This window comes from Lentzea alba, from assembly GCF_047445655.1.
In the GTDB taxonomy this organism is placed as follows: Bacteria; Actinomycetota; Actinomycetes; order Mycobacteriales; family Pseudonocardiaceae; genus Lentzea; species Lentzea alba_A.
In genome coordinates, this window is record NZ_JAJAEG010000013.1 from 1 (window position 1) to 224983 (window position 224983).

Here is a 224983-nt window from a genome sequence, read left to right on the forward strand (position 1 = left end):
GAACATCCCGTCCTGAACATCAACAAGCTTATGGAGCGAGACATGACCGCTGCACTCATCGACCGAGTGCGTCACCGCCTGGCAGGCGCGGACATCGAGATGACCGCAGCCGTGGTCGCCGACGCGGTCCGCTCCGAAGCCGGAGGTGTACTTGCCGACGCTGACGTCCTCGACGCCCTCCAGGTCCTGCGCCAGGAATTCAGCGGCACCGGCCCGCTGGACCCGCTGCTAGCCGATCCAGGCACCACCGACGTCCTGGTCACCGCCCCGGATCAGGTGTGGGTAGACGGCACGGCAGGCCTGCGCCGCACCGGCATCACCTTCCCCGACGAGGACGCGGTCCGCCGCCTCGCCCAACGGCTGGCGGTGGCCGCGGGCCGGCGCCTCGACGACGCGAGTCCCTGTGTCGACGGCTGGTTGCCGGGCAGCGGAGTCCGCATGCACGCGGTGCTGCCACCGATCGCGGACGGCACCTGCCTGTCACTCCGGGTACTCCGCCCCGCGACGCACGATCTGAAAGCACTCCAAGAACTCGGCACGTTCGACGCCGAGATGGCGGACGCGCTGACCACGATCGTCCGGAAACGGCTGGCGTTCCTGGTGATCGGCGGCACCGGATCGGGCAAGACGTCGTTGTTGTCGGCGCTCTTGGGATGCGTGCCGCCCACCGAACGGATCGTGTGCGTCGAGGACGCCGGCGAGCTGCACCCGGACCACCCGCAGTTCGTTCGGCTCGTGGCGCGGCCGGCGAACGTTGAAGGGGCCGGCGAGATCACCGTGCGGTCGCTGGTGCGGGAGGCGCTGCGGATGCGGCCCGACCGGATCGTTGTCGGTGAGGTGCGAGGGGCTGAGGTTCGTGAACTTCTCACCTCGTTGAACACCGGGCACGAAGGTGGTGCCGGGACGTTGCACGCCAACTCGCCGGCCGAGGTCCCCGCGCGGTTGGAAGCGTTGGGGGCGCTCGCCGGGCTCGACGCGCCGGCCCTCAGGAGTCAGGTGGCTGCGGCGGTGCGGCTGGTGCTCCACATGCGACGCGCTGACGACGGTGCGCGACACCTGGCCGGGATCGGAGCGTTCACCAGAACGGCAACAGCGCTGGAAGTTCGTCCTGTTTGGACGCGGGAGCGCGGCTGGGAGGGGGAGCTGTGCTGAGTCTTCTGCTGATAGCTGCAGCACTGCTGGTGTGGCCACAGATCAAACCAATCCGCCGGCTCAGACCCAAAGGCAAGCGGGAAGTGATTGTGCCGCAATGGGTCTGGCTAACAGCAGTAGCAGCAACCACCTACCTGGTGGCAGGTCTGGGCGGACTGATCGCCGGAGCGGTCCTCACGGCGGTGATCTACCACATCGTCAAGCAGGGCAGGCGGAACAAAGCGCTGAGGCAAGCGACCGAAGCGCTCAGCAACGGCCTCGGCGGCGTGGTCGACGAGCTGCGAGCGGGCGCGCACCCGGCCGTGGCTGCCGAAGGAGCTGCGCAGGACACACCGGCACCGGCCGCAGAGGTGTTGAAGGCAGCGGCGGCGACGTCGCGGTTGGGCGGCGACGTGGAGCGGACGCTCAAAGACCTGAGGCAGCCGCTGCTGGAGTCGGCTGTCGATCAGCTGGCCAAGGCGTGGCACGTGTCGGCCAAGCACGGCGTGGCGTTGGCGGATGTCCTGGACGCGACCAGGCGCGATCTTGATCAGCGGGCCGCGTTCCAACGGCAGGTGCACGCGCGGATGGCTGGGCCGCGAGCGAGTGCGGCGGTGTTGGCCGGGTTGCCGGTGTTCGGGGTGTTGCTGGGCGAGCTCAGCGGGGCGAGGCCGCTCGAAGTCCTGTTGAACACGACGGCCGGGCAGGTGCTGATCGTGCTGGGCGCGGTGTTCCTGGCGGCTGGGTTGTGGTGGACGAAGAGGATCACCGAGGTGCAGCCGTGACGTTCCTGTTGCTGGCGTTGGCGGTGCTCGTCGCGCCGATGCCGATGAGAGCGATCGACCGGCTCCGGCCCAGGGCGCATGAGCCGCCCGAAGAACAGAAGCCGAGAACCGAGTTCGACCGGGCTGCGGCGTGGGATCTGCTGGCCGCCTGCCTCACGGCCGGGTTGCCGGTGCCGACGGCGATCCAGGCAGTCGGCATCAGGGAGCTGAGCCAGGTCGCCGAACTCCTCCGGCTCGGCGCTGATCCGGTCACGGCGTGGGCACCTGCGCTGGAACAGCCCGCGACCGCTGTGCTCGCGAGGGCCGCGCGCAGGACTGCGCGGTCTGGGGCGGCGCTTGCCCGGCAGACCGCTGAGCTTGCGGACAGAACCAGGGCTGAGGCCGTGGACCAGGCCGAGGCCAAGGCGCAACGGGCCGCGGTCGCGGTGGCGGCGCCGCTCGCGCTGTGTTTTCTGCCGGCGTTCCTGTGCCTCGGCGTTGCGCCGGTGGTGCTGGGGCTGGCTGACCAATTCCTCAACTAGAGAGGCGAGATGAGATGGAACTGCTGAAGGACGAGAGCGGCATGAGCACGGTCGAGTACTCGCTGGGCGTGTTGGCCGTGGCCGCGCTGGCCGGGGTGTTGTACGCGCTGGTGACCAGTGACTTCGTCGAGAACCTGTTGCAAGGGCTGATACAGCGTGCGCTGTCTTCGGTCTGATGACCGGGGCATGGTCACCGTCGAGGCGGCCGTCGCGGTGTCCGCGCTGCTCGTCGTCATGGTGTTGGCGGCCGGTGGGGTGGCGGCAGTCGTCGAGCAGGTGCGGTGCACGGATGCGGCGCGGGAGGCCGCGCGACTTGCTGCGCGCGGTGAACGGTCGCGCGGTGAGGCGGCGGCTGGGCAGATCGCGCCCGGAGCGACAGTCAACTTCCACGCTGAAGGTGACGCCATCAGGGTCGTCGTGAGGATGCGGGGGCCGTTGGGGCTGTCGCTCAGCGCGCAGGCGTTCGCCGTCGCGGAGCCGCGATGAACGGTGAAGCGCCTGGTTGCGAGCGAGGTTCGGCTGCGGTGAGCGGTGTCGTGGCGATGTTGCTGCTGATCACGCTCGCGGTGGGCGGTGCGCGGATCGGGGCGGCGGTCGTCGTGCGGCATCGGGTGACCGGTGCGGCCGATTTGGCGGCGCTGGCTGCTGCGGCGCACGTCGTGGAAGGTGACGAAAGTGCTTGTGAGCAGGCGAAACGGGTGGCACTGGCCAACAGAACGGACCTGGCGGCCTGCGCGGTGAGCGAGTGGGAGGTGGTTGTGGAGGTGTCGGCGATTACGCCGTTCGGCCCGGTGAGCGCACGGGCGAGAGCAGGTCCGGCCGAAGATCGAAGCGTTTGGAGCGCGACGAGCGGTCGTTCGCCCGCGGTGAGCGGACTCACACCGCCGCCGGGACATGCTGAACGGTGATCGAACTAAACGCGGGCAGTTCAGTGGCTCGTTCTGGCAAAGGGCGTTCGCCGTCTCGTAGCTACCAGTTGTCGCGACGGGGGTTACCAAGCCCAGGGCCGGTGTCGTTAGTTGTAGTAGCGGCACCGACGCGGTGTCCTACGAAGACCGACACCACGTAGATGTCGAGACAGACCTGAGGAAGAAGGCGACGGAAGATGGATTGGTCGGATAGCTGGCGCGGGGCCTTCCGCATCGAACTGCGTGCCGAGGCGGTCAGCCTCGCGTACCGCGGTTGGCCCGTACTGCCCGGCACGTATCCGGCCGGTTCGGAGCAGGGCGTCACCCAGTGGGCGGGCCGCAGCGGGCTCGAGCTCCACGGTCCCATCCCCGTGCACCGCGACTGGGTCGACCGCATCGGTACGCGGCCCGACCAGGTCGCCACCTGGTGGACCGGTCGCTCCTACAGCCTTCTCGTCGCCACCGGCCACGTGGTGGACGCGATCGAGGTCGGCACCGACCTCGGCCGCCGCGCGGCCGTTGCACTGCGGTCGATCGGTGTTCCCGTGCCGATCGCCGCGACCCCGTCCGGCCGGTGGATGTTCCTGGTGAAGTCCGGCTCGAAGCTCAACGCCGAGCTGGCCAACAACGCGGACGTGCACCTCTACGGCCAGGGTGAGTACATCCCGTTGCCGCCCACGCCGATGGCGCACGGCGTCGTGCACTGGAGGGTCAAGCCGTCGATCTGCGGCTGGAACCTGCCGGACGCGCACGTCGTGCAGGACGCCCTCGTCGAGGCGCTGCACACCCCGGCCGTGCTCCAGCTCGAAGCCGTCTGACACAACTAAATCGAAGAGCCCGGCCGCGCTGGGTGTCGTCGTGGACTCTCCCCGACAACCCCGAAGGCGATGCCCTGCGCGGCCGTTCCAACCCCAGCCCGATCCGATGATCGGCCCTCGTACCCCGCACTTCGGGGGCCACGGAGGAACGGGCGAAAAGCCGAACACGCACCCCGAAGGACAGCCTCCCGCAAGTAACGACCGGACCGAGGAACGTTAGTGGCAGGGCAACCCGCTCTGCCGCGGTCGGTGAAGCCGGCTCCTCCCCGGAGTTCGTCGCAAGACAGTCGACACCGTCGCCTCCCGCGTGTCCTGTTGAGACGAACAACCAGATTCCGCCGATGTTCCACGGGATCCGGTCGTGAAGCGGTAGCAGGCGGGAACACAGTGTTCGGCACGTGGAGAGCGCGCGCCGCGGTACCCGTGAGCCGCGGCGCGCGCCCAGCGTCCTCGGGCTGACCCTGCTCGCGCTACGCGCTTGCCGGGTCGGACGCCGTGCCTGTTGCGGGGACGACCCCGCAGACCCCGAGAGTTCGGGCGCTTGGCGCCCTCACGAACTCACAGGCTTTCGCAGTAGGCCGCGAAAGCCTCGGTCTGCTCCATGCTTCCCGGACGAGGTGCAGCGTCGGCGTCCCAGCCGAGGTCCCGGTCCGCCAAGACCTGCTCGATCAGCGGGTGCCACCGCTGATCGAGCATTTTCATTGCCCACTGAAGGGCGCCGCGCTTCGACTCCACCTCTCCCGTGTGGATCGTGTAGAGCGTCCGGCAGTAGGTCGAGACGATGTAGCGCTGCGTCCAGGCGTTGCCCATCGGTGCCCAGGTCTTGATGCCCTCCAACACGTGCGGCAGCTCAGCACGCATCGACGAGCGCAGAACCGAATCAGGCACCTCGTCGACCAGCGAGGTGATCGGCGGGCCGTCCAGCACGATGCCGTGGTGGCGCAGGATCCAGCGGGCGTGCGGGCTGTTGCAGTGGGTGTCCCAGACCAGCGTCCGGGTGCCGTGGTCGTTGAACAGCCACGGAACCCCGAGGCCCGCCACCGAGCGCAGGGACTCCACGTCGGCGTACGAACCCTCGATCTCCGTCGACCAGTGGCCTGGGCGAGTGGGGATCTCGTCGTGCAGGACGCGCAACGCGGCTTCGCGGTCGTCGGACGGCAACTCGGTGCAGGCGACGATGAAGTCGCAGTCGCTGTGGATGTCTCCGGCGCCGAGGGCGAACGAGCCCTGGACGTAGGTGCCCACGTAGGTCGGGCCGAGGATCTCGCGGACCGACGAGACGAGGTCGGCGAGCAGCGCGTTCAGATCAGAAAAGGGCGTGAACAAACCAGACTCCAATGAACCCGTGGCCAGAAGGGGAAACGGGCGCGGCGGAGCACGCGACACCCCTGCGCCGAGGCGCGTCGGGGCGGTCAGGCCGGCCGCGCGTGGGCGCAGCGGGCATCCGGCTCAAGCCGCGCTAGGCGCGACGGGTCCGGTCAGTGGCGTTGCAGCTGCATGCGTTCACACCACCACGGTAGCCGGGCGGTCTGACACCGGTCAGGCGATTTTGCCCAGCACCACGTCGAGCACCAGCACGGCACCGGCCTTGTCCAGCGGTTCGTTGCCGTTGCCGCACTTGGGCGACTGCACGCACGACGGGCACCCCATCGGGCACGTGCAGGAGCTGATCGCCGACCGCGTCGCCGACAGCCACGCCCGCAGCGCCTCGAAGCCCCTGTCCGCGAAGCCCGCGCCGCCGGGATGGCCGTCGTGCACGAACACCGTCGGCATCCCGGTGTCCGGGTGCGCGGCGGTCGAGACGCCGCCGATGTCCCACCTGTCGCACGTCGCGAAGAGCGGCAGCAGGCCGATCGCCGCGTGCTCGGCGGCGTGCAGGGCGCCGGGGATCCGTTTGCCATCAACACCTGCGGCGACCAGCAGCGACTCGTCGACCGTGTACCAGACGGCACGGGTCTGCAGCCGCTGCTCCGGCAGGTCGAGCGGGATCTGGTCGAGCACGACGCCGGACGGCAGCCGCCGGAGGTAGCCGACGACCTGCGTGGTCACCTCGACCTCGCCCAGACACATCGACACGCCGCCGAAGTTGAGGCGTTCGATCTCGCGCACCACCGTGATGTCCACGCAGTCACGCGGCTGCGTCGTCCACTCCGGGTCCTCGCGGTGCACCATCGCCAGGCCGCTCTCCAGGTCGAGCTCGTCGACCACGTACGCGCGCCCCTGATGCAGGTACACGGCACCGGGATGCACCTGCCAGCAGGCGGAGCCGGGGTCGACGGTGCCGAGCATCCGGCCGGAGTCCACCTCGACGACGGCCACCTGCTCGCCGCCAGAACCGCGGATGTCGACCCCGGCGTGCGGACGGTCGTGCGACGCCCAGTACCAGCCCGCGGGCCTGCGCCGCAGCAGCTTCTCCTCCACCAGTTCGGCCAGCACGGTCTCCGCCAGCGGACCGCCGAAGTCGTCCAGGCAGGCCGGGGTCAACGGCATCTCGGCCGCGGCGCACGCCAGCTGTGGACCTAATACATAGGGGTTCAACGGATCCAGCACGGTCGCCTCGACCGGCCTGTCGAGCACCGCGGCCGGGTTGTGCACCAGGTACGTGTCCAACGGGTCGTCGCGCGCGACGAACACCACGAGAGCGCTGGCGCCAGAACGGCCCGCACGCCCCGCCTGCTGCCAGAACGACGCCAACGTGCCGGGGAATCCGGCCACCACCACCGCGTCCAGCCCCGCGATGTCGACGCCCAGCTCCAGCGCGTTCGTCGTCGCCACACCCAGCAGATCGCCCGTGGACAGGGACTTCTCCAGCGCCCGCCGCTCCTCCGGCAGGAACCCGCCCCGGTAGGCGGCCACGCGACCGGGCAGCTCACTGTCCACTTCGGACAGGATTCGCTGGGTGCCCAGCGCGGTCAGCTCCGCGCCACGACGTGAGCGCACGAACGCGAGCGAACGTGCGCCCTCGACGACGAGATCGGCGAGGATCCGCGACGTCTCGGCACCGGCCGAACGCCGCACGGGAGCGCCGTTCTCACCCTCCAGTGAGGTCAGCGGCGGCTCCCACAGCGCGACCGTCCGCGAGGCGCGCGGCGAGAAGTCGTCCACGACAGCGGAAACCGGAACGCCGAGCAATCGCTGAGCGGAAGCAGAAGGATCAGCCACAGTGGCCGATGCCAGAACGAAGATCGGGTCCGCGCCGTATTTGCGCGCGACCCGGCGCAGCCGCCGCATCAACAACGCCACGTGCGACCCGAAAACGCCGCGATAGGAATGGCACTCGTCGATCACCACGTACTTCAGCCGGCGGAAGAACCGCAGCCATTTCGGGTGCTGCGGCAGGATTCCGCGGTGCAGCATGTCCGGGTTGGTGAAGACCCAGTTCGCGTGCGCCTTGACCCAGTCGCGTTCGGCCATCGGGGTGTCACCGTCGTAGGCCGCCGCGCGCACACCTTTGATCCCGAGCTCGTCGAGCGCGCGGAGCTGGTCCGCCCCAAGGGCTTTGGTCGGTGACAGGTACAGAGCAGTGGCCTTCGTGTCCGCCAAAAGAGTGGAAAGCACGGGCAGTTGGTAGGCAAGTGACTTGCCCGACGCGGTGCCCGTCGCGAGCACGACGTGTGATCCAGACCACGCAAGGGAAGCCGCCTCGACCTGGTGCCGCCAGGGTTCGCGCACTCCGGTTTCGGCGAACGCGGCGACCACCGCGGGAGCGGCCCACGACGGCCAGTCCACGTGATCTGCCTGCCGCAACGGCAGATCGCGTGCGTGTGTGAGAGGTAGCTCACCAGCGGGCACTCCCGCCAGCACGCGGTCCAGCAACCGCCGTCCCTGATCCACCACTAGCCGAGCTTCGCACACGGCACCGACACTTCCGGCTGGGGCGTACTCGACTTCCTGCGCAGATAACGGTGTGTGCACGGATCGGGACAGTTCGTTGCCTCGTTGCAACCACCCCCTAGACTCCCCGCTCATCGCATCCAATGAGGGATGCGTCACGTCGCGCTGGGCGGCTGGACTGCCTTGGCGCTGCACATGGCAACTCACCAGGAGGACGGATGTCCCGGCATTTCCTCGCGGAGAGCCTCGAGCTCTCCGGGGGTGATCGCGGCGTCGTAGCCGTGGTCGCCGTGGTCGCCCTGGCTGCTCTCGCCGTCGGGTACGTGCTGCTCAAGGAGGTGCTGGCCGCAGGCCAGGGCACCCCCAAGATGCAGGACATCGCCAAGGCGGTTCAGGAGGGCGCAGCGGCCTACCTCAACAGGCAGTTCCGCACGCTCGGCATCTTTGTCGTGATCGTGTTCGTACTGCTGTTCGCGCTACCGGCGGATGATTTGGCCGAACGAATCGGCCGATCTTTGTTCTTCATCGTCGGTGCCGCGTTCTCGGCGACTATCGGCTACCTGGGCATGTGGTTGTCCACGCGCGCCAACGTGCGTGTCGCCGCCGCCGCGAACGAAGAAGGCGGTCGCGAAAAGGCGACGCGCATCGCGTTCCGCACCGGTGGTGTGGTCGGTATGACCACGGTCGGTCTCGGCCTCTTCGGCGCCGCGCTGGTCGTGTTCGTGTACACGGGTCAGGCCCCGAAGGTCCTGGAGGGCTTCGGTTTCGGTGCCGCGCTGCTCGCGATGTTCATGCGTGTCGGTGGCGGCATCTTCACCAAGGCCGCCGACGTCGGCGCCGACCTGGTCGGCAAGGTCGAGCAGAACATCCCCGAGGACGACCCCCGCAACGCCGCCACCATCGCGGACAACGTGGGCGACAACGTCGGTGACTGCGCCGGCATGGCCGCGGACCTCTTCGAGTCCTACGCCGTCACCCTGGTGGCGTCGCTGATCCTCGGCACCGTCGCGTTCGGTGTGCAGGGCCTGCTGTTCCCGCTGATCGTCCCCGCGATCGGTGTGCTGACCGCGATCATCGGCGTGTACACGACGAAGGCGAAGGTGGGCGAGAGCGGCCTCACGGCCATCAACCGCTCCTTCTACATCTCCGCGGTCATCTCCGCGGTGCTGTGCACGATCGCCGCCTTCTCGTACCTGCCGAGCTCCTTCGCGAACCTCAGGGGCGTCAGCGACGCGATCAAGGCCACGAGCGGCAACCCGCAGCTGATCGCGGCCGTCGCGGTGATCATCGGCATCGTGCTGGCCGGCGTCATCCTGTGGCTGACCGGCTACTACACCGGCACCGACCACAAGCCGGTGCAGGAGGTCGGCAAGACCTCGCTGACCGGTGCTGCCACGGTGATCCTGTCCGGTATCTCGGTCGGTTTCGAGTCGGCCGTCTACACCGCGCTGGTCATCGGTGCCGCCGTGTACGGCGCGTTCCTGCTCTCGGGTTCGGTCGTCGTCGCGCTGTTCGCGATCGCGCTGGCCGGTTGTGGTCTGCTCACGACCGTCGGCGTCATCGTCGCGATGGACACCTTCGGCCCGGTCTCCGACAACGCGCAGGGCATCGCCGAGATGTCCGGTGACGTGCACGGCGAGGGCGCGCAGATCCTCACCGAGCTCGACGCGGTGGGCAACACCACCAAGGCCATCACCAAGGGCATCGCGATCGCGACGGCCGTGCTCGCCGCGACGGCGCTGTTCGGCTCCTACCAGGACGCGATCACGCAGGCACTGGTCAAGGTCGGCAACGTCGCGGGCGACCTGCCCGTGTCGTTCAGCAACGTGGTGTTCAGCCCGAACGTGCTCGTCGGTGTCGCCATCGGTGCGGCCGTCGTCTTCATGTTCTCGGGCCTCGCGGTCAACGCCGTGACGCGCGCCGCCGGTGCCATCGTGTTCGAGGTGCGCCGTCAGTTCCGCGACAACCCCGGCATCATGGACTACTCGGTGAAGCCGGAGTACGGCAAGGTCGTCGACATCTGCACCAGGGACTCGCTGCGTGAGCTGGCGACTCCTGGTCTGATGGCCGTGCTCGCCCCGGTCGCCGTCGGCTTCGGCCTCGGCGTCGGCCCGCTGGCCGGGTACCTCGCCGGTGCGATCGCGACCGGCACGCTGATGGCGGTCTTCCTGGCCAACTCCGGTGGTGCCTGGGACAACGCCAAGAAGCTGGTCGAGGACGGCAACCACGGTGGCAAGGGCTCCGACGCCCACGCCGCCACGGTCATCGGCGACACGGTCGGCGACCCGTTCAAGGACACCGCCGGCCCGGCCATCAACCCGCTGATCAAGGTCATGAACCTGGTCTCGGTGCTGATCGCCCCGGCCATCGTCACCTTCTCCATCGGTGACAACGCGTCCGACCCGATCCGGATCGCGATCGCGGTGGTCGCGGCCCTGATCATCGTCGGTGCGGTCGTCGTGTCGAAGCGTCGCGGTACCGCGATCGCGGACACGCCCGCGGAGACCGTGAGCAACGGCGCCGCGTAGTTCCACCTCTGGTCGGGGTACGTTCGGGTCTCCCCCCGACGTACCCCGACCGAGGAGTTACGACATGAGGCGCAGCCTCGTCGCCACTGCCGCTGTTGCCGCCCTTGCGCTGGCCGGGTGCACCACCGGCGGCAACTCCGGCACTTCATCGACGCCGACCAGCGGCGCGGCCACCCCCGAGGCCGTCGCCTACATGGACAAGGTGTGCGGTTCCGCGTCCGAGTTCGCGAAGATCGACAAGACCTCCCCGAAGCTCGACGCCGGCGACCCCGCCAAGCTCAAGGCCGAGATGGCCGCCTACATGGGCCAGCTCGCCGACGCCTTCGCCAAGTCCGCGGACGGCCTCAAGAACGTCGGCCCGTCGCCCGTCGCGGGTGGCGAGGAGGCCGTCAACAAGATGGCCGAGACGTTCACCTCTCTGGGTGCTGTCTTCGCCGACGCCAAGGTCAAGGTGGAGCAGGCCGACCCGAACAACGCCACCGGAGGCCTCCAGGCCGCCGGAGAGGCCATCGCCAAGCTCTCCGAGCTGGCCGACCCCCTGCGCGACCTCAAGGCCGTTCCCGAGCTGCAGAAGGCCACGCAGACGGCGCCGAAGTGCCAGGAGATGCAGCGCCTCAACGTCGCGCCGACGAGCTGAGCGCGGCCGTTCGGAGTAGCTTCCGCGCCATGCGTCGCACAGTCATCGCGCTCCTGACCGGTCTGCTCGCGCTCACCGCGTGCAGCACCGGAGGCACCCCCACGTCCTCGACGCCGACCACCGGCAGCGAGGCCGACGTCGTCGCCTGGATGGACAAGGTCTGCGGAGCCGTCAACGGCACCGTCGACGCCATGTCCGACGAGCCGAACATCGACATGAGCGATCCGTCGAAGCTCCAGACCGGCCTGTCCGAGTGGCTCGGCACGAAGGTCACCGCGGTCGACAAGTCGATCGCGGACCTCAAGGCGCTGGAGAACGGCCCGCACCCGAAGGCGAAGGAGCTGGCCACCACCGCTCAGGACGGCATGGGACAGATCAAGACCCTGCTGTCGGACACCAAGACGAAGCTGGACTCGGCGACCGACCCGACCCAGGTCGTCACGGCCTTCACCGAGATGGCGGCCAAGGCCGCCGCGCTGGACCAGCACGGTGCCGACGTGCAGAAGAAGTTCGACGAGGCCGGGCTCAAGACGGCCGCGGCGAAGGCGGAGAACTGCAAGAAGCTGGAGCTCACCACGTCTTCCGCTCCGACTTCATAACGCCAGCTCAGAACCGTCGAACCGGATCACCCGAACGAGTACTGTTCGCGCGATCCGGTTCGGCGTTTCTGGGGGGAACGGCATGAACGCACGTCTGTCGGTTGTCGCCGCCGTGCTCGCTCTCGCGTCCTGCACAGGGCCGTCCACACCGGCGGCGACGATCTACGCCGACCCGATCGCGTGGGCGAACGTGTACTGCAACGGCACGCTCAGAGCGAACATGGCGGGGCGGGAGATGGATCCGCAGAACCTGGCTGACCCCGCGGGCTACAAGGAGTCGCTGCTCAAGGTGCAGGCCGCGGCCGCCGAGGCGTACTCAGAGTCCGCGCGGCAGCTGGACGGGCTGGGCCCGCCCGGACCGGATGCCGTGGAAGCGCACAAGAACCTGGTGCAGTTCGTCAGGGACCTGGCGGACCACGCCACCAGGTACGAGGCGCGCTTGCGTGCGATCGAGCCGGACGCCGAGTTTCACGCGAACGTCGAGAAGATGGTGGCGAGCCTGACCGATCTGTCGACGATCGAGCGGACGCAGGACATCGTCAAGGCGTTCGCGGTGAACCCGGCGTACATCGACGCGCTCCAGAACGCGCCCAAGTGCGTCGAGATACGCGACAGGACCTTGGCGAATCCGCCGACGAACTAGTTGATCTGACCTGGGGAAACAAGTGAGAACAAGATCGATCGCCTGGCTGGCCCTCTCCTGCGCCGTGCCGCTCGGCGCGTGCTCCCAGCAGGTGGCAGCGCCCATGCCGACCGTCGTCAGCACGCCCACCACGACCTCGGAGCCGCCCGGCGCCGACCCGACGGCGTGGTTCGAGGCGTACTGCGGTCCGATGGGCGTTGCGGAGCTCGCGCGACACGACATCCAGAGCAAGGTCCCGCAGGGCATGGCAGCAGTGAAGGAGGCCGTCGTGCTCTGGGCGACGACGGCCGCGACGTCGGAACGCAAGATCGCGGACGACCTGGAGAAGCTCGGCCCGATGGGCTCGGACGTGCGGAACCCTCACGAGCGAATGATCAAGTCGCTGCGCGGATCGGCGGAGGGCTTCGAGGACGCGGCACAGCGGTTGCGGGCGCTGACGGCCGACGACAAGTTCCCGGAGCGGTACGAGCAGGTCATGGCCTCCAGCCAGAGCAGTGCGCGCGAGAACACGGCGCTCATGTTCAAGCAGATCGTGGAGACCCCGAAGTACGCCGAGGCGTTCCGCGCGAGCAAGGTCTGCGCGGACTGGCAGGGTCTGGCCAAACAGTCCGGGGGAAAATGACGTTGTGAAAGCACGCCTGATCGCAGCTGTCCTGGCCACGCTGGCGCTGAGCGGCTGCGCCTCCGACGAGGAGAAGCCGCTCACCGACGCGCAGGGCCGCTGGGTCGACGTGTTCTGCGGCGGCGTGCTGCCCGGCATGCGCGCCGGTCAGGAGCTGCGGGCGCAGAACCCCGCCGACCCGGCCGCGGTCAAGGCGTCGTATCTGAAGCTGATCACCGCCAACGCGACGGCGTTCGCGGACGCGGAGGAGAAGCTGAAGGAGCTGGGCCCGCCGTCGGACGAGCTGAAGGCCGTCCACGAACGGCTGGTGAAGTACGCCGGCGAGTCGGCCAGGTCCTACGTCGCCGCGGAGGCGCCGGTGAAGGCGCTGGAGCCGAACGCCCAGTTCTGGGAGAACGCGGAGAAGGCGCTCCAGGACACTTCGCAGGTCACGAGCCCGGAAGACCTGCGGGCGACGTTCGACGCGCTGGAGAAGTCGCCGAAGTACGCGGCCGCGATGGGCAAGTCCGAGCCCTGCCGCGGGCTCAAGGCCGAGAGCTAGTCACACGAGTCCCACTGGCCACAGTCGAACGTCTGTTCTACTCTGTGGGCCGTGGTTGGGCAGCTGTCCTTCTTCTCGGCCGAGGCGCGCACGCCGGCCAAGGCGGACCTCGCCGGCTTCCTCTGCGGGCCGGGGCAGGCCGTCAGCTTCGCACGCGGCACGGCGGCCCGCGTGTACGTCGAGCTGCGCGACGACTGGCGTCACGGGCCGCTCAAGCAGGCCTGCAGCGAGCGCGGCGTCACGTCCGAGCTGTGCGTCAACGAGGAGGGCACGCGGTTCGTCCGCACACCGTTCCGCACCGATCTCACCCCTCTGGCCGCCCGCTGGCTGGACGGATCTGTCAAAAAGGTTCCGAACGACTTCGAGCTGAACGGCGCAGTGCTGAGGGTCTGGGCGCTGGCCGCGGGCAGCTGGATGGAGTCGGCGTACCTGCTCGGTTTGGACCCCAACGCACCACAGACACACCTGCCGTTGCAAAATGCCCTGCTCGCATCCGGACTTCCGTGCACCCTGGTAGGGGCTCCGGCGTTGCGGGTAACCGGCCGACGACGGCTGGCACGGCTCGCTGAGCTGGTCGGAAGCCCTCCGCACGGGGTGGCGTGCAGCACCTGGCCGGCGGCCTGAGCGGGCGGTCCGGCAAGGTTGTGTCACTCTGTCTCGTCGTACAGGCGTCGCGGATGGTGTGCTTTTCGGCCGACGCTGGGCAACACTGGCGGGCCTGGGAACCGGGTTTGGAAGAGAGCGGGACGGCGAGTGGCTGGATCGACACGGACGAGAAAGAGCAGCGGAGGCGGGGGTAACACCCGACGACTGGTGATCGTCGAGTCGCCCACGAAGGCGCGCAAGATCGCCTCATACCTCGGCGCCAACTTCGTCGTGGAGTCCTCCAGGGGACACATCCGGGACCTGCCGCGCGGTGCCGCCGACGTTCCCGCGAAGTTCAAGGGCCAGGCCTGGGCCAGGCTCGGCGTGGACGTCGACCACGACTTCGAACCCCTGTACGTGGTCTCCGCCGACAAGAAGTCGCTGGTCACCGAGCTCAAGGAAGCGTTGAAGGACGTCGACGAGCTCTACCTCGCGACAGACGGTGACCGCGAGGGCGAGGCCATCGCGTGGCACCTGCTGGAGACGCTCAAGCCCAAGGTCCCGGTTCGCCGGATGGTGTTCCACGAGATCACCGAGTCCGCGATCCAGGCGGCCGCCGCCAATCCGCGTGACCTCGACCAGGACCTGGTCGACGCCCAGGAGACCCGCCGCATCCTCGACCGCCTCTACGGCTACGAGGTCAGCCCGGTGCTGTGGAAGAAGGTCATGCCGAAGCTCTCGGCTGGCCGCGTGCAGTCCGTGGCGACGCGTCTGGTCGTGGAGCGCGAACGTGAGCGGATGAAGTTCGTCTCCGCGAGCTACTGGGACATCTCCGCGCAGATGGATGCCGGTGCACAAGCCACGCCGCGTCAGTTCGGCGCGCGTCTCGTGGCCGTCGACGGCACCAGGCTCGCGACGGGCCGCGACTTCGGTTCGGACGGCAAGCTCACCGGCAAGTCCGACGTCACCGTGCTGGACGAGGCGCAGGCCCGCGCACTGGCGGCCGGGCTGCAGAACGCGCCGGTCAAGGTCGCCTCGGTCGAGGAGAAGCCGTACAGCCGCAAGCCGTACGCGCCGTTCATGACCTCGACGCTGCAGCAGGAGGCCGGTCGCAAGCTGCGGTTCTCCGCGGACCGCACGATGCGCACGGCCCAGAAGCTGTACGAGAACGGCTACATCACATACATGCGTACCGACAGCACCACGCTGTCGGAGACCGCGATCAACGCGGCCCGCACGCAGGCGACTGACCTCTACGGCGCCCAGTACGTCGCCAAGGAGCCGCGCCAGTACACGCGCAAGGTCAAGAACGCGCAGGAGGCCCACGAGGCGATCAGGCCGGCGGGAGAGGTCTTCCGCACGCCCGGTCAGGTGGCCGCCGAGCTCGACGCCGACGAGTTCAAGCTCTACGAGATGGTCTGGCAGCGCACGATCGCCTCCCAGATGGCCGACGCGCGGGGCAACACGACCAGCGTGCGGATCGTGGGCAAGGCGACGACGGGCCAGGAGGCCACGTTCGCCGCGTCGGGTCGCACCATCACGTTCGCCGGCTTCCTCAAGGCCTACGTCGAGACGGTCGACGCCGAGGCCGGTGGCGAGTCGGACGACGCCGAGTCGCGCCTGCCCCAGCTGGTCAAGGACCAGGACCTGACGATCGCGGAGCTGTCCGCGGACGGTCACACCACCTCGCCGCCCTCGCGCTTCACCGAGCCGTCGCTGATCAAGACGATGGAGGAGCTCGGCATCGGCCGTCCGTCCACCTACTCGTCGATCATCAGCACCATCCAGGACCGCGGCTACGTGTGGAAGAAGGGCGCCGCGCTGGTCCCGTCGTGGGTGGCGTTCGCCGTGGTCGGCCTGCTGGAGGGCCACTTCGGCCGGCTCGTCGACTACGACTTCACCGCCGCGCTGGAGGACGAGCTCGACGGCATCGCCGCCGGTCGTCAGCAGCGCACCACGTGGCTGTCCGGGTTCTACTTCGGCGGCTCGATCGGCCCCGACGGCTCGATCGGCCGCTCCGGTGGCCTGAAGAAGCTGGTCGGCACCGGTGTCGAGGACATCGACCCGCGTGAGGTCAACTCGATCCCGCTGTTCAGCGACTCCGAGGGCCGCACGGTCGTGGTCCGGGTCGGCCGGTTCGGGCCGTACCTGGAGCGCGAGGTCGACGGTGCCGCTCAGCGCGCGAACCTGCAGGACGACCTGGCGCCGGACGAGCTGACCGCGGAGATCGCCGAGAAGCTGTTCTCGACGCCGCAGGAAGGCCGGTCCCTGGGCACCGACCCGGTCTCGGGCAACGAGATCGTCGCCAAGGAAGGCCGCTTCGGTCCGTACGTGACCGAGGTGCTGCCGGAGGCGGCCGAGAACGGGGCCGCTCCGTCGAAGGCGAAGGCCCCGAAGCCGCGCACCGGCTCGTTGTTCAAGTCGATGTCGCTGGACACGGTGACGCTGGAAGACGCGCTCAAGCTGCTCTCGCTGCCGCGCGTGGTGGGCAAGGACCCGGAGACGGGCGCCGAGATCACCGCGCAGAACGGCCGCTACGGCCCGTACCTGAAGAAGGGCACGGACTCGCGGTCGCTGGTCGACGAGTCGCAGATCTTCACCGTCACGCTCGAAGAGGCGCTGAAGATCTACGCCGAGCCGAAGAAGCGCGGCCGGGCAGCCGCCGCGCCGCCGTTGCGCGAGCTCGGCAACGACCCGGTGTCCGGCAAGCCGATGGTGATCAAGGAGGGCCGCTTCGGCCCGTACGTCACCGACGGCGAGGCGAACGCGTCGCTGCGCAAGTCGGACAGCGTGGAGACCATCACCGACGAGCGCGCGGCCGAGTTGCTGGCCGAGAAGCGCGCCAAGGGACCGGTCAAGAAGAAGGCCCCGGCCAAGAAGCCCGCGGCGGCGAAGAAGCCGGCGGCCAAGAAGGCTCCGGCCAAGTCGAAGAGCTGATTCTCGCTTCCCGGTAGGAGGTGGCGGTGCCGAAGTCCGAGTTCGGTCCGGACGGGACCCAGGCCCCGCCGCCTCCCCGGCTGTTCCCCGACCCGCTGGCCGGGCTGGTGGCAGCCGACACCCCGATCGCTCCTCAGTGGACGTCCGGGTACTCCTCGTCACGTGTGTCGGTGCCTACACCGCCGACGCCGACCGAGGAGATGCGGCAGGCGATCTGGACCGCGATGGAGCAGGAACAACGCCGGCCACGAGGTCGGCGGCAGCGGGCGCCCCAGCAGCAGCAGTTCGTGCCCGGCCAGCAAATGCCTGCGGTGCAACAACAACAGCCCGCCAAACAGTCGAACGGCATCGCCGCGTTCATCGGCTGTCTGGTCGTGATCGGGTTCTTCGTGCTGGTCGTGATCAGCATTCTCGGAGCGATCTTCAGCTAGCCGTGCTGAGAGTCCGGCATCCTGGGTCACCTCCTCCGGTTACGCTGATCGCACGGAGCAGGCCGAATTTGGGGTGACTGAGATTCAGGACGCGGACACAGGAGTGACCGAGGCAGGCCAGTCGGGGCAGGCCCAGTCCAGCGTGTCCACGGTCCACCGGCTGCGCTCGGTGCTGGCCATCCGGCCGTTCCGCCGGCTGTGGCTCGTCACCTATCTGTGCAGCGTCGGTGACTGGCTGTCACTGCTCGCGCTGACCGGTCTGGTCTCCGAGATGATGAACAGCTACCAGTGGCAGTCGTTCGCGCTGTCGCTGGTCGTGCTGACCCAGCTGCTGCCGGGCATCCTGTTCGCGCCCATCGGTGGCGTGCTCGCGGACAAGTTCGACCGCCGCAAGGTGATGGTGGTCTGCGACGTCCTGCGCGGGTCGTTGTTCATCTCGATCGCGCTGATCGGGTCGCCCATCTGGCTCTTCGCGGCGAACTTCCTGGTCGGCTGCTGCGCGATGCTGTGGATCCCGGCCAAGGAGTCGGCGGTCCCGAACCTGCTGCGCCGCCCCGACCAGGTGGAGTCGGCGAACCAGCTCGGCCTGGTGATGACCTACGGCATCTCCACGATCAGCGGCTTCGGCCTGTACTCGCTGATCGCGGGCATCCCCGCCTACCTGAACCTGCAGGGCGGGAACCTCGAGTTCAACATCGCGACCATCGCGGTGATCATCAACGGCCTGCTGTACTTCACCTCCGCGATCCTGATCGCGACCCGCCTGCCGGAGCTGTCCGGCCGCGTCGCGCCGAAGAAGAAGGAAGTCGACGCCGACAAGCCGGGCTTCGTCGCGATGTTCCGCGACGGCATCCGGTTCGCCGCCGCGACGCCGCTGGTCCGCGGCCTGGTGATCGGCATGATCGGCGCGTTCGCCGCGGCCGGTGTCGTGATCGCGACGGCGAAGCTCTACGCGCAGTCGCTGCTCGGCGGCGCCTCGACGTTCGGACTGCTGTTCGTGGCCGTGTTCGTCGGTCTGGCGATCGGTATGGCCACGGCACCCCGGCTGGCCCGGCGGCTCGCCTACAACCGGCTGTTCGGCGTCACGATCGTCGGCGCCGGCATCACGCTGGTGCTGGTCGCGCTGGCCCCGCACCTGTGGATCGCGCTGCTGACGGTGGCGCTGGTCGGCACGTGCGCCGGCGTGGCGTTCCTGACCGGCCTGACCATCGTGGGCTCGCAGGTCGAGGACGAGATGCGCGGCCGCACGGTGGCGCTGATCCAGTCGTTGCTCAAGATCGTCCTGTTCGGCGCGTCAGCCGGTGCGCCTCTGCTCGTAGCCCTGCTGCAGAAGCGGACGGTCAGCGTCTTCGGCCACCCGATGGAGGTCGACGCGACCCGCCCGGTGATGCTCGGCGGCGCCGCGATCGCCATCGTGCTCGGCCTGGTCGCGTACCGGCAGATGGACGACCGCCGCGAGGAGCCGGTGCTGTCGTCGCTGTTCGCGGCCATCCGCGGCCGTCGCCACACCAAGGGCATGCTGATCGCCGTCGAAGGCGACACCCGCGAGGACACGTCGGTGCAGGCCCGCCGCCTGGCCGCGACGTTGCGCGCCGAGGGGCTGGACGTCCTGCTGGCCGCAGACCCCGAGCACGACGAACGCGTACTGCGCACGATGCTGTCCTCCGCCGACCTTGCCGGCGTGCGCGCGCAGGCACTCGTGGCTGCTGCTGTGCGGGCTGATGTCGTGGAACGGCAGGTGCGACCCGCTCTGGACGAGGGTTCCATCGTGGTGATGGAGCGCTACGTCGACTCACCGCTGGCGCACTTCACCGCGACTTCGACGTTGGAGCACCAGGAGCTCGAAGGGCTCGTCGACTGGGCCACCGGGCGGTTGCGGCCTGACCTGACCGTTCTGCTGGACCGGCCGGTTGTCGACGGCAAGTCGATCGCGCTCGAGCACCACTGGCGGGTGCAACGGCTGCTGAGCGAGATGGCAGCGGCCGACCCTGACCGGTACATCGTGGTCGAGGCCGACGGTGATGCCGACGCGGTGGCCGAACGGGTGCGTGGCGCGGTGCTGCCGTTGCTCGTGGGTCGCCGGCGCGCGGTGGTCCCCGAAGCCGCGGTCTGACCGTTCGCTGGAAGACTGCTCGCCATGAGCGTGTGGGACGAGGTGGTCGGGCAGCCGGACGCGGTTTCCACGCTGTCCGCGGCTGCTGAAGCTGGTGCCATGATCGTTGCCGGTGGAACGCCTGCGCCTGGCGTCATGACGCACGCCTGGCTGTTCACCGGGCCGCCCGGGTCTGGCCGGTCTTCCACCGCTCGTGCATTTGCTGCTGCCTTGCAGTGTGTTGTGACTGATGATCGGCCTGGGTGCGGCGAGTGCGGCGGGTGCCGGACGACCTTGCACGGTACCCATGCCGATGTTCGGGTCGTGGCGCCTGAGGGGTTGTCGATCTCGGTTGCCGAGATGCGGTCGTTGGTCCAGATCTCTGCTCGTCGGCCCACTTCCGGGCGGTGGCAGGTGGTGATCATCGAGGATGCGGACAGGTTGACCGAGGGGGCTGCCAACGCTCTGTTGAAGGCTGTTGAGGAGCCTCCGGAGCGGACTGTGTTCCTGCTGTGCGCGCCTTCTGATCATCCTGACGACGTGTCGGTGACCATTCGGTCTCGGTGTCGGTTGGTTTCGTTGGGGTCGCCTCGGCCTTCGGCCATTGCGTCTGCGTTGGAAGCCGTTGACGGGGTTGCTCCTGAGATGGCTCAGTGGGCCGCTTCGGTTTGTGGTGGGCATGTTGGGCGGGCTCGGCGGTTGGCTGTGGATGAGCTGGTTCGGGCTCGGCGGGAGGCCGTGTTGCGGATTCCGCTTGCGTTGCGTCGGCCCGCGGATGTCTTCACGTGTGCTGATGAGCTGATCAAAGCCGCTGAGGATGATGCTTCTACTGCCAATGAGGCTCGTAATGAGGCTGAGCGGGAGGCGCTGGAGACCGCGATGGGGGCGGGTGGCACCGGTAAGGGGACGGCTGCTGCTTCTCGCGGGGCTAAAGGGGCGTTGAAAGATCTGGAGAAGCGGCAGAAGTCGCGTGCTACCCGGACGCAGCGTGACTCGTTGGACATGGCTCTGGTGGACCTGGCCGGGTTCTACCGGGACGCGCTGGTGACCAAGACCGGGTCTGAGGCGGCGTTGATGCATCCGGATCGGGCCGGGGATTCTCGGACTGCGGCTGCTCAGTGGTCTTCTGAGTCGATCTTGCGGCGGTTGGAGGCGGTGTTGGCTTGTCGGGAGGCCATCGAGGTCAACGTGAAGCCGCGCATCGCGATCGAGGCGATGGTGACGACGCTGCACCGGGGCTGACCCTGTGGTGAGGCGTGGAGCCCGGCCGCTCACACCCAGCCGAGCGCCGTTGACACCTCGTCCGCCGCCTGCACCACCCGCGGTCCCAGCGCGATCAACTCCGACAACGAGTGCTCCATCGCCAGTGAGGACGCCGAGAGCCCGCCGATCACCACTCCGGCGTGATCGCGCACGGCCGCACCGACGCAGCGGACGCCCACCTCGTTCTCCTCGTCGTCCAGCGCGAACCGTGATCGGCGCACCCGCGACAGCTGCGCTTTCAGGCGAGATGTCGAGGTGATCGTCTGCGGCGTTCGGCCCGGGAGCCCGGCCCGTCTCACGAACGCGTCCAGTTCTGAGGTGGAGAGCGAGGCCAGTACGGCCTTGCCGATGGCGGTTCCGTGTGCGGGCAGGGACATGCCCAGCCGGGACGCCATTCGGTAGGGCTTGTTGGCCTCGATCTTGTCCACGTAGACCAGTTCGTCGCCGAAGAGCACGGCCAGGTGCACGGTGCACCCCGTGGATTCCTGCAGGGAGCGCAGGAACGGCCGGGCTCGCTCCACCGTGTCCATGGGCCGCAACACCTTGCCGGCCAGCGCGAGCACGCGCGGACCGGTGAGGTAGCCGTCGGTGCTCGGGGTGGCGAAGCCTCGGTCCACCATGGTTTGGAGCAGGCGGTGGACCGTGGACTTGGGCAGGCCGGTGACCCGCGCTATGTCGGTGATGCGCGTGTGGTCGGCCAGGGCCTCCAGCACGGCGAGCGTTTTTTCGACGGCGGTATCTGTCATCTCGCCAGCCAGCCTCCATCGACCACCAGGACGTGTCCGGTCACATAATCGGACGCCGTGGACGAAAGGAACACCGCTGGGCCCACCAGATCTTCCGGGGTTCCCCAGCGGCCTGCTGGGATTCGGGCTCGGATTGCTGGTTCGCGGTCGGGGTCGGCGCGCAGGGGTGCGGTGTTGTTGGTTTCGATGTAGCCGGGGGCTATGGCGTTGACCTGGACGTTTGACGCCGCCCACTCGTTGGCGAGGAGTTTGGTCATGCCGACGAGGGCGTGCTTTGAGGCTGTGTAGGCGGAGACGAGGATTCCGCCCTGAAAGGACAGCAGGGACGCGATGTTCACGACCTTGCCGCTGCCTCGCGCCACCATCTGGCGGCCGCAGAGCTTCGAGATCTCGAACGCCGAGTCCAGGTTCACGGCCATGATGCGCTGCCAGTCCGACAGGGAGACGTCTACGGCGGCGCCTCGGTGGATCGTGCCGGCGTTGTTGACCAGCACGTCCACCTGGTGATCGCGCAGCACCGGTGCCAGTGCGGGCTCGATCGACGCCGGGTCCGAGAGGTCGATCGACACGGTGGCCACCGCCGGAGCCACGTCGGACAGGTCGCCACGGCCGACCAGGATCAACGACGCGCCTGCTTCGTGGAGGCCGCGGGCGAGGGCACGGCCGATGCCTGTGCGTGCGCCGGTTACCAGGGCGGTCTTGCCGTCTAGAGAGAAGGTCACCGGAGCTCCGTTACGGCTACGGGGTCCATGTCGTCGTAGGCCTGGTTCTCGCCGCCCATGGCCCAGACGAAGGTGTAGTTGTGCGTTCCTGCTCCACTGTGGACGGACCAGGACGGGGAGATCACGGCTTCTTCGTTGCGCACCACGATGTTGCGGGTGTTCTGGGGTTCGCCGCAGAGGTGGACCACGCGGTGGTCCTCCGGCAGGTCGAAGTAGAGGTAGCACTCGGTGCGGCGGTCGTGGGTGTGGGGCGGCATGGTGTTCCAGACGCTGCCTGGGGCCAGCGAGGTCACGCCCAGGACCAGCTGGGAAGAGCGGATGCCGTCGGCGTGGACGAACTTGCGGATCTCGCGGACGTTCGCGGTCTCCGGGGAGCCCGTGGCCAGCACGTCGACCTCGTCGAAACGGGCCACAGCGGTGGGGAACGAGGCGTGTGCGGGCGTGGAGAAGAGGTAGAAGCGGGTGTCGTCGTCGGACGCGTGGAACTCGACGTTCTCGGCGCCCTGGCCGATGTAGAGGCAGTCGCGCGTGCCGAGTTCGTGCTCGGTTCCGTCCACGGTGATGGTTCCGGTCCCGCGGATCGCCAGGACGGCCAGCTCGCGTCGTTCGAGGAAGTACGTGGAGCGGAGTGGGGAAGCGCTTTCCAGTTTGAGCGGCTTGCCCGGTGCCGGCGTTGCTCCGCCGAGGACGATGCGGTCCTCGTGCGTGTAGACGGTGCGGAGTTCGCCCGGTGCGAAGAGGTCGTCCACGAGGTAGTGCTGCCGCAGCCCGTCCGTGTCGAAGCCCGGCAACTGCGCCGGATGGGTCGAGTGCCTGATTTGCATCTGAGGATGCCTTCCGATCGGGGCGGCGGAGTGACACGATGTGCGCCGAACCAACATGGAACTACGTTCCGTGGACTGGAACAAGCCTTGCGTCTCCATGCCGCCGGAGACGTGTTCAGGCTTATGAAAGGCGGCCTTTGGTGTACCAGCAGAACCCGAATCCGACGGGGCTCGCTGTTCCTGACGGTCCACAGCGGACATTTCGCCGTTCTCCGGCGGTCGTTCAGCTCGATCTCCGACGACCAGCGCGTGCAGGCGGTCGTCATCGCGTTCTCGTTCGGTGCGTTGCTCGAAGCGCTGGCGGGTGCCGGTGGGCCGGTCGCGATCACGCAGTACCTGGTCTCGAACTTCTCACACCCGTTCTCGGATGGATGGTGCCATGAGTTTCAGTCGCAGGACCCTGCTCGGCGCGGCGGCCGCAGCTCCGGTCGTGGTCGGGACCGCTGGGGAGGCGTCGGCTTCTTCCACGCGCTTGTTCCGCGAGTCGCTGGACTACGCGCTCGGCAAGCTGCGCCAGGTCGCCCCGAACGTCACCTCGTTCCCCGAGGAGACGAAGTTCGAGAAGTGGATCTACGTCAACTCCGGTGGCTGGGTCGGCGGTTTCTGGCCCGGCATGCACTGGCTGGCTTTCTTGGACAGCGGTGACGAGCAGTTCAAGAAGTGGGCGGTGGAGTCGGCGCTGCGGCTGTCCCCGCGCCGCACCGACACGTCGATCCACGACCTGGGCTTCCTGTTCTACCCGTCGTGGGTGACCGCGTACCGGCTCACGGGCGACGTCTCGTGGCGTGACGGTGCCGTGCAGGCTGCGTCGTCGTTGATCCAGCGCTACAACGACAAGGGCCGTTTCATCAGGGCGTGGGGTGCGCTCGGCACGCCGAACAACGCGGGTCGCGCGATCATGGACACGATGATGAACCTGGACCTGCTGACGTTCGCGTCCGAGCAGACCGGGGACTCGAAGTACCTGGACATCGCCGTCGCGCACTCGTTGACCACGCGCACGAAGTTCATCCGGCCGGACGGCTCGACGCCGCACGTCTTCGACTTCAACCCGGACACCGGCGAGGACATCGGCCCCAACACGAACCAGGGCTACAGCCCGACGTCGTGCTGGTCGCGCGGTCAGGCTTGGGGCATCTACGGCTTCACGACGATGTACCGGCGTACTCGCAAGCGTGAGTTCCTCGACGCGGCAAGGAAACTCGCGGACTTCGCGCTGGACGCCCTCACGCCGGACCACATTCCGGTGTGGGACTACCGCTCACCGTTGGCGCCCAACGACGTCAAGGACTCGTCGGCGGGCGCCATCATGGCGTGCGGCCTGCTGGACCTGGCCGCGGTCTCCGGCCGGATCGGCTACCGGATCGCGGCTCTGCGCATCCTGGAAGCGTTGTGCCGCACGTGTTTGACGACCCGTTCCGAACGGCACGAGGCGGTCTTGGCGCGCGGCACCCGCAACCGCCGCATCGAGGTGGGCATCGAGGTCTCCCTGCCCTACGGCGACTACTACTTCATGGAGGCGCTGCTCAGGGTTCTGAAACCTCGGGAGATTTCGCGCGCGATCGGCCTCTGACCGGCAGCGCGGCGAAGATCACCACACCCGCGAGCAGCAGTCCCGTGCCGGTCCAGAACAGCGGGATCGACTGGTACGCGGCGTTGGTGTAGGCGAGCGGCGTCTTCTGCTGGGGAGGCGCCGCCCCACCACCGGGGTTCTGCGGCGTGTTCGTCTGCGGCGGCTGCGCGGTCCCGCAGACCACGCCACCCTGCGGCGCCGCGGCCCGCACGATCTGCTCGCCGAGCGAGATCTGCGCGAGCGCCGTGGGCAGGTTCGGCAGCTTCAGCTTGTCCGTCGGCAACAGCTGCACGTCGAGCATCCGCGCCGTCGCCCCGAGCTGGAACCCGGTGAACCCGGTGCCCGTGAAGCTCGCCTTCTTCTCGTTGAGCCCGGCGATCTGCAACCTGATGACGGCCAGGTCGAGGAGGAGTGGCACGTCCAACGTCGGATGCGCCGCGTCCAGCGTGCCGAGCTCCTTGCCGTTCTGACTGACCTTCAGCACCGGCGCCGTGTACGTGATCTTCGACGTCTTCTCGTCCCCGGTGGCCGTGGCCGTGAGCGTCGGCGGGCTCGCGACATCGATCTTGATCCCGCCGGCGATCTCGACGCTGACCGCCCGCATCGTCGACGTCGACTCGACGGCCTTGTTCTTGCTGCCCGGCAAGTCGACGAGCTTGACGCTCGAGTTCGCTTCGAACGTGTCCGGAATGCTGATCAGGCTCTTCGACGGCAACGGCACCTCGGCCGGCAAGGCGCTGAGCACTTCGAGCCCGGCAACGGACGTGCGCGCGTTGGCCAGCGGACTGACGCACGGCCCGAGCTTCTCGTCCCACCGCGCGTGCACGCTGCCGTTGAGCGCCTTGATCTTCCCCAGCGGCGTCTCGGGGATGGGCAGCCCGCCATTCGTGGGCTGAGGGTTGTCCGGAATCGCGGTCTGCACGAGCGTCCCCGGCGACTGCGGCGACCGCCCGGCCACCGCGAACCCGAACGGGTTGGCCTGCGTGACCACCCGCTCGGTGCTCAGGAACGCCTCGGTGTTGACCTGCGCGCTGGCCAGTCCGAGCCCGAGCTCGGTCACCGACTGCTTCGGCAGCTGATCGCCCAGCCCCGGCAGGATCGTGTTCGTCGGCACTCCCTGCGGCCCGAGCCTGATCACCGTCAGCCCGGTCCCCGCATCACCAACGGCGTGCGCGAGCGACTGCGGCCCGTTCGGCGCCGACGCGGGCGGCTGGTTCGGGTCGCGCGGCCCGGGCACCGGCGTGGTCGGAGGCTGCGCGAACGCGGGCGCCGCGGCGAGCGCCAGCAACAACCCGGCCAACGGCACGGACGACGAACGGCGCATGAACCACTCCTCGGCGGTTAGGAGGTGGTGACATCGGTCACGGTCCGTACAACGAAGCCGACCCCCGTGAGTAACGGGTCGCGGGACCGGCTATAGTTATCGCGTCTCGCCGCCTTAGCTCAGTCGGCCAGAGCGGCTCACTCGTAATGAGCAGGTCATCGGTTCGATTCCGATAGGCGGCTCGGTGAGACGGAAGGGCCAGGTCAGTTCGCTGACCTGGCCCTTCTGCTTTGTCTAGGCTGGCGCCATGGCCGTCATCGGGGTCTTCAACCAAAGCGAGCACTGGCTGGTCATCTGGCTCGAACCGCTCGGCGAGGACTACTGGTTGCGGCCCAAGGAGCAGGTGCGCGTCCGGAACGACTACGAGGGCGACGAGCCGGCCTTCTGCGTGGGCTACTGGACCAGCGAGAGCGATCGGGCCGAGGGCATCGAGAACGTCAACGTCTGGGTCGAGCACGGCAACTGCGACGCCGAGGTGATCGACAGCGACGGCAACCCCGTCGACTGCGGGTACCAGCGGCCGGCAACGATCAGCGAGCAGTGGCGGGTTCAGCGCGAACAGGCGTTGCGTGCCCTTTCCAAGGCCGAACGCTCCGATGTTTGACCCCGTAACGATGTGATCCGTGTCACGACCTCCTTGGTATGTGGCGCATGCGGGGACTTTCCCCTCAGGAACGCAAGCTCGTGCAGGCAGCCAGGAACGGTCAGCGTTTTCGATGCAGCGTTGTGCGGGCAGCCGTGATCCGCGATCTCCTGCTCGGCCGCCACGGCACCTTGGACCCCAGGGGAATCCAGTTGTCAGGGGCACGGGTCGAGGGTGCGCTGGACCTCGAAGGAGTGATCAGCAAGGCGGGCCTGAACCTGACCGACTGCCGTCTTTCGGATCCTGTGGTTGCGCGGGATGCCGAGTTCCCCTGGTTCGAGATGGAGGGTTGTCGCATACCCGCACTCCTGGCGGATCGGCTCAGGGTGACCGGCGGACTCTTTCTCAGGTATGGCTTCAGGGCCGCCGCGCCGAACAGCAGAGCTATTCGGTTGCCTGGCGCCCACATCGGCGGAAACCTCGAGTTCGACGGGGCTGTTCTCAGCAGCGCCAACAATGCCGCATTGCATGCCCAGCACGTCCGGGTTGAGGGAAGTCTCTTTCTGCGACACGGATTTTCAGCAACAGCAGACTCTCCACTTGGCGCTGTCGTGCTGGACGGCGCCTTCATCGGAGGCAGTCTCAATCTCGAACGATCGACGTTGATCAACAAGTCCGGCCCGGCGCTGTGCGCACCCGGAATCAAAGTCGAGGACGAACTGGTGATGGGCGGCGACTCCTCGGTTCTGGCCAGGAGTCAGAGGGTTGTGATCGATCTGGCCGGCTCGACGCTGGGCGGCGTTCGCTGGAGCAGGTTCGAGGTGAAGAACTCGGACACCGATGGCGCGCTGGTCTGCTTCGAACACGTCTCGACCAGGTGGGCGAAGCTCGAAGGCGATGTCGTGTGTGAAGCGCAGCCCGGGCACGACTGCGCTGGCGGCGAGTTGTTGCTCGACGGGTTCGCCTATGGATCGCTGGCCACGACGGGAACTGACTGGCGGAGGTGGTTGCACTGGATCCGCTCACACACCCGTGAATACACCGCCCAGTCCTACTGGCAATTGGCGGGCGTCGAGCGCGCCGCAGGCAATGACGTCGCGGTTCGCCGCATCTTGATCTCACAGCAGGACGACCGCCGCATCCGCGGCGCGTTCGACAGTCGATGGTCGAGGTTGAGGCACCGAATCTGGGGAGTGCTCGCAGGCTATGGCTACCGTGTCGGCCGCACGGTCGTCGCGACACTGCTCGTGCTGGTGCTCGCTGGAGCGCTCGGGTTCTGGGCCGGCCGCACACCGATCCGGGACGGCCGGTACGTGGCGGGTCACACCAGCCGTACCGAGCACCCGTTCACCCCGTGTTCGACCTTTGAGCAGATCGGCCTCGGAATTGACCGAGGCCTTCCGCTCGCGGTGACAGGTGTTCGCGAGAGGTGCGACCTCGACACGATCAGTCGGCGAGGCCAGGCTTTCGCGGTCGCGATCTGGCTGCTCCAGGTGGCGGTCTGGTTGCTGGCGACCCTCGTCGTGGTCGGCTACTCCGGCCTGATCCGCAGAGTCGACTAGGTGGCGGGCGGTGTGTCACAGGTGGTGAGTGCTCTCTCCAGCGCCGAACGTTCCGCCGGAGCCACGCTCAACCCGTAGGCCGCCTTGACCGTCACGTAGATCCGCCCGTACGAGCACGCGTACCCGGCATTGGGCGGCATCCACTCGTCCGGCGTCTTGTCACCTTTCGACTGGTTGACCTTCCCGGACACCGCCATCAGGTTCCGCAGGTCGTTCGCCGCCCCCACCCGCCGTTCCTGAGCCCACGACGCCGCCCCGCTGCGCCACATCTCGGCCAGCGGCACCACGTGGTCGATCTGGATCTTCGACACGCCGGAGATCCGCGACCCCGTGTAGGGATCGTCCAACGTGCCGGACTGCACGCCACAACGGCCGGGTTTGCGTTGCACGCCGGTCAGATCGCGGGCCAGGACCTGTGACCGTTGATCGCAGCCGTCGCCGTCGGTGTCGAACCACGGCTGCCCGAACACGCACGCTTTGCCGTCAGAGCAGTCGCGCACGTACCCGTCCAGCCGGCCCGGCGTGCTCAACGGCAGCGCTGCGAGAGAGGTGCGCGCCGTGACAGCATCGAGGGTTCCTGCGGGCACGCGGTCGATTTGAGGAGGAGGGGTCAGGGGTATCGCGGAACAGCCGGCAACCAGGATGATCAGCCACAACCACCGCATGGGAAAGGCATACCCGTGACGTGCGGTCGTGAAGGCCGCCCAACGGCGTAACTCTTGGGGGAGAAACGCATGTCCGAAGTCAACGTGCTCGCTGATCGGTTGTTCGCAGAGCTTCTCGACCACTACCCGGTCATGGCGACCCTGCTGGGGCTGGACGGGGACCACGAGGCGCTCACCGACCACAGCGTGGAAGCCGAGCAGCAATTCCGGGTGCGGCTCTGGGCCATCGTGGAGGCGGCGAACGAGCTCGAGCCGCAGACCCTGTCGGAACGGATCACGCAGGGGATCGCGCTGCACGAGGCGCGCTCGCAGGCGGACGCGATCGACTCGCGGCACAACGAGTACCTGATCAGCGCCAACTTCCGCGCCCCGGTGCCAGATCTGTTGAACTTCCTGCCGAAGCTCCCGGTCGACACACCGGAACGGCAGGCCGCCTACCTGGAACGGCTTCGCAAGATCGAGGGGTTCCTCAAGCCGTTCGTGGAGCGCTATCGCACAAGCATCGAGAACGGCCGCACGCCCGTTGCTCTCCTCGTCGAGCAGGCCATCGCGCTGGTGGACCGAAATCTCGCGGACCTCGACGCGTTCGACGTGGTCGACGGTGCGCGTGAGGTCATCGACACCGTGGTGAAGCCGGCGCTGGAGAACTACCGGAACGTGCTGCAGCAGGAGGTTCTGCCGCACGGCCGCGACACCGAGCACGCCGGGTTGTGCTGGATGCCGGAGGGCGACGCCATCTACCGGAAGGCGATGCGCGCACACACCACAGTGGACGTGGAGCCGGCGGAGCTGCACGCCATCGGGTTGCGGCAGATCGAGGACCTCAAGCGCGAGTTCGCGCAGTACGGCGAGGACGTGTTCGACCGGCTGCGCAACGATCCCGCGCTGCGTCACACCGACGGGCAGGACCTGCTCGACGCCGCCCGCGTGGCAGTGGCGAAGGCCGAAGCCGAGGCTCCCAAGTGGTTCCGTGTGATGCCGGAACAGAAGTGTGCGATCGAGGCGATGGCGCCGTCGTTGTCCGCGCAGGTGCCGCCGCACTACTTCCCGGCTGCGGAGGACGGCAGCAGGCCCGGCACGTACTTCGTCAACACGAAGGAGCCGGAGAGCCGGACCTGGATCGAGGACGAGGCGACGGCGTACCACGAGGCCGTGCCGGGCCATCACTTCGAACGCGCGAAAGGCGCGCTGCTCAAGGATCTGCCGCTGCTCCGCCGCAAGGTGCAGATCAGCGCGTTCGGTGAGGGCTGGGCGCTGTACTGCGAACGGCTCGCGGACGAGATGGGTCTCTACAGCAGCGATGAGGCCAGGCTCGGCATGCTCATGCTGGACGCCATGCGCGCCGGCCGGCTCGTCGTCGACACCGGGTTGCACGCGTTGGGCTGGAGCCGCCAGCAGGCCATCGACTACCTGGTGGAGAACACCCCGATGGCGCTCCTGCTGATCGAGTCCGAGGTGGACCGCTACCTCGGCGAACCGGGGCAGGCGCTCGCGTACATGGTGGGGCGCCTCAAGTTCGACGAGCTGCGCGCACGGGCGGAAGCCGCGGGCAAGGACGTCCGCGACTTCCACGAGGTCGTGCTCAGCCAGGGACGGCTAACCCTCGCGTTGCTCGACGAGGTCGTCACGGACTGGCTCGCTGAGAGCTGATCGCATCTGGTCGAGATCCAACAGCCCCTCCCAGCGCGACACGACGAACGTCGCCACGCAGTTGCCCAGCAGGTTCGTGAAGACGCGCATCGAGTCCATGATCCGGTCCGCGCCGAGCAGCAACGCGACCGCCGCGGCCGGGATCGAGCCGACTGCGGCGACCGTCGCCGACAGCGCCAGGAACGCGGAACCCGGCACGCCGGCCATGCCCTTGGAGGTCAGCACGAGCACGAGCACGATCGTCAGCTGGTCACCGAGGTCCAACGGCACGTTCAACGCCTGGGCGAGGAACACCGTGGCCAGCGACAGGTAGATCGAGGCGCCGTCGAGGTTGAACGAGTAGCCGGTCGGCAGCACCAGGCCGACCGACGCCGGCGCGCACCCGGCACGTTGGAGCTTCACCATCATCCGCGGCAGCACGGCTTCCGACGACGCGGTGCCGAGCGCCAGCAGGAACTCTTCTCGCGCGTACCTGATGAACCGCAGGATGTTCACCCGCGCGAACGCCCACGCGATCACGCCCAGCAGGCCGCAGAACAGCAAAGCGGCGCCGTACGCGGAAAGGATCAGCCACGCATAGGTGCGCAACGAGCCGAGTCCGTACTGCCCGACCAGGAAAGCCATCGCCCCGAACGCACCGAGCGGCGCCAGCTTCATCACGTAGCCCAGGACCGTGAAGAACGCCAGGTTGACGCGTTCCAGGAGGTCCACGACCGGTGTCACGCGCTCGCCGAGCTGGGCCAGCGCGCAGCCGAACAGCACCGCGAACAGCAGCACCTGAAGCAACGCGTTGCGCGCCAACGCGTCCACCACACTGGAAGGAATGAGATCCAGCAGGAACTGCACGACGCCGGGGAGGTGACCACCCTGCGTCTTCGCCTCCACGGCGGAGGCGTCCAACGTGGACGGATCCACGTTCATGCCCGCACCCGGTCGCACCACGTTGCCGACCAGCAGCCCGAACGCCAGCGCGGCGGTCGACACCACCTCGAAGTAGATCAGCGCCTTCACGCCGATCCGGCCCACCGCGCGCAGGTCGCCGACCTTCGCGATACCCGTTGCCACGACGCAGAAGATCAGCGGCGCGATCACCATCTTGATCAGCTTGATGAAGCCGTCCCCGATGGGCTTCAGATCTGCGCCGAACGCCCTGAAGTAGTGGCCCACCAGCACACCGGCGACGACTGCGATCACGAGCTGCAGGAACAGCGACCGAGTTTTCACATCCCGGAAGCTAAATCTCATTTGTGAGGGATGGAGTGTCCTTCGTGTTACGCCTGCGTCATTCGACGGGTGGCACACTGCCGCGCATGAAGACAGCCGCGGCGGCTGCCGCCCTGCTCCTGCTCGTCGCTTCCTGCAGCGCGAGCGAACCCGAGCTGCCGCCGGTCGAGATGCCTCCCACCGGCGGGAAGTTCGACTACCAGCTCGGTGGCGTCTACCAGCCGGACTCCAAGGTGAAGATCGTCGTGCGGGACCGCAGCAAGATCCCCGTCGGCGACCGCTACAACATCTGCTACCTCAACGCGTTGCAGACGCAGCCGGACCCGATGGACGGCAGCCTGAGCTGGTGGAAGCAGAACCACGGCGACCTGCTGGTCAAGAAGCCGGATGGCGAGCCGGTGGTCGACCCCGAGTGGGAAGAGGGGATTCTCGACATCTCCACCGCGGACAAGCGGCAGAAGATCCTGGAGATCCAGAAGAAGTGGATCGAGGGCTGCAAGATGTCGCGCTACCAGGCCGTCGAGGCGGACAACCTCGACTCGCACACGCGGGCCGGCGGAGCGTTCGACATCAACGCCACCAAGGAGTTCATGAAGGCGTTCGTCCGGCACGCCCACGAGAAGGGGCTGGCCGTCGCGCAGAAGAACGGTGGTGAGCTGGGCGACTCGGGCAAGAAGTACATCGGGTTCGACTTCGCGATCACCGAGGACTGCCAGGCCAACGACGAGTGCAAGCCGTTCGCGGACGCGTTCGGCGACAACGTCTTCCAGATCGAGTACACCGACGAGGCGTTCCAGAAGTCGTGTGCCGATCGCGGCGGAAAGAGGTCGATCATCCGCCGCGACCGGGCCGTGGTGCCGTACGGGCACCCGGACTACGTCTACGAGGCCTGTCCGACCGCCTGATTCAGGAACGCCTGCCACTTCTCCGCCTGGCCGGTCGCGTCACCGAAGACGTGGTGGCCGACGGCGTTGGTGCCGTGGAAGCGGTAAATGCCCTCGGGTCCGCGCACGCCGAGGAAGTTGTGCAGGTCGTGCTCCACGACGTAGTCGACGACACCGGTGATGCCGAACGGTTCGAGGGTGACCTCGTCGCCGACCTTCGCGCCCTCGGGGACGCCGAGCTCCCGCAGCAGCACCGGCCAGTTGTCGGCGCCCTCCGGCTGCTCAGGCCACTGCGCGAACACGTAGGTGCCGGGCTTGCCCGCGAAGTGCTTGACGTACTCGGCCATCGTGAACAGGTACATGTCCCAGCCCTTCGACTGCTGGTCGACGAACTCGTCGCCCCAGCCGTCGGCGAGGATGCCGCTGTGCACGAACCGCAGCACGGTCGTGCCCTGGTCGCGGGCCTCGATCAGGTACTCCATCGCGTGGACGGTGCCGTCCTCGCCCTTGTCGCTGGAGTACGCGAGGTGCTTGCCGGGCTCCCAGGCGGTGATCGTCGAAGACTCCTTGAAGAAGCCCAGGTCCAGCGTCATGCGGCCGCCGAGGCGTCCGTCGACGGTGTGCGGGCCCATGAACCACGAGTCGATGCCGGGCCCGGTCGCGATGGCGTCCCAGACCTGCTCGGGGGTCCCCTCGACCTCGATCTCCTTGCTGATCTCGAACTCGTGGGTCACGACTCTTCCTCCTTGACTGCGGCAGCGATGCTGGGGTGCAGGGCGACGACGACTCGGTGCGGACGTCCCCCTTCGGCCTGTTCGTCGTGGTACTTGGCGACGAGCCGGGTCACGCTGGCCGCGAGCTCCTCGGCGAACGCCGCGCGGTCGGCCGCGGTCGCGAACCGGACCTCGCCGTCCAGCGCGAACGTCGCCAGCCGCTTCTTCGCCTTGGTAGCTCCCGTGATCAACGTGCCGACGTCGCGCACCAGCCTGGCCGAAACGGCCAGCAGCCACCGCGCCGACAACCGGTCGGGTGAACGCGCCGGGTCCGGCTGCACGGCCGAGAGCGCGGTCGGGGAGATCACGTAGGACGCGGCGGTCGCCTGCAGCAGGCGCTCGTTCACGTTGCCCTTGCGTCGTTCCTCGACCAGCTCCACCAGGCCGTGCTGCTCCAGCGTGCGCAGGTGGTAGTTCACCTTCTGCCTGGGCAGACCGACCTTCGCGGCGAGCATCGTCGCCGATCCGGGCTCGACCAGTTCCGCGAGCAGACGTGCCCGCACGGGGTCCAGCGACACCTCGGCCGCGGACGGGTCTTCGATCACCGCCACTTCGAACATGGCTTCACCGTCGCACCGAAAACAAAATTAGTCAAGAACTGAGTTGCTGTCGGTGACTTTGCTCCACCTGGGTGGCTTTGGACCCGGTACCGTAAGCGCTGTCTCGATTGGTCGTTGCTTGTTCGCAACCCCTGAGGAGACAAGATGACGATGATGCTGGTCCTGACCCTGCTGGCCCTGCCGTTCGCGCTGACCGCCGCCAACGTGGGCAGACGCAGGTGGATCCGCAAGAGGGGCGTGGCCAGAGTGCGCGCCGAGCTCGACGCTTTCCACGACGAGCTGGCGCGTCAGGGCCTGAGTCACTTCTCGGGTCGTTGAAGCACGTTCTTCGACGGTGAGATCCGCGTGACGACGTCTCCGCAGCGCTTCAGCAGCGTGGCCGTGACGGTGTCCGCCGGTCCGACGACGGCGAACTCCCGCAGCACCTCGTCCGTGATCAGCTCGCTCATCTCCGCCCACTGCTGCCGCCGGGACATCCGGTGCAGCTCCTCGTGCAACGCACCCCAGCCGTGCAGGTCCAACACGGGCTTGTACGCGGGCGTCGACCCGTAGAACGCGATCTGCCGCTTGACGTCGGCGATCTCCTCGTCCGACGAAGCGGTGAACACCGGACCGCTGATCTCGAAGCCCTCCAACGTCTTTCCCGCCTTCGCCCGGCCGCGTTCCAGCGCTGGCAGCGTCACCTCGCGCAGATACCGCTCGGTCGTGAAGTTGTGGCACAGGAAGCCGTCCGCGACCTCGCCTGCCACCTCGGTCATCAGCTCGCCGACGCCCGCGAGGTAGATCGGCGCGTTCCCGTGCGGGTTGGGACCGGGGTCGAAGAACGGCGTCATCAGCGTGTGCTTGTAGAACTCGCCGCGGAACGCCAGCCGCTCGCCGGTCTCCCACGCGTGCCAGATCGCCCGGATCGCCAGCACGAACTCCCGCATGCGCGCGGCCGGCTTGCTCCACGGCATCGAGAAGCGCTTGGTGATGTGCGCTTCGACCTGCGAGCCGAGGCCGAGGTTGAACCGGCCACCCGACAGCAGCTGCAGGTCGTTCGCCGTGGTCGCGATGGTCATCGGGTTGCGCGCGAACGCCACCGCGATGGCCGTGCCGAGCTCGATCCGCTCGGTCGCCGCCGCGGCACCGGCCAGCGCGAGGAACGGGTCGTGCTTGGTCTCGGCGAGCCAGAACCCGTCGTAGCCGCGGTCCTCGGCGCGCTCGGCGATGTCCCCGACGTTGCCCGGGGTGTAGTCGACGGCACTCCTGTCCAGCTTCATGCCGCTGAGGTTATTGGCGCCTAGCGGTAACCGCCGTAGCCGTACCGGGACTCGCAGGCGACGCCGTTGCGGTTCTCGTCCAGCTCGACGCGGTAGCCCGGCTGGCCCCAGTACAGCGGCGCCGCACCGGCCCGTCGCGCGTCGTCGCAGGTCGCGTAGAAGACCGGCTTCGGCCTGGGCTGCGTGGTCGGCTTCGGCTTGGTGGTGGTGACCGGCGGCGGTGGTGGCGGAGGCGGGGGAGTGGGCGTCTCGGTGGCGTCCTTGCCGCCACAGGGCGAACCCCACAGGCCCATCGGTACGCGTTGTGCGGCCGCCTCGGCTTCCTTCTGCACGGCCGAAGGGGTGCCCGTGACCCGGCCGGCGCCGTTGCCCAGTGCGAGCAACGCGTAGTCCGTGCCGTCCGCGAGGCTGAGCGCGCCGGTGGCGCGGTCGAAGCGCACCTGCTGGCCCAGCAACATGCTCTTGGCGAAGCTCGTCGCCGCCTCAGCCCAGCACGGTCCCGGCTGCGCGAGGCCCGCGATCTCGGCCTTCGAGCCGTCGGACAGCATCACCGCCCGGCCGTCCACGATCGACGCGACGGTGATGCCCAGCTGCGCCGGCGGCACCGTCGCCGAGGTCGAAGCCGGTGCTTCCTCGACCGGCTTCTCCACGGCGACAGGAGTCGACTGCTGTGCTTGTGCGGTACAACCCGCGGTGAGCGCGACCGCGAGGACCCCGCCCAGAGTTCTCCACCCCGACATGAACCTGAATGGTGCTCGCCCGCAGCGGTGTGGCCAAGGTTACGTATTTGGTTCGGATCGGTTCACAAGGAGTCCGAACTGAAACACGGAGATTCCCAGCTCAGCGCGCGGGCTTCAAGGTCCAGACCACCGTCATCTCGCAGGTGATCACTCCCTCGGCGTCGGTGATCGTGATGGCGACCGGGAACTCGGGCCGCGTACCGGTCTCCAGCTCGGCCAGAACCTCGTCGGCGGTGCGGCCGAGAACGGCTTCCGCGCGCACGGCACCCATGGCGATCTTCTTGTAGGCGATCTCCGCGCGGACGGCGAGCGGGGTGGCCTTGCCGAGGTGCGCGGCGAACGCGGCCATCACCACGGCGCCGGACGCGGACTCGCCGAGGCCGAACATCATCGCGGCGTGCGGGCCGCCGATGTGGTTGTGCAGCGACGCGTTGTCCGGCAGCGACGCGACGATGCGGGTGGGCGAGACCTCTTCGAACTCGATGCCGGTGGTCTTCACGTACGGCACCGCTTGCTTCATCGCCTCGGCGAGGAACGACACGTCTTGGCTCATGAGACGGATGCTACCGGCGAGTAACCCACTCTGCTACCCGTCGGTAACCGGACATATCAGTCCTCTGTGGAGTGAGACTCGAAACTCACTTGCGTTCTGACTTGTCGAGATGGATGCTTGTACCGAGCAACTAGTTGGGTGATACAAGCAACGAGGTGTCAGATGGTCGATCCGGGCAGGTGCACCGCCGTCGATCCCGAGCACGAGCTCGCGGACCGCGTCGGCATGGCGATGGTGCGGCTGAACAAGATGCACGCCCAGGTCGCCCACCAGATGGCCAAGCAGGGCATGGACAAGTCCGCCTTCGTGCTGCTCGCCACGCTCAACGGCCTCGGGGAGTGCCGATCGAGCGGACTGGCGGAGGCGGTGCTGTCCGACCCGTCCACGGTCAGCAGGCAGGTCGCCGGGCTGGTGAAGGACGGGCTGGTCGAACGGCGGGCCGACCCCGCCGACGGACGCGCCAGCGTGCTTGCCGTGACCGAGGCGGGACGCCAGTTGCTCGTCGAGCGACGCCGGCAGCGCAACGAAGCGATCGAGCAGGTGTTCGCGGACTGGGCCCACGAGGACTTCAAGGGCTTCGCGGACCTGTTCGAACGCTTTGTCCAGGACTACGAGCGCACGATTCCGGCGCTTTTGACCGAACGCGGGACGGGTCCCCGCGCAGGAGGGGAAAAGTAGAGATGTCAGAAACAACCGAGGCGGCACCCACACCAGGGGTCTCGTTGACGCACCGCCAGATCATGACGGTGCTGTCCGGCCTGCTGCTGGGCATGTTCCTCGCGGCGCTGGACCAGATGATCGTCGCCAGCGCCATGAAGACCATCGCGGACCAGCTGCACGGCCAGACGCTGCAGGCGTGGGCGACGACCGCCTACCTGATCACCGCGACCATCACGACCCCGTTGTACGGCAAGCTGTCCGACATCTACGGGCGCAAGCCGATGTACCTCACGGCGATCTCGCTGTTCCTGCTCGGCTCGCTGCTGTCGGGCATCGCGACGTCGATGTACGAGCTGGCCGCGTTCCGCGCGGTGCAGGGCCTCGGCGCCGGCGGTCTGATGTCGCTGGCGTTCGCGATCATGGCCGACATCATCTCGCCGCGTGAGCGCAGCAAGTACTCGGCGTACTTCATGGCCGTGTTCGGTTCGGCGAGCGTGCTCGGGCCGGTCATCGGCGGTGTGTTCGCGGGCCTCGACTCGTTCGTCGGTGTCACCGGCTGGCGCTGGGTGTTCCTGGTGAACGTCCCGATCGCGCTGCTCGCGCTGTTCGTCGTCGGCCGCGTGCTGAACATCCCGCACCAGCGGGTCGACCACCGCGTCGACTACCTCGGCGCGCTGACGCTGACCGTCGGCCTGGTGCCGTTGCTGATCGTGGCCGAACAGGGCCGGGAGTGGGGCTGGGCGTCCGGAACGTCGATCGCGATGTACGTGGTCGGTGTGCTCGGTCTGGTGGCGTTCGTCTGGGCGGAGTTCCGCGCGGGCGACGAGGCGCTGCTGCCGATGCGGATGTTCCGCAACCACACGTTCGCACTGGGCAACGGGATCAACTTCGTGCTGGGCATCGGCATGTTCGGCGGCATGGTCTCCATCCCGCTGTACCTGCAGATCGTGAAGGGCGTGACGCCGACCGTCGCCGGTCTGATGTTGCTGCCGATGACGTTCGGCATCATGTCGGCCACGGCGATCGCAGGCCGGGTGACGTCCCAGACCGGGCGCTACAAGATCTTCCCGATCCTCGGCGCCGGTCTGATGACGGTCGCGCTGATCCTGCTCAGCACCATCGGCACGGACACGCCGAACTGGCTGGTCATGGTCTACATGTTCGTCATGGGCGCGGGTCTCGGCCAGTGCATGCAGACGCTGCTGCTGGCCATCCAGAACGACGCCGAGCCGCGTGACATGGGTGTGGCGACCGCTTCGGCGACGTTCTTCCGCCAGATCGGTGGCACGGTCGGTACCGCGGTGTTCCTGTCGATCCTGTTCAGCACGGTCGGCGACAAGATCGCCGACGGTCTGAAGTCGGCCATGCAGACCGACGCCTTCCGGGCGGCGCTGGCCCAGAACCCGCAGTTCGCCCAGCAGCTGCAGAGCGGTGGCGGGACCGGTGTGGACATCAACAACACCGAGTTCCTCAACCACCTCGACCCGGTGCTGGCGCGACCGTTCCTGGACGGCTTCTCCAGCGCGATCGACCTGGTGTTCCTCACCGGCGGGATCGTGATGGTGGTGGCGTTCGTGCTCGTGTGGTTCCTGCGCGAGAAGCCGCTGTCGACCCGGTCGGGTCTGGAGCGGGTCGCCGACGCCGAGGCCCTCGCGGTCTAGCTTCAAACGAGGAAGGGCTCTTTCGTCCACATGAGGTGGATGAAAGAGCCCTTCGTCGTTCGCGCTTCAGTGCAGCTCTTCGCCGCGCTCCTGGGCGTCCTTCAGACGCTGGTAGGAGCGGACGATCTCGGCCTCGGCCTCGGTGCGGCCGACCCAGGTCGCGCCCTCGACGCTCTTGCCGGGCTCCAGGTCCTTGTAGACCTCGAAGAAGTGCTGGATCTCCAGGCGGTCGAACTCCGCCAGGTGGTGGATGTCGCGCAGGTGCTCGTGCCGCGGGTCGTAGGCCGGGACGCACAGAACCTTGTCGTCGCCGCCCTTCTCGTCGGTCATGCGGAACATGCCGATGGCGCGAGCCGCGATCAGGCAGCCGGGGAACGTCGGCTCCTGGACGAGGACGAGGGCGTCCAACGGGTCGCCGTCCTCACCCAGGGTGTTCTCGATGAACCCGTAGTCGGCGGGGTACTGCGTCGACGTGAACAACGTGCGGTCGAGGCGGATGCGCCCACTCTTGTGGTCCACCTCGTACTTGTTGCGCACGCCCTTGGGGATCTCGATCAGGACGTCGAACTCCACTGGTCCTCGCTCATGTAGCCCATTCGTGACGCCCACTAGTGTGGACCACGACGCCCTGTCAACCCTCATCGGAGCGGCGGCTGGAGGGTGTGAGATTGCCCGTACCGAGCTGACGGAGGCCCTTTTGTCGGACGAGCCCCAGTGGCCGACCGAGGACGACGACGCCGGTCCGGACGCTGCGCCCGAGGAGCCGACTCTGCAGGTCAGCCGTCCGTCGCTGGACCAGCCGACGATGCGGTTGCCCGTCGCGTCCGTGCTGAAGCCACCGTCCATTCAGGAGCCTATGCGGTCGTCCCCGGTTCGTTCTGCTCCGAACGGTGCGGGGTCGGTTGGCGGTGGTCGCGGGGGTCCCGGAAACGGTTCCGGTGCGGGTTCCGGTGGATCTTCGGGTGGGAAGTCTCACGGGCCGATTGGTCCGGACGGTGGCCAACCTCGGTCGCCCGAGCCGCCGCGGGCCGCGCCGGTGCGGATCTCGCCGGGTGGCTCGGAGCCCGCGCCGGTGGTGGAGCCGCGTGGTGACCAGACGCGGGTGGTGCCCAAGCCGGTCCCCGGCAAGACCGCGCGGGTCGACCAGCTGCCGATGGGCGACCCCTCGTGGTTCAACCAGCCGGTCAGACCCGAGGTTGTCCACAGGCCCGAGGTTGTCCACAGGCAGCCGCCAGCAGCCCCGGAAATGTCGGTGCCACCTGGCAAAGTTGAAACCGGGGGACCCCCTGGAGGGGACCCTCGCGCGAGCGTGCGGCAGGACGCGAGCGTGCGGCAGGAAGAGCCCGTTCGCGAGACCCTCCCGGTCTCCGGCTACGACGAAGAACCGGAAGACCGGCTCACCACCGACGAGCCCAAGAAGGGCCGCAAGCCCCTCGCCGTCGTCCTCAGCCTGTTCGTCGTCGCCGCACTCGCCGGCGCCACCATCTACGCGGTCAACGAGTTCGGTGGCCCCGCAGCGGTCGAGACCAAGCCCCCGGCCCCGCCCGCGAACGTTCAGCCGCTGGTCAAGGCGGCCACCGCGGGTGCACCGGCCGCGACCCCGCAGGGCGTCAAAGGTGTGCTCACCGGCCCGGCCGGCAACGCCAACCTCGGCACGCTGACCGGCAGCGTCGTGGACCCCGCGAGCGGCACGGCGCTGTGGCAGCAGGGCGACACCACGCCCGCGACCCCGGCGTCGAGCCTCAAGGTCCTCACGGCCGCAGCGGCGTTGCTCAGCCTGGAGAAGACCGACCAGCTGTCCACCAAGGTCGTGCAGGGTGCGGAGCCCGGCACCGTGGTGATCGTCGGCGGTGGCGACCCGACGATCTCCGGCACGCCCGGCAGCTCCGTCTACCCCGGCGCGGCGACGCTCGACGACCTGGTCAACCAGGTCAAGGCGAAGGGCGCGGTCACCAAGGTCCAGTTCGACCTGAGCCGGTACGCGGGCGAGGCGCTCGGACCGCAGTGGGAGACGGCCGACATCGCGGGTGGTTCAGTGGCGCCGATCGTGCCGTTCATGCTCGACGGTGGCCGCCTCGACCCGAAGAAGGACGTGTCCGCGCGCACCGGGAGTCCGGCGCAGTCGGCGGCGGACGCGTTCGCACAGCGCATCGGGGCTCCCGGAGCGACCGCGGGCACGGCTCCGGCCGGCGCGCAGGTGCTCGGCGAGATCAAGAGCGCGCCGATCGAGCAGCTCGTCGACAACATGATGCAGATCTCGGACAACGTCCTCACCGAGGCGATCGCCCGCGAGATCGCGATCAAGTCGGGCAACGAGCCGTCGTTCGCGGGCGGGGTCAAGGCCGTGCGGGACGTGCTGACCAAGAACGGGTTCGACCTCACCGGCGCGAACTTCGTGGACGGCAGCGGGCTGTCCGCGACGAACAAGATCCCGGCCAAGCTGCTCACCGACGTGCTGGCCGTCGCGGCCAAGCCCACGCTCGACGACCCGCGCACGGCGAAGCTGCGGCCGTTGCTGACGGCGCTGCCGGTGGCGGGCGGCAGTGGCACGCTGGCCGGTCGCTACGGCGGCAGCGCGGCCGGCGGCAAGGGCTGGGTGCGGGCCAAGACGGGCACGCTCACCGGCGTCAACGCGCTCGCCGGCGTGGTGGTCGACGTGGACGGACGGGTGCTCGTGTTCGCGTTCATGTCGGCCAGCAACCGCAACCCCGAGCTCGAGGTGCGGCCCGCGCTGGACGTGATGGCCGCTGCGTTGCGGGGCTGTGGCTGTTCGTAGCGGGCCGGGCGCAGGTAACTTCGGCAGGGTGAACGGCGCAGCGGAGGCAGAGCTCGGCCCGGTGGACTGGGAGCTGGCGGTCGCGACCGCCGTGCGGCTCGTGCGGCCGGGGCCGGTGATCGGCAAGGACGAGGCGGAGCACGCGGTCGGGAGACTGCGGGAGCTCGCGCCCCAGGCCGAGGTGCACGTCCGCGAGCTGACCGGGCTCGGGCAGGGGTTGCCGCTGCTGCCCGGTGAGGTCGTGGACCGGCCCGCGTGGGTCAAGGCCGCCGCGCAGGGCCTGGCCGCGCTGACCGCGCCCGCGATGCCGCGTCAGTCCGGTGCGATGGCGAGCATCCTCGCCGGGACCGCCGGGGTGCAGGCCGGCGTCGTGATGGCGTTCCTGTCGTCGCGGGTGCTCGGCCAGTACGACCCGTTCAGCCCGAGCGACCAGCTGGCCGGCCGGTTGCTGCTCGTCGCGCCGAACATCGTTGGCGCGCAACAGGCTCTGGACGTGCCCGCGGACGACTTCCGGATGTGGGTGTGCCTGCACGAGTGCACGCACCGCCTGCAGTTCACCGGCGTGCCGTGGCTGCGGAAGTACTTCTCGGACCAGGTCACCACGCTTCTTTCCACAATGGACGAAGACCGTGCGCCGCTGCCGGAGGTGATCCGCGACTTCCGGCACAAGCTGCGCGCGGGCGACGGCCCGATCGGACTGATCGAGCTCATCCAGTCGCCGCAGCAGAAAGCCGTGCTGGACCGGCTGATCGCACTGTCCACTTTGCTCGAAGGCCACGCGGACCACGTGATGGACGCGGTCGGCCCGTCGGTCGTGCCGACGGTCGGGACGATCCGCAGCCGCTTCACGGCGCGGCGCAAGGGCGGCGGCCTGCTGGACCGCGTGCTGCGCACGGTGCTCGGCGTGGACGCGAAGGTGCGCCAGTACGAGGAGGGCGCGGCGTTCACCGAGTACGTCGTGGAACGCGTCGGCATGGACGGCTTCAACGCGATCTGGACCTCCGCCGAGACCCTGCCCACCCGCGCGGAGATCACCGAACCGATGACCTGGCTGCGCCGCGTGGCCCCGTGAACGGGCCGGTCGCCGAGATCAGGACGGCGGTCCGCCGCTTCCTGGACGAGGTGCGCCCGGACGCGGTGACCGTGGCGGTCTCCGGTGGCGCCGACTCGCTCGCGCTGGCGTGCACGGTGGCCGGGCTGATGCCCGGTGCCTCGGCCGTGATCGTCGATCACCAGCTGCAGCCCGGCTCGGCCGAGGTGGCGCTGCGTGCGGCCCGGCAGTGCGCGGACTTCGGTCTCGTGTCACGGGTGGAGGCTGTCGAGGTGTCCGGCCCCGGCGGTCCCGAGGCGGCGGCTCGCAAGGCCCGGTACGCGGCGCTGAGGCCGGCTTCCGGTGTCGTGCTGCTCGGCCACACCCTGGACGACCAGGCGGAGACCGTGCTGCTCGGGCTGGGACGCGGGTCCGGTCCGCGCTCGATCGCCGGGATGCGTTCGTACGACCCGCCGTGGGGACGGCCGCTGCTCGGCGTGACCCGTGCGATGACGCGTGCTTTCTGCGTGGAGCAGGGCATCGAGGTGTGGGAGGACCCGCACAACGCCGACCCGGCGTTCACCCGCGTGCGCTTGCGTTCCGAGGTCCTGCCGTTGCTGGAGGACGTGCTGCAGGGCGGCGTCGCGTCGTCGTTGGCGCGCACGGCCGCACAGCTGCGCGAGGACTGTGACGCACTTGACTCTCTCGCGTCGGCGTTCAGCGGCGACTGCTGTGCGGTCGACGACATCGCCGAGTTGCCGGTGGCACTGCGACGCAGAGTGCTCAGGTCGTGGCTCAAAGACGAAGGTGTGCCGGAACTGTCCGATTCGCACCTGCGTCGTGTTGACGCACTGGTGAGTGAATGGCGCGGTCAGGGCGGTGTCTGGCTACCTGGCGGCTTTGTCGTGCGGCGCGCGCATGGCAGGCTCGCGGTTGAACCTGAGTCTTAAGCAGAGGGGACCTGTCCGTGTACGACGGCGACATCGCATCCGTGCTCATCACCGAGCAGGAGATCAGCGACAAGGTCACCGAACTCGCCAAGCAGGTCGCGGATGATCACCCAGAAGGTGACTCCGACCTCGTGCTCATCACCGTCCTCAAGGGCGCCGTGATGTTCATGGCCGATCTTGCCCGTGCGCTGCCCGTTCCGGTGCAGCTGGAGTTCATGGCCGTTTCTTCCTACGGCTCCTCCACGTCCTCCTCGGGCGTGGTGCGGATCCTGAAGGACCTGGACCGAGACATCGCCGACCGCAACGTGGTGATCGTCGAGGACATCATCGACTCCGGCCTGACGCTGTCGTGGCTGCTCAAGAACCTGCAGTCGCGCCGGCCCCGGTCGCTGGAGGTGTGCACGCTGCTGCGCAAGCCCGACGCGGTGAAGGTCGAGGTGCCGGTGAAGTACGTCGGCTTCGACATTCCCAACGAGTTCGTCGTCGGGTACGGCCTCGACTACGCCGAGCGCTACCGCGACCTGCCCTACATCGGCACGCTGGACCCGAAGGTCTACTCGAGCTGACCTTCCCGCGAACGTGAAACGGGGGCGCTGCCGGTTGTGGCAGCGCCCCCGTTTCACGTTCGAAGGCGATCAGCAGGTCGGACGGCAGCGGCGCTGGGAGACCGCGTCCAGCAGCACGCCGCGGATGTCCTCCGGGTTCTTCGCCTGGTACGCCTTACCGCCACTGGCAGCGGAAATGGCGCGCAGCGCGTCCATGTCGACCTCGTCGCCGAGCCCGACCATGATGATCGGCACCGGCTTGGCGGGATCGGCCTCCCGCTTCAGGGTCTCGATCAACGCGGCCGTGTCGATCGACGAGATGTCGTCGTTGCGGCCGTCGGTCATCAGCACGACCGAGTTGACCTTCGACGGGTCGTAGCCGGACAGCACGTGCCGGTACGCCGCCAGGGTCGTGTCGTTCAACGCCGTGCCACCACCCACGAGCCCGGGCAGCTGTGAAGCACCGGCCTCCAGGCGCTTGCGGCGCGTGACACCGGCCAGAGGTTCGCCGAGCGGCCCGATCGGCACCAGCTCGATCCAGTCCTGCGGCGGCTTCTTGTCGGTCGAGAACGCCCACAGGCCGATCTGCGTGGTGTCCGGCAGCATCGACAGCGCGGCCATGGACGCCTCGGTCGCGGTCTCGACGCGGGTCTTGGTGGTGCCGCCCTTCTCCAGCATCGAGCCGGAGACGTCGATGACGGTCAGCATGCGCATGTCGAGGCTGATGGCACCCCACGTGCGCAGCAGCTCGGACACCTGGTCGGCGTTCGGCGTCTCGATCAGCTTCACGTCGCCGGCCTGCACGCCCTCGACGTCGTTCGACCACTTGGCGGGCGCGGCGCCCTGCACGGTGCGGAAGCCGGCCTCGCCGAAGCGCTTGACGGAGTCGTTGGAGCGCAGGACCCGCTCGAAGTCGGCAGCGGCCTCGCCGATGCCCTCCGGCTCGTTCGGGCGCGACACCCGGACCAGCGGGTAGTCGAACGACAGCGTGCCTTCCTTGGGCGGGGCGCCCAGCACGACGTTGTCCTTGACCGAGCGGTTGTTCGCCACGACCGACTGCTCGGGAGCGGCGAAGATCGGGGCCTTGTCCGCGTCCGTGGTGACCTTGCCGAACGCGTCGCGGACGGATGGCACGGCGGAGCGGCCCACCCGCAGCAGCGCGCCGACCAGCTCGGGCTTCGGCGTGCCGTCGGCGTTGCCGAGGAGCGTGCGGATGACGAACAACGTCGCCAGGCCCTCGGAGGTCATCGTCGGGTCGGCCATCGAGACCGTGACCTTGGGGTCGAGGACCTTCTGCCACGACACCGGCTGGACCGGGTAGCCGATCTTGGACATGGCCTGCTCCGACCCGGCCATCACCAGCGGGCTGGACGCCAGCGAGGGCTTGATGTCCAGCTTCGGGGCCTCGGGCCCGGTCTCGGCGGCCTGACGCTGGGCCTCGGCGGCCCACATCGAGGAGTCCGGGATCCAGAGCGAGTGGGGGTTGATCTGCGCGGTGGGCAGCTCGTTCGCCACGTCGGCCGCGTTGCGCGACTCGACCTGGACCTGAACGCACCTGCCGTTCACGACGGGTTGTGACCGCTGATAGTCCTGGGCCGCCGCGTTCACCACATCTAATGCTGCGGGGGTGACGGCGACCTTCAACGGCATTGCGCCGGAGCAGTCGGCGCCGCTGGTGGCACGCAGTGCCACGACCGTGACGCCCGCCGCCGCGACCACTCCGAGCAAGGCGCCCACGGGAAGGGCAACCCGCCGGAACAGACCGGGGGACGTGTGACGTGCTGACATACAGTTACTGACCTTCGGTCACGTGTTCACTCTTTCGAGTGGCGGGGGAACACTCGGGGGATGCATGAGGATGACATGTGACCTCCAAACGTAGTGAGACGGCGTGACCTGCGTCACTCATCCGGACGGCCGTATTTGTTCCGGATGAACCAAACAGCGTGAACATGCGTGGTGGGAGTCACCCGCGGGAACCACAGGGCGCCCCTGACCGTTGGGTGCTCAGTACCTGACCAGCGAGCGGTAGGCTGGTCGGACGCGGTATGTGGGTCTTCCACTGCCCGACGCGCAAGTCAGGGAGGGTCGAGGCCGCCCGCCGGCCGTAAGTGCATGGACCGCAAGCGCCTGCTTCGCAACCCGCTGCTGTGGATCGCTGCGGTGTTGCTGCTCTACTTCGTCTTCACCGTGCTCTTCGACGACTCACGGGGCTATCACCAGGTCAAGACCTCTCAAGCCCTGCAGCTGGTGCGCGAGGGCAAGGTCAAGGAAGCCACGATCGAGGACAAGGAGCAGCGTCTCCGTCTCACCCTCACCGACGGCACGAACTTCGAGAACAGCAACCGCCTCATCACGCAGTTCCCGGCCAGCTCGACGGACGAGATCTTCAACGTCCTCGACCAGGCCGGCAACAAGCCGACGGTGGAGACCAAGGTCAGCCAGGAGTCCATCCTGATGCAGATCTTGATCTACCTCGTTCCGCTCGGCCTGCTGTTGCTGCTGCTGATGTGGATGATGAACAACGCCCAGGGCGGCGGTAACCGCGTCCTGAACTTCGGCAAGTCCAAGGCCAAGCAGCTCTCCAAGGACATGCCGAAGACGACGTTCGCCGACGTCGCCGGTGCCGAAGAGGCCGTCGAGGAGCTCGAGGAGATCAAGGACTTCCTCCAGAACCCCGGCCGCTACCAGGCGCTCGGCGCCAAGATCCCCAAGGGCGTGCTGCTGTACGGCCCGCCGGGAACCGGTAAGACGCTGCTCGCCCGAGCCGTCGCCGGTGAGGCGGGCGTGCCGTTCTACTCGATCTCCGGTTCGGACTTCGTCGAGATGTTCGTCGGTGTCGGTGCCTCGCGTGTGCGTGACCTGTTCGAGCAGGCCAAGCAGAACGCGCCGTGCATCATCTTCGTCGACGAGATCGACGCGGTGGGCCGCCACCGCGGTGCCGGTCTCGGCGGCGGTCACGACGAGCGCGAGCAGACGCTGAACCAGCTCCTCGTCGAGATGGACGGCTTCGACTCGCGCGGCGGGATCATCCTGATCGCGGCGACGAACCGTCCCGACATCCTCGACCCCGCGCTGCTGCGTCCCGGTCGCTTCGACCGCCAGATCCCGGTGTCCGCACCGGACCTGAAGGGCCGCAAGCAGATCCTGCGGGTGCACTCGAAGGGCAAGCCGCTCGCCGCGGACGCCGACCTCGACGGCCTCGCGAAGCGCACCGTCGGGTTCTCCGGCGCCGACCTCGCGAACGTCATCAACGAGGCCGCGCTGCTCACCGCGCGCAAGAACGGCCACGTCATCGACGGCTCCGCGCTGGAGGAGTCGGTGGACCGCGTGATCGGCGGTCCGGCCCGCAAGAGCCGGATCATCTCCGAGAAGGAGAAGAAGATCACCGCGTACCACGAGGCAGGGCACGCCCTGGCCGCGTGGGCGATGCCGGACATCGACCCGGTCTACAAGGTCACGATCCTCGCCCGCGGCCGCACGGGTGGTCACACCCTCTCGGTGCCGGAAGAGGACAAGGACCTGATGACCAGGTCCGAGATGATCGCGCGACTGGTGTTCGCACTGGGTGGCCGTTCCGCCGAGGAGCTCGTCTTCCACGAGCCCACGACGGGTGCGTCCAACGACATCGAGCAGGCGACGAAGATCGCCCGCGCGATGGTCACCGAGTACGGCATGAGCGCGAAGCTCGGCGCCGTGAAGTACGGGCAGGAGCAGGGCGAGCCGTTCCTCGGTCGCTCGGCCGGCCGCCAGGCGGACTACTCGCTGGAGGTCGCGCACGAGATCGACGAGGAGGTGCGCAAGCTCATCGAGGCGGCGCACACCGAGGCGTACGAGGTGCTCGTCACCTACCGCGACGTCCTCGACGACCTCACGCTCGAGCTCATCGAGAAGGAGACCCTGCACCAGAAGGAACTGGAGCGGATCTTCGCCCGCGTCGAGAAGCGGCCGCGCATCACCCAGTTCAACGACTTCGGTGACCGCACGCCGTCCGACATCCCGCCGGTCAAGACCCCTGGCGAGCTCGCCAAGGAACGTGGCGAGCCGTGGCCGCCCGTCGTGGAGGACACCCTCGACGACGAGCCGTCCGCCGAGCCCGCCGCCCCGGTGGAGCCCACCGAGGAGCTGCCGTCGCCGAACGGTTCCAACGGCGCGCACCAGCCCGCTCCGGCCCAGCCGGGTCAGTCGGGTCAGTCGGGCAGCCAGTCGGGCCCGCCGAACTACGGCGCCCCGCCCGGATGGACCCCGGCGACCGTGCCCGGCGGCAAGCCGCACAACGTCTGGGAGCCGAAGACACCGCAGTCCGACCAGGACGAGCGGCAGTGACAGAGCACAACCAGCTCGACGTGGACGCCGGTCTCACCCGCAACGGGGAGGCCGGCGTCTCCGCGCGGCGGCCCTTCGACCACGCGCGGGCAGAGGCAGCGGTGCGCGAACTGTTGATCGCGTGCGGTGAGGATCCGGAGCGCGAGGGCCTGCGCGAGACACCCGCTCGGGTGGCGCGCGCTTACCGGGAGTTGTTCGCGGGCCTCTACTCGGACGCGGACAGCGTGCTCGCGAAGACGTTCGACGAGAGCCACGAGGAGCTCGTCCTCGTCACGGACATCCCGATGTTCAGCTTCTGCGAGCACCACCTGCTGCCGTTCCACGGCGTCGCGCACGTCGGGTACATCCCGAACGAGGCCGGCCGGGTGACGGGCCTGTCGAAGCTGGCCAGGCTGGTCGACCTCTACGCGAAACGGCCGCAGGTGCAGGAACGGCTGACGTCGCAGGTCGCGGACGCGTTGGTGCGCAAGCTGGAGCCGCGCGGCGTGATCGTGGTCGTCGAGGCCGAGCACCTGTGCATGGGCATGCGCGGTGTGCGCAAGCCCGGTTCGCGCACGACGACCTCCGCGGTGCGCGGTCTGCTGCGCACGTCCGCCTCGTCGCGGGCGGAGGCGATCGAGCTGATCCGGGGCCGGCTGCGGTGAGTGCTCTACCGCGGCCCGGCCGTTGCGTGGTGATGGGCGTGCTGAACGTGACGCCCGATTCGTTCTCGGACGGCGGCCGCTACCTGGACCGGCAGGACGCGGTCGCGCACGGCGTCGCGATGCACAAGCGCGGTGCCGACCTGATCGACGTCGGTGGTGAGTCCACCCGGCCGGGCGCGATTCGCGTCGAGCCCGCGGAGGAGATCTCGCGGGTGGTGCCGGTGATCCGCGGGCTGGTCGCCGAGGGCGTGCCGGTCAGCGTGGACACCATGCGCGGCTCCGTCGCGGCGGCGGCGCTGGAAGCGGGTGCGTCGATCGTGAACGACGTCTCCGGCGGCCTGGCCGATCCGGAGATGGCTTCCGTGGTGGCTGCTGCGGGAGTGCCGTACGTGTTGATGCACTGGCGCGGCCACAGCACCGAGATGGACTCGTTGGCGCGCTACGACGACGTGGTGACGGACGTGCGCACCGAGCTGCTGGAGCGCGTCGAGGCGGCGTTGGCGGCGGGCGTCGCGGAGTCGTCGATCGTGCTGGATCCCGGGCTGGGGTTCGCGAAGCTCGGCGACCACAACTGGGAGCTGCTGCAGCGCCTCGACGAACTGGTGGAGCTGGGCTTCCCGGTGCTGGTGGGGGCGTCGCGCAAACGCTTCCTCGGCACGTTGCTCGGCGAGCGTCCACCGGACGGCAGGGAGGACGCGACCGCGGCGGTGTCCGCTCTGGCCGCGTTCAACGGGGCGTGGGGAGTGCGGGTGCACGACGTCGACCGGACGCTGGACGCGGTCGCCGTCGCCGGTGCGTGGAGGCGGGGACATGGCTGACCGGATCGCGTTGACGGGCCTGCGGGTCCGCGGCAACCACGGCGTGTTCGAGCACGAGAAGCGCGACGGCCAGGAGTTCGTCGTGGACATCACGCTGTGGCTGGACCTCTCGTCCGCGTCGCGCACGGACGACCTGACGCAGACCGTGCACTACGGCGAGCTCGCCGAGATGGCCGCCAAGATCATCGGTGGCGAGCCGTACGACCTGATCGAGACGGTCGCCGGGAAGATCGCGGACACGGCCATGCAGGACACGCGGCTGCACGCGGTCGAGGTGACGGTGCACAAGCCGTCCGCGCCGATCCCGCTGACCTTCGACGACGTGTCGGTGACGATCCGCCGTTCGCGCCGGCTCGCCGCACCGCTGCCCAAGGAAGCCCGGTGACCCGGGCGGTTCTGTCGATCGGCTCGAACCTCGGTGACCGGTTGGCGTTCCTGCAGTCCGTGGTGGACGGGTTGGGGGAGCACGTGGTCGCGGTCTCGCCCGTGTACGAGACGGCGGCGTGGGGCGTGGAGGACCAGCCGGACTTCCTGAACGCCGTCGTGATCGTGGCTTCGGACGATGTCGACGAGTGGGGCTGGCTGCGGCGCGGTCAGGAGCTGGAGAACGCCGCCGGGCGCGTGCGGGAGAAGCGCTGGGGACCGCGCACGTTGGACGTGGACGTGGTTTCGGTGGACGGGGTGACCTCGGACCACCCCGAGCTGCTTCTGCCGCATCCTGGGGCGTTTGAGCGCGCAACGGTCCTCATCCCGTGGCTCGACGTCGAACCGGACGCGGTGCTGCCGGGCCGTGGACCCGTTGCGGCACTGCAGTTCTCCGCGGACGGCGTGCGGCGGCGCGACGATCTCGTGCTTTCGGGTTGGATGGACTCGTGAGGTTCACCCGTCCCCGTGACCTGGCGGCCGTCGCGATCATCGCCGGGATCCTGGCTCATCTGGTGCTGCGGCTCGCGTACGACACGTTGCCCGCGTTGCCCAGGCTGGCCGGCACGACACTCCTCGTCATCGCGGTCGTGGAGGTCGTGTTCGCGTTCAGCCTGCGCTCCCGGATCCAGCGCCGGCCGGGGGCTCGTCCGGTGGAGCCGCTGACTGCCGCCCGCGCGGTCGCGCTGGCGAAGGCCTCCTCGGTTTTGGGCGCGTTGATGTTCGGTGCCTGGACCGGGTTGCTGATCTACGTCCTGCCGGTGCGCGACGCGTTCCCCGAGGCGGGGAACGACCTGGTGACGGCCGTGATCGGGATGATCTCGGCGCTGGCGTTGACGGCGGCCGCGCTGTGGTTGGAACACTGCTGCAAGACGCCGACGGAGACTCCCGGGAAGGATTAGATACCCGGCCGTAGGTCTCAGTCGCATAACTACGCGGTACCGTAGGGCCCATGACCGGGCGAGGCGCGTCGATCGACGACGAGCAGGAAGATCACGGTCGTGGCTCCGGGCGATTGCTGTTAGTAGCGGCATTGGCGCTCGCCCTGGTGGCCGCGGCGGTGCTCGTGCTGAGCGACAGCGCCCGCATGCTGCGCCTGGCCGTGGTGGCCGCGCTGTGGGCGGCACTGGTGGGAGCGTTCCTCGCCGCCAGGTACCGCAAGCAGGTCACAGAGCGCGACGAGGAGGTGGCCGACCTCCAGTCCGTGTACGAGCTCGAACTCGAACGCGAGGTCGCCGCTCGCCGCGAGTACGAGTTGGAGATCGAGTCCGAGACCCGCAAGCGGATCGAGGAGGAGTCGCGCGCGGACATCGAGGCCCTGCGCGCCGACCTCCACGCCCTGCGCGACAACCTCCAGGCTCTGCTGGGCGGCGACGTCCTGGTGGAGCGCGTGGCCCTGCGCGCCGAGTCCACCCGCCTGAGGTCTTTGGCTTCCGACGCCGCCCGCCTGTCCGCGCCGCTCGAGAACCGGGTCATCAACGCCAAACCCGCGATCACGGCGTCGTCCTCGGTGGAGAAGCCGTCCGAGCGCACCGAACTGATCGAGCGCGTGGCCCACGAGGCGAAGGTCCAGCCCCCGCGCCGCGAGCCTGCCCGCCCGGAGCCCACGCGCCCCGAGCCCACCCGCACCTCACCGCGCCCGCAGCCGGCCGTCGTGCGCCGCGAGCCGGTGAAGGCCGCGAAGCAGCCTGAGCCCGCCCGCCAGCAGCCGCGCACCACCGGCGTCGCGGCCCGTCTCGGCAGCACCCCGCCTCCGGTCCAGCCGCCGACCGTGAAGGCCCCGCCCGTCGCGCAGCCGCTGCAGGCCCAGGTGCACCGCACCGAACGCGTGCCGCGCCCCCAGCCCGTGCAGAACCGCACCGAGGCGTTGGCGCGCCCGGCAGAGCCGCCCAAGGCCCCCGCCGCCGTCGCCAAGGCCGTCGAGACCCGCAAGCCCGAGCCGCGCTCCCGCGTGGCCGAGCGGACCGAGATGATCGACCCGAAGCAGCTGGAGTCCCGCGCGGCCGCCGGCGGCCGCCGCCGCGCCGACGACCGCCCCGAGCAGGACAGCGGCTCGTGGGAGACCTTGAAGCCCTCCAGCGGCAGCACCAGCGCGTCCCTGCCCGTCTCCGGCGGCCGCCGCCGTGCCGACGACGCTCCACCCCGCGACGACTCGCCCCGCGCCCGCCGCTCGCCCGAGGACTCCCTGGTCTCGCTGCAGCCCTCGGGCCGCCGCGCCGCCGAGCAGTCGTCCGCGCGCTTGCCGGTGGCGTCGACCGGCCGCCGTTCCGCAGCAGACGAACCGTCGGTCTCGGGCCGCCGGGTGGCCGAGGACTCGTCCACGCGCCTGCCCGCGGTCTCGACCGGCCGCCGGGCCGCGCCGGAGGACCCGTCCGGTGCGCACGCTGACGGCAAGTCGGTGAGCGAGCTGCTGGCTTCGCTCGGCGGCGGGGACGCGCCTCGGCGTCGGCGTCGTCGCGACGACTAGCTGCTTGCCGGTGTGGTCGGCACGCCTCGTTCTGTGGCTGGCCGCGCCAAGGTGCTGACGTTGTCGCGATGACCAGCGGTTTCGCTGGTGTGGCTGGCGATCGCGGCGAACGAGTGGTCGCGGGCGGCGAGTTCGCCCGGTGGTGGAGACGCGCGTCGTCGCGACAACGAGTAGTTCGTTGGTGTGGCCGACGAGCGAGTGGTCGCGGGCGGCAGGCTTCGCTCCGTGGTGGAGCGCGCTAGGCGTCAGCGTTGGCGCCTAGCTGCCGGCAGGTTCGCTCGGTGGTGGAGCACGGCTCGCTGTTGCCGATGATCACGGCGATTGAGCTGTGCGCAGCCGGCGGGTGAGTGAGCGAGCGGCTGGCGCGACGATCGGCTGCTACTTGTCGATGTCCCCGACGATCACTGCGAACGAGCTCAACACCGCCGGCAGGTCGTCCACCCGAGTCCCCGGCAGCAACGCCGACAGCGCCTGCACGTTGTTGAACGAAGGCGTGCGGAGCTTCAACCGCCACGGCGTCTTCTCACCGCGCGACGACAGGTGCACCCCAGAGGTCCCCAGCGGCGCCTCGACGCGCGTGTAGACCGAGCCCTCAGGCGCCTTGATGGCCTTGGGCAGCCGCACGTTCACCGGCCCGGACGGCAGCTGTTCCAAGCAGGACAACGACAACGCGACCGACAGCCGTGCCTCGTCCAGCAGGCACCGCACCCGCGCGGCGGCATCGCCCTCGGTGCGCACGACAGGCGCGAAGGACAGCGACCTGTAGGCGGGCAACGGGTCGTCCCGCCGCAGGTCGAAGTCCACCCCGCTGGCGCGGCCGATCGGACCGGTCACGCCGTACGCCAGAGCGTCCGCGTGCGACAGGACGCCAAGCCCTTCCAGCGCAGCGAACGAGACCGGCAACGCCGAGAAGTCCACAGTGGACAAGAAGTCGAAGACACGAGAAGTCCAGCCGGCCGGGACGTCCTCGCGCAGCCCGCCGATCCGGTTGAACATGAAGTGGATGCGGCCGCCCGAGGCCTCTTCCATCAGCGCCTGCACGCCTTCGCGGTACGCGGCAGCGTTGGGGGACAACGGGGTCAGGAAGACCATGTGCGCCATCAGGCGGTTGAGCTCGCAGAGCAGGGCACGCAGCCACTGGGCGCGCGCGGGGACGTCCATGCCGGTCATGCGTTCGACGGCCAGGGCCACGGCCAGCTCGTTGCAGAACGCGGAGAGCCAGTCGTGGCGGTTGGCGAGCGTCAGGACCTGGCGGTAGTCGCGGACCTCGAAGAGCTTCTCGGCGCCGCGGTGCAGATGGCCGACCAGCGGTTCGGCTGCGGTGATCAGCAGGTCCGGGGTGACCGTGAGGCGCAGGCGGTAGGCGCCGTGGGCGGACGGGTGCAGCGGGCCCAGGTCGACCACGCGGTCCACGCCCAGGTACTGGGCGCCCGCGCCCACGCCGACGGTGATCTGCTCGCTCACCTGAGCAATGGTTTCACGCCCTCGTGATCGCGAAGAAGAAGCACCCGTGCGACAGGCTGCGGACCTGGAGCGACTCGACGGAAGGATCGTCGAACAGGCCGTTGACCACCTGGTCGAACGAACCCGGCTCCACCACGGAACCGTCGTTGATCTGACCGGCGGCGTTGTAGGAACGCAGGATGCGAGGGGCGTTCAACAGCTCGGCGGGGAGACGGTCGAGCGTTGGCGTGGCGGGGCAGTCGACGTGGGTGAAGATCGGGCCGACCTCGGCGTACGGGCCCTTGCCCGACGAGGGCGAGTAGCGGAAGAGCCAGACCGGCTCGTCGGCCAGCGACTTGCGCAGACAGCAGCGCAACGGGACGCTGGGTTCGGAGGCGCGGTACTCGCGGCCGGGGTCGGACAACGCGGCGGACGGCTGGACGTTGTGGATTCGCATACCTGCAACGATCGTCGTCAGGCTTCAGAAGTTCTGGCGGGAATCGGACGCCAGGGCGGCAACGACGGCAGCAGGTCCGAGACGGCCACACCGCGCCCGTGCAACAGCCAGCCGAACGAACCCAACCCGGCAGGATCGCGCAGCTCGGCGATCCGCCCGGCACGAGCGGCCGACTCCAGCCAGTCCCACCCGGACCCGGAAACCGTGCCGGTCAACCCCAACGCCGCCAATGCATCCCGTTGCGACACCAGGACCCAGTCGCCGCCGGCCGCCGCAGCACACGCGTCCAAAGCGACGTGTGCGGTGATGTCGCAGGACCCGTCGAAAACAGCAGGCACCTGACGCCCGGCGCGATAGCCGGTCAGCGTGAACCGCCGCGAAGAGATCAGGTGCCCGTAGTCCACCGCCAGCGCCGCCCCGCGCACCGAAGCGACCACGGCGGCCCAGGCGGCGTCCCGAGGAGAACCCACCTCGGCCAAGGCACCGTCCTCCAGCCCCGGCCACCACCGAGCGATCCAAGGATCGTCAGAGGGCCCGGTCACCACCGGACAGGGGATCGAGTCGAGCCACTCGTGCCCGACCAGCAACCCGACGCACGAAGGCACGACCGAAGTCCACCGAACCCCGGGCAACTCGACCGGTGGACCCAGCTCCACAGCGGTCACCCGCAACCGGTCGGCAAGAGACCCGGAAGCCAGCGAACGAACCGCGAAAGCCAGCTCACCCCCACCGGCACCCACGTCGACGAAGTCCACGACCGGGGGAAATCCGAGCGCGCGGTCCACCCGCGACAAGAGCTCCAACAGCGCGAAAGCCAGCTCAGGGCCCACCAACGGCGAGGTGCGGAAGTGCGCGGACGGCTTCTCGCCGCGGGCGAAGAAGCCGGAAGGCCCGTACAGCGCGGCGTGCCAAGCGGCTTCCCAGTCGTACATCGGACAAGTGTGCATCTAAGGTCATTTCCCGTGAACGACGCCGACCTCCCGCCGACGCCGGCCAAGAAGCGCATCGAGCAGCGCCGCTGGACCGTCCTGTTCCCAGTCGTGGCGCTGATCGCGCTCGCCGCGGCCGGTCTTGTGCTGTTCGCGCTGGGCACGTCGAGCATCGGCGTCGAGCCGTTGCTGGTCGGTGCCGCGGCCGCGCTGATCCCGGTCGTGTTCGTGGTGAGCGCGTTCCTGTGGATCGACCGGTGGGAGCCGGAACCGGCGAAGATGCTGCTCTTCGCGTTCGTCTGGGGGAGTTGCGGCGCCACGATCAGCTCACTCGCGTTCAACCAGACGACCCGCGTGCTCGGCGACCTGCTGAACCAGGACGGCGCGACGTTCACCGCCGTGGTCGGAGCGCCGATCGTCGAGGAGGCGACCAAGGCCGCGTTCCTGATCGCCGTGTTCCTGCGCCGCAGGCACGAGTTCGACGGCGTCGTCGACGGCATGGTCTACGCCGGCATCACGGCCGCGGGTTTCGCCTTCACCGAGAACATCTGGTACTTCGGCCGGGTCTTCGTCGAGAACGGGATCGGCAACATGGGCGGCGGCGTGATCGCGCTGTTCATCCTGCGCGGGGTGCTGTCGCCGTTCGCGCACCCGCTGTTCACGGCCATGACCGGCATCGGGGTCGGCATCGCGGCCAGCACGAGCAACACCACCGTCCGGATCCTCGCGCCGATCGGCGGGTACCTCACCGCGGTCGGCCTGCACTCGCTGTGGAACTTCTCCACGACGGTCGGCACCGGGTCGGACTTCATCAACCTGTACTTCCTGATCATGGTGCCGGTGTTCGCGGGAGCGGTCACGATCGTGGTCTGGCAGCGGCGCAGGGAGCAGCGGATCGTGGCGGGCCAGCTCGCCGCGATGGCGCAGAACCGGTGGATCGCGAACAGCGAGGTGGCGTTGCTGGCCAGCCTCAACGGGCGCAAGAACTGGCTGCGGGCGGTCAAGCGCAAGTCCGGTGACGCGTCGGTCAAGGCCGTGAAGAGCTACCAGATCGCGGTCACCGAGCTGGCCTTCCTGCGGCACCGCATCGAGCAGGGAACGGCGGGTCAGAGCGCCGAACAGCGCCACGGAGTGCTGCTCGACACGCTGCACGCCGCCAGGGCGGCCGCCCGCCGGTGAGTCCCGTCACCGACCGGCCTCAGGCAAGGACCGGCGGGATTACCCTCGGCGGCGTCGTCTGGTACCCGCACTAGGGACTGGAACGTCAGAAGGAGTGAGTCGCATGGACGCGACCCCACGTCCGGCCAGGCTCGCCGTCGGTGTCATCTCGGCAGGCCGGGTCGGTTCGGTGCTGGGCGCCGCGCTGGCCAGGACGGGCCACGTGGTGGTCGGCGCATCCGCCGTCTCCCAGGCCTCCCGCAACCGCGCGGAGGAGCTGCTGCCCGGCGTCCCCGTCGAGGACCCCACCGAAGTCGCCCAACGAGCCGACCTCGTGCTGCTGGCCGTGCCGGACGACGAGCTCGAAGGCCTGGTCAAAGGCCTCGTCGCCACGGACTCGTTGCGCGCGGGGCAGATCATCGTGCACACCAGTGGCGCGCAGGGCGTGAAAGTTCTCGAACCCGCAGCTCAGCTCGGTGCGCTGACGCTCGCGCTGCACCCCGTCATGACGTTCACCGGCCGGTCGGAGGACCTGCTGCGGATGAGCGCGGCGTGCGTCGGCGTCACGGCCGCGGACGGCGACGAGGTGGCCTGGAGCGTCGGCGAGGCGCTGGTCGTCGAGATGGACGCGGAGCCGGTCCGGGTCCCCGAGGCCGTCCGCCCGCTCTACCACGCGGCACTGGCCCACGGCGCGAACCACCTGATCACGCTGGTCCGCGACGCGGCGGACCTGCTCACGAACGCCGGCGTCGCGAACGCCGAACGCCTGCTCGGCCCGTTGCTGTCCGCGGCGCTCGACAACTCGCTGCGCCACGGTGACCGCGCCCTCACCGGTCCGGTCGCCCGCGGCGACACGGGTACCTTGCGCAAGCACCTGAGCGTGCTCGCCGAGCAGGCACCCGACACCCTGCCCAGCTACCGCGCGCTCGCCCGGCGCACCGCCGACCGGGCCGAACGCTCCGGGCTGCTCAAGCCCGACGCGGCCGACGACGTTCGCACCACACTCGAGGACTGACGTGACCAAGCCACTCACCAAGGACGACTACCGCCCGGACGACGTCACGGTGCACCGCGACCCCGAGCGGCTCAACCGCGTGGTCAAAGCGCTGCGCAACGCCGGTCGCAACGTGGCGCTGGTGCCCACGATGGGCGCCCTGCACGCGGGCCACCGGCAGCTGATCCGCGAGGCGCAGGTCATGCAGAACACGGTGGTCGTCGTGTCGATCTTCGTGAACCCGTTGCAGTTCGGGCCGAACGAGGACCTCGCGAAGTACCCGCGCCAGTTCGAGTCCGATGTGGACATCTGCCGCGAGGAGCGCGTGGGCCTGGTGTTCGCGCCGTCCGTCGAGGACATGTACCCGGCGGGCGCGCAGGTCACCGTGCACCCCGGCCCGTTGGGTGACGAGCTGGAGGGCGCGTCGCGGCCCGGCCACTTCGGCGGCGTGCTCACGGTGGTGTCGAAGCTGTTCAACATCGTGCAGCCCACGTACGCGGTGTTCGGGCAGAAGGACTACCAACAGCTGCAGCTGATCCACAAGATGGCGCGGGACCTGAACTTCCCGCTCGACGTCGTCGGCGTGCCGACCGTTCGCGAGCACGACGGCCTGGCGCTGTCGTCCCGCAACGCCTACCTGAGCCCGGAGCAGCGGCAGGCCGCCGTCGCGCTCTCGGCCGCGCTGACCGCGGGCGCCCACGTGAGTTCGCAGGGCGCGGACACGGTGCTCAAGGCCGCGCACGACGTGCTGGCCGCGACTCCCGAGGTCGAGCTGGACTACCTGGAGCTGCGCGGGGTCGACCTCGGCCCCGCGCCGGAGAACGGCGACGCGCGCCTGCTCGTGGCGGCCCGCGTCGGTTCCACCCGCCTGATCGACAACATCGCGGTGTTGCTCGGCGAAGGCGACGAGTAGGGGGAATGACATGTTCCGCACGATGCTGAAGTCCAAGATCCACCGCGCCACCGTGACGCAGGCCGACCTGCACTACGTCGGCTCGGTGACGGTGGACGAGGACCTGATGGAGGCCGCCGACCTGCTGGCGGGCGAGCAGGTCGCCATCGTCGACGTCACCAACGGCGCTCGGCTGGAGACCTACGTCATCCCCGGCGAGCGCGGCACCGGCGTGCTGGGCATCAACGGCGCTGCGGCGCACCTCGTGCACCCCGGCGACATCGTGATCCTCATCGCGTACGGGCAGATGGACGACGCCGAGTCGCGGACCTACCAGCCGCGGGTCGTCTTCGTGGACGCCGACAACAAGGTCGTCGACCTCGGTGCCGACCCCGCGCACGCCCCCGAAGGCTCCGGACTGGTGAACGGCTCCACGAGCGCCCCGAGCTCGTCGCCGTCTTCTGAGACCGTTGAGGCGACCGCGCTGGACGCGTTGATCCAGGCCGACAACTAAGGAATCGCCAAGTGCTGCTCGCCATCGACGTCGGCAACACCAACATCGTGCTCGGTCTGTACGACGGGGTCGGCGACTCGGCCCCGCTCGTGCGCGACTGGCGCATGCGCACCGACGCCAGGATGACCGCCGACGAGCTCGCGCTGACCATGCGCGGCCTGCTCGGCGAGTACGCCGACAAGATCACCGGCATCTCCGCGCTGTCCACCGTGCCCGCGGTGCTGCGCGAGCTGCGGGTGATGCTCGGCCGCTACTACGACGCCGTGCCGAAGATCCTGGTCGAGCCGGGTGTGAAGACGGGCGTCCCGCTGCTCGTGGACAACCCGAAGGAGGTGGGCTCGGACCGCGTGATCAACACGCTGGCCGCGCACCACCTCTACGCGACCTCGTGCATCGTGGTCGACTTCGGCACGTCCACGAACCTCGACGTGATCTCGTCGCGCGGCGAGTTCCTCGGTGGCGCGCTGGCGCCGGGCATCGAGATCTCGGTCGACGCGCTGGCCGCCCGCGCCGCCCAGCTGCGCAAGGTCGAGCTGGTCAGGCCGCGCAACGTCATCGGCAAGAACACCGTGGAGTGCCTGCAGTCCGGCATCGTCTACGGCTTCGTCGGCCAGGTGGACGGGCTGGTGCGCAAGATCACCGACGAGCTCCAGCAGACCGACCCCGGCCCCGTCACGGTGATCGCGACCGGTGGCCTGGCGCCGTTGGTGGTCTCGGAGTCCTCGACGATCGCGCACCACGTGCCCGACCTGACCCTGTTGGGGTTGCGGCTCGTGTTCGAGCGCAACATGCCTAGTCGCTGAGACGAACCACCCGGAAGACCTCTGCTCGCAAGGGGACGTCGAACGGCCCGTTCGACGTCTCCGGGCGGGAGCGGAGGAACGCCAGCATCTTCTCGTTGATCGCGCTGCGCTCCTCGTCGTCGACGACGAGCATCCGCGAGTGCGTGTTGACGGTGGCGACGAGCTCTTCGGGCGACTCCCTGCGTTGCACGTGCGGGAACGTCTTCCACTCGACCGCGCCGAACGCCGGGTGCGTCATGACGCCCGTCGGGTCCTGCTTCTGGGACTCGACGCTGCCCGTCGACACCCGCTCCAGCTCACCCAGCCACTCGACGTCCGGGTCCGGCAGGATCCACATGGCCGTCAGCACGCCGCCGGGCCGCAGCACTCGCGCGATCTCCGGCATGGCCTTCTCCTGGTCGAACCAGTGGAACGCGGTCCCGACGAACACGGCGTCGACCGACTGGTCGCGCACCGGGATGTGCTCCGCGTGTCCGGGCAGCGCGCGCACGTCGTGCACACGCCTCACCAGCTCGGTCAGCATCTGCTCGTTGGGCTCGACGGCCGTCACGTGGTGGCCCTCGGCCACCAGTCCCGCGGTCAGCTTGCCGGTGCCGGCGGCGAGGTCCAGGACCTCTAACCGCTCAGGCTTGCCCAGAGGCTCCAATGCCCACCGGATCGCCGCCACGGGATAGTCAGGCCGGTGTTCGGCGTAGGCGTGGGCCTGCGCGCCGAACGAGTCCGCTCGCCTCGCGTGTAGATCCATCCACCTAACTTAGGGTGTCGCGGATCCGGTGGGGTATCCGGTTCGCTCGGGCACGACGCCCTTCCGTACCCTTCTCGGCGTGAGTGAGCAGCCGAAGCAAAACCTCGTGACCAGCGAAGAAGACCTGCCAGAGCAGATGCGCGTGCGCCGGGAGAAGCGTGCGCGGCTGCTCGCTTCCGGTAAGGAGCCGTATCCCGTCGAAGTCGCGCGCACGCACACGTTGCGCGAGATTCGTGAAGCGCATCCCGAACTCGAACCCGACACGCAGACCGGTGAGATCGTCGGAGTGACCGGCCGGGTCATGTTCCTGCGCAACACCGGAAAGCTGTGCTTCGCGACGTTGCGGGAAGGCGACGGCACCGAACTGCAGGCGATGCTGAGCCTCGCCGGAGTCGGTGAAGAAGCGCTTTCCGAGTGGAAGACCGACGTCGACCTCGGAGACCACGTTTTCGTGCACGGCGAGGTCATCAGCTCGCGCCGCGGCGAACTTTCCGTGATGGCCGACGCGTGGCACCTGACGTCGAAGTCGTTGCGCCCGTTGCCGGTCGCGCACAAGGAACTCGGCGAGGAAACCCGTATTCGTCAGCGATACGTCGACCTGATCCTGCGGCCGTTGGCGCGCGACACCGTTCGGACCCGCGCGAACGTCGTTCGTTCTCTGCGCGACTCGTTCCACCGGCGCGGATTCCTCGAAGTCGAGACGCCGATGTTGCAGTCGCTGCAGGGTGGTGCGACCGCGCGTCCGTTCATCACGCACTCGAACGCGCTCGACATCGACCTCTTCCTGCGCATCGCGCCGGAGCTGTACTTGAAGCGCTGCGTCGTCGGTGGGATCGAGAAGGTCTTCGAGATCAACCGGAACTTCCGCAACGAGGGCGTGGACTCGTCTCATTCGCCCGAGTTTTCGATGCTGGAGTACTACGAGGCGTACGCCACGTACGACTCGGTTCAGAAGCTCACGCGTGAGGTCATCCAGGAAGCCGCTGAAGCGGTGACCGGTTCTCAGATCGTGACGTTGGCGGACGGCACCGAGTACGACCTGTCGGGTGAATGGACGACGATCAGCATCTACGACTCGTTGTCGGGTGCGGTCGGTGAGGAAATCACCCCCGACACGCCTGCTGAGGTGCTTCGCAAGCTTTGCGACCGGCACGAACTGGAAGTCAACCCGAAGTTCGGGCACGGCAAGCTGGTCGAGGAGCTGTGGGAGCACCTGGTGTGCGACTCGCTCTACCTGCCGACGTTCGTGCGCGACTACCCGGTGGAGACGTCGCCGCTGACCAGGCAGCACCGCACCAAGCCGGGTGTCGCCGAAAAGTGGGATCTCTACATCCGCGGATTCGAACTCGGCACCGGTTACTCCGAACTGGTGGACCCGGTCATCGAGCGGGAACGCCTGGAAGCTCAGGCACGTCTTGCCGCCGCAGGCGACAACGAGGCGATGCCGGTCGACGAAGACTTTCTGCGATCACTGGAGTACGGAATGCCACCGACTGGTGGCGTCGGAATGGGTATCGATCGGCTGCTGATGGCCCTCACCGGTCTGGGTATCCGGGAGACCATCTTGTTCCCGCTCGTTCGCCCTGAATGAGTAACTTTCCGGATGTCGATAGGTGCAATGTGCCAGCCGTGCGCTAACCTGCGTCGCAGAAGGCTTTAGTTGGCGACGCGGGTGCACCGCGCATTCGGGGTCCAGGAGGATACGCATGGCGCAGAAGGTCACCGTGACCCTCGTCGACGATCTGGACGGCTCCACCGCCGAGGAGACCGTTGAGTTCGGGTTGGACGGTGTCAGTTACACGATCGACCTTTCCTCGGGCAATGCGGGCAAACTGCGGGACGCTCTTGCCGACTTCGTCGGAAGTGCACGTCGTGCGGGTGGTCGCAAGCGCGTTGGTCCCGGTCGTCCGGCCGGTGTGAAGGCGCGTCCGGCCTCGGCGGATCGTGAGCAGAACCAGGCCATTCGCGAGTGGGCTCGCAAGCAGGGCATGAAGGTGTCGGATCGTGGCCGGATCCCGGCCGAGGTGCTCGACGCCTACCACCAGCAGGGCTGAAATTCGCAAAATCACGAAGGGGTTCCGGGATGATTCCCGGAACCCCTTCGCGTTATTTGAGTGACTGATCAACTACTCGCCGCGCGGTGAAGCCGACCCAAACGAATTTGGTTGACCTAACAACAGGTTGCCAATATTGCGCGCCGATCTTCTTCGTGAGTTTCTCTCCGGTTGTGACCAGAACCGCGCACCTTCGTGGCGGTGACCTGCGGTAGTTCGGTTAGGCTTACCTGTCTTCAGCTGGAGCGAGGAGGGTGGGCCTTGGGTCGTAGGTCGTTCGGCCTGCTCTTCCTGCTGATCGTGCTCGTCGCCGTGTGCCTGGCGAGCATCGCGATCGGCTCGAAGGAGATCCCGCTGGCGGGGGTGTGGCACGGGCTCTTCACGCCGACCGGCGTCGAGGACGACGTGGTCATCCGCGAGCTCCGGATCCCTCGTACGTTGCTCGGCATCGCGGTGGGCATCGCGCTGGGTATCGGCGGTGCGTTGATGCAGGGCCACACGCGCAACCCCCTGGCCGACCCCGGCATCCTCGGCGTCACGCACGGCGCCGCGCTGGCGGTCGTGCTCTCGATCTTCCTGCTCGGCGTCTCGTCGCTGGTCGGCTACATCTGGTTCGCCTTCGCCGGCGCGATGATCGCGAGCGTCGTGGTGTTCCTGCTCGGGTCGGCGGGGCGTGCCGGGCCTTCGCCGGTGACGCTGGCGCTCGCCGGTGCCGCGGTTTCGGCTTTGATGCACGGCCTGGTGTCCGCGATCGTGCTGATCGACCAGCAGTCGCTCGACGCGTTCCGGTTCTGGCAGGTCGGCGCGATCGCCGGGCGGGACATGACCGTGCTGACCCAGGTCCTGCCGTTCCTGGTCGTCGGCCTGGTGGTGGCGGCGTTCAACGCACCTGGGCTCAACGCGTTGTCGCTGGGCGAGGACGTGGCGAAGTCGCTGGGCGTCAACGTCAACAGGACGCGGTCACTGGGCATCCTGGCCGTCACGCTGCTGGTGGGCGGCGCCGTTGCCGCGTGTGGTCCCATCGGGTTCCTGGGGCTGGTGGTGCCGCACGTCGCGCGGGCGTTCACCGGGCCGGACTACCGCTGGATCCTGCCGTACTCGGCGCTGCTCGGGGCGGTGCTCATCCTCGTGGCCGACATCGCCGGCCGGGTGGTCGCCCGCCCGTCCGAAGTGGAGGTCGGCGTGATGATGGCGCTGCTCGGCGCGCCGTTCTTCATCTACCTGGTGCGGCGCAAGAAGCTGGTGAAGATTTGACCGCGACCGCGCTGAGGGTGGGAGCCACCTCGTTCAAACTGCGCCGCCGGCCGTTGCTGGTGGTGGCGGTGTCGCTGGTGGTGCTGGCGGCTCTGCTGGTCGCGGACATCATGATCGGCGACTTCCCGCTGACCGCTGCTCAGGTGATCGACACGTTGCTGGGCGGTGGCACGCGCCGCGACCAGTTCGTGGTGATGGAGCTGCGGATGCCGCGGGCGCTGACCGGGTTGCTGGTCGGTGGCGCGCTGGGACTGTCCGGGGCGATCTTCCAGGCGATCGTGCGGAACCCGTTGGCGTCGCCGGACATCCTGGGTGTGACCTGGGGTGCGGGTGCCGGTGCGGTCTCGGTGATCACGTTCGCGGGGTCGCTCGGGGTGGTGACCGGTACCGCCGCTTCGGTCGGGGTGCCGTTGGCCGGGCTGGCCGGTGGGTTGTTCACCGGGTTGCTGGTTTACGCGCTGGCTTGGCGGCAGGGCATCGAAGGCTTCCGGATGGTGCTGGTCGGCATCGGGATCACCGCTGTGGCCGGCAACTTCACGCACTACCTGTTGACGGTCGGCGATGTGTTGGACGCCGGGCGGGCGATGGTGTGGATCACCGGGTCGTTGAACGGGCGTGGGTGGGAGCACGTTGTGCCCGTGGCTTTGGCGCTGGTCGTGCTGGTTCCGGTGGCGTTGATCGGTGGGCACGTGCTGGGGGCGCTGCAGTTCGACGACCAGACCTCGCGCGGGCTGGGTGTGCGGGTCAACGTGGCGCGGTCGTTCCTGATCGTGGTGGCGATCGTGTTGGCGTCGGTGGCCACGGCTGCTGCTGGGCCGATCGCGTTTGTCGCGCTGGCCACGCCGCAGATCGCGTTGAGGTTGGCTGGGACTGCTCAGCCGCCCTTGTTCGGGTCTGTGGTGGTGGGTGGGGCGCTGGTCGTGCTGTCGGATCTGGTGGCTCGGACGGTCTATCGGACTGAGCTGCCGGTCGGAGTGGTGACGGCTGTGCTCGGGGCGCCCTATCTGATGTACCTGCTGGTTCGGAGTCGCCGGGAGGCTCGGGTATGAGTGTTCGTCTTGAGGCTTCCTCGTTGTGCGTGGGGTATGGGGAGCGGCTCGTTGTCGACACCCTGGATCTGTCTGTTCTCGGTGGGACTGTCACGGCCGTGATCGGGCCCAACGGGTGTGGGAAGTCCACTCTGCTGAAGGCTCTGGGGCGGTTGTTGCCGGCTCGGTCTGGTGCGGTGTTGTTGGACGGCAAGCAGATTGATCGGATGGCCACTCGGGACGTGGCTCGGGTGTTGGGGATGTTGCCGCAGTCTCCGTCTGCGCCTGAGGGGCTGACTGTGGCGGATCTTGTTGCGCGGGGGCGGCATCCGCACCAGGCCTGGTATCGGCAGTGGTCTTCGGATGATGCGGCTGCTGTCGATGCTGCGTTGGAGATGACTGGGATTTCGGATCTTGCCGAGCGGACTGTGGATGAGCTGTCCGGGGGGCAGCGGCAGCGGGCGTGGATCTCGATGGCGCTTGCGCAGGGGACGGATCTGTTGCTGCTGGATGAGCCGACCACCTATCTGGATCTTGCTCATCAGATCGATGTGCTGGATTTGGTGCAGGAGTTGCACTCCAGCATGGGGCGGACTGTGGTGATGGTGTTGCACGATCTGAACCTCGCGGCTCGGTATGCGGACAACATCGTGGCCATGAGGGATGGGCGGATCGTGGCTCAGGGGGCGCCGTCTGAGGTGTTGACCGAGTCGATGTTGCTGGATGTTTTTGGGCTGGATGCTCGGGTTGTTGAGGATCCGGTTTCTGGGACGCCCCTGGTGGTGCCGGTGGGGTCGCGGCATCGGTTGCCGTAGGTGAGTTTGTAGCGACGCCTGGTCCGTAGGTGGTCGCCTTGCGGGCGGCGACCTTGCGTTGCGTGCCTCCCCTGGGGGCTCTGCCCCCAGACCCCCGGCAATCTGATCAGGGGGTTAGCGCCGCGGGCGGGTTGATGGCACGCCTGTTGGGTTGGGTTGGGCGTCCGGCGGTTGCGTTGGTGCTTGCGTTGGTTTGTTGGTGTGTGGGCGGTGGGGGTCCCGTCACCGCCGGGACCGCTCGGGAAAGACGGCTCGCCTTCGGCATCGCATAAGGGCAGTGGGCTCACCCGGTGCGTAAGGGCGGTGCAGGCTCACCCGGCGTGGTGCGGCAGGGCGGTGGGCGGCAGGTCGGCGGCTTGCCTGCGGCGTCGCGAGAGATCAGGAGCAGGTGCGGGGGCAGGCCGTGCAGGGCTCTGCGTCGGGGAGGACGTAGTGGAAGCAGCAGCTGTTGCGCTTGCGCTTCCAACCCTCCTCGGTGAAGTGCAGGGTTGAGGCTGAGACGAACGGGGCGAGCTTCTCCGGGAGGAGCAGGGCGGCGTCGGTTACGCCGCCGTTCTCGTCGCCGCAGAGTCGGCCTGCTGCCCAGGCGCCGTATTCCAGCATGTCGGTTGCTGCGGCCCAGAGTTGGCGGCGGCCGAAGCGGACCACCTGGCCGAAGGAGGCGACGAATTGAGCGGCGTGGGCTGCGTAGCGGGCGCGGAGGAGAGAGGCGAGGGCTGCTTCGTTGGCGACGACGGTGGCGGCGGGGTGGTTCGAGGCCGGGTCGTCCGGGAGGCAGGCGAACTCGTCGGAGAGAACTGAGATGCCGTCCGGGTGTGGACGGCCGTCGGACGAGATGTGGAACGCGAGGTCTGAGGGTTTCAGGGTTGGTACGCGGCGGGCGGTGTGGAAGAGGAGGCCTGCCAGGTAGCCGGGGACGTGCAGGTACCAGCCCATGATGTAGCCCGCGGTGGCGCGGGGGTCGGATTCGCCGTACTGCTCGACCATCCACTCGGCCAGGTCTTTGCGCCAGAGGTCGAAGGCCTCGGGCTCGGCCAGGAGGTCTGAGCAGATCGTCCAGTCGCGCGAAGGGGTGCCGAAGCGGATGTCGGAGTCGGTCTCCAGGCGGGCGATGGACTCGGCAAGAGGCGTGAGCGCACGCGGGTTCTGCTGTGAGACCCTCGCAGGTACGGTCAACGCGCAAGTCCTTATCTCAAATGAATGAGGCTTGCCTTACCTTACCTGTGATCGCCGCTGTCGCGCCTCCTGTGGTGGTCCCGGTCACACGAGTATCGCTCAACGGTTGGTTGTTCGCGCTGAGCGGACATCGCCCGATCTGTGGAATCCGTTGCTCCCGACCTGCGTTGATGCCGATGTCAAGGTTTGCCGGATGCGGTTGGCCGCTGATGGGAACCACAGGCCTCGGGACCGCCCACTACAGTGGAGCCACGGTGCCGCGCTCACCAGGGTAGATCGGTGGAGCCGAGGACCGCCGACGCAGCAGTCAGGGAGTGCGAATGTTCGAAAGGTTCACCGACCGCGCGAGGCGGGTGGTTGTCCTTGCCCAAGAAGAGGCACGGATGCTCAACCACAACTACATCGGCACCGAGCACATCCTCCTGGGTCTGATCCACGAGGGTGAAGGTGTCGCCGCCAAGGCGCTCGAGTCGTTGGGGATCGCGCTGGAGGGCGTCCGCCAGCAGGTCGAGGAGATCATCGGCCAGGGCCAGCAGGCTCCGAGTGGACACATCCCCTTCACCCCGCGCGCCAAGAAGGTGCTGGAGCTGTCTCTGCGCGAGGCGCTGCAGCTCGGCCACAACTACATCGGCACCGAGCACATCCTGCTCGGCCTGATTCGAGAGGGTGAGGGCGTTGCTGCGCAGGTCCTCGTCAAGCTCGGCGCCGATCTGAACAGGGTGCGGCAGCAGGTGCTGCAGCTGCTGTCCGGTTACTCGACGGAGAAGGGCGCGTCGGAGTCGACCGGTCGTGGCGAGGGCACCCCTTCGTCTTCCCTGGTCCTCGACCAGTTCGGGCGCAACCTCACTGCCTCGGCGCGTGAGGGCAAGCTCGACCCGGTGATCGGGCGCACCAAGGAGATCGAGCGGGTCATGCAGGTGCTGTCCCGCCGCACCAAGAACAACCCGGTCCTCATCGGCGAGCCCGGCGTCGGCAAGACCGCCGTCGTCGAGGGGCTGGCGCAGATGGTCGTCAAGGGCGAGGTGCCCGAGACGCTCAAGGACAAGCAGCTCTACACGCTCGACCTCGGCTCGCTGGTCGCGGGCTCGCGCTACCGCGGTGACTTCGAAGAGCGCCTGAAGAAGGTTCTCAAGGAGATCCGCACGCGCGGCGACATCATCCTGTTCATCGACGAGATCCACACGCTCGTCGGTGCGGGTGCCGCCGAGGGCGCGATCGACGCGGCGAGCATCCTCAAGCCGATGCTGGCTCGCGGTGAGCTGCAGACGATCGGTGCGACCACGCTCGACGAGTACCGCAAGCACGTCGAGAAGGACCCCGCGCTGGAGCGCCGCTTCCAGCCGATCCAGGTGGGCGAGCCGTCGCTCGAGCACACGATCGAGATCCTCAAGGGCCTGCGCGACCGGTACGAGGCGCACCACCGCGTCTCGATCACCGACTCCGCGCTGGTCGCCGCCGCCACGCTGGCCGACCGGTACATCAACGACCGGTTCCTGCCGGACAAGGCGATCGACCTCATCGACGAGGCGGGCGCTCGCATGCGCATCCGCCGGATGACCGCGCCGCCAGACCTGCGCGAGTTCGACGAGAAGATCGCGGACGTGCGTCGCGACAAGGAGTCCGCGATCGACGCGCAGGACTTCGAGCGCGCGGCGAAGCTCCGTGACGCGGAGAAGCAGCTCCTGGGCCAGAAGGCCGAGCGGGAGAAGCAGTGGAAGGACGGTGACCTGGACGTCGTCGCAGAGGTCGACGACGAGCAGATCGCCGAGGTCCTCGCCAACTGGACCGGTATCCCGGTGTTCAAGCTCACCGAGGAGGAGACCTCGCGTCTGCTCCGCATGGAGGACGAGCTGCACAAGCGGATCATCGGCCAGGTCGACGCGGTCAAGGCCGTGTCGCAGGCGATCCGCCGCACCCGCGCCGGCCTGAAGGACCCGAAGCGCCCCTCCGGCTCGTTCATCTTCGCCGGCCCGTCCGGTGTCGGTAAGACCGAGCTCTCGAAGGCGCTGGCGAACTTCCTGTTCGGCGAGGACGACGCGCTCATCCAGATCGACATGGGCGAGTTCCACGACCGGTACACCGCGTCGCGGCTCTTCGGTGCCCCTCCCGGTTACGTCGGCTACGAAGAGGGCGGCCAGCTCACCGAGAAGGTGCGCCGCAAGCCGTTCTCCGTGGTTCTCTTCGACGAGATCGAGAAGGCCCACCAGGAGGTCTACAACACGCTGCTCCAGGTGCTGGAGGACGGCCGCCTGACCGACGGTCAGGGCCGGACGGTGGACTTCAAGAACACCGTCATCATCTTCACGTCGAACCTGGGCACATCGGACATCAGCAAGGCCGTCGGCCTCGGCTTCACCTCGGGTCAGGACACCGCGTCCAACTACGAGCGCATGAAGAACAAGGTCAACGACGAGCTGAAGAAGCACTTCCGCCCCGAGTTCCTCAACCGCATCGACGACATCATCGTCTTCCACCAGCTGACTCAGGACGAGATCATCAAGATGGTGGACCTGATGATCGCCCGCGTCGAGGCCCAGTTGAAGAACAAGGACATGGCCATCGAGCTGACCGACAGGGCGAAGTCCCTGCTGGCCAAGCGCGGCTTCGACCCGGTGCTGGGCGCTCGCCCGCTGCGCAGGACGATCCAGCGCGAGATCGAGGACACCCTGTCGGAGAAGATCCTGTTCGGCGAGATCCAGCCGGGCCAGATCATCATCACCGACGTCGAGGGCTGGGACGGCGTGTCCGACGACCACGACAAGGCGAAGTTCGTCTTCCGCGGCGAGGCCAAGCCGAACCGCGTGCCGGACGCTCCGCCGGTCGACCTGGCAGCCCCCGCGGCCACCGAGCCGCAGGACGCTCCGGCGACCGAGACCGAGTGATCTAGCAGCTGAGAAGAGAACGGCCCCCAGGCTCCGGCCTGGGGGCCGTTCTCGTTGTTGATCGGGTCACTCGGCCGCATCGATTAGGCCGTTTCGCCGCGAACTGGAACAGTGCCTGCCACTATGGCTCGCGATCTTGTGAGGAAAGTGGAAGTCCTGGGGGAGGTTCGCTAGTGCCGTCGGCCGCCTTTGAGCAGCTCGTGGCTCAGTTCGAGCAGTTCCAAGCTCGCATGCAACACGTGGACAAGCAGTTCGCCAACATCGGCGAGATGCAGCAACAGTTGACCGAGATGGAAGCCGTCGCAACCTCGGCCGACCGCGCCGTGACAGTCGTGGCAGGCCCGTCCGGCACCATCAAGGCCATCAGGCTGACGGACCAGGCCATGCGCAGATCACCGCAAGCCCTGGCCGCCGAACTGATGTCAACGCTGCAGCAGGCCGTCGCCGAAGCAGCCCGCCGCCAAGCCGGCATCGTCGAGGGCGCCATCGGCACCGACATGAAGCTCTCCGACCAGGTCCTGGAAACCCAGGCCCAACTGTTCGGAATGTCCAAAGAGGACCTCCGCGCCGCCACCGCGGCCGACGGTTCCACACCACCGCCGCTGCCGCCTGCCGCCGCACATCCGCCGCGCCCGCCGATGCCTGCCGCGCCACCGGCACCGCAGCCCGGTCAGGTCCGGCAGCCGCCGCCTGCACGCAGGCCCGCGCCTGAGCCGCCGGAGGACTTCTCCCAGCAGAACGTCATGCGCGGCAACTCCTGGGACGACAGGTCGCCGCAGGCTCCGGCCGCTCCGTCCAAACAGGACGGCCGCTTCCTGAGCCTCTACGACGACGAGGACGGCCGATGAGCGGGTTCAGCGTCAACCCGGACGAGCTGCGCGAGTTCGCGGGTCAGCTCCAGGGTCATCAGAACTTCGCCAGCCAGGTCGCGGCTCTCGTGGACAAGGCGGACGTTGGCGACAAGTCGTGGGGCGTGGTCGGCATCTTCGTGAAGCAGCAGTACACGCAGATGCTCAAGGACCTCCAGGACACGATGAAGGCCATGACGGAGGGGCTGGACTCCGGTGCGGAGAAGTTCCGCGACACCGCGCAGGGCTACGCGGACCAGGAAGAGGCTCTGAAGAAGATCCTCGACGGCATCCAGGTCGAGAGGGGTTAGCGCCGCCATGGCTGAAGATCCCTATTACGCCGACAAGGGCGGCGAGAACGAGATCAAGATCAAGGTCGGGGAGAAGGACCTCGGCGAGAAGGCGATCGAGAACATCCCCATCTACGGCAACTTCGTCAAGGCGAAGGAAGCCGCGGGGGAGGCGGGTGAGACCGGAGGCGTCGCCGGCCTGACCTCCGAGGGCAGCGCGCTGGTCACCTCGGTCGTCGAGTTCGGTCAGGGCATGGTGATGGACCCGATCGGCTGGCTGGTCGGTCAGGGTCTGAACTTCCTGATCAGCGTCGTGCAGCCGCTCGAGGACTGGATCCACTTCGTCAGCGGTGACGGTCCTGCGTTGCAGCAGGCTGGTGAGAACTTCGGTGAGATCGCCAAGGGCATCTCGGACCTCAGCACGAGGTTCACCGAGGACCTGCAGAGCACCGTGACGAGCTGGGGCGGCAGCGCCTCGGAGTCGGCCGCCACGAAGCTGGGCGAGTTCGCTCACGGCATCGACGGCGTCGCGCACCAAGCCGGAGAACTGGCCGAACTGCTGCTGATGTCGTCGATGGTCATGCAGGTCATCGAGGACGTCATCAAGGCGATCATCTCCGAGCTGATCACCTGGCTGATCATGATCTGGATTCCCGCGCTGGCCGCCGCCGTGCCGAGCTGTGGCGCGTCGACGGCGGCCGCGGGTGCTGCGACCGGCGTCCGGGTCGCCTCCACCGCGAGCCGGGTCTCGCGGATCATCGCGAAGCTGAAGCAGCTGCTGACCAAGATCATGGACTTCCTGCGGAACCTGGCGAGCAAGGCCAAGAACCTCGGCAGCGGTTTCAAGAAGGCCATGGCGGACAAGAAGGTTCGCAGCCAGGAGGCGACCGACAAGCTCAAGGACATGTCGAAGTGGGACAGGTTCAAGAGCAATCCGGTCGACAGGATGAACAGCCACGACGGCATCGTCGGCGAACGGATGCAGCAGGGCTTCTGGAAGTCGATGGGTGACGCGGTCGGCAACGAGGCGCTGGCTCAGGTCAACGGGGCCCATGAGAAGGGCGCTCGAAACCAGGCCCTCCGGGAGAAGGCTGCCGAGTCCGGCGCAACCGGAACTGATCACGGGAAACAGCGCATCGAAGGGTTTCTGGACATCTGATCATGGACCTTCTGTTGAAGATCTGGAACGAGTACGTCCTCACTCCGCACTTCCTCATCTGGCTCTCCGTCGTGATCGGTTTCCTGGTCGGGCGGCGCTGGCTCCACTTCCGCAACCACGCGAAGGGGCGGGACGCTCAGATCGCCGCGCTGACCCCGTTGGCGCAGCGACTCGGTGGAAAGGTCCTCGGTCCTGACGAGGCCGCGATGTGGACGGCCGAGCTCCGCAAGCCGTTCGAGAACGAGTTCTCGATCGCGTTGCGTTCGAAGCGGCAGTTCGACCTGTCTCTGGACTTCCAACGCGGTGCATGGCACGTGCGCGTGACCGAGGCATCGGTCCGGTACGACACTCGTGGCTTCGGTGTGCGCTGGATGCAGGAGCACCGCATCGAGGTCGCCACCGCTCGCCTGGCGCCGATCAAGACCAACCGTCCCAGCAAGTACAACTCCGACGGTTCACCGTCGTCGCCCGGCCGGCTGAAGGACAAGTGGAAGGAGTTCGTCAGCTACAAGCCGACGACCGTGAAGCGCGACGACGCCGAGTGGGCTCCGGTGCCGTTGCTGTCGCCGATGGACCAGGAGTTCTCTGCGTACGGCAGCGATCCCGCGGCGGCTGCACGAGAGCTGAACTTCGACGCGCTGCACTGGCTCATCGAGCAGGAGGAGAGCCTGCCCATCTGGGCCAAGAGGATGTCCCTGACCTTTGAGTCGGGCTTCGTGTACCTGGTTGTGCACGACCACATCTACCCCGATGACCTGATGGTCGTGGTCGACATGATCGTCGGACTCCTCGACCGCATGCCCGGCGCGCGGCCGAGGCATCCCGCGGCGGCTCTCTGACTCAACGAGCGCACTGCCCGGCCGCGTCTTTGGGGTGAAGCCGAACAACCGGAGGGCACATGGTGATCCTCGCGGCCGCCGTGGTCGTGTTCATCGTCGGCTACTTCGTGGTGCAGCCTCGCTGGTTCGCCAATGAACGCGATCGGGCGCTCGTCACGCAGACCCCTGCGCTGACGGCACTCGCGGAAAGCCTCGGCGGCACGCTGACCGGCCCGGACGGGGCCGGTGCGTGGTCGCCGAGGCTTCAGCGGGCGAAGTCCCGGCCCGAGCTCACGCTGGACTTCCGGCGCGGGTCGTGGCACGTGCGGGTCACCGAGGTGTCGATCGAGCAGGGGTGGCTGGCCGACAGCGCCGGGAAGTGCCGCACGAGTTCTTCCCGCTGACCTTCGAGGGCGGGTTCGTCCACACGGAGTGCCAGGGGCAGATCGATGCCGACGGGCTCGTGTTCGCGGTCGACATGATCCTGGAGACGCTCGACCGGTTATCTGGCGTGGAGCCACGTGACCTTGCTGCCTAGCCGGGGCATCACGGCGAACCCGGCCAGATCGATGTACTCCGGGACGGGGTCGTCGTACTCGACCTTGCGTTCGTAGTTGAAGCCGAACATCCCCTGGAGCACCGCCTCGGCCTCGCCGAGAGGGGGCTCCACCGGGTAGTCGTCGTCCTCGTCTTCGTATTCCGCGTAGTTCAGCTTCTCCAACGCCAGGGGAGCGCCGATGTCCTCGATCCAGCCGGCGTCGTTGTCCCACGAGAAGCTGAACGAGCGGCGCAGGGTGCCGTCGCGCGACCAGATCGCCCAGGCGTAGGCCCGATCGCCGTACTTCGCGTGCAGGTACAGCGTGCGGCCGGCGGCCTCCTGAACGAACCTCGGTGGCAGGCTGGACGGGGTGTCTTCCGCGGCGTCGCGGGTGCAGACGATCGAGACGCCTGGGAAGACGGCGGCGTAGACCTCGCCATCGGGTGGGGCGGCGGAGTCGCGGAGCGTGCCGTCGGTGATCGGGTGGATGTCGTGCGACGGGTACAGCCGCTCGATCAACGCGCGGGTGGCCTCGCGGTCGATCTCCGGGCAGGTGCGCAGCACCGTGCTGACGTCCGTGGACGCGTACACGAGCATCCAGTCGTTTGCTCCCACGAGAAACAGGATGCCGGAGGGGTCTGACAGTTCCGGCAGGCAACGGGACCTCGGTGCCAACCGTCCCCCAATCGTGGGGACCACACCGGAGACTGACGAGCGCTCGGCGACACTGCACGACGTGGTCACCACCGAGGTGAAGGCACCATGGAGCGGATTCGCCACGTTCCTGCTGGTCATCTGCGCTATCGCGTTCGTAGCGGCCGCGCTCATCAGACTGCTCGGCATCGACGGCACCCGGTACATGATCGCCACGACGTCGCTGACCCCGTACATCACCGTGTTGGGCCTGCTGATCGGGCTCGGAGCGCTGCTGCGCAAGCGGTGGGCCATCGGGCTGGTGATGACGCTGGTGGGGGTCGTGCTGGTCGCGAACGTGGTGCCGCGGACGTTCCCGGACTCACGGCCGAACGGCGTGGGGCAGCCGGTGCGGGTGATGACGTCGAACCTGCTCACCGGCATCGCGGACGCGGAAGCGATCGTGCGGGAGGTCAGGAACCGCAAGGTCGACATCCTGGCGATGCAGGAGCTGACGCCGGAGATGGTGCGCGACCTCGACCGCGCCGGTCTCAACCAGGTGTTGCCCAACCGGGTCTTCCTCGACGAGCCGGGCGGGTCGGGCAGCGGCATCGCCTCGAGGTACCCGCTCACGCAGCGGAACCTCACCCCGCCGGGCACGTTGCAGCAGGCCGGGGCGCTGGTGGACCTGCCGGGCAAGGACATCGAGGTCGTGTCGGTGCACCCGTTGCCGCCTGTCGTGATCGCGGGGCCGGAGGCGTGGCAGCGGGAGCTCGCAGGGCTGCCCGTGCCGGACTCCACCGGCGCGCTGAGGGTGCTCGCGGGCGACTTCAACGCCACGCTCGACCACGTCGGCATCACGCGGTTGCTGAACAAGGGGTACGTGGACGCCGCCGACCAGGTCGGCAAGGGTCTGATCCACACGTGGCCGAGCAACAGCGGGATCTGGCCGCCGCCGGTCACCATCGACCACGTGCTGGTGGACGCGAAGTGCCCGGTCGACACGGTGGACGTGTTCGACGTGCCCGGCAGTGATCACCGGGCCGTCGTCACGCAGTTCGTCGTGCCAAGGCTGTGAGGGCTTCCAACGCGCCGACCGGCAACGACACACCGCGGCCGTGCCGGACCTCCGGCTCGCGGATGTTGATCCGGATCAACCCGCCGTTGGCCGCGCTCGCCAGCTCGGCCTGACGCCGCACGGTCGGGACCGCGGTGCCGGCACCGATCTCGATCACGACCAGGTTCCGCCGCGTCCGCCGCCACGAGGTCAGCTCGTCCAGCTGGGCCTGACTGCGGTGCGGCACCCAGCCCCAGTCGCCGAACATCAGGATGTTGGGCCTGGCCAAGCCGCCGCAGTTGGGACACGACGGCAACGGGCCGATCGCGCGCATCGTCTCGGGGTCGACGGTGACGTCGAACGAGCACTCCCAGATTTCGTCGGTGCACGGTTCCACGCACTGGACGTGGTGGATCGAACCGTGGACCTCGGCGACGTCCGTGAAGCCCGCCTTCTGGAACTGTCCGTCCACATTGGACGTGAACACGCGGGCACCCCACGAACGCAGGATCTCGAAGCCCTCGTGCGGCACGGTCGCGCGGTACAGACCTAAGCGGTGGCCGTAGAAACCCCACGCCAGCTCGGGATCGTCGGCGAAGTGCACCGGATCGGCGATCTCCTCGAACTTCAGCCCGAGGCGCTCGTACGGCGGATAGGCCCGCCAGAAGCCCTCGGTGCCGCGGAAGTCCGGCAGACCCGAGTCGACCCCCATGCCGGCACCGGCGCAGACGAGCAACGCGTCCGCGCCGGCGATCAGCTCGGCGGCCCTGTCGTAAGCCTGGTCGATCACTGCTTGGGCTTGCTCCCCAGCACGACCTCGAACTCCAGCAGGTCGGCACCGGACGCCACGGGCTTCGCGCGCTCACCGGAGTGCGCCGCCTCGCCGGCACTGCCGGTGCGCCACGCCACGAAGTCCTCGTGGGTCTCCCAGTGCGTCACGACGAAGTAGCGGTCCTCGCCGGCGACCGGGCGCAGGAGCTCGAAGCCGAGGAAGCCGGGCTGGCCGTCGACCGCGCCGAGGCGGGCGGCGAAGCGCTTCTCCAGCTCGGGGCCGTTGCCCTCGGGGACCTTGATCGCGTTGATCTTCACGACTGCCATGACACCCACACTAGCGGCGCACACCGACAGGCAGCAGGTACTGATCTTCCGGAATGCCCGACGACCGGAACCAGGCGTTGAAGAACCCGCCGAGATCCTGGCCAGAAGCCTTCTTGAAGTGGTCCTCGAACTCCGGCCACGAGGCGTTCGAGTCCCGATGAGTCGCGGTCCACGACTGCAGCGCCTTGAAGAACACGTCGTCACCGACCTGCTTGCGCAGCGCGTGCATCGCCATGATGCCCTTGTCGTAGACGCCCCGGAACTCGTTGCCCTTGCCCATGTCGTAGAGCTTCGGCGCCCAGAACGACGACCGGCCCCGCAGTTCGTCGACCCGGCCGCGGTAGCGCTGGTCGAGGTCCGCGCCCTCCTTCTCCAGCCACAGCCACTGCGAGTACGAGGCGAGGCACTCGTTCAGGCAGATGTCCGCCCAGTTCTCCAGCGTCACCGAGTCGCCGAACCACTGGTGGGCGTTCTCGTGCACGACCGTCTCCAGGTCCGCCCACGACGCGTAGATCGGCCGGGTCTGCGTCTCCAGCGAGAACCCGATCTGGTCGGCCACCCAGATGCTGCCGGCCGCGCGCTGCGGGTACGGGCCGAACTTCGTCTCCAGGAACGTCAGGACCTCCGGCAGCCGCGCCTGGATCGGCTTCTTGGAACCGGACGTGCCGGGGGCGTACGCGTCGAGCACCGGCGCGCCGCTGGGCAGCTTCGAGCGCACGATCTCGAACTTGTCGACGGCCACCGTGGCCAGGTACGTCGCGAGCGGAGTCTCCTCGGACCAGTTGAACGTCGTCCAGCCGCCATCACGCGTCACGGGACCTTCGAGGCCGTTCGAGACCGCGGTCCAGCCGTCGGGCACGCGGGCTGCGACCTTCAGCGCCGCCTTGTCGCGCGGGGTGTCGTTGGCCGGGAACCAGGTCGTCGCGGAGTGCGGCTGACCTGCGGCGAAAGCGCCGCCGGTCGACGAGATCTGCCAGCCGCTGCGGCCCAGCGAGGCATCGTTGATCGTGGTCGGCTTGCCGCCGTAGGTGACGACCGCGGTGAACGGCTTGCCCTTCGCGAGCGGCGCGGCAGGCGTGATCACCAGCTCGTGGTCGCCCTCCTGCACGAACTTCGCGGGCTGACCGCCGACCTGCACCTCGTGGACCTGCAGGCCTTCCAGGTCGAGGTTGAACCGGCTCAGGTCGTCCGACGCCACGGCCGTGACCTTGGCGACGCCGTCGAGCTGCTTCGAACCGGGGTCGTAGGTGATCGCCAGGTCGTAGAGCGTGACGTCGTAGCCGCTGTTGCCGTCCGTCGGGTAGTAGGCGTCGCCCGCACCCGCACCGGCCTCCACGGCGGCCTGCGGTGACGTCTCCTGGCGCTGCTGCTGCGCCGGGTCACCGCCAGGCGTGCGGAACACGACCAGCAGACCCGCGACGAGCACGAGCAACACCAGGGCGATCAGGTAGGGGCGGGCCTTCATGCGTTTAATCATCCCTGTGTCGGTGGTGGAGTTCGGCGGAACGGGTCAAGGCGTGCTGCTCCTGCACGGCCTGATGAGCAGGGCCACTGCCTGGTGGCCGGTCGCACAGTGGCTGCAGCCGTTCGGTCGCGTGGTCGGGATCGACCAGCGCGGGCACGGCCGAAACCCGCAGCGGGGGCCGTTCCGCTCCGAGGACTTCGTCGCCGACGCCGCGAAGGCGATCGAGGACCTCGGCCTCGGACCCGCTGTGGTGATCGGGCACTCCATGGGCGGGCTGCACGCGTGGTGTCTCGCGGCGACCCGTCCGGACCTGGTCCGCGCGATTGTGGTCGAGGACTTCGCCCCGGACAACCGGGGCAAGACGATCGACGAGTGGAAGTGGTTCTTCGACGCGTGGCCGGTGCCGTTCCAGTCGCTCGCGCACGTGACGTCGTTCTTCGGCTCGCCGCTGTTCGCCGAGTACTTCGAGGAACGCGCGGACGGCTGGCACCTGATCGCCGAGATGGACGACCTCTACGAGATCGCCGCCGAGTGGGGCACGCGGGCGTACTGGGACCTCATCGACGACGTCCGGTGCCCGTCACTGGTCATCGAGGCAGGTCAGGGCGGCCAGCTCCCCGGCCAGATGGAAGAGGCCGCGCGCAGGTCGGGCGGCCGGTACCTCTACGTCCCGGAGGCTGGCCACGTCGTGCACGCCACCGCGCCGTGGGTCTACCGAGGTGCGGTGGAGGCCTTCTTGAGCACGTCGATCTCGCCGGTCTGAGTGTCGACGATCGACACCTCGCGGACCTTCGCGCGGATCGGCTCGACCGGGAACACCGCGGCGAACGCGGCCTTCACCGCGGAGTCGTCGACGCCCTGGACGAGAGTGCAGTGCGGCACCCAGTTGCCCGGCAGGTAGTAGGCACTCGGGTTCTTCACGTTGCTCGCCAGCACGTCGTGAATGGCGGAGTGCACGGCGAGGAGCTCGGTGTCGACCACGGCGGCCAGCATCAGCACGTTGTCGACGGTCGAGAACGTGCTGAGCGAGTGCAGGTAGAGGTCCGGCATCCACAGCCGTTCGAGGTCCTCGCGCAGCTCCTTGCGCACCTTCGGGCCGATGGTGCTCGCCACGGCGTAGGTGAGGTGCGGCGGGTACTCGTGACGAGCGCCGATGCGTCGCTGCAGGTCGCGGACCTTCTTGTCCGCCTCGTCGTCGAAGAACGCCACCAGCGCGTGCATGTCAGTGCTCTCCCGGTAGCGCGAACAGGCCGTCGCGCGTCTGCTCGACCAAACCGTCGTCGAGCAGCGAGACCAGGCACTTCTCTCGTTGCGTGATGTCGTTCCAGACGATGTCGAGCTGCGCCTTGGGCACCGGACCGGGTGCACCGCGCAGCACGTCCAGCAGCTTGCCCCGCACCTGCCGGTCGGTCCCCGCGAACTGCTGCACCTTCTTCGCCGGCCCCGCGTAGGCAGGGCGCCCAGCCAGCTGCCACGCGCACTCGTCGTACAACGGGCAGTCCGCGCACTTCTGGTTCTTGGCGGTGCAGATCAACGCCCCGAGCTCCATCAACGCCGCGGAGAACACCGCCGCGTCCTCCTGACCCGACGGCAGGATCGCCTCGACGTCACGGAGATCGCGCTTGGTCGAGGGCGGTCCGGCATCACCGGCACCGTGCACCGCCCGCGCGACAACCCGGCGGACGTTCGTGTCAACGACAGCGCACCTCTGCCCGTACGCGAACGTGGCCACAGCACGAGCCGTGTAGCTGCCAATGCCCGGCAGCGACTCCAACGTTTCGACGTCCGACGGCACGACATCGCCGTGATCGCGGGCAATGGCCGTGGCAGCCTCGTGCAGCCGCAGAGCGCGCCGGGGATACCCGAGCTTGCCCCACATCCGCAGCACTTCACCCTGAGAGGCGGCGGCCATCGCCGAAGGCACCGGCCAGCGCGACAGCCACTCGTGCCAGATCGGCTCGACGCGGGAAACCGGCGTCTGCTGCAGCATGATCTCGCTGACCAGCACACCCCAAGCGGTGCAGTCGGGACGCCGCCACGGCAGGTCGCGCGCGGCGGTGTCCCACCAGCCAAGCAACAACTCGTGATTCATCGTGCGCCATTGTGGCGCAAGCGAATCAGGCAGCCTGAGTGCCCACCGCGTCGACCTCGCGCAGCTCGCCCGTGTGCACGTCGTAGACGAACCCGCGGATCTTGTCCGTGTGCGGGATGAACGGGCTGCGACGCAGGCGCGCCATCGATCCGCGCACGCTCTGCTCGACGACCTTGAACGCCTCGACGGCCCAGGTCGGCCGCAGACCGGTGTCGGCCTCCAGCTCGTCCTTGAAGTCGTCCTCGGTCACCATCTCCAGGCCGCAGTTCGTGTGGTGCACCAGCAGCACCTCGCGCGTGCCCAGCTTGCGCTGGCTCAGCGCCAACGACCGGATCGCGTCGTCGGTGACGACACCACCCGCGTTGCGCAGCACGTGCGCCTCACCCTGCTTCAACCCGAAGATCTCGAACACCCGGATGCGCGAGTCCATGCAGGTGAGGATGGCTACCTGCAGGGACGGCTTCGCGGACGAACGGTCTCCGGGAACCACGTTCCCGAGCTCGTAGTTCCGCTTGAGCAGTTCGTCGATCGCGGTCATGACACCTCCATGGCCTACCGGCGGACCCCGCACCGATTGGAACCGGAGTTAGCAGGCGTTCACAAGGGGAAGAGGGTCAATATCACGTTCACCGGATCGAGCGATGCTCGCCTACCGCTGGATTCCAGCTGGTCGAGCTACGTTCGGGCCGTGATCGAGCCCACAGGACCTCTGCCGTCCTCGGTGTACTGGCGCCGCCGCATCGCCGCGATCGGGGCAGCGCTGGTCACACTGGTGCTCTTGATCTGGATCGTGGGGATGTTCAGCTCCGACGACGAGACCGCCCAGCCGACGAACGCGGCCGCGACGTCGTCCTCCAACCCGCCGCCCAGCATGTCCGAGGAGGCCGCGGCGTCGTCCTCGTCGACCACTCCGCCGCCGTCGCCCACGGAGACCACCCCGCCGCCACCGCCTCCCGGGCCGCCGCAGCCCTGTCCAGAAGACGTGATCGCGGTCGTGGCGAAGGCCAACAAGCCCTTTTACACCATCGGTGACCAGCCGGAACTGTCGATGGACGTGGCGAACAACGGCCCGGCGCCGTGCATCAAGGACATCGGCAGGCAGCACCGCGAGCTCATCGTGCTCACCGCGGACGGCCAGACCCAGCTGTGGTCGAGCAACCACTGCCTGGCGGCCAACGGGTCCGAGGTGCGGGTCATGCAGCCGAAGGAAGTCTTCAACTACGGCACGAAGTGGGCGGGCTCGACCTCGAAGCCGGGGTGTGGCGCGCACACCCGCGTCGGCCCCGGCGACTACCTGCTGGTGGCGAAGCTGGCCGGGAAGGCCAGCTCACCCGTTGTCTTCAGGCTGGAATGGTGAACCTCAGGGACCGAACCAGCGCTCTTCAGCACCACCGCGCGGCGCCGCCGACGTCTTGCCGATGATCAGCTCCGTGGCCAGGTTGACCGACCGCGGCCGCGTCCGCTCGTTCGCGTCGAGCAGCAGCTTGCCCGCCGCCCGGCCCTTCTCCAGCACCGGCTGACGCACCGTCGTGAGCCCGGCCTCCTCGCCGGCGCGGATGCCGTCGAACCCGGTCACGGTGATGTCGTGCGGCACGCGCAGACCGCGCCGGGCCGCCTCGGTCAGCGCACCGAGCGCCAGCACGTCCGAGGTGCAGATCAACGCGGTGATCTGCGGGTCGCGGTCCAGCACCTGAGCGGCGCCGGACGCACCGGAGGCCATGTTGTGGTCGAAGCGTTCGACCACGGGGACCTGCGACCAGTCGACGCCGGCCTCGCTGAACGCCTCGGCCAGGCCGGACAGGCGGTTGCGCTGCACGTGGAAGTGCGCGGCGTGCTGGCGGTCCGGGGTCACGAAGCCGTCGTTGCGGTCACGCGCCAGGCGCATGCACACGACGCCGATCCGGCGGTGTCCCAACGAGATCAGGTGCTTCGCGAGCTCGTACATCGCGCCGCGGTCGTCGATGCCGACGCGGTCGACCGTGCCGAGGTCCGGCTGGTCGCAGACGACCGTGGGCACCGGGCGCTCCAGAACAGCGGCCAGGTGCGGGTCGTCGTCGGGGACCGAGTAGACGACGAAGCCGTCGACGCCCGCGCGGTGCACGGAGGCGACGTCCTCGCGTTCGGGGTTGGCGGGGACCAGCAACAGGCCCGTGCCCGCGTCTTCACACGCCAGCGCGAGGCCTTCGAGGAAGCCGATCGCGGCAGGGTCGCGGAACGCGTAGGAGAGGTTCTCGGTGAGCAACAGACCCACCGCCCCGGCCTTGCGCGTGCGCAACGAGCGCGCCACAGGATCCGGGCCGGGATAACCCAGCCTTCGGGCCGTGTCCAACACCCGCCGCCTCAGCTCGGGGGAGAGCTGGTCGGGACGGTTGTAGGCGTTGGACACCGTTGTCCGGGAAACGCCCAGCTCAGCGGCCAGAGAGGCCAACGTTGCCGGACGTCGCACATGCATCGACCGCGCCATGAAAGGACCGTAACGGTTCAGAACCAATTCGTGAAGCGAGGGTGACCTGTGTCCCTCAAATGACGCATCCGCCCTGGTTGACCCATCTGCCTTGTTCAGAAGATGGTCCAGACCAATGGGCGTCTCACTTCGGAGGCGCTGTGGACTCCCGCGCGACGAGCCGCGGACGGAACACGCGGGTGTAGTTGTCGCGGTCCTGCCTGCGGCTATCCGGATCGAGGCGCACCACCAACTCGTCGATCGCGGCTGCCGCCATCTCCTCGATCGGCTGCGCGAGCGTCGTCAAAGCGGGCGAGGAGTAGGCGGCCAACGGGATGTCGTCGAACCCGACGACCGACAGATCTTCAGGAACCGATATCCCTCGTTGGTGTGCCTCGCGCATGACGCCCAGTGCCATGTGGTCCGACGAGCAGATCACCGCCGTGGGCGTCACGGTGTCGAGCAGCTGCGCCACGGCGACACCGCCACCCTCCGCGCTGAACGGCCCGTGTGCGACGTACTCCGAACCCGCCGGCAGATGGTTCTCCTCAAGAGCAGCGGCCCAGCCGGCGCGCTTCAGCCGTGAGGGGAGAGATCGCGCCGGACCCGAGACGAACCCGATCCGCTCGTGGCCGAGCTCGATCAGGTGCTTGGTCGCCATGTAGCCCGCCAGCTGCTCGTCCACCGTCACGTCGGGCACGTCCAGCGCGGGCGTGGCACCGTTCAGGAAGACCATGTGGACGCCGTCCGCGACGAGCTTCGCGTAGTAGCTCGGCCGGGGCGCCTGCCCGAGCGGCACCTCGACGTTGGTGATCTCCGGTGACACGAACACCATGCCCTCGACCCCGCGGGCCAGGAGCATCCGGACGTACTCCTCCTCGCCCATGGGCGCGCCGCTGCGCGTGTTGCACAGCAGCGAGGAGTAGCCGAGCCGCGCGGCACGGGTCTCCAGTGCCTCGGCGAACGCGGGGAAGACCGGGTTCGAGAGCTCCGGCACCAGGAGGCCGATCACGCCGGTGCGTTGCAACGCACCGAGTCCGCGCGGGGTGTAGGGCATCTCCGCGAGCACCGACAGCACCCGCTGCCGGGTCTCCTCGTTCACACCTGCGCGCCTGTTGAGGACACGGCTCACGGTCGAGATGGACACCCCGGCTGCCCTGGCGATCTCGGACAGTCCGGACACGTTGCCTCCCTGGTCAGCTTGGGTCGGCGCAAGCCTGCCGTGTTCAGAAAACTTTTGCAACGAGTGGCTGCAAGACCGTGCCGTTACGGCTTGGTTACGGATGGCGTCTTGACCTGACCATGGTTCTGGTAGTGAAATCGCCCGCAACATTCTCGCAAAACCTTGCAAGACCCCTCATCTCACTGGGAGATGGGGCCCAGCTGGAGGGAACGGCAGCAACGATGCGACGGACAACCCTCGTGACCGCCATGGCGACGGGTGTCGCCCTCGTGCTCACCGCCTGTGGTGGCGGTGGATCGAGCAGCAGCGGATCCGACTCGGGCGAAGTGACCTTCTGGGACACCAGTGGCCCCAACGAGAGCCCGGTGTTCACCAAGATCGCGAATGACTGCGCCTCGAAGGGCGGTTACAAGGTCAAGACCGAGACCGTCGCGTTCGACCAGGCGCTGAACAACTACAAGACCGCCGCGCAGGGCGGTCAGGGGCCGGACGTGTTCCGGTCCGAGGTCGCCTGGGTGCCGCAGCTGGCCAAGAACGGCCTGATCCTGGACCTGAGCGACACCGACCTCGCCAAGGACACCGGCGACTTCCTCGAGGTCCCGCTGGGCTCCACGAAGTACGACGGCAAGAGCTGGGGCGTCCCGCAGGTCACCGACTCGCTCGCCCTGCTCTACAACAAGAAGAAGCTCGCCGACGCCGGCGTCGAGCCGCCGAAGACGTGGGACGAGCTGAAGGCCGCGGCCGCCAAGCTGGGCGGCGAGAAGTCGTTCTTCCTCAACAACGACGCGTACTACGCGCTGCCGTTCATCTACGGCGCGGGCGGCGACCTGGTCGACGCCTCCGCCAAGAAGATCGTGGTCAACTCCGCGGAGAACGTGAAGGCGCTGCAGACCGCCAAGGGCCTGCTCGACGCCAAGGCCGCGACGACCGCGCTCGACCCGACGAACTCCTACGCGAACATGCAGGCCGCGTTCACGTCCGGTGACGCCGCCATGGTCATCAACGGCCCGTGGGCCGTCGCGGACTACCTGAAGGGCGCCGCGTTCACCGACGCGTCGAACCTCGGCATCGCGCCGGTTCCCGGTGACGCCGCCGGCAAGGGCAGCGCGCCGGTCGGTGGCCACGACTACGTGGTCCGCCAGGGCACCAAGGCCAAGCAGTCCTCGATCAAGTTCATCCAGTGCATGAGCTCGGTCGAGTCGCAGGCCCAGGTCGCCAAGGAGCTCGGCCTGCTGCCGACCCGCAAGTCCGCGTACGCCAACGCCGACGTGAAGGCCAACGCCGTCGTGTCCGCGTTCGAGCCGGTCGCCAAGGCCGCGCACGCCCGTCCGTGGATCCCCGAGGGCGGGCAGCTGTTCGACCCGCTGAAGATCGCCTACGCCGACGTCCTCGCCGGCAAGAAGGAGCCGAAGGCGGCGCTCGACGAGGTCGCCAAGGCCTACAAGGACACCGTCGTCACCGAGTACTCGATCGGCTGAGTGAGCTCGTGAGCGGCCCGGTTCGCCGGGCCGCTCACGACTCTTGCTGGAGGGAGAGATTTCGGTGCGCCGGTTCTTGGAACGGCACTGGTACGCGTACGCGATGGTCCTGCCCGTCGTGGTGGTCATCGCCGTGTTGGTGCTCTACCCGCTCGCCCAGGGCGTGTTCTTCACCTTCACCAACATCAACGAGGCCAACATCGCCAACCCGGTGCTCGACCGGCCGGCGACCTACGAGGGCGTTGGTTTCAAGAACTACCTGAACGTGCTGTCCGGCGACTCGTCGTACGGCGCGTTCTGGGGAACGCTGGTCCGGACCTTGATCTGGACGTTCGCCTGCGTGTTCCTGCACTACACGATCGGTCTCGGGCTCGCGCTGCTGCTCAACCGCGAGGTCAAGGGCCGCACGCTCTACCGCGTCCTGCTGATCCTGCCGTGGGCCGTGCCCGCCTTCATCAGCGCGTTCGCGTGGAAGTACATGTTCAACGCGCAGTACGGGATCATCAACCAGCTGCTGCGCGCGGTCGGCCTGCCCGACCCGGTGTGGCTGGGCCAGTCCGACTGGGCGCTGTTCGCCGTGATCGTCGTCAACGTCTGGCTGGGCGTTCCGTTCATGATGGTCGCGCTGCTCGGTGGCCTGCAGTCGATCCCGGGCGATCTCTACGAGGCGGCCGAGATGGACGGCGCGACGCCGTGGCAGCGGTTCCGCAACGTGACGCTGCCCGGCCTGCGCTCGGTGTCGTCGACGGTGATCCTGCTGGGCATCATCTGGACGTTCAACATGTTCCCGGTGATCTACCTGATCGCCGGTCCGAACCCGAACACGCGCATCCTCGTCACCTACGCGTTCGAGCGCTTCTTCTCCGGCGCCTCGCGTGACTACGCGATCGCGTCGACCTACGGCGTGCTCATCCTCTCCGTGTTGTTGGTCTTCGCCACGGTTTACCGCCGTGCGCTGCGCAAGCAAGGCGAGGTGTGGTGATGACGCTCGACGCTTCTTCTTTGCAGGTGGTGCGTGCCACGGATCGCCGCCTCAAGCGCAGCGACCGGTCGGTTCTCGCTTCTGTCGGCCTGCACGCCGGGCTGATCATCGCTTCGCTGGTCGCGGTGTTCCCGGTTTTCTGGGTGCTCGTCACGTCTTTCAAGCCCGACGCTCGTGCGGTCGAGACCACGCCGCAGTTGTTCAACGAGTCCTCTTTGGACAACTACACGCGGATCCTCGGCGGCGAGAAGGGCGCGTTCCTCACGTGGTTCGGCAACTCGGTGCTGATCGCGTTGCTGACGACGATCATCGCGGTGTTCCTGTCCGCGACGACGGGCTACGCGGCGTCGCGCTTCCGGTTCCCCGGCAAGCGATCGCTGATGATGTCGTTCCTCGTCGTGCAGATGTTCCCGTTCGCGGTGCTGATCGTGCCGCTCTACAACATCCTGATCGCGTTGGGGCTGCAGGGAACCTCGATCGGTCTCGTGCTCGTGTACTGCACGACCGCGGTGCCGTTCTGCACGTACATGCTCAAGGGCTACTTCGACACGATCCCCGGTGACATCGACGAAGCCGGCCGTGTGGACGGGCTATCGCCGTTCGGCGTGTTCTGGCGGCTGATCATGCCGCTGGCCAAGCCTGGTCTCGCGGTCACGTCGTTCTACGCGTTCCTGACGGCGTGGGGCGAGGTGGCGTTCGCGTCGGCGTTCCTGTCCGCAGCCGACGAGTCGAAGACCTTGGCCGTGGGGCTGCAGGTGTTCGTGCAGCAGAACAGGACGGAGTGGGGCCACCTGGCCGCCGCCTCCATCCTGGTCGCGATCCCGGCTGTCATCGTGTTCTACCTGGTGCAGCGCTTCCTGGTGACCGGGCTGTCGTCCGGTGCCGTGAAGGGCTAGTCGGTCTCCCGCACCGGCCGGTACCGCACGTCCACCTCCGAGTGGGGGTCGTCGGTGTCGAGCCGGTGCAGGTGGATCGGCGCCCCGCCGGGGTTGTCGAAGAACCTCAGGCCGTGGCCGAGGATCACCGGTGCGATGTGCAGGGCGATCTCGTCGACGAGCCCGCGTTCCAGCAGTTGCCGGCCGATGGTCGGCGAGAGCACCACGAGGTCCTTGCCGTCCGCGGCTTCGAGGCCGATCTTGACCGCCTCGGCCACGTCGCAGGTCAGGAAGGTGACACCCTCCGCCTGCGGGGCGTCCTCGGGGTGGTGGGTGAGGACGAAGAGCTTTCCGACGAACTGACCGCTGTACGCCATGGCCGGATCGGGGTACTCCTCCCACCCCTTTCTGCCGCCGAGGATCGCGCCGGTGCTCTCCTCGTAGGACTTCGCGAGGTCGGAGCCGGCGGTCGTGTGGGCCAGCCAGTCCATGCCGTTGTCCGCGTCGGCGACGAAGCCGTCCAGTGACATCGAGAAGTGCAGTCGCACTTTGCCGCTCATGGGTTCCTCCTGCGGTCGGGTGTTGCAGGGGTAGACCAGAGCGCCTCGGAGAACTCATCGGTCGTCGTAGCGCGTCCTCGCCTCGTCGACCTTGACCAGGTTGTTCTTCGACCACTCTGCGAGGTTGTGGAAGATCGGCGCGAGGCTGCGGCCCAGCTCGCTGATCTCGTACTCCACCCGCGGCGGGACCTCCGGGTGGTAGGTCCTGGTGACCAGGCCGTCTCGTTCGAGCTGCCGCAGCCGTTGCGTGAGGACCTTCGGCGTGATCGTGCCGATCCGGCGCTCCAGCTCCACGAACCGCTGCCGGCCGTACTCGTTCAACGTCCACAGGATCGGCGTCGTCCACCGGCTGAAGACCAGGTCGACGACCGGGGCGATCGGGCAGGCCAGCTCCGGTACGGGCTCCACGGGCAGTCACTTTCCTCTAGGTACCTACTAACTTCACGATGTTAGCTTTCCTCGCGATACCGAATCAACGGCTGAGGAGATGCTCGTGATCGTGGTGACCGGGGCGACCGGAAACGTCGGCCGTCCGTTGATGGAGTTGTTGGGGGACAAGGCTGTCGCGGCGTCGCGCCCGCAGGTGGATCTCGCCCGGCCTGCTTCGCTGGAACCCGTGGTGGAAGGTGCGGAGGCGCTTTTCCTTCTGTTCGCGGGAGAACTGCTCGGGCCGGACACGGACATCGCCTCCGTGCTGGACGTGGCGAAGGTTTCCGGAGTTCGGCGCGTGGTGCTGTTGTCGTCGCAGGGTGCCGGGACGCGGCCGGGGATGGTGCCGCACTCGCGGATGGCGTCGTTCGAGGAGACCGTGCGGCAGTCGAGTCTGGAGTGGACGATCCTGCGGCCGAGCGGGTTCTTCACCAACGCCTACGCGTGGACTCAGCCGATCCGCGAGCACGGGGTGGCCGCGGCGCCGTTCGCGGACGTGGCACTGCCGTTCGTCGATCCGGCCGACATCGCGGCGGTGGCTGCCGAGGCACTGCAGGGTGGTCACGAAGGTCAGACCTATGTGCTGACGGGTCCGGAAGCGTTGACTCCGCGCGAACGAACGAAGGCGCTTTCGTCGGCGATCGGGCGGGAGATTCGGTTCGTCGAGCAGTCCGTTGAGGAGGCTCGCGCGCAGATGGCGCAGTTCATGCCTCCGCCCGTTGTCGACGGGACGCTGACCATTCTCGGTTCGCCTTTGGCGGAGGAGCGGCAGGTCAGCGGACATGTGGAGCAGGTGACCGGACGTGCGGCCACCCGTTTCGCGGACTGGGCTGCCCGCAACGCGAAAGCGTTCAGCTGATCGGGTAACCGGTCGCGGCGACGCGGGCGGCGACGGCGGCCAGGGTGGTGGCGGGGTTGAGCGCGGTCACGACGGCTGCGGTCAGCGGCTTCCCGGCGTAGACGTGCCGCACCGCGTCGAGGTCGACCGGCATTTCGCAGTAGTCCTCCGCCCAGTCCTGGAACGCCTCGGGCGTGGGGTCGGTCAGCAGGGCGAACAGCCAGTCGGCCCCGTCCTCGTCCCCGTCGGGGAAGGCGATGTCTCCGTGCCGCCAGGCGGTGTCGTTGTGTTCACGCCACAGGCACACGGTGACTGACGGCGTGCCGTCATCGGAGAACGCCGGTTCCTCCACGCACTCCCGGAACACGTCGGGCACGGTGTCGAGCACACCGGGCCACGGCTGGTCGTCGTCGGTGGCGTAGGGACTCATCGGCGACTCGTGGTCGAAACCACGCACGTACGCCCCCGCGGCCGTGAACACGACGGAGTACTCGTTGCCCGAGCCGTCCCACATGGACGCCAACTCCTCGCCAGGCGCCCAAGAGGTGTCGTAGTCGTGGTGCCGGTCGTTGCTGTCGGGGTTCAGCACGATGTCCAGCGCGGCCAGCGCACGGCACAGCGTGCGCAGCTCCGGGATGGCGGGCAGGCGACGAGCGACGTCGTACGCGGTCACCCCGACATCCAATCAGGAAACCGCAGAACGTAAGCGCTTACGTCTGTTCCCGTAAGCGCTTGCAATGCCTAACGTCGCGCCCAGACAAGGTGAAAGGTGCGTCACATGGCTGAGGTGTCCTACGTCAAGGCGTCGCGGGTGTTCTCCGGCAACCCGCCGGTCCGCGCGGTCGACGAGCTGTCCCTTGAGGTCAGCGACGGCGAGTTCCTGGTGCTGGTCGGTCCGTCCGGTTCCGGTAAGTCGACCGCGCTGCGCATGCTCGCGGGCCTCGAAGACGTCGACGAGGGCGCCATCCACATCGGTGGCAAGGACGTCACGAACGTGCCGCCGAAGGGCCGGGACATCGCGATGGTGTTCCAGTCGTACGCGCTCTACCCGCACATGACGGTCGCGGAGAACATGGGCTTCGCGCTCAAGCTGCGCGGCGTCAACAAGACCGAGATCAAGGCGAAGGTCGACGAGGCCGCCAAGATGCTCGACCTGACCAAGTACCTGGACCGCAAGCCGAAGGCGCTGTCCGGTGGTCAGCGGCAGCGTGTCGCGATGGGTCGCGCCATCGTGCGCGAGCCGTCCGTGTTCCTCATGGACGAGCCGCTGTCCAACCTGGACGCGAAGCTGCGCGTCGAGACCCGTGCGAACATCGCGGCGCTGCAGCAGCGCCTCGAGACGACCACGATCTACGTCACGCACGACCAGGTCGAAGCCATGACGATGGGTCACCGCGTCGCGGTGCTCAAGGACGGCCTGCTGCAGCAGTGCGACACGCCTCGCGCGCTGTACGACCGCCCGGCCAACGCGTTCGTCGCGGGCTTCATCGGCTCGCCGGCCATGAACCTCAAGACCGTGCCGATCACGGGTGAGGGCGCGAAGCTCGACGGCATCGTGGTGCCGCTGAGCCGGGCCGCGCTCGACGCCGCGTCCGGCCTGGACGAGGTCACCTTCGGCATCCGGCCCGAGGCGCTCGGGCTCGTGCCGTCCGGTGACGAGGGCATGGACATGACGGTCGAGCTGGTCGAGGAGCTCGGCGCCGACGCGCTCGTGCACGGTGCCGTGAAGATCGGCGACTCGTCGCAGCGCTTCGTCGTCCGCGTCGACGGCCGCACGCCGCCGACCCTGGGCCAGCACGTCAAGGTCGCCGTCCGCGACACCACCGAGATTCACCTGTTCCACCCCGAGTCGGGCGAGCGCCTGGAGGCGTGAGTCACACGACGAAGCCCCCGGCGTGACCGCCGGGGGCTTTTTCGTGTCGTAAACTGAACTCGACAACGGTTTCCATTACCTGATCGAGGGATGGTGTGATGACTCTCCGCTACGTTCTGGTCGGCGCTCTCGCCGTGGTGAGCCTGGCCGCCTGCGGCACGAGCACGCCGTCCGCCGACAACGGGAAGATCCAGGTCGTCGCGTCCACGAACGTGTGGGGCAGCGTGATCAAGGCGGTCGGTGGCGACGCGGTCGAGGTGAAGGCCCTGCTGGACGACCCGTCGGCGGACCCGCACTCGTACGAGAGCAAGCCGGCGGACGCCGCCCTGGTCAAGGACGCCAAGCTGGTCGTGTTCAACGGCGGCGGCTACGACGACTTCTTCGCGAAGCTGATCACCAGCGACGCCACCAAGAAGATCGAGGCGTTCCCGCTGCGCGACCACGACCACGGCCCTGAGTCCAGCGAGGCGCCCACGAGCGAGGCCCCGGACGCCGACGGTCACGACCACGCCGAGAACGAGCACGTCTGGTACGACCTGCACACCGTGCAGGCGGTGGCCGAGGCGGCCGCGAACGAGCTCGGTGCCATCGCGCCGGACAAGAAGACGACGTTCGAGAGCAACACCCAGCAGTTCACCGCCGCGCTGGAGGAGCTGGAGAAGAAGGTCGACGGCATCGGCGCCGGCAAGAAGGTCGCCGCGACCGAGCCGATCGCCCACTACCTGCTCGACGAGACCGGCGCAGAAGACGTCACCCCCGAGGCGTTCAGCAAGGCGATCGAGGAGGAGTCGGACGTCCCGGCCGCCGCCCTCGCGTCGATGAACCAGCTGGTCGAGGGCAAGCAGATCAACGTGCTGGTGGAGAACACCCAGACCGAGAACCAGGTCACCAAGCAGGTCGTGGAGAAGGCCAAGGCGGCGGGCGTGCCGGTCGTCGCGGTCACCGAGACGCTGCCCGCGGGTGTCACCGGCTACCTTGACTGGATGAGCAAGCAGGTGGACGCGCTTTCGCAGGCGCTCAAGGCATGACCGCGATCTCGCTGCGCGGGGCCCGGCTGTCCTACGGGGACAGGGTGCTGTGGGACGGGCTTGACCTCGACGTCGAGCCCGGTGAGTTCCTCGCGGTGCTCGGCCCGAACGGCTCCGGCAAGACCAGCCTGATGCGCGTGCTGCTCGGACTGCAGCCGCTGTCGTCGGGCACGGTCACCGTCTCCGGTGGCAACCAGGCCATCGGGTACATCCCGCAGCAGCGAGCGCTCGACCAGTCCATGACGTTGCGCGGCCGGGACCTCGTCGGTCTCGGCCTCGACGGCTACCGGTGGGGCCTCGGCCTGCGCAACGGCCGCGAGCGCCGGATCCGGGTCGACGCGGCCATCGCCTCGGTCGGTGCGACGCGTTATGCGGACGAGCCGATCGGTCTGCTGTCCGGTGGTGAGCAGCAACGGCTGCGCGTCGCCCAGGCGCTCGTCGGCGACCCGACGGTGATGCTCTGCGACGAACCGCTGCTGTCCCTCGACCTGGCGAACCAGCGGGTGGTCAGCGAGCTGATCGACAAGCGGCGGCGGGAAGCCTCCACCGCGGTCTTGTTCGTGACGCACGAGCTGAATCCCGTGCTGCCCCTGGTCGACCGGGTCCTGTACCTGGTGGGCGGGCGGTTCCGGGTGGGCACCCCGGAAGAGGTCATGAACTCCCGCACGCTGTCCGAGCTGTACCGGACGCCGGTCGAGGTCGTCCGGGTGCGCGACCAGATCCTGGTCGTGGGCGCCGGCGCCTGCGAGGAGCAGACCCACCACCTCACGGCGGAGGCCACGTCGTGACGATCTGGGACTTGCTGGAGCTCGACTTCGTGCAGACCGCGTTGATCGCGGCCGCGGTGCTGGGGCTCGTCGCCGGCGTGCTCGGTCCGTTCATCGTCACCCGCAAGATGGCTTTCGCCGTGCACGGCACCAGCGAGCTCGCGCTCACCGGTGGTGCGGCGGCGCTGTTGCTGGGCATCGGGGTCGGCTACGGCGCGCTGGCCGGGTCGATCATCGCCGCGGTGTTGCTCGGCGTGTTGTCGCGCAGGGAGAACGACCGCGACTCGGTGATCGGCGCGATCCTCGCGTTCGGGCTCGGCATGGGCATCCTGATGCTGGCGCTCTACAAAGGACGGTCGGCGAACAAGTTCGGGCTGCTGACCGGGCAGATCGTCGGGGTCGACTCGACCGATCTGCGGCTGCTGGTGGTGTCGTCGATCGCGGTGCTGGCGGTGCTGGCGTTCATCTACCGGCCGTTGTTCTTCGCCTCCGTCGATCCGGATGTGGCGGTTTCGCGCGGGGTTCCGGTGCGGGGACTGTCGATCGTGTTCGCCGTGCTGGTCGGTGTGGCGACCGCGCTGTCGGTTCAGGTCGTCGGGGCGTTGCTGGTGCTGGCGTTGATGATCACGCCGGCTGCTGCGGCCATGCGGATCACCGCTTCGCCGTTGCGCGCGACTGTTCTTTCCGTGGTTTTTGCCGAGGTCGCGGCCGTCGGCGGCATTCTTCTGTCGCTGCAACCAGGGCTTCCTGTTTCCGCTCTCGTCACGGCGGTGAGCTTCGTGATATACCTCGTATGCCGAGGTATTGGGGCAGTTCAGCGCCGTTCCACCTGATGGACTGACGTAGCTGGTCTCTTTTGCCTGCTTGAGGCGCTGTCGACTTGACCCATCCCTCCGAGCGCGGCGAGAGCTCTGGCACGACTCGTGACGGGACCACCCCACCCGGCCCGTAAGGAAAGACGGCTCGCCTTCGGCATCGCATAAGAGCGGAGGGCTCGCCCGGCCCATAAGGGAAGGACGGCTCGCCTTCGGCATCGCGAGATTTCGCCGCACCGGAGTGTCAGACCTGCTCGGTACGTTGGGTCGCGGGGGAGCCGAAATCCAAGGGGACCCTTGCGTCAGCCTGCCTCCTAGCGGACCGGGGCTGTCGCCCCTACCAGGATTATCAGGCCGAGCGGGACGTGATCGGCTTGGTGATGTCGTCCGCGCGCGGCGCTGGCATCAGGCGCGGCGGGATGTCCAGGCCTGCCACTCGGACCTGGTTGCGGCCGTTTTCCTTGGCCTTGTACAGGGCGGCGTCTGCCGAGTGCTGCGCCGTGGCCATGTCCGGGCCGTTGTCGGGGATCACTGCCACGCCGATGGAGGCCGAGATCGCTTGCAGCGACTCGCCTTCTGGCTCTGGGGGCTGGATCTCGCGGCCGTACAGGGTGACGACGTTGCGGTGCTTGTCGGTTGTGGGGACTGCCAGGGAGCCGATGGCCTCGCGGATGCGTTCGGCGATCGTCACGCCTTGGGCGACCGGGGTGTCCTTCAGCGCGACTACGAATTCCTCGCCGCCGTCGCGGCCCGCTACGTCGCCTGGGCGGAGCTTTTCGCGGAGGATTCGGCCCACCTCGGCCAGGACGGCGTTGCCTGCGGGGTGGCCCCAGGTGTCGTTGATGCGCTTGAAGTGGTCGAGGTCGATGACCAGGACGGTCATCGGTTCGCCGTCCAGGCGGCAGCGTTCGGCGAGGCGGCCTGCGTATTCGGCTAGGCCGTTGGTGTTCAGCAGGCCCGTTCGGTAGTCGGTGTGGGCGTCTGCTGCCAGGCGTTGGTGCAGCTGTTCTTGTTCTCGTAGCAGGCGTTCTAGGTGCGCTCGGCGTTCTGCTGTGTGGTAGAGCAGGGCGTTCACCAGGATCACTGGGACGACCAGCAGTAATGGGCCCACCCAGTGGCTGGTCATGAGCATGCCCAGCATGGCGCCTGCGCCGAGGGTGCTCATCTCCAGCATGTTGTCGACCTTGGAGCCCACGAAGTCGAAGATCTTCGAGTGGGCGGTGCCGATCTTGAACGCCACTGCGACTGTCATGACCTGGACGAACCAGTAGAGGACGGCGGTGATGGCGAGGACGAGAACCAGGACTAGATCGGTTGGGACGTTTCCCGTTGCGGAGAGTGAGACACCCGTTAGGTGGACAAGTGCCCACGAAAGGAGGGTGGAGGCGAGCATGGAGGCGGTGCCGAAGACGAAGCGGTATGGCTGGCGGCGGGCGATCGGGTAGATCAGGATGCGCATCCAGATCGTGGCCAGTACGGCGAGGCCGCCGGGGAGGGCTACTGCTGCGGCGAAGGTCCAGACCGAGGTCAGGTCGATGTGGGGGCCGGAGGCGTCGTTGCGGCGGGCTTCTTCTGCGCGGCGGACGATCGTCAGGTGCACCGTGATGGCGGCGATCAAGGCGCCGAAGCGCATCCAGTCGGTCGCGGTGAGTGGCGCCAGCATTGTTAGCAGCCAAATGGAGGCAGCCGCTACCGCCGCTTCGAGCACGAAGAAGTACGCGATCTTACCAGGGTGCTCGGTCCAAATGTCCCAGTTGCGAATCGGAGTGGAGCCGAGTACCCGCGATCGCCTGCGATCAGTCAAACTGTTCTTCACCACGACCCCCTACGCTCATGACACATCATGAGCAAAGCCGCTGCTGACCCGGTCGTAGACCACCGCGCTGCTCGCCGCAACGAGGAGGTGCCTCCCATGCGCAACCGTGACTACTGAACTCCGCCTCTCCTCAAGAGCATGATTGCCGCCTCTTCACGGGATATCGCTAAAGGTGACCATTCTGTTTCAGATTGCCACTGCCTTCGTGTCGTTGCGCCCTCGCGCCCGACGCCAGGCGATGGTCGCCTGTGCCGCCAGCACCAGTCCGATTCCTCCCGCGCCCGCGATCGTGGCAGTGACCGATCCGATCGTGTGGGAGACGACGCCCGCCAGCGCCATTCCTCCGCCCTGGCTCGAGCGCAGTGCTGCACGCCCAATGCCATAAGCCCTTCCGCGGTACTGATCTGGTAGCAGCCTCATCCACGCCGCACGCGCGGGCGTGTGATAAGCACCTCCCATACCGGCAATGACCAACAATGTGATCGTCCACGTCAGGTTCGGGTTGAACGCGAACATGATCAACGGGGCTAGCGACAAGATCGCCAGCGGTCCGATCAGCCGTTCTCGCTTCGCCGGATCTCGTACGAACCTGAAGAGCAGGGCCACACCCAGTACGTTCGCGGCCGGCTCGATCGCGAGGATCAGGCCCACGGCCCAGACCGCGTTCAGGGACGCCGCGAGGGGTACCGCCAGTCCTTCCGGGACCATCGCCAGGCCTGCGAGCAGGCGGACACCCAGAAGAGTTCTCAATCGCGGCTCGGTCACCATCAACGTGAAGGCGCCGCGTGGTTCGTCGTCCTTCTTCTTGCGGCCCAGTGGATCCGCGGCAGGACGGTGCTGGACGGACACCTGCACCAAGATCGCGAGCAGCACGAACGTCGCCGCGTCGATCGCCAGTGCGACGCCGGGGCCGGTGGTCGCCACGAGGAAGCCCGCAGCTGCCAGGCCGGCCATTTGTGCGATGTCGACGGACGTGCCGAACAGAGCGACGCCGTCGTCGTAGCGCTTCGCCGGTAGGACGTGCGGGAGGCTTGCCTCCTGTGCTGCCAGGTACGGCGAGGAGATCATCAGCACGACCACGAGCAGCACGATCATGACCCAGAGCGGCATGCCCGGAATGGCCATCACGCCGACGAGCACAGCCTGCAACCAAGCTGTCGTCACCATTACTGTGCGTCGCGGGAACCGGTCGGCGACCCAGCCGAGCAACGGGCCCGAAATCAGCGGCGGGAAGAGCGTCATCGACCACGTGAGTGCGGTCCAGGCAGCGGATTGTGTTCGTTCGAATACGAGCAGTGACAATGCGACGGCAGCGAGTTGGTCGCCGGCGGTCGATGCGGTCGAACCGATCCACATGGCGCGGAACTCGCGCAAACCCACCAGATCGCGGAGCGCGCCGCGGGTCGTCATGCCGTACCTCGGCGTGCCGCGCTCCAGGCGCGGCGAATCAGCACGTCCTGATTCGCTCTACGCCGAGTCACGTCGCCCCCGCCGGTGGTAATCAATTTCTATCGACAATCACGGTAGAAGCTGCCTGACCGTTCAACGTCTGTCCTACCACAGTGTGTACCTAAACGGAGCAGGCCAGTTACCTAAAGTAGTTACAATAGCGAAACGCAGGGCTGATCTTCTTCACAGTTGACCTCGGGTTCGCCTGATTGGACCCCAAATGGTCACAGCGTGTGTCAACCGGTGCCAAACGGGTGTCACCTGCTCGACCAACTGGTGCAACCCGCTAGGACTCCTGCACGGCAGAACAGGCAATTAGTGAACGCGATGAAGGTACCCGCGCTCGGGAGTGCCGCGGAATAGGCCACGCCGTTTGTCATGAGAGTCAGGCGCAAGACGTTTCCTGCCCGCGGATCGCGGGCAGGAAAACGATCACTAACGTCGGCTGAAGAACGCCGTTAGCGGCTCGAACTAGCCGATAACGTCAGCCCTTGGCGGCGATCCGACGGCGGCGTGCCACCTCGGCCAGCACGACACCCGCGGCGACGGACGCGTTCAGCGACTCGACGCCCGTGGCCATCGGGATCGACACGGTCTGGTCGCACGTCTCCTTGACCAGCCGACCGAGACCGCGGCCCTCCGAGCCCACCACGACGACCAGCGGGCCGGTCGCGAGGTCCAGGCCGTCGACGTCCACGTCGCCGTCCGCGTCCAGGCCCACGATCATCAGACCGGCCTCGGCCCAGTCGCGCAGCGTGCGGGTGAGGTTCGTGGCCATCGCGATCGGCAGCTTGGCCGCCGTTCCGGCGCTGGTACGCCACGCCACGGCCGTCATCGACGCACTGCGCCGCTGCGGCAGCACGACACCGTGCGCACCGAACGCAGCCGCGGACCGCACGACGGCGCCCAGGTTGCGCGGGTCCGTCACGCCGTCCAGCGCCACGAGCAGCGCGGGCTCGCCGGCACGCTGAGCGAGCTCCAGGATCTCGTCCGGGGATGCGTACTCGAACGGGGGAACTTGCAGGCCCAGACCCTGGTGCATCGCGCCGCCGGTGATGCGGTCGAGCTCGCCGCGGGCCACCTCCAGCACGGAGATGCCCCGGTCGGCGGCCAGGCGCACGGCCTCCTGCACGCGGTCGTCCGCGTCGATGCCCAGCGCCACGTACAGCGCCGTCGCCGGCGTGCCCGCGCGCAGGCACTCCACGACGGGGTTGCGGCCCGCCACGGTCTCGGCCTGGGCCTTCTCGGTCTTCTGGCGGCGCTGCGTCTTGACGGCCTCGGTCTTCGCGACCACCTTGGCCCGCTTGTACGCGGGGTGGTTCGGGCGTTCCGACGCCTTCGGGGTCGGACCCTTGCCCTGCAGGCCCTTGGACTTCTGTCCGCCGGAGCCGACGACCGCGCCCTTCTTCGAGCCCGGATTGCGCATCGCGCCCTTGCGCTTGGAGTTGCCAGCCACGGAAGTCAGTCGTCCTTCAAAGTCCACTGCGGACCGTCGGGGGTGTCCTCGACGGCGATGCCCGCCTCGAGCAGCTGGTCGCGCAACGCGTCAGAGCGTGCGAAGTCCCTGCTCTTGCGGGCTTCCTGGCGCTCGACGAGCAGCCGATCCACCAGCGTGGTCAACGCCTGCCGCATGCCGAGGTCGGCAGACGACTGGTCGTTCCACTTCGGCGACAACGGGTCGACGCCGAGGATGTCGGCCATCCGGCGAACGCACTCGGCGGCCTCGCGGGCCTTCTCGTGGTCGCCGTCGGCGAGCGCCGTGTTGCCCTGGCGCACCTTGTTGTGCAGTGCCGCCACGGCTTGAGGCGTGTTCAGGTCGTTGTCCATCGCAACGACGAAGTCCGGGCACATGTCGCCGCGCAGCTCGATCGGCCCGACGCGCTCGGCGACGCGGCGCAGGAAGGACTCGATGCGCCCGTAGGACGTCACCGCCTCCTGCAACGCCTCTTCCGAGTACTCGATGTGCGACCGGTAGTGCGGGGCGACCAGGTAGTACCGCAGCTCCTGGGCGCGGACCTTCTCGAGCATCACCGGGATGGACACCGTGTTGCCGAGCGACTTGGCCATCTTCTCGCCCGACAGCGTCACCCAGTAGTTGTGCATCCAGTAGTTGGCGAAGCCGTCACCGGCCGCGCGCGACTGGGCCTGCTCGTTCTCGTGGTGCGGGAAGATCAGGTCGAGTCCGCCACCGTGGATGTCGAACGTGCCGCCGAGGTACGTCGTGGCCATGGCCGAGCACTCCAGGTGCCAGCCGGGGCGGCCGTTGCCCCACGGCGTCGGCCAGGACGGCTCACCGGGCTTCGCGGACTTCCACAGCGTGAAGTCGCGCGCGTCGCGCTTGCCGCGCACCGCGGTCTCGCCCTGTTCCACCGAGTCGAGCTTCTGCCCGGACAACGCGCCGTACTCGGGGAACGAGCGCACGTCGAAGTAGACGTCGCCCTCGACGGCGTACGCGTGGCCCTTGTCGATCAGCCGCTGCATCAGCTCGACCATCTGCGTCACGTGCCCGGTGGCGCGCGGCGCGTAGGTCGGCGGCAGGCAGCCGAGCGCGTTGTAGGCGTCCTCGAAGGCCAGCTCGTGCTTGTACGCCCAGGCCCACCACGGCTGGTCGTGCTCGGCGGCCTTGGTGAGGATCTTGTCGTCGATGTCGGTGACGTTGCGGACCAGCGTGACCTCGGCACCGTCGCGGGCGAGCCAGCGCCGGAGGACGTCGAAGTTCAGGCCGCTGCGGACGTGCCCGATGTGCGGGATGCCCTGCACGGTCGCCCCACACACGTAGATCGACGCCGTTCCGTTGACCTGCGGGTGGAACTCCCGCATGGACCGGCTCGCGGTGTCGTAGATGTGGAGGCTCACACGGGAATGGTACGGGCCACATCCAAAAGAGCCGTCGGGCGGTCACTCGTCGGAACCGGATTGACAAGCCGGAAGGAGCAGCCGATCGCCTCGGCGCCGCCGTCCGCCTCTTCGCTGTCGCCGACCATTACCGCGTTCGCCGGATCGACACCGAGCCGTTCGCACGCGGTGGTGAAGATCTTCGGGTCCGGCTTGATGACGCCTTCCTCGTACGAGAGGACGAACTCGTCCACGAGGTGGGTGAGCCCGAACCGCTCGAACACCGGGCGGATGTCCCAACCGATGTTGCTGACGACCGCGACGGGGACGTCGGCGAGGTGCTCCAGCGCGGCCCTGGTGTCCGGGTAGGCCTGCCACGACTCGGCGTCGATCAGCTGGTCGTAGAGCTCCTCCGCGTTCGGCACGAGCGCGTCGTTGAGCACCCGCACGTGCACCCAGCGGTGCAGGTCGGGGTCGAGGTCGCGGCGGAACCACGCGTCAACGAGCTCGGGGTCCATGCCGTCGGAGATGCCGACCGGGGCGGTGAGCGCACGCATCAGGTCCGCGTTGGACGCCAGCTCGGGGTGCTCGAGCCGGAAGAGCGTGCCGGAGAAGTCGAAGAGCGCGGCGTGGATCGTCACGTCCCCGACTCTACGTTCTCGGCGCCTATGTGGTCTGGACCTTTGTGAGCTCGGCCTCCACGTCGGCCGGGTCGTAGGAGATGGTCAGCCGCAGATCACCCGCCCCGCGCGTGGCGGCGGTGGCGAACTCCTCGACGAACTGGTCGATCTGCTTCAACGGCTGGTCGGCGAGCCGTGCGGTGGCCGCGTAGAGCGCGCGGTGGCGTTCCGGCGTCGAGGTGCCGCGCAGGTCGGCGGCCCAGTCCAGCAGGTTCTCGTACGCCTTCACGAACAGCGAGGCCAGGTGCTTGATCTTGTCGGCGTCGCCCTTGCGCCCGGCCGGGCCGAACGCCCACTGCTGTCTGCCCGTCGAGAGCACGTCCGCGACGTTGTTGATGATGTCGTCGAACGCGCGGGTGCGGGCGGTGAAGTAGTCCAGCGCCTCGGTGTCACTGGTGAACGTGCGCATGTGCGCGCCGAAGGCCATCTCGTGGTCGAGCTTCTTCTCCTTGAGCTTGCCCAGGTTCAGCGTCACGGTCTCCGCGAACAGCTGGTACTCCCAGCCGGCCGGTGGTGGGGGGACCTGGGTGCCCACCTTCTGCGCGATCAGCTCGGCCAGCTCGCGCGGGGTGCGGTTGCGCAGGTCGAGGTAGCCGGTGCCGACCCGCAGCGCGGGGAGCTCGGTGTCGTCGAACCGCGCAGGCAGCACGTACTCGGTGTCGGAGACCAGGGCGCGGTCGAACGCGGCCTGCCGCTCGTGCTTGGTCCACATCTTCCGCGCGTAGTGCTGCGACACGAACATCACGCAGTAGCGCGATTCCTTGCGGTAGATCTGGTCGAGGTGCTCGACCAGGTTCTTGCCCCAGAGATCGGCCTGCTCGTCCGTGTCGTAGAACCGGGACACACCCAGTTCCGTGAGGTGGCGGGCAACCTCTTCGACGTAGGGACGGTCTTCACCGGCGAACGAGAGACACACGTCGTACTTGGGCACGCCGTGATGTTAGTGGCGGGAACCACAGTGCTCGGCGGCGAGTTGTTCAGGTATGAGCCTGGGGTTCCTCTTCGCGATGTCGTTACCGGCGTTGGTGGCGGCTCTGTTCGTGCTCGCGATGTTCGAACGGTTCGTGCGCGGCAAGAAGAAGGGCACGCCGATGGCCACGGCCGGCATCGGTGAGCTCGGGGCGACGTTCGAGATGGGCAAGCGCGAGGAGATCGAGTACCGCAAGGAGGAACGGCAGCTGCGGGACGAGGAGGGTGACGGCGCGCCGCCGCGAAGCCGGGTGGACCTCGACGGCGGCAAGGCCGTGCTCAAGCTCCCCGACTAGAGGTTGCCCGTCGTCTTGGAGACCTTCACGCGGACGATCACGCGCACGTTGTCCGTGCCGACGTCGCCTGGGTAGTCCTTGCCGATGTACTTGTGCGACAGCTCGTTGATGAGGTCGAACCCGCCCTCGGTCGTCAGCGACGCGTCACCGCGGAACTCCGTGTACTCGTACGGGTTGTCCTTGTTGATGACGGTGATGCTGACCCGCGGGTCGCGCTTGAGGTGAACTTCCTTCGCGCGGCCGACGACGGTCGAGAACAGCACGTCGTCTCCGTCGCGCTTGATCCACACGACCGAGGTCTGCGGGCTGCCGTCCTTGGTGAGCGTCGCGACGGTGGCGTAGTTCGCGCTGTCTAGGAGAGTGCGCTGTGGTTCGGTGAGGGTGGCCATGGCATCAGCAACGCCGTGGCGATCGCCGCGATTCCCTCGTTCCGACCCGTGAGACCGAGCCCGTCGGTGGTGGTGCCGGCCACGGAGACCGGGCCGCCGACGGCTTCGGAAAGCGTTTTCTGCGCCTCTTCGCGGCGCTTGCCGACGCGCGGCTGGTTGCCGATCACCTGCACTGTGGCGTTTCCCACACGGAAACCGGCCTCCTCGACGAGGCGGCGCACCTCGGTGAGGAAGTCCACGCCGTGCGCGCCTGCCCAGCGCGGATCGGACGTGCCGAAGACGGCGCCCAGGTCACCGAGGCCCGCGGCGGACAGCAGCGCGTCGCACAACGCGTGCGCGGCGACGTCGCCGTCGGAGTGGCCGGCGCAACCGTCGACCCCCTCCCACAGCAGTCCGGCGATCCAGCACTCGCGACCTGCCTCGATCGGGTGGACGTCGACGCCCTGGCCGATTCTCACGCTTGGTCTCCTGTGAACAGTGCCTCCGCGACCGCGAGGTCGAACGGGGTGGTGATCTTCATGGCGTGCGCGTGCCCGGGAACCGTGTGGACCTGGCCGCCGTTCTTCTCCACAAGACCAGCGTCATCAGTCGCGGCAATACCGGAGCAATAGGCGGCTTTGAGAGTCTCGGCGCGGAATCCCTGCGGGGTCTGCACGACCCGCAGACCGGCCCGGTCAGGTGTGGAGACGACTACTCCGACCTCGTCCACCTGCTTGATCGTGTCGGTGACCGGCAGCACCGGGATGACGGCGTCGTGCCCGTCGCGCACCGCGGCGACGACGTCGGCGATCACCTGGGGAGGTGTGAAGGCACGGGCAGCGTCGTGAACCAGCACGATCGAGGTGTCCGGAATCACGCGGAGCGCGTGTTCGAGGGCGAGTCGCACCGAGTCGGTGCGTTCGGCGCCCCCAGAAAGCACGTGCACCGCCCCGCCGGCCGGAGCCAGCGAGGCGGTTGCGGTGTGCACTAGATCCACATCGGACGGTGGAGCGGCGATGACGACGTGCTGAACCTGGCCTGACGCGAACAGACCTTGCACGGCACGGGTCAAGAGCGGTACTCCGTTGACCGGCACGAGCGCCTTGGGCATCCCGTAGCCCAGACGCTCACCCCGCCCTGCCGCAGGCACGAGCGCGACAACACTCATGTGCGGCGTTATCCGATGCTCTGTTTGTGATTTTTAGAACTACGACGCTGTGGCGAGAACTTCGTCGAGGAGAACCTCGGCCTTGTCCTCGTCGGTGCCCTCGGCCAGCGCCAGCTCGCTGACCAGTATCTGCCGCGCCTTCGCCAGCATCCGCTTCTCGCCGGCGGACAACCCGCGATCCTTCTCGCGCCGCCAGAGGTCGCGCACCACTTCCGCAACCTTGTTCACGTCGCCGGAGGCGAGCTTCTCAAGGTTGGCCTTGTACCGCCGAGACCAGTTGGTCGGCTCCTCGGTGTGGGGAGCACGCAAGACCTCGAAGACCCGGTCGAGCCCTTCCTGGCCGACAACGTCACGAACGCCCACGATCTCGGCGTTGTCAGCGGGAACCCGAACGGTGAGGTCGCCCTGCGCCACCTTGAGAACGAGGTACTTCTTCTCCTCGCCCTTGATCACGCGGGTCTCGATTGCTTCGATGAGAGCGGCACCGTGGTGCGGGTAGACGACGGTCTCTCCGACCTTGAAAACCATGTGTCCTCTGCCCCTTTCGCTGCCTCCATCCTAACACGTCCAGCAACCCTCCTGACGCAGGTCGATGATCCGTTAGCGCTGGTCAGGGCCATGCGGGGGGTTGACAAACCACCTGTTTGCGTGCAACGTACGGCCTTGTCAAGATCGAATGGCACCACGTCGAGTCGGCTTTCGGGCCCCCGGTTAGGCTCCTTGCCTGGTGGTTGTTCCCTAGGAAGGACGCTGGAGCCGTGAACTCAGGAGTGTCTCGCCGGATGATCGTGACGGCAGCGCTGGCCGCGGGCCTCGGCCTGGTGGCGGTCGGCTGCAGCGCCGGTCAGGTCACCCAGACCGACACCCAGGTCGCCGCCGTCGACGGTGCGAGCGGCAACGCGGGCCCGATCGCGGTGCGCAACGTGATGCTGGCGTTCCCGCCGGACGGGAACCGCTACCACGACGGTGACGACGTGCCGCTGACGTTCGTCATCGCGAACACGGGTGAGAACCCGGACAAGCTGCTGTCGATCAAGTCCGACGCCGCCGAGGGCGAGGCCGAGGTCCTGGGTGGCAAGGACATCCCGGCCCGCTACGCGCTGCAGGCCGAGTACGACGCGTCCAAGGCGCCGACGAAGACCTCCGCGCCCTCTTCCTCGTCGCACGCCCCGTCGTCGTCGCACGCGCCTTCTTCGGTCTCTCCGACCTCCGGTGCGCCTTCGTCCTCGTCGGTCGCCCCGACGTCGGGTTCTGTGACGCCGTCGTCGTCCGGTGCGCCGTCTTCTGCCGCGTCGTCCTCGGGTCGCCCTTCCGGTTCGTCCTCGGTCTCGCCGACCTCGTCGTCGGCCGCGGTGCCGGACGACCTGGAGGTGCTGCAGGTCCGCTGCACGCTGAAGAAGATCAACCGCGACGTGGTGGCCGCGCAGACCATCAAGATCACATTCGTGTTCGAGAAGGCCGGTTCGGTCACCCTTGAGGTGCCGATGGCGGCGTCCGAGCACAAGCGCGTGAGCGAGGGCCACGAGTCCGGCGGTCACTGATCCTCGTACGCGAAAACGCCGCTCCCTCTTCGTGAGGGGGCGGCGTTTTTGGTGCTCAGGCGGCCTTGAGCATGGGGCGGAACTTGTCGCGGTAGGCCCAGGCCAGACCGATCTCGGCGGCGACGACGAGGACCGCCACGGTGGTACCGGCCGGCTCCAGGAAGACGTGGAACAGGAAGATGTTCACGACCATCGGGGCCAGCATCGCGAGCGCCAGCGGGACGAACCGGCCGACGATCAGCAGGATGCCGGACAGCAGTTGCACACCGGACGCGAGCTGCAGCATGTAGCCGGTCGCGTAGAGAGCGCCGCTGAACGCCACACCTTCGGGTGCCATCGTGCTGGGGTCCGGTGCGGGCATGAACATCAGGAAGCCGTTCAGGCCGGTCGTGGCGAACAGCAGGCCGGTCAGCACGCGGGTGACGACGGTGGCGTAGCGGCCGAGCTTGCGGGTCTTGGGCTGGGTCTGCGTGGTCACGGTGTCCTCCAGGCTGTTGTGTCCTTCCACTGATGCGTCGAACGGGCTCCCCGCCGGATCGACAAGCCCGCGAGAACTTTTTTGTCAGGGGTCTGCTCTAACGTTCGATCCGTGGCGAAGACAGCGCGGCCGATCTTCCGTTGTGCCGAGTGCGGGCACGAGGTGGCGAAGTGGTTCGGCCGCTGCCCCGAGTGCCAGGCGTGGGGCAGCATCGAGGAACGCGGTACCGCGTCGGCGACCCGTGTGGTGGCGGGTGCACCGACGTCGGCGGCGCGCCCGATCGGCGAGGTCGACATCGAGTCGGCCCGTGCGCTGTCGACCGGTGTCAGCGAGTTCGACCGGGTGCTCGGCGGCGGCCTGGTGCCGGGTGCCGTGGTGCTGCTGGCGGGCGAGCCGGGCGTCGGCAAGTCGACGTTGCTGCTGGAGGCCGCGCACCGCTGGGCCGAGTCGCACGGCCGCTGTCTCTACGTCACGGGCGAGGAGTCCGCGGGGCAGGTGCGGCTGCGCGCCGAGCGGACCGGCAACCTGCACGCCGAGATGTACCTGGCCGCCGAGAGCGAGCTCAGCGCGTTGCTCGGCCAGGTCGACGCCGTCAAACCGTCCATGCTGATCGTCGACTCGATCCAGACCATGTCGACGGTGAGCGTCGAGGGCGTGCCGGGCGGCGTGACGCAGGTGCGCACCGTCGCCTCCGGGCTGATCGCGATGGCCAAGGAACGCGGCCTGCCGGTCGTGCTGGTCGGCCACGTCACCAAGGACGGATCCGTTGCGGGGCCCAGGGTTCTGGAGCACCTCGTCGACGTGGTGCTGCAGTTCGAGGGCGACCGGCACTCGTCGCTGCGGCTGCTGCGCGGCATCAAGAACCGCTACGGCGCGGCGGACGAGGTGGGCTGCTTCGAGCTGCGCGACGACGGCATCGTGGGCGTGCCGGACCCGTCCGGTCTTTTCTTGACGCGCCGGGAGAAGGCCGTCGAGGGCACCTGCGTGACGGTGATCGTCGAGGGCAAGCGCCCGATGCTCGGCGAGGTGCAGGCGTTGGTGGCCAAGACGAACCTGCCGGCACCGCGGCGCGCGGTCAGCGGCCTGGACTCCGCGCGGATCTCGATGGCGCTGGCGGTGCTGGAGAAGCGCGGCAAGGTCAACCTGTTCCAGAAGGACGTGTTCACCGCGACCGTGGGCGGCATGCGCCTGGTGGAGCCGGCCGCAGACCTCGCCGTCGTGCTGGCGGTGGCCTCAGCCGAACGGGAGATCGCGCTGCCGGCTGACCTCGTGGTGCTGGGTGAGGTGGGGCTGGCCGGTGAGATCCGGCGGGTCAACGGGGTCGGCAAGCGGCTGACCGAGGCGGCGCGGCTGGGGTTCAAGAAGGCTTTGGTGCCGCCGGATCACGGACCGCTGCCCGACGGGGTGCGGGCGCTGGTGGCCCACGACCTGGTTTCGGCGCTGGACGTGCTGGGTCTGAACCGGCGGCTGCGCAGCGTGAAGAGCGAGGAGGAGTAAGCCCTTCTCCTTTGACGTCAGGTTTGCCGGGGCAGGTCTTCCGCACTTCAGCGGTGGGTGTGCTGTCGCTGCCGGAGAGCATCATCGCTTGGCGCACGGCGTTCGGCACATCCCTCGGCGAGGCGCGGGAGGTCGTGCGGAACGCTCCGGTGTGGGCGCACCGCAAGGAGTCCGACGAGGCGCTGCAGGACGTGCTGGTCGACGCCCTCGAACAACTCGCCCGCGATGAACCGGGCGTTGGGCACCCGTGATCGAATACGCGGGTGTTGGGGAGACACGACCGCGAGATAGGTGAGCTGCTGCGCTTCGCCGCGGGCCTGGTTCCGGCAGAGGTGCAGAGCGAGGACGTCCTCGACCACCTCGACCACGAGGAGTGGGAGCTGGTGCTCGACCTGCTGGGCGAGTACACCGGCAACACCTGGCAGACCCCGCGCTACTGGGCCCTGCTGGCCGAGGCGGCGGTCCAGCTGGAGGCCGACGAGGCCTGGTTCCAGTGGCGGTGCGTGGAGTCGATCCAAGGCCTGCTGCGAGTCGAACTGGTCCTTGCGCACGACGCGGAACCGTTGCCGGCCAGGGGAGAACGGCCGATGTGGGACCTGACGGGCAACGAGCGCCGCGTTGCCGCGCTGTGGATCGAGTCCAAGCCGGTGCTGGGGCCGGGGGAACGCGGCCTGGCGCGCCTGCGACCGTTCGTGCCGCCGGCGTGGGCGCATCTCGTCCGGGGTGATGTGATCGCGCTGGACGGCCGTTCGCCTGGCACGGCGAGGGTTGTCGAGCGGGTGCCGCCGCGGCCGTGAGTCAGGCCAGCAGTCTGCGCAGGGCTGTCGGGGTGTGGCCGACGTGTTCACGCACCGTCCGGCACAGGTGCGCCTGGTCTGCGAAGCCCAGGTCGGCAGCCAGGGCGGCGAGGCTCGGTTCGCCGGCTTCCAGGCGGTCGAGCGCACGGGCCACGCGGACGCGGTTGCGGTAGCGGGTCAGCGACACGCCCAGCAGGTCGGCCAGCGAGATCAGGGTGGTGCCGCCGCCGTTGCCGATCACTTCGCGGGCTCGGCCGACCAGGGCTCGGTCACCCGCGGTGCCGGTGTCCGGGGTGGTCGTCGCCACGAGCTGGTGGATGGCCGCGGCGACCAAGCCCACGAGGCTCTCGTCGTCCGCGGTGGCCCGGGGGTGGTCGTGAGCCAGGGCGGGGCGGTGGGCCAGGAGGCGGCGGTGGGCCAGGTCGAGCCTGGCGTCGATGTACAGCGATGAGCCGTCCAGGCGGGGTGTGTCGCCGGCCATGGTGCGCCACAGGTGCGGGGTCAGGCTGATCGACGTGCAGACGTCGCCGCCCGCGGGGTGCGCGAAGTGCTCTTCCTCGCCGGGTAGGCCCAGGTAGCCGACCGTGGGATCAAGGTCGGTGGTGATGCCGCGGACCCGGCGGCGGAAACCACCGCGGCGCACGAGCACGAGCCGCACGTCGGCGCGCGGTTGTTCGGCCGACCAGCCTCGGTGGTCGTCGTGGCAGTCCACCGACGAGACGGTGAACTCCGGGCTGGCCGCCAGGTCGACGAAGGACAGCACACCCCGCAGGTTAGGCCGGGGGTCTGACAATTCCCGCGTGGATCTTCAGGAGCTGGTGGGGGGTGGCGTGGTTCGCGGGTTGGGGTGGGGGTCTGGCAGGTCTCGCGTGGATCTTCAAGACCTGGCGGAGGGCAGCGCGCCCGCAGGTTGCGGCCGAGGGCTGACAACTCCCGCAAGGATCTTCAAGACCTGTCGGTGGCGGGGCGGAAGGCTGGTGTGCACCGAACCGGAGGAGTGCAGATCATGACCGCATTGGCCCAGCTCACCACGATCGTCCTCGACTGCGCCGACCCCGTGCCGCTCGCCGAGTTCTACCGCGCGGTCACCGGGTGGAAGGTGATCTCCAGCGACGCGGACAGCGTTTACCTGGGGGACGAGGGTGTGCAGATCGCGTTCGTGCGGGTGGAGGGGTACGAGCCGCCGGGTTGGCCCGGCACCGACAAGCAAGCGCACTTGGACTTCCAGGTCGCGGACCTCGATCTGGCGGTCAAGCAACTGCTCGCACTGGGTGCGACCAAGCCCGAGTTCCAGCCCGGGGAAGGCTCGTGGACCGTGCTGGCCGACCCGCAGGGGCACCTGCTGTGCCTGGCGGTGTGACGTGGCGTCCATCTACCAGGAGATCGTGATCGAGGCCGGCGCGCAGGAGGTGTGGGCGGTGATCGGTGAGTTCGCCACGGGACCGTCGCGCATGGCGCCGGGGTTCGTCGAGGACACGCGACTGGACGGCGAGTGCCGGGTCGTCACCTTCGCTGACGGCGTGAAAGTGCGCGAGCGGCCGGTCACCGTCGACCACGACGCGCGCAGGCTCGTCTACTCGGTGATCAGCGGCAGCGTCACGCCAGAACACGACAACGCCGTGATGCAGGTGTTCGAGGAAGGCGAGCGATCCAGGCTGGTGTGGACGCGGGACGTGCTTCCCGACGCACTGGCCGAGCCGATGGCCGATGCGATGGAACACGGCCTGAAGGTCATCAAGCAGACGCTCGACGCACTGTGAAACGCACGCGGGGAGCACGAAAGCTCCCCGCGTGCGGTCAGATCACTGGGACAACAGCTGGGCGCAGCGGATCAGGCCCAGGTGCGAGTACGCCTGCGGGTGATTGCCCAGCGAGCGCTCGGCCACCGGGTCGTACTCCTCCGGCAGCAGGCCGGTGGGGCCTGCAGCGGCGACGATCTGGCCGAACAGCTCCTCGGCCTCCGTCCGCCTACCCGTGAGCAGATATGCCTCGATCATCCACGCGGCGCACAGGTGGAAGCCGCCCTCGTCGCCCGGCAGACCGTCGTCGCGGTGGTAGCGGTACACGGTTGAACCCGACCGCAGTTCCGCTTCGATCGCCGTCACGGTCGACTGGAACCGCTCGTCGGCCGGGTCGATCAACCCCGACAAGCCGACGAACAGCGAAGCCGCGTCCAGGTCGTCGCCGTCGTAGGCCGTGGTGAAGGACTGGACCTCGTCGTTCCAGCCGTTCTTCAGCACGTCCGTGGCGATCGTGTCGCGCAACGGCACCCACGACGGGTCGAGAGCGCGGCCGAACTGCTCGCCGAGCTTGATCGCGCGGTCGATGGTCAGCCAGCACATGACCTTGGAGTACACGTGGTGGCGCGGCGCGTGCCGCTCCTCCCAGATGCCGTGGTCGGGCTCGTGCCAGCGCCGCGAGACGGCTTCGGCCATCGCCTGGACCATCGCCCAGTCGGCATCCGAAAGAGACCCACGCGCGGAAGCCAGCTGCACGACCAGGTCGACGACCGGGCCGAACACGTCGAGCTGCACCTGCTGGTTGGCCAGGTTGCCGACGCGCACCGGACGCGAGCCCGCGTAGCCGGGCAGCGTGTCGATCACGGCCTCGGCGCCGAGCTGCGTGCCCTGCAACGTGTACAGCGGGTGCAGGCGCTCCGGGCCGGGGATGGTCTCCAGGACGCCGTGCAGCCACGCCAGGAAGCCGTCGGCCTCGGCGAAGGAGCCCACCGACACCAGGGCGGCGGCGGTCATCGCGCCGTCGCGGAGCCAGCAGTAGCGGTAGTCCCAGTTGCGGACACCGCCCAGCTCTTCGGGCAACGACGTGGTCGCCGCGGCCATGATCGAGCCGGAGTCCTTGTGCACCAGGCCGCGCAACGTCAGCGCGGAGCGCAGCACCAGGTCAGGCTGGACGCGGGGCAACTTGAGACCCGCCGCCCAGTCCGACCAGTAGCCGGCGGCACGGTCGCGACGCACGGACTCGGCCAGGGCGTGCTCGGAGATGTCGTCGGTGCCGCAACGCAGCTCCAGCAACACCGCCGCACCCTCACGCGGCCGGACCACGGCGCGTGCGGTCTCCTGGACGCCGTCGGAGGTGATCTCCCAGTCGACGCCCGGCGAACGCAGCACCATCGGGTCCGAGGTGCCGACCACGCGCAGGCCGTCGCGCTCGCGCAGCAGGCGCACCGGCACCTGACCGAACTCGGGACGCGGCGCGAACGTGATCACCGCGTTGGTCGAGCCCGAAATCCGGCGCACCAGGTCCGTGCGGTGCGACGCGACGTCGTGCTCCAGGTAGTCCGTCACCAGCAGCCGTGACCAGCGGGTCTCCACGATCATCGTGCCCGGCAGGTAGCGCTGGCCCAGCGGCAGCGACCCGTGCTCCGGCTTGATCGAGAAGTGGCCCGCGGCCGGGCCGCCCAGCAGGTCCGCGAAGATCGCCGCGGAGTCCGGCTCTGGGTGGCACAGCCAGTTGACCTTGGCGTCCGGCGTCACCAGCGCGACGGAACGCTCGTTCGCGAGCATCGTCAGACGCTCGATCGGCACGGCCTGGTCGCCGTGCAGCCACGCCCGGCGCTCCTCCAGGAGGAACGCGAGAACGGTGGCCACGTCGGCCGGGTCCTGAACGTAGTGCTGGGCGAGCGACTCGCCGGCACCCACGCGGATGCCCAGGTCCGGACCGTGCAGGCGCGCGAACGCCTTCTCGTCCGTGACGTCGTCGCCCAGGAAGATCGCCGCGGTGGCGCCCACCTGGTGACGCAGGATGTCGAGGGCGTGGCCCTTGTCGGTCTCGACGACCGCGAGCTCGATCACGGCCTTGCCCTCGGTGACCTGCACACCTTCCCAGGTGCACGGGCCGGAGCGGACGGCCGACAGCACCGTCTCGCCGATGGCCTCGCTCGCGGCGCGGCGCACGTGCACCGCGACGGAGGCCGGCTTGACCTCGAGGTGCACGCCCTCGTGGCCGTCGACGATCTCTTCCAGCTCGGATTCGATGCGGCGCAGCAACGCCTTGGCGTTCGCGTCCAGCGCGTGGACGAAGCCGACGTCGAACTCCGAGCCGTGGGAGCCGACCAGGTGGACCTCGCCAGGTAGGCGAGAGAGTGTGGCCAGGTCGCGCAACGCACGACCGGAGATCACAGCTGAGGTGGTCTCGTGCAGGCTCGCGAGAGAACGCAGCGCGTTCACCGACTCCGGGAGCGGGCGTGCCTGCTCCGGGTCGCTCACGATCGGCGCGAGTGTTCCGTCGTAGTCGCTGGCGACGAGAAGTCGCGGGGTCCTGGCCAGTTGCACGATGGCTCGGCGCAGTTCGGCGGGGAGGGCCTCGGCGGTCAACGCCCCTCCTGGAGCACTCGATGGGTCATTTGAAAGATCTGAAAGGATTCAGACCGAGGTCTGGGTGCCCAACGCCTCCAGGAACGACCTCGCCCAGCGGTCAACGTCGTGGGTGAGGACTTGGCGGCGCAGCGCGCGCATCCTACGGCGGCCTTCAGCAGGATCGATGTCGAGGGCGGCCTGCAGAGCGTTCTTGACACCGTCCAGATCATGGGGGTTCACCAGGAACGCACTGGTCAGTTCTGCGGCAGCGCCGGCGAACTCACTGAGCACCAGCGCCCCACCAAGATCATATCGGCACGCTACATATTCCTTGCACACCAGGTTCATGCCGTCACGAACCGGCGTGACGACCATGACGTCGGCGGCGCTCATGAACGCGACGAGTTCCTCGCGGTTGACCGACTGGTGGAGGTAGTGGACGACGGGTTTGCCGACCCGGCCGAACTCGCCGTTGATCCGGCCGACGGACTGCTCGATGTCCTGGCGCATCGTCTTGTAGTGGTCGACGCGCTCCCGGCTGGGCGTCGCGAGCTGGACCATCGTGACGTCCTCCGGGTCCACGCGTCCGTCCGCGATCAGCTCGTAGAGAGCGCGGATCCGGACGTCGATGCCCTTCGTGTAGTCGAGACGGTCCACACCCAGCAGGATGCGCTTGGGGTTGCCGAGATCCGCTCGAATCTGCTTCGCGCGGGCCTGCGTCTCCTTGCGCCTGGCCACCGCGTCGAGGCCGGCGCTGTCGATCGAGATCGGGAACGCGCCCACGCGCACGGTGCGGTCGCCGACCTGCACGACACCTGGCCGGGTCCTGACACCCACGGTCCCGCGGCTGGGCTCCAGGCCGACGAGCCGGCGGGCCAGCCAGAGGAAGTTCTGCGCGCCGCCGGGCCGGTGGAAGCCCACCAGGTCGGCGCCAAGCAGGCCGCGGATGATCTCCGTGCGCCACGGGAGCTGCATGAAGAGCTCGACCGGCGGGAACGGGATGTGCAGGAAGAAGCCGATCTTCAGGTCGGGTCGCTGTTCGCGCAGCATCGCCGGGACGAGCTGCAGCTGGTAGTCCTGCACCCACACGGTCGCGCCCTGCGCGGCGATCTTCGCAGTCGCGTCGGCGAACCGCTGGTTGACCCGCACGTAGGAGTTCCACCAGTGCCGGTGGAACGCGGGCTGGGCGACGACGTCGTGGTAGAGCGGCCAGAGCGTGCCGTTGGAGAAGCCCTCGTAGTAGTCCTCGACCTCTTTGGCGGACAGCGGCACGGGGTGCAGCAGCAGTCCGTCGTCCTCGAACGGCGACACGTCGGCGTCCGCGACACCGGGCCAGCCGACCCAGGCACCGCTGTGTGAGCGGAGGAACGGTTCGAGCGCGCTCACCAGCCCTCCAGGGCTGTGCTTCCACCGCTCTGTGCCGTCGGGCAAGCGCTCCAGGTCAACCGGCAGCCGGTTGGCCACGACTACGAATTCCGCCCCGTTCTCGCCAATGTCGATGCTCACATTTCCGACGCTAGTACGTGCACGTGTCCGAGGCGTGTCGTGTAACCCCTGTCACAGCGACGTTCACTCCAACCGACGCTTGGTGGGTTTGAGCGGCCCGGACATGCGCGGACCAGCGAACTTGCGCTCCAGACGGCCCAGTCCGGTGCGCACCGGCTGGGCCAGGTACTCGCCGAACACGACACCTCCGGCCAGAGCGAGAGCAATGCCACTCGCGAACACCAACGTGCTCAAACCGGCCGGATCACCCTCCGCGGTGAGCTGGAACAGCCCCCGGTACACGGTCCAGCCTGGCAGCAGCGGCACGACGCCCGCCTGCACGACGACCAACGTCGGGATGCGCAACCGGCGGGTCATCGTCGCGCCGCCGAACCCGGTGATCGCGGCGGCCACGGCGGACCCGAGCAGCGCGTCCAGGCCGAAGCTGGTCACGAGCCCGTACGCGGCGGTGCCGATCGCGCCGGAGATGGCGGCGGCCACGAGCGCGCGCGGCCGGGCATAACAGGCGAGCGCGAAGAACGCACTGGTCGCCGCGCCCGCCGCGAACTGCATCGGCACCGCGGAGATCAACGGCGGCAACGGGTCGGTGAGCCGGATCTCCAGTCCGAAGTGGACGGCCGTGCGGATCGCGATGGCGACGCCCGCGATGAGGCCGGCGCTGAGCAGCACGGTCTCGACGGTGCGCCCGGCGGCGGTGACGTTGTAGCCGGAGATCGCGTCCTGCACGGTGCTGACCAGCGCGAGCCCGGACAGCAGCACGACGATCCCGACGGCGACCAGCAGACTCGGCCGGACGTTGGGCAGCAGCTGCGTCGCGAAGACAGTCAGCGCCGCGCCTGTGGCGAGCGCACCGCCGACGAGCTGCTGGAAGAAGAACGGCAGTGCACGCCGGTTCAGAACGCGGCCGACCCGGTCGATCACGGCGGTGACGATCCCGGCGGTGATCGCGAGCTCCCACCCGCCGCCGACGAGGAACGCGACGGCCGCGGCCATGCCGGCCCAGGCGGCGGTGGCGACCCAGCGCGGGTACGGGTGCTTGGCGTTCGTGATGTCCTCGAGCTCGGCGTGGGCGTTCTCGATCGGCCCGAGGTGGCGCACGAGGTGTTCGACGGCGGCCAGCCGCGTGTAGTCGAGGCTGCGCTGCCGGACGACCCGTACCGCAGTGATCGGGGGCGCGTCCGTTCCCCGATGACACGACACGCTGATAGAGGTGTAGATCACGTCGACTTCGGTGTGCGGAAGTCCATAGCTCTCGGTGACTGAGAGAATCGTGGCTGTTACGTCGGCCGCGCCCGCCCCGCTGGCCATTTGGACCTCACCGATCTTCAGTGCGAGATCGAGTACCAGGTGAACAGTGGTGTCATCGGGCAGCGCGGGGCCGTGCAGGTTGTTCGCGGAAATCTTGTGCACCTCCGTCGTGTGATCGTGAGGAGTCGTTCGACTGTTGCTGTGGCGTCTGCCACCTCCGATCGGGCGACCCGAAAAGGAGGACATGATCACTGTCCGTTGGTTACCCTCCTGACCTGGTCAAGGCGGTCAGCCCGACGCTTTGATCCACTCAGTTGGTTGGTCTGCCTCCGGTCGGAGCAATCCGATCACACTGAGAGCAGACCGTTCGCCGCAGGTAGCACCCGCAACGGGCGCTTACGATGTTCGCGAACACGAGCCAGGCCGGCGTAGCTCAATTGGCAGAGCACTCGCCTTGTAAGCGAAAGGTTAGGGGTTCGATTCCCCTCGCCGGCTCTATTGAGCAGAGGGTTCGCCCAGGTGGGCGGGCCCTCGTCTCATTTCGGCGTGACACTTCGTCAGCTTTTGCGAACGAGTCCGGTGAAGCCCGCGACCGACAATGTGGCGAAGCTCCAGCCCAGGATCTGCACGACCCAGCCTGCTCCGGTCGCCCACTGTCCGGCTGGGCCGTTCGCCAGTTCGCATCTCGGTGTGCCGCCGAGCTTCACGAGCGGGATCGCGAGATCCGCCGCAAGACTGATTCTGTTCACCGGTGAACAGGAGTCGGCGGGGCGGTCCTTGGCCGGGGACAGGCCGTTATAGGCATTCGTTGTCCACACGAGACAGAGCGCCAGGACGAAGGTGGCGAGCAGTCCGGCGACCGCTCGGGAGGGCTTGTAGCCGTAGCCGAGGGTGACTCCCAGGAACCAGTGCCACAGCTTGTTGCCGGGGTCGCCGCGGCGGCGGAGGTCTCGTTGTTGGGCGATCAGGACCTTGCGGGCGGTGTGTTCGTGGCCGGCGGCGCGGTGGACGGCGGCAAGTTGTTGGTACGGCTGGGCGTAGTAGGAGAACGCGCGGTCGCGCAGCATCCTGAGCCACGCGTCTGTGTCGCGGGGAGGTTCGGGATAGGTCAGGCCGTTCACCGTCACGGTGAAGGTCTCGTTCTCCAGCAGCGTCGGGACGTCGAGTCTGAGAAGGTCCCCGACCTTGGTGTTCGACAGGCTGAGGTCATAGCCACGGCCGTGGTTGACGAGCTTCTCCGGCCGGAGCACCAGGTTGCCGCCAACGACGTTGTCGTCCATCTCCACGGCAGGCCGCGAGGTGGTGGCCTGGATTGCTGTGCCAGCGAGGCCGAGGGTCGCCGAGATCGTCGACTTCTGCACGATCACCGCGATGCCCTCGTCGTTGCGCACAGACCCGGAGATGAACATGTTGCCGCCCACTCGGGCGTTGACCATCTGGATCGTCCCGAAGTCGGAGCCCCACGAGCGCGCGTCGAATCCTTCGTCGAGCCGCACGTCGGCGCGGAACTGGCTGCCGTCGAGCCCGACGGCGCTGTGCGTGGCCGAGCGAACCACTGTTTCCCTCATGAACAGAGCACCGGCCGTCGCGTCGAGCATCAGCATCCCGCATCCCTCGCCGCCCGCTTTGACGAAGCTCTGGTTGAGATAGATGTCGCCGATGACCTTGGCGTTGTTGAGGATCAGAGCGCTTTCCGACTCGTTGACGATCACGGCCTGGGTCAGCTGCAGATCGCCGCCGATCTCGCAGCCTTCGAGCTGGACCTGCGTGGCGAACAGCCGACCTGCCGACACGGTCCGGCTGACGCGCAATCCTCTCGCGTACATCGATCCGACGTTGCTGCCGTGGAGCAGCAACGGGCCGTCGATGAATGCGTTGTCGAGGTTCACGCCCTCCGTGCAGCGCGCGTTCCGCATCCCGAAGTAACGGGCGCGCAGTCCGGCCGCGTCGATGCTCGGCAGCGTGGACTCGTCGAACGTCAGAGAGCGCAGTTCGGTGTCGAGGAGTACCGGTGACTCCTCGAACACGCAGTTGTCCAGCTCCAACGATGTCGGCATCTGGATGTCGATGAGATCGAGACGACCCGTGACACGTGCGCCGACGACCCGGATACCGCGCGGGTCGAGGTCCCCCGAACGCAGCAGGTCGCGGATCGCAGTGGCGCGCAGCACGTTGTCGCCGCGCCGTCGGAGATCCAGCACTTCGCCCACCTCGGCAGCGCGCTTCATGTCCTGCTCTGTCTCACTAGGGCGTGACATTGTGGGCACCATGTCCTACCTCGCGGATAGCGCGCGCTACGACCAGATGACTTACCGGCGGACGGGCCGCAGCGGCCTCAAGCTGCCCGCCATCTCGCTCGGTCTGTGGCACAACTTCGGCGGCGACCGGCCTTATGAGCTGGGTCGCGGGATTGCGCGGAGGGCGTTCGACCTCGGTGTCACGCACTTCGACCTCGCCAACAACTACGGCCCGCCGTACGGCTCGGCGGAGATCACCTTCGGGCAGATCCTCAAGGATGATCTCAGGCCGTACCGCGACGAGCTCGTCATCTCGACCAAGGCGGGGTACGACATGTGGCCCGGCCCGTACGGGGAGTGGGGCAGCCGCAAGTACCTGCTGAGCTCGCTCGACCAGTCGCTGACCCGGATGGGCCTGGACTACGTCGACATCTTCTACTCGCACCGGTTCGACCCGGAGACGCCGCTCGAAGAAACGATGGGCGCGCTGGTGTCCGCCGTTCAGCAGGGCAAGGCGCTGTACGTCGGCATCTCCTCCTACTCGCCGGCCAAGACCCGTGAGGCGGCGCAGCTGCTCAAGAGCGCCGGGGTGCCGTTGCTGATCCACCAGCCGTCGTACTCGATGCTCAACCGCTGGATCGAGCCGGAGCTGCTGGACGCGCTGGAGGAGGTCGGGGCCGGCTGCATCGCGTTCTCGCCGCTCGCGCAGGGCATGCTGACCGACCGGTACCTCAACGGGGTGCCGGCGGATTCCCGTGCGGCGCAGAACAAGTCGCTGTCGACCGACCTGCTGACCGACGAGAACCTCGGTCGCATCCGCGCTCTCAACGACATCGCGGCATCGCGTGGGCAGAGCCTGGCCCAGCTCGCGCTGACCTGGACGATCCGCGACCCGCGCGTCACGTCGGCGTTGATCGGTGCCTCGTCCGTGACCCAGCTGGAGCAGAACCTCGCGGCCCTGCAGGCGCCGCCGCTGACCGACGACGAGCTCGCCGCGATCGACAAGCACGCCGTCGAGTCGGGTATCGATCTCTGGGCGACGAGCTCCCAGGCCGACTGACCTACATCAGCCGCCGGGGGAGACGGATCGTGAAGACCGTCGACCCCGGCCGGCTGGTCAGCTCGATCGTGCCGCCGTGCGCCTCCACCAGCGACTGCACGACGGCGAGGCCCAGGCCGCTGCCACCGCGCTGGCGGGTCCGCGAGTTGTCCACGCGGTAGAACCTGTCGAAGATCCGCGCCTGGTCGGTCTCCGGGATGCCGGGGCCGGTGTCTCTCACCTTCACCACCGCCTGGCCGTTCGCGGCCGTCACCTGCAACGACACCGAAGTGCCCGCCGGGGTGTGCACGGCCGCGTTGGTCAGCAGGTTGTCGAGCACCTGCCGCAGCCGGGTCGCGTCCGCGCGCATCGTCACGGTGTCGGCGTCGACCTCCAGCGCGTGCGACGGCCTGGCCGCGCGGAACGCGTCCGCTGCCGCCTCCGCGATCACCGCCAGGTCCAGCTCCTCGGGGCGCAGAGGCGGTTCGGACTCGGCGGAGTCCAAGCGTGCCAACAACAACAGGTCGTCGAGCAGCACGCTCATCCGTGACGCTTCCGACCTCAGCTTCTCCAGGTGCTTCTCGCGTTCGCCCGGCTCGTTGGCCGCCGCGTACCGGAAGAGGTCCGCGTAGCCGCGCAACGACGTCAACGGCGTGCGCAGCTCGTGAGAGGCGTCCGCGATGAACCGCCGCAGCCTCTGCTCGGCTGCGGTTCGGGCGGTCAGCGACGAGTCGATGTGCGCGAGCATCTTGTTGAACGCCTCGCGCAGCTCCACCACCTCGACGCCGCCGCCGTTGCCGTCCACGCGGACGTCGAGGTCGGCGGAGTCGGTCAGGTCGTGCGAGGCGATGTCGTGGGCGGTGTCGGACATGTCCGACAACGGCCGCAGACCCCGGCGCAGCAACGCCTGACCGCCGACGACCAGTGTCACCAGCGCGAGCAGGAACGCGATCACGCCGACCGTGATCAGCTGGGTCAGGGTCGAGTTCAGGTCGTGCATCGGGGCGGCGCTGACCAGCACGATCTCGTTGTCGACGATCGGGCACGCACGCAGCCGGAACGGGCCCTCGTCGCGCAGGTACTCGTTCGAGAAGACCTCGGTCGTCAGCGCCTGCTTCGCGAGCTCGTCCATCTCCTCGCGGTCCCTGGGCGGCTCGCCGGCCTTCGGCTGCAAGACGCCGTTCTGCATCTTGTAGACGACCGAGTACCAGCCCTGCGGGATCTTGGTGACCTTCTCGTAGTGCCGCACCTCGTCGGCGGCGCTCTGCTGGCTCACCTGCATCTGCTTGTCGAGCTGGCCGTCGAGGAACGTCCGCATGGACGTGACCAGGATCGTGCCGACGACCAGGAACACCGCCAGGGCCAGCGCACCGAGGCCGAGGGCGAGACGCGTGCCCAGGCGCCACTGGCTGATGGGCTTCATGCGGGGCTTCACTCCGCTGCTCGGCGGAGCACGTACCCCACACCGCGCACGGTGTGGATCAACGGCTCGCGGCCGTCGTCGAGCTTGCGGCGCAGGTGGGAGATGACCAGCTCGACCACGTTCGAGCGGCCGCCGAAGTCGTACTCCCACACGTGGTCGAGGATCTGGGCCTTCGTGAGCACGGCCGGTGAGCGGCGCATCAGGTAGCGCAGCAGCTCGTACTCGGTCGGTGTGAGGGTCACCAACTTGCCGGTGCGACGGACCTCGCGCGTGTCCTCGTCCATCACGAGGTCTGCGACCTTCAGCACAGATCGCTTCCACGACGGACCTGTCGAACGGCGCAGGACGGCCCTGAGACGGGCCATCAGCTCTTCGACGGAGAACGGTTTCACGAGATAGTCGTCGCCGCCGCGAGTGAGTCCCGCCACACGGTCTGCGGTGCCGTCACGAGCCGTCAGGAACACCACGGGGACCATCGCGCCGGCCGCCCGCATCCGATCAAGAACGGTGAATCCGTCCAGGTCAGGCAGCATGAGGTCGAGCACGACGATGTCCGGCTGGAACTCGGCGGCCTCTCTGAGCGCCTCCTCGCCGTTGAGCGCTGTCGCGGCCTGCCAGCCCTCGTACCGGGCGACCGTCGCGACCAGGTCAGCGATGTGCGGCTCGTCGTCGACGACGAGCAATCGAACCGAGTTCCCCTTGTCCACGTGCTCATGGTGCGTCACCTGGTGGCCCCCGCGCTCGATCGACAGGAAGTCGACAGCGCGTGCAAAGCGGAGCCACAGCTCGAACGCCAAGGATCGACAACGACCGACCGAGACCGCCCTGACCGAGGAGCCCGCCGTGACGACCACCCTGCAGCAACCCGTGCGACCGGCTCCGGCCGGCCGGGCGACGCCGCACAAGGTGCTGGCCAAAGCCGGCCTGTACGTGTTCCTCCTGGCCAACGCGGCTTTCGTGACGTACCTGTTCAACGCGGCGGGTGTCGGCTCGAACAAGCTGGTCAACCTGGGCCGGCTGACCGGTCTCTACGGCGCGCTCGCGATGGCGTTCCAGCTGCTCCTGGTCGCCCGCCTGCCGTGGCTCGACAAGCGACTCGGCATGGACAAGCTCACCTCGTGGCACCGCTGGGTCGGCTTCACGATCTTCTGGATGCTGATCGGCCACCTGACCTTCATCGCGTTCGGCAACGCCGGTGACGAGGGCCCGATCGCCGAGATCATCCGCCAGGCCACGGAGCTCGAGGGCATCCTCCGCGCGCTGGTGGCGTGGGCGATCATCATGGTCGTCGGCGTGGTCTCGGCCCGGTTCGCGCGGCGCAAGCTGGCCTACGAGACCTGGCACTTCATCCACCTCTACACCTACATCGCGATCTTCCTCGCGTTCACGCACCAGGTCGCGGTCGGCAGCACGTTCCGCAAGTCCGCCCTGGCCACCGGCTACTGGTGGGGCCTCTGGGCGTTCGCGATCGGGTCTGTCGTGATCGGACGGTTGGTGCTCCCGTTCTGGCGCAACTGGCGTCACCAGTTCCGGGTCGCCGCGGTCGTGCCCGAGGCGCACAACGTCGTGTCGGTCTACATCGAGGGCAAGGACCTGGACAAGCTGGGCGCCAAGGCCGGTCAGTTCTTCCTGTGGCGCTTCCTCACCAAGGCCCGCTGGTGGCAGGCCAACCCGTTCTCGCTGTCCGCGGCGCCGAACGGCAAGTACCTGCGGCTCACCGCCAAGGCATTGGGTACCGGCAGCGCCGACATCCGCAACATCAAGGTCGGCACCCGCGTGTTCGCCGAGGGCCCGTACGGCGCCTTCACGACCATGCACCAGACCAAGCAGAACGCGCTCCTCGTCGCGGGTGGTGTCGGCATCACGCCGGTCCGCGCGCTGCTGGAGGAGATCAAGGGCCACGTCGTGGTGCTGTACCGGGTGAGCGACCCGCGCGAGGCCGTGCTGCTTCGTGAGCTCGAAGGCCTCGCGAGGACCAAGGGCGCGGTGTTGCGCCTGGTCACCGGTTCCTCGAAGACCATCACCGCGAACGGTCCGTTGCTCGGCCCGGAGAACATCGCCGCGCTGGTCCCGGACGTGCAGGACCGCGACGTCTTCATCTGCGGCCCGAACGGCATGACCGGCGCGGTCATCCGCAGCCTGTCCGAACTGGGAGTGCCCAGCAACCAGGTCCACGCCGAGCGCTTCGCGCTGGCCAACTGAAAGGGTCCGACGACGTGAAGAGGGCAATTCCCGTTCTGGCTCTGAGCGTTGCGGGGCTGGTCCCGGTCTGGCTGTACACGCCGGGCGCGGCCCACGAGGGCGAGCTCACCGAGGTCGCCGCGCCGGAAACCCAGCAGCAGCAAGCACAGACACAAACCCAGGCACCGCAGACCACCGGCTCCGCACCCAAGACGACCGGGTCCGCTGCTCCGACCCAGCAGCCGACCCAGACCCAGCAGCAGGCCCAGACCCGCAACGTCTCCGGGCCGGCGGTGAACACGTCGGAAGGCACCGTGCAGGTGCAGGTCACGTTCCAGGGCACCAAGATCACCGACGTGAAGGCGTTGCGGGCGCCCAACAGCAACCCGACCAGGATGGCGCTGCCGTTGCTGCGCGAGTCGGCCCTGAAGGCGCAGAGCGCGGACATCGACACGGTGTCCGGTGCGACCGCGACCTCCGAGGGCTACAAGCAGTCGCTGCAGGCCGCGATCGACGGAGCGCAGTAGGGATGTCGGTGCGGCGCGTCGAACAGATCATGGGTCTGCCGATCTCGGTCGACCTGCGTGACGGCGACGACGCACTGGCCGAGCAGGCGTTCGCCTGGTTGCGAGCGGCCGACGAGCAGTTCTCGCCGTTCAAGCCCGACAGCGAGGTGTCCAGGCTGGACCGGGGTGAGCTCACCAGGGAAGAGCTCACCCCGGATCTGGTCGAGGTCCTCTCCTTGTGCGACTGGTACGAGGAGTCGACCGGCGGCGCGTTCACGGCACGGGTGCCGGGACGCGGGCTCGACCCGTGCGCGGTGGTGAAGGGCTGGGCCGTGCAGCGCGCCGCCGACGTCCTGCGCGACGGCGGGGCATCGACTTTCTGCATCAACGCCGGTGGCGACGTCGTCGTGGCCGGCGAGCCCGAGGCCGGAAAGCCTTGGCGCGTGGGCGTTCGGCATCCCGACATCGCCGACCAGCTCTGCGTCGTGCTCGGCGTGCGCGACGGAGCCGTTGCCACATCAGCGTTGTACGAACGCGGGCAGCACATCCTGGACGGCCGTACCGGTCAGCCGGTCACGGGACTTCTGTCGGTCACGATTTTCGCCGAGGACCTCGCGATCGCCGATACCACTGCCACAGCGGCGTTTGCGCTGGGCAGGGACGGGATCGAGTGGGCGGCCGCACAGGAGGACTGCGAGGTCTTCATCGTCGACGAAGATCGCAAGGTCTTCCGCAGCCCTGGACTTCCGGTACACATCTGTTAACATGCCCGGCCAACGGAGCCTTGACTCCGGGGCACGGATTTCGTTGATCAAGAGCTGGATCGGAGCTCGCGCTCGGGGCAAGACCCGGCCTGCTGTTGATCAACTACTCGTGCGGCACAGCCTGTGGGTGAGCGAATTCGGGAGCGCTCTCCACGGGCTGTTCCTGTTTTCCGGGCCCGGTGATCGGCGGGACAACGACGTCCACGGCGCGCACCAGACGCGGGCCGGCCGGACCGTAGACCGCGCGAGGCTCCGGGAAAACGAAGAGCAGCCCCAGGAACAGCGCCGCGGCAACGACGATCGACAGCGGCAGGCTGACGTCCACGCCGCCGGCGAGATCACCCAGCGGCCCGATGAACTGGCCGGGGATGTTCGTGAAGAGCACGCCCGCGAGTGCCGCGACCCACCAGGCCGTCATTCCCCGCCAGTTCCAGCCGTGCGCGAACCAGTACCGGCCGCCGCGCTGGCGCCGGTTGAACACCTGCAGCGCCTCCGGGTCGTACCAGCCGCGCCGGGTGAACAGGCCGAGCATCATCACGACCATCCACGGGGTGGTGCAGGTGATGATCAGCGTGGCGAACGTGGAGATGCTGCGCACCAGGTCGAACCCGAAGCGGCCGAGGAAGATGAAGACGATGGCCAGCGTGCCGACCAGCACCGTTGCCTGGACGCGGGACAGCCGCGGGAACACCGAGGAGAAGTCCAGACCGGTGCCGTAGAGCGCCGTGGTGCCGGTGGACATCCCGCCGATCAGGGCGAGCAGGCACACCGGCAGGAAGAACCACTGCGGTGCGATCGCCAGCAGTCCGCCGACGAAGTCCTGGTTCTCCACATAGGACGGTGTCGTGGCGGCGATGATGCTGGCCGTGGCCAGACCGAACACGAACGGCACCAGCGTCGCGACCTGGGACAGGAACGCGGCGGCGACGACCCGGCGGTGCGGGGTGCTCGCGGGGATGTAGCGCGACCAGTCACCGAGGAAGGCGCCGAACGACACCGGGTTCGACAGCACGATCAGCGCCGAGCCGATGAACGCCGGCCAGAACAGGTCTTGGGTGATCGTGCCTGCGTACGAGGGATCGAAGTCGCCGGCGAAAGCCACCGCGCCGAGTACGAAGAGCAGCGTCGCCGAGACGACCGCGATCTTGTTGACGAAGAGCATGAAGCGGAACCCGTACGTGCACACGACGAGCACGAGACCGGCGAACAGCGCGTACGCCAGCGCGTAGGAGAAGGTGCTGCGCGGCAAGCCGAACAACCGGTGCGCGCCGCCGACCAGCGCATCGCCGGAGCTCCAGACGGCGAGCGAGAAGAAGGCCACCGCGGTCAGCAGCGACAGGAACGAGCCGACGATCCGGCCGTGGACGCCGAGGTGCGCCGACGACGAGACCGCGTTGTTCGTGCCGTTGACCGGGCCGAAGATCGCCATCGGGCAGAGGATCAACGCGCCGGCGATCACACCGAGGAGGGTCGCCGCCAAGCCCTGCCAGAAGGAGAGTCCGAAGAGGATCGGGAACGCGCCGAGCACGCAGGTGGAGAACGTGTTGGCACCGCCGAAGGCCAGCCGGAACAGGTCGAACGGTGTCGCGGTGCGCTCGGCGTCCGGGATCCGTTCGATGCCGTTGGTCTCGACCTGGGTGAGCGACGGCGGGGAGTGCTCGGCCATGGAGGTCTCCTGCGGCGGCGGGATGGTTCGCCGACGCTACAAAGCCGCCTGAGACCTCGACCACTGGATGTTTTGTCCAACCTTCAGTGCGGGGTTGGACAAAACATCCTGGTCAGGAGTATCGGCTCTCGTCGAACTCGATGTTGACCGCGGACCGGCCGAGGTCGCGGCCCATCTCGTCCAGGACGTCCACCAGCTCGAGGCCGCTCAGCCAGTCGCGGGGCAGCGCCTCGCAGCCGTGCAGCGCGCCGAGCACGTTGCCGGTCAACGCCGCCGTCGCGTCACTGCCGCCGGAGTGGTTCGCCGCGGCGCGCATCGCGTCGACGAACTGCACCGGCTTAGGGTGCGTCAGCACGGTGTAGACCGCGATCGCCAGCGCTTCCGGGCCGGTCCAGCCGCTGCCGAGCCGGTCGACGCGCACGGACGACGAGCCGTCGTGTTCCTCCGCCAGCACCACGGCCCGCGTCAGCACCGTCGCCGTATAAGTGTCGTCGCGCAGCACCCGGCCGATGACCTGGTCGATCGCCTCGCGCAACGGCCGGCCCTTCACCGCGAGCAGGTGGATCAGCAACGCCAGCGCGCCGCCGGAGACCCAGCCGCCGGTGCCGCCGTGGGTGATCGCCGCGAACCGGCAGCCGAGGTCGTACGCGATCGCCGCGGACGGCGCGAAACCGGCTGGTGCGGTGCGGGTGACACCGTTGCAGCCGGACGACTCGTTGTGCGGGTTCTGCGGAGTGGACATGGTTTCCGAGGCCAGCGCGCGCAGGCAGGTCAGACCCGGCGAGCGGCTTTCGTACAGCCGTTCGTCTGCGAGCAGCCCGGTCGAACCCCGTTCCGGGGCCGGTTGCTGCTGGGTGATCAACCAGCGCCGGTAGCTGTGCCACACCATCTCCGACGGCTCCCACTCACCGGTCTGCTTCCCGCGCACCCACGCGCGCAGGTAGCCGTCGGCGGTGAAGAGGGTCAGCTGGGTGTCGTCCGTGAAGAGCGCGGGCTTCGGTGGTGCGAGAACGCCTTCCGGGCCGTGTTCGCGCTGGATGTCGGCCCAGCCGAGGTACTGCACCGGCGCGCCGAGCGCATCACCGAGAGCGCCGCCGAGGAGGCACCCGGCGCCGCGGTCAACCACGGAGTTCCGATCTCGCGGCACAGGTGAACAGTAGCGTCCCGCGAACTTGAACCGTACTTGTATCTGAGACGTCGACTCTCACACCTGTTGAAGTGACAAGGTCAGCGGGCGTGGAGGAGGGGCATGCGGAGCAAAACCGGACTCGAGTTCGGCGTGCTCGGTCCTCTCCAGGTGCTCGCGGACGGACGGCTGATCCAGCTCGGCCGTCGCGGCATGCGCGGACTGCTGGCCATGCTGGTCGTCGAGGCGAACCGACCCGTCTCGATCGACCAGATCGTCGACGCGCTGTGGACGGAGTCGCCGCCGGCCACCGCGCGGACGATCGTGCACGGTTACGTGTCGCGGTTGCGCAAGGTGCTGGAGGAGGCCGATCCCGCGGGCTCCGCGACGATCCGCACCACACCGACCGGGTATCAGCTGACCGTGGACCCGTGGCGTCTCGACCTGCACCGCGCCCGGCAGCTCGTGGCGTCTTCCCGCGGCAAGCCCGCTGCCATCAGGGCGGGCTTGCTGCGCGAGGCGTTGGGTCTGTGGCGCGGGCCGGTGCTCGCAGACGTACCGGGCGACCCGATGACCTCAGACCTCGAAGAGCTGCGGTTGTCCGCGCTGGAGCAGCGCATCGACGCCGAACTGGAGCTCGGCCGGCACCTGGAGCTCGTGGGCGAGCTGCGCGGGTTGTGCACCGAGTTCCCGTTCCGCGAACGCCTGGTGGCGCACAGCATGCGCGCCCTGTACCGATCCGGGCAGCGGGCCGACGCACTTGAGGCGTACCAACGGTTCCAGCGTCGTGCGGTGGACGAGCTCGGCATCGATCCCGGTCCGGAGCTGCGGTTGCTGCAGGAGCAGGTGCTGCGCGACGACCCCGTGCTGAGCGTGATCGGCCCGGTCGAGTCGCGTCCCGTCGCACCTCGTGCGGGGATCGTGTCGCCGGCCTTGCTGCCGGCCTCCGCGTCGCGACTGTTCGGCCGGGACGACGACAAAGCGTGGCTGGACAACGTTTGCGCGACCAGGAACCTGCTCGCCACCACGGTCGCTGTGCTGACCGGTGCGCCCGGTGTCGGCAAGAGCGCTTTGGCGATCACTTGGGGACACGAGAACTGCGAGATGTTCCCGCACGGGGTGTTGTTCGCTTCTTTGGGAGACACGGAACCGGGTGAGGTGCTCACGCGCTTCCTGGTGGCGTTGGGTGTGCCGGCTGACGGTGTGCCGATCGCTCTGGAGGACCGTGTCGGGCTTTACCGGTCGTTGCTGAACCGTCGGCGGGTGCTGGTGGTGCTGGACGACGCGACGGGCTTCGACCAGGTGCAGTTCTTGCTGCCGCCGGGTTCCGGCTCGGTCGTGCTGGTGACTTCGCGCTCCCAGCTGGAACGGCTCGTCGTCACGAACAGCGCTCGGGTGCGCAAGCTCAGGCCGCTGGACGACGACGCCGCGCGCTTGCTGGTCGACGACGTGCTGGGCAAACCGCTGTCGGTGGAAGACCCCGCGGCTTCCCGGAAGCTCGCGGAGCTGTGCGGCGGCCTGCCGCTGGCGTTGCGCGTGGCGGCGGCCAAGCTCGTGATCAGTCCGGAGTGGACGGTCGAGGAGCTGGTGGGGGAGCTGGCCGACGACGGGCACCGGTTGCGTGGGTTGGACCTACCTGAGGCAGGCGTGGGGGTGTCGCGGGCACTGGACCTGTCGACCCGCGACCTGCCGTCCGAGCTCGGCGAGGTCTTCCAGTCCGTCGGCATGGCGCCCGGCCGTTGGATGTCGTCGCACGCCGTCGCGGCCCTGACCCGGATCCACGTGGAGTCTGCACGATCGCGGCTGACCCAGCTCGTCGAGGTGAACCTGCTGGTCGAACCGTGGCCGGACGGGTTCACGATGCACGAGCTGGTGCGGCTGTACGTGCGGGGAGCGGGCCGCCCGGACCTGGACTCGTTGCGGCGCCTGGTGAACTACTACCTCGTCGCGTGCGACCACGTCCGCCGCGTCATCCGACCGGCGCGGGACGGCCTGGACTTCGCGTTGGGGGACAACGGTTCCACGCCGATGCCGGCCTTCAACGACCCGATCGCCTGGTTCGACCGGGAGTGGCCCAACATCGTCTCGGTCGTCCACGCGGCCGCCGAGTCGGGCCTGCACGACCAGGTGTGGCAGCTGGTAAGGCTGCTGCACCCCTACGCGACCGTACGCGCGCTCACCGGGGAGTGGGTGGCGCTGGTCGGGTTCGGTCTGGCCGCGGCCGAGGTGACGGGGAGCCGCCTCGGCCAGGTTCTGATGCTGGACACGACCTACGTGACGAACGCCCGGCTGGGACGACCCGTCCTGCTACCGGACGCTCGCCGCGCGCACCGGCTCGCGACCGAGCTGGGCGAGCGCCAGTACCTCGTGCTGACGCTCGCCCAACTCGCCGACGTGCTGTTCCGGCTGAAGCACCACGACGAGGCGTTGCTGCACTTCTGGGAGTCGGTGCAGCTCGCGCAGCAGTCCGGCGACGTCGTCGGCGAAGCACACGGCCTGAACAACGTCGCCCAGGTCGAACAGGCCCGCGGCCGCGTGGATGTGGCGCTGCAGCACCAATCCCACGCAGTCGAGGTGTACCGGCGTTCGGGTGACCAGATCGCTTTCGTCCGCGGCCTCGCGAACCTGGCCGAGCTGCACCTGGAGGCCGGCTCGCTGGACGAGGCGGAAGCGCTGGCCCGCCAGGTCGTTGACCAGGCAGCCGTCGCCGAGGTGACCTACCTGGAAGGTTTCGGCCGCCACGTGCTGGGCGGGGTACTGCTCCGGCGGGCGGAATGGGTTGCTGCGGCAGCGGAATTGACCGAGGCGCTGCGCCTGTACGCGCAGGTCAACTCGGTCCGCGCGGTGGAGGTCCGGGCCGCCCTGGACTCGCTGTCGTCCGAGGTTTAGCGGACGTTTAGTCGTCTGGTCCCAAAGCATGGGAATGTGGACGTGAGCCCATCTGGGCTCCGCAGGCCGCCGAGTGGGGGATTTACCGAGGGGGTAAGGCGCCTGCGCGTGAGGGGCCCGACCGGCATTCGGGGGAGAGTGCCGGTCGGGCTTCTCCTTCAGTAGTTCTCCTCCGTGCACCTGGCGATCGGGAGAAGCTCCGGTCGCTTCGGCGCGAGGCCGTCGCCCATGGACTCGCCCCTGAGTTGCCTGCCGATCCACGGGACCACGTGTTCCCTGGCCCACTTCAGGTCGGCCTTGCGCTGGGTGACCCAGTCGGCTTGTTCCAGGGCAGGCCACGGTTCGTTCCACGAGTGGTCGTCGGCCAGGCCCAGGACCTCGTAGGCCTTCAGCGCGACTCGTTGGTGGCCTTCCGGGGAGAGATGCAGGCGGTCTTCGCTCCAGGCGCGGCGGTCTTGGAGGACGTGCATGGACCACAGATCGACCATGCGGCAGTGGTAGCGCTCGGCGATCGACCAGAGGTGGGTGTTGTAGATGCCGACCTTGCCTCTCAGGCTTCGCAGGAGAGGGGTGTTCTTGGTGTCGAAGCCCGTGAAGATGATGACGTCGCAGCCGGCTGCTCGTAGGTCTGCCACTGCTACCTCGTAGACCTCGGCCAGGGCATCGGGGTCGCTGTTCGGGACCATGATGTCGTTGCCGCCGCCGCAGAAGGTGACGAGGTCCGGTTTCAGGGAGATCGCCAGTGGGACCTGTTCGTCGATGATCTCCTGCAGGAATTTGCCGCGGATCGCCAGGTTGGCGTACCTGAACTCCGGGGCGTTCTGGGCGATCATGCCGGCCAGGCGGTCTGCCCATCCGACGTAGGTGTCTCCTGGGCCGGGGTCGTCCATGCCCTCGGTGAAGCTGTCCCCCAGGGACACCAGACTGTTCCATCGCAGCACAACATCCCCCTCTTGCTCGTGCGGCATTCCACTGTTCCCGTACTGCCGGGCACTGCCCTTGCCCGTCTTGCAACCGCTCCGCCACGCCCTGCCCGGCCTGGCGTCGTCCGCGGCTCCCGATCGCGGGCGACTGGTCAGCATGCACAACCAAGCCGTGGTTACGCCACCGTCGGTTACGTCATCGTAGGTTTTGTCGCTGTGGGTGACGATTCTTTTACCACTCGATCGAGGGAAGCTTGAGGGGGATCCGGGGGATTCGTCTTGTTTGGTCGCTAGCTTTTGGCGGGTGCGTTCTGGATTGCCGCTTCCGTCCATCTCGTTGGGTGTGGCGCTTGTCACCGTTGGAGTTTTGGCTGGGGTGATGCTCGGGGCCTCTGGTGGGGGCGGGCCTGGGTCTGCTCCTGGTGGGGATGACGAGGCTGAGGGGCCTGAGGTGGTTCAGATCGGTGGCGATCAGCCGCCGATGGAGTTCACGCCGGTGCCTTCTGCTGTGAAGGTGGCGCCTCGGCCTTCTGGGTCGGTTGTGGTTACGCCGCCTCCGCACTCGAATCCGGTGGTCACTCCGGAGGATGGTGTGGAGCCTCGGGGCAGTGTTGTTGGGACGACTGTTGTGCCGTCGGTTTCGTTGCCTGAGTTGGCGTCGTCGTCCTCGGCTTCGCCCTCGTCGATCTCTGTGGGTTCGGGCGCGCCGGTTCCGTAGGTCGTCCCCCTGGCGCGTTGGCGGCTTCCTGTTCCGCAGTGGGGTTGCGGTGGTGGGGTGGTCCCGTATGGGAAAGACGGGCTCGGCTGATGAGTGCTGAGCCGGTCGTTCTTCGCCATCGCTGAAAGCAGAAACCCCCGCAGCACCTCGGCGCGTGAGGTGCTGCGGGGGCGTTGGGACCTTTCCGAGGGGGAGCGCCGCCGCCGATCAAGCTCCCCCTCGGAAAGGGGTGGGACCACTGCTCGGGACGCCGCCGCCGATCTGCCCCGAGCAGTGGGGTTGGGACCGTCTCAGGGGGCGCCGCCGCCGATCTACCCCCTGAGACGGGGTCTTGTCACCCGCTGGCTGCCACGTCCAAGGGGGAGGTGGTGGCTGGCTGGTGGTCGTCGTAGGCCGAGCGCAGCCTCAGCTCTGCGCCCGGCGAGGCTCCGATGGTGTCCAGGCCCAGTAGGGCGGCGCCGACTACCGGGGGGACGTCCACTACGCGGACTTGGGCCAAGGGGGCCTGTTCCAGCACTCGTTCGCGGACTGGGCCCACCACCACGTCGCCGGTGTTGGTCAGGACACCGCCGCCCAGCACGATGTCCACCGGCTCGTCCATCAGGTCGAGTTTGCGGAGGGAGACCGTGGAGAGCAGGACGATCTCTTCGACCAGGCGCTCGATTTCGGCCAGGGCCACGGCGTCGCCGCGGGCTGCCACCTCGAAGACGAGGGGGCAGAGGGCGTGCGGGTCCAGGGCGATTTCCTCGAAGTGGATCTTTTCGACCACCTTGGCGATCGAGGTTTCGCCGTAGTGGGCGAGGAGCGCCGGGAGGAGTTCGGTTGGCTTGCCTCGGCCGTCTTCTGCTCGGACTGCGTGCCAGAGGGCGTCGTTGCCCAGTTGGCCGCCGCCGCCCCAGTCGCCGGAGATTGCGCCCAGGGCTGGGAAGCGGTGGGTTCGGCCGTCGTGGGCCACGCCTACCGCGTTGATGCCTGCGCCGCAGACCACTGCCACGCCCACGCCTGAGTTGGTGCCGGCGCGGAGCAGGGCGAAGGTGTCGTTGCCCACGAAGGTGGTGGTGGACCAGCCGCGCTTGGTGATCTCGCGGGTCAGGTCTTCTTCTTCGCGAGGTAGGTCTGCGCCTGCCAGGTACGCGGCTGTGTGCGCGGCGATCGGCTCGTCGGGGGACAGGCCTGCCTGGGCTGCGGCTTCGCGTGCCAGTGCCTCGAACACGTCCAGTCCGCGCTTCATGCCCACGGTCTGGGGCGGGGCTCCGGGGCCGCGCACCTGCGCCAGCACCTTGCCGTCCGCGTCGACCAGGAGGACTGCGGTTTTGCTGTTGCCGCCGTCGATCGCGAGCACACGGTCAGTCATCGTTGTCAGTTTCCCTTCACCCACGGCAGCAGATCGCGGTTCTGCGCGATCAGCTCGTCGGCCAGCTGGTCCGCGATGGCGTGCTGGCCGATCAGCGGGTGGGCGAGCAGCGCGTTCGCCACGCGGTCTCGGCCGCCGTGGATCGCCGCCTCCAGTGCCAGGTACTCGTACGCGGTGACGTGCGAGATCAGGCCGGAGATCGACGGTTCCACGGGGCGGACCGGTAGCGGTGCGCCACCAGAAGAATCCACAGTGGACGAAACTTCGATCACGGCGTCGTCGGGCAGGAACGGCAGGGTGCCGTTGTTCTGCACGTTGACGACGTGCTTCTCGGCACCCGCGCCGCCCGTCAGCGCGTGCACGAGCTGTACGGCGGCTTCGGAGTAGTAGGCGCCGCCTCGTTGCGAGAGCTGCTCGGGCTTCGTCACGACCGAGAGGTCGCTGTAGATGTCGAGCAGTTCCTTCTCGACCGTCGCGACCACTTCGGCGCGCGGCGGTTCGTTCTGCTGCTTCTTCACGACGGCGTCGTGGTTGTAGAAGTAGTTGAGGTAGTAGGAGGGGACCATGTTCAGGCGACGCATGAGGCCGCCGTCGATGCCGATGTGTTCGGCGAGGCCCTCAACGTGGTCAGCCAAGAGCTCAGGAAGGCGGTCGACGCCGTCCACGTAGACGCCGCGTTCCCACGTGAGGTGGTTCAGGCCGACGTGCTCAAGTTCCACAGTGGACGGATCCACGCCGAGCAGGCCGGAGGTCCAGCGCTGGAACGTGATCGCCACGTTGCACAGGCCGATCGCCTTGTGGCCGTTCTGCAGCAGGGCGCGGGTGACGATGCCGACCGGGTTCGTGAAGTTCACGATCCACGTGTTCTCGCCGGCGATGCGGCGGACCTTGTCGGCGATGTCGAGCACGACGGGAACGGTGCGCAGCGCCTTGGCAAGGCCGCCGGCGCCGGTGGTCTCCTGTCCGACGCAGCCGCACGTGAGCGGGAACGTCTCGTCCGACGCGCGGGCTGCCTGGCCGCCGACGCGCAGCTGCAGCAGCACAGCGGACGCGCCTTCCACGCCCTGTTCCAGCGACGTGGTGGTGCGCACCTTCGCCGGGTGGCCCGCGTGCTGCAGCAGGCGCTGGCAGAACGGGCCGATGATCGACAGGCGGTGCTCGTCCGGGTCGACCAGGACGATCTCGTCCACCGCCAGGCTGGTGCGACGGCCTGCGATGCCGTCGATCAGCTCCGGTGTGTAGGTGGACCCGCCACCGACGACGGTGAGTTTCATCCCTTGACTCCCGTGAACGTGATTCCCTTGACGAACGACTTCTGGGCGAAGACGAAGAGGACGACGGCCGGGATCATCGTCAGGAACGTCACCGCCATCGACGAGTTCCACTGGACGATGTGCATGCCCTTGAACGTCGCCAGCGCCAGCGACAACGTCCAGTTGTCCTTCGCCTCGCCGGTGTAGAGCAACGGGCCGAAGTAGTCGTTCCAGGTGAAGAGGAAGCAGAACAGCGCGGTGGCCGCGATGCCCGGCTTGGCCATCGGCACGATGATCCGCACCAGCGCCTGGAACTCCGAGCAGCCGTCGACGCGCGCTGCGTCCACATAGGACTGCGGGATCGTGAGCATGAACTGGCGCAGCAAGAAGATGCTGAATGCGTCGAACAGGAAGTACGGAGCGATCAACGGCCACAGCGTGCCCGTCAGGTTGAGCGAGGACCAGGTGTCGTACAGCGGCACGGCGACGACCTGCGGCGGCAGCATCATCGCGCCGATGACCAGCAGGAACGCGACGTTGCGGCCGCGCCACCGGAGCTTCGCCAGCGCGTAGGCGGCGGGGATCGACGAGATCAGCATGCCGAAGGTCGCGAGCAGCGAGTACGTGAGGCTGTTGATCAGGTACTGGAACAGCGGGGCCTTGTCGAAGACCTCGACGAAGTTCTCCCAGTGCCACTCGCGCGGCCACAGGTCCGAGGTGAACGCCTGGTCGTCGGACATCACCGCGGTGAGGAAGACGAACACCACGGGCGTGGCGAACATCAGGCCGAGGGCGAGGCCGATCGAGTGCGTGGCGACCCAGTTCAGGAAGCCGGCGACATCGCGCTTGCGCGGCGGCTGCTCCGGATCCGCTGCGACGTCGACCGGTGGTTTGGTCAGCGTGGCGGTCATGCTCCCGGACCCCCTTCCTCAGCGGTGGAGTTCTTGCGCATCCGCTGGACCAGGACGATGGTCACGGCGAACGAGATGACGAACAGGACAGTGGCCATCGCGGCCGCGTAGCCCATGTCGAAGTAGCGGAAGCCTTGCGTGTACAGGTAAACCGGGAACGTCAACGTGGCGTTGTCCGGATAACCGAGATATTTGGTCGATCCCGTCGCGTCCGCAGCTCCCGAGCCGGCCGACCCCGCGACGACCGCCTGGGTGAAGAGCTGCAGTGCCAGGATCACCGAGTTCACGAGACCGAAGAGCAGCACCGGCGAGATCGTCGGCAGCGTGACGTGCCACCAGCGGCGGATCGGGCCCGCGCCGTCGAGCTCAGCTGCTTCGTACTGCTCCTGCGGCACGTCGAGGATCGCGGCCAGGATGATGATCATCAGGTCGCCGGAGATCCACAGCATGATCGCGGTGATGCCGGGCTTGGCCCACGCCGGGTCGGAGAACCACAGCGGCGAGTCGACCCCGAACCATCCGAGAACGCTGTCCATCGGGCCGCCGTTGGGCCGCAACACCATGAAGAACACGAGTGTCGCGGCCACCGGCGGTGCCAGCGAAGGCAGGTAGCAGAGCGTTCGGATCAGACCGACGCCCGACTTGAGACGTGCGATGACCGATGCCACGCCCAGCGCGAACACCGTCCGCGCGATCGTGAGCACCACGACGAACCACAAGGTGTTCGCGATCGCCTTGGTGAGCAAGGGATCCTTGAACATGAACTCGTAGTTGGCGAGTCCGTTGAACTCCGGCGGGTTGATCAGGTCGTACTTCGTGAAGCTGAAGATGACCGTGGCGACCAGCGGATAGCCGAAGAACAGGACGAAGCCGATGATTGCCGGGGCCATGAACCCGAGCACGGCGAGACGGTGGCGGGCACGTGCCCGCCCCCTGCCGGGGGCGGGCCGAGCGCCTAGCGTGGCGGTCATCGCGCGGATTCCTTACTTACCGCTCTTGGTGATCTGGTCGTCGATGTTCTTGTCGACTTCCTTCAGGCCTGCCTGCAGATCGGTGACCTTGCCGGACTGGTAGGACACTGAGAAGTCCGTGACGGCCTTGATGTGCGCGTCACCGATCGGGGTGACCGGGTTGCCCTTGAGCTTGTCGCTCTTGGCCAGGTCGATGAACGTCTTGAACTGCTCGTCGACCTCGAGCTTCGGGCTCTCCATCGCGGCCTTGGTGCTCGGCACGTTCTTGATGGCGTTGGACAGGTCGACGATCGTGTCGGTGTCGAACGACAGGTGCTTGATCAGCTCCCACGCGGCGCCGGGGTTCTTGGCGCCCTTGGGAATGCCCATGATCGTGCCGGTGGTGAAGGCGGTGCCGTAGTCGGCGGGCTTCCAGGTCGGGAACGGAGCCGTGCCGAACTTGATCTGCGGCGCCTGGGCCTTGAGGAAGGCGGTGCGGTACTCGCCGTCCATCATGATCGCGATCTTGCCCTGGTGGAACGCGTGGTCGGCCGAGTACTCCTGGCCGAGACCGGCGCGGAAGCGCTCCAGAGCGTCGTAGCCGTAGAAGTCCACGAGCTTCTTCTGGAACGTCATCATCTCGGTGAAGCCGGGCGAGGAGGCGAGCGCCGACTTGCCGTCCTTCTCCCACTCGGCACCGAACGACGGCGCCAGGATGGTCGGGCGGTTGGCGTAGAAGCCCATGGTGGGCAGGTAACCCGCGACCTCGATCTCACCGGCCGCGTTCTTCTTGGTCAGCTTCTTCGCGGCCTCGAACAGCTCGTCCAGGGTCTTCGGCGCCGCCGTCACGCCGGCCTCGGCGAACTTGTCCGTGTTGTAGTACATGGCGTACACGTCGGTGAGCATGGGCATCGCGCAGCGGTTGCCCTTGTACTCGGTGTACTCCCGAACCGCGGGGGAGATCTGGTTCAGGTCGACCTTGTCGCGGTCGATGTACGGCTTCAGCGCCTGGAACGCGCCCGAGGAGCAGAACTGGCCGATGTTGTCGGTGGTGAACGACAGCGCGACGTCCGGCGTGTTGCCGGACCGGATCCCCGCGGTGATCTTGTCGTCGTCCTGCGAGCCCTCGTGCTTGATCTCGATGTTCGGGAACTTCTTGTTGAACGTCTTGAGGGCCTTGGTGACCTCTTCGTACTCGCGGTCGGAGTAGTTGCTCCAGACCGTGAGCGTGAGCTTGTCGTCCTTACCGGGGGCCGCGGCAGCACCGTCGGTGGTGGAGCCGCCACCCTTGCCCGCCGCACATGCGGTGAGGGTCAGCGCTGCGGCGACACAGAGCAAGGCAGCACGGGTGTGCTTGCGCATGTGCACTCCTTCTCGATCAACGTGGGGACCCGGCGACCACAGGGCCGCGGAATGGAGCCGTGGTGGCTGCCGGCAGACCGAACACCGTCTCGCGCGCCACGGCCAGTGCCGAGTGCAGTGCGCCGCTGCGCACCGGCTTCCCGGTCACCAACGCCAGCTGGACGGGTGTCCTCGGCACCACCAGTTGCCGCAGTTCCGCGGCAACGAGGTCGTTGAGCGTGGTTCCGCCTGCCTGGGCGATGTCGCCGGACAGGAGGATGAGTTCCGGGTCGAGCACCGCGACGACGCTAGCCACGCCCGTGGCGATGCGCTTGGCGAGATCGGCCATGAACTCCCGGCCCGCCGGCCCCGCGGCCAACGCCTTGCGCACGGCACCGTGGCCGTTGCGCGCGGCGAGCCCGTGAGCCCTGGCGAGCTTGCAGATCGACGCGTTGCTGAGCAGCTCACCGAACGTGCCGCCGGAGCGGTCCGTGTCGGTGTCGGCAGAGGCGCGGTCGGGGATCATCAGCCCGTCGATCTCGCCCGCGCCACCGGAAGCGCCGCGCAGCAGCACTCCGTTGATCACGACAGCGGCACCGACGAGGTCCGCGGGCCAGATGACGACGAAGTCGCGCACCTCGGTGGCCCGTCCGGCGACCATCTCCTCCAGTGCGACCAGGTTGACGTCGTTCTCGACGCTCACCGAGGTCGCGAGCTGCTCCCGCAACCGGCCGGGCATGTCGAAACCGCTCCAGCCGGGCAGATGTGGTGCGTAGGCGAGTTCGCCGTTCGCGGGGTTCACCGCTCCCGGACAGCCCACCACGACGTGCAGCAACTGGTCGGGCGCGAGGCCTGCCTGCCCGCACGCCTTGCCGACCGCACTGACGAACGCCTCGAGCACACCGTGCTTCACGGGCATCGGCGCCTTGTGCTCGGTGAGCACGGCACCGGAGATGTCCGCGATCGCGATGTCGACCGTCTCGGGGGTGAGGTCGATGGCCGCGATGTGCGCGAGGGCCCCGTTGACCGACCACAGCTGGGCACGAGGCCCGCGTCCTCCGCCGCGCAGTCCGTTGCGAACAACGGTGTCGGCGGTTTCCAGCCGGGTGAGCAGCTGTGCGGTCGCCGGCTTGGAGAGACCGATCAGGCCCTCCAACTCCGACCTGGTCAGCGGCCCGTTGCGCAGCAAAGCCTCGATGGCTGCGCGGTCGTTGATCTCCCGCAGCAGTCGTGGGCTTCCGGCACGCATTAGGTCCGCTCCTGTCTGTTAACTTTCCAGACGATTTCGTGGAGACGGTAGTGACCTGGTTCACCGCGGTCAATCCCCGATATGGGTCCGTTACCTGACTTAGGTTCACCTAAGGCAGTCTGGAAGCATGACGGACGTGCGCCAGGAGTCGCTGGTATCACTGCTCGGAGGCCGGGGCGGCGCCCTCGACGCCTCCCTGCCGCCGCTGGCGTTCGTCGCGGGATGGCTGATCTGGGGTCACTCGATCGGCGCAGGCGCAGTGGTGGCAGTGCTTTGCGGCGTCGTCATCGGCGTGATCAGGTTCGTGCGCGGCGAGAAGCCCCGCGCGGTGATCTTGTCCGTACTGCTGGTGGTGGCCGCCGCGTTGATCGCCTTGTACACGGGCCGCGTCGAGGACTTCTTCCTGATCCAGCTGCTGTCCAACGTGGCCTCTGCGCTGGCGTGGGCGGGCTCGATCGCGCTGCGGTGGCCGTTGCTCGGCGTGGTGGTGGGCACGCTTCTCGGGCAGAAGACGCGGTGGCGTCGAGATCCTGCCCTTTTGCGCGCTTACTCAGTCGCGTCATGGGCCTGGGTCGGGCAGTACGTGTTGCGGGTGGCGGTGTTCACGCCGTTGTGGCTGGAGGCTCAGGTCATCTGGCTGGGCACGTTGCGCGCTGTGTTGTCGTGGCCGCTGCAGATCGTGTGCATCGCGGTGTCGGGGTGGCTGCTCAGGCGCGCTCTGCCGGCCGGCCACCCCGGCTTCCGTCATCCGCAGGATTCAGCGGACGGACCTCAGGAACGCTGACCAGGCGTCCGCCGACACGGGGGATGTGGGTCGCTGGTGCCTTGCTGTCCCGAATGCCGACGCTGCGACCGACCTCGACGCAGTTGTTGCCGCCGCCGCTGTAGCTGCTCTTACGCCAAGCGGTCATCCGAGCCCTCCAGGATGTTGTCGATCACCGCCCTTGACTCTTCCTCAGTCAGGGCGAGGGCTGCGAGGGCCGTCAGGATGTCATCGTTGATCTTGATGGTGTCCGCGTCGTCGAAGAACAGGCAGTAGTTCACGCTCTCGACGTAGACGACCGGCGGGTACTTCGGGAACTTCATCATCCGGAAATCGCCTGCCGTGCCCGCGTGCATGCCCGCTGAGCGAGGTACGACCCGCAGGCTGATGTACTTCCGCACCGACATCCTGAGCAGGTGGGCGAGCTGCTCTCGCCACACCTCCATGCCGCCGACCGGCAGCCACAACGCCTGTTCGTGCACGAAGAACGTGAACTTCCGGCCGGGTTCCAGCATGTTCGCTCGTGCCGCTCTGGCAGCGGCGACTGTGGGGACGTCGTCCGGTTTGACTGAAGGTGCGTGCGTTCGCCCTGATGAGGTGGACCGCGAACATCCTTCCAACAGCATCGCTCGTCGCCGCAGCGTCGACCAGTTCCGCGCCCGCCTTCTCCGGATCGCGCAGCGCGAACCACGCGCGGAACTCTTCATCGAACTCGTCCGGAGTCAGTGTGTCAGTCCATGTTGCGGCAGGCGTTCAGTCCCGGTGCTGACGTCGTGTTCAGTGAATCTCCGGAACTTCTCGCGCTACTGCGGACCGACGAACTACGTCAAGCACTGCTGAGGTAGCCAGAGCTCAGGGCTGAGGCGGCTGCGGCGGGTACTGCTGCGGCGGGTACGGCGGCTGTTGTTGCTGCTGTTGGGCCCAGTACTGCTGCTGCGCCCAGTACTGCTGCATCTGCTGCTGGTGCCGCATCCGGGCGTTCTTCCGGCTGACGGTGACCGCGATGATCACGACGACGATGAGGATCGGGATGATCAGGTACCCGATCAACCGACCGATGAGGTAGCCGGCGCTGGGTTCGGCCGCGAGAACGTGAAGCACGGCTGCACCCTACGCAACTGCAGGTCAGGACGCTGGACGTGGGTTGCGGAGGAGCTTGCCGCTCGACGTCCTGGGCAGCGTGTCCAGGACGTGGAAGTGCGTCGGGAGCTTGAACTCGGCGAGCCATTGCGTGCACCACTCGGACAACTCGTGTGCGGTGAGCGTTTCGCTGGTGGTGCCCACGTAGGCCTGGATGCCCCCGGACCCCGTCACGACCGCCTCGGTCACCAGCGGGTGTTCTCGGAGCACGTGCTCGACCTCGGTCAGGTCGACCTTGTTGCCGCGCACCACGACCAGCGAGTCCGCGCGGCCCAGCAGCCGCAGCTCGCCGTCGGCACCGAACTCCCCGCGGTCGCCGGTGCGGAACCAGCCGCCGGAGAACCGCGTCGCGTCGTTCTCGTACAGGTACGGCGTTTCCTCCAGCGCCACCTCGACCAGGCCGTCGCGCACGCGTGCCGTGACGCCCGGCATCGGCTTGCCGACCGATGGGCGGACCGTGCCGTCCACCGCGATGGTCAGAGCGCCGGTTTCGGTGGTGCCGAAGCATTCGCCGACCGGGAACCCGTAGGCGGCGGCGAACCTGTCGGCCACCTCCTGCGGCATCAGCTCGCCGCCGGTGAACGCGCCGCGCACCGTGCGCAACGAGTCCCGGTCAGGTGCCGAGGCCAGCAGGTCGATGTGGAACGGCAGACCGGTGACGAAGTCGACCTCGTGGACGCGGGCCTGGCGCAGCATCGCTTCCGCAGAAGGCTCTTCCGCGAACACCAGGTGTACTCCGGCCGCGAGAGCGTGCAGCAGGCCGCCGATCAGGCCGAAGCTGTGGGCGGGGGAGTTGAGCAGCAGCAAGCGTTCGCCGCCTCGGACCATGCCTTCTGACGCTTCGAAGCGGGCCACCTCGGCGATGAGCGACTCGGTGCTGCGCCCGATCACCTTCGGTCTGCCGGTCGAGCCCGAGCTGAACTGGACCAGGCGGTGCGGGGTCGCGGCAGGGGCACCGGGTGCCGGTGAGACCTCCAGCTCGTACCGCTCCTGGAAGCCGTCGGCGGGATTTCCCCGCTGGCTGACGAAGAACTCGGGACGTGTCAGCGACCGCAGCACGTCCACCTCGGCCGGCTTCAACCGGTGGTCGATCGAGATCACCTGGGCGCCGAGGCTCCACAACGCCAGCACGGTCTCCAGCTGGCTGAAGCTCGGCGGCACCTGAACCGCGACCGTGCTCCCACCGTGCACCCCGGCGAACCTCGCGGCGAGAGCGGTGACGTCGGCGCGCAGATCGCCGTGGGTGACGGTGTTCCGGTGCGTGAAGATCGGCACGTCGTCGCCGTGCCGATGCATCAGGTCGTTGACGAACGCGCGCATGTCATGACTCCTTGCAGAACTCGCCGATCGGGAGACCCACGTGCCGTTGTTCGGGGGCGAGGTAGCCGAGCAGTTCGTCGCCGGGCTGAAGTTCGGTGACGTTGCGGACTTTCCCGCCTGGGCCGAGGACGCGGACGTGCCAGTCGTCCTGGACCATCAGGCTGACCTCGACGTTCTCCGGCGACCGCGCGGTGATGGTCAGCATCGGGCGGGACTCCAGCTTGGCCCGGCCGACGGTGAGCTCGCGGGTGTGGCCGGCGGCGTCGACGGCGAGGACCTTGCTGCCGGAACGCAGCTCGGACAGGTAGTTCGTGCGGTTCGCCGGGCCCAGCACGTAGGAGTGCAGCGCGCCCGCGTTGACCCGGAACGGTCGCGTCGGCATGTACGGCAACGGATGCGTTTCGCTGCAACAGAGGACGAAGCCGGAGGAGAACGAACCGACGAGGATGCCTTCGTCCTCACGGAAGTGCGACGCGGTGTCTACGCAGACCCGGTCGCCGAGGCCGTTGTGGGTGACGGCTTCGACGGTGAGCGTGGTCAGGGTCAGCGGCGGTGACGTGGTTTCCAGCAGCCGGGCCAGTTTGAACACGTCGGACGCGTCCTTCGGGGCCATCAGCACGCCGTCCGAGCCGTGTTCCAGCACCTCCAGGACGATCGCGGCCTCGACGAGGTCGGCCACGACGGTGACGAGCTTGCCGGGTGCGCCGTGGGCGGCGGCGATCACGATCTCCAGCGGGATCTTCGTCGGGTCGGTGAACGCGACCACGGTGTGGTCCAGCCGTTCCGCCGCCGCGCAGGCCAGTTTGAGCGTGCGGTCGTCGCTGACCTGGACGAAGGCGGTGGACAGCCGGTCGAGCCGGTCCTGCTCGTGCAAGGCCTCGATGACGAGGTGGGGACTGTCGACCGGGACGTCGGCGAACAGCACGCGGGTGATCGTCGGTGGCAGGTCGTCCAGCAGCGCCGGGTCGTTCGCGACGACACCGGCGATCTTGCTGTGCACCGCCGCGTCGATGACGGCCGTGCGGTTGGCCTCCGGCACGGTTCTGAGGTCGATCCAGGCGAATTTCACCGGTTCTCCAAGCAGGTCAGTGCGCGGATGAGGCTTGCGTCGGTGGGTGAGTGCACGATCGAGGCCAGCTCCGCGACCAACTGCATCGGGGCCGGTGAGGTGAAGACCCGCCGTCCCACGGCGAGACCCGAGCAGCCGGCCGTCATCGCGGCGCGGGCGTGCCCGGTGATGCTGTGCGCGGAGGCCGGACCGCCGGCCACGACCACGGGAATCGGGCAGCTGGCGACCACTGCCGCCATGTCCTCCGCCGGCTCGGTCAGGTTCGTCTTCACGATGTCCGCGCCGAGGTCCGCCGCGATGTTGACGACGTGGGCGAGGAGCGCGGGGTCTTTCGGGTCGCCGACGCGTGGCCCGCGGGCATAGGCCATGGTGACCAGCGGGATGTTCCACGAGTCGCACGCGGCCGCGACCGTGCCGAGGTCGGTGAGCTGGCGGGACTCGGTGTCGGAACCGATGTTGACGTGCACGCTCACCGCGTCTGCGCCGAGCCGCAGCGCCTCGTCGACCTCGCCGACGAGCACTTTGGCGTTGGCGTCGGCCATGTGCGCGGTGCCCGCACTCAGATGCACGATCAGCGCGCATCCACCGAGCACCGCGGGATCGATCGTGCGCACACGTCCTTTGTGGACGACAATGGCGTCGGCGCCGCCCAGTACGACCGCGCGGATGAGATCCTGCCATCGGTCGCGCGGCACCACGGGTCCGTCGGAAACGCTGTGGTCCAACGGCACGAAGAGGTACCTGTCGTCGTACGGACGGGAAAGGCGCCGCAACCGCAACGCTTTCCTCATGGCCCTCACACCTCCTGGATCGTTTGGTGTCAACAGCAGCCTGGAGGAGTCCTCACGCACGGCGGCAGGTGTGAGGTGGCGATAACTCCGCGGTTATCGGCCTGATAGAGCAACAGCGCTTACAACGGCGACTTAGCGTCATCTGGTGACACCCTTGTGGCCGTGTATGTGGCTCGGTAACTGCCCTACGCTTCCTCGGTGCGAATGGAGCTGAGACATCTGCACGTGGTGCTGACCGTGGCACGAGCGGGCAGCATCAGCAGGGCCGCTTCCCAAATGAAGATCGCTCAGGCAGGGCTGACCGCTCAGGTGCGCCGGATCGAGGCGAGTTTCGGCGGCCCGTTGTTCCTGCGTCGCACGGATGGCGTCGAGCTGACCGAACTCGGTCGCCACGTCGTGTTGCGAGCCGAGGACCTGGTCGACCGGTTCGACGACCTGGTGGTGACCGCGCACAAGCTGGCTGCCCGGGGTGACTCCGGTATCCGGCTGGGCGGTGTGGCGGGTTCACCGACCGCGCTGCTGGTCGGGGTGGTGCGGAAGATGTTGCCCGGCGTGGCGCAGACCACCCGCGTCGAGCGCGGTGGTGATGCGGTGCTGGAACTCGTGCGCACCGGTGAGCTCGACCTCGCACTCGTGGTGGAGTTTCCGAACAGCAGGTTGCGGTTCCCCGCCGCGATCGGCTGGCGTGGCGTGGCCACCGAACGCATGCTGATCGGCGTCCCGGTGGGCCACCGGCTGTCCGGCCGCAGCGAGGTGCTGCTGTCGGAGCTGGCAGGCGAGGAGTGGGTGGTGCCGGACGAGAACCACGGCGGGCGGCTGAACCTGGACTCGGCCTGCGCGGCCGTCGGGTTCACCCCGCGGTGCACGCATTTCGGCGTGGATCCCGTGGCCGCGGCGGACCTGGTGCGTTCCACCGGTGCCGTGGCGGGTTTCTTCCCCGACCGCGACCTGCCGGGGGTGCTGCTCAAACCGATCATCGGCAACCCGCTGCACCGGCGGATCACGTTGGTGTGGAACACCGATGTCGACATCGCCGCGCACATGGACGAGGTGCACGCGGGGCTGTTGCGCGCCTACCGGGAGCGCACCCCGCACGCGGACCACCTGCTGGCGTCATGACCTGCTGGGCCGGGGAGCCGTCGGGCCGAGCACGTCGACGGCCGCCAGCCAGGCAGCCCCTGCCGCACCTTCCGTCGCCATGATCACCTGCGCGTTGCAGCGCTTGAGCAGTTCCTGCTTCAGGTGCACGCCGACAGGGGTCTTGATCAGACTGCCCACCAGCACGATCGGTGAGGTGTCGGACGGCTCGCGCACCGCCGAGGCCGTGTCCGCGAGCAGCCGGGCCGCGGACGCGATGATCGTCAACGCCTCGGGATCGCCGTGGTGGTAGGCGGAACTGACCAGCGGGGCGAACTGGGCGAGCTTGATCGGCGGCTGCGCGTTGACCGCGGTGATCAGCTGGCCGCGGTTGCGGGCGCCGGCGGCCGTGAGCACAGCGGTGGCCAGGCCTTCCAGCGGTGCACCGAGGTCCAGCAAGCGCAGAGTGGCCCGCACGGCCTCGCGGCCCAGCCAGAACGCGGAGCCGTCGTCGCCGATCAGCCAGCCGTAGCCGCCGGACTGGCCGGTCATGCGGTGGTCGGCGATGCGGCCGGCGATGGAACCGGTGCCCGCCACCAGAACCGTGCCGTCCGGGGACGACGTGCCGGTGGCGAACGCGGCCTCGCAGTCGGTGATCACCCGCATCGGGCAGTGCAGGCCCGCGCGTTCCCAGGCGTCTTGGAAGAGCTCCAGGACGGCCGGATCCGCCATCCGGGAGGCGCCGGCGATGCCGAGGACGCCGGAGCGGACCTTGCGGGAGTCCAGGCCGTCCAACGCTTCCGCGAGGGCCTCGCCGATGTGCGCGGCGGCGACCGACGGCGGGTGCGAGTTCGGGTTCGCGCCGCCCGCCAGGCCTTGGCCCAGGCGGGCGCCGTCGAGATCGAGGACCAAGGCCCTCGTGGACGTGCCGCCTGCGTCTAGTCCGACCACCAGATCCATAAAGACCGAGTATGCCGAGAGACGCTCAGCGGCGGCACGCCCAACCGGGTGTCACCTGGTCAACCCCCGGTTACCGCTTGCGTTGTGGTGGAACAACACCAACGATCCAGAAGGAACTCGATCACCCGGACGGACCACAGTGGACAGTGACGGGACGACCAGCTCGTAGGAGAACACCGCCGATTCGACGACATCGACGAGATCGTCGGGGTCGGCGGGTGCGGTGTAGGGGGTGTTCACGCCGACGGTGTAGGTCACCGGGCCGGGCGGCAGCACGGACCGCGACACCGGCAGGACCACGACGTCGCTGTCGAACAGGTTGGTGTCGACGGCACCGTCGTGGCCGTTGAGCGGCTGTTCGTCGACGACCTCGTCCGTGGCCACGTCGGTGGTGCGCGCCAGCCAGAGGTCCTCGGTCACCTCGTCGTCGGCGTTGGTCGGTTTCACGGCCTTCGTCAGGAACTCCTTGCCGCCCACCGAGAACCGCACCTCGGGCTGGATGTTGCTGCCGATGTTCACCCACGTGTCCCAGGTCGCGACGCCGAACGCCAGCAGTTCCTCCGTCGCCGTCGCGCCCACGTACCGCAGATCGCCGCCACGGGCCGTGCGGTTGATCGCGCAGTTGTCCTGCAGCGCGGGGCCGCAGTCCGGCAGTCGATCAGAGCGGGCGCCGAGCTGCAGCACGGTCATCCGCGCCTGGTAGTCCTGCTGGTCGAGGCCCCGCCCGGCGACCCTGCCGCCGGCCACGGTCAGGCGCGACACCGGTTTTGGCGCCGCGTACACCGGCACCCGCAGCGTTCGGTCGCCGGTGAACATCACGAGCCCGGACGCCTCCGCCAGGAACTGCCGCCCGTCGGCCAGCGAGACAGTGGGGTCGGGCGTCTTGCGCAACGCCGCCGGGTTCGCGATCCGCAGCTGCACGTTCACCGACGCGGTTCCACCGGCAGGCAGCACGACCTGGGGCGAGGCGACCTGGAAGGACACGCCCGGCACCGACGTGATCGGCTCATAGCCTGCGTGCAGGCGGATCGTCGACGTTCCCTTGTTCACCAGCCGGATCGTGCGGCTGGTCAACACCGGCCCGCCCACCTCGACCGCGCCGAACGAGGCGTCACCCACCGCGAGCACGTCCGCGGACAGCGCCGCGAGCCCGTCGACCCGCCCGGCCCCGACCCGCATCGGTGCCTCACGAAGACCCTCAGCGTCCCGGATGACGCCGGAAGCGGTGTTCATCAGCGCAGCCTTGATCTCCGGCACAGTCCACTGCGGATGGGATTCGCGCAGCAACGCGGCGATACCGGCCACGTGCGGCGAAGCCATCGACGTGCCGCCCTGCGAGATGCCGTCCGACTGAGTCCCGACCGCCGCGGAGAAGATCGTGTCGCCCGGCGCCGCCACCGAGATCGACGAACGGGACCGCGAGGACGAAGGGGTGATCGTGTCGGCGAGCGACGGCACCACCGACTTGACCGCGCGCTTCAAAGAAGACGTCAGGTGGACCGACAACGTGCCGGCCTCCAGCGCCGGCCGCAACGCCTGAGAAGCATCCGCCGTCAGCTGGAACGCGGGGATGTGCGCGTTGCCCGCGATCCCGGCCGCGAACACCGGCAGCGTGGTCGGCAGCAAGACGCCGGTGGCCCCGGCCTTCCACGCGTTGTCCGTGCGCGCGCCGGAACCGCAGGCGCGCGTGGCGTCGTTGTCGTCCCACTCCAACCAGACGATCTTCCCGGCCAGCGGCTCGCTGATCGGCTTGCAACCATCCACATCGGACGACAGGCGCACCACCGGTGCCGTGAGCTCCACGGTCCCCTTGTAGTTCACGCTGTACTGCCCAGGCCACTGCTTGCCCTGTGCTTCGAGGCCGTCGAGCATCGAGAACGCGTCCCGGGTGTTCGCGACCGAGATGGCGTCCGGCGCGTTGCCCGGTGATCCGGCCACGTCGTAGAAGTCGCCACCGTTGCCCGCCGCCGCGACCACGACCACGCCGTGCTCCGTCAGCTTGCGCACGAACAGCGCGTCGGGGTCGTCAGACGCGCCGAAGTCGCTGCCCAGCGACAGGTTCACCACGTCGAGCCGGTCGGAGAAGTCACCGTCGCCGTTCGGGTCGAGCGACCAGTCCAGCGCCTTCGCGGTCAGGTCCGTCCCGCCCTCGCAGCCGAACACCTTCAACGCGTAGAGCAACGCCTTGGGCGCCGTTCCCGGCGCGATCTTCAAGGCGTCGAGATCGACATCGGCGTACGAGCCGCGGTAGGTCGTGCCGTCGGCGTTGACGCCGAACCCGGCCGCGGTCCCGGCGACGTGCGTGCCGTGGCCCTCGCAGTCCAGCGGGTCGGCGTCCGGTTCGGGCACGGAGCCGGACGACCCGGTGTACGCGTCGCCGGCGAAGTCGTGGCCGCCGACCACCTTGGCGTTCGGGTAGGTACCGCCGCCGAAGTCCGCGTGCCGGTAGTCGATGCCGGTGTCGATCACGCCGATGCGGACGCCGTCGCCGAGCTTTCCGAACGACTTCCACGCGTCGGAGGTCCTGGTGAGGCGGACGGCGGACGCGTTCGCGAGCTTCTTCGGCACCATCCGGTGGACGGCGCGGACCTCGGGCATGCGTGACAAAGAGGACAGTCGGGACTTTTCCGTGGACAGGACGACACCCGGCACGGCGTTCGACGTTCGGGCAACTTCCCGGCCCCCGGACCGGGAGACGACCCGTGATGCCTGCTGCGAGGAGCGCTCACGTGCGCCACGGGCCTGCGAAGCGTCTCGCATTTCGACCGCTGGTGCAGAGGTCAGCTCGACGAAAACGGTTACACGTTCGGTTGGGCCGGATGGCGTGAGCAGTGCGCCCACCAGGAGTGATGCGGCCACCACATTCATGATCAAACTCTCCTAGTCATCGGACGACTTCACGGCGAGACCTAGACGAACGTGCCCTCCCGGGGCTATACATCCGATGTATTTCGTGCGGTGTGACCAGAGGAGGAACGGCCGTGCAGTTTTTGCGCCTGGGGCCGGTCGGCGATGAACGTCCTGCAGTGAGGACCGACGACGGGACCACATTCGACCTCCTGCCGATCACCCCGGACATCGACGGCGCGTTCCTCGCGAACGACGGCGTCAACCGCGTGCGCGCCGCTCTCGAAGCCGGCGAGCTCGAGGTCCTGGACACCGAAGGACTGCGGGTCGGACCGCCGCTCGCGCATCCGGGCAAGGTCATCTGCATCGGTCTCAACTACCGCGACCACGCGGAGGAGACCGGCGCGGACATCCCCGGCGAGCCGGTGATGTTCCTCAAGACGCCCGACACGATCGTGGGCCCGTACGACGAGGTGCTCGTCCCGCGCCGGTCCGTGAAGACCGACTGGGAGGTCGAGCTCGGCGTCGTCATCGGGCGCACCGCTCGCTATCTCGAGTCCGAAGAGGACGCTCTGAGCTGCGTCGGCGCGTACGTGCTCTCGCACGACGTCTCCGAGCGGGAGTTCCAGATCGAGCGCGGCGGGACGTGGGACAAGGGCAAGAACTGCGAGACGTTCAACCCTCTCGGCCCCTTCCTCGTGCCCGCCGACGAGATCGCCGACCCGCAGAGCCTGGAGATGCGGCTCTGGGTGAACGGCGAGATCAAGCAGAACTCGTCCACCAAGAACATGATCTTCCCGGTGGCGGAGATCGTCCGCTACCTCAGCCAGTTCCTTGTCCTTCGACCGGGTGACGTCATCAACACGGGTACACCCGCTGGGGTGGCGCTCGGCCAGCCGGAGCCCAAGCCGTATCTGCGCGCCGGTGACGTGGTCGAGCTGGAGATCGAGGGGCTCGGCAAGCAAAAGCAGACCCTCGGGCAGGCGTGACCCATGCCGAAGATCACCGCACTGGACGTGCTGGACATCCGGTTCCCCACCTCGCGTGAGCTCGACGGCTCCGACGCGATGAACCCGGACCCGGACTACTCGGCCGCCTACGTCGTGCTGCGCACCGACGACGGACCGGAGGGCCACGGGCTCGCGTTCACCATCGGCCGCGGCAACGACGTGCAGGCCGCCGGGATCAAGGCGCTGGCCCCGCACGTCGTGGGCAAGGACGTGCCGGAGACCGCGAAGGCGCTGGCCGAGCTGTACTTCGAGCTGATCGGCGACTCGCAGATCCGCTGGCTCGGCCCGGAGAAGGGCGTCGCGCACATGGCGATCGGCGCGGTCGTCAACGCCGCGTGGGACCTCGCCGCGCGCCGCGCCGGGTTACCCGTCTGGCGGTTCCTCGCCCAGATGACGCCAGAAGAGATCGTCAGCCTCGTCGACTTCCGGTACCTGTCCGACGCTCTGACGCCCGACGACGCGCTGCAGATCCTGCGCAAGATCGAGCACGGCAAGGCCGAACGCGTGGAAACCGTTGCCCGCGACGGATATCCGGCCTACACGACCTCACCCGGCTGGCTCGGTTACTCCGACGAGAAGCTCGCCGGGCTCGCGCGGCAGGCCCTCGCCGACGGCTTCGACATGATCAAGCTGAAGGTCGGCGGCAGCCTCGACGACGACGTGCGGCGGATGAAGCTCGCCCGCGAGGTCGTCGGCGACGAGGTGCGCGTGGCGGTGGACGCGAACCAGCGTTGGGACGTCGACACGGCCGTGCGCTGGATGCGCGAGCTCGCGCCGTACAACCCGTACTGGATCGAGGAGCCGACCTCGCCGGACGACGTGCTGGCGCACCGCGCGATCGCGGACGCGCTGGCCCCGATCCGGGTCGCCACCGGTGAGCACGTGCAGAACCGCGTGGTGTTCAAGCAACTCCTGCAGGCCGGCGCGATCGACGTGTTGCAGCTCGACGCCTGCCGGGTGGCGGGCGTGAACGAGAACATCGCGATCCTGTTGCTGGCCAAGAAGTTCGAGGTGCCGGTGTGCCCGCACGCCGGCGGTGTCGGCCTGTGCGAGCTGGTCAGGCACCTGTCGTTCTTCGACTACGTCGCGGTCTCCGGCGAGGTCGGCGAGCGCGTGATCGAGTGGGTCGACCACCTGCACGAGCACTTCTTGGACCCGGCCGTCGTCGAGAACGGCCGTTACCTGGCACCCGCCGCGCCGGGATTCTCCGCTCAGCTCAAGGACGAGACGCTGTCCGACTACGTGTACCCGGAGGGTCCCGTGTGGACGGCATTGGAGGGCGAGAGTGACTGACTTCGAAGGACTGGTCGCCGTCGTCACGGGCGGTGCCTCCGGCATCGGTCTGGCGACGGCGAACCTCCTGTCGTCGCGCGGCGCGACCGTGGTGGCGCTGGACCTCACCCCGGACGTGAAGGACCCGCTCGTCGGGATCCGCGCGGACGTGTCCGACGACGAGAGCGTCAAGGCCGCGATCGACGAGGTCGTGCAGCGGTTCGGCCGCCTCGACGTCGTCGTCAACAACGCCGGCATCGGTTCGCAGGGCGACGTGGCCGCCAACTCCGACGAGGAGTGGCAGAAGGTCATGAACGTCAACGTGCTGGGCATGGTTCGCGTGTCGCGGGCCGCGTTGCCACACCTGCGGAACTCGCCGTCCGCGGCGATCGTGAACACCTGCTCCATCGCTGCCTGGGCCGGGCTCCCGCAGCGTGCTCTCTACTCGGCCAGCAAGGGCGCGGTGTACTCGCTGACGCTCGCGATGGCCGCCGACCACGTGCGCGAAGGCATTCGCGTCAACGCGGTCGCCCCCGGCACGGCGGACACCCCGTGGGTGGGCCGTCTGCTCGACTCGGCGCCGGACCCGGCCGCCGAACGGGCCGCGTTGGAGGCACGCCAGCCGCACGGCCGGCTGGTCTCCGCCGATGAGGTCGCGGGCGCGATCGCCTACCTGGCGAGCCCGCTTTCCGGTTCCACCGCCGGCACCATCCTGGCTGTCGATGGCGGTATGTACGGGTTGCGCCTGCGGCCCAAGCAGTCATGAAAGGCCATACAACGATGAAGCGTCGCAACCTCACCGCCGCGGTGTGCCTCGCACTCGCCGGTGCACTGACATTGACGGCTTGTGGCAGCGGGGCCAGCGGGACCGGATCCGGAGGTGTCGGGCCGATCGGCGCCGATCACCCGCGGGCCGACTCCGACTTCTGGAACTCGTACATCAAGTACTTCCCGGACAAGGCCAAGGAACTCGGCATCAACCTGCTGAACCCCACCAACTCGCAGAACAAGGTGGAGACCCTGGTCGCGAACGCCCAGTCGCTGCAGTCGCAGGGCGCCAAGGCGATCGTCATGGCCCCGCAGGACACGGGTGCCATCGCGTCCACTTTGGACCGGCTGGACAAGGCGGGCATCCCGGTCGTCACCGTCGACACCCGTCCGGACAAGGGCAAGACCTACATGGTCGTGCGCGCGGACAACAAGGCGTACGGCGAGAAGGCCTGCAAGTTCCTCGGTGAGAAGCTCGGCGGCAAGGGCAAGGTCATCGAGTTCCAGGGCGCGCTGTCGTCGGTCAACGGCCGCGACCGCTCCGAGGCGTTCGCCGCCTGCATGAAGAAGGACTTCCCCGGCATCACGGTGTTCGAGGAGCCGACCGACTGGGAGGGCCCGAAGGCGTCCGCGGCCCTGACGACCAGGCTGAACCAGCACCCGGACATCAACGGCATCTACATGCAGGCCGGTGGCGTGTTCCTCGCGCCGACGCTGCAGGTGCTGAAGCAGCGGAACCTGCTGGTCCCGCCGAGCGACCCCAAGCACATCTTCATCGTCTCCAACGACGGCATCCCGTCGGAGCTGGAGGCGATCCGCAAGGGTGAGATCGACGCGACCGTCTCGCAGCCGGCCGACCTCTACGCGAAGTGGGCGCTGTTCTACGCCAAGGCCGCAGTGGAGAAGAAGACGTTCTCGCCCGGCAAGACCGACCACGACTCCACCATCGTCGACGTCGGTGGTGGTCGTCTTGAGGACCAGCTGCCCGCGCCGCTGATCACCAAGGAGAACGTCGACGACAAGGCGTTCTGGGGCAATCAGATCTGATGAACGACTTCGCTGCTGTCGCGCGTGGCGTGACGAAGAGGTTCGGGCGGACGCTCGCGTTGGACGACGTGGGCATCGAGATCCGGGCCGGTGAGTCGCACGCGCTCGTCGGTCGCAACGGCGCGGGCAAGTCGACGCTGGTCTCGGTCCTCACCGGCATGCAGGTGCCGGACGCGGGCGAGGTCAGCTTCTTCGGCGAACCCGCGCCGCCCGTCGCCGACCGCGCGGCGTGGCGTCGTCACGTCGCGTGCGTGTACCAGAAGTCGACGGTCGTGCCGGAGCTCTCCGTCGCCGAGAACCTGTTCATCAACAGGCAGGACCTCGGCGGCGGGCTGATCAGCTGGAAGAAGCTGAAGGCCGAGGCCGCCTCGTTGCTGGAGACCTACGAGGTCGCGGTGGACCCGGACTCGTTGGTGTCCACGCTGACCGTCGAGCAGCGGCAGCTCGTCGAGATCGCGCGGGCGCTGTCGATCGGCTCGCGGTTCGTGATCCTCGACGAACCGACCGCGCAGCTCGACGGCCCGGCGATCGAGCGGCTGTTCGACCGGATGAGGTCGTTGCAGGACAGGGGAGTGACGTTCCTCTTCATCTCCCACCACCTGCAGGAGGTCTACGAGGTCTGCCAGACGGTGACGGTCTACCGCGACGCGCGGCACATCATCACCGCGCCGGTCGCCGAGATGTCGAAGCCCGATCTGATCGAGGCGATGACCGGTGAGGCCGGCGGGCTGAACGTGCCCAGCGGCGACGACCGGCCGTCCTCGCAAGACCAGGTCCTGACGGTGTCCTCGCTGAGCGGGGACCACTTCTCGGACATCTCGCTGTCGGCGACGCGTGGCGAGGTCATCGGGCTCGCCGGCAGTGCGTCGTCCGGCAAGCACGAGTTCGCCGAGACCGTCTACGGGCTGCGCAAGCCGTCCGTCGGCACGATCTCGGTCAACGGCTCGGTGGTGCGCGGCGGTGATGTGCCCGCGGCTCTGCGGGCCGGAATCGGTTGTGTGCCACGGGATCGCCACCACCAGGGCCTCGTGCTGGACCTGTCGATCGCGGAGAACGCGACGATGAGCACGGCCGGAGCGTTCGTGTGGCCGTCGGCGCAGAGGTCGGCTGGGTCCACGGCGATCGCGTCGTACGACGTCAAAGCCTCCGGACCGGACCAGCCGGTGTCCGACCTGTCCGGTGGCAACCAGCAGAAGGTCGTGATGGCGCGGGCTCTGGCCGGCGACCCGTCGGTGCTGGTGCTGATCAACCCGACCGCGGGCGTCGACGTGAAGTCGAAGGAGTCGTTGCTCGGGGTGGTCGACGCGCAGGCGCGCCGGGGCAAGGCGGCGATCGTCGTGTCGGACGAGCTGGACGACCTGCGGGTCTGCGACCGTGTTCTGGTGATGTTCCACGGGTCTGTCGTGCGCGAGTTCTCTCGTGGCTGGCGCGACCAGGAACTCATCGCGGCTATTGAGGGAATGAGCTCGGAATGACGAAGGCCATGACTCCGCCGGTCTCGGCGCCCACACCGCCTGGGAAGCAGAAGTTCCAGTTCGCGCGGTACCAGGATCTCGCGCTGGTCCCGGTGATCATCATTCTGCTGATCATCGGGGCCGTGCTGTCGCCGATCTTCCTGACGCCCGGCAACCTGATCGCGGTGCTGACCCAGCAGAGCGAGCTCTCGTTGCTGGTGCTGGGGCAGGCGATGATCCTGATCGTCGGCAAGATGGACCTGTCGCTCGAGTCGACGGTCGGTCTCGCACCCGCGCTGGCCGTCGCGTTGATCATCCCCGCGTCCGCCGGTGGGCTCGACGTCGGTCTCGCCGCGTGGATGGCGTTGCCGTTGTGCCTGCTCATCGGTGTTGCGATCGGTGGGTTGAACGGGTTCTTGATCCTCAAGGTCGGCCTGTCCGGGTTCATGGTGACCCTGGGCATGCTGACGATGCTGCGCGGTCTGCAGCTCGCGATCACCGAGGGCAAGTCGCTGATCGACGTGCCGGAGTCGTTCCTGTACCTGGGATCCACGACCTGGCTCGGCCTGCCGGCGGCGGTGTGGATCTGCGTGGTCTGTTACGCGGTGGGCATCTTCGTGCTGAAGTACCTGCGGGCCGGGCGTTCGCTGTACGCGGTCGGCGGCAACTCGGAGGCCGCGCGGGCGGCCGGTATCCGGGTGGACCGGGTGGTGTGGACCGTGCTGATCATCGGTTCCGTGCTGGCGGTGATCGCGGGCATCCTGATGACCGGGCGGCTCGGTTCGGTGGCCGCGACCCAGGGCGAGGGCATGATCTTCCAGGTCTTCGCGGCCGCGGTGATCGGCGGTATTTCGCTGCAGGGCGGCAAGGGCACGTTGTTCGGTGCGCTGTCCGGCGTGCTGATGCTGGGCCTGGTCGAGCAGATCCTGCGGCTGCAGGGCGTTTCCGGCTTCTACATCAAGGCCTCGTACGGTGCGGTGATCATCCTCGCGCTGATCGTGACCCGGTTCGCGACCGGTCAGAAGCAGGAGTGAGCCTTGGAGACCGTTGCGCTGCACACCCGGCTTCGTGAGGGACGAGAGGCTGACTACGACCGTGTTCACGCCACCATTCCTGCGGAGCTGGACGGCGCGTTGCGCGAGGCCGGGGTGCGCTCGTGGCGGATCTGGCGGTCGGGCCGCGAGTTGTTCCACCTGGTAGAGGTGGACGACTACCAGGCGATGCGCGCTCATCTGGCCACTCACCCGGCGAACGTTCCGTGGCAGGCTCAGATGGCGGAACTGCTGGAGGTCGAGGACGACTACTCCGGTGCCGAACCCGATGTGCGACTCGTGTGGGAGCTGCCGTGAAGGTTGCTGTTTCTCGTCTGGGCTTCGGCGCTGCGCCGATCGGCAACCTGTACCGGGAGGTCTCCGACGAGGAGGCCTTCGGCGCGGTCGAGGCTGCCTGGCAGACCGGTGTGCGGTACTTCGACACCGCGCCGCACTACGGGCTCGGGTTGTCGGAACGTCGTCTCGGCGTTGCCCTGGCCGGGCGGCCGCGCGACGAGTACGTGATCTCCACGAAGGTCGGCCGGTTGCTGGAGCCGTTCGACGGTGAAGGTCTCGACGACGAGGGTTTCGCGGTGCCGCGCCACTTCCGACGGATCCGGGACTACTCGGCGGACGGTGTGCGCAGGTCCATCGAGTCCTCTTTGGAGCGTCTCGACACCGACCGGGTGGAGATCGTCTACATCCACGATCCGGACGACCACTGGGCTTCGGCGGTCGGCGAGGCCTATCCGGCGTTGGAAGAGCTGCGGTCGCAGGGTGTCGTGGGCGCGATCGGCGTCGGCATGAACCAGTGGGAGATGCCGGAGCGGTTCGTCCGCGAGACCGACATCGACGTGGTGATGCTCGCCGGGCGCTACACGCTGCTGGAACAGCCGTCTTTGGCGTCGTTCCTGCCGTTGTGCGTCGAGCGGGGTGTTTCCGTGGTGGCGTGCGGGGTGTTCAACTCCGGGCTGCTGTCGAAGCCCGAGGTGGCCTCCGATGCCAAGTACAACTACGACGACGCGCCGGCCTCGTTGGTCATGCGCGCTCGGTCGATCGCCGAGGTGTGCGGGCGCCATGGCGTGACGCTGCCCGAGGCGGCGATCCAGTTCGCGCTCGGGCATCCGGCGGTGGTGTCGGTGGTGATCGGCTCACGGACGGCTGCGCAGATGAACGCGAACGCCGCGTACTTCTCGGCTTCGATTCCTGCTGACCTGTGGAACGAGCTGAAGGCTCTGAACCTGATCGACCCGGAGGTTCCGACGCCGTGATCGTCGATGCTCATCACCACCTGTGGGACCTGTCCGTCCGGGACCAGGACTGGATCACCGATCCGCCGATGGGTGTGATCCGGCGGTCGTTCCTGGAACCGGACTACCTCGCCGTTGCTTCTGAGGTCTCGGCTTCCGTGCTGGTGCAGACGATTCCGGTCGCTGAGGAGACGCCGGAGTTCCTCGCTGTGGCGGCTTCTTCGGATGTTGTCAGCGCGGTGGTGGGCTGGACCGACCTGACCTCGCCTGCCGTTGGTGATGCGTTGGCGGCCTTGAAGGGTGGTCCCGACGGCTCGTGGCTGCGCGGGATCCGGCACGGCGTGCAGGCAGAGCCGGACCCGGAGTGGTTGTGCCGCAAGGAGGTCTGGAAGGGGCTCGCTGCCGTTGGCGCCGCGGGTCTGGTCTACGACCTGCTGACGTTGCCGCACCAGCTGCCGGCCGCGCGCAAGACCGTGGCGGCGTTGGGGAACGTGCAGTTCGTGGTGGACCACTGCTCGAAGCCGGCGGTCGGGTCTTCAGATGCCGGTGAGTGGGCTGAGCTGATCCGGTCGATGGCGGCGCACGAGAACGTGACGTGCAAGCTGTCCGGGCTGGTCACCGAGGCTGACTGGAAGTCCTGGGACGTGGCGGCGCTGCGGCCGTACTTCGAGGTCGTGCTCGACGCGTTCGGGCCGGAGCGGTTGATGTTCGGCTCGGACTGGCCGGTGTGCTTGCTGGCTGCTTCTTATGACGAGTGGCTCGGGGCCGCTCAGGAGTTGGTGTCCGAGCTGTCACCCGGCGAGCAGGCTTCGATCTTCTCTGGCACTGCTCGCCGGGTGTATTCGCTTTAGACGAAGAGAGCCTTCAGCTCGTTGATCAGCTTCGGCGTGGCCTCGGCGAGCGGCTCACGCACAGGCCCGGCCGGCAGTCCGAGCAGGTTGAGCGCTGCCTTGACCGCGACGGCACCGGGCTCGCGGGTCATGATCGCGGTGATCACCGGCAGCAGCGCCTGGTGCCGGCGCAGGGCTTCCTTGTTGTCGCCCTCGTCGTAGGCGTCGAGCATCGCCTTGATCTCGTTGCCGACGACGTGGCCGACGGTGCTGACCGTGCCGACGCCGCCGATCGAGTACAGCGGCAGGATCAGCTCGTCGTTGCCGGAGTAGAAGTCCAGCCCGGTCTCGGCGATGACCTTCGCGGTCGCCAGCAGGTCGACCTTGCAGTCCTTCACGCCGACGATCCGCGGGTGGTCGGCGAGCTTCATGAGCGTGTCGGTGTCGATCGCCGTGGCCGTGCGGCCGGGGATGTCGTAGAGCAGAGCGGGCAGGCCGCTCGCGTTGGCGACCGCGCGGAAGTGGTTCTCGACGCCTTCCTGGGTGGGCTTGCTGTAGTACGGCGTGACGACGAGGAGGCCGTCCGCGCCGTTCTCCTCGGCTTGCCTGGCGAGCTCGATGGTGTGGCGGGTGGAGTTGGTGCCGACACCCGCGAGGACGTGGGTGTTGCCGACCGCTTCCTTGACAGCCCTGATGACCTGCGCCTTTTCGGCGTCGCTGGTCGTCGGGGCCTCGCCGGTCGTGCCGTTGACGACCAGGCCGTCCACGCCTTGTTTGTCGACGAGGTGCGCCGCCAGCTCCTGCGCACCCTTGAGGTCCAGGTCACCGTCGGGGGTGAACGGGGTGACCATCGCTACCAGCACTCGTCCGAACATGACTCCAGGGTGGCTTGAACGTTTGGAAAGTTCCAGTTAGAAGTTCTGCCCGGAACGTTAAGCTGAGCTTTGTGTTGGATGTAAGGCGGCTGAGGCTGCTCCACGCTCTGTCGGTCCACGGCACGGTCACCGCTGCTGCCGAGGCCCTGCACGTGACGTCTCCAGCTGTGTCTCAGCAGCTCGCTGCGCTGGAGCGTGAGGCCGGGGTTCCGCTGGTCGAACGGGACGGGCGCCGGTTGTCGTTGACCCGCGCTGGGCACGTGCTGGCGGCTCACACGCAGTTGGTCCTGGATCAGCTCGCGGCTGCCGAGGCGGACCTGGCTTCGCTGCGGACTTCCGTTTCCGGTGTGGTGCGCATCGGGGCGTTCGTGTCCGTCGCGGCGTTGCTGCCGCGCGTGATCCGGGTCCTGCGTTCGGCGCACGGGTCCGATGTGGAGCTGTTCGTGCACGAGATGGAGCCCGAGGCGTCGCTGCCGGCGTTGAGGCGCGGGGACATCGACATCGCCGTCATCCACTCGTACAACATCATGCCGCGGTCCTTGCCGCCGTCGTGCGAGTCCTTTGAGCTGTTCGTGGAGCCGGTGAACGTGGCTTTGCCGCTTTCGGATCCGTTGGTGCAGCAGGATTCCGTTGATCTGGCGGAGTTGGCGGACCGGCCGTGGATCATGCCGCGCACCGACGCGTCGTGCCACGAACTGACCCAGCGTGCCTGTGGTGCCGCAGGGTTTGTGCCGCGTGCGCAGGGTTACTGCGATGACTTCGGCGTCATGTGCGGGCTCGTCGAGGCCGGGCTCGGGGTGGCGTTGGTGCCGTCGGTGGCGCGGCGCCCTGGGGTGGCTTTGCGGCCGTTGAAGCAGCAGGTTTTCCGGACCGTCTCTGCCGTGGTGCGGCATCGGGCGGATGGGCAGCCTGCCGTGCGTGCGGTGCTGGAGCAGCTACGCCAGGTCTGAGAGCCACTGCTCGACGCCGGCCACGTGCACAGTCGACCAGCTGCGGGCGAGTTCCGGCTGGCGGGCCGCCAGGGCGTCGACGATGGCGCGGTGTTCGGCGACCGTGCGGTCCACGGCGTTGGACTGCGTGATGCCGCGCCAGATTCGGACGCGGACCGTGGGGCCGGCCAGGGTGTCCAGGAGCTGGGCCAGGTAGGCGTTTCCTGAGCACTGGGCGATGGCGCGGTGGAAGTCGAGGTCGTGTTCGACCAGTTCCTCCACGGACTTCGCGGACTCGGCGGCGTCGCAGAGGGCGCGGAGCTTGATGATCTCGTCCGGGTCCACGCGCTGGGCTGCCATGGCGGCTGCGGCGGGCTCGAGGATGCGGCGGACCTGGAGCACTTCGAGCACCGAATCTTCGCCTCGGTGCAGGTCGAGCACGAAGGAGAGGGCGCCGAGGAGGTCGTCGGCGCGCAGGGACGAGACGTAGGTGCCGTCGCCCTGGCGGACGTCGAGTACACGAACGAGTGACAGTGCTTTTACGGCCTCGCGCAGGGAGTTGCGCGACAGGCCGAGGCGTTCGGCCAGGTCAGCCTCACGCGGGAGGCGGTCGCCGGGCTTGAGTTCGCCCGAAACGATCATCTCCTTGACTCGCAGGATCGCGTCGTCAGTGACTGCCACGGCACCCTCAACTCGTTGTAGACCTCGGATGTCTGAGGACCAGTATGCGCCACGGACGTTCATCTTCCGTGTAACCCGGTACGAATGGCCGTGATTCACGGATTGGGATGTGAGATGGTTATCTACTAACGATACGTGACGGGAACCCCTGTTGTCGCCATAATGGTCTGGACCATTCAAGGAGGGATCTTGGACGCCGTTGTCGCAGCACCGCGCGCTTTGCTCGGTCGCACGATCGTCGGTCCTGCCTCGGTGCGGATCAGGGACGGCCGCATCGTCGAGGTGACCACCGGTGAGGCACCACCCGGCGCGGAGGTCCTATCCGATGGCCTGCTGACACCCGGGCTCGTGGATGTGCAGGTGAACGGGGCTGTTGGAGTCGACTTCGCTGAGGTTGACGCTGACAGCATGCGGTTCGTCGCGGAGGCCTTGCCGTCTACCGGGGTGACCCGGTTCTTGCCCACGTTGATCACTGCACCGGTGGATGTGGTGTTGAGGCAGGCACGTGCCGTGCTGGCTGCTTCTGCCGCATTGCCCGGTGGGGTTGGGGCTCGGCCTCTTGGGGTTCACCTCGAGGGACCGTTCTTGTCGCCCAAGCGGGCTGGGGTGCACGATCCGTCGTTCATGGTTGAGCCTGGGCCGGATCAGGTTTCTGCCCTGCTCGAGGATGAGACGTTGCGGCGGGCGTTGCGGATGGTGACGTTGGCGCCTGAGCAGCCTGGTGGTCTTGAAGCCGTTCGGCGGCTGGTTGAGGCCGGAGTGCTGGTTGCTGTGGGGCATTCGGATGCCACTGGGGAGCAGACTCGGGCGGCAGCTGATGCTGGGGCGCGGATGGTCACGCATCTGTTCAACGCTCAGAGGCCGTTGGGGCATCGGGAACCCGGGGTGCCTGGGGTGGCGCTGGTTGATGAACGCTTCACCCTTGGGCTGATCGCGGACCTTGCACACGTTGGGCCTGATGTCTGTCGGCTTGTGTTCAACGCTGCTGGGGCTCGGGTTGCGCTCGTTACCGATGCTGTTGCTGCTGCTGGGATGCCGCCTGGGCGGTATCACCTCGGTGGGGCTGATGTGTTGTTGACTGAGGATGGGGTGCCGCGGTCGCCTGAAGGCACGATTGCTGGGTCTGCGCTGACGCTTGACCGGGCTGTTCGGAACATCGTGTCCGTTGGTGTGCCGGTGGCGGATGCGTTGGCGTCGGCGACGATTGTTCCGGCTGAGGTTATTGGTGAGTCTGGGCTTGGGCGGTTGGCGCCAGGGGCTGTGGCTGACCTTGTTTGGTGGGATGACGAGCTTCGGCCCAAGAAGGTTTGGGTTGATGGGCGGGTTGTCTTTGACGCCGAGGTTGCTGTGGCGCCTGTTTCTGCGGGGTATGCGACTGCTGGGCAGTAGCGCCTTCGGCGCGCGCGGCGGTTTCGTAGGTCGTCCCCCTGGTGCGTTGGCGGGTTCCTGTTTGTTGTCCGTAGGTGGGCGCGTTGCGTAGTCACCTGCGGCTGCTTTCTGGGGCGCCGCCCCAGACCCCGCCAATCTGATCAAAGACCGGCCAGCGCCGCGGGCGGGTTGATGGCACGCCTGTTGCTCAGGGCGGCTTGCTGTTGCGTAGGTGCTTGCGGTGGTGGGGTGGTCCGGTCACGAAGGGGCACGACTCGTGTCGGGACCACCCCACCCGGCCCGTATGGAAAAGGACGGCTCGGCTTCGCCATCGCGTAGAAAAGGCCTGCCGGGGTGTCCGGCGGGCCGTTTTCCTTGGTATTACAGGGTTCGGGTGACCTTGTTCAGGCCCCGCGGGCTGTCTGGGTCGCCGCCTCGTGCCAAGGCCAGGCCGTGGGCCAGGCGTTGGACGGGGAGGATTTCCAGTACTGGAGCCACTTCCTCTGCGGTCTCCGGGATGGAGATCGAGAGGGCGGACGGGACCTTTTCTGAGGCCGAGCCGACTGCCACGACGTCTGCGCCGCGCTGGTTCACCACCTGGAGGGCGTCCAGCAGTGAGTCGCCGCCCTTGCCCTGGGAGGTGATTGCCAGGACTGCCGTTTCTCCGTCCACTGCCGCTACCGGGCCGTGGAGGAGGTCGGCGCCGCTGTAGGCGCGGGCTGCCAGGTATGAGGTTTCGGCCAGCTTCAGGGACGCTTCCAGGGCGGTGGCGTAGGAGTAGCCACGGCCGGTGGTCAGGACTCGGTCCACGAAGCGGTAGCGGCGGACGGCTTCCTCGACTGTCGGTGCGGACTGGTCCAGAGTCACCTGAGCCAGGTCGCCCAGGGATGCTGCGGCGGCGCCGTCGCCGCCTCGCACGGCGTCGATCAGCAGGTACAACGCCAGCAGCGTTGCCGAGTAGGTCTTGGTGGCGGCCACTGCGTGTTCGACGCCCGCGGAGACGTCGACTGACAGTTCGGCCGCGGCGTTCAGCGGTGACTGCGGCGTGTTGGTCACTGCGACCGTCAGGGCGCCGCGCCTACGAGCCGAGGCCGTGACCTCAAGCAGGTCGGGGGAGCCGCCGGACTGGGAGACCGTGATCAGGAGGACGTCGCGGAGGTCGGGCTCGGCGCCGTACAGCGTGGTCGTCGAGGCGGAGACCAAGCCCGCGGGGAGCTGCAGGAGGATTTCGGTCAGGTACTTGGCGTAGATCGCTGCGTGGTCGCTGGAGCCGCGGGCTGCGAAGAGCACGAAGCGGGGGGCGCGGTCGCGGATCACGGCGGCTACCTCGGCGATTGCGGATCGCGAGGTGTAGAGGGCGTTGAAGATCGATGGCTGGGCCGCGATCTCCTCTGCCATGTGCCGGCCTGGCTGGGGCGTGGTCATGTGGTGCCTTTCAGGATCAGCTCGGCCGCGGCTCGGAGGCTCACCCGAGAACCGCCGTGGGTGTCGATGCGGGCGACGCTGCCCAGGTCCGGACCCGGCACGCCGGTTTCTACGTGCACCACGTCCAGGCCCAGATTAGTTAAGTTTGTTACCAGTTGTCGAGCGCTGGTGTGGCGGTGGGCGTCTCGGGTCACGACCACAATCGTGCGGGTGCCCGCTGCGGACGCAACTTCTTCGGCGGAGGTGTCGCGGGAGGCGATCACCTCGGTGGAAGGGAGCAGGTCCTTCAGGTAGGGGCCCAGGCCCCAGGGGACGTCGCCCACTGCGATCGACGGGTCCACGACCAGGTCTACTACGACCGGGTTGGTACCGACATTAACCTGTCCGCGCACTTCAACGGCACGTCGAGCGGCCGTGAGACCGATCTCAGCGTCGTGGGCGTCGACGGTTGAAGGTGGCAGGCCCAGTGCCAGGGAGCGGGCGGCCGCCTGGGTCAGGCGTTCTTCGGAGAGGTCCCCGGACTTCACGGCGGCGACGATCGACTCGATCAGCCAGCTGAGGTCGTCGTCGTCCAGTGCGATGCCGCCCAGGCAGAGGGAGTCGACGCCGGCTGCCAGGGCGCGGACTGCGCCGTGGGCCAGGTCGCCGCCCACCGCCTTCATGTCCAGGCCGTCGGTGATCACGGCGCCGGTGAAGCCGAGCTCGGTGCGGAGGAGGTTGATCGCGTGCTTGTTCAGGGTGACCGGAGCAGGGCCCCACTCGGGGACTACCAGGTGGCCGGTCATGATCGAGCGGACGCCTGCGTTCACGGCCGCCTGGAACGGGACCAGTTCCACCGCGCGGAGTTGTTCTTCGGTGCGCGGCAGCACCGGGAGTTCCTCGTGCGAGTCCTCTGTGGACGCTCCGTGGCCGGGGAAGTGCTTGGCGCAGGCGGCGACACCCACGGCCTGCAGACCCTCCACCCAGGCGGCCACGTGGCGTGCGGCCAGGACCGGGTCCGAGCCGAACGCGCGGACGCCGATGATCGGGTCGTCGAGGGTGAGGACCAGATCGGCGGACGGGGCCAGGTTCAACGAGATCCCGCACTTCGCCAGCCTGGCACCGATGGAGGCGGCTACTGAACGGGTGAGGTCCAGGTCGTTCGCCGCGCCCAGGGCGTGGTTGCCGGGGACCTCGGAGCCGCGGCCCGCGTCGAGACGCGTTACATCGCCGCCCTCCTCGTCGATGCCGATCACCACGTCCGGGCGCACCGAGCGGAGTTCGCTGCACAGCGCGGTCACCTGGTCGTCGTCGACGACGTTGCGCCCGAAGAGCACAACGCCGCCGAGGCCGTCAGCGACCCGCCGCAGCAACCAGTCGGGGGCGGTCGTTCCGTGAAACCCAGGAAGCAGAACGGCAGCGGCCAACTGATCCACGTGTCATCCCTTCACTGCACCGGCGGTGACACCGGCGACCATCTTGCGCTGGACGATCAGGAAGAAAACGAGTGCGGGCACGGTGAAGAGCACGGACGCGGCCATCGCGCCGCCCCAGTCGGTGCCGAACGCGGTCTGGAAGCCGGACAGCCAGACGGGGAGGGTTTCCCTGTCCTGGCTGCGGATCAGGACCTTGGCGAACAGGAACTCGTTCCACGCCGTGATGAACGCGAAGACCGAGGTGGCGACCAGACCTGGTCCCAGCAAAGGAAGTGTGACCTTCTGGAACGCCTTCCAACGGCCGCAGCCGTCGACCATCGCGGCCTCTTCGAGCTCGACCGGGATGCCGTTGACGAACCCGCGCAACGTCCACGCGCAGAACGGCAGCGTCACCGCGAAGTACACGAGCACAAGAGAAGAAAGGTGTTCGTACAGCTGGAGATCCCGCATCATCAGGAACATCGGGATCAGCAACGCCTCGAACGGCGCCATCTGTGCGACGAGCATCAGCAGCACGAACGACTTGCGGCCGCGGAAAGCGAAGCGCGACATGGCGACCGCAGCGGTGATGCCGACGATGATCGCGGCGAGCACCGCGGTGAGCGTCACGAGCAGGCTGTTGCCGAGCGCGCTGAGGAAGCCGGGCTTCGTCCACGCCGTGACGAAGTTCGAGAACGTCACCGACAACGGGACGAGGTCGTAGTCCGACGTGATCGTCGAGCCCTTGGGCTTCAACGCGGACGTGAGCATCCAGTACGTCGGGAACAGGAAGAACAGCGCGAGCACGACGCCCGCGACGTTCGCGGCAGACTTCTTGAGCATCAGATCTTGCCCTCCTCGGTCTGCAGCAGCCGGCGCAGGTACTGGAAGGTGATCAGGCCGAGGATGATCATCATCAGCACGGAGATCGCGGCCGCGACGCCGAAGTGGCTCTTCGCGATGCCCTCCAGGTACTGCAGCACGGCGAGCGTGGTGCTCTCCCCGCTCGGGCCGCCCTCCTTGAACACCCAGATCTGGGCGAAGACCTTGAAGTCCCACAACGTCGACAGGAACGTCACCATCATCAGCAGCGACTTGATCTCCGGCCAGGTCACCGCGCGGAACGTCTGCAGGCCGGACGCGCCGTCGATGCCCGCTGCCTCGTAGAGGTCGCGCGGGATGCCGACAAGTCCGGCGTAGAGGGAGAAGGCGAGGAACGGGATCGCCTGCCACACGATGAGCAGGCCGACCACCGCGAGCGTCGACGTGCCGGAACCGAACCACGAGTGCCCGTTGAACTGCTCGAAACCGAGCTGCACCAGGGTCTTGTTCAAGATTCCGTAGTTCTGGTCGAACATCCAGATGTAGACGGTCGCGGACGCCAGGATCGGCATCGCCCACGCGCACAGCATCGTGATCTGGAGCAGGACCCGCGCCCACGGGGAAAGCACGCGCATCAGCAACGCGATCAGCAGGCCCGCGCCCACCGACACGCCGACGACGGCGACGGTGAACACGACGGTCCGCAGCGTGACTTCCCAGAAGCGCTCGTCCTTCAGGACCGTCACGTAGTTGTCGATGCCGGTCCACACGATCTCGCCGCGGACCAGTTCACCGAGGTTGAGCTGGCGGAAGCTCGTCACGAAGACCGAGACGACCGGGAACCCGATCAGCCAGAGGATCGCGATGAGCGCCGGAGCCAGCAGCAGGTAGGGCAGCGCCCGGTCGAAGGCGCCGCCCCGGCGGCGACGCTTGCGCGCCCCACCCGTCACGGCAGGCGGCAGCGCCGGCGGGGTGTTGTCCCCGGCCGGCGCTGCCGTTTCGGTCGTCTTGACGGCCGTCATCTCAGCTGGGCTAGCCCATGGCCTTGGTGACGGCTTCGCTCGCGTCCTTCGTCGCCTGGTCCAGCGACTTCGCGCCGGACAGGTACGCCGTGAGCGCGTCCTTGAGCGGGTTCTGGCCTGCCTCGACGGCCGCCCACTTCGGCGTCACCGGGGTGACCTTGCCGTTGGGGGACGAGTCCGCCATGGCCTTGCCGATCGGGCTCGTGGCGAGCTTCGCGGTGTCCTTCGAGGTGCCGGGAACAGCGCCACCCTCGGCCAGCATGTCCTGGTACTTCTTGGACGACAGCAGGGCGAGGTACTTCTTCGCGGCGTCGGCGTTCTTGCTGGCCGCCGGGATCGCGAGGTTCGAGCCGCCGAGGAACACCGGCGCGGCAGCACCGGCCTTCTTGGACGGGATCGGGAACGCCGCGGTCTTGTCCTTCAGGTCCGGCTTGGCCTTGACGGCACCCGCGAGCTCCCACGGGAGACCGATCATCATGCCGACGTTGCCCGTGCCGAAGACCTCCATCTGCTGGGGCTTCGCCTCGTCGATGTCGGCAGGGGCCTTCTTCGCGGCCGACGCGTCGTACAGCGCCTTGTAGGCCTCGAAGCCCGCCTTCGCCTGCGGCGTGTCGAGCTTGCCCGTCCACTTGCCGCCGTCCTGCGCCGCGACGTCGCCGCCCTCGTCCCACAGCAGCGAGAGGAGGAAGTACCAGGACTGGCCAGGCAGGTACAGGGCCTGGAAGTCCGGGTTGGAGGCGTTCGCGGCCTTGAGCTTGTTGATCGCGTCGATCCACTCGGCCCGCGAGGTCGGCGGCTGCGCGATGCCCGCCGCCTGGAACAGGTCCGTGCGGTAGATCACGGTGCGGTTCGCGGCGTAGAACGGCACGCCGTACTGCTTGCCGTTCAGCGTCAGCGAGTCCTTCAGACCGCCGAGCCACTCACCGCTGTTGAACTGGCTCGCGTCGGCGGTGACGTCCATCAGCGTGCCCTGGTCGGCGAAGCTCGCCGTCTGGGTGTTGCCGAGCTCGATGACGTCCGGGGGCGTGCTGCTGGCCAGAGCCGTGGTCAGCTTTTCCTGGATGCCGGTCCACTTCTGGACCTCGTACTTGACCTTGATGCCGTTCGCGCTCTCGAACTCCTTGTTCAGAGCGTCGGTCAGGGTCGTCGGCGCGGAGCCGTCCATGAGCCACACGGTGATCTCTTTGGTCTCCGTGCCGCTACCGCTGTTCGTGCTCGTGCCACATCCGGACACGGCCACTGCCAGTGCGGCGGCACCAGCAGCGAGTCCTCTCCAGCCCTTCACAGTCGCGCCCTTTCAGCAAGCCCGGCCCCTCGGCCGGAACGCCCAAGTGGTGTAGACCAATGCGGAACAGCGTGTGCTGCGTCACCGAGTCTGTCAAGCGCGTTGCCAAAGCGTTGCGGAGTCATCGGAGCAATTTCGTGTCGATTGGCGGGGGTTCGAACGCACGAATCGACACGGACAAGGCATCCTTGTGGTGCGTGACATGGAGTGCGAGGAGGAGGCCATGCTGGAGACGACGCCTGCATCAGGCGTGGACGCCAGGACGCGTGCACAACGCGAACCCAAGTACTGGGGTCTCAAGCGGCACCTGCTCGACCTGTTGAGGGCACTTCCGCCCGGCTCGCCGATCCCCACGGAACGGTCGCTGGCAGCGGAGTTCGACGTCTCCAGGACGACCGTTCGCCAGGCTCTTGCCGAGCTGACGGTGGAAGGCCGGCTGCTCCGGGTGCAGGGCAAGGGCACCTTCGCGGCCGAACCCAAGGTCGCCCAGAGGTTGCAGCTGTCTTCGTACACAGAGGACATGCGCGCCCAGGGCCGCGTGCCGTCGTCCAAGCTCATCGAGGCCTCCGAGATGCCGGCCGAGGCGGAGCTCGCCCGGCTGCTCGGCGTGCGGCCTGGTGCCAAGGTGCTGCGCCTGCACCGCCTCCGTCTGGCCGACAACGAGCCGATGGCGATCGAGACCACACACCTCGCGCTCGGCCGGTTCCGCGGGCTGCGCCGGTACCTGGCGCCTGGCGCCTCGCTGTACCAGGTGCTGTCCGAGCGGTTCGGTGTCGAGATGGGACACGCCGAGGAGACCATCGAGACCGCGCTGGCCTCGCCCGAAGAGGCAGAGCTGCTCGGCGCCGACATCGGCCTGCCGATGCTGCTGCTGTCGCGGCACTCGTTCGACACCGAGGGCAACCCGATCGAGTGGGTGCGTTCGGTCTACCGGGGTGATCGCTACAAGTTCGTCGCCACGCTGAACCGGCCGTCTTGATCGCCTGGGGCACACCGCGCGCCCGCGCGGTGCTGGCCACGACGATCCTCGGTTCGGGCATGGCGATGCTCGACGGCACGATCGTCAACGTCGCGCTGCCCAGGATCGGCGCGGAGTTCACCGCGTCGGTCACCGATCTGCAGTGGATCCTGAACGGCTACATGCTCGCCCTGGCCTCGCTGATCCTGGTCGCCGGATCATTGGGCGACCGGTTCGGCCGGCGCCGGGTCTACGTGATCGGCGTGGTGTGGTTCGGCGTCGCGTCACTGCTGTGCGGTGTGGCCTGGGACGTGCCGGTGCTGGTCGCCGCACGCGTGCTGCAGGGCGTGGGCGCGGCGTTGCTGACGCCAGGTGCCCTGGCGATCCTGCAGTCGTCGTTCAACCGGGAGGACCGGTCGCGGGCGATCGGCGCCTGGTCTGGACTGTCCGGTGTGGCCACCGCCATCGGGCCGTTCGTCGGCGGGCTGCTGGTGCAGGCCTGGTCGTGGCGGCTCGCGTTCCTGGTGAACCTGCCGGTGGCTGCCGTCTGCGTGTGGCTCGCGCTGCGGTTCGTGCCGGAGTCCCGCGACGAGGAAGCCGGGCACCCCAACTACCTCTCGGCGGCGGTCGGCGCGGTCGGTCTCGCCCTGCTGACCGGTGGCCTGGTCGAGCAGTCCTACCTGGTGGCGGCGCTCGGGCTGGTGGCGATGATCGCGTTCGGCGTGGTCCAGGTGCGGTCCGCCGACCCGCTGGTACCGCCATCGCTGTTCGGCAACCGCACGTTCCTGGTGGCGAACCTGCTGACGTTCCTGGTCTACGCGGCCCTCGGTGGCGTGATGGTGCTGCTGGTGCTCCAGCTGCAGGTGTCGCTCGGCTACTCGCCCACGGCGTCGGGCCTGGCCAGCGTGCCGATCACGATCATCATGCTGTTGGCGTCGTCGACCTCGGGGAAGATCGCGCAGAAGTACGGCCCGCGCCTGCAGCTGATCATCGGCCCGATCGTCGTGGGCCTCGGCATGCTGCTGCTGCGCAACGCCGAGCCAGGCTCGACGTACCTGACGGGCGTGCTGCCCGGCGTGCTCGTGTTCGGTGTGGGCCTGGCCGCCGTGGTCGCGCCGGTGACCGCGACCGTGCTCGCCTCCGCCCCTGATCACCACGCGGGCGTCGCGTCCGGCGTCAACAACGCCGTGGCACGCACCGGCAGCCTGCTGGCCATGGCCGTGCTGCCCGCGGCGGTCGGGTTGATGGGCGACGACTACACGGACCCGGAGGTCATGACCTCCGGGTGGCAGATGGCGCTCGTGCTGTGCGCGGTCGCGGCGATCATCGGTGGTGTGCTCGCGATCGGCGTGGACAACGGCGTGCTGGACGCGGCTCCTGAGCAGCACGAGACCCCGCACCCCGGCGAGTGCCTGCACTGCGGGGTGGAGGGTCCGCCGACCCACATCAGGTCAGGTGGCGAGAAGGCGCACCACTAGCGTCCAGGTCGCTGGTGGCGCTCAGGCCACCAACAGCCGCGCCAGCAGCGCCGGGTCGACATTCCCGCCGGACACGACGCCGACACCCGCCCCACCGAACTTCGCCTGCGCTGCCACGGCCACGGCCCCACTCGGTTCGGCGATCAGCCGGGCCCGGCGAGCCAGGTGGGCCACCGCGGCGAGGATCTCGTCCTCGGTCACCGTGATCACGTCGTCGACGAGCTTGCTGATGTGGGACCAGGTGAGCGCCGACGGTTCGTCCCGCAACGCGTCAGCGACCGTCTGAGCCCGCTCTACGGGGTCCCAGCGGATCAACGAGCCCGCCTTCAGCGAGGCGGCGATGTCGGCGGCCAGGGCCGGTTCCGCACCGATCACCCGGACGTCCGGGCGCAGCGCCTTGACCGCCGTGGCGACTCCGGAGATCAGCCCGCCGCCGGACATCGGCACGATCACGGCCTCGACGTCGGGCAGATCCTCCAGGATCTCCAGGCCGATGGTGCCCTGGCCGGCGATCACGTCCGGGTGGTCGAACGGCGGGATGAGCGCCGCGCCGCGTTCGGCGACGAGAGCCTCGGCCCGTTCCACGCGCTCGGTGATGCCGACGATGAAGACCTCGGCGCCCAACGCCTTCGTGGCCTCGATCTTGACCGTCGGCGTGTTGTCCGGCATCACGATCGCGGCCGGAACACCGTGCAGGTGGGCCGCGAACGCCACCGCCTGGGCGTGGTTGCCGCTGGAGTACGCCACCACGCCGTTCGAACGGTTCTCCAGGCGTGCCAAGGCGTTCAGCGCGCCACGGAGTTTGAAGGCGCCGATCGGCTGCAGGTTCTCCGGCTTGAGCCAGCCAGGACCGAACGGCAGCAGCGGCGTGCGCACCACGTGCGGCGCGATCACCGCTGCGGCCGAACGGACGTCGTCGAGCGTGATCATCCGAGGATCGACGCCAGCAGCGCGGGCTCGATGTTGCCGCCCGACACCACGGCGACGGCCGGACCGGCGGGCAGCGAGCGGTTCAGGTATGCGGCAACGGGCACGGCGCCGCTCGTCTCGGACACGACCCGCGTGCGGCGGGCGATCTGCTTCACCGCGTCGCGGATCTCGTCCTCGGTCACCGTGATCACGTCGTCGACGTACTCGCGGATGTGCGCCCAGGTGAGCTCGGACGGCTCGGCTCGCAGACCGTCGGCGGCCGTGCGGGCGCGGTCGTGCGCGTCCCAGCGAACCAGCGAGCCGGCCGCGAACGAAGCGGCGGTGTCACCAGCGAGCTCGGGCTCGACACCGATCACGCGAACGTTGGGGCGCAACGACTTCACCGCCGTGGCGACGCCGGAGATCAGCCCGCCGCCGCTCACCGGGACCAGGACCGTCGCCACCTCCGGCAGGTCCGCGCAGATCTCCAGACCGATCGTGCCCTGACCGGCGATCACGTCCGGGTGGTCGAACGGCGGGATCAGCGTCGCCTTGCGCTCCTCGACCAGTTCGTAGGCCCGCGACTCGCGTTCGGTGATGCCGACGACGAACACCTCTGCGCCGTGCGCCCGCGTCGCGTCGATCTTCAGCTGTGGTGTGTTGTCCGGCACGACGATCGCCGCCGGCATGCCCAGAGTCTTGGCGGCGTAAGCGACCGCCTGCGCGTGGTTACCGCTCGAATACGCCACGACACCGCGCGCCCGGTCCTCGGAAGGTATGCGGGACAACGCGTTCACCGCCCCGCGCTGTTTGAAGGCCCCGATGGGCTGGAGCATCTCGGGCTTGATCCACAACCCGGAGTCGAACGACAGCAACGGGGTGTGGACGACGTGCGGGGCGATCGCGGCGGCGGCCGCGTGGATGTCCTCGAGAGTCACCAGACGCATGCGTTGATGATGCACGTCACCGGGGCACAACCGGTGAACTGTGCCCGACGTCCTACAAGTGTCATGTCTGAGAAGGAGAAGATCACCCCCGTCAAGCTCATCGCGAGTGTGCTCGCCGCCGCCACCGCGGCCGTGCTGAGCCTTCGCCTCAACGTCGCCGGCACCATCATCGGCGCGATTCTCGCGAGCGTGGTGACCACAGTGGGCGCCGTGTTCTACCAACGCTCGATGGAACGCGAAAAGCGTTGGCAGGTCATCGCGGTGGGCGGCCTGCTCGCGTTCGTGGTGACTGTTCTGACCGTCACGAGCGTTCAACTCGTCACCGGGAAACCGACTTCGGCGGACCCCGGGAAGACGTCCACGACGAGCACGCACACCGAGACCCACACCGAGACGACGAAGACCGAAACAGAGACCGTGACGGTGCCTCCGAGCACGTCCGGTCAGTCGCCCACCGAAAGCACCACGCCGACCGGACCATCGACCACGTCGACAGAATCCCGACAGCCGACCGACAGCTCGACGCCGCCGTCAACTGTCGACCCCATTCGGTGATCACGTCACTACTTTGAGCGATAGTTAACTGTCAATTGCTACGCACCGCAGTTGATCTGTCGTGAGCTGTGACACACTTCGTCCACGGTCGAGGTAGGGCGTAATAGATAACATGCCCATAACGTCACTCGAACGGGCGAAGGATTAGGTCCGAAAGAGACCGGGAGGAGGCGCGATGTGGCTCGTGGCAAGACCACTTGAGCGCGGCGCCTTCACAAGACGAGAACGAGATCTGGGGATTGGAGGGGTGGGGCGACCCCTGCCGCCGCCCCACCACCCGTCCCCCTAGAGCCCCCGAGAGAGGTCCCTGCAACCGATCTCTCGGGTTCCCCTGCACCCGAAAGTGAGGGAGACGTCTGATGAACCGCACGAGTGCGGCCCGTGTTACCGGTGCCGTGTTGCTCGCCACCGGAGTCGTGACTGCTCTCAGCGTACCGGCGTTTGGCGCCCCTGCCGCACCAGTCGCCCCAACCGGTTCCGACACGGAGAGCTACCCGGCCGAATTGCTCCAAGCGGTGGAACGTGATTTGGGCCTGAACGCTGACCAGGCACGCGTCCGGTTGGCCAGTGACCTCAAGTCGAGTGAAGTCGCGGAGCAGGCGAAGGCCTCTCTCGGCGACGCGTTCGGCGGAGCGTGGATCGACCAGTCGAGCGGCAGACTGACCGTCGCGGTGACCAAGTCGGGACTCTCCGTGAACGGCGCCGACGTCAAGGTCGTCAAGAACTCGCTCACTCAGCTCAGCGGCACCAAGTCGGTGCTCGACCTCATGAGCGCCCCGGCGAGCATCACCAGCTGGCGCGTCGACGAGAAGTCGAACAGCGTCGTCGTCGAGGTCAACAAGAACGTCCGGGACGCGGCGGCCGACAAGTGGATCGCCACGGCGAAGTCCATCAGCGGTTCGGTCCAGGTCGCCGAGGTGACCGAGAGCCCGACCACGCTGTACGACCTGCGCGGTGGTGACGCGATCTACATGAGCGGCGGCGGCCGTTGCTCGCTCGGCTTCTCGGTGAGCGGCGGCTACGTGACCGCCGGTCACTGCGGCCGCGCCGGCACGGGTGTCTCCGGCTACAACCGCGTCGCGGCGGGCTCGTTCGCCGGCTCGGTGTTCCCGGGCAGCGACATGGCGCACGTCCGCACCAACGCCAACTGGACCCCGCGTCCGTGGGTCAACCGCTACGGCGGCGCGAACGTGATCGTTCGCGGCTCCACCGTCGCGGCCATCGGCTCGCAGATCTGCCGTTCGGGCTCCACGACCGGCTGGCGCTGCGGCACGGTCCAGGCCTACAACCAGACCGTGAACTACCCGCAGGGCACCGTCCGCGGCCTCACCCGCACCAACGCGTGTGCGGAGCCCGGTGACTCGGGTGGCTCGTGGGTGGCGGGCTCGGGCTTCGGCCAGGCCCAGGGCGTGACGTCCGGCGGTTCGGGCAACTGCTCGTCCGGCGGCACCACGTTCTTCCAGCCGGTGAACCCGATCCTGTCGCGCTACGGCCTGACCCTGACGCGTGGCTAACTGAACTGCACTGATCGTTTCGAGAGCCCGTACCAGAAGCCTTCAACACTGGTACGGGCTTTCTCGTTGCTCGCCGCGCCCAGCGCCACGAACAGCGGCGCGAAGTGCTCGGTCCGCGGGTGTGCGATCCCGGCGGCCGGCGCCTTCTGCTGGAAGTCCAGCAACGCGTCCACGTCGCCGTTCGCCAGCTGCTGGTGCGCCCAGTCGTCGAACTCCTTCGACCACGACGGCGGCTCGTAGTCCGGGCCCTGGTTGAAGTGCACGCAGCTCAGGTTGTGCGTCATGAACCCGCTGCCGACGATCAGGACGTTCTTGTCCCGCAGCGGTGCGAGCTTCCGGCCGATGTCGTGCAGCTCGCGCGGGTCGAGCGTGGGCAGCGACATCTGCAGCACCGGCACGTCCGCGTCGGGGAACATCTCCTTGAGCGGCACGTAGGCGCCGTGGTCGAGCCCGCGCTCCGCGTCCTGCTGGACGTGTCCGCCGAGGAGCTTCTTCACGTCCTCCGCGAGCTCCGGCGCACCGGGAGCGGTGTACGTGACCTCGTAGTACCGCTGCGGGAAGCCCCAGAAGTCGTAGACCAGCGGCACGGTCGTCGTGGCGCCGATGGTGGTCGGCGCCTCCTCCCAGTGCGCGGAGACCATGAGCACGGCCTCCGGGCGCGGGAGGGTGGCGGACCAGTCCTTGAGCTCTCTGGTCCACGTCTCGTCGTCAGCCAGCGGAGGTGCTCCGTGGCTCAGGTACAGAACGGGTGCGCTCACGGGTTCGAGCGTACGCGAGTTTGTTCAAATTTCAACGACTAAGTTCAGTTTTGAACAACTCGGCAGCCTTGCGCGGGTCTTCCGCCTCGGTGATGGCCCGCACGACGACCACGCGCGTGGCACCCGCGGCCTTCACCTCGTGGAGGTTCTGCAGGTCGATGCCGCCGATCGCGAACCACGGTCGCCGCATGCCCTTCGTGGCCTTGACGAGGTCCAGTCCCGGCGCCGGGCGTCCTGGTTTGGTCGGCGTCGGCCAGCAGGGGCCGGTGCAGAAGTAGTCCACGCCGTGCTGCGTCGCCGCCGCCTGCATCTGGCCGACGTCGTGCGTGGAGCGGCCGATCACCGGGTGCTCCCCGATGATGTGGCGCGCGCACGAGACGGGCAGGTCGTCCTGGCCGAGGTGCAGCACGTCCGCACGGAGCGCGTGGGCGATGTCCGCGCGGTCGTTGACGGCGAGCAGCCTGCCGTGGGTGTCGCAGGCCTCGGCGAGGATTTCCAGCGCCGCGATCTCCTGCTTCGCCTCCAGTGACTTGTCCCGCAACTGGATGATGTCGACCCCGCCGGCGAGCGCGGCATCGGCGAACTCGGCCAGATCAGGCCGGTTCGGCGTGCAGAGGTAGAGCGTCGCGTCGGCGAGTCGTTGCCTGATCAGGTTTCCGTCGAGTCCTGGCACGTACGCACGTTAACCGTTATGTTGAGGTCGGTCCGCACGGGAGCCTGGAGAAGACCGGGCTGAGAGGGAGCGTGGTTCGCTCCGACCGTCGAACCTGATCCGGGTCATGCCGGCGCAGGGAGCGTGAATGCCTTGACTGTGGAAGTGTCCGTCCGAGGTGGCGGTGTCATCGGCCTGTCCGTCGCGTTGGCCGCGGCACGGGCCGGCTACTCGGTTTCCGTGTCCGACGACGGTTCGCCGCACGCCGGATCACGGGTCGCGGGCGGCATGCTCGCGCCGTTGACGGAGGCCTGGCCGGGCGAGGAAGCCGTGGTGGCACAGGGTGTTGAAGCCCTGGCGATGTGGCCTTCGTTCGCCTCGTCGATCGGGGTCGAACTGTTCACCGCCGGGACGTTGGCGGTCGGCACGCAGCCCGGCGACCTCACTGATCTCCGGCACGCGGGGGAGTTGCTGACCTCACGGGAAATACGCGCGCTGGAGCCGTCGCTCGGTCCTGCTGTCCGTGGTGGCGTGTACGCGTCCGGTGACCTCGCCGTCGACAACCGCGAGCTGCTTTCCGCACTGTGGAAGGCATGTGTGGAAGCCGGTGTGACGTCCAATGTGGACGGCAAGGTCCAGGTGATCGCCGCCGGGGCCTGGAGCGGGCTGTTGCACCCGGCGTTGCGCGACGTGATCCGCCCGGTGAAGGGCGAGATCCTCAGGCTCACCCATCGTCCGGGTGCGTTGCCGCCGCCACGGCACACCATCCGTGCGTTGGTGTCGGGTCGCCCGGTGTACCTCGTGCCGCGGACCGATGGCTTGGTGGTCGGCGCGACCCAGTACGAGGCCGGGTTCGACACCGACGTCACGGTCGCGGGCGTGCGAGACCTGTTGCGGGACGCGGAAACCGTGCTGCCGGGCATCGCCGAGTACGCGCTGACCGAAGCCGCGGTCGGGTTCCGCGCGGGCAGCCCGGACAACGTCCCGGTCGTGCGGTGGCTGGAACCGGGCGTGATCGCCGCGACCGGCCACCACCGCAACGGCCTCCTGCTGGCCCCGCACACCGCTCGTCTCGTGGTCGAGATGATCGAGGGAGGAAGTTCGTGAAGGCACAGGTCAACGGCACTTTTCGAGATCTTGCCGACGGCAGTTCGGTAGCCGCGGTGGTGTCGCTGGTGGGGGCGCCCGACAAGGGCGTGGCCGTCGCGCTCGACGGCGCCGTGGTGCCGAGGGCGTTGTGGGACAAGACGATCGTGCCGGATGGCGGCGTGGTCGAGGTGCTGACCGCGGTCCAGGGAGGCTGACGTGGACGATCCGCTGATCATCGCGGGCCGGGAGTTCCGGTCCCGGCTCATCACCGGCACCGGAGGTGCCGCGAACCTGTCCGTGCTGGAACGCGCGCTGGTCGCGTCCGGCACCGAGCTCACGACCGTGGCCATGCGCCGGGTCGACGCGGCCGGCCAGACCGGGGTGCTGGAGCTGTTGCGGCGCCTGGGGATCGAGGTTCTGCCGAACACCGCGGGCTGCCGCACCGCCGCGGAGGCCGTGCTGACCGCGCAGCTCGCGCGCGAGGCGTTGGGGACGAACTGGGTCAAGCTGGAGGTCGTCCACGACGAGGAGACCCTCCTGCCGGACCCGGTCGAGCTGCTCGACGCGGCCGAGCGGCTGGTGAACGACGGGTTCGTCGTCCTGCCGTACACCAACGACGATCCGGTGCTGGCTTTGAAGCTCCAGGACATCGGGTGTGCCACGGTGATGCCGCTGGGCTCGCCGATCGGGACGGGCCTGGGCATCCGCAACCCGCACAACATCGAGCTGATCACGTCCCGGGCCTCGGTGCCGGTGGTCCTGGACGCGGGGATCGGCACGGCATCCGACGCGGCATTGGCCATGGAGCTGGGGTGCTCGGCCGTGTTGCTGGCGACCGCGGTGACCAGGGCCGATGATCCGGAACGGATGGCGGCGGCGATGCGGTGCGCGGTCGAGGGCGGCCGGTTGGCGCGGCTGGCCGGCCGGATTCCGCAGCGATTCTGGGCGCAGGCCTCGTCACCGGGAATCTGAACGGTGCCAAGGGCATCGGTACTGTTCCTCGGTGCCGCAAGAGGTCCGCAACGAAGTCAGCGGGAACGTGCAGAAGAACGCGTTCGTCTTGCAGACAGGCGTGCTCTCGTTTCATCGCCACGAGATGGGCCGCCGCGTGTGGTGGCCAGATCTCGTGGCGTTGACCGCGCTCTGCTTGGTGTGGCCGTGATCGTGTGGTCGCAGACACCAGTCTTAGTACCGCCGACTCTCGATCTCACCGCTCAGGTCGTGCAGAGCTGCACGCAGCGATACGAGGATCCGGCCGCGCCCGACGCCATCACACGGGCCTACACCGACACGGCGAAGGTTGAACTGTCCGCGAAGAACCCGAGTGACGAGGAGGTTCTTCTGGTCGGCATGCGAGTCGACGTGCTGCACCGTGCCGGTCCTCCGACCAGTGGCAGATACCGCCGCGTCTGGTGCCGGTGGATCACTCCTCTCACGACGAGGTACGTCGTGTTCGACCTGGATGAGCCCGAGCCGCTGGTCACCGGCGGGCGCTTTGCGCCGCGTGCCCGCGTCGGGCCGAACCTCCCGCCGCCCCGATCAGCTGGGTTTCCCTACCAGATCAGTCGTCTCGACCCGGAGTACTTCGAGGTCAGCTTCCGTGCCAAGCGCTGTGACTGCACGTTTCTCATTGTGCTCGACTGGGTGGTCGGCGGCGGTCGGCGCCAGTCCACGACCACGCCGTTCCGCGTCGTCCCGAAGGTTCCTTCGCTCATCGCTTGATACGAACCTGCCGGCCGGATTCCGCAACGCTTCTCGGCCCAGGCGAGCTCACCCGCCTTGTAGAACGAGCTTCCACGGCGGAATGCATCAGGTTTCCTCCTTGGTGAGTGGGAAATTCACTTAGGAGGCGCTAGATCAGTTCTAGCTCTTCGCCAGAACTCAGTGCCGGGTAGCCGCTACCTTGGGTACACACGTGCTGGGGGATGATTGAGCATTACCTGAAATCCGCCGAGGAGGACGACTAGCCGTGACGGCCCCCATTGACGCCGAGGTCGAGGACGCGACCGCGCGCCTGTACCTGGCGATCGGCCGGCTGGCCCGGTTGCTGCGACGCACCGGTTCCCCCGGACTCGGCCCCGGCGCGGTCTCCGCGCTCGCCACGCTGGCCAGGTGCGGCCCCATGCGCCTGGGCGACCTGGCGAACAAGGAAGGCGTGGCGCCGCCGACGTTGTCCCGCATCGTCGCCGCGCTGGTCGAGGCCGGGTACGTGAAGCGCGAACCCGACCCGCAGGACGGCCGTGCGTGGCTCGCCACGCCCACGCCCGAGGGCGAGACGATGGTCTCCGGTGTGCGGTCCGCGCGGGTGCGCGAGCTGCAGCGCCGGATCGAGCAGCTCACGCCCGAGCACGTCGCGGCGCTCGTGAACGCGTTGGACGCGCTGGAGACGCTCGTCGGTGAAGAGTCGAAGTAGCGCATGAAGTCCCGCACCGGCGGCATGTGGTGGGGCACGACGATCGAGGCGCCCGACCCCGGTGCGCTGGCGCGGTTCTACGCCGAGCTCCTCGGCTGGCACATCGGCCAGGAGGAGCCGGACACCACGATCGTCGCGGCCTCCCCGAACGGACCGTTCTTCGTGTTCCAGCGCGCGGACGGCTATCGGGCGCCGGTCTGGCCGCCGGTCGACGGACAGCAGCGCCCGATGATGCATTTCGACTTCCAGGTCGGTGACCTGGAATCAGCCGTCGCCGAGGCGGTGTCCCTGGGGGCGAGCGTGGCCGAGTTCCAGCCGCAGCCTGGCGTCCGGGTGCTGTTCGACCCCGCGGGACATCCCTTCTGCCTCTGCCTGGACGAATAGCCGGCGCAGCGCGTCGTTGAAGGTGTCGAACTCCGCGACGAGCACGTCGCGGGTCTGCGCCAGCACGCCGGCGGCCATCGGGCCGGTGAACTCCTCGACGTTCACCAGCCGCGTGCCTCCGTCGACCTCGCTCAGCTCCCAGCGGTGGCGGCCGAAGAACGTCGCCGGGTCGCCGCCCTGGGACGCCAGCACGTACTTCTCGGCCGAGGTGATCTCGCCCTCGAAGTCGCGTTCGAACGGCGTGCCCTTGGCCGCCTTCACCTTGGTCTTCAGGTCGTCTACCTGCGTGTATTCCATCACGGGGTTCCAGTCGGCATAGCCCGTGAAGTCCACCAGCACCCTCCACACGTCGTCGATCGGCGCGGGGATGACCAGCTCTGTCCTGACCTCATTTTCCTGCATGGTTGTTCAGCATAATGGCAGCGGCTAGTCTTTTTCCCATCGTTGGGGTCAAGGGGCAGGTGCAGCAGCGCGGCGTCGAGCGACGTCGCGAGATCGTCGACGCCGCGATCGAGCTGTTCGGGGTCAACGGGTACGCGGGCACGGGCGTTGCGGCCATCGCGAAGAAGGCGGGCGTCACGCCGTCCGCGGTGATCCACCACTTCGGGTCCAAGGAGAACCTGCTCAAGGCGGTCCTGGACGAGTTCGACGCACGGGCGGCGGCTCGGGTCACCGGCAGCGACCTGGTTCAGGCGTTGCTGGAAGACGCCGAACACACCATGGCGCACAAGGGTTTGGCGACGTTGCACACGGTGCTGCAGGCCGAGCACCTGGCGCGCGACGACGAGATCACGCAGCGGTTCCGGGCGCGGAACCGGTTGCTGCGGCGGCACTTCGCCGGTGTGCTCGGGGAGGCAGCGGCCGTCGAGCTGATCGCCTTCCTGGAAGGCGCGCTGACGGTCTGGCTGCTCGACCCCGAGACCACCGACCTGAGGGCGATGTACGCCCGCTACTTGTCGAGCCTCCACAGCGGAGACACGGGGCCGACTCCGGCACCCAACGGGTAAGCGGCGGCGACCGATCGAACGATGAAGTCCTTGCCGAACCGCACGGCTTCCGGCACCGAAGCACCCTTCGCCAGCGCCGCACTGATCGACGACGCCAAAGTGTCACCACTGCCGTGCGTGTGCTTGACGTCGTAACGCGGGCCGGGCAACTCGATGAACTCGCGACCGTCGTACAGCAGGTCGAGGCACTCCGGGTCGTCCCACATGTGGCCGCCCTTCACGAGCACCCACTCCGGACCCATGGCGTACAACGCTTCCGCCGCCACGCGTTGGTCGTCGCGGTCCTTGACGGTGATCCCGGTGATCAGCCGCACCTCGTCGAGGTTCGGCGTCACCAGCGTCGCGCGCGGGAAGAGCAAGCCCCGCAACGCGTCCAGCGCCGAGTCGGCCAGCAGCTGGTCGCCGTGCATCGACGCCGAGACCGGGTCGACGACGAACGGCGTCTTCCCGGAGCGGCCGATCCCGACCCGGTCCAGTGCCGGCGTGATCGCCTCGATGATGGCCGCCGACGCGAGCATGCCGGTCTTCGCGGCCTGCAGCCCGATGTCCTCGGCCACCGAGATGATCTGCGCCGCAACGGTTTCCGCCGGGATCTCGGCCACACCCGTGACACCGAGCGAGTTCTGGACCGTCACGGCGGTCAGCGCGACACAGCCGTGCACTCCGCACGCGAAGAGCGTGCGGAGGTCGGCCTGGATCCCCGCACCACCGCCGGAATCGCTTCCGGCGATGGTGAGGACCCGTGGAGGTGTTGCTGTCACGTCGTTTCCACCACTGGCAGGTAGACCTTGTTGCCGGTGTCGGCGAACTCGTCGGACTTCTCCGCCATGCCCGCCTCGATCGCTTCCACAGTGGACAGTCCGCGTTCCTCGGCGTAGCGCCGCACGTCCTGGGTGATCTTCATGGAGCAGAACTTCGGCCCGCACATCGAGCAGAAGTGCGCCGTCTTCGCCGGTTCCGCGGGAAGCGTCTCGTCGTGGAACGAGCGCGCGGTGTCCGGGTCGAGCGACAGGTTGAACTGGTCCTCCCAGCGGAACTCGAAGCGCGCCTTGGACAACGCGTCGTCCCAGTCCTGGACGCCGGGGTGGCCCTTGGCGAGGTCCGCGGAGTGCGCCGCGATCTTGTACGTGATCACGCCGGTCTTCACGTCGTCCCGGTTCGGCAGGCCGAGGTGCTCCTTCGGCGTGACGTAGCAGAGCATCGCGGTGCCCAGCCAGCCGATCTGCGCCGCGCCGATCGCGGACGTGATGTGGTCGTACGCCGGCGCGATGTCCGTGGCCAGCGGCCCGAGGGTGTAGAACGGCGCCTCGCCGCACCACTCCTCTTCGAGCCGGACGTTCTCGGCGATCTTGTGCATCGGCACGTGGCCGGGTCCCTCGATCATGACCTGGACGTCCTTGGCCCGCGCGATGTGCGTGAGCTCGCCCAGCGTCTTGAGCTCGGCGAACTGCGCCGCGTCGTTGGCGTCCGCGATGGAACCCGGCCGCAGCCCGTCACCCAGCGAGAACGTCACGTCGTAGGTGCGCAGGATGTCGCAGAGCTCCTCGAAGTGCGTGTAGAGGAAGCTCTCCTTGTGGTGCGCGAGGCACCACGCGGCCATGATCGACCCGCCGCGCGAGACGATGCCGGTGACCCGCTTGGCCGTGAGCGGCACGTACCGCAGCAGCACGCCCGCGTGGACCGTCATGTAGTCCACGCCCTGCTCGCACTGCTCGATCACGGTGTCGCGGTAGATCTCCCACGTCAACGAGGCCGGGTCGCCGTTGACCTTCTCCAGCGCCTGGTAGATCGGCACGGTGCCGATGGGCACCGGCGAGTTGCGCAGGATCCACTCGCGCGTCTCGTGGATGCGCTTGCCGGTGGACAGATCCATGATCGTGTCGGCACCCCAGCGGGACGCCCACACCATCTTCTCGACCTCGTCCTCGATCGACGACGACACGGCGGAGTTGCCGATGTTGGCGTTGATCTTCACGAGGAACTTCTTGCCGATGATCATCGGCTCGGCCTCGGGGTGCTTGCGGTTCAACGGAATGACCGCACGCCCGATGGCCACCTCGTTGCGCACGAACTCCGCGTCGAGGTTCTCGCGCACCGCGATGTAGCGCATCTCCGGGGTGATGATCCCGGCCTTCGCGTACGCGAGCTGACTGACAGCTCCGTTGATCGGTTCCCGTGCGGCGATCCACCCCGACCTGATGTCGGGCAGTCCACTGTGGACGTCGATGGTCGCGTTCTCGTCGGTATACGGACCGGAAGTGTCGTACAGATCGACATGTTCGCCGTTGGTCAGTTCCACCCTGCGGAAAGGCACACCATCGCGGTACACCTTGCGGGAGCCCGAGATCGGGCCGGTGGTAACAGTGGGCTTGACCGAACGGTCGTCAAGTGCCGTCACGACATTCCTCCCTACGCCGGCATTACCCGGTCAGGTTCAGGCGGTCGGTGACACCGGCACTACAGCCAGTCACCCTCTCAGCCCGCTCAGGCGCGAGCTCCCGCGTTTTGTTGAGTTGTCGAGACCTGACCATAGTCAGCGCGCGGCGTAGCTGCCAAGGCCGTCGTTTGCCCCTAATCTTCTCTCTCGTGGCGGATCATCAGCCGTTCCCGCCCGGCGCGCGTCGCGGTCAACGTCCCGCCGTGGTCTCGGCATGCCCTTCCTGCGGTGAACTCGCAGGTCGCGGCTACCCCGACTGCGGTTTCTGCGCCGAGCTGCTGGACCAGTTCTGGCTCGCGGATTGGGAGGCGCTGCGGATGTCATCGCAGCTCGCCGACCGGGAACTGGCCGAGTTGGTCACATCCGCCGACGTCGGCGAGTACCCGTGGACGTGCGTCGACTGGGCGATGACGCTGCTGGCGTGCTCCCGGTGCGGTGCCGAACTGGGCACCGGTCCCGTCGAGTGCGTGCGGTGTGCCGTCACGGAGGAGCGCCGGTGGAACTGGGACCACTCGGCGCACCCGTACACGATGAGCGCGAACGAGCACCTGTTACGAGTCGCGCGCGCGGCCATGCGCGCACCTCACCGGCGTCGTCCCGCGGTGGTCCAGGCCTGGCAGCTGGTGCTGCCGTTCCTGATCGCCGGTGAGGTGATCGAGTTCGGCCGTCTGGACCGAATTCGTGCGCACGTGCTGGCCGGTGGCTACGCGTCGATGGCCGCGTGCCACACCCTCGACGAGCTGGCCGGGTTGCCCGAGCTGTTCTGGCGCCGGGGCAACCCGATCTCAACGCGGGTCGAGTACCAGCCGGACTCCGAGCGCCAGCAGCACGCTGCCCGACAGCTTCTCGAGCGCCGGTCGGACCCGCGGGCGGCTGAGCCAGCCGCGGATGGTGTGCAGGATCGACACGATGATCAGGTACCAGACCGTGTCGATGACGACCCAGAACACGGCGAGGAAGAGCAGAACCCCCTGGCCGGCCTCCCCGGCAGGCACGAACTGCGGTAGGAACGAGATCGCGAACACGCCGAGCTTCGGGTTGGCCAGGTTCACGATCAACCCGCTGCGGAACGCGTGGCTGGCGGGCGGGGGTGCGGTCTCGGGCTTGGTCTTGCTGATCAGGGCCTTGACGCCCAGGTAGATCAGGAAGACCGCGCCGGCGATGCGGAGTCCGTGGTAGGCGATCTCCGACGCCGTCAGCAGCACCGAGATGCCGAGAGCCGCGGCGATCGCCCAGCAGGCGACGCCGACCTCCATGCCGAACACCGTCGCCAGCGCGGCTTTTCGCCCGTGCACCGACTGTCGCAGGACCATGGCCGTGCCGGGTCCGGGCGACAGTGCGATGAGGAACGAGGCCGCGATGAAGGCGACGAGGTTGTCGAGTGGCATGCCTTGATGGTCGCTGACTCTCGCAAGTCGTTTCTTGACCTGGAGCGCGCTCCAGGATGTTCGGTGTCCTCATGACGGATCTCGGGAAGTTGGGTTTCGGAACGTGGGCCATGGGTGGGCCGTTCGCGGGTCCGGACGGTTCGCCGGTCGGATGGGGACCGGCTGACGACGGGCAGTCGGTCAAGGCGCTGCGGCGGGCGGTGGAGCTCGGCGTGACGCTGTTCGACACCGCGGACGTCTACGGGTGCGGGCACGCGGAAACGCTCGTGGGGCAAGCGTTTGCCGGTGTGCGTGACCAGGTGTTGATCGCTTCCAAGTGGGGTTGCGGGTTCGACGCCGAGTCGCGCCGGATGACCGGCAACGAAGGATCGGTTTCCTACCTGCGCCGTGCCGTCGAGGGGTCGTTGCGGCGCTTGGGGACCGACTGGATCGACCTGTATCAGCTGCACATCGGCGACTTGCCGCTGGAGGACGCGGCGTTGTTGCGGGACGAGTGCGAGGTGCTGGTTCGCGAGGGCAAGATCCGTGCCTACGGGTGGAGCACCGATGACGTCGCGCGGGCTCGGTTCTTCTGCGAGGGGGAGCACGGGATCGCGGCGCAGGCGGACATCAACCTGCTGTTCGACAACCCTGAGATGTACGCGGGGGAGTACGCGGTGCTGTGCCGGCGTCCGCTCGCGATGGGGCTGCTGGCGCGGGAGACGTTCACCGACTTGCCGTTGGACGACGTGCGCGTGACGAACCCCGACTGGCTGCGGTTCTTCGTGGATGGGAAGCCTTCACCGGAGTTCCTGAAGGCGCGGGAGTCCGTGCGGGACGTGCTGACTTCCGGTGGGAGGACGTTGGTGCAGGGCGCACTGGCGTGGTTCTGGGCGCGTTCTCCCCGGCTGATCCCGATTCCGGGGGTGCGGACCGTGGAGCAGGTCGAGGAGAACGCGGGTGCGCTGGCGTTCGGTGCTTTGACGGCTGATGAACTGGCGCAGGTGGAGTCGGTGCTCCGGCCCTAGTCCTCGTCAGTCTTCGTCGTCGTCGAAGTTCGCGGGGTCTGCCGGGTCCCAGGACAGGTCCGGCACTCCCCACTCGTTGTCGCGCAGCATCCGCTTGGATTCCTTCTTGTAGCGGCCCACGAGACGGTCGAGGTAGAGGTAGCCGTTGAGGTGGTCGGTCTCGTGCTGCAGGCAGCGAGCGAAGAATCCGGTGCCCTCGACCTCGAACGGCTGCCCGTCCAGGTCCTGCCCGGTGACCTTCGCCCAACGGGCGCGTCCGGTCGGGTACGCCTCACCCGGAACGGAGAGGCAGCCCTCGAAGTCGTCGTCCGGATCCGGCATGGTCTCCGGGATCTCGGAGGTCTCCAGCACGGGGTTGCAGATCACGCCGCGGTACTGGACACCCTCGTCATCCGGGCAGTCGTACACGAAAACCCGCAGGTCGACACCGATCTGGTTGGCCGCGAGCCCGACTCCGCGAGCGGCTGCCATCGTCTCGAACATGTCGTCGACGAGGGTCTTGAGGTCGGTGTCGAACTCGGTGACCTCGCGCGTCGGGTTGTGGAGCACGGGGTCGCCAGCGATGCGGATGCGTTGCACGGCCATGGTCAGACTTTAAGCGGTCCAAAACTGTCGGTGTCGCGCGGTAGGTTGGAACGATCACGTGATTGAATTGCCCGCACCTGAGATGGTGTGGCGACCGTGGGGAGCCAGATGGATCACGCCGAGACGCTCACCTCCGCTGACGGGCTGACCAGCCGCGAACGCACGATGCTCGCGTTCGAGCGTCAGTGGTGGAAGTACTCGGGATCCAAGGAACAGGCCATCAGGGAACTGTTCGACATGTCGGCCACCCGCTACTACCAGCTCCTCAACGGCCTGATCGAGTCGGAAGCCGCGTTGGCTGCCGATCCGATGCTGGTCAAGCGGTTGAGAGGCGTGCGGACAGGCCGCGCCAGGGTTCGTGCACGCGCCAGGAGCACCGAGGACTGATGACCTCCCCCGAGTCCGCTAGCCCTTCCCGTCCGGCCAAGGCTGCCGGCTTCGCCCTGCTGGGTGTTGCTGCTGTGGCGTTGGTGATCGGCGTTGTCAGTTTGTTCGGTGGGGGTGATGAGAGTCCCTCTGCTGGAGGGTCTTCTACCGCGCCTCCCGCGCAGACGACCACCGAGTCGACTACTACTCCTCCTACCTCTGAGTCGCCTTCGGCGCCTGCGGCTACCACTACGACTCCGCCTGCGGCGTCGTCGTCTGCTGTTGTGCCGCCGCCTCCTGTCACTCAGCCCGGGGTGCCCAAGGTTTCTGTTCGGGTTTACAACAACTCGACCATTACTGGGTTGGCTGTTCGGGCTGCTGATGATGTTCGAGCCAGTGGGTGGGCTGTTGAGGGGACTGGGAACTACTCCTCTGGGACTATTCCCACCACTACCGTTTATTTCCGTCCCGGGACTGATGAGGAAGCTTCTGCTAAGGAGCTCGCTTCGGTTTTGAAGGCCCGGGTTGAGCCTCGGTTCGATGGGATTCAGTCTTCTGCGCCTGGGATCATTCTGATTGTCACGAATGATTATCAGGGTCCTTCTAAGAACAAGTGATTTTTAGAGCCGCGGCGGTTTCGTAGGTCGTCCCCCTGGTGCGTTGGCGGGTTCCTGTTTTGTGTCCGTAGGTGGGCGCGTGCCGTAGTCATGTTCCGGCTGCTTTCTGGGGCGCCGCCCCAGACCCCGCCAATCTGATCAAAGACCGGCCAGCGCCGCGGGCGGGTTGATGGCACGCCTGTTGCTCAGGGCGGCTTGCTGTTGCGTAGGTGCTTGCGGTGGTGGGGTGGTCCGGTCACGATCGGGCACGACTCGTGACGGGACCACCCCACCCGGCCCGTATGGGAGATACGGGCTCGGCTTCGCCTTCGCTGATATTGGGGCTTAGGCTTGTCGGTTTGCTGCGTAGGCCGCCAGTGACGCCAGTTGTGCTGGGTCCAGGGACGGGCGCACTACCTGCCTCGCCTTTGCCAGGTGGGCCTGGGTTACTTCAGCCGCCTCCAGCGATTCCCGCATTGCGGTCAGTGCCGCTTCGCGTACCAGTGCTGCGCAGTCTGCTGCCGAATACATGTCCAGTTCGGCTGCCAGTGCGGACAGGTCCACGTCTTCTGCCAGTGGCGTGTTCCGTGAGGATGCCTTGAGGATTTCTGTGCGGGCTTCGGCGTCTGGTGGTGGGACGTTGACCAGGCGTTCCAGACGGCCTGGGCGCAGCAGTGCCGGGTCGATCAGTTCGGGGCGGTTGGTTGCCGCGATCACCACTACGTCTCGGAGTGGTTCTACGCCGTCAAGTTCTGTTAGGAGGGCTGCTACTACGCGGTCGGCTACACCGGCGTCGGAGGACTGGCCTCGGCGTGGGGCCAGGGCGTCGACCTCGTCGAGGAAGATGAGGGCTGGGGCGGCGTCTGCGGCGCGGCGGAAGAGTTCGCGGACTGCTCGTTCTGACTCGCCTACGAACTTGTCCATCAGTTCGGCGCCCTTGACGGTCAGGACGTTCAGTTGGCCGGTGCCTGCCAGTGCTCGGACCAGGAAGGTTTTGCCGCACCCCGGTGGTCCGTAGAGGAGGACGCCGCGCGGGGGTTCTACTCCTAGGCGGGCGAAGCTGTCGGGGTAGCGGAGGGGCCACAGGGCTGCTTCGGTCAGGGCCTGCTTGACCTCGATCATGTCGCCCACGTCGTCGAGGGTCAGGCCGCCGGTTTGGATTGTGTCGGAGGCTGACATCGAGATCGGGCGGACTGTGTTCAGGGCGCCCAGCAGATCTTCTTGTCCCACACGGGGTTCTGCTACCTCGCGTTGGCGGAGGGCGGCTCGTACTGCTGCTTCGCGGCGTAGGGCGCAGAGGTCGGCTGCTACGAAGCCCGGGGTGCGTTCGGCTACTGCGCTCAGGTCCACATCGGACTCCAATGGGACCTCGCGCAGCAGGACGCGGAGGAGTTCGGTGCGGGTGGCGCCGTCTGGGAGGGGGAGCGTTAGCTCGCGGTCTACCAGGTCTGGGGCGCGTAGGCGGGCGTCTACCGATTCTGCGTGGGCTGAGGTGACGACCAGGGCCAGGTTTGGGCGGGACACGGCGGTGCGGAGGATGTCGAGTACGACGGTTGCTACCGGGGGTGGCGTTGACGGGAGCAGGGCGTCGATGTCGGTCAGCAGGAGGACGGTTGGTTGTTCGGGGACGGCTGCGATTGCGTCGCCCAGCTGCTTGGCCATTGCGCCCGGTTCCAGGACGGAGATGCTGGGGGCGGCCAGTTCCACGATCGTGGCGTCCACGGAGTGGGCTACCGCGCGGACCAGGGTTGCTTTGCCCACGCCTTCCGGGCCGCTGATCAAGGCCGCCAGGCGGGCTGATGCGCCCAGCTTGGTGAGGAGTTCGGGCTGGCGGAACATCAGTTCCAGCCATTCGGTCAGGCGGCGGGCCTGGTCCTTTTGGCCCACCAGGTCGGTTAGCGGCAGGGCGTCGTGCTTTTCCTGGACCACAACCGGCGTCACCTCGGCTGCGGGGGCCTGGGCCGAGCGCCAGCCCACGACGCTGGAGGGTTGGACGGCCACCGGGCCCGCTGGGTCGGTGGAGGTGATGGTGATGAGTTCGTTGGTCCACGTCATGCCGATGGCGTTGGACAGGCGTTGGCGCGTCTCGGAGACGTTGGCGCCGGGCGGTGGGGCCAGGTCTTGGGGGAGCAGGCTCACGTTGTCGCCGACCGTGAGGACCTTGCCGGTCAGGGCCATGCGGACGTGGTCTGGCGTCAGGGCCGTGGTTGCGAGGCGGGAGCCTGCGACTGTGATTGAGCGGGCGCCGGCCACCTGGACCGGGGCCACGACGATTTCGGAGCCCTCGATGATGCCCAGGTTGGTGAGGGTCACGTCGTCTACCAGGACTACGCCCGGGGGTTGTTCGCCTGCTGCGGCCAGGGCGGCGCTCACGCGGGCGCCGGTGAGTTTGACGGCGTCCCAGGCTCGTAGGCCCAAGGCGTCCAGCACCTCGGGGTGGAGGCGGACTACGCCGCGTCGGGTGTCCAGTGCGGACGGGGACAGGCGGGCCGTCAGCGTGATCACGTGCCGACTCTAGTTGCTCGGAAAGACTGCGGGCCGGACACGTTGACGTGTCCGGCCCGCCGGGGATATGAAGCGNGCCCAAGGCGTCCAGCACCTCGGGGTGGAGGCGGACTACGCCGCGTCGGGTGTCCAGTGCGGACGGGGACAGGCGGGCCGTCAGCGTGATCACGTGCCGACTCTAGTTGCTCGGAAAGACTGCGGGCCGGACACGTTGACGTGTCCGGCCCGCAGGTGATCTGAAGCGATTACCGCCTTGGTTGCCGACGGAGCCCCAGCTGGCGCCAGGAACGACGGCGCGCACCGTTGGCGGGTTCCGCGCTTTCTGCAGCGATGGCCGAGGAAGCATCGCGGCGGGGGCGGCGCACTGCGCGCATTGCTGCACCGGCCACGCGGCCGTGCAGGGGCTGGCGCAGGCCCAGGCGACGGGCTGCCACGCCGTGGGCGCGCTTGATCGCACGACGGTCAGCACCCGTGACGGTCCACGCCTCCGGGTGCTTGGACAGCCACATGTACCGGCGCACCGAGTACGGCAGGTGTGCCAGGTAGACGACCATCGCGATGATCAGTGCCACCAACGGGAACGTGATGATCGCGGCCGCCAGGAGGCCGATCAGGACCAGGAGAGGGGCCACCGCGCGCGGGGGCACCTTCACGGTCTTCACGGACAGGGTCGGGATGCGGGAGACGAGCAGCATCGCGACCACGACGGTCCAGATGCCGACGACGATGGGGTGGTTCCACCAGCCGTCGGTGCGGACCTGCTCCTCGATGATCAGGGGGAGCAGCAGCAACAGGCCGCCTGCCGGGGCCGGGACGCCCACGAAGAACTCCTTCGCGAACGGCGGCTGTTCCTTTTCCAGCAGCGTGTTGAAGCGGGCCAGGCGGACCACCATGCAGACCGCGAAGATCAGCGCGATGACCCAGCCCGCGCGGCTGCCCTCGAACTTCCAGAGGTAGATCGCGAGGGCGGGTGCCACGCCGAACGAGATCGCGTCGGCCAGGGAGTCCAGCTCGGCGCCCATCTTCGACGTCGCGTCCAGCAGGCGGGCGATGCGGCCGTCGAGGCCGTCGAGCACGGCGGCGGCTGCGATCGAGGCGATGGCCGCACCCCACATGCCCGTGTTCGCGAAGTGCACGGCGGACAGGCCCGCGGACATCGCGAGGACCGTGATCGCGTTCGGCAGCAGGCGAACGCCGGGCCCGCTGGGAGCCATCAGGCTTCCGGAAGTTCGGCGAGAACGGTTTCGCCGCCGATCGTGCGCTGGCCGGCCTCGACCAGCACGCGGCTGCCGCGCGGCACGTAGAGGTCCACGCGCGAGCCGAAGCGGATCAGGCCGTAGGTCTGGCCGGGGGTGACCTTCTCGCCCTCGGCGACCTCGCACACGATGCGGCGCGCGACCAGGCCGGCGATCTGCACGAACACCAGGTCGTGGCCGTCGACGGTGCGCATCCACACGGTGTTGCGCTCGTTCTCCTCGGAGGCCTTGTCGAGGTCGGCCGAGAGGAACTTGCCGGGGTGGTACGAGACCTGGACGATCTCGCCCTCGGCGGGGATGCGCTGGACGTGGACGTCGAAGACCGAGAGGAACACGCTGACGCGCGTCATCGGCTCGGTGCCGAGGCCGAGCTCGGCGGGCGGGACGGCGTCGACCACGTGCGAGACGGTGCCGTCGGCCGGGGCGACCGCGATGTTCGGGCGGGTCGGCGTCACGCGCTTGGGCTCGCGGAAGAACCACGCCACCCACGCCGTGACCAGGCCGAGGACGACGCCGAGCCGCTTGAAGCGCAGCCGGACGAGGAGGGTCGCGATCGCCGCACCGGCGACGAACGGGCGTCCGGCCGGGTGCATCGGCGGCACCATGCCGCGCGCGAGTTCGAGGAAGTGGGAGACGGGCTTCTCGCTGCTCATCGTGTCTGGGGGTTCCGTAGCTTCCGTGAGTTGTCGGGCGGCATCACGCTACGCCAACACGCCAAACCGCCCATCGGGATGTCTGGAAAAGCAAGTGGCCGGTCGGCCCGTGCATCCCCCGACGAATGCACGCGCCGACCGGCACCTGCCGGTCAGTGTAATCCCCGTCACATGGCGTGAACAACGTCGCTCGGTGAGCGTTCCGTCACAGTCCGTCGACGCCGATGGCCTGCAAACGAAGTCGCACTTCAGGGACGCGGTTGGCGTCACGCACCGCGGGAGCGACGAGGTCGTCCGGGTAGATCGCAGCTCCGTCGGGCAGCCGCAGCACGAACAGTCCGCCCCAGTTGAGTTCCAGCACAGCACGGTCAGCCGTGACGAGCTGGTCCGCGACGGCGTACGCGAGCAGTTCCGTCACGGTGTCCACGGCTGCCTCGTGCACCTGCTCGGGGGTCAGCGACGCGTCCACCGGCGCCCCGGTGAGCTTGTGCAGGTCACCGCGTGCCAGCGCCGCCAGCACGTCGGACAGGGTCTCGCCGACCTTGCTCACCCGGCCCGCGTGCCGCAGCGCCTCGGCGTAGCGGCGCACGTGGGCCGGACCGCTCAGAGGAACCAGCTCCTCCCACGTCACGAGCGGCCCCTGGAGGCCGACGAGGTGCGACGCGGCCTCGGCGGAGACGCCCGAGAGCAACGTCCACCCCGGACGTTCGTCGATCGGGACGTCGTCGCTGGTCAGCAAGGCCATCGTGGCCACGCGCTCGCGCACCGGCGGATGGCTGTCGAACACCGACGTCGGCTCCCGTTCGGCCAGCACGACCTCCAGCTCGCGCAGCTCGTGCACGCGCCGCGGGTGGTCGAGGTAGGAGCGGAAGCCTTCGAGCAACGGGGGCGTGCGGCCCGCCGTGACCGCCAGCGAGACGTACGACGTGAGGTAGTCGTTCCACGCCTCGCCGACCGGCCCGCTGCGCAGCAACGCCCGGCGCGCGGCGTCCCGGCCCGCCGCGGCGACGGCCACCTCGTCGGCGAACCGCTCGTGATCACGGCTCTCCGACGCCGCCACCAGCGCGTAGAGCTTGGCCCACGCGCTGAGCAGGCCGAAGCCGTGGTCCCCGTGCAGCGAGAGCTCCAGCGCGAGCTTTGCCCGGTAGGTGACCGCGGACAGCTGGGTGTGGCCGCCGCCGAAGTGCCCGAACTCGTGCGCGAGCACCGACCGCAGCTCGCCGACGCTCAGCCCGGCCACCAGCGGCAGGCCGAGCTCCAGGTAGCGGACCCCGCGCCGCTCCCACACCGAAGCGTTCGCGCCGTCGACGAGCCGGATGTCGTCGGGACCGCGCGTGCCCGCCAGCCCGGCCAGCTCGTCGACGTGCCGCCACAGCTCCGGATGCGTCTCGCGGGTCATCCGGAACCCGGTCGGCTCCGGCCGCGCGAACAGCGCCCGCAACGTCGCCCACAGCGCGGGCCCGCCGAGCGCGCACGCGACGACGACCATCCAGCCGCCGCCCTCGACGTCGCCGATCGAGAACCGCCAGATCGCGATCCCGGTCAGGCCGGCCGTGAGCGCTACCGCGAGCACGAAGAAGCCGGCGAGCATCACCAGCGCGAGTGCGGCTCTCATCCCCCAGTCCGCCTTTCTACTGCAGGTGTCTGACGGTGACCTCGGCACCGGCCGCCAGCTCGGTGACGTCCTCGGGCACCTCGATCAGGCAGTTCGACAACGCGAGCGCCGACAGCAGGTGCGAACCCGGCCCGCCGACCGGCGTCACGACCTGACCGGACGTCGGGTCGTACGCGCCGCGCCGGAACTGCGTCTTACCCGCTGGAGACGTCAGCGAAGTCGTCACGGTTGCGCGCGCGGTGGGGCGTTCGACCTGTGTGTGGCCCATCGACGCGAGAAGCGCAGGCCGCACGAACACCTCGAACGACACGTGCGCGCTCACCGGGTTGCCCGGCAGCGCGAGCACCGGCAGGCCCTCGTACGTGCCCGCGCCCTGCGGCCCGCCCGGCTGCATCGCGACCTTCGTGAACCGCACGTCGTGGCTGGCGAGGGCGTCCTTGACCACCTCGTACGCGCCCGCGCTGACCCCGCCGGACGTCATGATCACGTCCACCGAGCCGAGGTACGGCGCCAGCGCGCGGTGGAACGCCTCCACGTCGTCCGGCACGAACCGCAGTTGCACGGCGATTCCGCCCGCCTCGCGGACCGATGAGGCGAGCATCATGCCGTTCGACTCGTAGATCTGGCCGTGCTGCAGCGGTTTGCCGGGTTCGACCAGTTCGGAGCCGGTGGACAGGACCAGCACGCGGGGGCGGCGGCGCACGGGCAGCTCGGGGTGTCCGAGCGCGGACGCGAGCCCGAGCGTGGACGGGCGCAGCACCGTGCCGGCGACCAGCACCGCGTCGCCCTTCACCACGTCGTCGCCCGCGGTCCGGATGTTCGCTCCGGCCTGGACGGCCTGGTTGATCGTGACGGTCTCGGTGCCGCCGTCGGTCCACTCGACCTGGACCACGGCGTCCGCACCGGGCGGCACCGGCGCGCCCGTCATGATCCGCTGCACCGTGCCGGGCTCCAGCGGCTTGATGTCCGTGCGACCTGCGGGGATGTCGTCGGCGACGGGGAGCTGGACCGGTACCTGAGCCAGGTCCGCGGCTCGCACCGCGTACCCGTCCATCGCGGAGTTGTCGAACGGCGGCAGGGAGACCGGAGCGATGACGTCGGCGGCGAGCACCAGTCCGAGGCACTCGTCGAGCGGGAGCTGCAGCACGGGCATCAGCCCGACGAGCTCCGCGACGCGCTGGCGGTGTTCGGCGACAGTGGTGGGGGACACGACTGCATACTGCCAACGTCGCGGTGATCGTGGCGATCGCTTGGACTTCTTGAGCACCCGGAGGTGTTGTTAGTGCAGGTCCGGACCAGGCACACACCGAACTTCGGCGTGGCGCGGCTCGTGCTCGCGCCCGGCGAGATGGTGCTGGCCGACCCGCAGACCCTGATGGCCACGAGCTACGGGCTCGCGGTCGACGTCAAGGGAGCGGGCGCCGTCGCGCTGTGCACGGCCGGCGCCGAGGGCGGCTGGATCGACACGGCGCCGGTGCTGCCCGGTGATCTGCACCTCGTCGAGCTCGACGGCGCGCACGGCTGGTGCGTCTCCCGGATCAGCTGGATCGCGTCGAGCAGCACGGTGGCGATGAACCCGGACGCGCCGCCGCTGAAGGCGCTCTTCGGTGGCGCTGAAGGCTTCCTGAACTACGCCCACGGCCAGGGCTCCGTCGTGCTCGCCTGCTACGGCGCACTCGACCTCGTGACGCTCGAAGCGGGAGAGGCCGTGACCATCGGCAGCGATCACGTGGTGGCGTTCGCGGACACCGTGCAATGCCGCCTTCGCGCACTGCCGCCGGATGGTGCGCAATCCATTCACTCGGGCGAGGGTCTGGTGTTCGACTTCGCCGGTCCGGGTGCCGTGCTGACCCAGACGCGCGGACCTCGCCGACTCACCACCTGGTTGCGCGCCAACGGAGTCAGCTCCCGTTCATGACTCCGTAAGGAGGTATCCGAGTGACTTTTTCTCTTTTAGCGTTGCGTTCTGCGTTTGCGTGATCTGAAGGAGGACGCCTTGGCTCTCGGTACCGTCAAGTGGTTCAACTCCGAAAAGGGATACGGCTTCATCGCAACCGACGGCGGGCCCGACGTGTTCGTGCACTACTCGGCGATCCAGATGGAAGGCTTCCGGACCCTCTCTGAAGGCGACCGGGTGGAGTTCGAGGTGCAGGCCGGACGGGACGGGCGCAGCCAGGCCTCGGACGTCCGCCGCGCAGGCTGAGTCCTGCGGGACACCCGCACCCGAGGAGCCATCCTGATCACAGCTTTGAGCAACCCTGAGCAGCCCGATCCGGGCGCGCGTTAGGCTGCCTCGCGTGTCAGAGGACCTGAGCGGTCGGCGGATCGCGCACTACCGGATCGACGGCGTGCTCGGCCGCGGTGGCATGAGCGTGACCTACAAGGCCACGGACGTGAGACTGGGCCGCAAGGTCGCTCTCAAGGTCATCGGTGAGCACCTCGCGCCCGACGCGGAGTTCCGCGAGCGGTTCGTCGACGAGGCGCGCAACACCTCCGCGATCGACCACGCGAACATCGTGCCGCTGTACGACTTCGACGAGGTCGACGGCCTGCTGTACATCGCGATGCGGCTGGTGGACGGCCAGGACCTCTCCGGCCACATCAAGGAGGGGCCGCTCACCCCGGCCCGCACGCTGACGCTGCTCGCCCAGGTCGCCGAGGCGCTGGACATGCTGCACGGCAAGGGTCTCGTGCACCTCGACGTGAAGCCGGCGAACGTGCTGGTGACCCAGAAGGAAGGCGTGCGCGAGCACGTCTACGTCGCCGACTTCGGCCTGACCCGGCGCGGCGCCACTGGCCACCGCACTCGAACGGGTGATTTCCTCGGTTCGCCGACCTACGCGGCGCCGGAGCACCTGCGCGGTGAGCCCGTCGACGGTCGCACCGACCAGTACGCGCTGGCCTGCATGCTGTTCGCGTGTCTCTCCGGCCGGCCGCCGTTCCAGGGCGGTGTGCAGGAGGTCATCCAGGGTCACCTCGGCCAGGCCGTGCCGTCGCTGTCGCAGCTCGTGGCGTTGCCGCCGGGGATCGACGAGGTCATCCGCAAGGGCACCTCGAAGGACCCCTCGCAGCGGTTCGCGAACTGCGCCGAGCTGATCGCCACCGCCCGTGCCGCGCTCTCCGGGGTCGCGCAGGGCTCGATCCCCGCTCAACTCGGGCCTCAGTCCGGCTCGATCCCGGTGCAGTCGCCGGTGTCCGGTCCGATGGCCGCGCAGCAGGGTCCGTACCAGGGCGGCTACCAGCAGCCGCTCGCCGACCCGGTTCGCCTGCGCCCGCCGAACCAGGTCGGCGTGAGCGCGTTCACGTCGTCCAAGAAGGAACGGCCCGCGTGGTTCGCGCCGGTCATCGCGGCCGCCGCGGCGATCGTGGTGATCGTCATCCTGGTGATCATCCTGTCGCCCGGTGACGAGCCTGCGCGGCAGCCCAAGACGAACTCCTCGCCGACGTTGAACATCGGGGACGAGCCGACCTCGCGCAAGCCGCTGCCCACCTCTGTGCCGGTGCGCACCTCGCGCTGAGTTCGCCCCGGGTTCGCTTGCACTCGACCTCCCCGAGTGCTAAACACGAACTAGCACTCGGCTCCGTCGAGTGCCAAAGCAGTGAGGCTGGGAAGGTGAGGCACTCCCGCAAGGGAGCGTCGTCCGTCGCGGGCACCGATCCTGGCCACTGCACCGTGTTCCGCTGTGGGCTTTGCCGGCCCGCAGTGGCCCAGAATCCACAAAGGCGGAGGAACACACCGCAATGGCCAAGATGATTGCGTTCGACGAGGACGCCCGCCGCGGTCTCGAGCGGGGTATGAACACCCTCGCTGACGCCGTCAAGGTGACGCTCGGCCCGAAGGGCCGCAACGTCGTGCTCGAGAAGAAGTGGGGTGCGCCGACGATCACGAACGACGGCGTCTCCATCGCGAAGGAGATCGAGCTCGAGGACCCGTGGGAGAAGATCGGGGCCGAGCTCGTCAAGGAAGTCGCGAAGAAGACCGACGACGTTGCCGGTGACGGCACCACCACCGCGACCGTTCTGGCTCAGGCGCTGGTCCGCGAGGGCCTGCGCAACGTGGCCGCCGGCGCGAACCCGCTGGGCCTCAAGCGCGGCATCGAGCAGGCTGTCGAGGCGATCGCCGAGCAGCTGCTGAAGGCCGCCAAGGAGATCGAGACGAAGGAGCAGATCGCTGCTACCGCGTCCATCTCCGCCGCTGACCCCACGATCGGCGAGCTCATCGCCGAGGCGATGGACAAGGTCGGCAAGGAAGGCGTCATCACCGTCGAGGAGAGCAACACCCTCGGTCTCGAGCTCGAGCTCACCGAAGGCATGCGCTTCGACAAGGGTTACATCTCCGGTTACTTCGTGACCGACCCCGAGCGTCAGGAAGCGGTCCTCGAGGACCCGTACATCCTGCTGTTCGGTTCCAAGATCTCCACGGTCAAGGACCTGCTCCCGCTCCTGGAGAAGGTCATGCAGGGCGGCAAGCCGCTGCTGATCATCTCCGAGGACGTCGAGGGCGAGGCCCTGGCGACCCTGGTCGTGAACAAGATCCGTGGCACCTTCAAGTCCGTCGCCGTCAAGGCTCCGGGCTTCGGTGACCGCCGCAAGGCCATCCTCCAGGACATCGCCACCCTCACCGGTGGCCAGGTCATCACCGAGGACGTCGGCCTGAAGCTGGAGAACGCCGACATCTCGCTGCTGGGCAAGGCCCGCAAGGTCGTCGTCACCAAGGACGAGACGACCATCGTCGAGGGCTCGGGCGACGCCGACCAGATCCAGGGTCGCGTCAACCAGATCCGCGCCGAGATCGAGAAGTCGGACTCCGACTACGACCGCGAGAAGCTCCAGGAGCGCCTCGCCAAGCTCGCCGGCGGCGTCGCCGTCATCAAGGCGGGCGCGGCCACCGAGGTCGAGCTCAAGGAGCGCAAGCACCGCATCGAGGACGCCGTTCGCAACGCGAAGGCCGCCGTCGAAGAGGGCATCGTCGCCGGTGGTGGCGTTGCGCTGCTGCAGGCCGCCGAGGCTGCCTTCGAGGGTCTGCGTCTCACGGGCGACGAGGCCACTGGCGCCAACATCGTCAAGGTCGCCGTCGAGGCCCCGCTGAAGCAGATCGCCGTCAACGCCGGCCTCGAAGGCGGCGTCGTGGTCGAGCGCGTCAAGTCCCTGCCTGCGGGCGAGGGCCTGGACGCCGCGACCGGCGAGTACAAGGACCTGATCGCGGCCGGCATCATCGACCCGGCCAAGGTCACGCGTTCCGCGCTGCAGAACGCCGCGTCCATCGCCGCGCTGTTCCTGACGACCGAAGCCGTCGTCGCGGACAAGCCGGAGAAGAACGCTGCTCCGGCCGCGCCGGACGCCGGTGGCATGGACTTCTGAGTCCAGCTGCTTGATCGCTCTGAAAGGCCCGGATCGCTTCGGCGAGCCGGGCCTTTCGGCATTCCGGGCCAGCCCTGTTCCGCGGAGCGCGCAAGGGGTCGATGAAGGGGTCTTTCATCGACCCCAGGTGGATGAAAGACCCCTTCATCGCGAGCGGAGACGTCGCTGAAGGCGGCCGTGGCGCAGCGGGTTCGCGGGAGCAAGGCACGATGATTCGCCGGGCGCCGAACCAGTTGGGTGTGGTCAACGGCGATTCGATCAAGGGTTGGTAGTACTCGCACACGCCATCAGGCAACAGCGCGCGGTCGCGTCAGACCAAGGCCGCCACGGGTGTGCTCCTGCGAGGGGAGTGCCGATTGCCGCCCGAATCCCCAGAAACCCCGGACAAACCTCACAGCATGATCGTCGGTGTCACCACGGTCCGGCCCGGCTCCCCACGAGAGTTCACCAGGTGCACCAGGATCTGGGTCGTCCCCGCCGGCACGTCCGGCAGCACGAACCGACCCCCGTCGTCGGCTCGGGTGGAGGACGACTTGTGGTCGGCGACCCGCACCTCGACGGTGTGCTCCCCGGCCGGCACGAGCCAGCCGTCGATGCGATGGCGGGAGCCGGTCGAGGTGAAGTTCACCATCAACGTCAGGTTGTCGACGGTGAAGGTGATCGTGCCCGTCTGGCCGCCGCGGACACCGGCGAAGGATCCGGCGCGTTCCCAGCGGGCGACTTCCACGTCGAGGTCTTCCAGCGCGATCGCGAACTTCACGCGGTCCACCAGGTCTGCCGGTGGCGGGTCCAGTTCGTCGACCAGCCTGTTGAGTTCGGAGAGGACGGCGGTGTCCTCAAGGCCCCTGCGGTCGTCGCGCGGGTCGATCTCGTTCACCGCGATCCTCCTTCCGTTTCCAGGTAGTTGCGCAGCAGTGTGAGACACCGTCCCCTGGTCGGACCGATGCTGCCGTGGGGCATGGCGAGTGCCTCGGCGACCGCTCGGTACTCGGCGCGCCCCGCGAGCACGGTGAGTCGGAGCAGTTCCTGGCACCTCGTGGTCAGGCGGCCGAACGCGAGCCAAAGTCGGCGGTCGCGGTCGTCCATCAGCGTCACGTCCTCGGGCAGGCCGGTGTCGGACTCGAGCTGTTCGGCGAACTCGTCTGACAGGTGGGTTTCCCTCTTGTTGGGTGTCCACGTTCGGCGGGCTTCACGCCTCGTGGTGACCACCAGATAGCCGACCAGGGCTTTCGGCTCGTTGATGTTCTCGATGTTCTTGAGAAACGCGAGCCAGACCGTCTGCACGACGTCTTCCGCGGCCGCCCGGTCGAGGCCCTGGCCGCGGGCGACGTGCCACAGCAGCGGGGTCAGCTCTGTCACCAGGACGTCCAACGCGTCGCGGTTGCCTTCGCGCGCGGCTGCAACACACACCGCGTGCCGTTCGGTGCCTTCCAACCCGTCCCACGGCGGACGGTCATCCGCCGTGTGCAGCTCGTCCACGCAGCACCTCCGATCGGCCGCCCTGTCAGCGCCGTTCGCCAACTCATGAAGGGCTAACTGAGCGGTAGATACAAAATTCACTCGAATGGAGCAGTATCACCGCTGTACCGATCCTCATCTTCCTCCGGGCACGCCAGCGGCCCGTGATTCCCCCTCCTCATCACGGGCCGCCGTGGTGGGAGCCTGCGCCAGCCGGCACCCCTCGAACCGGCTGACACGTGCTCCACGCCTGAACAAGCGCTCACTGAGTAAGAGCCCCAGCAAGGCGAACAGATACAGGTCTGACGCACGAACCGCGTCGCTCGCTCCGGATTCGCGGAAGCACATCACCTGGGACGTTATGGTCTAGACCATGCCGATTCTCGAAGTGATCGCACTGAACGCGAAGGACGCCGAGGCCGCGCAGGCCGGCGGCGCGCACCGGCTGGAGCTGGTCGCCGACATGGCCTCCGACGGCCTCACCCCGTCGATCGCCACCTTCAAAGAGGTGCAGAAGGCCGTCGACCTGCCCATCCGCGTGATGCTCAGGGACGCCAAGGGGTTCGCGCCCGGCAACCTCAAGCAGCTGCGCCGCCAGGCCTGGGAGCTCCGCGAGGCGGGTGCCACCGAGTTCGTCCTCGGCTTCCTCGACGCCGAGAACGAGATCGACGAGGGCGTCACGCTGAACCTCGTCGCCGAGCTGGAGGGCTGTGCCTGGACGTTCCACCGCGCGCTCGACAACTCCGCGGACGTCTTCCGCTCGTGGGCGTCGGTGCAGACCCTCGGCTGCGACACCGTCCTCGCCGCGGGCAGTGCCAAGGGCGTCGAGGACGGCATGGAGAACCTGAAGAAACTCGTCGCCCAGTCACCTCCCGCGTTGCTCGTCGGCGGCGGTCTGCAGCAGCGCCACGTCGCGGAACTGCTGGCAGCGGGCGTCACGGGCTTCCACGTCGGCAGCGCGGTTCGTCCGCAGGGGTGGGATTCGCCGGTCTCCAGTGCATCAGTTCGGGAATGGGTCAATCGTCTGGTCTAGACCCTTGCCCTAGACCGTTCTACAGTCACGTTGCTTCCTGTGAAATGGCTGTTGCAACATATGCAATGCGGAGGGCGCGATGAGGCTGAAGACACTCGTGGCTGTGCTGGGCGTGGGCGCGGTGGTCGCCTGCGCACCGGTGCAGTCGGGACCGACCAACTCGGGGACTGACGAGAAGACCGGGCAGCTGCGGGTGTGGCTGTTCGACGAGGTCAACCGCGGTCCCAAGGAAGCCGTGGTGAAGGAGGCGATCTCCGAGTTCCAGGGCAAGCACAACGGCGTGACCGTCGACGTCCAGTACATCCAGGTGTCCAGCCGGGCCGAACGCTTCAAGGCCGCGTTCAGCGACCCGAAGAGCGCGCCGGACGTCGCCGAGTTCGGCAACACCGACCTCGCGGGCTACGTCTCCGCCGGCGGCTTCTCGGAGCTCGACCTGGCGGGTTGGAGCGAGTCCAAGGACCTGGTCCCGACGATCCTGGACACGGCCAAGGTCGACGGCAAGACCTACGGCGTGCCGTGGTTCGTCGGTGTCCGCGCGCTCTACTACCGCACGGACGTGTTCACCGAGCTGGGCCTGAAGCCGCCCACGACGCTCGACGAGATCGCCACGACCGCGCGCCAGATCCGGCAGCGCAAGCCGGACATGCTCGGCATCTCCGCCGGTGGCAAGTACCTGTTCGCCGCGCTGCCGTTCATCTGGGCGCAGGGTGGCGACATCGCCAAGCAGGACGGCGGCAAGTTCACCGCCACGATCGACAGCGCCGAGGCCAAGGCCGGTGTCGCCAAGTACACCGAGCTGATCAAGGACGACATCTGCCCGCCCGCCACGTGCGCGGGCAACGGCGGTGACGCGAGCGTCGAGCAGTTCCGCGCGGGCAAGGCCGCGATGACCATCGGTGGCGACTTCAACCGCAAGTCCGTGGACGCGTCGAGCGCGGCCGGCAAGTACGGCGTCGTGCCGCTGCCCGGCAAGACCGCGGGCTCGATCGCGCCCGCGTTCGCCGGCGGCAACCTGCTCGGCGTGCTCAAGGGCACCCAGCGCAAGACGCTCTCGAACGAGTTCGTGCAGCTGCTCGCGTCGAAGAAGTACCAGCAGAAGATGTACACGGCGATGGGTAACCTGCCGACGTTCTCCGACGTGCAGAAGCAGGTCAGCGACTCCGACAAGTTCCTGGAGCCGTTCACGAAGACCCTGCAGGCCGGTACCAAGTTCGTCCCCGTCACGCCGGCGTGGGCGAAGATCGAGGCGCAAGCCGTGGTGCCGACGATGATCCAGGAGGTCGTCACCGGCGCGAAGAACGTCGACACGGCCACCGCCGACGCCGCCAAGACGATGAACGCGGCCTTCGCATCGTGAGCATGACCGCCAAAGGTCAGGGGCGGACCGCCTTCGCCTACCTGACCCCAGCGCTGCTGGTCCTCGGAGGCCTGCTGGCCTACCCGATCTACCAGCTGGTGCTCATCTCGCTCTACGACTACGGCCAGGAGCAGGTCAGCGGCGGCGCGCCGCTCGAGTTCCTGGGCTTGAGGAACTACCAGAACCTGCTGGGGAACCAGCAGTTCTGGACGGTGCTCGGGCAGACCGTCGCCTTCGCGGCGGTCTGCGTGGTCGGCACGTTGCTAGTGGGCGCGTTTCTCGCGATCTTGGCCACCCGCGTTCGCACGTGGGTGCGCATGACGTTGTTCCTGGCGGCGCTCGGTGCGTGGTCCACGCCCGCGGTCGCCGGCTCGACGATCTGGCTGTTCCTGTTCGACGCGAACTTCGGGTTCGTCAACGAGGTGCTGGGCATCCAGGGCTTCTCCTGGACGTTCGACAAGTGGACGGCGTTCGGACTCGTTGCGGCACAGGTGATCTGGTGCTCGTTCCCGTTCGTCATGGTGACCCTCTACGCGGGCATCAAGGCGATTCCGGGTGAGGTGCTGGAGGCCGCCGCACTCGACGGCGCGTCGACGTTCCGCACGGCGTGGAGCGTCACCTTGCCGTTGCTGCGGCCGATCATCCTCGTGGTGACGATCCAGTCGATCATCTGGGACTTCAAGGTCTTCACGCAGATCTACGTGATGACCAACGGTGGTGGCATCGCCGGGCGCAACCTCGTGCTCAACGTCTACGCGTACCAACAGGCGTTCGCGGCGTCGGAGTACGGCCTGGGCGCGGCTATCGGTGTCGTGATGACCGTGCTGCTGCTGGCGATCACGTTGTTCTACCTGCGCGCGTTGCGCCGGTCCGGGGAGGTGCTGTGAGGCGCTGGATCACCGAGGCGCTCGTCCTCGTCATCGCCGCCGTCGTGGCGTTCCCGCTGTTCTGGATGGTGCTGTCCGCGTTCAAGCCGGAGGACGAGATCATCTCGGCCGACCCGGTGCCGTGGACGACCCGGCCCACGCTCGACAGCTTCACGCGGGCGCTGACCGTGGCGAACTTCGGGCGTTACTTCATGAACAGCGTGATCGTTGCACTGATCGTGGTGGCGCTCAGCATCCTGATCTCGTTCCTGGCCGCCACGGCGTTGACCCGGTTCCGGTTCCGCAGCCGGACGACGTTGCTGATCATGCTGCTGGTCGTGCAGATGGTGCCGGTCGAGGCGTTGACCGTGCCGCTGTTCTTCCTGATGCGGTCGGTCGGTGACTCCGTTCCGGCGTTCGGGCTGAACCACCTCGGGTCGTTGGTGCTGGTGCACCTCGCGTTCAGCCTGCCGTTCGCGATCTGGATGCTGCGCGGCTTCGTCGCCGCGGTGCCGGTGGAACTGGAGGAGGCCGCCACCCTGGACGGCGCCTCGCGGTTCCGGTTCCTCTGGCAGGTGCTGTTCCCGCTCGTCGCGCCCGGCCTGGTGGCGACGAGCGTGCTGTCGTTCATCCACGCGTGGAACGACTTCCTGTTCGCCAAGACGTTCATCATCTCGGCCGTGGAGAACCAGACCCTGCCGCTGGCTCTTCAGGTGTTCGTCAAACCCGACCAGAACGATTGGGGCGCGATCATGGCGGGCTCCACCCTGATGACCATCCCTGTGCTCATCTTCTTCATGCTCGTGCAACGCCGTCTGGTGTCCGGACTCGCGGGGGCGGTGAAGGGATGAACCTGCTGCCACGCCCGGTGTCCTATGTGGACGGCGGAAGACTCTGTGCGTACCAGGGCTGGGAGACCGTGCTCGTCGACGGCCCACCCGGCGGGTACCGGTTGCTCTCGAGTGACGACGGCGTGCTGATCGAGGCACACGACGCGGCCGGCGAGATGAACGCGCTGCAGACCCTCCGCCAGTTGCTGGGAGCTCAGGCGTTCCGGGCGGCGGGGGAGAAACCTGCCGTCATCCCGGCGTGCGAGATCGTCGACCACCCGCGGTTCCAGTGGCGTGGCGTGATGCTCGACGTGGCGCGGCACTTCCTGCCCAAGCGGGAGGTGCTGCGGTACGTCGAGCTGCTGTCCGTGCACAAGCTCAACGTCCTGCACCTGCACCTGACCGACGACCAGGGCTGGCGCTTCGAGAGCAGGCGCTACCCGAAGCTGACCGAGGTCGGGTCGTGGCGTTCCGACTCCCGGTTCGGTGATCGGCGCTCAGCCGGCATGGCGGGCCGTCCGCACGGCGGTTTCTACACGCAGGACGACCTGCGCGAGATCGTCGAGTACGCCCGCCAACGGCACATCGTCGTGATCCCGGAGATCGACATCCCGGGTCACTCGCAGGCGGCCATCGCGGCGTACCCGGAGCTCGGCGTGCACGGCGGCGACGTGTGGACGGACTGGGGCATCAACGAACGCGTGCTCAACACCGAGGAGTCCACTGTGGACTTCTATCGGAACGTGTTCGACGAGCTGATGGAAGTGTTCCCCGGCGAGTTCATCGGCCTGGGCGGCGACGAGGCACCCGGCCACGAGGGCGAGCTGGTCCGCGCGGTCGCCCGGCACATCGTGCGCAGCGGGCGGCGGCCTTACGCGTGGGACGAGGTCCTGGAGTCAGGTCCGCTGCCGGTGGGGACGATCGTCGCGTCGTGGCGCGGAGTCGAGCCCGGCATCACGGCGTTGCGCGAGGGCCACGACGTGGTGATGTGCCCTGAGGAGCACGTTTATCTGGACTACCGGCAGTCGGAGTCGCTGGACGAACCGATCCCGGTGGGCACGGTGACCACGCTGGAGGACGTCTACGCGTGGGATCCGGTGCCCGCAGGTCTCACGGGCGAGGAGCCTGGCCGGCTGCTGGGGGCGCAGGCGAACATCTGGACCGAGCACCTCGACTCGGCCCGGCGGGTGGACTACGCGGCGTTTCCCCGGCTGGCGGCGTTCGCCGAGGTGATGTGGTCGCCGGCGGAGAAGGATCCTGCTTTCGTGCAACGGCTGGCGGAACACCACCTGCCGCGGCTCGATGCCCTGGGGGTGGAGTACCGGCCCCTCAACGGCCCACTCCCGTGGCAGAAGCTTCCCGGCGTCCCAGGTTTCCCGCGTTGATCGGCAGGGGCGGACCCCCACCCCTGCCGACGGCTACCTGCGCGGTCCTGGTTTCCACGTCGATCACATCGCCGCGTCTTCCTCGGGCATGAGGATCCAGGCGGCGATGTAGAGGATGGCGCCGGTGCCGAACCCGAGCAGCGTCGCGGCGACCAGGATGATCCGCAGGATCGCGGCGTCCACGCCGATCATCTTGGCAACGCCGCCGCAGACACCGGCGAGCATCTTGTCGCTGCGGCTGCGGCGGAGCTTCTTGACCTGGTCAGTGGCTTCGTTGAGCACGTTGTTCGTCATGCCACAAGAGTCGTCGTTTCGAAGCCCCGGCACATCGGTGACCACCCGGAACCCGACCCTGATTCCGGGGTCCGGTCCCAGGGTCAGTCGAGGCAGAACTCGTTGCCCTCGACGTCCTGCATGTTGAGGCACGACTCGTTGACGCCGTCGGCGAGCAGCAGCTGCCCGCGCACCGCACCGAGCGGGAGCAGGCGTGCGCACTCGGCCTCGAGCGCGGCGAGGCGCTCCTCGCCCACCAGCCCGGTGCCGACCCGCACGTCGAGGTGCACGCGGTTCTTCACGATCTTGCCTTCCGGCACGCGCTGGAAGAACAGTCGCGGACCTGCCCCGGAAGGATCACTGGCGGCGAACCACGAGTCGTCGTCGTGATCGGCCGGTCCGACGTACCCGAGCACCTCGCACCAGAACCGGCCGACGCGCACCGGCTCCGCGCAGTCGAACGTGATCTGGACCTGCTTGATCGACCCCATCCGCCCACCATAGAGGGGCGAGGCCCTGGGAACAGGGCCTACCCTGAGGCTCATGGAGTCCCCTGAGGACCTGGCGTCAGGGCTCGACCGCGCGGGGTACCTGCCGGACGGCGGGATCGCCACGGCGGCGTTCCTCGCGGTCGCGATGGGACGGCCGCTGTTCCTCGAAGGCGAGCCCGGCACCGGCAAGACCTCGCTGGCGCTGGCGCTGGCCAAGGCGATGGACGTGCCGCTCATCCGGCTCCAGTGCCACGAGGGCATCGACGCCACCCAGGCGTTGTACGACTGGGACTACCCGCGTCAGCTCATGCACCTGCGCGTGCTCGAAACCCGCGGCGAGGTCGACGAGGCGTCCCTCTACACGCGCCGGTTCCTGCTGGCCCGGCCGCTGCTGCAGGCGCTGGAGAACGCACCGTGCGTGCTGCTGGTGGACGAGATCGACCGGGCGGACGACGAGTTCGAGGCGTTCCTGCTGGAGGTGCTGTCCGAGAACGCGGTCAGCATCCCGGAGTTCGGCGAGATCAGGGCCTCCACGCCGCCGCTCACCGTGCTGACCTCGAACCGGACCCGGGAGGTGCACGACGCGTTGAAGCGCCGCTGCCTCTACCACTGGCTGGAGCACCCCTCGATCGACCGCGAGGTCGCGATCCTGCGACGCACCCTGCCCGGCCTCGACGAACGGCTCGCGCAGAAGGTGGCGGAGGCCGTGCGGAAGATGCGCGGGCTCGACCTGCTGAAGCCGCCGGGTGTCGCCGAGTCGCTGGACTGGGCGCGGGCGCTGCAGGCGCTGGGGCGGACCGAACCGGACGCGACGACGCTCGGTGCCGTGCTCAAGTACCGGGAGGACGCGGACCGGGTGATCGGGAGCACAATCGTGGGGTGACGGAAGCCTGCGTGGGGTTCACGCGCGTCCTGCGGGGCGCCGGACTTCAGTGCGGGCCGGACCGCGTCCAGGCCTACCTGCGGGCGTCCGAGCACGTCGACCTCTACTGGGCGGGGCGGCTCACGCTCTGCACCGATCCCGACGACCTGGCGCGCTACGACGCGGCCTACCGGGCGTACTTCGGCGGCACCCCACCACGGCCGCGCACGACGATCGAGCTCGACTCGGTCACGGTCGGTGTCGCCGCGTCGGACGTGGAAGTGCTGCGGCACAAGGACATCTCCGAGTTCAACGCGGCGCCGCTGATCGCTCGCCTGAAACCTCTCCCGCCGCGCCGACGTTCCCGGAGGCTGAAGAAGGCCCGTCGTGGCCGCATCGACCTGGCCAGGACCGTGCGCGCGATGATCGAGATCGGCGGCGAGATCGCGTTGCCACGGCACCGCCGCAGGGGCGTCAAGGCACGCAGGCTGGTGTTGCTGATCGACGTCTCCGGCTCGATGGCCGCGTACTCCGACGCGCTGCTGCGGTTCGCGCACGTCATCGCGCACGCCATGCCCGTCGAGGTCCGCACGATCGGCACCCGGCTCACCCGCGTGACCCGGCAGCTGCGCGAACGCGATCCGGAGCGGGCGTTGCGGGCTGCCGGACGGGCAATCCCCGACTACGAGGGCGGCACGAGGCTCGGTGAGGCTGTCAGAAGGTTCAACCAGCAGTGGCGGCAGCGAGGTGCGGTGGTCGTGTTGTTCAGCGACGGCTGGGAACGTGGCGACCCGAGCCTGCTGGCGAACGAGATGGCGAGGTTGAGACGGGTGAGTCACAGGGTCATCTGGGCCAACCCCCACGCGGGCAAACCCGGCTACCGGCCCGTCCAGCAAGGTGTCGTGGCAGCGCTGCCGCACGTCGACAGGATGGTCGCCGGCCACAGCGTGCACGCGTTGGAAGAACTGCTGAAGGAGGTGCGCCGTGCGTGATGTCCTGTTCGACCTCGCGGAACGGGTGGCGAACGGCGAAACGGTCGGCGTCGGGACCGTGGTCGCGACCTTCAGCTCGGCCCCGCGGCCCGCGGGCGCGGCGATGCTCGTGACGCAGGACGGCGAGGCGGTCGGCAGCGTGTCCGGCGGGTGCGTCGAGGGCGCTGTCTACGACCTCGCACAGGAGACCGACGAACCGGTCCTGCAGCGGTACGGGGTGAGCGACGACGACGCGTTCGCGGTCGGGCTGACCTGTGGCGGGATCATCGACATCTACGTCGAGAAGATCACCGCAGACACGTTTCCGCAGCTCAGTGAGGTGGTGGAGACGGTCAGGGCCGAGCAGCCGGTGGCCGTCGCGACCGTCATCGAGCACCCGGACGGCATCGGCCGGCGCCTGGTGATCTGGCCTGACCGCCGCTCGGGCGGTCTCGGGTCTGCGCGCATCGACGACGCCGTCACGGACGACGCGCGCGGCATGCTCGCTTCAGGTCGTAGCGGCGTGCTGCAGTACGGCCCGGACGGTCAGCGTCGTGGCGAGGGCATGAGCGTGTTCGTGAACTCGTTCGAACCGCCACCGCGCATGCTCGTGTTCGGCGCGATCGACTTCGCCGCCGCGATGGCGCGGCTCGGCGCGTTCCTCGGCTACCGCGTGACCGTCTGCGACGCGCGGCCGGTGTTCGCCACCCGCAGCCGTTTTCCGGAGGCGGACGAGGTCGTCGTCGCCTGGCCGCACAGGTACCTCGAAGGTGAAGCGTCCAAATTGGACGAACGCACGGTGATCGCTGTCCTGACCCATGATCCGAAGTTCGACGTGCCGTTGCTGGAGGTCGCGTTGCGGCTCAAGGTCGGCTACGTCGGCGCGATGGGTTCGCGGCGCACGCACGAAGATCGCTTGCAACGCTTGAGGGAAGCCGGTTTGACCGAGAGCGAACTGGCTCACCTCGCGTCGCCGATCGGGCTGGATCTGGGCGCCAGGACACCGGAGGAGACCGCGGTGTCGATCGCCGCCGAGATCATTTCCTTGAGGTGGAAGGGAAGTGGCCGGCGGTTGGTCGATCTTGGTGAACCGATCCACCACTGATCGGGTTGTTGAACCCGCACACAGGGAGGAGGCTGAAGTGACCCTCGTCACTAAAAAAGAAGAAGGCCCACCGCCGTTTCGATAAAGCACGGGAGGGTTCCAATGCACATCTCGGTCAACGTCGACGGAGTGACGTACGCCGACGAGGTCGAACCCCGCCTCCTGCTCGTCCACTACCTGCGGGAGCGTCTGGGCAAGACCGGCACCGTCGTCGGCTGCGACACCGGCAACTGCGGAGCCTGCACGGTGCACCTCGACGGCCACAGCGTGAAGTCGTGCCAGATGTTCGCGGTCCAGGCGAACGGGCACGACGTCACCACGATCGAAGGCCTCGCCCGCGACGGCAAGCTGCACCCGGTGCAGGAGGCGTTCCGCAACAACCACGCGCTGCAGTGCGGCTTCTGCACGCCCGGCATGATCATGCAGGCGATCGACCTGCTCGCCGACGAGTCGGATCCCGACGACGAGACCGTGCGGAAGGGCCTGGAGGGCAACCTCTGCCGCTGCACGGGCTACCAGAACATCGTCCGCGCGGTCCAGGACGCCGCCCACCGGATGCGGCCGGGCGCCGGCCCGAAGATGGAACAGCACACGGACGACCACGTCGTGTCGAAGCAGCCGGTAGGTGGCGAATGACCGCCACCGCGGAACCTGAAGTCGGCAAAGCCAGGCTCCGCAAGGAAGACGGTCGCCTGATCACCGGTCAGACCAAGTGGACCGACAACATCCAGCTGACGGGCATGCTCCACATGGCCGTGCTGCGCAGTCCTGTCGCACACGCCCGCATCCGCAACATCGACTGCAGTCGTGCCACCGCGATGCCCGGTGTTGCGATCGTGCTGACCGGTGAGGACTTCGCCGCCGAGCAGGGTTCGCTGCCGTGCGCGTGGCCGATCACCGCGGACATGAAGGCACCGCCCGCGCCCGCGCTGGCCGTCGACGAGGTCAACTTCGCCGGCGAGGCGGTGGCGTTGGTGATCGCCGACAGCGCCTACCGCGCCGCGGACGCGCTGGCCGCGATCGACGTCGACTACGACGAGTTGCCGGTCGTGCTCGACATGGAAGAAGCACTGCGGGACAGCGATCTCGTCCACCCGGACCTGGGCACGAACAAGTGCGCGACCTGGATCTTCGACTCGGCTGAGGCGGGGAGCGGCACCAACGTCGAGGACGAGATCGCGTCCGCGGAGGTCGTGATCGAACGGACGTTCCGGCAGCAGCGGCTGATCCCGTCGTTCATGGAACCGCGTTCGGTCGTCGTGGACCCGAGCGCCGACATGTTCACCATCTGGTCCGCGACGCAGATCCCGCACATCCTGCGCTGGATGCTCTCCGCCGTCACCGGCATCGCCGAGCAGAAGCTCCGCGTGATCGCGCCGGACGTCGGCGGCGGGTTCGGCGGCAAGCTCCAGGTCACCCCGGAGGAGCTGCTCTGCCTGCTCGTCGCGCGGCGGATGGGCCGTCCGGTCAAGTGGACCGAGTCGCGCACCGAGTCGATGCTGTCCGCGCACCACGGCCGCGACCAGATCCAGAAGATCACGCTGTCCGCCCGCCGCGACGGCACCGTGACCGGCCTGAAGGTCGAGCTGCTCGCCGACATGGGCGCGTACCTGCGGCTGGTGTCGCCGGGCGTGCCGATCCTGGGCGCGTTCATGTTCAACGCGATCTACAAGTTCGCGGCTTACCGGTTCGTGTGCACCAACGTGTTCACGAACAAGGTGCCGACGGACGCCTACCGCGGTGCAGGGCGGCCCGAGGCCACGTTCGCGGTCGAGCGGATGATGGACGAGCTCGCGGTCGAGCTGGGCCGCGACCCGATGGAGCTGCGGCAGCAGAACTGGATCAAGCACGACGAGTTCCCGTTCAACACGGTCGCGGGTCTCACCTACGACTCCGGCAACTACGAGGCCGCGACGGCTCGCGCGATGGAGCTGTTCGACTACGAGGCACTGCGTGAGGAGCAGGCACGGCGTCGTGCGGACGGTTCGGTGGTGCAGCTGGGCATCGGGATCTCCACCTACACCGAGATGTGCGGCCTCGCGCCATCCCGGGTGTTGGGCGCTTTGCGTTATGCCGCAGGCGGTTGGGAGACCGCGTCGATCCGGATGCTGCCCACCGGCAAGGTCGAGGTGATCACCGGGACCTCGCCGCACGGGCAGGGGCACGAGACGGTGTGGTCGCAGATCGTCGCCGACCGGCTCGGAGTGCCGTTCGAGGACGTCGAGGTGCTGCACGGCGACACGGCGTCGTCGCACAAGGGCATGGACAGCTACGGGTCGAGGTCTTTGGCTGTTGGCGGCACGGCTCTGGTGCACGCGGCGGACAAAGTCCTCGCCAAAGCGAAACGGCTGGCCGCGCACATGATGGAGTGCGACGAGGCGGACGTGGAGTTCGCCACCGGGTCGTTCTCCGTCCGCGGCACGTCCACGGTTCGCACTTTGGGTGACGTCGTGCTGGCCGCGCACGTGGCGCACGACCTGCCCGAGGGCATGGAACCGGGCATGGACGCCGATGCCACGTTCGACCCGGACAACTTCTCCTTCCCGCACGGAACCCATTTGTGCGCAACGGAAGTCGACACGGAGACCGGCATGGTCCGGATCTCCAGGTACGTGGCGGTCGACGACGTCGGCACGGTCGTGAACCCGTTGATCGTCGACGGCCAGGTGCACGGTGGGCTGGCGCAGGGCATCGCGCAGGCGTTGTACGAGGAAGCCATCCACGACGAGATGGGCACGCTGACGACGGCGACCCTCGCCGACTACCTGGTGCCTTCCGCGGCCGATCTGCCCGGGTTCCTCACGGCTCGTACTGCCACTCCGGCAACGTCGAACCCGTTGGGAGTCAAGGGAGTCGGCGAGGCCGGCACGATCGCGTCGACGCCCGCGGTGGTGAACAGCGTCCTGGATGCCGTGCGGCACCTGGGCGTGCGGGACATCGAGATGCCGATGTCGCCGGAACGGGTGTGGACGGCGCTGCAGGGCGGGTCGGCTGATCCGTCCACGCCGGCCGCCGGTGGGCTCGGTTCCATCGACTCGCAGGGAGGTCGGTCGTGATCCCGGCGGAGTTCAAGTACCTGTTCCCGTCCACTGTGGACGAAGCCGTGCGGATGCTCGCCGAGGAGGGCGAGGACGCCAAGGTCATCGCGGGCGGGCAGTCGCTCGTGCCGGTGCTGCGCATGCGGTTGGCGGCACCCACGGCGTTGATCGACATCGGTGGCTTGACCGAGCTGACGGGCGTGCGCGACGACGGTGACTCGTTGCTCATCGGTGCCATGACCACGCACTACGAGGTGCAGCGCGACCATCTGATCCACGACCACGCGTTGTTGTTGAAGCTGGTCACGGACACGGTGGCCGATCCGCAGGTCCGGCACCGCGGCACGTTCGGCGGCTCGCTGTGCCACGCGGACCCGGCGGGCGACCTGCTGGCGCCTGCGCTGGCCCTGGACGCGGTGATGATCATCGCCGGGCCGTCCGGGCGTCGTGAGGTGCCGGCCTCGGAGTTCTTCGTCGACTACTTCGAGACCGCGCTGGCCCCCGACGAGATCCTGATCGATGTCAGGGTGCCGAAATACACCGGTTGGGGAGCGCACTACGAGAAGCTCAACCGGGTCGCCCAGGCGTGGTCGATCGTCGCGGTCGCGGCGGCCGTGCAGATCAGCGACGGCACGATCGCCGCTGCTCGGATCGGTCTCACCAACGTCGGTGCGGGTCCGGTGCGTGCCACTGACGTCGAGGCCGCTCTGGTCGGTCAGCCGGCCACCTCTGAGTCGATCTCTGCCGCGGCTGTGCGGGCGTCCTCCGGTGACGGTTACAAGGACAACCTGGCTCGGGTGCTGACGGGCCGTGCACTGACGGCGGCGGTAGCGGGATGAAGCTGACGCACTCGTTCGTCGCGCCTGCCCCGGCCGAGGAGGTCTGGGAGGCGCTGCTCGACCCGGAACGCGTGGCGCCGTGCCTGCCGGGCGCCACGCTGACCTCGGTCGACGGCAAGACGTTCAGCGGGGAGGTGAAGGTCAAGCTCGGCCCGGTGCAGCTGCTGTACCGGGGGACCGGCGAGTTCGTGGAGATCGACCCGGTGCTGCGCCGCGCGGTGATGAAAGCCGCGGGCAAGGACACCCGTGGCAACGGCACGGCCTCCGCGACCGTGACGTTCCAGGTGGGCGAGTCGGTCGAGGTCGAGACGGACCTGAACGTGACGGGCCGTCCGGCCCAACTCGGCCGCGGCCTGATCTCCGAGGTCAGTGGCAAGCTCGTGGGCCAGTTCGCCGAATGCCTGGCGAGCACGCTGGGTTCCGTGGATCCTGACGAGGTGGCGCAACAGCAGCATCTCCGAGTGGTCCCCGACGAGCCGATCGACCTGATCGACACGGCAGGCGTTCCGGTGTTGAAGCGCGTGCTACCCATTGCGGCCGCGGTCTTGGCCGTCGCGCTGTTCGTGGTCCTGCGACGCAGGCGGCAGCGCTGAAGCGTGCGGTCCGGTGGCCAGCATTCGTGCTGGTCACCGGGCTTGTGCTGTCCGGGTGCACAGGCTCGCCGGTCGTCATCACCACACCGCCGTCGACGCCCTCCTCGCCCACGTCGTCGGGCCCGCCCCCGCCGCGCTCGTTCGTGCTGACCGCGGGCGGCGACATCCTGATCCACCCCGCGCTGACCGAGCAGGCCGTCGCGGACGGTGGCGCTGCCGGGCGTGACTTCCTGCCGCTCTTCTCGGGCATCAAGGACACCCTGAAGGCTGATTTGTCTCTTTGTCACCTGGAGGTACCGCTCGGGAAGAAGGAGGGGCCGTTCTTCGGCTATCCGTCGTTCCTGGCGCCGCCCGAGGTGGCGAAGGGCCTGGTCGACGTGGGCTACGACTCCTGCTCGACCGCCTCGAACCACACACTGGACCGCGGTGTCTCGGCGATCCAGACGACGCTGGACGCGATGGACGCCGTCGGCCTGAAGCACACCGGCTCGTTCCGCACGCCCGAGGAGTCCGCCGCGCCGCTCATCCTCGACGCGGGCGGCGTGAAGGTGGCCCAGCTGTCGTTCACGTACGGCTTCAACGGCATCCCGCTGCCCCAGCCGTGGCGCGCGAACCAGATCAACGCGACCAAGATCCTCGCCGACGCCCGCAAGGCCCGTGAGGCCGGCGCCGAGGTCGTCGTGCTGTCCGTGCAGTGGGGCAACGAGTACCAGCACGAGGCGACCGCGGACCAGAAAGCCCTGGCCCGCCAGCTGCTGGCCGATCCCGCGCTGGACCTGATCATCGGCACGCACGTCCACGTGGTGCAGCCGTTCGAGAAGATCGGCAAGAAGTGGGTGGCGTACGGGCTCGGGAACGAGGTCGCCCGGCACGCCGAGCCTCGTGGCGTCACCGAGGAGGGGGCGATCGCGCGGTTCAAGTTCGAGCAGGGGCCCGAAGGCTGGTCCGTCGTCGAGGCTTCCTACACGCCGACGTTGGTCGAGCTGGGGCCGCCGATTCGGCTGGTCGATCTGACTCGGGTGCCGGCCACTGATCGGCGGACTCAGGCGATCAACCGGACCGAGGGGATCGTGTTCAGCCTCGGGGCGAACGGGCAGGGTCTGAGCAGGGCCAAGCCCTGAGCTTCGCCTCGACCCTCCGGTACCGCTCGACCCAGGCCTCGTCGCCGCTCTCGAACTCCGCGATGCGGTCCGGCACCGGGGCCTTGCCGACCACGGGCAGGAAGCCGTTCACCGGCGTCAGCGAGTCACTTGTGACGTCGCCGTCCAGCAGTTGGAGCGTGGCGAGCCCGCACGCGTAGTCGAGCTGCGGGAGTGCGGCCGCGAGTGCGATCCCGGCGGCCATGCCGACGGACGTTTCCAGCGCCGACGACACCACACACGGCAGCCCGCACGCCTCGGCCACCTCCAGGGCCTTCCTCACCCCGCCCAGCGGCGCCACCTTGATCACCGCGATGTCCGCGGCCCCGGACACGGCGACCTTGAGCGGGTCGTCGGCCTTGCGGATCGACTCGTCCGCGGCGATCGGCACGTTGACCCGTTTCCGGACGTCCGCGAGCTCTTCCAGCGTGTGGCACGGCTGTTCCACGTACTGGAGCCCGCCGGCGGCCTTGTCCATGGCCTTGATCGCGGCAACGGCCGTGTCGACGTCCCACATCATGTTCGCGTCGACCCGCACGAACCCTTGCGGCCCCAACGCGTCCCTCACGGCTTCGAGTCGTGCGCAGTCCGCGGCCGAAGTCGACTCCGCGACCTTCACCTTGGCCGTCGAACAACCCGACTTCGCGACGATCTCGTGAGCCTTCTCGGGCGAGACCACCGGGACCGTGCAGTTGACCGGGATACGTGAACGCACGGGCGCCGGCCAGCCGTCATGAGCGGCTTCGAGAGCGCAGGCGAGCCACGACATGGATTCGTCGTCGTCGTACTCCTCGAACGGGCAGAACTCACCCCATCCGGCAGGCCCTTCGAGCAGCAGTCCGGTGCGCTGGGTGATGCCGCGGAACCGCGCGCGCATCGGGATGGAGTAGACGTGCACGTCCGCGATTCAAGCGCACTTGAGGAACTCGAGCGAATGGCCGCCACCCCGCAGGTTGACGGTGCCGACGTTCTGGATGCCGAGCAACGTGCACACGATCTGCTGGACCGCGGCCTTGCTGAGCAGCGAGACGTCGGTGGAGATCGAGACGTCGAGCCCGTTGGCCACGCGGTCGACGGTCGACGGTGCCGCGTCGAACGGGACCTCGGTGGTGAGGCCGCGGGTCTGCTCGGCGTTGGTCGGGCCCTGGGCGAGCAGCGCGACGACGTCGAAGCCGCTCAGGCTGCCCTGCGGCCGGGTGACCGCGACGACCTTGCCCTCGGACACCCAGTAGAGCGCGGGCGAGGTGTTCTCGACGGGACCGCTGGGCGCTTCGAGGCCGGTGATGGGGTCGGTCGGCCTGATCCCGCACCCGGACAAGCAGAGCAGCACCAACACGAAGAGCCAACGCCTCACTGCTCACCCCCGAGCGGCAGCCGCAGCGTGAACAACGCCCCACCACCTGGCCGGTTCGCCGCCACCAGCGTGCCCCCGTGCAACCGGGCGTTCTCCCAGGCGATGGCCAGCCCGAGCCCGGACCCCTCCGACCGCCCGCGCGACGAGTCCGCCTTGTAGAACCGCGCGAACACGTGCGGCAGCACCTCGTCCGACAGCCCGGCACCGGAGTCCGCGACCAGGATCACCAGCGACGACCCCTCGACGTAGAGCGTCACGGTCACCGGCGGCGCACCGTGCCGCAAGGCGTTCCCGACCAGGTTCGCCACGATCACGTCCAACCGCCGTGGATCCAGCCGCGCCCGCACTCCGTCGGGCAAGCTGGCCGTCACCTCGAACCCGCGCATCTTCAGCGTCCGCGACACCACCTCGGCCACGTCGACGTCGTCCAACGCCAGCGCCGCCGTCCCGGAGTCGAACCGGGTGACCTCGATCAGGTCGTTGACCAGCCGCGTCAGGTTCTGCGTCTCCCGGTTCACCAGCCGAGCGGCTTGACCGGCCACTCCCGGCAGCGAGGCCGTCTCGGCGTCCAGCACGTCCGTCACCGCGGTCATCGCGGCCAACGGGGTGCGCAGCTCGTGCGACACGTCGCCCACGAACCGGCGCGCGTCCGCCTCCATCCGCCGCAGCTCACCGACGTGGTGCTCCAGCGAGGAGGCCGTGCTGTTGAACGTGGAGGCGACCGAAGCCAGCTCGTCCCGCCCCCGCACCGGCACCCGCGCGGCCAGATCGCCCTGACCGAGCCGCCACGCCGCCATCTGCAGCTCGCGAACGGGCCCGAGCACCCCGCGTGCCGCCAGAAATCCCAGCCCCAAAGCCAGCAACAGCCCCGCGCCGCCGATCAGCCAGGCGTTGCGCGCGAGCTCGCCGACCACCTCGATCTCCGAGGTGAACGGCCGCAGCACGTACACCTCGATGCCGGACGACCCACCGCCGGAAACCCGCATCTGCATGCCCACGACGAGCCACACCCCGCCCATGTACGGCACCCGTTGCCAGCCCACGTACCCGGCCGACACCAGCGACCGCAGCTCGCCGGTGATCACCGCGGGGTCCATCGTGCCCGCGTGCAGCCCCTGAGCCTGCGCGAGCGCCATCCCCTCGCGCCCGGACACCCGGCCGGCGATGCGTTCCAGCGAAGCGGCGTCCGGCGGCCGGGCGGGCAACGGGTAGAGCTGCTCGACGCGGTTCGTCGTCTCGATCACGGCGTTGTCCTGGGCGCGCTGCACGATCGCGTCGCGGGCCTTGACGTACCCGGCGCCGGCCACCGCCACCGCCGTCACGATGCTCAGGAAGGCGAACGCGAGCAGCAGCCGCAGGCGCAGCGTCACAGCGGCCCGAAGCGGTAGCCGAAGCCCCGCACGGTCTGGACGTACAGCGGCGTCGCCGGGTCGTCCTCGATCTTCGAACGCAGCCGCTGCACGCACGCGTCGACCAGCCGCGAGTCGCCGAGGTAGCCCTGGTCCCACACGGACTCCAGCAACTGCTGCCGCGACATCACCCGGCCCGGCGACGAGGACAGCTCCAGCAGCAACCGCAGTTCGGTCGGCGCCAGCGACACCGGCCGTCCGAGCCGCGTCACCACGAGCCCCTCGCGGTCGATCGTCAGGTCGCCGTAGCGTTCGGCCACGACCTCGGGCGTCGAGACGGAGGACCGCCGCAGCACCGCGCGGATGCGGGCCTCCAGCACTCGGGCCTGCGCGGGTTTGGCCACGTAGTCGTCGGCACCGGCCTCCAGACCGGCCACGACGTCGATGTCGTCGTTGCGCGCGGTGAGCATGATGATCGGCAGGTCACCCGACGCGCGGATGCGGCGGCACACCTCGAACCCGTCCACGCCCGGCAGCATCAGGTCCAGCACGACGACGTCCGGCGCGACGCTCATGAGCAGTTCGAGGCCCTCCTCGCCCGTGCGCACCGCGTCCACGGTGTGTCCCTGGTAGGTCAGGGCGAGCGACAGTCCCTCGCGGACCGCCTCGTCGTCCTCGATCAGCAGTACGCGCGGCATGCCCTCCAGCCTTCCCGACGGGTCTCATGAGGACGTTCTTGCCACGTCATCGTTGCGTAACGACCGGCCGTGCGCAGTTGTTGCAGAGCCATCACTCGGCGCGGACACAGGTTCGAAAGCCTCTGCGGCATGCGGAAAGTGCTACCGAATTGCGGCTAGCGCCGGGCTTCAGTCCGGTGGTGAAGGCCCGCGCGGGAGGCCGGTCACGGCCGAGCGTGGCCTGAACCGGCCGGTCCTGCTGCTCGATGTACTGGCGCAGCACGCTGATCGGGGCACCGCCGACCGAACCGGCGAAGTACGACCCCGACCAGAGGCGTTGCGCCCGCCAGTAGTGGCGCACGAGGCCGGGGAACTCCTGCCGCATCCTGCGGGACGAGACCCCCTTGAGGCTGTTGACCAGTTTCGAGATCGCGACCTTGGGCGGGAAGTTCACCAGAAGGTGCACGTGGCCGGCCTCGCCATTGAACTCGACCAGCTCGGTTTCGAAGTTGTCTCACACCGCCCGCGTGATCTCTTCCAGCCGCGTCAGGTGCCGATCGCTGAACACCTCGTGCCGGTAATTCGTCACGAAGACCAAGTGGGCGTGCAGGGCGAAAACACAGTGTCTGCCAGTACGAATGCCCGCGAGATCTGTCATGAGACCGACTGCATAGGGTGGCGTTGTGCAGCTTCGGTACAACTTCCGCGTCTATCCGATGCCTGGCCAGCGTGAGGCGCTGGCGCGGGCGTTCGGCTGCGCACGGGTGGTGTTCAACGACGCGCTGCACGCCCGCCGGGCAGCCCACGTGAACGGCGACCCGTACCTGTCGGATGGCGAGCTGTCCAAGCAGGTCATCACCCGAGCCAAGCACACCCCTGAACGGGCATGGCTGGGCGAGGTGTCCGCGGTGGTGTTGCAGCAGGCACTCGCGGACCTGAACACCGCCTACCGCAACTTCTTCTCCTCCATCACCGGCGCACGCAAGGGCCGCAAGGTCGCCCCGCCCCGGTTTCGGTCCCGCAAGGACAACCGGCAGGCCATCCGGTTCACCCGCAACGCCCGGTTCACGGTGCTCGGCAACGGCCGGTTGCGGCTGCCGAAGATCGGTGACCTCGACGTGCGCTGGTCCCGTGACCTACCGTCTGAACCGTCCTCGGTGACCATCGTGAAGGACGCGGCTGGCCGGTACTTCGCCTCGTTCGTCGTCGCGTCGGAGCAGGACGAGACGCTGCCGTCCTCGGAGTCCGAGGTCGGTGTCGATCTGGGTTTGACGCATTTCGCTGTCCTGTCGGACGGCACGAAGGTCACGGCACCGAAGTTCCTGCGGCAGGCCGCTCGCAGGCTTACACGGCTGCAACAGGCCCTGTCCCGCAAGGCCAAGGGCTCGAACCGGCGCAGGAAAGCCGTGGTGAAGGTCGCCCGTGCACACGCGAAGGTGGCCGATAGCCGGCGGGACTGGCAGCACAAGCTGTCCACGGCGATCATCCGCGACAACCAAGCGGTGTACGTCGAGGACCTGTGCGTCGCTGGTCTCGGCCGGACCCGGCTCGCGAAGTCCGTGCACGACGCCGGATGGGCCACCTTCACCGGCATGCTGGAGTACAAGGCGGCCCGATACGGGCGGACCTTCGGGCGGATCGACCGGTGGCTGCCGACCTCGCAAACCTGCTCGGCATGTGGCCGGGCTGACGGTCGGAAGCCGTTGAACATCCGATCGTGGACCTGCCTCTGCGGCGTCGCCCATGATCGGGACATCAACGCCGCCATCAACATCCTCGCCGCAGGACGTGCGGAGAGGCTAAACGACCGTGGAGCGCAGGTAAGACCAGCATCCGTGCTGGCGCCGCGCTGTGAAACGGGAATCCACCCAGACGCCGTGCTGTCCACGCGCGGCGTGGAGGGAATCCCCGCCCTTTAGGGCGAGGAGAACGTCAATGACGACGAGCTTCGCGGCCCTCGCCGCGATCAGCTCCGTCACCCCTGCCTCGGCCATTCGCGGCGGCGTCGAGGCGCCGGCGCCCTACCCGTTCTCCGGTTCGCTGCAGCGGCCCGACTCGCCGCGCCAGGACGGCCACACCTGCGGCGTCACGCTGGTCGCCCCGAGCTGGGCGGTGACCGCGGGCCACTGCACCAAGAACAACCCCAGCGGCGCCCAGGTCGGCCGGCCGAAGAACTGGACGGTCCGGCTCGGCACCACCGATGCGGGCAGCGGCGGCGAGGTGGTCGCCGTCGAACGGTTCATCACCTACTCGCCCCATCCCGTCCACGAAGGCGACATCGGGCTGCTGAAGCTGAAGAAACCGGCCAGGACCAAGCCCGTCGCGCTGCCGGACGCCCGCCCGGCGGAAGGCACGAAGACCCGGATCCTCGGCTGGGGCATGACGTGCGGCCAGCGCCTGCCCGAGTGCTACCCGCAGAAGCTGCGCGAGGCGGACACCGTGATCCAGCCGGCGCAGGACTGTGAGGGCATGTACGCGGACCGCGAGCTCTGCATCGGCGCGCTGGACGGCAGCGTCGCCGCGACGAACATGGACTCCGGCGGCCCCGGACTCGTTCGCGACGGCGACCGCTGGGTGATGGCCGGCATCGTGAGCGGGGCGCAGGGCGACACGCAACCGGTCATGTACACCGACGTGCACCACTTCAAGGGCTGGATCAACGACGTCGTCACCGGCAAGCTCAACCCGCCGGACGACCCGGTGCCGAACCTCGAAGGCTCCGCGTCGCTCGCAGGACGCTGCTCCGCGTCCGTGGTCAGGGCCGACCGCACGAGGCTCAGCGACCCCGCGCTGCTCCTCACCAACGGCCACTGCGTCCCGGAACGCCCAGCGCCCGGCCAGACGCTGAAGGAGGTCGCGATCGAGGTCCCGGTGACCATCGGCGACCGCCAGGGCTACCTCCAGGCCAAGGCCAAGACGACCCACGTCGTCTACGCGACCATGAGCGGCACCGACACCGCGCTCTACCGCCTGGACCAGACCTACGCGCAGCTCTACGCGAAGGGCGTGAAGATCTTCAAGCTCGCCGACCGGTCCGCCAGGCCGGGCGAGAAGGTCGACATCATCTCGTCGGGCAACGGCAACCGCTTCAAGTGCACGATCGAAGCCGTTGTGCCGCATCTCCGCGAGGAGGGCTACACGCAGGACAACGCCTATCGGTACGACCCCGAGTGCAAGCCTTCGCACGGCGGGTCGGGTTCGCCGCTGGTGCTGCGCGACGGTGTCACGGTCGTCGGTGTGCACAGCACGGGCAACGACAGCGGCGAGCAGTGCACGGCGAACAACCCCTGCGAGGTCGCAGCGGACGGCACGGTGACGGTGCACCAGGGCCGCCGCTACGGCCAGCAGATCACGCACCTAGTCGCTTGCGCACGAACGCCGAAGCCTGGTCGACCACAACAACAAGAAGCAGCACGACCAGGATGTGCGTGACCATCTCGTCGAACCGGAACAGCTTGATCGACTGGTTGATCAGGAAGCCGATCCCGCCCGCGCCGACCAGGCCGAGCACGAGCGACGACCGCACGTTGACGTCCAGCCGGTAGAGCAGAAGTCCGGCGAGAGAAGGCATGACGGTGGGGAGCACCGCGTGCAGCGCGATCTGCGGACCGGACGCACCGGTCACCCGCAGGGCGTCGCGCGGCCCGCGGTCGCTCTCGTCCATGGCCTCGGCCCAGAGCTTGCCCATGACGCCGGTGTTGTGGAACACCAACGCCAGCACGCCCGCGAACGGCCCTAGCCCGACGGCCGTCACGAAGATCAGCGCGAACACCACGTCCGGAACCGAGCGCAGGAACGACAGCACCGCGCGTGCCGCCTGCTGCGCCCACGCCGCGGAAGTGGTTGCCCTGGAAGCGCACAGGGCGAGGACGAGCGCGAACGGGATCGAGAACGTGGTGCCGAGCAGTCCGATGTAGAGGGTGATCACCGCTGCTTCGAGGGACTTGCCGAGCACCGAGAGGTCCGGTGGCAACGACTCGGCGAGGAAGTCCGCCATGCCCTCCCAGCCCGCGATCAGCGCGGCAGGGGAGAACTCGGTGGCCTGCCACGCGAGAACGTGCACGACGAGGACGACCGCCGTCGTGGCCCAGATGGCCGCGGACGGCCAACGGCGCCGCGGAACGGTGAGTGCCGCGCCGCCACCGTGTGCATCTACGAGACCCGGTGCGCGGCTCATGCTGCTACCACCGTTCGCATCTCGACGACCCGATTTGCGTATTTGCGGGCGAGATCCGGTTGGTGCAGAACCGCGACCACCGCCATCCCCTCGGCCGCGAGGTCCACCAGCAACTCCATGACCTGCACGGCGGCCTGCGGGTCGAGCGCCGACACGGGCTCGTCCGCGAGGATCACGTTGGCGCGCTGGCACAACGCCCGCGCGATCGCCACACGTTGTTGCTGCCCACCGGAAAGCCGCGCGCACCTGTCCAGCGCGCGGTCCGCGAGCCCGACCCGTTCAAGGCACTGCATCGCTTCTTCCCGCACGTCGTCGGGAAAGATCAACGAGCGGTGCAGCGGCAGCCGGCCCAGCGCGCCGGAACACACGTTGTCCAGCGCGTTGCGGCGGCCGACCAGGTGGATCTTCTGGAACACCATCGCGGCGCTCCCACTGACGTCGATCTCGCCGCCGTCGGGCGTCTCCAGCCCGACGACGCAGCGCAGGGCCGTGGACTTGCCCGAGCCGTTCGGCCCGAGCAGCGCCACGAACTCCCCGGCCTCGACCCGCAGGTCGAGGCCGTCCAGCACGGTGCGGCCGCCGAACGACTTGAGCAGGCCGCGGATGGCGAGCATCAGACGTCCTCTTCCTTGAGCCCCAGCGTGTTCGCGAGGTCGAAGAGCACCTTGTACGTGTCGTTAGTGACCTCGACGAGCGGTCCGGGCGGGGTGACGTCGAGGAACGCGCCGACCTTCTCGACGTCCTGCGGCCCGAGCTCGAGGAGCGCCTTGCGCACCTTGTCCTTGAACGACGCGTCGAGGTCGCCGCGCACGGTGATCGGGTCGTTCGGGATCGGCTCGGACTTCCAGATCTGCCGGAACTTCGACTCGTCGAACGTGCCGGCGGACTTCGCGCTGGCGAGCTGCTGGCTGTTGATCTCGGCGGCGTCGACCTTGCCGTTGATCAGCGCGAGCATCGCCTCGGGGTGACCACCGGCGTAGTCGAGCTTCACGTCCGCGACGTTGTGCTTCTTCAGGCCGTAGCGGGGAAGTGCGTCACCGGAGGCGCTGCCGACGCTGCTCAGTGCCAGCGACTTCCCGGCCAGGTCCTCGATCTTCTGCGCCGGGGAGTCCTTCGCGACCCAGATGCCGGCGGTGTAGCTGGTGAGCTTGCCGGAACCGTCGGCGAACGAGGCGAGAGGCTCGGCCTTGGCCTTCTGCGAGGCGAACACGTAACCGAGCGGCCCGAACTGCGCGATGTCCAGCTTGCCGTTGCGCATGGCCAGCACCTCGGCCGCGTAGTCGTCCACGATCTGCAGCTCGACCTCGCAGCCGAGCTTCGTGGTGAGCGCCTTGGCGAGCACCTCGTAGGCGGGCTTGAGCTTGTCGGGCGCCTCGTACGGCTCGACGCCGAAGCGCACCCTGCCGTTGTCGGGACAGTCACCACTGCTCGCGGAGTTCGTTGTGCCGCAAGCTGTCAGGGCCAGTGTCGCGGCGAGGACGACGCTGATGGCTCTCATCTCACATCTCCTGGAGGAGGTCGTCGAGCACGGCCGGGGCGAGGCCGAGCGCGGTGGTCATGCCGATGCCGGAGGTGACCGAGACGGCCCTGGTGAGGGGAGCGGGCGTCGCGGTCAGGAAGGGTTCGGGGGCCGACGCGTAGATGCCGCGCCAGCGTTCGAGGACTTGGAGCGCCGGAACGCCGAGCAGCCGGGCCGTCTCGGTGAGCACCAGGTCGTCCAGGTGCTCGGGGAGGTACGGGTCGACCGTGCGGCTGTAGTGGTGGGTGTCGCCGATCGTGAGCGAGCCGTCGGGGAGCTGGGTGAACATCAGGTTCAGCCCGGCCTCGACCAGCTCGGGGTGGTCGTGCGTGAGACGTTCGCGGACCTTCTCGGTGCTGGGGCACCGTGCGAACGCGTCGTAGCGCAGCATCGAGAACCCGGTCAGCACCGCCGGGTCGATCACGCCGCCGTGTGCGACGCGCAGCATCCGCAGCTGGCAGCGCTGGATCTGGTGCTGCTCGGCGAGGTCGGGGAAGAACCTGTCGACGTCGTGGCCGACCGCGACGACCGCCGTGCGGCAGTGGATCTCGTCGCGTGACGTGCGGACCAGGCCCGGCTCGACCGTGAGGACGTTGGTCGACCAGTGGAACGTGACACCGCGCTCAGCCAGCAGTTTCGCGATGGCGTGCACGGCTTCGCGCGGGTTGACGCGGATGTCCAACGGCAGGAACGCGCCTTCGTCGGTGAGCTCGATGTCGCGGACGTGCGCGAACTCTTCGAGAACGGCGCGCTCGTCGTCGTGCCGAGCCATGACGACCGTGCCCGACTCACGCAGCCAGAAGCCGGCCTCTTTGGCGAGCTTGAGCCACTCCTCGCGTGCGGTCGTCGCGTACTCGAACGCCACCCCGTCCTGAGCGGTGAAGCAGCCGTGCCCGAAGTTGCGCACGGAGGCTCCGGCCGCGTGCTCGTCGCGCTCGACCACGGCGACGGAGAGACCCCGTTGCACCGCGTGCCAGGCGTGCGCGAGACCGACGATTCCCGCGCCGACGACCACCAGGTCCACACTTGTCATGACAAGAACGATGAGTGCCGCTTTGGGTTGAATCAATGGGTGTTCTGATGTGTTCACTTGGTGTTCAGACTTGTTATGACATGTATGGTTGGTGGCATGGAGATGCCCCTGCACGAGCGCATCGCGGCCGACCTGCGGCGCCGTATCGCGTCGGGTGAGCTGGCCGTCGGTGATCCCGTGCCGTCCGAATCGCAGCTGTGCGCACAGTGGAACGCCTCGCGCGCGCCGGTCCGGCAGGCGCTCACGACGTTGCGCGCGGAGGGCATGATCGGCGGCGGCCGGGGCAAGCCCGCGGTGGTCCGCCGGCACACGCTGTCGCAGCCGTTCGAGACGTTCCTGTCGTTCTCCAGCTGGGCCGCGGGCCTCGGACACGTGCCGGGGCAACGAACTCTGGAGATCGCGCGCCGTCCAGCGTCGGTCGAGGTCGCGGACGCGCTGGCGCTCGACGAGGGCACGCCGGTCGTGCAGTTGTTGCGGCAGCGGCTGATCGACGGCCGGCCGACGATGCTGGAGCGCACGACGTTCGTGGAACCGGTGGGGCGCCTGCTGTTCGACTTCGACTGCGACAGCGGTTCGCTGTACGCCTATCTGGGAGAGCAGGGCGTCGACATGACCGTTGCCCGGCACCAGATCGACGCCGTCGCGGCAGATGAGACGGACCACGAACTGCTGGAAGTCGCTTTGGGGGCACCGCTTCTGCGTGAGCGGCGGCGTGCGTCCGGTGTGGACGGTCGTCCCGTCGAGTACTCCGACGACCGCTACCGTCCGGACATGGTCAGCTTTTCGATCGAGAACTCCCAGCAGGCGCACCCGGCGCTGCTGCGGGACTGGAGGGCGTCGTGAAGGTCGACCTGGTGGTGCTGGACATCGCCGGCACCACGGTGCAGGAACACGGGTTGGTCTACCAGGCGTTGGCGGACACCGTGATCGCGGCGGGTGGCTCGGCTTCCGATGTGGGCCGCTGGATGGGTGCCGACAAGTACGAGGCGATCTCGTCGATGCTCGGTCGCTCCGATGTGGACGATGAGTTCGCCGACTTCCACGAGCGGCTGGCGAAGTACTACGCCGAGACCCCGCCGACGCCGCTGCCGGGTGTGCCGGAAACGTTGGCGTGGTTGCGTTCTAACGGAGTGAAGGTCGCGTTGACCACCGGCTTCGACCGTCCGGTCCTGGTCGGCCTGCTGAATGTCCTGGGCTGGAGCTCCGGGGTGCTGGACGCGGTCGTGTGCGTTGACGACGTGCCCGCCGGCCGCCCGGCGCCGTACATGATCTTCAAGGCGATGGAGCTGACCGGTGCACGCGACGTGCGGCGCGTGCTGACCGCGGGTGACACCGTGCGCGACCTGGAGGCCGGGATGAACGCCGGTGCCGGGTTCGTGGTCGGGGTGCTGAGCGGCAGCCAGACCGCGCAGGAGCTGGGCGTCGTCCGCCACACCCACCTGCTGACGGGTGTGGCCGAGATTCCCGCGCTAGTCCAGGGCGGCGGTGTGGCGTAGCTGCTCCGGCGTCGGGTCCGCGACCAGGACCTGCAACGCGGCCGCGAACCGGTCGAAGCGCCGGTCGAACTCGGCCAGTTCGCGCGAGGGCTCCGCGACCAGCGCCGCCCGCCCGGGCTTGGGGATCGCGGTCGCCAGCGCGTCCCGGAGCGGCTGGGCCCGGCGCAGGGCCACGAGCAGCGTCCACAGCCGTTGCTCGACCAGCGCCACCTGCACGGGGTCACCGGTCACTTTCAGGAAGTCCTCGCGCACGGCGGTGGCGCGGCGGCGTTGCTCGGGGCAGTGGAAGTCGGCGGACCGGACGACCTGCGTGTCCGGCGCCGACCGGGCCAGCGACTCCTCCGACCGGAACCGTTTCGACGGAACGGTCCCGGCCGGGTTCCACATCCACCAGGACGTCATCCGACCAGGTCGTCCGCGTCAACGATCTTGTAGGCGTACCCCTGCTCGGCCAGGAACCGTTGCCGGTGGGCCGCGTAGTCGGCGTCCAGCGTGTCGCGCGAGACGACCGAGTAGAAGTGCGCCTGCCGCCCGTCACCCTTGGGCCGCAGGATCCGGCCGAGCCGCTGGGCCTCCTCCTGACGTGACCCGAACGTGCCCGACACCTGGATGGCGACCGAGGCCTCCGGCAGGTCGATGGAGAAGTTCGCGACCTTCGACACGACGAGCGTGCGCAGCTCGCCCTTGCGGAACCTGTCGAACAGTTCCTCGCGCTCTTTGTTCTTCGTCGATCCCTTGATCACCGGCGCGTCCAGCTCCTCCCCGAGCTCGTCGAGCTGGTCCAGATAAGCACCGATCACGAGAGCCGGCTCGTCGGGATGCCGGTCGAGCACCCTTTTGACGACCGCGATCTTGGTCCGCGCGGTCGAGCAGAGCTTGTACCGCTCCTCAGGCTCGGCCGTCGCGTACTGCAGCCGTTCGTTGTCCGTCATCGTCACCCGGACCTCGGTGCACTCGGCGGGCGCGATCCAGCCCTGCGCCTCGATGTCACGCCACGGCACGTCGTACCGCTTCGGCCCGATCAACGAGAAGACGTCGCCTTCCTGCCCGTCCTCCCTGACCAGCGTCGCCGTGAGCCCCAGGCGTCGTCGGCTTTGGAGGTCCGCGGTCATCCGGAACACCGGTGCCGGCAGCAGGTGGACCTCGTCGTAAACGATCAGGCCCCAGTCCCGCGAGTCGAACAGCTCCAGGTGCTTGTACTCGCCCTTCGACTTGCGGGTGATCACCTGGTAGGTCGCGATGGTGACCGGGCGGATCTCCTTGCGCTCACCCGAGTACTCACCGATCTCCTCCTCGGTGAGCGACGTGCGCGCGATCAGCTCCCGCTTCCACTGCCTGCCCGCCACCGTGTTCGTGACCAGGATCAACGTGGTCGCCTGCGCCTCAGCCATCGCCGCCGCGCCGACGAGCGTCTTACCCGCGCCACACGGCAGCACGACAACGCCGGACCCACCCGCCCAGAACGCCTGCGCCGCGAGCCGCTGGTAGTCGCGCAGCTTCCAGTCCTTCTCGTCGAGCTCGATCGGATGCGCCTCGCCGTCGACGTAC

The 224983-nt window shown here is 68.2% G+C and carries 228 protein-coding genes, 2 tRNA genes, 2 pseudogenes and 2 riboswitches (1 of these 234 cut by a window edge); of the genes and pseudogenes, 128 read left to right on the forward strand and 104 right to left on the reverse strand.

Translation table 11 applies throughout. From position 1 onward, the window contains the following. The first annotated feature begins 42 nt into the window (after positions 1-42). From LFM09_RS21860 to LFM09_RS21890, 7 genes are all read left to right on the forward strand, one after another. Positions 43-1152, forward strand: a complete 1110-nt coding sequence (locus LFM09_RS21860) for a TadA family conjugal transfer-associated ATPase (RefSeq protein WP_414098377.1) — start codon at positions 43-45, stop codon at positions 1150-1152. Between the two features lie 89 nt (positions 1153-1241). After that, positions 1242-1916 carry a type II secretion system F family protein gene (locus LFM09_RS21865; RefSeq protein ID WP_414098378.1) on the forward strand — a complete coding sequence of 225 codons (675 nt, stop codon included), beginning with the start codon at positions 1242-1244 and terminating at the stop codon, positions 1914-1916. Then, entirely contained in the window at positions 1913-2437 is a 525-nt protein-coding gene (locus LFM09_RS21870; protein ID WP_414098379.1) for a type II secretion system F family protein, read from the forward strand. Before LFM09_RS21865 ends, LFM09_RS21870 begins: the two co-directional genes overlap by 4 nt. Before the next feature lie 14 nt (positions 2438-2451). Next, on the forward strand, positions 2452-2613 hold the full coding sequence (locus LFM09_RS21875; protein ID WP_414098380.1) for a DUF4244 domain-containing protein: 162 nt from the start codon (positions 2452-2454) through the stop codon (positions 2611-2613). Positions 2614-2623: 10 nt separating this feature from the next. Continuing rightward, positions 2624-2923, forward strand: a complete 300-nt coding sequence (locus tag LFM09_RS21880) for a TadE family type IV pilus minor pilin (RefSeq protein ID WP_414098381.1) — start codon at positions 2624-2626, stop codon at positions 2921-2923. Next, positions 2920-3345, forward strand: coding sequence for an Rv3654c family TadE-like protein (locus tag LFM09_RS21885; protein WP_414098382.1), 426 nt, complete (start codon positions 2920-2922; stop codon positions 3343-3345). The genes LFM09_RS21880 and LFM09_RS21885 overlap by 4 nt, the downstream gene beginning before the upstream one ends. 197 nt (positions 3346-3542) lie before the next feature. Then, positions 3543-4163, forward strand: a complete 621-nt coding sequence (locus LFM09_RS21890; RefSeq protein ID WP_414098383.1) for a bifunctional DNA primase/polymerase — start codon at positions 3543-3545, stop codon at positions 4161-4163. 558 nt (positions 4164-4721) lie between these two features. On the opposite strand, the gene LFM09_RS21895 is transcribed toward LFM09_RS21890, so the two are convergent. Beyond that, positions 4722-5489, reverse strand: a complete 768-nt coding sequence (locus LFM09_RS21895; RefSeq protein ID WP_414098384.1) for an aminoglycoside adenylyltransferase domain-containing protein — start codon at positions 5487-5489, stop codon at positions 4722-4724. Between the two features lie 213 nt (positions 5490-5702). Continuing rightward, complete coding sequence (locus LFM09_RS21900) at positions 5703-8000, reverse strand: DEAD/DEAH box helicase (RefSeq protein ID WP_414098385.1); 2298 nt, start codon at positions 7998-8000, stop codon at positions 5703-5705. Positions 8001-8215: 215 nt separating this feature from the next. Here LFM09_RS21900 and LFM09_RS21905 point away from each other — a divergent pair, with 215 nt between their 5' ends. The 11 genes from LFM09_RS21905 (at position 8216) to LFM09_RS21955 (ending at position 20854) form a co-directional block, all read left to right on the forward strand. Continuing rightward, positions 8216-10525: a sodium-translocating pyrophosphatase gene (locus tag LFM09_RS21905; protein WP_414098386.1), complete on the forward strand. Its 2310-nt coding sequence runs from the start codon at positions 8216-8218 to the stop codon at positions 10523-10525. Between the two features lie 64 nt (positions 10526-10589). Then, a complete protein-coding gene (locus tag LFM09_RS21910; RefSeq protein WP_414098387.1) occupies positions 10590-11162 on the forward strand; it encodes a hypothetical protein in 573 nt (190 codons plus the stop codon). A 29-nt stretch (positions 11163-11191) separates the two neighbouring features. Then, complete coding sequence (locus LFM09_RS21915) at positions 11192-11761, forward strand: hypothetical protein (RefSeq protein WP_414098388.1); 570 nt, start codon at positions 11192-11194, stop codon at positions 11759-11761. 82 nt (positions 11762-11843) lie between these two features. Continuing rightward, positions 11844-12404 carry a hypothetical protein gene (locus LFM09_RS21920; RefSeq protein ID WP_414098389.1) on the forward strand — a complete coding sequence of 187 codons (561 nt, stop codon included), beginning with the start codon at positions 11844-11846 and terminating at the stop codon, positions 12402-12404. Positions 12405-12426: 22 nt separating this feature from the next. Next, positions 12427-13026: a hypothetical protein gene (locus LFM09_RS21925; protein ID WP_414098390.1), complete on the forward strand. Its 600-nt coding sequence runs from the start codon at positions 12427-12429 to the stop codon at positions 13024-13026. Between the two features lie 4 nt (positions 13027-13030). Next, positions 13031-13567: a hypothetical protein gene (locus LFM09_RS21930; RefSeq protein ID WP_414098391.1), complete on the forward strand. Its 537-nt coding sequence runs from the start codon at positions 13031-13033 to the stop codon at positions 13565-13567. 51 nt (positions 13568-13618) lie between these two features. Next, positions 13619-14191, forward strand: coding sequence for a hypothetical protein (locus tag LFM09_RS21935; RefSeq protein ID WP_414098392.1), 573 nt, complete (start codon positions 13619-13621; stop codon positions 14189-14191). Positions 14192-14320: 129 nt separating this feature from the next. Beyond that, positions 14321-17089: a type I DNA topoisomerase gene (gene topA / locus LFM09_RS21940; RefSeq protein ID WP_414098393.1), complete on the forward strand. Its 2769-nt coding sequence runs from the start codon at positions 14321-14323 to the stop codon at positions 17087-17089. A 26-nt stretch (positions 17090-17115) separates the two neighbouring features. Next, on the forward strand, positions 17116-17520 hold the full coding sequence (locus LFM09_RS21945; RefSeq protein ID WP_414098394.1) for a hypothetical protein: 405 nt from the start codon (positions 17116-17118) through the stop codon (positions 17518-17520). Positions 17521-17593: 73 nt separating this feature from the next. Beyond that, positions 17594-19633 carry a bifunctional MFS transporter/dTMP kinase gene (locus LFM09_RS21950; protein WP_414098395.1) on the forward strand — a complete coding sequence of 680 codons (2040 nt, stop codon included), beginning with the start codon at positions 17594-17596 and terminating at the stop codon, positions 19631-19633. Positions 19634-19657: 24 nt separating this feature from the next. Then, the gene (locus LFM09_RS21955) at positions 19658-20854 is read left to right on the forward strand and encodes a DNA polymerase III subunit delta' (RefSeq protein WP_414098396.1); all 1197 of its coding nucleotides are present in this window, start codon (positions 19658-19660) and stop codon (positions 20852-20854) included. A gap of 29 nt (positions 20855-20883) precedes the next feature. Here LFM09_RS21955 and LFM09_RS21960 read toward each other — a convergent pair whose 3' ends face one another. Genes LFM09_RS21960 through kduI form a run of 3 tightly spaced genes read right to left on the reverse strand, consistent with a single transcriptional unit; the run spans position 20884 to position 23167 of the window. Next, on the reverse strand, positions 20884-21621 hold the full coding sequence (locus LFM09_RS21960; RefSeq protein WP_414098397.1) for an IclR family transcriptional regulator: 738 nt from the start codon (positions 21619-21621) through the stop codon (positions 20884-20886). Next, complete coding sequence (locus tag LFM09_RS21965) at positions 21618-22343, reverse strand: SDR family oxidoreductase (protein WP_414098398.1); 726 nt, start codon at positions 22341-22343, stop codon at positions 21618-21620. The genes LFM09_RS21960 and LFM09_RS21965 overlap by 4 nt, the downstream gene beginning before the upstream one ends. Further along, a complete protein-coding gene (gene kduI / locus LFM09_RS21970) occupies positions 22340-23167 on the reverse strand; it encodes a 5-dehydro-4-deoxy-D-glucuronate isomerase (protein WP_414098399.1) in 828 nt (275 codons plus the stop codon). Before kduI ends, LFM09_RS21965 begins: the two co-directional genes overlap by 4 nt. A gap of 123 nt (positions 23168-23290) precedes the next feature. Between kduI and LFM09_RS21975 the strand changes: the two are divergent. Both LFM09_RS21975 and LFM09_RS21980 read left to right on the forward strand, forming a co-directional pair. Then, positions 23291-23491, forward strand: a pseudogene (locus LFM09_RS21975) (L-lactate permease); the annotation flags it as partial. A 55-nt stretch (positions 23492-23546) separates the two neighbouring features. Then, entirely contained in the window at positions 23547-24740 is a 1194-nt protein-coding gene (locus tag LFM09_RS21980; protein ID WP_414098400.1) for a glucuronyl hydrolase, read from the forward strand. On the opposite strand, the gene LFM09_RS21985 is transcribed toward LFM09_RS21980, so the two are convergent. After that, a complete protein-coding gene (locus tag LFM09_RS21985; protein WP_414098401.1) occupies positions 24694-26064 on the reverse strand; it encodes a hypothetical protein in 1371 nt (456 codons plus the stop codon). The genes LFM09_RS21980 and LFM09_RS21985 overlap by 47 nt on opposite strands. A 108-nt stretch (positions 26065-26172) precedes the next feature. Here LFM09_RS21985 and LFM09_RS21990 point away from each other — a divergent pair. From LFM09_RS21990 to LFM09_RS22000, 3 genes are all read left to right on the forward strand, one after another. Further along, positions 26173-26246 (forward strand) — tRNA-Thr (locus LFM09_RS21990). A 65-nt stretch (positions 26247-26311) separates the two neighbouring features. Further along, the gene (locus tag LFM09_RS21995; RefSeq protein ID WP_414098402.1) at positions 26312-26668 is read left to right on the forward strand and encodes a hypothetical protein; all 357 of its coding nucleotides are present in this window, start codon (positions 26312-26314) and stop codon (positions 26666-26668) included. A gap of 233 nt (positions 26669-26901) precedes the next feature. Then, positions 26902-28209, forward strand: a complete 1308-nt coding sequence (locus LFM09_RS22000; protein WP_414098403.1) for a hypothetical protein — start codon at positions 26902-26904, stop codon at positions 28207-28209. Here the strand turns inward: LFM09_RS22000 and LFM09_RS22005 are convergent. Then, positions 28206-28796: an HNH endonuclease family protein gene (locus LFM09_RS22005; RefSeq protein WP_414098404.1), complete on the reverse strand. Its 591-nt coding sequence runs from the start codon at positions 28794-28796 to the stop codon at positions 28206-28208. The two genes, LFM09_RS22000 and LFM09_RS22005, sit on opposite strands and share 4 nt — an antisense overlap. A 147-nt stretch (positions 28797-28943) precedes the next feature. On the opposite strand from LFM09_RS22005, the gene LFM09_RS22010 reads away from it, so the two are divergent. Further along, positions 28944-30524, forward strand: coding sequence for a DUF885 domain-containing protein (locus LFM09_RS22010; protein ID WP_414098405.1), 1581 nt, complete (start codon positions 28944-28946; stop codon positions 30522-30524). Here the strand turns inward: LFM09_RS22010 and dctA are convergent. Then, on the reverse strand, positions 30471-31748 hold the full coding sequence (dctA, locus tag LFM09_RS22015) for a C4-dicarboxylate transporter DctA (RefSeq protein WP_414098406.1): 1278 nt from the start codon (positions 31746-31748) through the stop codon (positions 30471-30473). The two genes, LFM09_RS22010 and dctA, sit on opposite strands and share 54 nt — an antisense overlap. 86 nt (positions 31749-31834) lie before the next feature. Between dctA and LFM09_RS22020 the strand changes: the two genes are divergently transcribed. Then, the gene (locus LFM09_RS22020) at positions 31835-32653 is read left to right on the forward strand and encodes an endo alpha-1,4 polygalactosaminidase (protein WP_414098407.1); all 819 of its coding nucleotides are present in this window, start codon (positions 31835-31837) and stop codon (positions 32651-32653) included. Here the strand turns inward: LFM09_RS22020 and LFM09_RS22025 are convergent. Together LFM09_RS22025 and LFM09_RS22030 are read right to left on the reverse strand one after the other, a co-directional pair. Next, on the reverse strand, positions 32629-33366 hold the full coding sequence (locus tag LFM09_RS22025) for an SRPBCC family protein (RefSeq protein ID WP_414098408.1): 738 nt from the start codon (positions 33364-33366) through the stop codon (positions 32629-32631). The genes LFM09_RS22020 and LFM09_RS22025 overlap by 25 nt on opposite strands. Then, positions 33363-33965 carry an ArsR/SmtB family transcription factor gene (locus LFM09_RS22030; RefSeq protein WP_414098409.1) on the reverse strand — a complete coding sequence of 201 codons (603 nt, stop codon included), beginning with the start codon at positions 33963-33965 and terminating at the stop codon, positions 33363-33365. Before LFM09_RS22030 ends, LFM09_RS22025 begins: the two co-directional genes overlap by 4 nt. Positions 33966-34109: 144 nt before the next feature. Here LFM09_RS22030 and LFM09_RS22035 point away from each other — a divergent pair, with 144 nt between their 5' ends. Beyond that, positions 34110-34283, forward strand: a complete 174-nt coding sequence (locus tag LFM09_RS22035) for a hypothetical protein (RefSeq protein ID WP_414098410.1) — start codon at positions 34110-34112, stop codon at positions 34281-34283. Here LFM09_RS22035 and LFM09_RS22040 read toward each other — a convergent pair. The 3 genes from LFM09_RS22040 to LFM09_RS22050 all read right to left on the reverse strand — a co-directional run bounded on the left by LFM09_RS22040 (position 34265) and on the right by LFM09_RS22050 (position 36520). Next, entirely contained in the window at positions 34265-35227 is a 963-nt protein-coding gene (locus tag LFM09_RS22040; RefSeq protein WP_414098411.1) for a TIGR03617 family F420-dependent LLM class oxidoreductase, read from the reverse strand. The genes LFM09_RS22035 and LFM09_RS22040 overlap by 19 nt on opposite strands. A 20-nt stretch (positions 35228-35247) precedes the next feature. Further along, positions 35248-35967 (reverse strand): thermonuclease family protein, encoded by a 720-nt coding sequence (locus LFM09_RS22045; protein ID WP_414098412.1) that lies wholly within the window; start codon positions 35965-35967, stop codon positions 35248-35250. A 100-nt stretch (positions 35968-36067) separates the two neighbouring features. Beyond that, complete coding sequence (locus tag LFM09_RS22050) at positions 36068-36520, reverse strand: DUF4442 domain-containing protein (protein ID WP_414098413.1); 453 nt, start codon at positions 36518-36520, stop codon at positions 36068-36070. A 162-nt stretch (positions 36521-36682) separates the two neighbouring features. Here LFM09_RS22050 and LFM09_RS22055 point away from each other — a divergent pair, with 162 nt between their 5' ends. Together LFM09_RS22055 and LFM09_RS22060 are read left to right on the forward strand one after the other, a co-directional pair. Further along, positions 36683-37198: a MarR family winged helix-turn-helix transcriptional regulator gene (locus LFM09_RS22055; protein WP_414098414.1), complete on the forward strand. Its 516-nt coding sequence runs from the start codon at positions 36683-36685 to the stop codon at positions 37196-37198. Positions 37199-37200: 2 nt separating this feature from the next. After that, on the forward strand, positions 37201-38841 hold the full coding sequence (locus LFM09_RS22060) for an MDR family MFS transporter (RefSeq protein ID WP_414098415.1): 1641 nt from the start codon (positions 37201-37203) through the stop codon (positions 38839-38841). A 66-nt stretch (positions 38842-38907) separates the two neighbouring features. Here LFM09_RS22060 and LFM09_RS22065 read toward each other — a convergent pair whose 3' ends face one another. Beyond that, the gene (locus LFM09_RS22065; protein WP_414098416.1) at positions 38908-39414 is read right to left on the reverse strand and encodes an inorganic diphosphatase; all 507 of its coding nucleotides are present in this window, start codon (positions 39412-39414) and stop codon (positions 38908-38910) included. Between the two features lie 736 nt (positions 39415-40150). On the opposite strand from LFM09_RS22065, the gene dacB reads away from it, so the two are divergent. Genes dacB through hpt form a run of 4 tightly spaced genes read left to right on the forward strand, consistent with a single transcriptional unit; the run spans position 40151 to position 44163 of the window. Beyond that, positions 40151-41617, forward strand: a complete 1467-nt coding sequence (gene dacB / locus LFM09_RS22070) for a D-alanyl-D-alanine carboxypeptidase/D-alanyl-D-alanine-endopeptidase (protein WP_414098417.1) — start codon at positions 40151-40153, stop codon at positions 41615-41617. A 28-nt stretch (positions 41618-41645) separates the two neighbouring features. Further along, positions 41646-42689 carry a zinc-dependent metalloprotease gene (locus LFM09_RS22075; RefSeq protein ID WP_414098418.1) on the forward strand — a complete coding sequence of 348 codons (1044 nt, stop codon included), beginning with the start codon at positions 41646-41648 and terminating at the stop codon, positions 42687-42689. Next, positions 42686-43597: a tRNA lysidine(34) synthetase TilS gene (gene tilS / locus LFM09_RS22080; RefSeq protein ID WP_414098419.1), complete on the forward strand. Its 912-nt coding sequence runs from the start codon at positions 42686-42688 to the stop codon at positions 43595-43597. Before LFM09_RS22075 ends, tilS begins: the two co-directional genes overlap by 4 nt. 17 nt (positions 43598-43614) lie before the next feature. After that, a complete protein-coding gene (hpt, locus tag LFM09_RS22085; protein ID WP_030472607.1) occupies positions 43615-44163 on the forward strand; it encodes a hypoxanthine phosphoribosyltransferase in 549 nt (182 codons plus the stop codon). A 69-nt stretch (positions 44164-44232) separates the two neighbouring features. On the opposite strand, the gene LFM09_RS22090 is transcribed toward hpt, so the two are convergent. Next, on the reverse strand, positions 44233-45930 hold the full coding sequence (locus tag LFM09_RS22090) for a substrate-binding domain-containing protein (RefSeq protein ID WP_414098420.1): 1698 nt from the start codon (positions 45928-45930) through the stop codon (positions 44233-44235). A 327-nt stretch (positions 45931-46257) separates the two neighbouring features. On the opposite strand from LFM09_RS22090, the gene ftsH reads away from it, so the two are divergent. Genes ftsH through LFM09_RS22125 form a run of 7 tightly spaced genes read left to right on the forward strand, consistent with a single transcriptional unit; the run spans position 46258 to position 52820 of the window. Beyond that, the gene (ftsH, locus tag LFM09_RS22095) at positions 46258-48468 is read left to right on the forward strand and encodes an ATP-dependent zinc metalloprotease FtsH (RefSeq protein WP_414098421.1); all 2211 of its coding nucleotides are present in this window, start codon (positions 46258-46260) and stop codon (positions 48466-48468) included. Between the two features lie 20 nt (positions 48469-48488). Continuing rightward, positions 48489-49112: a GTP cyclohydrolase I FolE gene (gene folE / locus LFM09_RS22100; RefSeq protein WP_414098636.1), complete on the forward strand. Its 624-nt coding sequence runs from the start codon at positions 48489-48491 to the stop codon at positions 49110-49112. A gap of 32 nt (positions 49113-49144) precedes the next feature. After that, the gene (gene folP, locus LFM09_RS22105; RefSeq protein ID WP_414098637.1) at positions 49145-49930 is read left to right on the forward strand and encodes a dihydropteroate synthase; all 786 of its coding nucleotides are present in this window, start codon (positions 49145-49147) and stop codon (positions 49928-49930) included. Next, complete coding sequence (gene folB / locus LFM09_RS22110) at positions 49923-50315, forward strand: dihydroneopterin aldolase (RefSeq protein ID WP_414098422.1); 393 nt, start codon at positions 49923-49925, stop codon at positions 50313-50315. Before folP ends, folB begins: the two co-directional genes overlap by 8 nt. Then, complete coding sequence (gene folK / locus LFM09_RS22115) at positions 50312-50806, forward strand: 2-amino-4-hydroxy-6-hydroxymethyldihydropteridine diphosphokinase (protein WP_414098423.1); 495 nt, start codon at positions 50312-50314, stop codon at positions 50804-50806. The genes folB and folK overlap by 4 nt, the downstream gene beginning before the upstream one ends. Then, a complete protein-coding gene (locus LFM09_RS22120) occupies positions 50803-51255 on the forward strand; it encodes a DUF3180 domain-containing protein (RefSeq protein ID WP_414098424.1) in 453 nt (150 codons plus the stop codon). Before folK ends, LFM09_RS22120 begins: the two co-directional genes overlap by 4 nt. A 50-nt stretch (positions 51256-51305) precedes the next feature. Continuing rightward, complete coding sequence (locus tag LFM09_RS22125) at positions 51306-52820, forward strand: DUF6779 domain-containing protein (protein ID WP_414098425.1); 1515 nt, start codon at positions 51306-51308, stop codon at positions 52818-52820. Between the two features lie 378 nt (positions 52821-53198). Here LFM09_RS22125 and LFM09_RS22130 read toward each other — a convergent pair whose 3' ends face one another. From LFM09_RS22130 to LFM09_RS22140, 3 genes are read right to left on the reverse strand one after another with little or no spacing between them, the layout of a single operon-like run. Beyond that, on the reverse strand, positions 53199-54284 hold the full coding sequence (locus LFM09_RS22130) for an NADH-quinone oxidoreductase subunit D (RefSeq protein ID WP_414098426.1): 1086 nt from the start codon (positions 54282-54284) through the stop codon (positions 53199-53201). Positions 54285-54297: 13 nt separating this feature from the next. After that, complete coding sequence (locus tag LFM09_RS22135; RefSeq protein ID WP_414098427.1) at positions 54298-54720, reverse strand: DUF1203 domain-containing protein; 423 nt, start codon at positions 54718-54720, stop codon at positions 54298-54300. Positions 54721-54737: 17 nt separating this feature from the next. Beyond that, entirely contained in the window at positions 54738-55652 is a 915-nt protein-coding gene (locus LFM09_RS22140; RefSeq protein WP_414098428.1) for an SAM-dependent methyltransferase, read from the reverse strand. Positions 55653-55682: 30 nt separating this feature from the next. Here LFM09_RS22140 and LFM09_RS22145 point away from each other — a divergent pair, with 30 nt between their 5' ends. The 5 genes from LFM09_RS22145 (at position 55683) to LFM09_RS22165 (ending at position 60010) form a co-directional block, all read left to right on the forward strand. Then, on the forward strand, positions 55683-56828 hold the full coding sequence (locus LFM09_RS22145; protein ID WP_414098429.1) for a PrsW family intramembrane metalloprotease: 1146 nt from the start codon (positions 55683-55685) through the stop codon (positions 56826-56828). A 103-nt stretch (positions 56829-56931) separates the two neighbouring features. Beyond that, the gene (locus LFM09_RS22150) at positions 56932-57822 is read left to right on the forward strand and encodes a Rossmann-like and DUF2520 domain-containing protein (RefSeq protein ID WP_414098430.1); all 891 of its coding nucleotides are present in this window, start codon (positions 56932-56934) and stop codon (positions 57820-57822) included. Between the two features lies 1 nt (position 57823). After that, complete coding sequence (panC, locus tag LFM09_RS22155) at positions 57824-58714, forward strand: pantoate--beta-alanine ligase (protein WP_414098431.1); 891 nt, start codon at positions 57824-57826, stop codon at positions 58712-58714. A 10-nt stretch (positions 58715-58724) separates the two neighbouring features. Next, a complete protein-coding gene (gene panD / locus LFM09_RS22160; protein WP_414098432.1) occupies positions 58725-59207 on the forward strand; it encodes an aspartate 1-decarboxylase in 483 nt (160 codons plus the stop codon). 11 nt (positions 59208-59218) lie between these two features. Beyond that, the gene (locus LFM09_RS22165) at positions 59219-60010 is read left to right on the forward strand and encodes a type III pantothenate kinase (RefSeq protein WP_414098433.1); all 792 of its coding nucleotides are present in this window, start codon (positions 59219-59221) and stop codon (positions 60008-60010) included. Here LFM09_RS22165 and LFM09_RS22170 read toward each other — a convergent pair. Continuing rightward, positions 60000-60755 (reverse strand): class I SAM-dependent methyltransferase, encoded by a 756-nt coding sequence (locus LFM09_RS22170; protein ID WP_414098434.1) that lies wholly within the window; start codon positions 60753-60755, stop codon positions 60000-60002. The two genes, LFM09_RS22165 and LFM09_RS22170, sit on opposite strands and share 11 nt — an antisense overlap. A 136-nt stretch (positions 60756-60891) precedes the next feature. Between LFM09_RS22170 and lysS the strand changes: the two genes are divergently transcribed. The 5 genes from lysS to LFM09_RS22195 all read left to right on the forward strand — a co-directional run bounded on the left by lysS (position 60892) and on the right by LFM09_RS22195 (position 65906). Next, a complete protein-coding gene (lysS, locus tag LFM09_RS22175; protein WP_414098638.1) occupies positions 60892-62346 on the forward strand; it encodes a lysine--tRNA ligase in 1455 nt (484 codons plus the stop codon). Positions 62347-62461: 115 nt separating this feature from the next. Beyond that, the gene (locus LFM09_RS22180) at positions 62462-62809 is read left to right on the forward strand and encodes a histone-like nucleoid-structuring protein Lsr2 (RefSeq protein WP_030471050.1); all 348 of its coding nucleotides are present in this window, start codon (positions 62462-62464) and stop codon (positions 62807-62809) included. Positions 62810-63070: 261 nt separating this feature from the next. After that, positions 63071-64063, forward strand: coding sequence for a FecCD family ABC transporter permease (locus LFM09_RS22185; protein WP_414098435.1), 993 nt, complete (start codon positions 63071-63073; stop codon positions 64061-64063). Next, positions 64060-65112, forward strand: a complete 1053-nt coding sequence (locus LFM09_RS22190; RefSeq protein ID WP_414098436.1) for a FecCD family ABC transporter permease — start codon at positions 64060-64062, stop codon at positions 65110-65112. Before LFM09_RS22185 ends, LFM09_RS22190 begins: the two co-directional genes overlap by 4 nt. Then, on the forward strand, positions 65109-65906 hold the full coding sequence (locus tag LFM09_RS22195) for an ABC transporter ATP-binding protein (RefSeq protein ID WP_414098437.1): 798 nt from the start codon (positions 65109-65111) through the stop codon (positions 65904-65906). The genes LFM09_RS22190 and LFM09_RS22195 overlap by 4 nt, the downstream gene beginning before the upstream one ends. A gap of 378 nt (positions 65907-66284) precedes the next feature. Here the strand turns inward: LFM09_RS22195 and LFM09_RS22200 are convergent, their stop codons facing one another. After that, positions 66285-67082: a (2Fe-2S)-binding protein gene (locus LFM09_RS22200; RefSeq protein ID WP_414098438.1), complete on the reverse strand. Its 798-nt coding sequence runs from the start codon at positions 67080-67082 to the stop codon at positions 66285-66287. 320 nt (positions 67083-67402) lie between these two features. Between LFM09_RS22200 and LFM09_RS22205 the strand changes: the two genes are divergently transcribed. The 6 genes from LFM09_RS22205 to LFM09_RS22230 all read left to right on the forward strand — a co-directional run bounded on the left by LFM09_RS22205 (position 67403) and on the right by LFM09_RS22230 (position 73483). Continuing rightward, entirely contained in the window at positions 67403-69964 is a 2562-nt protein-coding gene (locus LFM09_RS22205; protein ID WP_414098439.1) for an ATP-dependent Clp protease ATP-binding subunit, read from the forward strand. Between the two features lie 230 nt (positions 69965-70194). After that, positions 70195-70812 (forward strand): YbaB/EbfC family nucleoid-associated protein, encoded by a 618-nt coding sequence (locus LFM09_RS22210; RefSeq protein WP_414098440.1) that lies wholly within the window; start codon positions 70195-70197, stop codon positions 70810-70812. Beyond that, complete coding sequence (locus LFM09_RS22215; protein ID WP_414098441.1) at positions 70809-71123, forward strand: WXG100 family type VII secretion target; 315 nt, start codon at positions 70809-70811, stop codon at positions 71121-71123. The genes LFM09_RS22210 and LFM09_RS22215 overlap by 4 nt, the downstream gene beginning before the upstream one ends. Positions 71124-71130: 7 nt before the next feature. Next, entirely contained in the window at positions 71131-72261 is a 1131-nt protein-coding gene (locus tag LFM09_RS22220; protein ID WP_414098442.1) for a WXG100 family type VII secretion target, read from the forward strand. A 2-nt stretch (positions 72262-72263) separates the two neighbouring features. Then, a complete protein-coding gene (locus tag LFM09_RS22225) occupies positions 72264-73100 on the forward strand; it encodes a hypothetical protein (RefSeq protein ID WP_414098443.1) in 837 nt (278 codons plus the stop codon). A 59-nt stretch (positions 73101-73159) separates the two neighbouring features. Next, positions 73160-73483 carry a hypothetical protein gene (locus LFM09_RS22230; RefSeq protein WP_414098444.1) on the forward strand — a complete coding sequence of 108 codons (324 nt, stop codon included), beginning with the start codon at positions 73160-73162 and terminating at the stop codon, positions 73481-73483. A gap of 98 nt (positions 73484-73581) precedes the next feature. Here the strand turns inward: LFM09_RS22230 and LFM09_RS22235 are convergent, their stop codons facing one another. Beyond that, positions 73582-74232, reverse strand: a complete 651-nt coding sequence (locus tag LFM09_RS22235; RefSeq protein ID WP_414098445.1) for a DUF6928 family protein — start codon at positions 74230-74232, stop codon at positions 73582-73584. 73 nt (positions 74233-74305) lie between these two features. On the opposite strand from LFM09_RS22235, the gene LFM09_RS22240 reads away from it, so the two are divergent. Continuing rightward, positions 74306-75328 carry an endonuclease/exonuclease/phosphatase family protein gene (locus LFM09_RS22240; RefSeq protein WP_414098446.1) on the forward strand — a complete coding sequence of 341 codons (1023 nt, stop codon included), beginning with the start codon at positions 74306-74308 and terminating at the stop codon, positions 75326-75328. On the opposite strand, the gene LFM09_RS22245 is transcribed toward LFM09_RS22240, so the two are convergent. Genes LFM09_RS22245 through LFM09_RS22255 form a run of 3 tightly spaced genes read right to left on the reverse strand, consistent with a single transcriptional unit; the run spans position 75300 to position 77870 of the window. Further along, entirely contained in the window at positions 75300-76094 is a 795-nt protein-coding gene (locus tag LFM09_RS22245; protein WP_414098639.1) for an SIR2 family NAD-dependent protein deacylase, read from the reverse strand. The genes LFM09_RS22240 and LFM09_RS22245 overlap by 29 nt on opposite strands. Continuing rightward, positions 76094-76405, reverse strand: coding sequence for an antibiotic biosynthesis monooxygenase family protein (locus LFM09_RS22250; RefSeq protein ID WP_414098447.1), 312 nt, complete (start codon positions 76403-76405; stop codon positions 76094-76096). The genes LFM09_RS22245 and LFM09_RS22250 overlap by 1 nt, the downstream gene beginning before the upstream one ends. 10 nt (positions 76406-76415) lie before the next feature. Beyond that, positions 76416-77870: a M1 family metallopeptidase gene (locus tag LFM09_RS22255; RefSeq protein ID WP_414098448.1), complete on the reverse strand. Its 1455-nt coding sequence runs from the start codon at positions 77868-77870 to the stop codon at positions 76416-76418. Here LFM09_RS22255 and LFM09_RS22260 point away from each other — a divergent pair. Beyond that, on the forward strand, positions 77869-78633 hold the full coding sequence (locus tag LFM09_RS22260) for an alpha/beta fold hydrolase (RefSeq protein WP_414098449.1): 765 nt from the start codon (positions 77869-77871) through the stop codon (positions 78631-78633). The genes LFM09_RS22255 and LFM09_RS22260 overlap by 2 nt on opposite strands. Here the strand turns inward: LFM09_RS22260 and LFM09_RS22265 are convergent. Genes LFM09_RS22265 through LFM09_RS22275 form a run of 3 tightly spaced genes read right to left on the reverse strand, consistent with a single transcriptional unit; the run spans position 78582 to position 80500 of the window. Next, positions 78582-79091 (reverse strand): 2'-5' RNA ligase family protein, encoded by a 510-nt coding sequence (locus LFM09_RS22265; protein ID WP_414098450.1) that lies wholly within the window; start codon positions 79089-79091, stop codon positions 78582-78584. The genes LFM09_RS22260 and LFM09_RS22265 overlap by 52 nt on opposite strands. A gap of 1 nt (position 79092) precedes the next feature. After that, positions 79093-79962, reverse strand: a complete 870-nt coding sequence (locus LFM09_RS22270) for an A/G-specific adenine glycosylase (RefSeq protein ID WP_414098451.1) — start codon at positions 79960-79962, stop codon at positions 79093-79095. A 25-nt stretch (positions 79963-79987) separates the two neighbouring features. Next, a complete protein-coding gene (locus LFM09_RS22275) occupies positions 79988-80500 on the reverse strand; it encodes a beta-class carbonic anhydrase (protein WP_414098452.1) in 513 nt (170 codons plus the stop codon). Positions 80501-80650: 150 nt separating this feature from the next. Between LFM09_RS22275 and LFM09_RS22280 the strand changes: the two genes are divergently transcribed. After that, the gene (locus tag LFM09_RS22280; RefSeq protein ID WP_414098453.1) at positions 80651-81319 is read left to right on the forward strand and encodes a hypothetical protein; all 669 of its coding nucleotides are present in this window, start codon (positions 80651-80653) and stop codon (positions 81317-81319) included. Between the two features lie 3 nt (positions 81320-81322). On the opposite strand, the gene LFM09_RS22285 is transcribed toward LFM09_RS22280, so the two are convergent. Together LFM09_RS22285 and LFM09_RS22290 are read right to left on the reverse strand one after the other, a co-directional pair. Next, complete coding sequence (locus tag LFM09_RS22285) at positions 81323-82426, reverse strand: LacI family DNA-binding transcriptional regulator (protein WP_414098454.1); 1104 nt, start codon at positions 82424-82426, stop codon at positions 81323-81325. A 124-nt stretch (positions 82427-82550) separates the two neighbouring features. After that, positions 82551-83588, reverse strand: coding sequence for a LacI family DNA-binding transcriptional regulator (locus LFM09_RS22290; RefSeq protein WP_414098455.1), 1038 nt, complete (start codon positions 83586-83588; stop codon positions 82551-82553). A 221-nt stretch (positions 83589-83809) separates the two neighbouring features. On the opposite strand from LFM09_RS22290, the gene LFM09_RS22295 reads away from it, so the two are divergent. The 3 genes from LFM09_RS22295 (at position 83810) to LFM09_RS22305 (ending at position 86944) form a co-directional block, all read left to right on the forward strand. After that, positions 83810-85066 (forward strand): extracellular solute-binding protein, encoded by a 1257-nt coding sequence (locus LFM09_RS22295; protein WP_414098456.1) that lies wholly within the window; start codon positions 83810-83812, stop codon positions 85064-85066. A 103-nt stretch (positions 85067-85169) separates the two neighbouring features. Continuing rightward, positions 85170-86048, forward strand: coding sequence for a carbohydrate ABC transporter permease (locus LFM09_RS22300; protein WP_414098640.1), 879 nt, complete (start codon positions 85170-85172; stop codon positions 86046-86048). Beyond that, a complete protein-coding gene (locus LFM09_RS22305) occupies positions 86048-86944 on the forward strand; it encodes a sugar ABC transporter permease (RefSeq protein ID WP_414098457.1) in 897 nt (298 codons plus the stop codon). Before LFM09_RS22300 ends, LFM09_RS22305 begins: the two co-directional genes overlap by 1 nt. Here the strand turns inward: LFM09_RS22305 and LFM09_RS22310 are convergent. Further along, positions 86941-87483, reverse strand: coding sequence for a dihydrofolate reductase family protein (locus LFM09_RS22310; RefSeq protein WP_414098458.1), 543 nt, complete (start codon positions 87481-87483; stop codon positions 86941-86943). The genes LFM09_RS22305 and LFM09_RS22310 overlap by 4 nt on opposite strands. A 54-nt stretch (positions 87484-87537) precedes the next feature. Further along, entirely contained in the window at positions 87538-87891 is a 354-nt protein-coding gene (locus LFM09_RS22315; protein ID WP_414098459.1) for a winged helix-turn-helix transcriptional regulator, read from the reverse strand. A 79-nt stretch (positions 87892-87970) separates the two neighbouring features. Between LFM09_RS22315 and LFM09_RS22320 the strand changes: the two genes are divergently transcribed. Further along, positions 87971-88771 (forward strand): NAD(P)H-binding protein, encoded by an 801-nt coding sequence (locus LFM09_RS22320; protein WP_414098460.1) that lies wholly within the window; start codon positions 87971-87973, stop codon positions 88769-88771. On the opposite strand, the gene LFM09_RS22325 is transcribed toward LFM09_RS22320, so the two are convergent. Continuing rightward, entirely contained in the window at positions 88764-89423 is a 660-nt protein-coding gene (locus LFM09_RS22325; RefSeq protein ID WP_414098461.1) for a hypothetical protein, read from the reverse strand. The genes LFM09_RS22320 and LFM09_RS22325 overlap by 8 nt on opposite strands. A 105-nt stretch (positions 89424-89528) precedes the next feature. Here LFM09_RS22325 and LFM09_RS22330 point away from each other — a divergent pair, with 105 nt between their 5' ends. From LFM09_RS22330 to LFM09_RS22345, 4 genes are all read left to right on the forward strand, one after another. Next, a complete protein-coding gene (locus tag LFM09_RS22330) occupies positions 89529-90623 on the forward strand; it encodes an ABC transporter ATP-binding protein (protein WP_414098462.1) in 1095 nt (364 codons plus the stop codon). A gap of 98 nt (positions 90624-90721) precedes the next feature. Next, positions 90722-91651: a metal ABC transporter solute-binding protein, Zn/Mn family gene (locus LFM09_RS22335; RefSeq protein WP_414098463.1), complete on the forward strand. Its 930-nt coding sequence runs from the start codon at positions 90722-90724 to the stop codon at positions 91649-91651. Beyond that, a complete protein-coding gene (locus tag LFM09_RS22340) occupies positions 91648-92439 on the forward strand; it encodes a metal ABC transporter ATP-binding protein (protein ID WP_414098464.1) in 792 nt (263 codons plus the stop codon). Before LFM09_RS22335 ends, LFM09_RS22340 begins: the two co-directional genes overlap by 4 nt. Next, on the forward strand, positions 92436-93251 hold the full coding sequence (locus LFM09_RS22345) for a metal ABC transporter permease (protein ID WP_414098465.1): 816 nt from the start codon (positions 92436-92438) through the stop codon (positions 93249-93251). The genes LFM09_RS22340 and LFM09_RS22345 overlap by 4 nt, the downstream gene beginning before the upstream one ends. Positions 93252-93582: 331 nt before the next feature. Here the strand turns inward: LFM09_RS22345 and LFM09_RS22350 are convergent, their stop codons facing one another. The 6 genes from LFM09_RS22350 to LFM09_RS22375 all read right to left on the reverse strand — a co-directional run bounded on the left by LFM09_RS22350 (position 93583) and on the right by LFM09_RS22375 (position 100944). Then, complete coding sequence (locus tag LFM09_RS22350; protein WP_414098466.1) at positions 93583-95049, reverse strand: diguanylate cyclase; 1467 nt, start codon at positions 95047-95049, stop codon at positions 93583-93585. A 186-nt stretch (positions 95050-95235) separates the two neighbouring features. Next, positions 95236-96459, reverse strand: a complete 1224-nt coding sequence (locus LFM09_RS22355; protein WP_414098467.1) for an MFS transporter — start codon at positions 96457-96459, stop codon at positions 95236-95238. Between the two features lie 523 nt (positions 96460-96982). Next, positions 96983-97954: a 23S rRNA (guanosine(2251)-2'-O)-methyltransferase RlmB gene (gene rlmB, locus LFM09_RS22360; protein ID WP_414098468.1), complete on the reverse strand. Its 972-nt coding sequence runs from the start codon at positions 97952-97954 to the stop codon at positions 96983-96985. Between the two features lie 5 nt (positions 97955-97959). Continuing rightward, positions 97960-99354 carry a cysteine--tRNA ligase gene (cysS, locus tag LFM09_RS22365; RefSeq protein ID WP_414098469.1) on the reverse strand — a complete coding sequence of 465 codons (1395 nt, stop codon included), beginning with the start codon at positions 99352-99354 and terminating at the stop codon, positions 97960-97962. After that, positions 99351-99974 (reverse strand): HAD family hydrolase, encoded by a 624-nt coding sequence (locus LFM09_RS22370; protein ID WP_414098470.1) that lies wholly within the window; start codon positions 99972-99974, stop codon positions 99351-99353. The genes cysS and LFM09_RS22370 overlap by 4 nt, the downstream gene beginning before the upstream one ends. 25 nt (positions 99975-99999) lie before the next feature. Further along, positions 100000-100944: a toll/interleukin-1 receptor domain-containing protein gene (locus LFM09_RS22375; RefSeq protein WP_414098471.1), complete on the reverse strand. Its 945-nt coding sequence runs from the start codon at positions 100942-100944 to the stop codon at positions 100000-100002. A 52-nt stretch (positions 100945-100996) separates the two neighbouring features. On the opposite strand from LFM09_RS22375, the gene LFM09_RS22380 reads away from it, so the two are divergent. Continuing rightward, on the forward strand, positions 100997-101278 hold the full coding sequence (locus tag LFM09_RS22380; protein ID WP_414098472.1) for a DUF6191 domain-containing protein: 282 nt from the start codon (positions 100997-100999) through the stop codon (positions 101276-101278). Here LFM09_RS22380 and LFM09_RS22385 read toward each other — a convergent pair. The 4 genes from LFM09_RS22385 to LFM09_RS22400 are packed head-to-tail and all read right to left on the reverse strand — an operon-like array spanning position 101275 to position 103342. Further along, entirely contained in the window at positions 101275-101667 is a 393-nt protein-coding gene (locus LFM09_RS22385; protein ID WP_414098473.1) for a PPOX class F420-dependent oxidoreductase, read from the reverse strand. The genes LFM09_RS22380 and LFM09_RS22385 overlap by 4 nt on opposite strands. Next, positions 101631-102125 (reverse strand): 2-C-methyl-D-erythritol 2,4-cyclodiphosphate synthase, encoded by a 495-nt coding sequence (gene ispF, locus LFM09_RS22390; RefSeq protein WP_414098474.1) that lies wholly within the window; start codon positions 102123-102125, stop codon positions 101631-101633. The genes LFM09_RS22385 and ispF overlap by 37 nt, the downstream gene beginning before the upstream one ends. After that, positions 102122-102814 (reverse strand): 2-C-methyl-D-erythritol 4-phosphate cytidylyltransferase, encoded by a 693-nt coding sequence (gene ispD / locus LFM09_RS22395; RefSeq protein WP_414098475.1) that lies wholly within the window; start codon positions 102812-102814, stop codon positions 102122-102124. The genes ispF and ispD overlap by 4 nt, the downstream gene beginning before the upstream one ends. A gap of 39 nt (positions 102815-102853) precedes the next feature. Then, positions 102854-103342: a CarD family transcriptional regulator gene (locus tag LFM09_RS22400; RefSeq protein WP_065915127.1), complete on the reverse strand. Its 489-nt coding sequence runs from the start codon at positions 103340-103342 to the stop codon at positions 102854-102856. A gap of 230 nt (positions 103343-103572) precedes the next feature. Here LFM09_RS22400 and LFM09_RS22405 point away from each other — a divergent pair, with 230 nt between their 5' ends. After that, the gene (locus LFM09_RS22405; protein WP_414098476.1) at positions 103573-104355 is read left to right on the forward strand and encodes a hypothetical protein; all 783 of its coding nucleotides are present in this window, start codon (positions 103573-103575) and stop codon (positions 104353-104355) included. A gap of 55 nt (positions 104356-104410) precedes the next feature. Here the strand turns inward: LFM09_RS22405 and LFM09_RS22410 are convergent, their stop codons facing one another. After that, positions 104411-104833 (reverse strand): hypothetical protein, encoded by a 423-nt coding sequence (locus LFM09_RS22410; protein WP_414098477.1) that lies wholly within the window; start codon positions 104831-104833, stop codon positions 104411-104413. 111 nt (positions 104834-104944) lie between these two features. Here LFM09_RS22410 and radA point away from each other — a divergent pair, with 111 nt between their 5' ends. From radA to LFM09_RS22425, 3 genes are read left to right on the forward strand one after another with little or no spacing between them, the layout of a single operon-like run. After that, on the forward strand, positions 104945-106330 hold the full coding sequence (gene radA, locus LFM09_RS22415) for a DNA repair protein RadA (RefSeq protein WP_414098478.1): 1386 nt from the start codon (positions 104945-104947) through the stop codon (positions 106328-106330). Between the two features lie 11 nt (positions 106331-106341). Beyond that, the gene (locus tag LFM09_RS22420; protein WP_414098479.1) at positions 106342-106581 is read left to right on the forward strand and encodes a hypothetical protein; all 240 of its coding nucleotides are present in this window, start codon (positions 106342-106344) and stop codon (positions 106579-106581) included. A 12-nt stretch (positions 106582-106593) separates the two neighbouring features. Beyond that, on the forward strand, positions 106594-107127 hold the full coding sequence (locus LFM09_RS22425; RefSeq protein WP_414098480.1) for a hypothetical protein: 534 nt from the start codon (positions 106594-106596) through the stop codon (positions 107125-107127). Between the two features lies 1 nt (position 107128). Here the strand turns inward: LFM09_RS22425 and LFM09_RS22430 are convergent, their stop codons facing one another. After that, complete coding sequence (locus tag LFM09_RS22430; protein ID WP_414098481.1) at positions 107129-107890, reverse strand: helix-turn-helix domain-containing protein; 762 nt, start codon at positions 107888-107890, stop codon at positions 107129-107131. Between the two features lie 243 nt (positions 107891-108133). Between LFM09_RS22430 and LFM09_RS22435 the strand changes: the two genes are divergently transcribed. Beyond that, a complete protein-coding gene (locus LFM09_RS22435) occupies positions 108134-108487 on the forward strand; it encodes a VOC family protein (protein WP_414098482.1) in 354 nt (117 codons plus the stop codon). A gap of 1 nt (position 108488) precedes the next feature. Further along, positions 108489-108887, forward strand: coding sequence for an SRPBCC family protein (locus LFM09_RS22440; RefSeq protein ID WP_414098483.1), 399 nt, complete (start codon positions 108489-108491; stop codon positions 108885-108887). A 42-nt stretch (positions 108888-108929) separates the two neighbouring features. Here the strand turns inward: LFM09_RS22440 and otsB are convergent, their stop codons facing one another. The 3 genes from otsB to LFM09_RS22455 form a co-directional block, all read right to left on the reverse strand. Next, positions 108930-111461: a trehalose-phosphatase gene (gene otsB / locus LFM09_RS22445; RefSeq protein ID WP_414098484.1), complete on the reverse strand. Its 2532-nt coding sequence runs from the start codon at positions 111459-111461 to the stop codon at positions 108930-108932. Positions 111462-111509: 48 nt separating this feature from the next. Continuing rightward, on the reverse strand, positions 111510-112943 hold the full coding sequence (locus tag LFM09_RS22450; RefSeq protein ID WP_414098641.1) for an alpha,alpha-trehalose-phosphate synthase (UDP-forming): 1434 nt from the start codon (positions 112941-112943) through the stop codon (positions 111510-111512). Positions 112944-113012: 69 nt separating this feature from the next. Next, entirely contained in the window at positions 113013-114359 is a 1347-nt protein-coding gene (locus LFM09_RS22455) for a threonine/serine ThrE exporter family protein (RefSeq protein ID WP_414098485.1), read from the reverse strand. 260 nt (positions 114360-114619) lie between these two features. Between LFM09_RS22455 and LFM09_RS22460 the strand changes: the two genes are divergently transcribed. After that, positions 114620-114692, forward strand: a tRNA-Thr gene (locus tag LFM09_RS22460). A 62-nt stretch (positions 114693-114754) separates the two neighbouring features. Here LFM09_RS22460 and LFM09_RS22465 read toward each other — a convergent pair. Next, complete coding sequence (locus tag LFM09_RS22465; RefSeq protein WP_414098486.1) at positions 114755-116425, reverse strand: hypothetical protein; 1671 nt, start codon at positions 116423-116425, stop codon at positions 114755-114757. 40 nt (positions 116426-116465) lie between these two features. Here LFM09_RS22465 and mgrA point away from each other — a divergent pair, with 40 nt between their 5' ends. Beyond that, positions 116466-117494 carry an L-glyceraldehyde 3-phosphate reductase gene (gene mgrA, locus LFM09_RS22470; RefSeq protein ID WP_414098487.1) on the forward strand — a complete coding sequence of 343 codons (1029 nt, stop codon included), beginning with the start codon at positions 116466-116468 and terminating at the stop codon, positions 117492-117494. Position 117495: 1 nt separating this feature from the next. Here the strand turns inward: mgrA and LFM09_RS22475 are convergent, their stop codons facing one another. Next, a complete protein-coding gene (locus tag LFM09_RS22475; protein ID WP_414098488.1) occupies positions 117496-118896 on the reverse strand; it encodes a sensor histidine kinase in 1401 nt (466 codons plus the stop codon). A gap of 8 nt (positions 118897-118904) precedes the next feature. Further along, positions 118905-119603 carry a response regulator transcription factor gene (locus LFM09_RS22480; protein WP_196777709.1) on the reverse strand — a complete coding sequence of 233 codons (699 nt, stop codon included), beginning with the start codon at positions 119601-119603 and terminating at the stop codon, positions 118905-118907. A 136-nt stretch (positions 119604-119739) separates the two neighbouring features. Here LFM09_RS22480 and LFM09_RS22485 point away from each other — a divergent pair, with 136 nt between their 5' ends. The 3 genes from LFM09_RS22485 to LFM09_RS22495 are packed head-to-tail and all read left to right on the forward strand — an operon-like array spanning position 119740 to position 122347. Continuing rightward, positions 119740-121098 (forward strand): ferric reductase-like transmembrane domain-containing protein, encoded by a 1359-nt coding sequence (locus LFM09_RS22485; RefSeq protein WP_414098489.1) that lies wholly within the window; start codon positions 119740-119742, stop codon positions 121096-121098. A 14-nt stretch (positions 121099-121112) separates the two neighbouring features. Next, positions 121113-121604, forward strand: coding sequence for an FMN-binding protein (locus LFM09_RS22490; protein ID WP_414098490.1), 492 nt, complete (start codon positions 121113-121115; stop codon positions 121602-121604). Between the two features lie 2 nt (positions 121605-121606). Beyond that, positions 121607-122347, forward strand: a complete 741-nt coding sequence (locus LFM09_RS22495) for an FAD:protein FMN transferase (RefSeq protein ID WP_414098491.1) — start codon at positions 121607-121609, stop codon at positions 122345-122347. Between the two features lie 103 nt (positions 122348-122450). Here the strand turns inward: LFM09_RS22495 and LFM09_RS22500 are convergent, their stop codons facing one another. Both LFM09_RS22500 and LFM09_RS22505 read right to left on the reverse strand, forming a co-directional pair. After that, the gene (locus tag LFM09_RS22500) at positions 122451-124013 is read right to left on the reverse strand and encodes a purine-cytosine permease family protein (protein WP_414098492.1); all 1563 of its coding nucleotides are present in this window, start codon (positions 124011-124013) and stop codon (positions 122451-122453) included. A 112-nt stretch (positions 124014-124125) separates the two neighbouring features. Beyond that, positions 124126-125160 (reverse strand): ADP-ribosylglycohydrolase family protein, encoded by a 1035-nt coding sequence (locus LFM09_RS22505; RefSeq protein WP_414098493.1) that lies wholly within the window; start codon positions 125158-125160, stop codon positions 124126-124128. A 102-nt stretch (positions 125161-125262) separates the two neighbouring features. On the opposite strand from LFM09_RS22505, the gene LFM09_RS22510 reads away from it, so the two are divergent. Beyond that, positions 125263-128028, forward strand: a complete 2766-nt coding sequence (locus LFM09_RS22510; protein ID WP_414098494.1) for a BTAD domain-containing putative transcriptional regulator — start codon at positions 125263-125265, stop codon at positions 128026-128028. Positions 128029-128186: 158 nt separating this feature from the next. Here LFM09_RS22510 and LFM09_RS22515 read toward each other — a convergent pair whose 3' ends face one another. The 7 genes from LFM09_RS22515 to LFM09_RS22545 form a co-directional block, all read right to left on the reverse strand. Further along, positions 128187-128969, reverse strand: a complete 783-nt coding sequence (locus LFM09_RS22515; protein WP_414098495.1) for an SGNH/GDSL hydrolase family protein — start codon at positions 128967-128969, stop codon at positions 128187-128189. 1034 nt (positions 128970-130003) lie between these two features. Continuing rightward, the gene (locus LFM09_RS22520; RefSeq protein ID WP_414098496.1) at positions 130004-131023 is read right to left on the reverse strand and encodes an N-acetylglucosamine kinase; all 1020 of its coding nucleotides are present in this window, start codon (positions 131021-131023) and stop codon (positions 130004-130006) included. A 5-nt stretch (positions 131024-131028) separates the two neighbouring features. Continuing rightward, positions 131029-132297, reverse strand: a complete 1269-nt coding sequence (locus LFM09_RS22525; RefSeq protein ID WP_414098497.1) for a 6-phospho-beta-glucosidase — start codon at positions 132295-132297, stop codon at positions 131029-131031. Further along, the gene (locus tag LFM09_RS22530; protein WP_414098499.1) at positions 132294-133187 is read right to left on the reverse strand and encodes a carbohydrate ABC transporter permease; all 894 of its coding nucleotides are present in this window, start codon (positions 133185-133187) and stop codon (positions 132294-132296) included. The genes LFM09_RS22525 and LFM09_RS22530 overlap by 4 nt, the downstream gene beginning before the upstream one ends. Further along, positions 133184-134158 (reverse strand): carbohydrate ABC transporter permease, encoded by a 975-nt coding sequence (locus tag LFM09_RS22535; RefSeq protein ID WP_414098500.1) that lies wholly within the window; start codon positions 134156-134158, stop codon positions 133184-133186. The genes LFM09_RS22530 and LFM09_RS22535 overlap by 4 nt, the downstream gene beginning before the upstream one ends. A 12-nt stretch (positions 134159-134170) precedes the next feature. Continuing rightward, a complete protein-coding gene (locus LFM09_RS22540; protein WP_414098501.1) occupies positions 134171-135499 on the reverse strand; it encodes an ABC transporter substrate-binding protein in 1329 nt (442 codons plus the stop codon). 16 nt (positions 135500-135515) lie between these two features. Beyond that, the gene (locus LFM09_RS22545) at positions 135516-136727 is read right to left on the reverse strand and encodes an ROK family protein (RefSeq protein ID WP_414098502.1); all 1212 of its coding nucleotides are present in this window, start codon (positions 136725-136727) and stop codon (positions 135516-135518) included. A 127-nt stretch (positions 136728-136854) separates the two neighbouring features. Between LFM09_RS22545 and LFM09_RS22550 the strand changes: the two genes are divergently transcribed. Beyond that, positions 136855-137511, forward strand: a complete 657-nt coding sequence (locus LFM09_RS22550; RefSeq protein WP_414098503.1) for a DUF3159 domain-containing protein — start codon at positions 136855-136857, stop codon at positions 137509-137511. Here LFM09_RS22550 and LFM09_RS22555 read toward each other — a convergent pair. The 6 genes from LFM09_RS22555 to LFM09_RS22580 form a co-directional block, all read right to left on the reverse strand. After that, entirely contained in the window at positions 137435-137638 is a 204-nt protein-coding gene (locus LFM09_RS22555; protein WP_414098504.1) for a DUF397 domain-containing protein, read from the reverse strand. The two genes, LFM09_RS22550 and LFM09_RS22555, sit on opposite strands and share 77 nt — an antisense overlap. Continuing rightward, positions 137622-138197, reverse strand: a complete 576-nt coding sequence (locus tag LFM09_RS22560) for a DUF5753 domain-containing protein (protein ID WP_414098505.1) — start codon at positions 138195-138197, stop codon at positions 137622-137624. The genes LFM09_RS22555 and LFM09_RS22560 overlap by 17 nt, the downstream gene beginning before the upstream one ends. A 145-nt stretch (positions 138198-138342) precedes the next feature. Then, positions 138343-138591, reverse strand: coding sequence for a hypothetical protein (locus LFM09_RS22565; RefSeq protein WP_414098506.1), 249 nt, complete (start codon positions 138589-138591; stop codon positions 138343-138345). 24 nt (positions 138592-138615) lie between these two features. Further along, complete coding sequence (locus LFM09_RS22570; RefSeq protein ID WP_414098507.1) at positions 138616-139950, reverse strand: class I adenylate-forming enzyme family protein; 1335 nt, start codon at positions 139948-139950, stop codon at positions 138616-138618. 1 nt (position 139951) lies between these two features. Then, positions 139952-141019: a 3-dehydroquinate synthase II family protein gene (locus LFM09_RS22575; protein WP_414098508.1), complete on the reverse strand. Its 1068-nt coding sequence runs from the start codon at positions 141017-141019 to the stop codon at positions 139952-139954. Continuing rightward, on the reverse strand, positions 141016-141810 hold the full coding sequence (locus tag LFM09_RS22580) for a 2-amino-3,7-dideoxy-D-threo-hept-6-ulosonate synthase (RefSeq protein ID WP_414098509.1): 795 nt from the start codon (positions 141808-141810) through the stop codon (positions 141016-141018). Before LFM09_RS22580 ends, LFM09_RS22575 begins: the two co-directional genes overlap by 4 nt. A 204-nt stretch (positions 141811-142014) precedes the next feature. Here LFM09_RS22580 and LFM09_RS22585 point away from each other — a divergent pair, with 204 nt between their 5' ends. Then, on the forward strand, positions 142015-142929 hold the full coding sequence (locus LFM09_RS22585) for a LysR family transcriptional regulator (protein WP_414098642.1): 915 nt from the start codon (positions 142015-142017) through the stop codon (positions 142927-142929). Here LFM09_RS22585 and LFM09_RS22590 read toward each other — a convergent pair. Continuing rightward, positions 142924-143847, reverse strand: a complete 924-nt coding sequence (locus tag LFM09_RS22590; protein ID WP_414098510.1) for an N-acetylglucosamine kinase — start codon at positions 143845-143847, stop codon at positions 142924-142926. The two genes, LFM09_RS22585 and LFM09_RS22590, sit on opposite strands and share 6 nt — an antisense overlap. 51 nt (positions 143848-143898) lie before the next feature. Further along, positions 143899-146499 carry a S8 family serine peptidase gene (locus tag LFM09_RS22595; protein WP_414098511.1) on the reverse strand — a complete coding sequence of 867 codons (2601 nt, stop codon included), beginning with the start codon at positions 146497-146499 and terminating at the stop codon, positions 143899-143901. A 329-nt stretch (positions 146500-146828) separates the two neighbouring features. Here LFM09_RS22595 and LFM09_RS22600 point away from each other — a divergent pair, with 329 nt between their 5' ends. From LFM09_RS22600 to LFM09_RS22640, 9 genes are read left to right on the forward strand one after another with little or no spacing between them, the layout of a single operon-like run. Next, positions 146829-147683, forward strand: coding sequence for a fumarylacetoacetate hydrolase family protein (locus tag LFM09_RS22600; protein ID WP_414098512.1), 855 nt, complete (start codon positions 146829-146831; stop codon positions 147681-147683). 3 nt (positions 147684-147686) lie between these two features. Continuing rightward, positions 147687-148997, forward strand: a complete 1311-nt coding sequence (locus tag LFM09_RS22605) for an enolase C-terminal domain-like protein (protein ID WP_414098513.1) — start codon at positions 147687-147689, stop codon at positions 148995-148997. After that, the gene (locus tag LFM09_RS22610; protein WP_414098514.1) at positions 148990-149742 is read left to right on the forward strand and encodes an SDR family NAD(P)-dependent oxidoreductase; all 753 of its coding nucleotides are present in this window, start codon (positions 148990-148992) and stop codon (positions 149740-149742) included. The genes LFM09_RS22605 and LFM09_RS22610 overlap by 8 nt, the downstream gene beginning before the upstream one ends. A gap of 14 nt (positions 149743-149756) precedes the next feature. Continuing rightward, entirely contained in the window at positions 149757-150791 is a 1035-nt protein-coding gene (locus LFM09_RS22615; RefSeq protein WP_414098515.1) for a sugar ABC transporter substrate-binding protein, read from the forward strand. Continuing rightward, positions 150791-152266, forward strand: a complete 1476-nt coding sequence (locus LFM09_RS22620) for a sugar ABC transporter ATP-binding protein (RefSeq protein ID WP_414098516.1) — start codon at positions 150791-150793, stop codon at positions 152264-152266. The genes LFM09_RS22615 and LFM09_RS22620 overlap by 1 nt, the downstream gene beginning before the upstream one ends. Then, on the forward strand, positions 152263-153279 hold the full coding sequence (locus LFM09_RS22625) for an ABC transporter permease (protein ID WP_414098517.1): 1017 nt from the start codon (positions 152263-152265) through the stop codon (positions 153277-153279). The genes LFM09_RS22620 and LFM09_RS22625 overlap by 4 nt, the downstream gene beginning before the upstream one ends. Positions 153280-153282: 3 nt before the next feature. Beyond that, a complete protein-coding gene (locus LFM09_RS22630) occupies positions 153283-153594 on the forward strand; it encodes an L-rhamnose mutarotase (RefSeq protein ID WP_414098518.1) in 312 nt (103 codons plus the stop codon). Next, the gene (locus LFM09_RS22635; RefSeq protein WP_414098519.1) at positions 153591-154547 is read left to right on the forward strand and encodes an aldo/keto reductase; all 957 of its coding nucleotides are present in this window, start codon (positions 153591-153593) and stop codon (positions 154545-154547) included. Before LFM09_RS22630 ends, LFM09_RS22635 begins: the two co-directional genes overlap by 4 nt. Next, entirely contained in the window at positions 154544-155377 is an 834-nt protein-coding gene (locus LFM09_RS22640) for an amidohydrolase family protein (RefSeq protein WP_414098520.1), read from the forward strand. Before LFM09_RS22635 ends, LFM09_RS22640 begins: the two co-directional genes overlap by 4 nt. Here the strand turns inward: LFM09_RS22640 and dapA are convergent. Then, positions 155374-156231, reverse strand: coding sequence for a 4-hydroxy-tetrahydrodipicolinate synthase (gene dapA / locus LFM09_RS22645; RefSeq protein WP_414098521.1), 858 nt, complete (start codon positions 156229-156231; stop codon positions 155374-155376). The two genes, LFM09_RS22640 and dapA, sit on opposite strands and share 4 nt — an antisense overlap. A gap of 71 nt (positions 156232-156302) precedes the next feature. Between dapA and LFM09_RS22650 the strand changes: the two genes are divergently transcribed. Then, positions 156303-157181: a LysR family transcriptional regulator gene (locus LFM09_RS22650; RefSeq protein WP_414098522.1), complete on the forward strand. Its 879-nt coding sequence runs from the start codon at positions 156303-156305 to the stop codon at positions 157179-157181. On the opposite strand, the gene LFM09_RS22655 is transcribed toward LFM09_RS22650, so the two are convergent. Beyond that, complete coding sequence (locus LFM09_RS22655) at positions 157167-157841, reverse strand: FadR/GntR family transcriptional regulator (protein WP_414098523.1); 675 nt, start codon at positions 157839-157841, stop codon at positions 157167-157169. The two genes, LFM09_RS22650 and LFM09_RS22655, sit on opposite strands and share 15 nt — an antisense overlap. A gap of 189 nt (positions 157842-158030) precedes the next feature. On the opposite strand from LFM09_RS22655, the gene nagA reads away from it, so the two are divergent. Next, a complete protein-coding gene (gene nagA / locus LFM09_RS22660) occupies positions 158031-159230 on the forward strand; it encodes an N-acetylglucosamine-6-phosphate deacetylase (RefSeq protein ID WP_414098524.1) in 1200 nt (399 codons plus the stop codon). 360 nt (positions 159231-159590) lie between these two features. Here the strand turns inward: nagA and LFM09_RS22665 are convergent, their stop codons facing one another. The 5 genes from LFM09_RS22665 to LFM09_RS22685 are packed head-to-tail and all read right to left on the reverse strand — an operon-like array spanning position 159591 to position 165157. Beyond that, a complete protein-coding gene (locus tag LFM09_RS22665) occupies positions 159591-160634 on the reverse strand; it encodes an SIS domain-containing protein (RefSeq protein ID WP_414098525.1) in 1044 nt (347 codons plus the stop codon). Further along, positions 160631-162049: a glycoside hydrolase family 3 protein gene (locus LFM09_RS22670; RefSeq protein ID WP_414098526.1), complete on the reverse strand. Its 1419-nt coding sequence runs from the start codon at positions 162047-162049 to the stop codon at positions 160631-160633. Before LFM09_RS22670 ends, LFM09_RS22665 begins: the two co-directional genes overlap by 4 nt. 3 nt (positions 162050-162052) lie before the next feature. Beyond that, entirely contained in the window at positions 162053-162871 is an 819-nt protein-coding gene (locus LFM09_RS22675) for a carbohydrate ABC transporter permease (protein WP_414098527.1), read from the reverse strand. Beyond that, positions 162871-163872, reverse strand: a complete 1002-nt coding sequence (locus tag LFM09_RS22680; RefSeq protein WP_414098528.1) for a carbohydrate ABC transporter permease — start codon at positions 163870-163872, stop codon at positions 162871-162873. The genes LFM09_RS22675 and LFM09_RS22680 overlap by 1 nt, the downstream gene beginning before the upstream one ends. A 10-nt stretch (positions 163873-163882) precedes the next feature. After that, positions 163883-165157 (reverse strand): sugar ABC transporter substrate-binding protein, encoded by a 1275-nt coding sequence (locus tag LFM09_RS22685; RefSeq protein ID WP_414098529.1) that lies wholly within the window; start codon positions 165155-165157, stop codon positions 163883-163885. A gap of 223 nt (positions 165158-165380) precedes the next feature. Between LFM09_RS22685 and LFM09_RS22690 the strand changes: the two genes are divergently transcribed. Next, the gene (locus LFM09_RS22690; protein WP_030470948.1) at positions 165381-166136 is read left to right on the forward strand and encodes a GntR family transcriptional regulator; all 756 of its coding nucleotides are present in this window, start codon (positions 165381-165383) and stop codon (positions 166134-166136) included. Continuing rightward, on the forward strand, positions 166133-167593 hold the full coding sequence (locus tag LFM09_RS22695; RefSeq protein ID WP_414098530.1) for an MFS transporter: 1461 nt from the start codon (positions 166133-166135) through the stop codon (positions 167591-167593). The genes LFM09_RS22690 and LFM09_RS22695 overlap by 4 nt, the downstream gene beginning before the upstream one ends. Positions 167594-167614: 21 nt before the next feature. On the opposite strand, the gene LFM09_RS22700 is transcribed toward LFM09_RS22695, so the two are convergent. Further along, positions 167615-168523: a threonine ammonia-lyase gene (locus tag LFM09_RS22700; protein WP_414098531.1), complete on the reverse strand. Its 909-nt coding sequence runs from the start codon at positions 168521-168523 to the stop codon at positions 167615-167617. After that, positions 168520-169449: a threonine ammonia-lyase gene (locus LFM09_RS22705; RefSeq protein WP_414098532.1), complete on the reverse strand. Its 930-nt coding sequence runs from the start codon at positions 169447-169449 to the stop codon at positions 168520-168522. The genes LFM09_RS22700 and LFM09_RS22705 overlap by 4 nt, the downstream gene beginning before the upstream one ends. Positions 169450-169512: 63 nt before the next feature. Here LFM09_RS22705 and LFM09_RS22710 point away from each other — a divergent pair, with 63 nt between their 5' ends. Next, complete coding sequence (locus LFM09_RS22710) at positions 169513-170004, forward strand: hypothetical protein (RefSeq protein WP_414098533.1); 492 nt, start codon at positions 169513-169515, stop codon at positions 170002-170004. A gap of 359 nt (positions 170005-170363) precedes the next feature. Further along, entirely contained in the window at positions 170364-171518 is a 1155-nt protein-coding gene (locus LFM09_RS22715; protein ID WP_414098534.1) for a S1 family peptidase, read from the forward strand. Here the strand turns inward: LFM09_RS22715 and LFM09_RS22720 are convergent. Beyond that, positions 171515-172276, reverse strand: coding sequence for a dioxygenase (locus tag LFM09_RS22720; RefSeq protein ID WP_414098535.1), 762 nt, complete (start codon positions 172274-172276; stop codon positions 171515-171517). The genes LFM09_RS22715 and LFM09_RS22720 overlap by 4 nt on opposite strands. Before the next feature lie 31 nt (positions 172277-172307). Continuing rightward, a complete protein-coding gene (thiE, locus tag LFM09_RS22725; RefSeq protein ID WP_414098536.1) occupies positions 172308-172949 on the reverse strand; it encodes a thiamine phosphate synthase in 642 nt (213 codons plus the stop codon). A gap of 26 nt (positions 172950-172975) precedes the next feature. Further along, a riboswitch (TPP riboswitch) is annotated at positions 172976-173087 on the forward strand. Between thiE and LFM09_RS22730 the strand changes: the two genes are divergently transcribed. From LFM09_RS22730 to LFM09_RS22760, 7 genes are all read left to right on the forward strand, one after another. Further along, positions 173088-174035, forward strand: a complete 948-nt coding sequence (locus LFM09_RS22730; RefSeq protein WP_414098643.1) for an FAD-dependent oxidoreductase — start codon at positions 173088-173090, stop codon at positions 174033-174035. It abuts the riboswitch before it with no gap. Beyond that, positions 174032-174232 (forward strand): sulfur carrier protein ThiS, encoded by a 201-nt coding sequence (gene thiS, locus LFM09_RS22735; protein WP_414098537.1) that lies wholly within the window; start codon positions 174032-174034, stop codon positions 174230-174232. The genes LFM09_RS22730 and thiS overlap by 4 nt, the downstream gene beginning before the upstream one ends. A 1-nt stretch (position 174233) precedes the next feature. Beyond that, the gene (locus tag LFM09_RS22740) at positions 174234-174989 is read left to right on the forward strand and encodes a thiazole synthase (RefSeq protein WP_414098538.1); all 756 of its coding nucleotides are present in this window, start codon (positions 174234-174236) and stop codon (positions 174987-174989) included. A 31-nt stretch (positions 174990-175020) separates the two neighbouring features. Further along, entirely contained in the window at positions 175021-175179 is a 159-nt protein-coding gene (locus LFM09_RS22745; RefSeq protein ID WP_414098539.1) for a hypothetical protein, read from the forward strand. Further along, positions 175176-175739, forward strand: coding sequence for a hypothetical protein (locus LFM09_RS22750; protein WP_414098540.1), 564 nt, complete (start codon positions 175176-175178; stop codon positions 175737-175739). Before LFM09_RS22745 ends, LFM09_RS22750 begins: the two co-directional genes overlap by 4 nt. A gap of 247 nt (positions 175740-175986) precedes the next feature. After that, positions 175987-176430 carry a MarR family winged helix-turn-helix transcriptional regulator gene (locus LFM09_RS22755; protein ID WP_233439171.1) on the forward strand — a complete coding sequence of 148 codons (444 nt, stop codon included), beginning with the start codon at positions 175987-175989 and terminating at the stop codon, positions 176428-176430. Positions 176431-176433: 3 nt separating this feature from the next. Beyond that, a complete protein-coding gene (locus LFM09_RS22760) occupies positions 176434-176814 on the forward strand; it encodes a VOC family protein (protein ID WP_414098541.1) in 381 nt (126 codons plus the stop codon). Here the strand turns inward: LFM09_RS22760 and LFM09_RS22765 are convergent. Beyond that, entirely contained in the window at positions 176695-177216 is a 522-nt protein-coding gene (locus LFM09_RS22765) for an SRPBCC domain-containing protein (RefSeq protein ID WP_414098542.1), read from the reverse strand. The genes LFM09_RS22760 and LFM09_RS22765 overlap by 120 nt on opposite strands. A 59-nt stretch (positions 177217-177275) precedes the next feature. Here LFM09_RS22765 and LFM09_RS22770 point away from each other — a divergent pair, with 59 nt between their 5' ends. Beyond that, entirely contained in the window at positions 177276-177821 is a 546-nt protein-coding gene (locus LFM09_RS22770) for a TetR/AcrR family transcriptional regulator (RefSeq protein ID WP_414098543.1), read from the forward strand. Here the strand turns inward: LFM09_RS22770 and thiD are convergent. The 4 genes from thiD to LFM09_RS22790 form a co-directional block, all read right to left on the reverse strand. After that, positions 177764-178582: a bifunctional hydroxymethylpyrimidine kinase/phosphomethylpyrimidine kinase gene (gene thiD, locus LFM09_RS22775; protein ID WP_414098544.1), complete on the reverse strand. Its 819-nt coding sequence runs from the start codon at positions 178580-178582 to the stop codon at positions 177764-177766. The two genes, LFM09_RS22770 and thiD, sit on opposite strands and share 58 nt — an antisense overlap. Beyond that, entirely contained in the window at positions 178579-180219 is a 1641-nt protein-coding gene (gene thiC / locus LFM09_RS22780; RefSeq protein ID WP_414098545.1) for a phosphomethylpyrimidine synthase ThiC, read from the reverse strand. Before thiC ends, thiD begins: the two co-directional genes overlap by 4 nt. Beyond that, a riboswitch (TPP riboswitch) is annotated at positions 180211-180333 on the reverse strand. It overlaps the preceding gene by 9 nt. A 172-nt stretch (positions 180334-180505) precedes the next feature. Continuing rightward, complete coding sequence (locus LFM09_RS22785) at positions 180506-180832, reverse strand: hypothetical protein (RefSeq protein WP_414098546.1); 327 nt, start codon at positions 180830-180832, stop codon at positions 180506-180508. Between the two features lie 211 nt (positions 180833-181043). Further along, on the reverse strand, positions 181044-181646 hold the full coding sequence (locus tag LFM09_RS22790; protein ID WP_414098547.1) for a LysE family translocator: 603 nt from the start codon (positions 181644-181646) through the stop codon (positions 181044-181046). A 71-nt stretch (positions 181647-181717) separates the two neighbouring features. Between LFM09_RS22790 and LFM09_RS22795 the strand changes: the two genes are divergently transcribed. Further along, the gene (locus LFM09_RS22795) at positions 181718-182653 is read left to right on the forward strand and encodes an aldo/keto reductase (RefSeq protein WP_414098548.1); all 936 of its coding nucleotides are present in this window, start codon (positions 181718-181720) and stop codon (positions 182651-182653) included. Between the two features lie 6 nt (positions 182654-182659). Here the strand turns inward: LFM09_RS22795 and LFM09_RS22800 are convergent, their stop codons facing one another. Next, positions 182660-183238 (reverse strand): peptide deformylase, encoded by a 579-nt coding sequence (locus tag LFM09_RS22800; RefSeq protein WP_414098549.1) that lies wholly within the window; start codon positions 183236-183238, stop codon positions 182660-182662. Positions 183239-183346: 108 nt separating this feature from the next. Here LFM09_RS22800 and LFM09_RS22805 point away from each other — a divergent pair, with 108 nt between their 5' ends. Continuing rightward, the gene (locus LFM09_RS22805; RefSeq protein WP_414098550.1) at positions 183347-183625 is read left to right on the forward strand and encodes a DUF3263 domain-containing protein; all 279 of its coding nucleotides are present in this window, start codon (positions 183347-183349) and stop codon (positions 183623-183625) included. Beyond that, positions 183625-184221 (forward strand): LytR C-terminal domain-containing protein, encoded by a 597-nt coding sequence (locus LFM09_RS22810; RefSeq protein ID WP_414098551.1) that lies wholly within the window; start codon positions 183625-183627, stop codon positions 184219-184221. The genes LFM09_RS22805 and LFM09_RS22810 overlap by 1 nt, the downstream gene beginning before the upstream one ends. 324 nt (positions 184222-184545) lie before the next feature. Here the strand turns inward: LFM09_RS22810 and LFM09_RS22815 are convergent, their stop codons facing one another. From LFM09_RS22815 to glp, 5 genes are all read right to left on the reverse strand, one after another. After that, on the reverse strand, positions 184546-186705 hold the full coding sequence (locus LFM09_RS22815; protein ID WP_414098552.1) for an AAA family ATPase: 2160 nt from the start codon (positions 186703-186705) through the stop codon (positions 184546-184548). Positions 186706-186950: 245 nt separating this feature from the next. Then, on the reverse strand, positions 186951-187919 hold the full coding sequence (gene pssA / locus LFM09_RS22820; RefSeq protein WP_414098553.1) for a CDP-diacylglycerol--serine O-phosphatidyltransferase: 969 nt from the start codon (positions 187917-187919) through the stop codon (positions 186951-186953). Beyond that, positions 187919-188614, reverse strand: a complete 696-nt coding sequence (locus LFM09_RS22825) for a phosphatidylserine decarboxylase (protein ID WP_414098554.1) — start codon at positions 188612-188614, stop codon at positions 187919-187921. The genes pssA and LFM09_RS22825 overlap by 1 nt, the downstream gene beginning before the upstream one ends. A 205-nt stretch (positions 188615-188819) precedes the next feature. After that, complete coding sequence (locus LFM09_RS22830) at positions 188820-190229, reverse strand: M48 family metallopeptidase (protein ID WP_414098555.1); 1410 nt, start codon at positions 190227-190229, stop codon at positions 188820-188822. A 16-nt stretch (positions 190230-190245) separates the two neighbouring features. After that, complete coding sequence (glp, locus tag LFM09_RS22835) at positions 190246-191439, reverse strand: gephyrin-like molybdotransferase Glp (protein ID WP_414098556.1); 1194 nt, start codon at positions 191437-191439, stop codon at positions 190246-190248. 72 nt (positions 191440-191511) lie between these two features. Between glp and LFM09_RS22840 the strand changes: the two genes are divergently transcribed. The 4 genes from LFM09_RS22840 (at position 191512) to groL (ending at position 195590) form a co-directional block, all read left to right on the forward strand. Beyond that, positions 191512-192147 (forward strand): AIM24 family protein, encoded by a 636-nt coding sequence (locus LFM09_RS22840; protein ID WP_414098557.1) that lies wholly within the window; start codon positions 191512-191514, stop codon positions 192145-192147. 78 nt (positions 192148-192225) lie between these two features. Then, complete coding sequence (locus LFM09_RS22845; protein WP_030470913.1) at positions 192226-192432, forward strand: cold-shock protein; 207 nt, start codon at positions 192226-192228, stop codon at positions 192430-192432. Between the two features lie 94 nt (positions 192433-192526). Then, on the forward strand, positions 192527-193747 hold the full coding sequence (locus LFM09_RS22850; RefSeq protein WP_414098558.1) for a serine/threonine-protein kinase: 1221 nt from the start codon (positions 192527-192529) through the stop codon (positions 193745-193747). Positions 193748-193970: 223 nt separating this feature from the next. Further along, positions 193971-195590 carry a chaperonin GroEL gene (groL, locus tag LFM09_RS22855; RefSeq protein WP_414098559.1) on the forward strand — a complete coding sequence of 540 codons (1620 nt, stop codon included), beginning with the start codon at positions 193971-193973 and terminating at the stop codon, positions 195588-195590. 391 nt (positions 195591-195981) lie between these two features. On the opposite strand, the gene LFM09_RS22860 is transcribed toward groL, so the two are convergent. Together LFM09_RS22860 and LFM09_RS22865 are read right to left on the reverse strand one after the other, a co-directional pair. Then, entirely contained in the window at positions 195982-196458 is a 477-nt protein-coding gene (locus LFM09_RS22860) for a carboxypeptidase regulatory-like domain-containing protein (RefSeq protein ID WP_396424235.1), read from the reverse strand. A 5-nt stretch (positions 196459-196463) separates the two neighbouring features. Continuing rightward, the gene (locus tag LFM09_RS22865; protein WP_414098560.1) at positions 196464-197069 is read right to left on the reverse strand and encodes an RNA polymerase sigma factor; all 606 of its coding nucleotides are present in this window, start codon (positions 197067-197069) and stop codon (positions 196464-196466) included. A 352-nt stretch (positions 197070-197421) separates the two neighbouring features. Between LFM09_RS22865 and LFM09_RS22870 the strand changes: the two genes are divergently transcribed. The 5 genes from LFM09_RS22870 (at position 197422) to LFM09_RS22890 (ending at position 202519) form a co-directional block, all read left to right on the forward strand. After that, the gene (locus tag LFM09_RS22870) at positions 197422-198081 is read left to right on the forward strand and encodes a copper homeostasis protein CutC (RefSeq protein WP_414098561.1); all 660 of its coding nucleotides are present in this window, start codon (positions 197422-197424) and stop codon (positions 198079-198081) included. A 79-nt stretch (positions 198082-198160) separates the two neighbouring features. Further along, a complete protein-coding gene (locus LFM09_RS22875) occupies positions 198161-199438 on the forward strand; it encodes an extracellular solute-binding protein (protein WP_414098562.1) in 1278 nt (425 codons plus the stop codon). A 2-nt stretch (positions 199439-199440) separates the two neighbouring features. Then, positions 199441-200325, forward strand: coding sequence for a carbohydrate ABC transporter permease (locus LFM09_RS22880; RefSeq protein WP_414098563.1), 885 nt, complete (start codon positions 199441-199443; stop codon positions 200323-200325). Further along, positions 200322-201155, forward strand: coding sequence for a carbohydrate ABC transporter permease (locus LFM09_RS22885; protein WP_414098564.1), 834 nt, complete (start codon positions 200322-200324; stop codon positions 201153-201155). The genes LFM09_RS22880 and LFM09_RS22885 overlap by 4 nt, the downstream gene beginning before the upstream one ends. After that, on the forward strand, positions 201152-202519 hold the full coding sequence (locus LFM09_RS22890; protein ID WP_414098565.1) for a beta-N-acetylhexosaminidase: 1368 nt from the start codon (positions 201152-201154) through the stop codon (positions 202517-202519). The genes LFM09_RS22885 and LFM09_RS22890 overlap by 4 nt, the downstream gene beginning before the upstream one ends. Positions 202520-202582: 63 nt before the next feature. Here the strand turns inward: LFM09_RS22890 and LFM09_RS22895 are convergent, their stop codons facing one another. Further along, entirely contained in the window at positions 202583-202813 is a 231-nt protein-coding gene (locus LFM09_RS22895; protein WP_414098566.1) for a PspC domain-containing protein, read from the reverse strand. Between the two features lie 83 nt (positions 202814-202896). Further along, positions 202897-203283 (reverse strand): VOC family protein, encoded by a 387-nt coding sequence (locus tag LFM09_RS22900; RefSeq protein WP_414098567.1) that lies wholly within the window; start codon positions 203281-203283, stop codon positions 202897-202899. A gap of 52 nt (positions 203284-203335) precedes the next feature. Here LFM09_RS22900 and LFM09_RS22905 point away from each other — a divergent pair, with 52 nt between their 5' ends. The 8 genes from LFM09_RS22905 (at position 203336) to LFM09_RS22940 (ending at position 211812) form a co-directional block, all read left to right on the forward strand. Further along, the gene (locus tag LFM09_RS22905; protein WP_414098568.1) at positions 203336-204166 is read left to right on the forward strand and encodes an AAA family ATPase; all 831 of its coding nucleotides are present in this window, start codon (positions 203336-203338) and stop codon (positions 204164-204166) included. Then, complete coding sequence (locus LFM09_RS22910; protein ID WP_414098569.1) at positions 204163-205137, forward strand: vWA domain-containing protein; 975 nt, start codon at positions 204163-204165, stop codon at positions 205135-205137. The genes LFM09_RS22905 and LFM09_RS22910 overlap by 4 nt, the downstream gene beginning before the upstream one ends. After that, positions 205130-206221 (forward strand): XdhC family protein, encoded by a 1092-nt coding sequence (locus LFM09_RS22915; protein WP_414098570.1) that lies wholly within the window; start codon positions 205130-205132, stop codon positions 206219-206221. Before LFM09_RS22910 ends, LFM09_RS22915 begins: the two co-directional genes overlap by 8 nt. Before the next feature lie 102 nt (positions 206222-206323). After that, positions 206324-206857 carry a (2Fe-2S)-binding protein gene (locus tag LFM09_RS22920; protein WP_414098571.1) on the forward strand — a complete coding sequence of 178 codons (534 nt, stop codon included), beginning with the start codon at positions 206324-206326 and terminating at the stop codon, positions 206855-206857. Then, positions 206854-209277 carry a xanthine dehydrogenase family protein molybdopterin-binding subunit gene (locus LFM09_RS22925; protein ID WP_414098572.1) on the forward strand — a complete coding sequence of 808 codons (2424 nt, stop codon included), beginning with the start codon at positions 206854-206856 and terminating at the stop codon, positions 209275-209277. Before LFM09_RS22920 ends, LFM09_RS22925 begins: the two co-directional genes overlap by 4 nt. Then, the gene (locus tag LFM09_RS22930) at positions 209274-210098 is read left to right on the forward strand and encodes an FAD binding domain-containing protein (protein WP_414098573.1); all 825 of its coding nucleotides are present in this window, start codon (positions 209274-209276) and stop codon (positions 210096-210098) included. Before LFM09_RS22925 ends, LFM09_RS22930 begins: the two co-directional genes overlap by 4 nt. Then, on the forward strand, positions 210095-210691 hold the full coding sequence (locus LFM09_RS22935; RefSeq protein WP_414098574.1) for an SRPBCC family protein: 597 nt from the start codon (positions 210095-210097) through the stop codon (positions 210689-210691). Before LFM09_RS22930 ends, LFM09_RS22935 begins: the two co-directional genes overlap by 4 nt. Before the next feature lie 26 nt (positions 210692-210717). Beyond that, positions 210718-211812, forward strand: a complete 1095-nt coding sequence (locus LFM09_RS22940) for a CapA family protein (RefSeq protein ID WP_414098575.1) — start codon at positions 210718-210720, stop codon at positions 211810-211812. Here the strand turns inward: LFM09_RS22940 and LFM09_RS22945 are convergent. The 5 genes and pseudogenes from LFM09_RS22945 to tnpA form a co-directional block, all read right to left on the reverse strand. Next, complete coding sequence (locus LFM09_RS22945) at positions 211766-212728, reverse strand: o-succinylbenzoate synthase (protein WP_414098576.1); 963 nt, start codon at positions 212726-212728, stop codon at positions 211766-211768. The genes LFM09_RS22940 and LFM09_RS22945 overlap by 47 nt on opposite strands. Before the next feature lie 9 nt (positions 212729-212737). Next, the gene (locus LFM09_RS22950) at positions 212738-213184 is read right to left on the reverse strand and encodes a GerMN domain-containing protein (RefSeq protein ID WP_414098577.1); all 447 of its coding nucleotides are present in this window, start codon (positions 213182-213184) and stop codon (positions 212738-212740) included. After that, the gene (locus LFM09_RS22955) at positions 213181-214554 is read right to left on the reverse strand and encodes an ATP-binding protein (RefSeq protein WP_414098578.1); all 1374 of its coding nucleotides are present in this window, start codon (positions 214552-214554) and stop codon (positions 213181-213183) included. Before LFM09_RS22955 ends, LFM09_RS22950 begins: the two co-directional genes overlap by 4 nt. Further along, positions 214551-215231, reverse strand: coding sequence for a response regulator (locus LFM09_RS22960; protein WP_414098579.1), 681 nt, complete (start codon positions 215229-215231; stop codon positions 214551-214553). The genes LFM09_RS22955 and LFM09_RS22960 overlap by 4 nt, the downstream gene beginning before the upstream one ends. Before the next feature lie 226 nt (positions 215232-215457). Then, positions 215458-215868 (reverse strand): annotated as a pseudogene (gene tnpA / locus LFM09_RS22965) (IS200/IS605 family transposase); the annotation flags it as partial. A 25-nt stretch (positions 215869-215893) separates the two neighbouring features. On the opposite strand from tnpA, the gene LFM09_RS22970 reads away from it, so the two are divergent. Continuing rightward, positions 215894-217129, forward strand: coding sequence for an RNA-guided endonuclease InsQ/TnpB family protein (locus tag LFM09_RS22970; RefSeq protein WP_414098580.1), 1236 nt, complete (start codon positions 215894-215896; stop codon positions 217127-217129). Between the two features lie 16 nt (positions 217130-217145). Continuing rightward, the gene (locus tag LFM09_RS22975; protein ID WP_414098581.1) at positions 217146-218642 is read left to right on the forward strand and encodes a trypsin-like serine protease; all 1497 of its coding nucleotides are present in this window, start codon (positions 217146-217148) and stop codon (positions 218640-218642) included. Here LFM09_RS22975 and phnE read toward each other — a convergent pair. From phnE to LFM09_RS22995, 4 genes are read right to left on the reverse strand one after another with little or no spacing between them, the layout of a single operon-like run. Next, entirely contained in the window at positions 218560-219387 is an 828-nt protein-coding gene (phnE, locus tag LFM09_RS22980; RefSeq protein ID WP_414098582.1) for a phosphonate ABC transporter, permease protein PhnE, read from the reverse strand. The two genes, LFM09_RS22975 and phnE, sit on opposite strands and share 83 nt — an antisense overlap. Continuing rightward, positions 219384-220001 carry a phosphonate ABC transporter ATP-binding protein gene (locus LFM09_RS22985; RefSeq protein ID WP_414098583.1) on the reverse strand — a complete coding sequence of 206 codons (618 nt, stop codon included), beginning with the start codon at positions 219999-220001 and terminating at the stop codon, positions 219384-219386. Before LFM09_RS22985 ends, phnE begins: the two co-directional genes overlap by 4 nt. Continuing rightward, positions 220001-220885, reverse strand: coding sequence for a phosphate/phosphite/phosphonate ABC transporter substrate-binding protein (locus LFM09_RS22990; RefSeq protein WP_414098584.1), 885 nt, complete (start codon positions 220883-220885; stop codon positions 220001-220003). Before LFM09_RS22990 ends, LFM09_RS22985 begins: the two co-directional genes overlap by 1 nt. Before the next feature lies 1 nt (position 220886). After that, a complete protein-coding gene (locus tag LFM09_RS22995) occupies positions 220887-221939 on the reverse strand; it encodes an FAD-dependent oxidoreductase (protein ID WP_414098585.1) in 1053 nt (350 codons plus the stop codon). A 96-nt stretch (positions 221940-222035) separates the two neighbouring features. Here LFM09_RS22995 and LFM09_RS23000 point away from each other — a divergent pair, with 96 nt between their 5' ends. Both LFM09_RS23000 and LFM09_RS23005 read left to right on the forward strand, forming a co-directional pair. Continuing rightward, positions 222036-222782, forward strand: coding sequence for a GntR family transcriptional regulator (locus LFM09_RS23000; RefSeq protein ID WP_414098586.1), 747 nt, complete (start codon positions 222036-222038; stop codon positions 222780-222782). Continuing rightward, the gene (locus LFM09_RS23005) at positions 222779-223435 is read left to right on the forward strand and encodes a phosphonatase-like hydrolase (RefSeq protein WP_414098587.1); all 657 of its coding nucleotides are present in this window, start codon (positions 222779-222781) and stop codon (positions 223433-223435) included. Before LFM09_RS23000 ends, LFM09_RS23005 begins: the two co-directional genes overlap by 4 nt. Here LFM09_RS23005 and LFM09_RS23010 read toward each other — a convergent pair. Beyond that, the gene (locus LFM09_RS23010; protein ID WP_414098588.1) at positions 223409-223837 is read right to left on the reverse strand and encodes a hypothetical protein; all 429 of its coding nucleotides are present in this window, start codon (positions 223835-223837) and stop codon (positions 223409-223411) included. The genes LFM09_RS23005 and LFM09_RS23010 overlap by 27 nt on opposite strands. Then, positions 223834-224983, reverse strand: partial view of a DNA repair helicase XPB gene (locus LFM09_RS23015; protein WP_414098589.1) — the 3' portion only. Its footprint extends 491 nt past the window's final position; only the last 1150 of its 1641 coding nucleotides appear in the window; the start codon falls outside the window, past its right edge; it ends in the stop codon at positions 223834-223836. Before LFM09_RS23015 ends, LFM09_RS23010 begins: the two co-directional genes overlap by 4 nt.

Bases quoted from the DNA above. Each gene is read 5' to 3' on its own strand.
- LFM09_RS21860 (WP_414098377.1), top strand. From the start codon at position 43: ATGACCGCTGCACTCATCGACCGAGTGCGTCACCGCCTGGCAGGCGCG.
- LFM09_RS21875 (WP_414098380.1), top strand. From the start codon at position 2,452: ATGGAACTGCTGAAGGACGAGAGCGGCATGAGCACGGTCGAGTACTCG.
- LFM09_RS21880 (WP_414098381.1), top strand. From the start codon at position 2,624: ATGGTCACCGTCGAGGCGGCCGTCGCGGTGTCCGCGCTGCTCGTCGTC.
- LFM09_RS21885 (WP_414098382.1), top strand. From the start codon at position 2,920: ATGAACGGTGAAGCGCCTGGTTGCGAGCGAGGTTCGGCTGCGGTGAGC.
- LFM09_RS21890 (WP_414098383.1), top strand. From the start codon at position 3,543: ATGGATTGGTCGGATAGCTGGCGCGGGGCCTTCCGCATCGAACTGCGT.
- LFM09_RS21905 (WP_414098386.1), top strand. From the start codon at position 8,216: ATGTCCCGGCATTTCCTCGCGGAGAGCCTCGAGCTCTCCGGGGGTGAT.
- LFM09_RS21910 (WP_414098387.1), top strand. From the start codon at position 10,590: ATGAGGCGCAGCCTCGTCGCCACTGCCGCTGTTGCCGCCCTTGCGCTG.
- LFM09_RS21915 (WP_414098388.1), top strand. From the start codon at position 11,192: ATGCGTCGCACAGTCATCGCGCTCCTGACCGGTCTGCTCGCGCTCACC.
- LFM09_RS21920 (WP_414098389.1), top strand. From the start codon at position 11,844: ATGAACGCACGTCTGTCGGTTGTCGCCGCCGTGCTCGCTCTCGCGTCC.
- LFM09_RS21955 (WP_414098396.1), top strand. From the start codon at position 19,658: ATGAGCGTGTGGGACGAGGTGGTCGGGCAGCCGGACGCGGTTTCCACG.
- LFM09_RS21960 (WP_414098397.1), bottom strand. From the start codon at position 21,621: ATGACAGATACCGCCGTCGAAAAAACGCTCGCCGTGCTGGAGGCCCTG.
- kduI (WP_414098399.1), bottom strand. From the start codon at position 23,167: ATGCAAATCAGGCACTCGACCCATCCGGCGCAGTTGCCGGGCTTCGAC.
- LFM09_RS21980 (WP_414098400.1), top strand. From the start codon at position 23,547: ATGAGTTTCAGTCGCAGGACCCTGCTCGGCGCGGCGGCCGCAGCTCCG.
- LFM09_RS21985 (WP_414098401.1), bottom strand. From the start codon at position 26,064: ATGCGCCGTTCGTCGTCCGTGCCGTTGGCCGGGTTGTTGCTGGCGCTC.
- LFM09_RS21995 (WP_414098402.1), top strand. From the start codon at position 26,312: ATGGCCGTCATCGGGGTCTTCAACCAAAGCGAGCACTGGCTGGTCATC.
- LFM09_RS22010 (WP_414098405.1), top strand. From the start codon at position 28,944: ATGTCCGAAGTCAACGTGCTCGCTGATCGGTTGTTCGCAGAGCTTCTC.
- LFM09_RS22020 (WP_414098407.1), top strand. From the start codon at position 31,835: ATGAAGACAGCCGCGGCGGCTGCCGCCCTGCTCCTGCTCGTCGCTTCC.
- LFM09_RS22030 (WP_414098409.1), bottom strand. From the start codon at position 33,965: ATGTTCGAAGTGGCGGTGATCGAAGACCCGTCCGCGGCCGAGGTGTCG.
- LFM09_RS22035 (WP_414098410.1), top strand. From the start codon at position 34,110: ATGACGATGATGCTGGTCCTGACCCTGCTGGCCCTGCCGTTCGCGCTG.
- LFM09_RS22040 (WP_414098411.1), bottom strand. From the start codon at position 35,227: ATGAAGCTGGACAGGAGTGCCGTCGACTACACCCCGGGCAACGTCGGG.
- LFM09_RS22045 (WP_414098412.1), bottom strand. From the start codon at position 35,967: ATGTCGGGGTGGAGAACTCTGGGCGGGGTCCTCGCGGTCGCGCTCACC.
- LFM09_RS22050 (WP_414098413.1), bottom strand. From the start codon at position 36,520: ATGAGCCAAGACGTGTCGTTCCTCGCCGAGGCGATGAAGCAAGCGGTG.
- LFM09_RS22055 (WP_414098414.1), top strand. From the start codon at position 36,683: ATGGTCGATCCGGGCAGGTGCACCGCCGTCGATCCCGAGCACGAGCTC.
- LFM09_RS22060 (WP_414098415.1), top strand. From the start codon at position 37,201: ATGTCAGAAACAACCGAGGCGGCACCCACACCAGGGGTCTCGTTGACG.
- LFM09_RS22090 (WP_414098420.1), bottom strand. From the start codon at position 45,930: ATGTCAGCACGTCACACGTCCCCCGGTCTGTTCCGGCGGGTTGCCCTT.
- ftsH (WP_414098421.1), top strand. From the start codon at position 46,258: ATGGACCGCAAGCGCCTGCTTCGCAACCCGCTGCTGTGGATCGCTGCG.
- folP (WP_414098637.1), top strand. From the start codon at position 49,145: ATGGGCGTGCTGAACGTGACGCCCGATTCGTTCTCGGACGGCGGCCGC.
- folB (WP_414098422.1), top strand. From the start codon at position 49,923: ATGGCTGACCGGATCGCGTTGACGGGCCTGCGGGTCCGCGGCAACCAC.
- LFM09_RS22125 (WP_414098425.1), top strand. From the start codon at position 51,306: ATGACCGGGCGAGGCGCGTCGATCGACGACGAGCAGGAAGATCACGGT.
- LFM09_RS22135 (WP_414098427.1), bottom strand. From the start codon at position 54,720: ATGCGAATCCACAACGTCCAGCCGTCCGCCGCGTTGTCCGACCCCGGC.
- LFM09_RS22140 (WP_414098428.1), bottom strand. From the start codon at position 55,652: ATGTACGACTGGGAAGCCGCTTGGCACGCCGCGCTGTACGGGCCTTCC.
- LFM09_RS22150 (WP_414098430.1), top strand. From the start codon at position 56,932: ATGGACGCGACCCCACGTCCGGCCAGGCTCGCCGTCGGTGTCATCTCG.
- panD (WP_414098432.1), top strand. From the start codon at position 58,725: ATGTTCCGCACGATGCTGAAGTCCAAGATCCACCGCGCCACCGTGACG.
- LFM09_RS22170 (WP_414098434.1), bottom strand. From the start codon at position 60,755: ATGGATCTACACGCGAGGCGAGCGGACTCGTTCGGCGCGCAGGCCCAC.
- lysS (WP_414098638.1), top strand. From the start codon at position 60,892: ATGCGCGTGCGCCGGGAGAAGCGTGCGCGGCTGCTCGCTTCCGGTAAG.
- LFM09_RS22180 (WP_030471050.1), top strand. From the start codon at position 62,462: ATGGCGCAGAAGGTCACCGTGACCCTCGTCGACGATCTGGACGGCTCC.
- LFM09_RS22195 (WP_414098437.1), top strand. From the start codon at position 65,109: ATGAGTGTTCGTCTTGAGGCTTCCTCGTTGTGCGTGGGGTATGGGGAG.
- LFM09_RS22205 (WP_414098439.1), top strand. From the start codon at position 67,403: ATGTTCGAAAGGTTCACCGACCGCGCGAGGCGGGTGGTTGTCCTTGCC.
- LFM09_RS22210 (WP_414098440.1), top strand. From the start codon at position 70,195: ATGCAACACGTGGACAAGCAGTTCGCCAACATCGGCGAGATGCAGCAA.
- LFM09_RS22215 (WP_414098441.1), top strand. From the start codon at position 70,809: ATGAGCGGGTTCAGCGTCAACCCGGACGAGCTGCGCGAGTTCGCGGGT.
- LFM09_RS22220 (WP_414098442.1), top strand. From the start codon at position 71,131: ATGGCTGAAGATCCCTATTACGCCGACAAGGGCGGCGAGAACGAGATC.
- LFM09_RS22225 (WP_414098443.1), top strand. From the start codon at position 72,264: ATGGACCTTCTGTTGAAGATCTGGAACGAGTACGTCCTCACTCCGCAC.
- LFM09_RS22230 (WP_414098444.1), top strand. From the start codon at position 73,160: ATGGTGATCCTCGCGGCCGCCGTGGTCGTGTTCATCGTCGGCTACTTC.
- LFM09_RS22250 (WP_414098447.1), bottom strand. From the start codon at position 76,405: ATGGCAGTCGTGAAGATCAACGCGATCAAGGTCCCCGAGGGCAACGGC.
- LFM09_RS22260 (WP_414098449.1), top strand. From the start codon at position 77,869: ATGCGTTTAATCATCCCTGTGTCGGTGGTGGAGTTCGGCGGAACGGGT.
- LFM09_RS22255 (WP_414098448.1), bottom strand. From the start codon at position 77,870: ATGAAGGCCCGCCCCTACCTGATCGCCCTGGTGTTGCTCGTGCTCGTC.
- LFM09_RS22265 (WP_414098450.1), bottom strand. From the start codon at position 79,091: ATGCACGCGCTGGTGGCGTTCTTCGACGACGAGGCGGACAAGAAGGTC.
- LFM09_RS22270 (WP_414098451.1), bottom strand. From the start codon at position 79,962: ATGAATCACGAGTTGTTGCTTGGCTGGTGGGACACCGCCGCGCGCGAC.
- LFM09_RS22275 (WP_414098452.1), bottom strand. From the start codon at position 80,500: ATGACCGCGATCGACGAACTGCTCAAGCGGAACTACGAGCTCGGGAAC.
- LFM09_RS22285 (WP_414098454.1), bottom strand. From the start codon at position 82,426: ATGGCGCGGTCGATGCATGTGCGACGTCCGGCAACGTTGGCCTCTCTG.
- LFM09_RS22295 (WP_414098456.1), top strand. From the start codon at position 83,810: ATGCGACGGACAACCCTCGTGACCGCCATGGCGACGGGTGTCGCCCTC.
- LFM09_RS22300 (WP_414098640.1), top strand. From the start codon at position 85,170: ATGGTCCTGCCCGTCGTGGTGGTCATCGCCGTGTTGGTGCTCTACCCG.
- LFM09_RS22305 (WP_414098457.1), top strand. From the start codon at position 86,048: ATGACGCTCGACGCTTCTTCTTTGCAGGTGGTGCGTGCCACGGATCGC.
- LFM09_RS22310 (WP_414098458.1), bottom strand. From the start codon at position 87,483: ATGAGCGGCAAAGTGCGACTGCACTTCTCGATGTCACTGGACGGCTTC.
- LFM09_RS22320 (WP_414098460.1), top strand. From the start codon at position 87,971: ATGCTCGTGATCGTGGTGACCGGGGCGACCGGAAACGTCGGCCGTCCG.
- LFM09_RS22330 (WP_414098462.1), top strand. From the start codon at position 89,529: ATGGCTGAGGTGTCCTACGTCAAGGCGTCGCGGGTGTTCTCCGGCAAC.
- LFM09_RS22335 (WP_414098463.1), top strand. From the start codon at position 90,722: ATGACTCTCCGCTACGTTCTGGTCGGCGCTCTCGCCGTGGTGAGCCTG.
- LFM09_RS22340 (WP_414098464.1), top strand. From the start codon at position 91,648: ATGACCGCGATCTCGCTGCGCGGGGCCCGGCTGTCCTACGGGGACAGG.
- LFM09_RS22355 (WP_414098467.1), bottom strand. From the start codon at position 96,459: ATGACGACCCGCGGCGCGCTCCGCGATCTGGTGGGTTTGCGCGAGTTC.
- LFM09_RS22380 (WP_414098472.1), top strand. From the start codon at position 100,997: ATGAGCCTGGGGTTCCTCTTCGCGATGTCGTTACCGGCGTTGGTGGCG.
- LFM09_RS22385 (WP_414098473.1), bottom strand. From the start codon at position 101,667: ATGGCCACCCTCACCGAACCACAGCGCACTCTCCTAGACAGCGCGAAC.
- ispD (WP_414098475.1), bottom strand. From the start codon at position 102,814: ATGAGTGTTGTCGCGCTCGTGCCTGCGGCAGGGCGGGGTGAGCGTCTG.
- LFM09_RS22400 (WP_065915127.1), bottom strand. From the start codon at position 103,342: ATGGTTTTCAAGGTCGGAGAGACCGTCGTCTACCCGCACCACGGTGCC.
- LFM09_RS22435 (WP_414098482.1), top strand. From the start codon at position 108,134: ATGACCGCATTGGCCCAGCTCACCACGATCGTCCTCGACTGCGCCGAC.
- LFM09_RS22465 (WP_414098486.1), bottom strand. From the start codon at position 116,425: ATGAAGCGCGCTGCCGAGGTGGGCGAAGTGCTGGATCTCCGACGGCGC.
- mgrA (WP_414098487.1), top strand. From the start codon at position 116,466: ATGTCCTACCTCGCGGATAGCGCGCGCTACGACCAGATGACTTACCGG.
- LFM09_RS22475 (WP_414098488.1), bottom strand. From the start codon at position 118,896: ATGAAGCCCATCAGCCAGTGGCGCCTGGGCACGCGTCTCGCCCTCGGC.
- LFM09_RS22495 (WP_414098491.1), top strand. From the start codon at position 121,607: ATGTCGGTGCGGCGCGTCGAACAGATCATGGGTCTGCCGATCTCGGTC.
- LFM09_RS22500 (WP_414098492.1), bottom strand. From the start codon at position 124,013: ATGGCCGAGCACTCCCCGCCGTCGCTCACCCAGGTCGAGACCAACGGC.
- LFM09_RS22510 (WP_414098494.1), top strand. From the start codon at position 125,263: ATGCGGAGCAAAACCGGACTCGAGTTCGGCGTGCTCGGTCCTCTCCAG.
- LFM09_RS22520 (WP_414098496.1), bottom strand. From the start codon at position 131,023: ATGACTGACCGTGTGCTCGCGATCGACGGCGGCAACAGCAAAACCGCA.
- LFM09_RS22525 (WP_414098497.1), bottom strand. From the start codon at position 132,297: ATGAAACTCACCGTCGTCGGTGGCGGGTCCACCTACACACCGGAGCTG.
- LFM09_RS22530 (WP_414098499.1), bottom strand. From the start codon at position 133,187: ATGACCGCCACGCTGACCAAACCACCGGTCGACGTCGCAGCGGATCCG.
- LFM09_RS22535 (WP_414098500.1), bottom strand. From the start codon at position 134,158: ATGACCGCCACGCTAGGCGCTCGGCCCGCCCCCGGCAGGGGGCGGGCA.
- LFM09_RS22540 (WP_414098501.1), bottom strand. From the start codon at position 135,499: ATGCGCAAGCACACCCGTGCTGCCTTGCTCTGTGTCGCCGCAGCGCTG.
- LFM09_RS22545 (WP_414098502.1), bottom strand. From the start codon at position 136,727: ATGCGTGCCGGAAGCCCACGACTGCTGCGGGAGATCAACGACCGCGCA.
- LFM09_RS22550 (WP_414098503.1), top strand. From the start codon at position 136,855: ATGACGGACGTGCGCCAGGAGTCGCTGGTATCACTGCTCGGAGGCCGG.
- LFM09_RS22555 (WP_414098504.1), bottom strand. From the start codon at position 137,638: ATGACCGCTTGGCGTAAGAGCAGCTACAGCGGCGGCGGCAACAACTGC.
- LFM09_RS22560 (WP_414098505.1), bottom strand. From the start codon at position 138,197: ATGAAGAGTTCCGCGCGTGGTTCGCGCTGCGCGATCCGGAGAAGGCGG.
- LFM09_RS22570 (WP_414098507.1), bottom strand. From the start codon at position 139,950: ATGCGCGCGTTCGTCAACGACCTGATGCATCGGCACGGCGACGACGTG.
- LFM09_RS22580 (WP_414098509.1), bottom strand. From the start codon at position 141,810: ATGAGGAAAGCGTTGCGGTTGCGGCGCCTTTCCCGTCCGTACGACGAC.
- LFM09_RS22585 (WP_414098642.1), top strand. From the start codon at position 142,015: ATGGAGCTGAGACATCTGCACGTGGTGCTGACCGTGGCACGAGCGGGC.
- LFM09_RS22590 (WP_414098510.1), bottom strand. From the start codon at position 143,847: ATGGATCTGGTGGTCGGACTAGACGCAGGCGGCACGTCCACGAGGGCC.
- LFM09_RS22605 (WP_414098513.1), top strand. From the start codon at position 147,687: ATGCCGAAGATCACCGCACTGGACGTGCTGGACATCCGGTTCCCCACC.
- LFM09_RS22615 (WP_414098515.1), top strand. From the start codon at position 149,757: ATGAAGCGTCGCAACCTCACCGCCGCGGTGTGCCTCGCACTCGCCGGT.
- LFM09_RS22620 (WP_414098516.1), top strand. From the start codon at position 150,791: ATGAACGACTTCGCTGCTGTCGCGCGTGGCGTGACGAAGAGGTTCGGG.
- LFM09_RS22625 (WP_414098517.1), top strand. From the start codon at position 152,263: ATGACGAAGGCCATGACTCCGCCGGTCTCGGCGCCCACACCGCCTGGG.
- dapA (WP_414098521.1), bottom strand. From the start codon at position 156,231: ATGTTCGGACGAGTGCTGGTAGCGATGGTCACCCCGTTCACCCCCGAC.
- LFM09_RS22665 (WP_414098525.1), bottom strand. From the start codon at position 160,634: ATGACCACGCCCCAGCCAGGCCGGCACATGGCAGAGGAGATCGCGGCC.
- LFM09_RS22675 (WP_414098527.1), bottom strand. From the start codon at position 162,871: ATGCTCAAGAAGTCTGCCGCGAACGTCGCGGGCGTCGTGCTCGCGCTG.
- LFM09_RS22680 (WP_414098528.1), bottom strand. From the start codon at position 163,872: ATGACGGCCGTCAAGACGACCGAAACGGCAGCGCCGGCCGGGGACAAC.
- LFM09_RS22690 (WP_030470948.1), top strand. From the start codon at position 165,381: ATGCTGGAGACGACGCCTGCATCAGGCGTGGACGCCAGGACGCGTGCA.
- LFM09_RS22700 (WP_414098531.1), bottom strand. From the start codon at position 168,523: ATGATCACGCTCGACGACGTCCGTTCGGCCGCAGCGGTGATCGCGCCG.
- LFM09_RS22705 (WP_414098532.1), bottom strand. From the start codon at position 169,449: ATGCGTCTGGTGACTCTCGAGGACATCCACGCGGCCGCCGCCGCGATC.
- LFM09_RS22710 (WP_414098533.1), top strand. From the start codon at position 169,513: ATGTCTGAGAAGGAGAAGATCACCCCCGTCAAGCTCATCGCGAGTGTG.
- LFM09_RS22715 (WP_414098534.1), top strand. From the start codon at position 170,364: ATGAACCGCACGAGTGCGGCCCGTGTTACCGGTGCCGTGTTGCTCGCC.
- LFM09_RS22760 (WP_414098541.1), top strand. From the start codon at position 176,434: ATGAAGTCCCGCACCGGCGGCATGTGGTGGGGCACGACGATCGAGGCG.
- LFM09_RS22765 (WP_414098542.1), bottom strand. From the start codon at position 177,216: ATGCAGGAAAATGAGGTCAGGACAGAGCTGGTCATCCCCGCGCCGATC.
- LFM09_RS22785 (WP_414098546.1), bottom strand. From the start codon at position 180,832: ATGGCCGCGCGCGCGACTCGTAACAGGTGCTCGTTCGCGCTCATCGTG.
- LFM09_RS22790 (WP_414098547.1), bottom strand. From the start codon at position 181,646: ATGCCACTCGACAACCTCGTCGCCTTCATCGCGGCCTCGTTCCTCATC.
- LFM09_RS22795 (WP_414098548.1), top strand. From the start codon at position 181,718: ATGACGGATCTCGGGAAGTTGGGTTTCGGAACGTGGGCCATGGGTGGG.
- LFM09_RS22800 (WP_414098549.1), bottom strand. From the start codon at position 183,238: ATGGCCGTGCAACGCATCCGCATCGCTGGCGACCCCGTGCTCCACAAC.
- LFM09_RS22805 (WP_414098550.1), top strand. From the start codon at position 183,347: ATGGATCACGCCGAGACGCTCACCTCCGCTGACGGGCTGACCAGCCGC.
- LFM09_RS22810 (WP_414098551.1), top strand. From the start codon at position 183,625: ATGACCTCCCCCGAGTCCGCTAGCCCTTCCCGTCCGGCCAAGGCTGCC.
- pssA (WP_414098553.1), bottom strand. From the start codon at position 187,919: ATGGCTCCCAGCGGGCCCGGCGTTCGCCTGCTGCCGAACGCGATCACG.
- LFM09_RS22825 (WP_414098554.1), bottom strand. From the start codon at position 188,614: ATGAGCAGCGAGAAGCCCGTCTCCCACTTCCTCGAACTCGCGCGCGGC.
- LFM09_RS22830 (WP_414098555.1), bottom strand. From the start codon at position 190,229: ATGAGAGCCGCACTCGCGCTGGTGATGCTCGCCGGCTTCTTCGTGCTC.
- groL (WP_414098559.1), top strand. From the start codon at position 193,971: ATGGCCAAGATGATTGCGTTCGACGAGGACGCCCGCCGCGGTCTCGAG.
- LFM09_RS22870 (WP_414098561.1), top strand. From the start codon at position 197,422: ATGCCGATTCTCGAAGTGATCGCACTGAACGCGAAGGACGCCGAGGCC.
- LFM09_RS22875 (WP_414098562.1), top strand. From the start codon at position 198,161: ATGAGGCTGAAGACACTCGTGGCTGTGCTGGGCGTGGGCGCGGTGGTC.
- LFM09_RS22880 (WP_414098563.1), top strand. From the start codon at position 199,441: ATGACCGCCAAAGGTCAGGGGCGGACCGCCTTCGCCTACCTGACCCCA.
- LFM09_RS22890 (WP_414098565.1), top strand. From the start codon at position 201,152: ATGAACCTGCTGCCACGCCCGGTGTCCTATGTGGACGGCGGAAGACTC.
- LFM09_RS22895 (WP_414098566.1), bottom strand. From the start codon at position 202,813: ATGACGAACAACGTGCTCAACGAAGCCACTGACCAGGTCAAGAAGCTC.
- LFM09_RS22900 (WP_414098567.1), bottom strand. From the start codon at position 203,283: ATGGGGTCGATCAAGCAGGTCCAGATCACGTTCGACTGCGCGGAGCCG.
- LFM09_RS22905 (WP_414098568.1), top strand. From the start codon at position 203,336: ATGGAGTCCCCTGAGGACCTGGCGTCAGGGCTCGACCGCGCGGGGTAC.
- LFM09_RS22920 (WP_414098571.1), top strand. From the start codon at position 206,324: ATGCACATCTCGGTCAACGTCGACGGAGTGACGTACGCCGACGAGGTC.
- LFM09_RS22925 (WP_414098572.1), top strand. From the start codon at position 206,854: ATGACCGCCACCGCGGAACCTGAAGTCGGCAAAGCCAGGCTCCGCAAG.
- LFM09_RS22935 (WP_414098574.1), top strand. From the start codon at position 210,095: ATGAAGCTGACGCACTCGTTCGTCGCGCCTGCCCCGGCCGAGGAGGTC.
- LFM09_RS22960 (WP_414098579.1), bottom strand. From the start codon at position 215,231: ATGCCGCGCGTACTGCTGATCGAGGACGACGAGGCGGTCCGCGAGGGA.
- LFM09_RS22975 (WP_414098581.1), top strand. From the start codon at position 217,146: ATGACGACGAGCTTCGCGGCCCTCGCCGCGATCAGCTCCGTCACCCCT.
- phnE (WP_414098582.1), bottom strand. From the start codon at position 219,387: ATGAGCCGCGCACCGGGTCTCGTAGATGCACACGGTGGCGGCGCGGCA.
- LFM09_RS22985 (WP_414098583.1), bottom strand. From the start codon at position 220,001: ATGCTCGCCATCCGCGGCCTGCTCAAGTCGTTCGGCGGCCGCACCGTG.
- LFM09_RS22990 (WP_414098584.1), bottom strand. From the start codon at position 220,885: ATGAGAGCCATCAGCGTCGTCCTCGCCGCGACACTGGCCCTGACAGCT.
- LFM09_RS22995 (WP_414098585.1), bottom strand. From the start codon at position 221,939: ATGACAAGTGTGGACCTGGTGGTCGTCGGCGCGGGAATCGTCGGTCTC.
- LFM09_RS23000 (WP_414098586.1), top strand. From the start codon at position 222,036: ATGGAGATGCCCCTGCACGAGCGCATCGCGGCCGACCTGCGGCGCCGT.
- LFM09_RS23010 (WP_414098588.1), bottom strand. From the start codon at position 223,837: ATGACGTCCTGGTGGATGTGGAACCCGGCCGGGACCGTTCCGTCGAAA.